General features: G+C 47.1%; 174 protein-coding genes, 1 tRNA gene and 1 pseudogene (2 of these 176 only partly in view). 62 read left to right on the top strand and 114 right to left on the bottom strand.

The annotated features are described in order from the left end of the window. Together WBG78_RS07290 and WBG78_RS07285 are read left to right on the top strand one after the other, a co-directional pair. Positions 1-70, top strand: the 3' end of a protein-coding gene (locus WBG78_RS07290; protein ID WP_337325737.1) for a tetratricopeptide repeat protein. 554 nt of this gene lie to the left of the window's left edge; only the last 70 of its 624 coding nucleotides appear in the window; its start codon lies off the left edge, out of view; the stop codon is at positions 68-70. Between the two features lie 29 nt (positions 71-99). Next, on the top strand, positions 100-675 hold the full coding sequence (locus WBG78_RS07285) for a tetratricopeptide repeat protein (protein WP_337325736.1): 576 nt from the start codon (positions 100-102) through the stop codon (positions 673-675). 68 nt (positions 676-743) lie between these two features. On the opposite strand, the gene WBG78_RS07280 is transcribed toward WBG78_RS07285, so the two are convergent. Both WBG78_RS07280 and WBG78_RS07275 read right to left on the bottom strand, forming a co-directional pair. Further along, complete coding sequence (locus WBG78_RS07280) at positions 744-1,094, bottom strand: hypothetical protein (protein WP_337325735.1); 351 nt, start codon at positions 1,092-1,094, stop codon at positions 744-746. A gap of 180 nt (positions 1,095-1,274) precedes the next feature. After that, positions 1,275-2,267, bottom strand: coding sequence for a polysaccharide deacetylase family protein (locus WBG78_RS07275; RefSeq protein ID WP_337325734.1), 993 nt, complete (start codon positions 2,265-2,267; stop codon positions 1,275-1,277). A gap of 216 nt (positions 2,268-2,483) precedes the next feature. Here WBG78_RS07275 and WBG78_RS07270 point away from each other — a divergent pair, with 216 nt between their 5' ends. Then, complete coding sequence (locus tag WBG78_RS07270; RefSeq protein ID WP_337325733.1) at positions 2,484-3,251, top strand: class I SAM-dependent methyltransferase; 768 nt, start codon at positions 2,484-2,486, stop codon at positions 3,249-3,251. Between the two features lie 51 nt (positions 3,252-3,302). Then, positions 3,303-4,298 (top strand): hypothetical protein, encoded by a 996-nt coding sequence (locus WBG78_RS07265; protein ID WP_337325732.1) that lies wholly within the window; start codon positions 3,303-3,305, stop codon positions 4,296-4,298. Positions 4,299-4,326: 28 nt separating this feature from the next. Here the strand turns inward: WBG78_RS07265 and WBG78_RS07260 are convergent, their stop codons facing one another. The 6 genes from WBG78_RS07260 to WBG78_RS07235 all read right to left on the bottom strand — a co-directional run bounded on the left by WBG78_RS07260 (position 4,327) and on the right by WBG78_RS07235 (position 11,493). Further along, positions 4,327-5,559, bottom strand: a complete 1,233-nt coding sequence (locus WBG78_RS07260; protein ID WP_337325731.1) for a hypothetical protein — start codon at positions 5,557-5,559, stop codon at positions 4,327-4,329. Position 5,560: 1 nt separating this feature from the next. Continuing rightward, complete coding sequence (locus WBG78_RS07255) at positions 5,561-6,523, bottom strand: GNAT family N-acetyltransferase (protein ID WP_337325730.1); 963 nt, start codon at positions 6,521-6,523, stop codon at positions 5,561-5,563. Positions 6,524-6,590: 67 nt separating this feature from the next. Next, positions 6,591-7,706, bottom strand: coding sequence for a glycosyltransferase (locus tag WBG78_RS07250; protein ID WP_337325729.1), 1,116 nt, complete (start codon positions 7,704-7,706; stop codon positions 6,591-6,593). Between the two features lie 72 nt (positions 7,707-7,778). Further along, positions 7,779-8,852, bottom strand: coding sequence for a glycosyltransferase (locus tag WBG78_RS07245; protein WP_337325728.1), 1,074 nt, complete (start codon positions 8,850-8,852; stop codon positions 7,779-7,781). Further along, a complete protein-coding gene (locus tag WBG78_RS07240; protein WP_337325727.1) occupies positions 8,849-9,988 on the bottom strand; it encodes a glycosyltransferase family 4 protein in 1,140 nt (379 codons plus the stop codon). The genes WBG78_RS07245 and WBG78_RS07240 overlap by 4 nt, the downstream gene beginning before the upstream one ends. Positions 9,989-9,993: 5 nt before the next feature. Next, on the bottom strand, positions 9,994-11,493 hold the full coding sequence (locus WBG78_RS07235; RefSeq protein WP_337325726.1) for a glucosamine inositolphosphorylceramide transferase family protein: 1,500 nt from the start codon (positions 11,491-11,493) through the stop codon (positions 9,994-9,996). Positions 11,494-11,929: 436 nt separating this feature from the next. Between WBG78_RS07235 and WBG78_RS07230 the strand changes: the two genes are divergently transcribed. Genes WBG78_RS07230 through WBG78_RS07220 form a run of 3 tightly spaced genes read left to right on the top strand, consistent with a single transcriptional unit; the run spans position 11,930 to position 14,303 of the window. Further along, positions 11,930-12,790 carry a glycosyltransferase family 2 protein gene (locus WBG78_RS07230; RefSeq protein ID WP_337325725.1) on the top strand — a complete coding sequence of 287 codons (861 nt, stop codon included), beginning with the start codon at positions 11,930-11,932 and terminating at the stop codon, positions 12,788-12,790. A gap of 40 nt (positions 12,791-12,830) precedes the next feature. Beyond that, positions 12,831-13,709 carry a glycosyltransferase gene (locus WBG78_RS07225; RefSeq protein WP_337325724.1) on the top strand — a complete coding sequence of 293 codons (879 nt, stop codon included), beginning with the start codon at positions 12,831-12,833 and terminating at the stop codon, positions 13,707-13,709. Between the two features lie 36 nt (positions 13,710-13,745). Further along, a complete protein-coding gene (locus tag WBG78_RS07220) occupies positions 13,746-14,303 on the top strand; it encodes a serine O-acetyltransferase (RefSeq protein WP_337325723.1) in 558 nt (185 codons plus the stop codon). 52 nt (positions 14,304-14,355) lie between these two features. Here WBG78_RS07220 and WBG78_RS07215 read toward each other — a convergent pair whose 3' ends face one another. The 19 genes from WBG78_RS07215 to WBG78_RS07125 form a co-directional block, all read right to left on the bottom strand. Beyond that, positions 14,356-15,336, bottom strand: coding sequence for a hypothetical protein (locus WBG78_RS07215; RefSeq protein ID WP_337325722.1), 981 nt, complete (start codon positions 15,334-15,336; stop codon positions 14,356-14,358). Positions 15,337-15,346: 10 nt separating this feature from the next. Continuing rightward, positions 15,347-16,531, bottom strand: a complete 1,185-nt coding sequence (locus tag WBG78_RS07210) for an MBOAT family O-acyltransferase (RefSeq protein WP_337325721.1) — start codon at positions 16,529-16,531, stop codon at positions 15,347-15,349. A gap of 319 nt (positions 16,532-16,850) precedes the next feature. Further along, positions 16,851-18,029, bottom strand: a complete 1,179-nt coding sequence (locus WBG78_RS07205) for a glycosyltransferase (RefSeq protein ID WP_337325720.1) — start codon at positions 18,027-18,029, stop codon at positions 16,851-16,853. Between the two features lie 63 nt (positions 18,030-18,092). After that, positions 18,093-18,596, bottom strand: coding sequence for an acyltransferase (locus tag WBG78_RS07200; RefSeq protein ID WP_337325719.1), 504 nt, complete (start codon positions 18,594-18,596; stop codon positions 18,093-18,095). Positions 18,597-18,682: 86 nt separating this feature from the next. Continuing rightward, entirely contained in the window at positions 18,683-19,633 is a 951-nt protein-coding gene (locus WBG78_RS07195) for a glycosyltransferase family 2 protein (protein ID WP_337325718.1), read from the bottom strand. A gap of 4 nt (positions 19,634-19,637) precedes the next feature. Further along, on the bottom strand, positions 19,638-20,408 hold the full coding sequence (locus tag WBG78_RS07190; RefSeq protein WP_337325717.1) for a glycosyltransferase family 2 protein: 771 nt from the start codon (positions 20,406-20,408) through the stop codon (positions 19,638-19,640). A 19-nt stretch (positions 20,409-20,427) separates the two neighbouring features. Continuing rightward, positions 20,428-21,558: a hypothetical protein gene (locus tag WBG78_RS07185; protein WP_337325716.1), complete on the bottom strand. Its 1,131-nt coding sequence runs from the start codon at positions 21,556-21,558 to the stop codon at positions 20,428-20,430. Positions 21,559-21,580: 22 nt separating this feature from the next. Continuing rightward, positions 21,581-22,531 (bottom strand): class I SAM-dependent methyltransferase, encoded by a 951-nt coding sequence (locus tag WBG78_RS07180; RefSeq protein ID WP_337325715.1) that lies wholly within the window; start codon positions 22,529-22,531, stop codon positions 21,581-21,583. Continuing rightward, positions 22,528-23,529, bottom strand: a complete 1,002-nt coding sequence (locus WBG78_RS07175; RefSeq protein WP_337325714.1) for a glycosyltransferase — start codon at positions 23,527-23,529, stop codon at positions 22,528-22,530. Before WBG78_RS07175 ends, WBG78_RS07180 begins: the two co-directional genes overlap by 4 nt. Positions 23,530-23,551: 22 nt before the next feature. Continuing rightward, positions 23,552-24,838 (bottom strand): glycosyltransferase, encoded by a 1,287-nt coding sequence (locus WBG78_RS07170; protein WP_337325713.1) that lies wholly within the window; start codon positions 24,836-24,838, stop codon positions 23,552-23,554. A gap of 9 nt (positions 24,839-24,847) precedes the next feature. Then, positions 24,848-27,085, bottom strand: coding sequence for a polysaccharide pyruvyl transferase family protein (locus WBG78_RS07165; RefSeq protein WP_337325712.1), 2,238 nt, complete (start codon positions 27,083-27,085; stop codon positions 24,848-24,850). Then, positions 27,085-27,864: a class I SAM-dependent methyltransferase gene (locus WBG78_RS07160; RefSeq protein ID WP_337325711.1), complete on the bottom strand. Its 780-nt coding sequence runs from the start codon at positions 27,862-27,864 to the stop codon at positions 27,085-27,087. The genes WBG78_RS07165 and WBG78_RS07160 overlap by 1 nt, the downstream gene beginning before the upstream one ends. A 59-nt stretch (positions 27,865-27,923) precedes the next feature. Further along, the gene (locus WBG78_RS07155; RefSeq protein ID WP_337325710.1) at positions 27,924-28,847 is read right to left on the bottom strand and encodes a nucleotide-diphospho-sugar transferase; all 924 of its coding nucleotides are present in this window, start codon (positions 28,845-28,847) and stop codon (positions 27,924-27,926) included. Positions 28,848-28,947: 100 nt separating this feature from the next. Continuing rightward, a complete protein-coding gene (locus tag WBG78_RS07150; RefSeq protein ID WP_337325709.1) occupies positions 28,948-29,814 on the bottom strand; it encodes an FkbM family methyltransferase in 867 nt (288 codons plus the stop codon). After that, positions 29,815-31,101, bottom strand: coding sequence for an ABC transporter ATP-binding protein (locus WBG78_RS07145; protein WP_337325708.1), 1,287 nt, complete (start codon positions 31,099-31,101; stop codon positions 29,815-29,817). Positions 31,102-31,108: 7 nt separating this feature from the next. Continuing rightward, on the bottom strand, positions 31,109-31,969 hold the full coding sequence (locus WBG78_RS07140; protein WP_337325707.1) for an ABC transporter permease: 861 nt from the start codon (positions 31,967-31,969) through the stop codon (positions 31,109-31,111). 19 nt (positions 31,970-31,988) lie between these two features. Continuing rightward, a complete protein-coding gene (locus WBG78_RS07135) occupies positions 31,989-34,397 on the bottom strand; it encodes a polysaccharide biosynthesis tyrosine autokinase (protein ID WP_337325706.1) in 2,409 nt (802 codons plus the stop codon). Next, the gene (locus WBG78_RS07130; RefSeq protein WP_337325705.1) at positions 34,394-35,191 is read right to left on the bottom strand and encodes a polysaccharide biosynthesis/export family protein; all 798 of its coding nucleotides are present in this window, start codon (positions 35,189-35,191) and stop codon (positions 34,394-34,396) included. Before WBG78_RS07130 ends, WBG78_RS07135 begins: the two co-directional genes overlap by 4 nt. Positions 35,192-35,477: 286 nt before the next feature. Continuing rightward, positions 35,478-38,216 (bottom strand): choice-of-anchor tandem repeat GloVer-containing protein, encoded by a 2,739-nt coding sequence (locus WBG78_RS07125; RefSeq protein WP_337325704.1) that lies wholly within the window; start codon positions 38,214-38,216, stop codon positions 35,478-35,480. Positions 38,217-38,599: 383 nt separating this feature from the next. On the opposite strand from WBG78_RS07125, the gene WBG78_RS07120 reads away from it, so the two are divergent. Beyond that, entirely contained in the window at positions 38,600-38,851 is a 252-nt protein-coding gene (locus WBG78_RS07120; protein ID WP_337325703.1) for a hypothetical protein, read from the top strand. A gap of 446 nt (positions 38,852-39,297) precedes the next feature. On the opposite strand, the gene WBG78_RS07115 is transcribed toward WBG78_RS07120, so the two are convergent. After that, positions 39,298-39,699, bottom strand: coding sequence for a GxxExxY protein (locus WBG78_RS07115; protein WP_337325702.1), 402 nt, complete (start codon positions 39,697-39,699; stop codon positions 39,298-39,300). A gap of 562 nt (positions 39,700-40,261) precedes the next feature. Further along, positions 40,262-42,646 (bottom strand): ABC transporter permease, encoded by a 2,385-nt coding sequence (locus WBG78_RS07110; RefSeq protein ID WP_337325701.1) that lies wholly within the window; start codon positions 42,644-42,646, stop codon positions 40,262-40,264. Between the two features lie 217 nt (positions 42,647-42,863). Between WBG78_RS07110 and WBG78_RS07105 the strand changes: the two genes are divergently transcribed. Beyond that, a complete protein-coding gene (locus WBG78_RS07105; protein WP_337325700.1) occupies positions 42,864-43,610 on the top strand; it encodes a hypothetical protein in 747 nt (248 codons plus the stop codon). Between the two features lie 61 nt (positions 43,611-43,671). On the opposite strand, the gene WBG78_RS07100 is transcribed toward WBG78_RS07105, so the two are convergent. The 4 genes from WBG78_RS07100 to WBG78_RS07085 all read right to left on the bottom strand — a co-directional run bounded on the left by WBG78_RS07100 (position 43,672) and on the right by WBG78_RS07085 (position 49,688). Further along, positions 43,672-44,625: a GAF domain-containing protein gene (locus WBG78_RS07100; RefSeq protein WP_337325699.1), complete on the bottom strand. Its 954-nt coding sequence runs from the start codon at positions 44,623-44,625 to the stop codon at positions 43,672-43,674. Between the two features lie 761 nt (positions 44,626-45,386). Beyond that, entirely contained in the window at positions 45,387-46,283 is an 897-nt protein-coding gene (locus WBG78_RS07095) for a hypothetical protein (RefSeq protein WP_337325698.1), read from the bottom strand. Between the two features lie 752 nt (positions 46,284-47,035). Then, positions 47,036-48,391 carry a sigma-54-dependent transcriptional regulator gene (locus WBG78_RS07090; protein ID WP_337325697.1) on the bottom strand — a complete coding sequence of 452 codons (1,356 nt, stop codon included), beginning with the start codon at positions 48,389-48,391 and terminating at the stop codon, positions 47,036-47,038. A gap of 130 nt (positions 48,392-48,521) precedes the next feature. Then, positions 48,522-49,688: a sensor histidine kinase gene (locus WBG78_RS07085; protein WP_337325696.1), complete on the bottom strand. Its 1,167-nt coding sequence runs from the start codon at positions 49,686-49,688 to the stop codon at positions 48,522-48,524. Positions 49,689-50,028: 340 nt separating this feature from the next. Here WBG78_RS07085 and WBG78_RS07080 point away from each other — a divergent pair, with 340 nt between their 5' ends. Both WBG78_RS07080 and WBG78_RS07075 read left to right on the top strand, forming a co-directional pair. Continuing rightward, complete coding sequence (locus WBG78_RS07080) at positions 50,029-50,433, top strand: GreA/GreB family elongation factor (RefSeq protein ID WP_337325695.1); 405 nt, start codon at positions 50,029-50,031, stop codon at positions 50,431-50,433. Beyond that, entirely contained in the window at positions 50,430-50,681 is a 252-nt protein-coding gene (locus WBG78_RS07075) for a hypothetical protein (protein ID WP_337325694.1), read from the top strand. Before WBG78_RS07080 ends, WBG78_RS07075 begins: the two co-directional genes overlap by 4 nt. A gap of 374 nt (positions 50,682-51,055) precedes the next feature. On the opposite strand, the pseudogene WBG78_RS30760 reads toward WBG78_RS07075, so the two are convergent. The 7 genes and pseudogenes from WBG78_RS30760 to WBG78_RS07045 all read right to left on the bottom strand — a co-directional run. Next, a pseudogene (locus tag WBG78_RS30760) lies at positions 51,056-51,118 on the bottom strand (hypothetical protein); the annotation flags it as partial. 607 nt (positions 51,119-51,725) lie between these two features. After that, entirely contained in the window at positions 51,726-52,847 is a 1,122-nt protein-coding gene (gmd, locus tag WBG78_RS07070) for a GDP-mannose 4,6-dehydratase (RefSeq protein ID WP_337325693.1), read from the bottom strand. 76 nt (positions 52,848-52,923) lie between these two features. Beyond that, entirely contained in the window at positions 52,924-53,871 is a 948-nt protein-coding gene (gene fcl, locus WBG78_RS07065) for a GDP-L-fucose synthase (RefSeq protein ID WP_337325692.1), read from the bottom strand. A gap of 26 nt (positions 53,872-53,897) precedes the next feature. Continuing rightward, positions 53,898-54,635, bottom strand: a complete 738-nt coding sequence (locus WBG78_RS07060; RefSeq protein ID WP_337325691.1) for a WecB/TagA/CpsF family glycosyltransferase — start codon at positions 54,633-54,635, stop codon at positions 53,898-53,900. 453 nt (positions 54,636-55,088) lie between these two features. Continuing rightward, entirely contained in the window at positions 55,089-55,721 is a 633-nt protein-coding gene (locus WBG78_RS07055) for a rhodanese-like domain-containing protein (protein ID WP_337325690.1), read from the bottom strand. A 312-nt stretch (positions 55,722-56,033) separates the two neighbouring features. Continuing rightward, positions 56,034-56,234 (bottom strand): hypothetical protein, encoded by a 201-nt coding sequence (locus tag WBG78_RS07050; protein ID WP_337325689.1) that lies wholly within the window; start codon positions 56,232-56,234, stop codon positions 56,034-56,036. 187 nt (positions 56,235-56,421) lie between these two features. After that, complete coding sequence (locus WBG78_RS07045; protein WP_337325688.1) at positions 56,422-57,189, bottom strand: DUF4382 domain-containing protein; 768 nt, start codon at positions 57,187-57,189, stop codon at positions 56,422-56,424. A gap of 708 nt (positions 57,190-57,897) precedes the next feature. On the opposite strand from WBG78_RS07045, the gene WBG78_RS07040 reads away from it, so the two are divergent. Beyond that, a complete protein-coding gene (locus tag WBG78_RS07040) occupies positions 57,898-58,524 on the top strand; it encodes a hypothetical protein (RefSeq protein WP_337325687.1) in 627 nt (208 codons plus the stop codon). 130 nt (positions 58,525-58,654) lie between these two features. Here the strand turns inward: WBG78_RS07040 and WBG78_RS07035 are convergent, their stop codons facing one another. Next, positions 58,655-61,099, bottom strand: coding sequence for a ligase-associated DNA damage response DEXH box helicase (locus WBG78_RS07035; RefSeq protein WP_337325686.1), 2,445 nt, complete (start codon positions 61,097-61,099; stop codon positions 58,655-58,657). A gap of 335 nt (positions 61,100-61,434) precedes the next feature. Here WBG78_RS07035 and idi point away from each other — a divergent pair, with 335 nt between their 5' ends. Continuing rightward, the gene (gene idi / locus WBG78_RS07030; RefSeq protein WP_337325685.1) at positions 61,435-61,941 is read left to right on the top strand and encodes an isopentenyl-diphosphate Delta-isomerase; all 507 of its coding nucleotides are present in this window, start codon (positions 61,435-61,437) and stop codon (positions 61,939-61,941) included. A 109-nt stretch (positions 61,942-62,050) separates the two neighbouring features. Beyond that, on the top strand, positions 62,051-63,367 hold the full coding sequence (locus WBG78_RS07025; protein ID WP_337325684.1) for a cryptochrome/photolyase family protein: 1,317 nt from the start codon (positions 62,051-62,053) through the stop codon (positions 63,365-63,367). Positions 63,368-63,480: 113 nt separating this feature from the next. Here WBG78_RS07025 and WBG78_RS07020 read toward each other — a convergent pair whose 3' ends face one another. The 3 genes from WBG78_RS07020 to WBG78_RS07010 form a co-directional block, all read right to left on the bottom strand. After that, a complete protein-coding gene (locus WBG78_RS07020; RefSeq protein WP_337325683.1) occupies positions 63,481-65,628 on the bottom strand; it encodes an FN3 associated domain-containing protein in 2,148 nt (715 codons plus the stop codon). A gap of 51 nt (positions 65,629-65,679) precedes the next feature. After that, positions 65,680-67,128 carry a DUF1501 domain-containing protein gene (locus WBG78_RS07015; RefSeq protein WP_337325682.1) on the bottom strand — a complete coding sequence of 483 codons (1,449 nt, stop codon included), beginning with the start codon at positions 67,126-67,128 and terminating at the stop codon, positions 65,680-65,682. A gap of 124 nt (positions 67,129-67,252) precedes the next feature. Further along, entirely contained in the window at positions 67,253-69,586 is a 2,334-nt protein-coding gene (locus WBG78_RS07010) for a PSD1 and planctomycete cytochrome C domain-containing protein (RefSeq protein ID WP_443092765.1), read from the bottom strand. Between the two features lie 400 nt (positions 69,587-69,986). Here WBG78_RS07010 and WBG78_RS07005 point away from each other — a divergent pair, with 400 nt between their 5' ends. Further along, positions 69,987-70,691 carry a lycopene cyclase domain-containing protein gene (locus tag WBG78_RS07005; RefSeq protein WP_337325681.1) on the top strand — a complete coding sequence of 235 codons (705 nt, stop codon included), beginning with the start codon at positions 69,987-69,989 and terminating at the stop codon, positions 70,689-70,691. 138 nt (positions 70,692-70,829) lie between these two features. Here WBG78_RS07005 and WBG78_RS07000 read toward each other — a convergent pair whose 3' ends face one another. The 5 genes from WBG78_RS07000 to WBG78_RS06980 all read right to left on the bottom strand — a co-directional run bounded on the left by WBG78_RS07000 (position 70,830) and on the right by WBG78_RS06980 (position 78,721). After that, complete coding sequence (locus WBG78_RS07000; protein ID WP_337325680.1) at positions 70,830-71,114, bottom strand: hypothetical protein; 285 nt, start codon at positions 71,112-71,114, stop codon at positions 70,830-70,832. 229 nt (positions 71,115-71,343) lie between these two features. Next, positions 71,344-73,755, bottom strand: a complete 2,412-nt coding sequence (locus WBG78_RS06995) for an ABC transporter permease (protein WP_337325679.1) — start codon at positions 73,753-73,755, stop codon at positions 71,344-71,346. Positions 73,756-73,923: 168 nt separating this feature from the next. Beyond that, the gene (locus WBG78_RS06990; RefSeq protein ID WP_337325678.1) at positions 73,924-76,296 is read right to left on the bottom strand and encodes an ABC transporter permease; all 2,373 of its coding nucleotides are present in this window, start codon (positions 76,294-76,296) and stop codon (positions 73,924-73,926) included. A 237-nt stretch (positions 76,297-76,533) separates the two neighbouring features. Next, positions 76,534-77,223 carry an ABC transporter ATP-binding protein gene (locus WBG78_RS06985; protein WP_337325677.1) on the bottom strand — a complete coding sequence of 230 codons (690 nt, stop codon included), beginning with the start codon at positions 77,221-77,223 and terminating at the stop codon, positions 76,534-76,536. Between the two features lie 244 nt (positions 77,224-77,467). Beyond that, the gene (locus WBG78_RS06980; RefSeq protein WP_337325676.1) at positions 77,468-78,721 is read right to left on the bottom strand and encodes an efflux RND transporter periplasmic adaptor subunit; all 1,254 of its coding nucleotides are present in this window, start codon (positions 78,719-78,721) and stop codon (positions 77,468-77,470) included. Positions 78,722-79,037: 316 nt separating this feature from the next. Between WBG78_RS06980 and WBG78_RS06975 the strand changes: the two genes are divergently transcribed. The 3 genes from WBG78_RS06975 (at position 79,038) to WBG78_RS06965 (ending at position 84,398) form a co-directional block, all read left to right on the top strand. Next, positions 79,038-80,420 (top strand): sigma-54-dependent transcriptional regulator, encoded by a 1,383-nt coding sequence (locus WBG78_RS06975; RefSeq protein WP_337325675.1) that lies wholly within the window; start codon positions 79,038-79,040, stop codon positions 80,418-80,420. Between the two features lie 238 nt (positions 80,421-80,658). Next, on the top strand, positions 80,659-81,945 hold the full coding sequence (locus tag WBG78_RS06970) for a sensor histidine kinase (protein ID WP_337325674.1): 1,287 nt from the start codon (positions 80,659-80,661) through the stop codon (positions 81,943-81,945). A 92-nt stretch (positions 81,946-82,037) separates the two neighbouring features. Beyond that, a complete protein-coding gene (locus WBG78_RS06965; RefSeq protein WP_337325673.1) occupies positions 82,038-84,398 on the top strand; it encodes an ABC transporter permease in 2,361 nt (786 codons plus the stop codon). A gap of 25 nt (positions 84,399-84,423) precedes the next feature. Here the strand turns inward: WBG78_RS06965 and WBG78_RS06960 are convergent, their stop codons facing one another. From WBG78_RS06960 to WBG78_RS06870, 19 genes are all read right to left on the bottom strand, one after another. Then, positions 84,424-88,071, bottom strand: a complete 3,648-nt coding sequence (locus WBG78_RS06960) for a sensor histidine kinase (RefSeq protein WP_337325672.1) — start codon at positions 88,069-88,071, stop codon at positions 84,424-84,426. A 120-nt stretch (positions 88,072-88,191) separates the two neighbouring features. After that, entirely contained in the window at positions 88,192-88,461 is a 270-nt protein-coding gene (locus WBG78_RS06955; RefSeq protein ID WP_337325671.1) for a DUF983 domain-containing protein, read from the bottom strand. Positions 88,462-88,528: 67 nt separating this feature from the next. Further along, positions 88,529-88,780: a hypothetical protein gene (locus WBG78_RS06950; protein WP_337325670.1), complete on the bottom strand. Its 252-nt coding sequence runs from the start codon at positions 88,778-88,780 to the stop codon at positions 88,529-88,531. Positions 88,781-88,800: 20 nt separating this feature from the next. Further along, complete coding sequence (locus WBG78_RS06945; RefSeq protein ID WP_337325669.1) at positions 88,801-89,334, bottom strand: DUF420 domain-containing protein; 534 nt, start codon at positions 89,332-89,334, stop codon at positions 88,801-88,803. Between the two features lie 93 nt (positions 89,335-89,427). Then, positions 89,428-90,015 (bottom strand): hypothetical protein, encoded by a 588-nt coding sequence (locus tag WBG78_RS06940; RefSeq protein WP_337325668.1) that lies wholly within the window; start codon positions 90,013-90,015, stop codon positions 89,428-89,430. A 130-nt stretch (positions 90,016-90,145) separates the two neighbouring features. Continuing rightward, on the bottom strand, positions 90,146-90,475 hold the full coding sequence (locus WBG78_RS06935; RefSeq protein WP_337325667.1) for a cytochrome C oxidase subunit IV family protein: 330 nt from the start codon (positions 90,473-90,475) through the stop codon (positions 90,146-90,148). A 72-nt stretch (positions 90,476-90,547) separates the two neighbouring features. Then, the gene (locus WBG78_RS06930) at positions 90,548-91,273 is read right to left on the bottom strand and encodes a cytochrome c oxidase subunit 3 (RefSeq protein WP_337325666.1); all 726 of its coding nucleotides are present in this window, start codon (positions 91,271-91,273) and stop codon (positions 90,548-90,550) included. A gap of 77 nt (positions 91,274-91,350) precedes the next feature. Next, positions 91,351-91,932, bottom strand: coding sequence for a cytochrome c oxidase subunit 3 (locus WBG78_RS06925; protein WP_337325665.1), 582 nt, complete (start codon positions 91,930-91,932; stop codon positions 91,351-91,353). A 12-nt stretch (positions 91,933-91,944) separates the two neighbouring features. Next, positions 91,945-92,838: a heme o synthase gene (gene cyoE, locus WBG78_RS06920; RefSeq protein WP_337325664.1), complete on the bottom strand. Its 894-nt coding sequence runs from the start codon at positions 92,836-92,838 to the stop codon at positions 91,945-91,947. Positions 92,839-92,952: 114 nt separating this feature from the next. Then, positions 92,953-93,969 carry a COX15/CtaA family protein gene (locus tag WBG78_RS06915; RefSeq protein WP_337325663.1) on the bottom strand — a complete coding sequence of 339 codons (1,017 nt, stop codon included), beginning with the start codon at positions 93,967-93,969 and terminating at the stop codon, positions 92,953-92,955. A 131-nt stretch (positions 93,970-94,100) separates the two neighbouring features. After that, positions 94,101-95,981, bottom strand: a complete 1,881-nt coding sequence (locus WBG78_RS06910) for a cytochrome c oxidase subunit I (RefSeq protein WP_337325662.1) — start codon at positions 95,979-95,981, stop codon at positions 94,101-94,103. Positions 95,982-96,005: 24 nt separating this feature from the next. Next, the gene (locus tag WBG78_RS06905) at positions 96,006-97,085 is read right to left on the bottom strand and encodes a cytochrome c oxidase subunit II (protein WP_337325661.1); all 1,080 of its coding nucleotides are present in this window, start codon (positions 97,083-97,085) and stop codon (positions 96,006-96,008) included. 15 nt (positions 97,086-97,100) lie between these two features. After that, positions 97,101-98,585, bottom strand: coding sequence for a quinol:cytochrome C oxidoreductase (locus tag WBG78_RS06900; protein ID WP_337325660.1), 1,485 nt, complete (start codon positions 98,583-98,585; stop codon positions 97,101-97,103). Between the two features lie 27 nt (positions 98,586-98,612). Continuing rightward, a complete protein-coding gene (locus WBG78_RS06895) occupies positions 98,613-99,314 on the bottom strand; it encodes a c-type cytochrome (protein WP_337325659.1) in 702 nt (233 codons plus the stop codon). Further along, on the bottom strand, positions 99,295-99,825 hold the full coding sequence (locus tag WBG78_RS06890; RefSeq protein ID WP_337325658.1) for a DUF3341 domain-containing protein: 531 nt from the start codon (positions 99,823-99,825) through the stop codon (positions 99,295-99,297). Before WBG78_RS06890 ends, WBG78_RS06895 begins: the two co-directional genes overlap by 20 nt. 24 nt (positions 99,826-99,849) lie before the next feature. Then, positions 99,850-101,241: an NrfD/PsrC family molybdoenzyme membrane anchor subunit gene (gene nrfD / locus WBG78_RS06885; RefSeq protein ID WP_337325657.1), complete on the bottom strand. Its 1,392-nt coding sequence runs from the start codon at positions 101,239-101,241 to the stop codon at positions 99,850-99,852. Positions 101,242-101,293: 52 nt separating this feature from the next. Further along, complete coding sequence (locus WBG78_RS06880) at positions 101,294-104,395, bottom strand: TAT-variant-translocated molybdopterin oxidoreductase (RefSeq protein WP_337325656.1); 3,102 nt, start codon at positions 104,393-104,395, stop codon at positions 101,294-101,296. A 39-nt stretch (positions 104,396-104,434) separates the two neighbouring features. Further along, positions 104,435-105,679 (bottom strand): c-type cytochrome, encoded by a 1,245-nt coding sequence (locus WBG78_RS06875; RefSeq protein ID WP_337325655.1) that lies wholly within the window; start codon positions 105,677-105,679, stop codon positions 104,435-104,437. Positions 105,680-106,254: 575 nt separating this feature from the next. Further along, positions 106,255-107,037, bottom strand: coding sequence for a TIGR02757 family protein (locus tag WBG78_RS06870; RefSeq protein WP_337326247.1), 783 nt, complete (start codon positions 107,035-107,037; stop codon positions 106,255-106,257). Between the two features lie 130 nt (positions 107,038-107,167). Between WBG78_RS06870 and WBG78_RS06865 the strand changes: the two genes are divergently transcribed. Beyond that, positions 107,168-108,562, top strand: a complete 1,395-nt coding sequence (locus tag WBG78_RS06865; protein WP_337325654.1) for a serine hydrolase domain-containing protein — start codon at positions 107,168-107,170, stop codon at positions 108,560-108,562. Between the two features lie 123 nt (positions 108,563-108,685). After that, entirely contained in the window at positions 108,686-109,417 is a 732-nt protein-coding gene (locus WBG78_RS06860; RefSeq protein WP_337325653.1) for a hypothetical protein, read from the top strand. Positions 109,418-109,433: 16 nt separating this feature from the next. Here the strand turns inward: WBG78_RS06860 and WBG78_RS06855 are convergent, their stop codons facing one another. Next, positions 109,434-109,949, bottom strand: a complete 516-nt coding sequence (locus tag WBG78_RS06855) for a phosphoheptose isomerase (RefSeq protein ID WP_337325652.1) — start codon at positions 109,947-109,949, stop codon at positions 109,434-109,436. Between the two features lie 57 nt (positions 109,950-110,006). Continuing rightward, a complete protein-coding gene (locus tag WBG78_RS06850) occupies positions 110,007-110,993 on the bottom strand; it encodes a Gfo/Idh/MocA family protein (protein ID WP_337325651.1) in 987 nt (328 codons plus the stop codon). Positions 110,994-111,028: 35 nt separating this feature from the next. On the opposite strand from WBG78_RS06850, the gene WBG78_RS06845 reads away from it, so the two are divergent. The 3 genes from WBG78_RS06845 to WBG78_RS06835 all read left to right on the top strand — a co-directional run bounded on the left by WBG78_RS06845 (position 111,029) and on the right by WBG78_RS06835 (position 113,007). Continuing rightward, a complete protein-coding gene (locus WBG78_RS06845) occupies positions 111,029-111,811 on the top strand; it encodes a tRNA1(Val) (adenine(37)-N6)-methyltransferase (protein WP_337325650.1) in 783 nt (260 codons plus the stop codon). A gap of 85 nt (positions 111,812-111,896) precedes the next feature. Then, positions 111,897-112,481 (top strand): YceI family protein, encoded by a 585-nt coding sequence (locus WBG78_RS06840; RefSeq protein ID WP_337325649.1) that lies wholly within the window; start codon positions 111,897-111,899, stop codon positions 112,479-112,481. Between the two features lie 79 nt (positions 112,482-112,560). Continuing rightward, complete coding sequence (locus WBG78_RS06835) at positions 112,561-113,007, top strand: MarR family winged helix-turn-helix transcriptional regulator (RefSeq protein WP_337325648.1); 447 nt, start codon at positions 112,561-112,563, stop codon at positions 113,005-113,007. Positions 113,008-113,010: 3 nt separating this feature from the next. On the opposite strand, the gene WBG78_RS06830 is transcribed toward WBG78_RS06835, so the two are convergent. The 4 genes from WBG78_RS06830 to WBG78_RS06815 all read right to left on the bottom strand — a co-directional run bounded on the left by WBG78_RS06830 (position 113,011) and on the right by WBG78_RS06815 (position 118,376). Continuing rightward, positions 113,011-114,732 (bottom strand): M3 family oligoendopeptidase, encoded by a 1,722-nt coding sequence (locus WBG78_RS06830; protein ID WP_337325647.1) that lies wholly within the window; start codon positions 114,730-114,732, stop codon positions 113,011-113,013. A 65-nt stretch (positions 114,733-114,797) separates the two neighbouring features. Next, a complete protein-coding gene (locus WBG78_RS06825; protein WP_337325646.1) occupies positions 114,798-116,201 on the bottom strand; it encodes a PQQ-dependent sugar dehydrogenase in 1,404 nt (467 codons plus the stop codon). Positions 116,202-116,384: 183 nt separating this feature from the next. Next, positions 116,385-117,548 carry a THUMP domain-containing class I SAM-dependent RNA methyltransferase gene (locus tag WBG78_RS06820; RefSeq protein WP_443092764.1) on the bottom strand — a complete coding sequence of 388 codons (1,164 nt, stop codon included), beginning with the start codon at positions 117,546-117,548 and terminating at the stop codon, positions 116,385-116,387. Between the two features lie 93 nt (positions 117,549-117,641). Then, the gene (locus WBG78_RS06815) at positions 117,642-118,376 is read right to left on the bottom strand and encodes a biotin--[acetyl-CoA-carboxylase] ligase (RefSeq protein WP_337325644.1); all 735 of its coding nucleotides are present in this window, start codon (positions 118,374-118,376) and stop codon (positions 117,642-117,644) included. A gap of 77 nt (positions 118,377-118,453) precedes the next feature. Between WBG78_RS06815 and rsfS the strand changes: the two genes are divergently transcribed. From rsfS to WBG78_RS06770, 9 genes are all read left to right on the top strand, one after another. Beyond that, positions 118,454-118,822, top strand: a complete 369-nt coding sequence (rsfS, locus tag WBG78_RS06810) for a ribosome silencing factor (RefSeq protein WP_337325643.1) — start codon at positions 118,454-118,456, stop codon at positions 118,820-118,822. Positions 118,823-118,909: 87 nt separating this feature from the next. After that, positions 118,910-120,958: an ATP-dependent zinc metalloprotease FtsH gene (gene ftsH, locus WBG78_RS06805; RefSeq protein ID WP_337325642.1), complete on the top strand. Its 2,049-nt coding sequence runs from the start codon at positions 118,910-118,912 to the stop codon at positions 120,956-120,958. A gap of 97 nt (positions 120,959-121,055) precedes the next feature. Beyond that, positions 121,056-121,829 (top strand): UDP-2,3-diacylglucosamine diphosphatase, encoded by a 774-nt coding sequence (locus tag WBG78_RS06800; RefSeq protein ID WP_337325641.1) that lies wholly within the window; start codon positions 121,056-121,058, stop codon positions 121,827-121,829. A gap of 137 nt (positions 121,830-121,966) precedes the next feature. Continuing rightward, entirely contained in the window at positions 121,967-122,749 is a 783-nt protein-coding gene (locus WBG78_RS06795; RefSeq protein ID WP_337325640.1) for a hypothetical protein, read from the top strand. A 153-nt stretch (positions 122,750-122,902) separates the two neighbouring features. Next, positions 122,903-124,273 (top strand): sigma-54-dependent transcriptional regulator, encoded by a 1,371-nt coding sequence (locus tag WBG78_RS06790; RefSeq protein ID WP_337325639.1) that lies wholly within the window; start codon positions 122,903-122,905, stop codon positions 124,271-124,273. A gap of 13 nt (positions 124,274-124,286) precedes the next feature. After that, positions 124,287-125,612: a sensor histidine kinase gene (locus tag WBG78_RS06785; protein ID WP_337325638.1), complete on the top strand. Its 1,326-nt coding sequence runs from the start codon at positions 124,287-124,289 to the stop codon at positions 125,610-125,612. A gap of 37 nt (positions 125,613-125,649) precedes the next feature. After that, positions 125,650-125,889: an acyl carrier protein gene (locus WBG78_RS06780; protein ID WP_337325637.1), complete on the top strand. Its 240-nt coding sequence runs from the start codon at positions 125,650-125,652 to the stop codon at positions 125,887-125,889. Between the two features lie 50 nt (positions 125,890-125,939). Continuing rightward, positions 125,940-126,848: a diacylglycerol/lipid kinase family protein gene (locus tag WBG78_RS06775; RefSeq protein WP_337325636.1), complete on the top strand. Its 909-nt coding sequence runs from the start codon at positions 125,940-125,942 to the stop codon at positions 126,846-126,848. A 189-nt stretch (positions 126,849-127,037) separates the two neighbouring features. Continuing rightward, on the top strand, positions 127,038-128,162 hold the full coding sequence (locus WBG78_RS06770) for a DUF2911 domain-containing protein (protein WP_337325635.1): 1,125 nt from the start codon (positions 127,038-127,040) through the stop codon (positions 128,160-128,162). On the opposite strand, the gene WBG78_RS06765 is transcribed toward WBG78_RS06770, so the two are convergent. The 9 genes from WBG78_RS06765 to WBG78_RS06725 all read right to left on the bottom strand — a co-directional run bounded on the left by WBG78_RS06765 (position 128,152) and on the right by WBG78_RS06725 (position 147,477). Further along, entirely contained in the window at positions 128,152-130,104 is a 1,953-nt protein-coding gene (locus WBG78_RS06765; RefSeq protein WP_337325634.1) for a tetratricopeptide repeat-containing sensor histidine kinase, read from the bottom strand. The two genes, WBG78_RS06770 and WBG78_RS06765, sit on opposite strands and share 11 nt — an antisense overlap. A gap of 183 nt (positions 130,105-130,287) precedes the next feature. Then, positions 130,288-132,759 (bottom strand): zinc-dependent metalloprotease, encoded by a 2,472-nt coding sequence (locus tag WBG78_RS06760; protein WP_337325633.1) that lies wholly within the window; start codon positions 132,757-132,759, stop codon positions 130,288-130,290. A gap of 59 nt (positions 132,760-132,818) precedes the next feature. Continuing rightward, positions 132,819-133,574 carry a hypothetical protein gene (locus WBG78_RS06755; RefSeq protein ID WP_337325632.1) on the bottom strand — a complete coding sequence of 252 codons (756 nt, stop codon included), beginning with the start codon at positions 133,572-133,574 and terminating at the stop codon, positions 132,819-132,821. Between the two features lie 71 nt (positions 133,575-133,645). Next, a complete protein-coding gene (locus WBG78_RS06750) occupies positions 133,646-134,530 on the bottom strand; it encodes a hypothetical protein (RefSeq protein ID WP_337325631.1) in 885 nt (294 codons plus the stop codon). A 59-nt stretch (positions 134,531-134,589) separates the two neighbouring features. Continuing rightward, on the bottom strand, positions 134,590-136,203 hold the full coding sequence (locus WBG78_RS06745; protein WP_337325630.1) for a SusD/RagB family nutrient-binding outer membrane lipoprotein: 1,614 nt from the start codon (positions 136,201-136,203) through the stop codon (positions 134,590-134,592). A gap of 16 nt (positions 136,204-136,219) precedes the next feature. Then, positions 136,220-139,486 carry a SusC/RagA family TonB-linked outer membrane protein gene (locus WBG78_RS06740; RefSeq protein WP_337325629.1) on the bottom strand — a complete coding sequence of 1,089 codons (3,267 nt, stop codon included), beginning with the start codon at positions 139,484-139,486 and terminating at the stop codon, positions 136,220-136,222. A gap of 673 nt (positions 139,487-140,159) precedes the next feature. Further along, a complete protein-coding gene (locus tag WBG78_RS06735; RefSeq protein ID WP_337325628.1) occupies positions 140,160-143,663 on the bottom strand; it encodes a CotH kinase family protein in 3,504 nt (1,167 codons plus the stop codon). Positions 143,664-143,840: 177 nt separating this feature from the next. Beyond that, entirely contained in the window at positions 143,841-144,473 is a 633-nt protein-coding gene (locus tag WBG78_RS06730; protein WP_337325627.1) for a response regulator transcription factor, read from the bottom strand. Next, positions 144,457-147,477 carry a sensor histidine kinase gene (locus WBG78_RS06725; RefSeq protein WP_337325626.1) on the bottom strand — a complete coding sequence of 1,007 codons (3,021 nt, stop codon included), beginning with the start codon at positions 147,475-147,477 and terminating at the stop codon, positions 144,457-144,459. Before WBG78_RS06725 ends, WBG78_RS06730 begins: the two co-directional genes overlap by 17 nt. 149 nt (positions 147,478-147,626) lie before the next feature. Between WBG78_RS06725 and WBG78_RS06720 the strand changes: the two genes are divergently transcribed. From WBG78_RS06720 to WBG78_RS06700, 5 genes are all read left to right on the top strand, one after another. Further along, a complete protein-coding gene (locus tag WBG78_RS06720; RefSeq protein WP_337325625.1) occupies positions 147,627-150,020 on the top strand; it encodes an ABC transporter permease in 2,394 nt (797 codons plus the stop codon). Between the two features lie 85 nt (positions 150,021-150,105). After that, positions 150,106-150,672, top strand: coding sequence for an RNA polymerase sigma factor (locus WBG78_RS06715; RefSeq protein WP_337325624.1), 567 nt, complete (start codon positions 150,106-150,108; stop codon positions 150,670-150,672). A 22-nt stretch (positions 150,673-150,694) separates the two neighbouring features. Beyond that, the gene (locus tag WBG78_RS06710; protein WP_337325623.1) at positions 150,695-150,970 is read left to right on the top strand and encodes a hypothetical protein; all 276 of its coding nucleotides are present in this window, start codon (positions 150,695-150,697) and stop codon (positions 150,968-150,970) included. 75 nt (positions 150,971-151,045) lie between these two features. Beyond that, positions 151,046-152,350: an NCS2 family permease gene (locus tag WBG78_RS06705; RefSeq protein ID WP_337325622.1), complete on the top strand. Its 1,305-nt coding sequence runs from the start codon at positions 151,046-151,048 to the stop codon at positions 152,348-152,350. A 52-nt stretch (positions 152,351-152,402) separates the two neighbouring features. Next, positions 152,403-153,290, top strand: a complete 888-nt coding sequence (locus WBG78_RS06700; RefSeq protein WP_337325621.1) for a 5'-methylthioadenosine/adenosylhomocysteine nucleosidase — start codon at positions 152,403-152,405, stop codon at positions 153,288-153,290. An 8-nt stretch (positions 153,291-153,298) separates the two neighbouring features. Here WBG78_RS06700 and WBG78_RS06695 read toward each other — a convergent pair whose 3' ends face one another. The 3 genes from WBG78_RS06695 to WBG78_RS06685 form a co-directional block, all read right to left on the bottom strand. Then, positions 153,299-154,519, bottom strand: coding sequence for an RNA polymerase sigma factor (locus tag WBG78_RS06695; RefSeq protein WP_337325620.1), 1,221 nt, complete (start codon positions 154,517-154,519; stop codon positions 153,299-153,301). Positions 154,520-154,570: 51 nt separating this feature from the next. Further along, the gene (locus tag WBG78_RS06690) at positions 154,571-154,927 is read right to left on the bottom strand and encodes a YciI family protein (protein WP_337325619.1); all 357 of its coding nucleotides are present in this window, start codon (positions 154,925-154,927) and stop codon (positions 154,571-154,573) included. Between the two features lie 354 nt (positions 154,928-155,281). Beyond that, the gene (locus WBG78_RS06685) at positions 155,282-155,839 is read right to left on the bottom strand and encodes a dihydrofolate reductase family protein (protein WP_337325618.1); all 558 of its coding nucleotides are present in this window, start codon (positions 155,837-155,839) and stop codon (positions 155,282-155,284) included. 204 nt (positions 155,840-156,043) lie between these two features. Between WBG78_RS06685 and WBG78_RS06680 the strand changes: the two genes are divergently transcribed. Continuing rightward, complete coding sequence (locus tag WBG78_RS06680; protein ID WP_337325617.1) at positions 156,044-156,391, top strand: YciI family protein; 348 nt, start codon at positions 156,044-156,046, stop codon at positions 156,389-156,391. 162 nt (positions 156,392-156,553) lie between these two features. Here the strand turns inward: WBG78_RS06680 and WBG78_RS06675 are convergent, their stop codons facing one another. From WBG78_RS06675 to WBG78_RS06660, 4 genes are all read right to left on the bottom strand, one after another. Next, complete coding sequence (locus WBG78_RS06675; protein WP_337325616.1) at positions 156,554-157,186, bottom strand: dihydrofolate reductase family protein; 633 nt, start codon at positions 157,184-157,186, stop codon at positions 156,554-156,556. 1,386 nt (positions 157,187-158,572) lie between these two features. Continuing rightward, a complete protein-coding gene (locus tag WBG78_RS06670; RefSeq protein ID WP_337325615.1) occupies positions 158,573-159,745 on the bottom strand; it encodes a DUF1624 domain-containing protein in 1,173 nt (390 codons plus the stop codon). 487 nt (positions 159,746-160,232) lie between these two features. Then, the gene (locus WBG78_RS06665; protein ID WP_337326246.1) at positions 160,233-161,147 is read right to left on the bottom strand and encodes a PfkB family carbohydrate kinase; all 915 of its coding nucleotides are present in this window, start codon (positions 161,145-161,147) and stop codon (positions 160,233-160,235) included. Between the two features lie 77 nt (positions 161,148-161,224). Beyond that, positions 161,225-161,995: an NUDIX hydrolase gene (locus WBG78_RS06660; RefSeq protein ID WP_337325614.1), complete on the bottom strand. Its 771-nt coding sequence runs from the start codon at positions 161,993-161,995 to the stop codon at positions 161,225-161,227. A 112-nt stretch (positions 161,996-162,107) separates the two neighbouring features. Here WBG78_RS06660 and WBG78_RS06655 point away from each other — a divergent pair, with 112 nt between their 5' ends. Together WBG78_RS06655 and WBG78_RS06650 are read left to right on the top strand one after the other, a co-directional pair. Beyond that, positions 162,108-165,491 (top strand): ThuA domain-containing protein, encoded by a 3,384-nt coding sequence (locus WBG78_RS06655; RefSeq protein ID WP_337325613.1) that lies wholly within the window; start codon positions 162,108-162,110, stop codon positions 165,489-165,491. A gap of 25 nt (positions 165,492-165,516) precedes the next feature. Then, on the top strand, positions 165,517-166,362 hold the full coding sequence (locus WBG78_RS06650) for a ThuA domain-containing protein (RefSeq protein ID WP_337325612.1): 846 nt from the start codon (positions 165,517-165,519) through the stop codon (positions 166,360-166,362). Between the two features lie 564 nt (positions 166,363-166,926). On the opposite strand, the gene WBG78_RS06645 is transcribed toward WBG78_RS06650, so the two are convergent. Then, positions 166,927-167,000 (bottom strand) — tRNA-Arg (locus WBG78_RS06645). A gap of 133 nt (positions 167,001-167,133) precedes the next feature. Between WBG78_RS06645 and WBG78_RS06640 the strand changes: the two genes are divergently transcribed. Then, complete coding sequence (locus tag WBG78_RS06640; RefSeq protein ID WP_337325611.1) at positions 167,134-167,871, top strand: outer membrane beta-barrel protein; 738 nt, start codon at positions 167,134-167,136, stop codon at positions 167,869-167,871. A 286-nt stretch (positions 167,872-168,157) separates the two neighbouring features. Here WBG78_RS06640 and WBG78_RS06635 read toward each other — a convergent pair whose 3' ends face one another. Continuing rightward, positions 168,158-169,141 carry an acyl transferase gene (locus WBG78_RS06635; protein WP_337325610.1) on the bottom strand — a complete coding sequence of 328 codons (984 nt, stop codon included), beginning with the start codon at positions 169,139-169,141 and terminating at the stop codon, positions 168,158-168,160. Positions 169,142-169,310: 169 nt separating this feature from the next. Between WBG78_RS06635 and WBG78_RS06630 the strand changes: the two genes are divergently transcribed. Next, on the top strand, positions 169,311-170,168 hold the full coding sequence (locus WBG78_RS06630; RefSeq protein ID WP_337325609.1) for a hypothetical protein: 858 nt from the start codon (positions 169,311-169,313) through the stop codon (positions 170,166-170,168). A gap of 107 nt (positions 170,169-170,275) precedes the next feature. On the opposite strand, the gene WBG78_RS06625 is transcribed toward WBG78_RS06630, so the two are convergent. Then, a complete protein-coding gene (locus tag WBG78_RS06625) occupies positions 170,276-172,687 on the bottom strand; it encodes an alpha-ketoacid dehydrogenase subunit alpha/beta (protein WP_337325608.1) in 2,412 nt (803 codons plus the stop codon). 77 nt (positions 172,688-172,764) lie between these two features. Further along, entirely contained in the window at positions 172,765-173,157 is a 393-nt protein-coding gene (locus WBG78_RS06620) for a gamma-glutamylcyclotransferase (protein ID WP_337325607.1), read from the bottom strand. A gap of 74 nt (positions 173,158-173,231) precedes the next feature. Here WBG78_RS06620 and ald point away from each other — a divergent pair, with 74 nt between their 5' ends. The 4 genes from ald to WBG78_RS06600 all read left to right on the top strand — a co-directional run bounded on the left by ald (position 173,232) and on the right by WBG78_RS06600 (position 178,534). Beyond that, on the top strand, positions 173,232-174,344 hold the full coding sequence (ald, locus tag WBG78_RS06615; RefSeq protein WP_337325606.1) for an alanine dehydrogenase: 1,113 nt from the start codon (positions 173,232-173,234) through the stop codon (positions 174,342-174,344). A gap of 169 nt (positions 174,345-174,513) precedes the next feature. Beyond that, entirely contained in the window at positions 174,514-176,559 is a 2,046-nt protein-coding gene (locus WBG78_RS06610; RefSeq protein ID WP_337325605.1) for a tetratricopeptide repeat protein, read from the top strand. Positions 176,560-176,641: 82 nt separating this feature from the next. After that, positions 176,642-177,115: an ExbD/TolR family protein gene (locus tag WBG78_RS06605; RefSeq protein WP_337325604.1), complete on the top strand. Its 474-nt coding sequence runs from the start codon at positions 176,642-176,644 to the stop codon at positions 177,113-177,115. 78 nt (positions 177,116-177,193) lie between these two features. After that, complete coding sequence (locus WBG78_RS06600; protein WP_337325603.1) at positions 177,194-178,534, top strand: MFS transporter; 1,341 nt, start codon at positions 177,194-177,196, stop codon at positions 178,532-178,534. Between the two features lie 97 nt (positions 178,535-178,631). Here the strand turns inward: WBG78_RS06600 and WBG78_RS06595 are convergent, their stop codons facing one another. Beyond that, entirely contained in the window at positions 178,632-179,399 is a 768-nt protein-coding gene (locus WBG78_RS06595; RefSeq protein ID WP_337325602.1) for an AMP nucleosidase, read from the bottom strand. A gap of 78 nt (positions 179,400-179,477) precedes the next feature. Between WBG78_RS06595 and WBG78_RS06590 the strand changes: the two genes are divergently transcribed. Together WBG78_RS06590 and WBG78_RS06585 are read left to right on the top strand one after the other, a co-directional pair. After that, a complete protein-coding gene (locus WBG78_RS06590) occupies positions 179,478-179,927 on the top strand; it encodes a type I restriction enzyme HsdR N-terminal domain-containing protein (protein ID WP_337325601.1) in 450 nt (149 codons plus the stop codon). Between the two features lie 197 nt (positions 179,928-180,124). Further along, the gene (locus WBG78_RS06585; RefSeq protein ID WP_337325600.1) at positions 180,125-180,727 is read left to right on the top strand and encodes a hypothetical protein; all 603 of its coding nucleotides are present in this window, start codon (positions 180,125-180,127) and stop codon (positions 180,725-180,727) included. A 76-nt stretch (positions 180,728-180,803) separates the two neighbouring features. Here WBG78_RS06585 and WBG78_RS06580 read toward each other — a convergent pair whose 3' ends face one another. Continuing rightward, positions 180,804-181,826, bottom strand: coding sequence for a BamA/TamA family outer membrane protein (locus WBG78_RS06580; protein WP_337325599.1), 1,023 nt, complete (start codon positions 181,824-181,826; stop codon positions 180,804-180,806). Here WBG78_RS06580 and WBG78_RS06575 point away from each other — a divergent pair. The 4 genes from WBG78_RS06575 (at position 181,825) to tamL (ending at position 189,661) form a co-directional block, all read left to right on the top strand. After that, positions 181,825-182,031 (top strand): hypothetical protein, encoded by a 207-nt coding sequence (locus WBG78_RS06575; RefSeq protein WP_337325598.1) that lies wholly within the window; start codon positions 181,825-181,827, stop codon positions 182,029-182,031. The genes WBG78_RS06580 and WBG78_RS06575 overlap by 2 nt on opposite strands. Before the next feature lie 359 nt (positions 182,032-182,390). Next, positions 182,391-183,089: a hypothetical protein gene (locus tag WBG78_RS06570; protein WP_337325597.1), complete on the top strand. Its 699-nt coding sequence runs from the start codon at positions 182,391-182,393 to the stop codon at positions 183,087-183,089. Between the two features lie 78 nt (positions 183,090-183,167). Then, the gene (locus WBG78_RS06565) at positions 183,168-187,412 is read left to right on the top strand and encodes a translocation/assembly module TamB domain-containing protein (protein ID WP_337325596.1); all 4,245 of its coding nucleotides are present in this window, start codon (positions 183,168-183,170) and stop codon (positions 187,410-187,412) included. Continuing rightward, entirely contained in the window at positions 187,409-189,661 is a 2,253-nt protein-coding gene (tamL, locus tag WBG78_RS06560; RefSeq protein WP_337325595.1) for a translocation and assembly module lipoprotein TamL, read from the top strand. The genes WBG78_RS06565 and tamL overlap by 4 nt, the downstream gene beginning before the upstream one ends. Positions 189,662-189,713: 52 nt before the next feature. Here tamL and WBG78_RS06555 read toward each other — a convergent pair whose 3' ends face one another. From WBG78_RS06555 to WBG78_RS06540, 4 genes are all read right to left on the bottom strand, one after another. Beyond that, positions 189,714-190,436, bottom strand: a complete 723-nt coding sequence (locus WBG78_RS06555) for a TVP38/TMEM64 family protein (RefSeq protein WP_337325594.1) — start codon at positions 190,434-190,436, stop codon at positions 189,714-189,716. A gap of 310 nt (positions 190,437-190,746) precedes the next feature. Further along, the gene (locus WBG78_RS06550) at positions 190,747-191,877 is read right to left on the bottom strand and encodes a Gfo/Idh/MocA family oxidoreductase (RefSeq protein WP_337325593.1); all 1,131 of its coding nucleotides are present in this window, start codon (positions 191,875-191,877) and stop codon (positions 190,747-190,749) included. A gap of 24 nt (positions 191,878-191,901) precedes the next feature. Further along, positions 191,902-192,765 (bottom strand): sugar phosphate isomerase/epimerase family protein, encoded by an 864-nt coding sequence (locus WBG78_RS06545; RefSeq protein WP_337325592.1) that lies wholly within the window; start codon positions 192,763-192,765, stop codon positions 191,902-191,904. Positions 192,766-192,906: 141 nt separating this feature from the next. Then, a complete protein-coding gene (locus tag WBG78_RS06540; RefSeq protein ID WP_337325591.1) occupies positions 192,907-196,368 on the bottom strand; it encodes a PVC-type heme-binding CxxCH protein in 3,462 nt (1,153 codons plus the stop codon). A gap of 127 nt (positions 196,369-196,495) precedes the next feature. On the opposite strand from WBG78_RS06540, the gene WBG78_RS06535 reads away from it, so the two are divergent. The 3 genes from WBG78_RS06535 (at position 196,496) to WBG78_RS06525 (ending at position 200,800) form a co-directional block, all read left to right on the top strand. Beyond that, positions 196,496-197,374, top strand: coding sequence for an AraC family transcriptional regulator (locus tag WBG78_RS06535; protein ID WP_337325590.1), 879 nt, complete (start codon positions 196,496-196,498; stop codon positions 197,372-197,374). Positions 197,375-197,799: 425 nt separating this feature from the next. Continuing rightward, entirely contained in the window at positions 197,800-198,132 is a 333-nt protein-coding gene (locus WBG78_RS06530; protein WP_337325589.1) for a PadR family transcriptional regulator, read from the top strand. A gap of 10 nt (positions 198,133-198,142) precedes the next feature. Next, positions 198,143-200,800: an ABC transporter permease gene (locus WBG78_RS06525; RefSeq protein ID WP_337325588.1), complete on the top strand. Its 2,658-nt coding sequence runs from the start codon at positions 198,143-198,145 to the stop codon at positions 200,798-200,800. Between the two features lie 78 nt (positions 200,801-200,878). On the opposite strand, the gene WBG78_RS06520 is transcribed toward WBG78_RS06525, so the two are convergent. From WBG78_RS06520 to WBG78_RS06500, 5 genes are all read right to left on the bottom strand, one after another. Beyond that, positions 200,879-202,228 carry a DUF4861 domain-containing protein gene (locus tag WBG78_RS06520; protein ID WP_337325587.1) on the bottom strand — a complete coding sequence of 450 codons (1,350 nt, stop codon included), beginning with the start codon at positions 202,226-202,228 and terminating at the stop codon, positions 200,879-200,881. A 38-nt stretch (positions 202,229-202,266) separates the two neighbouring features. Then, entirely contained in the window at positions 202,267-203,505 is a 1,239-nt protein-coding gene (locus WBG78_RS06515) for a glycoside hydrolase family 88/105 protein (protein ID WP_337325586.1), read from the bottom strand. 211 nt (positions 203,506-203,716) lie between these two features. Further along, positions 203,717-205,420 (bottom strand): glycoside hydrolase family 28 protein, encoded by a 1,704-nt coding sequence (locus WBG78_RS06510; RefSeq protein WP_337325585.1) that lies wholly within the window; start codon positions 205,418-205,420, stop codon positions 203,717-203,719. Position 205,421: 1 nt separating this feature from the next. Then, positions 205,422-207,095 (bottom strand): RagB/SusD family nutrient uptake outer membrane protein, encoded by a 1,674-nt coding sequence (locus WBG78_RS06505; RefSeq protein ID WP_337325584.1) that lies wholly within the window; start codon positions 207,093-207,095, stop codon positions 205,422-205,424. Positions 207,096-207,113: 18 nt separating this feature from the next. Continuing rightward, entirely contained in the window at positions 207,114-210,248 is a 3,135-nt protein-coding gene (locus WBG78_RS06500; RefSeq protein ID WP_337325583.1) for a SusC/RagA family TonB-linked outer membrane protein, read from the bottom strand. A gap of 356 nt (positions 210,249-210,604) precedes the next feature. Here WBG78_RS06500 and kduI point away from each other — a divergent pair, with 356 nt between their 5' ends. From kduI to WBG78_RS06485, 3 genes are read left to right on the top strand one after another with little or no spacing between them, the layout of a single operon-like run. Continuing rightward, positions 210,605-211,438, top strand: a complete 834-nt coding sequence (gene kduI, locus WBG78_RS06495) for a 5-dehydro-4-deoxy-D-glucuronate isomerase (protein WP_337325582.1) — start codon at positions 210,605-210,607, stop codon at positions 211,436-211,438. Further along, positions 211,435-212,220, top strand: coding sequence for a gluconate 5-dehydrogenase (locus WBG78_RS06490; RefSeq protein WP_337325581.1), 786 nt, complete (start codon positions 211,435-211,437; stop codon positions 212,218-212,220). Before kduI ends, WBG78_RS06490 begins: the two co-directional genes overlap by 4 nt. Before the next feature lie 22 nt (positions 212,221-212,242). Then, positions 212,243-213,268 (top strand): LacI family DNA-binding transcriptional regulator, encoded by a 1,026-nt coding sequence (locus WBG78_RS06485; protein WP_337325580.1) that lies wholly within the window; start codon positions 212,243-212,245, stop codon positions 213,266-213,268. Positions 213,269-213,429: 161 nt separating this feature from the next. On the opposite strand, the gene WBG78_RS06480 is transcribed toward WBG78_RS06485, so the two are convergent. After that, the gene (locus WBG78_RS06480; RefSeq protein WP_337325579.1) at positions 213,430-214,746 is read right to left on the bottom strand and encodes an MFS transporter; all 1,317 of its coding nucleotides are present in this window, start codon (positions 214,744-214,746) and stop codon (positions 213,430-213,432) included. A gap of 403 nt (positions 214,747-215,149) precedes the next feature. Between WBG78_RS06480 and WBG78_RS06475 the strand changes: the two genes are divergently transcribed. The 3 genes from WBG78_RS06475 (at position 215,150) to WBG78_RS06465 (ending at position 219,102) form a co-directional block, all read left to right on the top strand. Beyond that, on the top strand, positions 215,150-217,276 hold the full coding sequence (locus WBG78_RS06475; protein WP_337325578.1) for a xanthine dehydrogenase family protein molybdopterin-binding subunit: 2,127 nt from the start codon (positions 215,150-215,152) through the stop codon (positions 217,274-217,276). Positions 217,277-217,654: 378 nt separating this feature from the next. After that, complete coding sequence (locus tag WBG78_RS06470; protein WP_337325577.1) at positions 217,655-218,251, top strand: hypothetical protein; 597 nt, start codon at positions 217,655-217,657, stop codon at positions 218,249-218,251. Positions 218,252-218,349: 98 nt separating this feature from the next. After that, positions 218,350-219,102, top strand: coding sequence for a metallophosphoesterase (locus WBG78_RS06465; RefSeq protein ID WP_337325576.1), 753 nt, complete (start codon positions 218,350-218,352; stop codon positions 219,100-219,102). 114 nt (positions 219,103-219,216) lie between these two features. Here WBG78_RS06465 and WBG78_RS06460 read toward each other — a convergent pair whose 3' ends face one another. Next, a complete protein-coding gene (locus WBG78_RS06460) occupies positions 219,217-223,359 on the bottom strand; it encodes an Ig-like domain-containing protein (protein WP_337325575.1) in 4,143 nt (1,380 codons plus the stop codon). A 94-nt stretch (positions 223,360-223,453) separates the two neighbouring features. After that, a complete protein-coding gene (locus tag WBG78_RS06455; protein ID WP_337325574.1) occupies positions 223,454-223,624 on the bottom strand; it encodes a hypothetical protein in 171 nt (56 codons plus the stop codon). 275 nt (positions 223,625-223,899) lie between these two features. On the opposite strand from WBG78_RS06455, the gene WBG78_RS06450 reads away from it, so the two are divergent. After that, positions 223,900-225,177, top strand: coding sequence for a serine hydrolase domain-containing protein (locus WBG78_RS06450; RefSeq protein ID WP_337325573.1), 1,278 nt, complete (start codon positions 223,900-223,902; stop codon positions 225,175-225,177). 16 nt (positions 225,178-225,193) lie between these two features. Here the strand turns inward: WBG78_RS06450 and WBG78_RS06445 are convergent, their stop codons facing one another. The 6 genes from WBG78_RS06445 to WBG78_RS06420 form a co-directional block, all read right to left on the bottom strand. Next, positions 225,194-225,724 (bottom strand): hypothetical protein, encoded by a 531-nt coding sequence (locus WBG78_RS06445; protein ID WP_337325572.1) that lies wholly within the window; start codon positions 225,722-225,724, stop codon positions 225,194-225,196. A gap of 193 nt (positions 225,725-225,917) precedes the next feature. After that, a complete protein-coding gene (locus WBG78_RS06440; RefSeq protein WP_337325571.1) occupies positions 225,918-226,286 on the bottom strand; it encodes a GntR family transcriptional regulator in 369 nt (122 codons plus the stop codon). A gap of 5 nt (positions 226,287-226,291) precedes the next feature. Then, positions 226,292-227,101, bottom strand: a complete 810-nt coding sequence (locus WBG78_RS06435; RefSeq protein ID WP_337325570.1) for a hypothetical protein — start codon at positions 227,099-227,101, stop codon at positions 226,292-226,294. 8 nt (positions 227,102-227,109) lie between these two features. Next, entirely contained in the window at positions 227,110-227,940 is an 831-nt protein-coding gene (locus WBG78_RS06430; RefSeq protein WP_337325569.1) for an ABC transporter ATP-binding protein, read from the bottom strand. 264 nt (positions 227,941-228,204) lie between these two features. Then, complete coding sequence (locus WBG78_RS06425; protein ID WP_337325568.1) at positions 228,205-228,627, bottom strand: EamA family transporter; 423 nt, start codon at positions 228,625-228,627, stop codon at positions 228,205-228,207. Between the two features lie 50 nt (positions 228,628-228,677). Then, positions 228,678-230,686, bottom strand: the 3' portion of a protein-coding gene (locus WBG78_RS06420) for a TonB-dependent receptor domain-containing protein (RefSeq protein ID WP_337325567.1). It continues 397 nt past the right edge of the window; 2,009 of the gene's 2,406 nt are visible here — the last part of the coding sequence; its start codon lies beyond the right edge, outside the window; the stop codon is at positions 228,678-228,680.

Below are 230,686 nucleotides of genomic sequence, written 5' to 3'. Positions count from 1 at the left end.
ATACACCGACTTCGACGCCGACGATGTCAATAGATTGAGCACGAAAGGTGATGCTAAAGGCAAAAAATAAAATTCATTTATCAACAAAAAAATAAACTTATGATTAACAATTCAACGCCTGGTGATGGTTCCGACGCCATAGAACTATTCGGCGAAATCTACCTGAAATATCAGAAGAGGATCCTTGAACTTATAAGCATGGAAGCCTTCGATGCATTGATTGACTACATCAAACAAGCACAGAAAAAAACACGGGACGACCACTGGCTTATGATGCAGCTGGCCCTCGCCTACCTATTCAAGCAGGATTATCAAAAGACACACAAAGCCCTGCGCGACGCCATGATACTTCATGACGATTGTATCATGGTTCCGTATTTGTCGGGGCATTTGTTTCTGCAAAAAGGTGAGTGGACAAAGGCTGCCAGTCTTTTCCAAATAGTGATAGATGCAGGAGTCGAGGCCATTTACAACTACTCGTCATGTTTGTGCTGCGGGGAGGAACATCAGGCACATTCCATTGTTGCAGACAGCAACTTTCTGTTGAGTGAATGCTATAACTATCTTGGGTGTAAGGAGCAGGCAGTGTTCCACCGAAATTTGCATCGAAAGGCAGTGAGTGAGGGAGTTAGAAGCATATATGATCCGGAAACAACGATCGACGATGAGGACTGAGTTTTTAGATCTGCCTCTGTTGTTACCTGGCATCCAAGCTTTCATTAGAATACGATCACCGGCCACTTTTAATTTGGTGGCCGACGGGAAGCCCGTTTCTGCCTGATGAATTTCACAAGTTCCCATACGGCGAAATACAACAATACGGCATCGAAGAAAAGCCAAACGGACTTGACGATCCAGGCAGGAATCGTCACCATTACCAGTTGAAGAGATAAGTCGGTAGCTGTAAATGGTGTCACGATAAGGGCATATGCGATGGCAACCCATGCGCCCGCAAAAAGTGCGGCCAGTACTCTCCGGAATACGACGCTTAGTATAGGGCGGCGGCCGGAGAAGCCAACAATGAGGCTCAGGAGAACGATGGCCGCGAAGAGATACCATCCGGTCGCGGGGACATCAAAATCGATGTTGATCATTCGGGGGTGACGCTATCAAGTTACAACGGGAGAGTTCAATATATCACAAGGGAAAGATGGAAGTGTCTTTGAATTAGCAGCTAGACCAACTAGCCGGCTAAAAACTACTGCATTACATGATAGCCAATTATAAGGCAAAAGTCAAGAGTGCGGCTACCCGTATGTCGCAGCAACCCGTAATCATTTTATCGAGTTACGGCGTTGGGTGATTTCAGACATTGAGAGGCTTTGCATCTGACCTCGACTGTTCAGGTCGCTGTAGTGGGTTAGTATACGCGTCAGACCTTGGATGCTTTGTTCAGGATACCATCCGAAGTTATGCGGGTGCCACCACAGGTGGTATACTTCACCATTGGCGGCTGCGCGGTCCATCTCGGCGCAGATGCGTGAAATCTTCAGGTTGTTTAGAAATAGCTCTTTTGGATTGTATGGCCTTAACAGCCGACTAGCAGGAATACACAACGGCATGCCTGGACGTTTCTCAATGCTTTCCAGTTTGTAGGTACTCTCCTTCCCTATCGGAAAGTAAGCGTCTAGTCCACGGTTGAGGCGCTTCCAATACGATTCGTTTTGCGTGCTGCGTATATTCCAGAACCAGTCGCGGGGATTGTCGCGGACGGAAGTAAAGCCCTCTTCAAAACAAACCAGGAGATAGTCTTCATTAAATTGATTTCTGGGAAACACCAATGATTTCAGTTGCCTGTTGTAGCGTGCTGCAGCACGCTGAGCGGCGCGGAGGTCATCGCGGAACTGGTCAAGTGTTTGCCCCGGCTCGTTGCAGTAGTAGTGCGCGAAGGTGTGAGAAGCCAGCTCCTGATTGGGCGTGTCGAGTATCAGCCGAATGAGAGAGTCGGCGTAATGGAGTGGATCTGATAGCTCAGTCTTACCGATCCCTTGTGAAGTTATGTAGCTGTATGCTGATAACTCCTGCTGCTGATAGGATGGCTGCATCTTCGGGAAGTTTGACTGGAGTTGCAGGCAGTCCTCGTGGAACAGCATGCCCACCGTTGCCCAAGTGACGTGTACGTCGTGTTTGGCGAACCGGTCAAGCATGCGCGGGATCACGGCACGGGTATTCGCGAAGTATTGTTGGTAATTCGCGACGGGCCATTTTTCGAAGCCGCCCCAGTGGAGTTCGAAGTCGAGCGAGATGGTGAAAATCGAATTATTCAAACGCAAATATAGTTGATGGGCAAATTTAAACCTTCTGCGAAACATGCCCTAGAACTATGAATCACGCCTATTTAAATCAGTATTTAATATTTTCTCAAACTAGGGGAAAGATGTCTCAATCGGCATAATCGATAAATATCTATCTTTAATCAGTTCTAACTCTTCAAAGATTTGAATGAGCGCCTTAGTGTGCCATTCAAAGGAAACATTGCAAATATGAAACTCAAGAAATTGCTATTGAAAGTAAAACCAATTAAATACTATGTATCTGGAAAGTATTTTTTTAACAATGAACATTACAAAGATGTTCAAAGTAGAACCCGTAGTGAAAAATCCAAGCGTCCATACAGAACAGAAATCATCAATTTTCTCTTATCAATGAGACAAACAGACACCCAATATTTAGAAATCGGTGTTCGTAATCCCAATCATAACTTTAATAAGATAAAGTCAACCCGAAAATACAGCGTAGATCCAGGTCTCGCATTTGAAGGTAATCCCGTCGACTTCAAAATGACCAGTGATGAGTTCTTTCAAAGATTATCCACCAACGAAATCTTATCAAATGACGTCAAATTTGATGTTATCTTTATTGACGGACTTCACCTGGCTCAGCAAGTAGACAAAGACATTGCCAACGCATTAAATTACATTAAAGAGGATGGCTTCATAGTTCTTCACGACTGCAATCCCCCAACTGAATGGCATGCCCGCGAGAATTTCGATTACGCGAACACGCCCGCGAACAGATCCTGGAATGGAACAACCTGGAAAGCATTTTTAAAATGGAGATCCAACTCGAGTCTTAACTCATGTTGCATTGATACCGATTGGGGCGTGGGGATCATATCCAAGGCGCAAAAAATTGGGAATCCCATAACGGCAGTTAATCCTTTTTTTGAATTTGCTTTGCTGGACGAAAATCGAAAAGAATATCTAAACTTGATCGACTTTGAGACGCTTAAAAAACGCCTTGGCAAATAAGTGGGCGATTGAATGAAGCATTCCAAACGTCTCAGCTAAAATTCGGTGTCCATGTCACGAGAAAAATTGGTAATTCATTTTTATAGTCCGGAGGCGCGCGACATCCCCAGGAACAACGCAGACGCTACAAATCCAATATATTATTCCTCGGGTCTCCATCACTGGCTCCACTTCACTTTTTGTTATTTCAAGTACATTGATCTGGACCATCCGTTCGAGGTTGTAATCACGGGTGAAATGCCCGATGAAGGTGTTATAGTTTTTCACCGGGGATGGGTTGAGGGTGAATTGAAACCCAACGACAGGCAGCTCTTTGTCTGCCTGCTTGTGGACTACGGCCGTCACCGGTTTTCACAAATACAGGTTGTTCATAATCCAACAAGTGTCAACAACTTCAAGGTGAGTGCTAAATCGTTCCTGGACAAGCTCTTCCCTTTTGCAAAAGAAACCTTCATTCCGAGCTGGCCACAACCCGGACTCATTCCGAGATTGCCAGAAAGGGGCTATGAAATTAAAAATGTTGGTTTTGTTGGCCACGCCCAAAATCTTCCAATAGAACTAAGGACAAGCGCCTGGCAAAGCCGATGTGAAGAGCTTAAAGTGAATTTTCAGATAGTAAGCGAAGCTTCAAAGTGGGCAGACTTTTCCCAGATGGATTTGATTTTGGCCATGCGGTCGTTTGACAAGCGTCCCTACTATAACAAGCCCTTCCTAAAAATTACGAATGCGCTGTTTGCCGGAGTACCCGTAGTTGCGAGCAGCGAAAGTTCTCATCTCTATCTTAAAAATGTCAAAAGGGTCGACTTTCCTATTGCGGACAGCGTGGAGGAACTAGTAACCGTCATTAAATCTGTTAAGGAAAATGCAACGCAGGAATTTAAAAAGGTGATGAGCAATCAGCGCCTGATAGCAGAGTACGATAATGCAGCAATTTTTGATGCCTATAAGAGACTATTTCAAGAGAGCTTCACTGCACTACATCGTTGGTCCAATTCACCAAAGTTCGTTCGATGGCTCTACTTCAAATTACGCGCGCTCAAGTTTTGACTGCTTAAGCCAAAGGGTCAAATCTAAATTATTTTATAGGGTTGTCGGCCACTCTTATTTGCGCATTCAATTTTTCTCGACTGGCCTTACGCTGCTTGTCCTTCATGGCGCGTTGATAAATTTTAGTTTTTTCAAAGTCCATAAACGCAATGATAACAAACATGAGAAGAATCATGACCTGGCTCTTTTGCCTCATCGCCAGACCCAGGTTACCAGAAACCTGCGCCAGCGCAATAGCAACAGTTAAAAAACTCACAAAGGCGGTTTTTACAAGAAAGCTGGACGAAATCAAAAACCTGATCGCCCTGAGATTAAACAACTTCAATGTGATTAAAACGTAGAAGACATTTTCAAAGGACACAAATAGTCCTAATGCCCCTGGCGCATCTATAAATAACGGGCGGTACAGGAATGTAAATACCTGCATTGGCAAACTGTAATTTGAAATATTTACGCCGGATGTCGCTTTGCTTAACTCGCTCGCACGGTGACTAAGATCTAGTCCTTCAGACACAAAATTGTCCTCATTGACGCCCACCATCTTGAACACGTCGCGATATATGAATGTGAGGGCAACTACAGCCCCCAGAAGCAGGACAATTCTCAAAGAGGTGGAAATACCTTTTGAAGAAAAAGTGAATCCGATTGCCGCGGATGCTAACAGCACAAGCATAATGTGTGGCCGGATATGATAAATTAATATGCTTGCGATTAGTAGGGTGATCCATCTTCTACGAACGTTTCCTATGCCAAAAAAGAATAGGCCTATGCCAAGGAATATTACAGATCCTTTTCCAAATGATGAGGACCAGAAGTGAAGATTAGGCAAAAAGAAAATGAGTGTCACCAGATCGTAACCGAAAAAATTATGTCGGAAACGAATTTGTTCTTTAAAGAAAATATGAAAATAGCAGAACCCTAAATATCCAAAGAAGGCAAATAGTGCCATCATCGCCTCATAGCTGAAGCCAAAGAACTTTATGAAGGGATATCCTATGAACTGTATAAAAATTGTACTTGTCCCATAGTGATCAAACCAGGTTTCCCCCCTAAAGTTTGCTTCAATCTGGGCATAATATTGAATCGAATCAGAAGGATTAAACAATGCATACAAATAGTAAGCAAAAGCCAGCGCAACATGGTAGAGATATAACTGCTTAAGCAATGCACTGTCGACATAACGATACTTGCGCTTCAGTGAATCAACGATCACAAAAGCCAGAATCGAGGTCAGAACTAGTACGCCAATTCCTCCGAGCATGCTAAAAGAGTTCCAGGTCACCCAATGACGGGCTCCAGTTATTAAAATTGACAAGATCGCTCAAATCAGAGAGGGCCAAACTTCGTACCGTTACGCTTGGTCCTCGCGGGATTTCAATATCCAGAATGCGCCTCAACTGATGACCGTCGCTCGCCTTTAATCCAGATTGTGTAATAAAGCGTGCTTTCAAATTTCTTTCAAATTTCTTTAACTCACGCCCGAGCTTGTTCGCCGCACGGCGATCCATTGTAAACGAATCAGTGATTCTAAGCTCGTTTCCAAATCGTCCTGCCTTCAAGCGAAATAGCGCCAACGCGACAAGGTTTTCATTCTCCTCCACCCCAATGGCATGATAGGAGGCGACGGGCACATCCAAATAGCGCCATCGAAGATATTGGGGTGACAAAGAGGTTATAATTTTGTCTGCCTTCTTTACGTGTATTTCGATCAACTTCTCCAGCCCAGGATGACTGAGTAGTCTCTTGACATCACTCACATTTCCTCCACTCCGGCTCAATTCAGGAATTAAAGCCGGTAAACCCACAATTATCGGCAAATTTCCGGCTTCCTTCCAGCCCATTTTCAAATAGCCGGGCTTGCTCTGACCGTTTGGGGTGTTGAAGACGAAATCGACACCTGCTGCGGTGCATTCATCCACAAGTGCCAGGGTAAGCTTCTTAAAAATCCCCTTCCCCTGATAGTTCGGATGAGTAGCAGTGTCAACGGCTCTAACGGATGTATAGATCTTGTCTGCCAGCTGCCAGTTCCATCTCATAAAGGCCCTGACGCCAACTAATTTCGTTCCATCCCAACTCAACAAAACCGGCGATTTGCCGAAAGGATTATTTATATGTTTCCAGTTCCAATAATTGGAAGATTTAGGCATCAGGGATTCTCCCAGGCTATTCTTCAGAAGCTCAACAATAGCCTCAGTATCCTCCGGACGTCCAATAGCTACATGCATTCAATCTCTATCGTCACGATAAACTCAAATATATAGTTGTCACACAAGACAACCAACCACATTTAAATCACTCTGTCAGGCCAGTATACAGGTCCTCCAGTTGGGCGACCATCTCGCGCATAGTAAATCGATCAACAATTCGGTCTCTGGATGCCACTGACAGACGCTTCCGCAATGCTGCATCGGCGAGCACCCGTTTTGAGAGTTCAAATAACAACTCTGGCTCGTCTACGCTTGTCAGAAGCCCATCGATCTCATTGCGCACCACCTCCCCGATTCCACCCGCATTAGTGGCAACAACCGGGCATTCCATCGCCATAGCTTCAAGCAAAGCTATAGGCAGTCCTTCAAACTGAGAACTCATCAAGTAGAGGTCCATTGCAGCCAAATATGGACGAACATCCGATTGAAGACCCGGCAAATGAACTCGTTGCTTAAGCCCCAGTGCATTAATTCGCTCCTGTAGCATTTCCTTCAGTGGACCATCTCCTACTATTAAGAAGTGTATGTTGCTGTGCGCAGCAGCAAGCTTTGAGGCAATATCAAGCCAAACATCAAGGCGTTTTTGGGTTCTGAAAACCGCAACAGTTCCGATCACAAAATCATCTTCTGGAATTGCCAGGCCGCGCTTCACTGAAGTTCTGTCCACAAGTTTACGTGAGAAGTGATTAACGTTAACACCATTTCGAAGCGTTATCACCTTCTTCGCGGCCGAGGGCTTATGCCTGATGATCGATTGGGCAACATCCTCAGAGACGGCCACAATTTTCGTTGTTAAACCCACTGTAGATAGATTCATAAGCCTGGTCAACAGGTGATAACGTTCCTGCTTATTATGCTCTGAATACACTAACGGAATTTTTGTCCATTTACTCGCTATCCGCGCCACCACGCCTGCCCACGGCAAATGCGCATGCATCAGATCAATTTTATTATCGCGCAGATAACCTGCAAGCTTTTGAGTTCTTGCCAGCAGTGCAATGTTGTTGTTAGCGTTAAGACACGTGACACGGACTCCCTCGGCTTCCAAATCCTTTACCAACTGATTCTTCCAGGGAAGAAAATAGACATAGTGAAACTCAAATAACTGTTTGTCGTGTTGCTTAAGTGTCTCTACCAAAAGCGTTTCTGCTCCCCCCCTTCCCAAGGACTTAATTACGTGTAATATTCTTAGCTTCTTCACCTTGTATCGTCAAATTAAATCATTCAGAATCCTAAGTAGAACACCACTTGACAGTTAATGTCTGTGCTCGGCTTATCGGTTCAGAAAATTATATTCGTCAATAACCTGCACAGCAAGTTTTGCGACATCGTACTTATCAACTACGAGCCTACGCGCAGCAATCAACTTCCGCTGATCGTTGCTTTTGATCGCTTCGACAATGGCGTTACTAAATCCAATCTCATCCCCTGGCTTAATAAGCCACCCGGTCTCGTTATTAATCAGCACCTCTGAAATGCCCCCCACATCGTAGGCGACTACTGGAGTCATGCAAAGAAAGGCCTCAAGAACGACACCCGGCAGGCCCTCAATAACACTCGGAAGAACCAAAACATCAGCAGCGGCAATGAACTTAAGTGCTTCTTTTGTAGCGCCATGAAAATGAACGCTGTCCTTAAGGCCCTGTTCTGATACTTTTTCGCGAATCTGTGACATCAGGGAACCTTGCCCTACCAGGTTCAACTTCGCCTCAGGCACCTCCACTAGCACCCTTTGAAAAATTCTTATTAGCCCCAGGTGGTTCTTTTCAAAAGAAAATCCGCCGACGTGCACAAGGGAAACAACGGAACCGTGGGGCGTAGGTCGTGTCACAGTTGCAATATTTATTCCATTAGGAACAACCTTTACTCTGTCTGTCAACTGGGGAAAGACCGCTAACAAATCCCGTTTCGACTCCTGGCTCACCGAAAGAATTTTGTCGACTCTTGAATACAAGAACCTATTGAAAAGCCTTTGAGCGGATGATCGCATGTAACGGCTCACCGTGCTAGCGTTTCGAAATACGAGTTTATAATGTTTTGATTGAAGAAAGCTAGCAATTGCTGCGTACTTAAGTGTATCGCCTGCGTTTGCCTGAACAATATCGGGCCTAAAATCCTTAATCAGCTGCGCTAGTGCCTTAAGCAAAGATGTATCCAACAGAGGGTGCTTCCTTCCATTTAGACATTTCGATTCAATTCCCGGATATATCACAAAATCATCCGTCGAGCTATAAAGCGAAGCGTACAATACAATATGGCCATGAGTCACGAGCTCCCTCGAGAATTGCAGAGCTGCAATTTCGGCACCACGATATTGAAATGCGGTTACAAGCTGTAGAACTCTCATGATCTCACTACCAATTTTTCTATCATGTCATACATCTGCTGATGCACTGAATCGATGTCAAATCGTTCATGGTAGATCATCGCGCTTTCCCCCGACATTTCCTCCCGTCTCTTTTTATTATTGATCAATTCCCTTAATGCGTTACTAAGTAGCTCACTATTGTTCACCGGAAAAACAATAGCGTTCCGGGCTGGATCTACCACCTCCAGATTATTTGGAATATCTGAACATACTACCGGAAGAGCTGCTGCTTCGGCTTCGATTAAGGCGCCGGGAAGCCCTTCGAATCGGGAAGGAAAAACAAATATATCTGCAGCAGCAAGTATCCGTGTCACATCATCACGATGCCCAAGGATAGTTACCACCTCTTTCAATCCAAGCTTTTCTATCAGGTTGTTAATTTTGCCTGTAAAGTTTCCTTCACGCCCAACGAGCAACAGCTTAAACTTAAGGTTGCCTTTAAGTTTGGCTATAGCTTCCAGTAAAGTATCCTGGGCCTTCTGAAATTCATGTCGGGCAACGTTAACCAGGACAATGCGTTCATCCAGTCCAAGCGATTGTCTAAGTTCATTCCTCGACGTTTCATTCTTAACAAAGGGATTTGGCTTCCTGCCTCTTGGTATTACTTTAATCTTACGCGGGTCAACACCAACTTTCGCAATGTAGTGATTTGCTACCGCCACTCCATTTGCGTGAAAAAAATCCGTACCGAAACGGCTCGTCACTCCATCAATAATTCTATAAAGATTAAGCTTTAGTTTCGAGACTTTGGGATCGGATAAACGAAAATCCGAATATACTTCATTCACCAAACTTTCCATATGGAGAAATCCCTTTGCCGTTATTCGACTGGCCCGGACTACCATATTTGCATCAAACAACACGGAGTGAACCACATCAGGTTGAAATTGGGAAACGGTTTCGGAAATGGCCCTGACTTTCTTAAAGAAAGAAGTCTTTTCGAGAGTTGAAAAGTCTGAAATACCAAAGTCTGCCGGGTTAAAAGATGGCGAGGCGTTTTTCAGAAGCAGCAGCTTTACCTGGTGGCCCTTTGCTATCATCCATTGATAAAGAGAAAGGGTTGAAAACTCTGCCCCTCCGGTATATAGGGAATTAACTACGAGGAGAATTTTCATTTTAATCAAATATGTACCTGGGCATCGACAACAGTCAATCCCTCTACATGGTTAAATGTGTGAACGCCTCTTATGCCCTTGTGCCACGTAGGTAGTATTGCGTCATGGTAAACTTCTTCGTAGCTAGTTTTTGTGAGTACGGTGATCTGCATGAAAACGATACCATATCCATAGTTTGGTGCGCCAATCTGAGCAGGCCGAAACAAAAGACCATTCGATTCTATAATCCTACCTGCGGGACGCGCTGCGCGTACGTCTCGCACACAAGGTGACATGGGATGCCTCGTCCAGTCCCCCTTAAGCAAATCTTCCGAATAATAAATTACAAGATACTGGTCGGGAGAATTTCCTTCGAACGGCCTTTCCGTAGCAAACAGGTACCAAACTCCGTTATGCCGAAACAATGTTGGGTCATACAATTCGCGGTCAATAAGTCGTCGAACCTTTGTCCAGCCGTTCGGGAAATTATCCGAACGATAAAGCCAAACATTGTTATCACCTCCACACTCCGGCGTCATATAGTATACACCGTCGTGTTCAAAAACAAATGGATATGAGAGATGAAATTCTTCTTCAAGGACACGCAATGGTTTGTCAGAAGTGCTGTTCCCCGACTTATCGAATTGAAGCATTGCAATATTTGCTTTGCGGGAACCGATCCTTAGTTCTTCAAAGAATAAATAGTAATTGCCCTCTTTAGTGATTACGAATGGGTCCGCCCAATCAACGTCTGCAGGTTGCTCCAACGGCCTAAACTTATAAAGCGTTGTATTCGGGTCGCCATTTCCGAACTTCAGGTAAAGCCTCCATCGCTTCGACCTTGAGTTGACCGCCTCTCTCAAGCGTCTTAACCAAAAGCGTGCAAAAATGTTTAGCGATTGTAGATTGGAAGGGTCACGATAAAGAGTAAATGAATAAAATTTCTGAGTCCAGCGGTTGTTAAGGTAAAATCCAGGATTACGGGATTGTCGGTCTATCGCACTGCAGAACAGTTCAACTCCTGCCCAAAACAGATCGTTTTGGTTTCGGTTAAAAGAGGTTCGATTAGTTCTCGAGAAAGCCTTGTCGATAACCTGGCCACCGTCTAATTCGTCGCTGAGAACTTGCAGAGTTACTCCAGTAACCTCATCACCGTTCACGACCTCCCAAAATCCTGGCGGCCCTCCGCGGTTTACGGAAGTGTCACCATGGTGCAATGACCAAACTCCCATTTTGGAGACCTTCAGGATGTCTCCAGTGAGTATTCGAAATCCAAAACGGATTATTATGTCTGGTTCTGTATCACGAATGCGAACGATGTCTTCGTCTGAGAAAGAGTCGGTAAAGCGCCGACCGATAGGTTCAACCGAAAAGGACGGTGATCCTGAAAGTAACTTTTCAACATTGCTTGTTTCAAAACAGTCAGCTTTAGCGCGAAAAAATTTCCTGTCCAGCCGTCTACCGAGTGCATATAAAATTTTGTCACGACGTCGGGAGTTGTGCCCCACACGTTTGTTTAGTACCACAAACACCACTTCACAGTGTGGATGAGCGACAACATAATCTATAATGCTGGCCTGCCAACTACGTACGTTCCAAGAATCAAGTAAAATACCTAGTCTCAGGCTCACGTCGAAACCGATCGAAGATCAATGTACTACTGTCGTTACTATATAAGAGAGGGTTCAATTTACACCCAACAAACCGAACTGACAAATTGATATTGCAGCGCCAGGCTCAATAGTACGAGTGCGGATACATTCAGCAAGTCAATAATTTTAATCCTAATATCGAGACAGGCACCTTAATCATTTGAATCTCAAAGCAATAAATCGACGCCGTCCGAAGGGATTTCCCGGCCCTTTCAAAAGTAATTCCGGCATTCCAGAGGTGCCAATTTGTGTATATTTACCACTCGGTTTGACTCAGGTTTCAAACCGGTAAACTGGTTATGTTTGTTCAATGATTTCTATCATCTTACCTACCCACAATCGCGCTCAACTGGTGGTTCGAGCTATTCAAAGTGTTACCAACCAAACTTTTAAGGAATGGGAATTAGTCATTGTCGATGATGGATCAAAAGATAATACATCTGAGGCTGTCAAACCTTTCCTGAGTGACCTCCGGGTAAAGTATATTCCTAAAGAAAATTCAGGAGCAGCCCATACCAGAAACGTCGGCGTAGCTAATTCCCGATATGACTGGATCACCTTCCTGGACAGTGACGACGAGGTAAAACCCGAATGGCTGGAAGTACTTTCTGCTTCGATTCGGGAAGGGCATCTGATGGTTTCCTGCGGCGTAGAATATTACAATCCTGACGGCTCGCTTAACAGAGTAATCATTCCCCGACAAAACGATGCGTTTACAGGAGGACAATACATGAGCGGAACTTATATTATCCAAAAGAAGATTTTTGATGCGGTGGGGGGATTTGATCCAGTCTTAAGAGCTAACCAACAAACTGAATTATCTTACAGGCTCAAGCCTTACTTTCAGGAAAACGGCATAAAGACGCATATCCTTAAGACGCCACTATTAAAGGTACATATCCATCCAGGTCATCGTATCAGGACTGATTTTGCTGCCAAGTATGAAGGGTATCTTTACTGCTATAGCAAACACTATAACGGGAGCTTTAAGGAACAAAAGATCAGAAGCACCATGGAGGGGAATATTGCGTTCAACGCATTCATGATTGGAAAGCGTAGGGAGGCAATTGCATTTGCACGAAAAGCCTATGCCACCGAGCGGAGTTTTAAGAATCTGGCCCGACTCGCCCGGTATGTCCTGAACCTGAAGACCATACGAATTGGATCCTAAGCCATTTTATCATCATTATTAAACTAACAAGTCCTTTAAAATGAAATTGCTCGTCGGCATTGTAACATTTAACCGATGTGCCACCTTGTTAAACAGCATCAAAGAACATGTCAATTCACATATTGATGAATCCAATATTCTCGTCGTTGACAACAATAGTGATGATGGAACGCAGGAACAACTGAAACTTCAGTTTCCCAAAATACGACTCGTCCAAAATCCAGAGAACATTGGGTCAGCCGGAGGATTTGCGGTAGCTATGCAATATGCACTCGAACATCAATACGACTACATATGGTTATATAACGATGACAGCCATCCCAAATCCGGTGCTAAAGAATTGATGGCCACTGCGCTTCAAGACCTTGAATCAAAGTCCGAAAAAATTGGCATGCTGAAAATGGGCATGCTGAGAAACGGCAAGTCTGAAGCTTCATATTGGAGAGGAAAACGCATCACAAAGTGGGTTGAGAAGAGCAATATTCCGATAAAAACAGACTTGATCACCTTTGATGGGTGTATTATCAATGTTGGTGTGATCAGGCAGATAGGAACATGTGACGCAAGATTCTTCATGGGAGTATATGAATTTGACTTTTGTCTCCGTGCACTCGACGCTGGCTATGAAATCTATACGTTACCGGCAGGATTGATTGAAGATCCTAAAATGGGCAGTGCTAAAGGCGTTCCAGCGTGGAGAATGTACTATGTAACGAGGAACCAACTTTACTTTGCTTTGAAGCGAAAATCCTTTTCGGCTGTTTCCAGCTTTGCACTTCTGGAGGCAAAGAAGATAGCAAGTATAGTATTTACACAGGACAATAAGCGACTTAGACTTCGAATGAAAATTAAAGCGCTTATCGATGGCGCTACTGGAAGAATGGGAAAACGGGTTATTCCTTCGAGCGCAAAAAAATAACCCGACCGTTAGTTGGTTTGATAGTCAGCGACTGCAATGAAGGTGATCATACATAAGATTAAAAAAGACCTGTTCCGTTATAAGGCAGGCGCTGGTCTTGGAGCTTTTGTGAAGGCATTCCTCTCGATACCAGGCTTCAGGCTGATTTTCACAAAAAGGATCTGCGAGCATACCAGTGCGTTGAATCCGATTGGAATTGTAGCGAGGCTTATGTATAAATGCACAAGCATTCGGTTTGGACTTCAGATACCTCATAGGGTAAGAATTGCACCTGGTCTCTACATCGGTCACTACGGCAACATTGTAGTCAATATGGGTGTGCAGATCGGAAAGAATTGCAACATTGCTCAGGGAGTCACAATAGGTTCGACGAGCAGGGGGAAAAAGAAAGGAACTCCTGTAATTGGCGACCGGGTCTGGATTGGAGCCAATTCTGTAATTGTCGGAAACATCACCATTGGCAATGATGCTTTAATCGCGCCCCTGAGTTTCGTTAATTTTGATGTCCCTCCACACGCCCTCGTAATGGGTAATCCTGCAAAAGTTATTAATATGTCAGGGAGCGAAGGGTACGTCAACAATATACTTGACTAGCATCTCTGTACAATCCGTAGGCTCGAAACGAACAACCTTCTCCACCTGAGTTTCAGAAACTCTCTGATTTCAATCGAAGAAATTCAGTTGAAAAACTTTTTGTAAACGCCTCTCGCCCCCTTGAGTTCAAATGAGTAGGATCAGAAAAACTGTCAGCATCGCCAGCACTGACCTCATTAAATTCGATGTAAGGCACATTTCGCTGTGTCAACATTTCGTCGATTTCTGCCTGAAGGGCTGAATAATTCGACGTGTTCTTCAGACTAATGCTGAGTTCGGGAGCCTTATACGCAACGAGATAGATATAGTTCGCTTTACACAGCTGAATAATCTTCAACAGGTAAGCGACATCTAAATCGTCAAATGATCGCTCTTTTGCTTCTCTATCAGCAGACATTTTATTCCCTCCTTCTTCAAAAGACTCCCCGGGAGGTCCGCCAAATGTCTTGTCAAAACCAGACACGTGCTGCTTACTAAACTGGTATCGCCTGACCACTTCCTTCGGTGAGAAGTACTTATTGAATTTGAAATATCTGATGTCTGGAAGGTACTCCCATAAGAGTCTCTCTTTTGCATCGAGATAGGGGTAAAGACTGTTCGCGACAATGCTGTCGCGCCAGTATGGAAGGAACTGGTAAGTATGGAAGGCATTACTGAAGTTTGCCTTTGAATCCAGAGAATATATGTCTACCTGGAGAAATAAGGTATCTATCACATTCCCATTTGCAAGAAACAAATACAAAACAAGAAAATTATCCACATAACCTGATCCGTTTGCTCCAAGGTTAACTCCTTTCAATCCAAGAAGACTATTCAGGCTTACCATGTCGAACGATGAGTACGCCCTGCTTGAACCAAGAACGCCATAGTCATACTTTCTGTCCTCGAGCTTCAGTGCCCAGGCACGCTTGTTGGTCTTATCGTCAAAATATTTTGTTTCCGCGAAATACCAGTCGCAGAACCGTCCCCAGCAAAATATAAAGGCTATCAATATGCCAACTCCTATTGCAATGTTTCTAATAAAATGCTTCAATGCTCATCGTTTAAAACTGGAAATAAATGAATGACTGAGGATTCACATATGCACCAAAAAATAGTATCAGGATAACTATTGCCGAATATACCGTGTACCTGGTAAAACGGCTATTTGACCAACGAGCAAATGGGACTTCACTTTCCCTGAACAACCATTCAAAAATGATCAGGACAATTATTCCCATGAAGAGCAGACCAACACCAATACCCGTCTCATTAATGCCACCTCCAGGAGAAAAAATCAATTTAATGTATGACCACGCTGAAGAAACATTGGCCGCACGAAAAAATATCCACGCAAAACAGACCTGTGCGAACGTGAGTACGATTTGGAACAATTCCTTGAGTGAGGGAAAATACCGGCCGTTAGCAACTGTATCCATATTTCGCCGGTTGCGATCTGTCAACAATAATGGAAGGAAATAGAGGGCATTCAATCCACCCCAAACAATGAATGTCCAATTGGCACCATGCCAGAAGCCACTAAGCAGGAATACAACAAAGGTATTTTTAACAGCGGACCAGCGTCCATTTCTCGAACCTCCCAGTGGAATATAGACGTAGTCCCTGAACCACGTTGTAAGAGAAATATGCCATCGCCGCCAAAATTCTGCAATGTCCCTCGCAAAATACGGCGTGCGGAAGTTAACCATCAGACGGAATCCGAATAAACGTGCAGTGCCAATAGCGATGTCGGAATAGCCAGAGAAATCGCCATATATCTGAAAAGCAAAAAAGAAAACACCGAGGATCAGTTCGGCACCGCTTGCCTGATCCTGATTCCGAAATACCGCGTTGACAAAAATTGCGCAGTTGTCGGCAACGACAAGTTTCTTGAACAAACCCCATAAGATTAGACGCATTCCATCTGAGGCCTCAGCATAGTTGAATTGCCTCTTTACAAGGAACTGAGGCAACATATGTGTTGCCCGTTCAATCGGTCCGGCAACCAGCTGCGGAAAAAAACTGATGAACGCGAAATAGCCTATCAAGTCTGTTACCGGTTCCAGCTTTCGACGGTAAACGTCGATGGTGTAACTAAGTGCCTGAAAGGTATAAAAACTAATACCTACGGGGAGCAGTACGCGGAGCGAGCTAATCTCCAATCTCTTGCCGAATAACGTATAGGCCGATACAAGCGAGTCAGCAAAAAAGTTATAATATTTGAAGAACCCCAGAAGGCCGAGGTTCATAATTATACTAATTAGTAGTAACCACTTTCTTTTACGGGCATCCGATTCAAAGCCCAATGACCTTGCCACAGCAAAATCGATCCCTGCACTAAAGATCAGCAAAAATAAGAAACGCCAGTCCCACCATCCATAAAAAATGAAACTACTTACAACAACGAGAAGGTTCTGTAGTCTAAGATTGTTGTTCGTAATGAACCAATACAAAAAAAAGACTATCGGCAAAAAGATTGTGAACTCTATTGAGTTGAAGAGCATAAGGTTGTTATAAAATCTAAGTCTTCAAATAACATGCAGTGTACCATTAGAAGTGCATCAATAGCTATGTGGCACGTTTCCCAAATCTTAAAAATTGCCCCGTACTTTGCGACGCTTGTTTATTTAAAACGCTTTCGAACACGTCCTGAAGTCCCAACTCCATTTTCGCTATCGAGAATTCAGACATAACCTTAGCCCTGGCATTCTTCCCCAATTGTCGTCTGAACGCTATATTACTACACAGCATCTCAAGTGCGTTGTAGAGCTCATCATTGTCGCGTTCGGCAACAAGTAACCCCGTTACTCCATCAACAACCGCCATTGGTATTCCAGCGTGCCTGGTAGAAACCACAGACAGCCCGCAGCTCATCGCTTCGAGTAATGCGTTAGGAAGACCTTCCATGTTACCTGAATCGTCAGTCCTGCTATTCAATACAAAAACGTCGGATTTCTGCATGAAACTCCGAACTTCCCTGATCGGAAGAGAGCCATAAAAAAAAACTGAAGCGAAGAGAGTGTCAGGAACAAGAGCCCTGCATTCGCTTTCTTCTGGTCCCTCGCCTATGATATGGAGTTCAATGCTAGGATTCTGCTCCACCAATTTCAAGAAAACACGAATTAGATCAGGCACTCCCTTCTTGGCTACTAACCGACCCGAGTGAAGAATTCGCACCTTCGAATAAACGGCCGTTTCCGCCCTCTCTTGAAATTCATCCGTGTCAATACCATATGGAACGACGTGAACTTTACCCAGCCACCTTTGGAGCGCAAGGGTTTCGATCATGTGATTGCTGCAAAGAATAATTGCACTTGCATAATCAAATAGTTCTGGCAACTTATCCCGATATGCTCGCGCTTCGAGAGCGGCTGAGGCGTCTTTACCATGAAACGAAACAACTAAGGGTACGTTGCCTCGTTGCGCCAGTGACAACACATTTACTGCCGTCCATCCATAGTGCGCATGTATTAGGCTAATCTTGTTCCTCAAAAGGCGACGAAGAAATACTTCTCCATATGCGCCAAAGGGTAGCCGTATCCGAAGGAAAAACCTAAAAGATCTTGAAAGCACTCTATTCATCAATATGGATCTGGCTGGAATAGTTGCCCTATCAATATTCTCCAATGGAAATCCATTGCTATTTACGAACTTGAATGCCGCAAGAACTAAGTTGAATTTCTTGCCGAGGCCAACCACCTGACGATAAATGAAAGTCTCACTTCTTTCAAAAAAAGATCCATTCAAAATTAATATGCGAGAATCATTTGAAGTATTCAGCAAGGCCTGGTCTTTCATCACCAATTAAGATTACAAGCTTCTGATTATTAAACGTTCCTCATGCATGACAATACTGTTTGACGCGATAGAATCATGTATCAGGCAATTTGCTCCTACAATCACATTATCTCCAATGGTCACACCCTTAAGTATAATCACGTTGCTGCCAATCCAACAGTTCTTACCAATCTGGACGGGAGCAGTAGTGTACTTGTCGCCCTCCACTTTCAGGCCATTTGACGTATTATAGGCATGATTATGATCGTAAATGCGAACATTCTCTCCAAAGATAGATTGATCACCAATCTCAATCAGATGTAAGCAATTGATTGAACATCCATTGTTAAAAAACACTCCCGGACCTACTTTGAGGGATGCATTCTTGTATACTAAAAAAGTACAAAATCTGCGACAAGTAACTTTTTGAGCCAATTGAATCGCCGCGACCTTCCCTTTTGTGACAAACTTGAAATGATCGCCTGCCCTGAAAGAATGATGAATGAAAACGTTTGGCTTAGACCTTAGGATATTCATTTCATTTTTCTGCAATTGCCGAAGTACCAGGCGAAACAATTTAGAAATCCAAAGTCTGATAAAGTGCATGGAAGTCCGTTGTATACTCAGTTGATAAATTTAACAACAATTCTCTTGATGAAAGACAAAGGTTTTGTGCAAGCTAATATCAATTTCCCAGGAAGCGCAAACCAAGAAGTAAGGAGAAAGTATTCCAGAGGATATCTCAAAGACTCTGCCTTCCTGCTTTGTTCGATTATCCGCGTCGCATCTTCAGTCCGATTTTCCCAAAGTAGTGTCCGCAGAAGTTGGTCGACCTCTATGACAAACATTGATGTTGCTCTTGGATCGTCAATTGCAGCGTTTAAGTTGCATGCCTTCGCATACACTTTTGCTATCTTCATTCTTAGTCTGTTTCTGGAGGTACCTCCAGCATGAACTCTATAAATGAACAGCTCTCTATCAAGGCCATAAAAACTTGCTCCGTTTTTTGCCAGCCTAATCCAATATTCCCAGTCCTCACAGCCTACGACCAGCGCGTGCTCATTCTGGAATCCAACCCTTTCAATCCACTCCCTTTTTACCATCACTGACAAATTGGGAATAGGATTCCAGTCGTATAACATAATAAACATCTCGTGACCACTCACAGGACCTGCATGTATTTGGTAATGTTCCTGCAAAGAAGTTTCCTCGAAATATGTGACTCCGCTGGTGTATAGTACATCTCCAAGATGCGAAACCTCAAGCTGCTCAGTCAACTTGTTAGGGGGCCATGTGTCATCCGCATCTAAAAACGCCACCCAGTTCCCGGTCGCGTTTTGTATCCCAGTGTTTCTGGCAGCAGCCTGCTTCCTATTAGTCTGATTTACCAGCTTAATTCGAGAATCAAGTTTGACGTACCTCTCTACAATCTCCTGCGTAGAGTCAGTCGATCCATCGTTAACAACGACCAGTTCCCAGTCCTTACATGACTGTGACATCACCGATGACATCGAAGCTTCTATGTACTTCGCTGCATTAAAGGCAGGCATAACGATGGATATCAACGGCGACATTTTACTACTTTTTAGATCGAAATTTTCGTTTCAGCCTATCCAAATAGAAATCGAAATAGTAGCCAGCTCTGGTCATTGATGATGTTGTACTGAGGTATTTTCTAGTAATCATCCGCCATTCGGTTCTAAACTTATTAAAACCGGATCCGCTCTTCGAGTCTTCGTGGATCAAATAATGAGACAAAACAGACGAAACATGTCGAAATCTGGAAGACAAACTCAGCCTCAGCCAAAGATCCAGGTCCATTCCATAATGCAGGGTTTCGTCCAACAACCCGACCTTATCTAGTTCCGAACGCGGAAAGAAAATCGACGGTTGTGGAGGACAAAACTGCGGCCTCCAATAGCGAAGAAGGCTTGAGAATGTGGGGCAGTCTGGAGAGAGCAATACTTCCTTGCTAGTATTAGCATAGTGTACGACGCAATCACCAACTAATATATCTGTGGTCCCCTGTGCGTAAGCCTTTGCTATGTTCTCAAAACAACCTGGTTCATACCAATCATCGGCACCAAGCCAACTTACAATATCGCCAGTCGCCATTGCAAGGCCTTTATTAAGTGCATGCGATTGTCCTCTGTCACTTTCACTAACCCAATAAGCAAGATATTTTTCATATTTACGCAAAACCACGACACTCTCATCTAGACTGCCTCCATCTATCACAATATACTCGAGTTCCGAATATCCTTGATCTATGACTGACAGTATTGATCTTTCAAGAAACTTGCCTTGATTGAAACTAGGGGTAACAATTGAAATCTTCGGTTTCGCCATCAAACTCTTACTATCAAAATCAATACATACAAATTTTCAAAAACTCATCTATTTCCTTCTGAGGCCTAGACGGAATGCGTGGCGGATCGAGGTTTTCATTTAATAACTCAACAAATTCAGATTCATTACGATAAATATTAACTCCATCAGTACGGTGAAAAGACCTGGCGCTACCCTCGTCGGATATTATCGGAATGCCCGCTATCAATAATTCAGGAAATTTGGTAAGGGAGCCTGTGCTAAATCCTTGGCTGATAACTGCAGCTCTGCAGTTCATCATCTCATCGAAAAGAACATCATTCGAAACGCCACCCAATATAATAATTCCGCTAGACGTGAAATTAGAAAAAGCTTCAGTTCCAAATCCGATTACCTTGAATTGCGCTTTGGTAAGAAGCTTCGATTGCAAAACGGAAATCATTGTTAATAATGATTTCATTCGCTCTCTTGTTGGAGGATTTATTGCTGACCCAACGATCAAAAAATGCGTGCTCCGCCGCTGCTCCCTCTGCTCTCGAATTTTGGTTAACATTTCAACCTCAGAATCACTAGGAAAGAATGGCAGCAGTTTCGCCGGAATATCGAATAAATTAAGTAGCCATTGCTCCTCTTCAGAAATAACAAACACATCGTCGCAGTAACTCAAAGACTCAATCTCTGTTCTTAGCCTTGCTGTAGGTTCCTTACTGTGCCACTTAAATTTCTGAAAAGGAACAAGAGATTCAATATTATGGGGACACGCAATTACCCTTTTAGCGAACTTTTTTTTCAGAACATAAGGGGTCAATAAGTAGCCCGGAAGATTTGATTCCCACATGCAAAATCGAGCACTTTCTATTTCAGCAGTTAAGCTACTCGTTAACGCTAGCAAAGATCTGTATCGTGTTGCTTCAAATATTCTATCACGAAACGTGGAAGCTGCAAGTCCATTGAAATTCTCAGAAAGCTCAGGAAGGCAACCAATTCCCGCCAGCGCATTACCCCAGCCAATTGGTTTATTGAACACATTGTCGAAAGAGCATTTTATTAAACGGTAATTCCATTTGGAAGAAAGAGCTGCCTTTAACTGTGCTGTCCTTTTTTCTCCACCATGTCCATCGGAACGAGCATCAAAAACGCTAAAACCCAAAACGTCTCCAAGTTGAACCATGATAGTTGTTGAAAGATGACTGTTACCTTTTAACCAAGTAAATGGACTGGCCCCGTATTTCAGTTTCTATTATCTCTTTGTTAATCCGAACTCGTTCGTGTTTGATCAGGCACATTGGCATATGCTTTTGAAACCATTGGCTATAGTGCATTTCCAACAATGAGGGAAACAACATTATTTCAAAATTTGAATTATACATAAGAAACGCCCTAAGCAAATATGCTTCATTCCAGGACCGCCCCTGTTTCAGCCACTCAATTGGATATTCAAATGGAAAGAAGACATCATGAAAATGTATAATCACACCAGATTTCAAGACCGGTAAAACTTTAAAGAAAACAAAGTTGACATCGCTTTGATACTTGGCGACATGCGATGAATCGATGAACAAAATATCACCTGCATTAAGCGCTTCAAAACGCGAAAGTTCCACGGACTGAACAGTGTTCACAATTACCGAACACTTGTCTTTGGGTGAAATGAGGTTATTTAATCGATTTTCCGGATATGGTTCAATGAAGGTCAAATCCACCGAACCATCTAAAAACTTTTCGTTAGTATCGAGCATTGCTGCAGATGAGAAGCCTGAACCCACTTCAATCATTTTTGAAGGACGAAAATGGCGCATCACCATGCTCAAAAAAATACCATCAGAAAAACTAAAGTAATCATTGTTGTAACGGTACCTGAATGTAGAAGTACCATCCACGGGAAAGAGAGAGTCTGAATACAAAGGCGCGATTCGCTTAAGAAGGTCGAATTGTTGTTCGACATTTAGTTCTATTCCGCCGACAACATCACTGTAGTCAAAGGAAGCATTTGTTTCAATGCTCTCTTTATTTACCACTGGAGAATAGAAATGACCCGGCTCATATAGGCCCTTTTTCCACACCCCCAACTCGCTACGAAGTTTGGTGTTTGCTTTGTAGACCGGCAAATTCGCTTTAATCAATTTAACTAACTTTCCAATCATGAATTTGTATTCTCAACGCAAGTTACCAATGTATTTAGTCCGTTTTTAGCAAAGTATTGCCTCGCTTCACGCAGCCCCGTCGTCGGTCGCAATTTAAATCCGGTCAATTTGCTAATAACAGCATCCGCGAACGGTATGCGCGCGATAAAACCCGGCAGGGAGTAACTAAAAGCATTCTGTCTGTAAACTCGTGACAATGCCACAAGTTGCTCCTTGCCAATTTCGTGATGTGAAGACGTCTTCAAGTACGTCAAGTTGCTATGTAACCATTTGAGTAGAGTCTTATAAGTCCGTGGATTCAATTCTGTGCTCGTTTGAGTCGCTTGGGAGTCATGGATCCTCCAATATGCAAGATACTCTGGTACGTGCAAAACATTGTACCGCATACTTGCACGCATAGCCCATTCAAAGTCAGCTATGCTGCCGTGATCTTCCAGGAATAGTCCGATATCATCAAAAACACTTTTTCTTATTAAAAGCTGCGTCATAGAAGTATATACGGTGCGTATAAAGGCATGCAGAATACCGTCATGAGGAGCGTATCTAATATGCATCCTGCCTATGTTGTCGTCGAAAAACTTGGCAGCAGGAAACATGCTCCAATCGTAGTTGGTAACCGCCAGTCCTCGATCGTTGATAATTCTGAGGTTGCAGTGCGCCAGTTGACAATCGGGATACCTTTCAAGGGATTTTCTTAATCGTAACAATAACTCAGGCATCATTGTGTCATCACTTGGCGCAATGTATACAAAATCTCCTTTTGCTTGCTTTATGCCCTCATTCCATGCATTGTAAATTCCCTTCCTAACGCGTTGCGAAACAATGAATCTGTGATCCCGGGATGCATAATCCTGAAGGATTTCCCAAGAGCCATTCTCAGAATGGCCGTCAATCACAATACACTCCCATTCTTTGTCAGTCTGATTTATGATGCTCGCCAACCTTTCAATAAGAAAACGGTGATCTGTATTTAAGTTGGGAAGAATAATGCTTACCATCGTCTATTCAGTGTTTCAGTCATCAAGGGTTCTCACCACTTAATATTTTCTCATACAGTTGACTAAAGTTGTCCGCTTGTTTCTGGCTATTGTATTTTCTAACAGCATCTGCCGCAATAGCACTGCGATCAAATTTCTCGTATAAAGTAAAAAAACGTTTTATTGCTTTTCGTAAACCATCTATAGACAATTCCTTGCTAAGGACGCCATTAACTCCGTCCGCAATCGACTCTGAAATCCCCCCGACGGCGTATCCAACCACCGGTGTTCCAGTCATCAACGCCTCTAGCATTGTGTTAGGCAGGTTGTCCTCCAGTGATGGTATAATAAAAACATCAGCCGCGGCGTAAACAAGGCTCATTAATCGCTCATCTGTTATTTTTCCCAAAGACAAATGCGGCAAATCGACCGACAATTGATTCTCAAGTCCACCGACTGTGCATAGGAATAAATCATCAACTCCACCGCCCTCCAACGCTGCCACTAACAATTCAAATCCCTTTCTTTTAATAGCTAACGATTCAGCCACAAACACCGCTACAACTTTGTCAGTCGGCAGCCCAAACACTTTCCTAGCGGAAAGCTTATCCTTTTCATTAAAAATTTTTGGACTAATACCATTAGGAATAATGTAATGTGGAAATCGACCTAGGGCAGCGCTACTTGCTACCTTTTCTCTCATCCACTCGTTTAGAGCTACTACGTGGATATTCGAAGTAGATCGCAAAGCATTCACCTTAACTTGAAGGTTTCTATTTAGAATCTCATTTTCAAGCTTGGTCAAGGTTCTTGTTCTCGCGTGACCATTGTCGTCGGCGCCGATAAAAAGTCCTTCATAGTGCAGCCCCCCAGAAAACGGAGCGATATCATGCAAAGTCCAAACAACAGGCTTTCTATTCGCTGCAAAGAAACTTGCATAATCTAAGAAGTCGGCAACCCAATGCAAATGAACAATATCGGCAGCCTTATACTGATCCGTCTGTGTTATGTCTATGTCTGCACTTGGTAAACTGAAATATTCGACGTCTGAAAAGGAATGCTTCAATATATCTAACCTCTTCAATTCAGCACTTCCGCTAATTTTGATCCTTCGAAAACCCGCCCTAAAAGCGATCTTGTCAAGAATAGTAGATATTGATGACTCTTCCTCTCTTTTCACCCTATGAACTCCCTCATGAAAAGAGGTGATGTTCTTAACAATAACTGAAGATTCAATCAATGCTAGTCGTCTTAGCGCGTCATGAAGCCGCAGGCAAGCGATGCCTGCACCTCCGCTGTCCAATGTACTTACATGCACGACTTTCAACATGCTACTACATTATGAACCATAATTCTTAAGCAGTGTATTAACAGAAACCAGGTGATCCAGCGAATCCGCGTCCTTTAAATAATTAAGAATTTTACCCCCGTTCGTATAGTCAATTGCCGCAAACGAGGTCTTCAATGTATGAGCGAACAATACTGCGTGAAAACGCATACAGATGTTGAAGCGCGACCTCATCATTGAAGCAACAATTGAATCCACGGTTGATAGGCGTTTGTTGTAAGAAACGGGTACATCTTTAAAGTCAGAAAAGTACCTATCAAGAAACACCCGTGAAAAGTCTCGGTCGTCGTTGCCCACAGCGAAGTTGTGCATATGCTCAAAATATATTTCATCAACGTTCAACTCCTTCGCCTTACGTTTTACGTAGTTTGCAAGAGCGAGCTCAAATTTCTCCTTCTGCTCGGCAAATTCTTGTTTTGATAGATGTGCATTGTACTCGTATGTCCACTCACGCAGATAGCAACGAAGTATGTTGTCCTGTTTCACATCGATCCGGCGAGCATTAACAAAACGCTTTGCCGGATCACTAACAACCTGAATCTCCTTGCCTATGCGAAGCGTGTCCTTTGCGTAGTTCGCACTTGCCTTATCTCTTAGCTTGATAACATCAGAAAGTCTAAGTATTCGCTTAACAACCTTCCTATATTTTTCAAAGCTCAACGGTCCCAGGCCGCAGCCGTATACAATCGTCAGAGCTCCATATTTTTTCCCAATCTCAAACCCTCTCAAAGGAATACTTAATTCTTCAAGATCCATAAGTGGTCCGCCTCCCATTACTATAACATCAGCCTGACTGCAGGCAACAACGAAATCCCTGCTGTAAGCAGCGACCACGGTTCCCTCAATTTGCAACTCTTGAAGGGTTCTTTCAGTAATAAATGGGAATATGCTCGCAACCTCAAGATCAAAAAATCTGTAGTGAGTCTCCCTTAGCTCTTCAACAATTCCACCAAGAATGGCTTTATCTCCTACTGTTTCTGTACCATACCACCCCAGTATTAATACTTTTGGCCTGGTTTTCGATTTGGATTTCTCACCAACAATACAAGTGTTGATCCAATTAAAAGTCTTAGAATCGAGTGATAAATGGCGTTTCCAAAACGTATCTTTCTTTATTAAAAACTTGCCTTCTGATGTAAACTGATCGTGATAATCATGTATGCAGGAGTCGCAATAGTTTTTTAGAATCGTACGTTTCTCATCAAGATTGTCATAGTAAACCTGACTGCTGTCACCTAAAAGGCCACTTCCGATAATTTTAGACTTCGGAGCACAGTAGGCAATTTCGCCTCTGGAATTTAACACCATACCACCTTTCTGATAGGGGCATTCTATTAAACGCTTCCCTCCCATCAGCTGGTTAATTATACTTTTGTAGGTCCTTAAATAAAGAGGATTCTTTTCATAGTTAAACATGAGTTTATGAAAGAACAGTAACAAGTGGTAAGTCTCGTCTGCGTCAAAGTTTCGAATGACCGTCAAGTCCTCATTGTAAAGTCTCTTAATGAACTCTGCAATTCGAAATCTTGCTTTGTACCCTCTCTTCTGCACAAAGAAAAGGAGTTCGTCAACGTCCCAAACATTTACAGTTGATATTGTGCATCCAATTGTAGTATCAATCTTCTTGTTAAAGTATTCCAGAACACGAATGGCCGACTCAAAATTACCCTCCCGCCGTCTAACTGAATCATGTACAGTACCTACACCGTCAACCGAGACCATCATTGAAAATGATATGGATCGATCAAGGCAAAGGCGATGTATCCTATCGATTCGTTCTATAACATCATCTGATTTAATGGCATTCGTAATTATGCTTAAGCCCTCAAGTTTAGGAAGTGCGTCAATAGCGGCTGCGTAAAGTTCGTGGATATCAGCTCGCAATGTCGGTTCACCACCCGTGATTCCAATCGCTCTCACCTCACTGAACAGATCATTGCTTAGAATGTTATAAAGGTCCTTTGGTGTTATCTCATAGTCCTGCTTCTGTTGCCATATGTTGCACATCACGCACTTCGAATTGCAGATGTCATTTGCATTAAGATTGATCACAGAAGGTTTATCCTGAATTCGATTTGCGCGTAAAAAAGGTCCTGATTTATTGAACCGTTTATAGTCACGCCAAAATTTCACATTTTGTCCCGGTTTGCTGGACATCATGCGGGACTTAAATGCCTTTACAAGTTTTGAAATCCTCTTCATCGCTTTTGCCTTTACCTCATCACTCATTAAACCAAGGGTTTCCGGGCAATCCAGCAAAGGTTGGCCGCGCTTCTATTCTTATTCCTGGTTATAAACTCAAATACAATAGCCGCAAGGTTTAGCATGCCAACAAGTGGCGATAACAGTAAGGCACGACGTACACTGAAGTATTGAGCTTTTCCGGGTCTTCGACTTGATAACATCCAGTCCATAGCCATGGAAAATGCAAACGCCCGATAAATGCTGCCATTACCGAAAACCTCGATCTCTGAGAAGCCGGCATCCATCATTAATTTCTGAACCCCTAAATCGGTAAATCTTCTAAAGTCGTATGGCTCAAGGTGGACCGGACTTATGTGGGGAACAGAGCCGACAATAAATCCACCAGGTCTCAATACTCGAAATACTTCATTGACTGCCTTTTCTGGATTTATAACATGTTCCAAAACCTGGTTGCTTAAAACGACGTCAGAAGATTGCGACTGCATTGGAAGGTCTTCAGCAAGGCCATATAATTGTTTTATCTTTCTATGCTCTTTATGCGGTAAACTTTCCTTTAGGTCAACAGCTATGTAATTTTCAGAAAGATGCCCGAAGATCGGATAATAAGGGCTTCGACCAGCTCCCACATCAGTCACAGTATCAACCTTGCCTATTCGCTTCGCTTGTTCACGTAGAAATGCGTTAATGTGCACAACATTGTGATAATTGAACGAGAATATTGTGTTATGCGGATGCTGGCCCAAAATCAACGATGTTAGCCGTTTTTCTATCCGCTCCGTCAATTTTCGTGTCTGTTTTTTCATTCCACACGCTAAGTTATAGGCAACCTGGCCAGTTTCTATTTCGATACACCTTCTCGGCGTTACTTTTGACTAAACCAACTCCGAAGCTGTCCGTACAATCCCTTCGGTTGTCGACTAGTTTCTATTCCCGAAACGGCATGCAGGTACGCCTTATCAAAATCCTTATCCACTTTCGTGTCTCTAGGATACTCTCCGTTCTCTGGCAAGTTATAAGTCTCACCTTTAAACCATTTTGGCACTGTCTCATGATGGGTCCCTGCCGCATCAAAGCCAATATTAGTTACCAAATTTACAGACGGGATAAGACACACCCCATTTCGTATTAGGCGTGCGAAGGTCCACTGGTAATCCCAAGTGTCAATTTCCCCCTTATAGAGTTTATCATAAAGAATCTCGCGATCCTTTCGATGTTCTTTTGGAAAAAACTGTAAAACTCTTTCGCGCACCTGTAAGTCCGACCAGGCACTAATTGTCTCATCATAGTTCTTCCAGCATCTCCTCCAGGTTGCCCATCCCCAAATCGTCCCGAAATAACTAAAGTGCCCCCGCTGTTTATTCTCCTTCCACTTACCCAACAAATTATGTCCAGAAATGTGCATTACTGCCTCGTTGTTCCTGTATGCAGCCAACCTCTCCGAACAAAATTCAAAAAAACTCAAACGGGGCACAGTATCGTCCTCGAGTATTATGCCCTCAGTAACGTTGTCGAAGAACCATGAGATAGCACCGCTAACCGCCATTTTGCAACCCAAATTTGCAGGTCGAAAAAGAGTATGCACTTTACAATCCCAGCTGACTTCGGAAACGATTTTTTTAACATTGGCGCATTTCTCTATATCGTCCAAATTGCCCTCACGTGGACCATCGGCGGCAATATATAGTTTAGCCGGTCTGAGTTGTCTTAAGATCTCAAAGACTTTGGACGTCTTCTCAGGCCGATTAAACACTACGAATAGAATCGGTGTCTCGAACGCTCCAATCATATCATTTTTATAAGAATGCCCCACGCAAGATCATTCTTGCAAACAAACCGACAACGCCAAGGTAATTCAAAGAAAATCTACAGTTGAATTAATGTTCCATCTATACCAAGTGACTCCATTTTGCATTGACTGCGACAATATTTTGAAACTGAAATATTTCGTTAATCGCCGAGTGTGTCCGCAATGGTATCAATCGATTTGAGCCTAAACGGTAAAACTCATACCCCTGTAGTAAATCATAAAAGTCCTTAAGAAAGACTCTAGAATAAACATTGCACTCACCAAATTCAAATTGAATAACTCGAATCGACCCGTTGTTTAACATTCTAGCGCTCCCTTTCAAGACTTCATACTCATGCCCTTCTGTGTCAATCTTCAACAGATCAATACAATCAAATTGTTTCATTTCACAAAAACTGTCCAAAGTCGTGAACTCCGTGTCGATTGCAACAACACTTTTCAACTTATTCGAATCCGAAAAAACGCCTTTGTGAACGGATGCATGCTCAGAACTCGGATCATCTGAATATGAAAACATAGTTTTCGACTCAGGTGTAGATCCAAGTCCAAGAGGCACTGGATATATATTGGCTCTATCGTTTTCAGCACCCTTAAAACTTTCAACTAGTTTTTGATAAGCAGTAGGATTCGGCTCAAACGCAAAGATGCGGGCTTCAGGGAACTGTGAACTCAGCAGAATCGAGTAGTTTCCTTGGTTTGCACCTACATCTAAAAAAACGAGTTTGCGATTTGCTTCAGGAAAAAGACTTGGTAAGAAACTATTTACAAAATACAATTCTCCTGAAATCGCCGGAGTAGAATAGTTCAGGATGCCCCTTTGATTCAAAGCTACCGGCAAAAGGTCGATAGAAAATAGGTGCGCGACTCTTTTTAAAAAGTGAATCACGGATTCTTTGCTAAAAGTTGCACGAAGGATCCTTCGAATTAGATTCTTGATTCCTGACATTTAAGAGATCTCCAGTTTATGCCTTACTAATACTGTCTTACCCTGCCAACCAATTGGATAATTTACGCCAGTGCCATAAAAATCGCCGTTGACAACGTCCAAATGTCTCCCCAATGTTAGCCAATCCTGGATCTCACCGCTTCCCTCGATAAACAGATTTAGATCGTATTGTCCTTCTGATAACGGAAGTTCAAACACTGTGAAATCAATGTGGCCTTGGTCTTTTAATTTAATATTAGATTTGACAGCAAGTTCACTTGAAAAAACAATTAAGGGGTTCAGATCTTTTTTAATAGCAATGCTTATCCTGCAATTTGTGAACGTCGTGTTTGGATCATTGGCCTTGTAATGAAGCCTGATTACCGCTGTCATACCCGATCTAAATGATTTTAACGATTTGCCGCTTTCATCAAGAAAGGATATTTCGACAAATCTTAAACCTCCAACACCTCTACGATCCTCAAGGTCAGCAATGCCAATAGTCGATGCCGAAGTTGAATCGTTGAGATATTCCTCAAGAATTTCCTGTGTTTTTCCGAACCGTGTTATTCTCCCATTGCTCATAAGAATACTCCTAGGACACAGGTTTTCAATTGCCGCGAGATTGTGACTAACAAAAAGCACTGTTCTACCGCTACCCTCGCTAACACTTTGCATTTTGCCCATTGCTTTTTTCTGAAACTCCGCGTCACCGACAGCCAGTACTTCATCAACAATGAGAATTTCAGGTTCTAAGAATGCAGCGACAGCAAACCCGAGACGTACCATCATACCTGACGAATACCTCTTTACGGGCGTATCGATATATTTCGCTACTCCTGAAAATTCAACGATTTCTTTAAACTTCCTGTCAATCTCAACGCGGCGCATGCCGAGAATTGTTCCATTCATGTAAACATTTTCGCGACCTGTCATTTCAGGATGAAAACCAGTGCCAACTTCAAGCAAAGAGCTTATCCGTCCGCGAATTCTTACTTCACCCAACGTAGGTGCAGTAATTCGCGACAAGATTTTTAGCAATGTGGATTTTCCAGCTCCATTTTTACCAACTATCCCAATTACCTCGCCCTGATCAATACTAAAATTGATGTCTTGCAAGGCCCACACAACCTCACCATTCTTAGCGTTCTCTTTTCGGTTGTTTACACTTGCAATCTTGACATAAGGATCGTCTAGACCGCGAACACCCGCCCACCAACGATTCAAATCATGCATTAGCGTCCCCGTACCAACTGTTCCAAGCCTATACAGTTTGCTAACACTTTCAACTTCAATTGCTTTTCCCATAGCATTTCTACACGGTGTCCATGAATGTCCGTTCTACACGATTAAATAGAACTACACCAATAAAGCCTAAAACCAAAGAGACAATCAGTGAATATCCAAGTCCAATCCACGACCATTCACCAGTACCAAGAAATGCATGACGAAACGCTTCGACTATTGGTGTGATCGGATTCAATTCGATATAAATTCGATACTTTTCAGGAATAGCCGACATTGGATATATGACTGGCGTCGCATACATAAGCAGCTGAACGCCGAATTGAATTAAAAAAGTTAAGTCGCGATACTTGCTAGTTAGCGAAGTGAATATAATTCCGAGAGCTAAGCTCAGACCGGCCATTAACAGCACAAGTAAAGGGACTAGCCAGATGTACGAGTTTGGCGTGATTGTCGAATCTTTGAACGAAAAGAAAAAGAATACGCACAAGAAGAAAAGCATTTGCACGAAAAACTTTAAGAGCCCAGATAAAACCTTGGACACAGGTACTATTATTCGCGGAAAATAAACCTTCCCAAATAATCCTGCACTTTCTTTAAAAGTTCGTGATGTAGTAGAAAACACCTCGGAGAAGTAATTCCAAAGCACTATACCGGCACTGTAAAATAAGACTCGCGGAACACCATCGGTGGATATACCAGCGATTCCACCAAAAATGACGATGTATACGATTGTTGTGAGTATAGGTTGGATAAAAAACCAAACTGGTCCTAAAATCGTCTGTTTGTATAAGGTAACAACATCCCTCTTAACAAACATCATTAATAAATCACGATAGCGCCAAACCTCCCTCACGGGGAAATTTAGCAATGGCGTTTTTGACACTAAAATCGTATCCCAGGACTGATTGATTGTTGGCTTATTCCCCATCTGCTTTTAAGTCACCTTTTTAATCAGCGTAATATCCTCCTCCGAGGTTTTTATTCTTTAACCCATATCCGTAACCATATCCGTAGCCGTATCCATACTCATACCCATATCCATACCCCATTCCAGACTTACGCAGGTCGTTAAAGAGGATGCTTACTTTGGACAGTTTCCCAGAGGAATAATGCTCTTCAACAGATTTCAATATCGAAATCGGCGTAAAATTCTGTCGCACCAAAAAAATCGTATGATCGGAATATTTTGAGATCACAAACGCATCTGCCACAAATGCTAAAGGTGGCGTATCTATGACAATACAATCAAATCGCAGCTTAAGCTCATTCATTAGCTCATCCATCGCAGGACGAAGCAATAATTCGCTTGGATTAGGTGGAATCGGACCACCAGAGATCAAAGATAGGTTTTCAATAGCCGATTGCTGTACGATCTCGTCTACGGTAGCCATTCCGGACAAATACTGACTAAGGCCTCTATCATTCTTCAATTTCAGATCCTCGGAGAGTTTGGGGCGTCTAAGATCGGCACCTAATACCAAAGTCCTCTTGCCTCCAATCGCAAGAATTGATGCCAAATTCAAAGTTGTAAATGATTTGCCTTCGCCGGGAATAGACGACGTTACTAGAAAGACCAAACTTTTGTTTGCGCCCGTAAAGTAGTGGAGATTAGATCTCAGTGCCCTGAACGACTCAGCTAGCGCTGATCGTGGTTTAGAAACAACAATTAATGGGTCTTGGCTATCATTATGACCAACAGCACCTATTAGTGGTGCTGTTGTTATTCTCGTAATGTCGTCTGTAGATTGAATCTTTCCATTCAGCACTTCTAACAAGAGAAATATTAACCCAGGCAACAAAACTCCAATCCCTGCGAATATACCATAAATTTGCCCTGTCTTTGGTGAAACATAAGATCCAGCAAGCGGCGGATTTACCACTACGATGTCTGACGTCGTCGACGCTTTTGAAAGCCCAGCTTCGGTTCTTTTTTGCAATAAGAAAACGTAGAGATTTTCTTTTAGACTGTAGTTGCGCTGAATCGTTACGAGCTCGCGTTCTGATCGTGGTAATTTTCGTAACTGGCGATCCACAACTTCGATCTGGTCGGAGATATAGTCGATGTTAATTTTTTCGGTGCGTCTACTATTTTCTATCGCCTTTAACAACTCCTCCTTGAGAAATGCATAACGTCTTTGAACATTTTGCATCAGGGGGTTTTCCTCTGGACGTGATATTTCCTTATTGGTTCGATACACCGCCATTTGGCTCTGCAGCTCAATTATCTGAGTTATTAGCTGAGCGACTATGTTATCTGCAATTCCAACACTTGAGGGTGTAAAAATCCCCTCGTACTGATCATTGTTTAGTAATTCAGTTATGTATTTATAATAATTTTCATTCAGCCGATACTGAAATTTCTTGTCTTCAAAACCTTGTATCTTCAGATACAATCGATTGGTCTCTGCGTCCAGTCCAGTAATGACATTGCGGTCTTTGAAATTTTCAACCTTGTCTTCAAAAAGTTCAAGGGAATCTCCAGTCACAACCAGTTGTTGGTCCAAAAACTTCATGGCCATCGTTGCAACCTTATTTTTTTTATCGATATCGTATGCCTGGTATTGTTCAATAAAACTGTTCAAAAAATCAATCTCCTTTTGCGGCGTTGGGCCGCTTATATCGAGATTAACAACTGACGCACCGACCGATGCCCAATTCGCATTTATCCTTTTTGAATATTGAATTGCAAGGGACAATGGATTATTAAATTTCAGAATGAATTCCTTACCCACCAGGCTGGCCAGCCTACTCGAGTCTGCCTGAACAAATAGACGAAAACCATTGACCTTCAAGGTGTCATTAAAATCCAAGTCCGGAAATTCAACATCATCACCGCGTTGGCTTTGACCCTCCGAAATGTATTGAAGGGAAAATGACGTTTTATCTATAACTCGAAAATACATCGAAAGTCCATAAGGGGACTTTTGACTAGGCAGCACATGAAATTTAATCGGGAGCTTGGAGTCATAATACTCCGTATTGACAATATCACCCTCACGAAACATTGAAACATTAAAGCCCAGATCCTCTACGACCTGTTTCAATAGAGGATACGACTTCATTATGTATATCTCGTTATAAAAATTCCTATACGGGTTTATCAGCGTATTATCGTATAAGAACTTAGCCCCTGCGTTTTCCTCGCTTTCCTTAATAATAATTGAAGCTTGTACCGGATAAATCCTAACCGTATACCGGACGATCAAGAATGCAATCGTAAGACAAGCAAATAATGACAGCAGAACGACGTACCAGTATCTTATGATACGATCTAAAACGCGCTTGAAGTTAACCTGCGGCCCCTGACTGGCGTTGGACCCTTGCAGCTCTGGACCAGATAACTCGTTTGTCATCATCTTTCTGCAAGCGTAATGATCAATAGAACAAATGAAATCGTTGTGGTAATGATTCCGAGATTACCAACAAAATACTTCCTGAATGTACGCTGTTTAAGAGGAGGTACAACTATCACGTCATTCTGTTGGACATAGTAATACTCAGACTCCAGAAATTTTTCTTCTAGCAAATTAATATAGTATATATCCACTTTTTCTTCGTTCTGGCGGATCACCTTTACATGAGTTCGATCAGCCAATTCTCCAAGTCCCCCAGCCAGGCCAATAGCCTCTGACATCGTCAGCCGAGTATTAGTAGCGATCACTGTTTGCTCACCATTAACTTCACCTAGAACAGTAAAGCGAAAATTGAGCATTCGGACCCTAACCGTAACGTTAGAAATAAATGTAGATGCAACGCGCTGAAGACTGTCTTCAGCCTCAAACAATGTCAACCCGCCAACCTTAATTTTACCCAATACAGGATATTCAACTTCGCCATCCTTATTTACCAGAATACCGTTTGCGGCAGCGGCACTTGCATTGCCAGTCCTAGACTGCGGGCTAATTTTTGACAAGAAGTCAAAAAGGTCATTTTCATCCGTTAGTGTTTCAAATTGCACACTAAGTAGATCCAACGGTTGAATTCGATATTCACGAATCTTAAGTGCATGAGATCGCAAAATAGAATCTTTGGGCACTTTATCTCGATGCTTCAACTCGTCCCCATTCTGATAATAAACCAACTTCTTCGCTGGCACACACGCCCCAAGTAACCAAACACATAAACCAAGAAAAAGAACCAGACGGGCCATCAAAAGATCAGTAAGTCAATTTTCCAAAGGTGGCAAATATAGTAATTAACTGACATGTACGACCGGAGCGTACCACGCAGATTGCCGCATTTTATGCAAGCTAATAACCCCAGGGTTAATCTTCTGATTGTCAGTGTAAAAAAGAAATACGGACTAAATACCCGCCTTCGTTTGCGCAACAATTCCCGATCTGAGAATGGCGAATAGCTTCTCAATCGGCCTGAAACACTACATGAATCAGAGTGAGTGTGGAGTGTGAGAGCGAACTAGGAACAGAGTTTGGTCTCTAACGCTTTACCAGCTTGCGGTGGTGCACCTTTCGATCGCCACTGGATATCGTCGCCAGGTACAAGCCCGGCGGGACGTTCGTAAAATCAAACTCAAGGTCGCCGCCATGGCCCTCATATTCCGCGATGGTGTGACCCGTCGCGTTCCGGACCAGTATGTTTACCGTCTCGCTCTCCGACGTCCCTGTGGTCAACACCACCTTCCCGGTCGTCGGGTTCGGGTAAAACCCAATACCTGACTGTTCCTCCTCTATGCCCATAACGCTCATGGTCGTCGCGGTTGAAAGTTCTGAGCGGCAGTCAGCAAACAAGGTCTGTACCTGGTAGTCGCCGGATTCGGTGACCTCCAGCGTGGCACCCAGGGCGCCGGGCATAGCGACACCGTTGCGATACCATTGATTGCCAAACTGTGAGTTGGAGGTGAGCGTATTGCCTTCTACGGTTATAGAGGGCGTTTGCTGGCCGTGACACGTTCCAACGAGCCTCAGCCCAACCTGATAACCGGTCTCGTGGTCGAGGTGTTTGAACGTATTAAGGTTGCCGGTGGCGAGGTTGAGGGAGAACAAGGTACCCCATCCGTTATCGCCTAAACGGTTCGTGGCGCCGAAAAGCCGGCCCTGGAACGGATACAGTGCCGTGAAGGGAAAAGCTCCGTCGGCACCAGTAAAAGTATGCAAAACGCGGTAGCCCGAGCCATCGATGTTCATGGTGAACAGGGCGCCGGCAAAGTCCGACGATGACGATGTCGTCACCATGACACCAAAGATCTGATCGCCCAGAACCGTAAGGGGCGCGGAAACCGCGAGGTCCGAAGGCATCTCATGAAGCATACGCTTGTCTGACCCGTCGAGCTTCATCGAGAATACGCCATTGTCAGCGGCATAGATTCGGTCGTCGGGTCCGATCGTCATTGTTGGCATGTAGGCTACGGCCTGGTTCCTATGAAGAACCTCATAGCCGCCGTCAATTTTTGCTCTGTAGATTAGTCCGCGGTTCGCAGTGCCGCCGCTTCGGCAACTTCCATACACCCAGCCGTTATTTACAGTTATATCTTCGAATGGCATCGCACCGTCCATTACGCTAAACCCACGGATTATCTGCGCTGCGGTTCCATCAGACGCGCCGCGAAGGATACAAGCAAGTTGCAGTTGCACCGAAGGATGGCCGATCCAATACCAGTACCCATCGTCTCCCCGTACCATTTGGGAAATGGGACCGTTGGACCCGGCGGCAATCTTCTCCGTGACAAATTCGACCGAGCCGTCAACGGCAGAAACCTTGACGAGCGAAGCTTTGTCAAACTCGTTCCTTTGGTTGGCAAGCATGTGCATCCGGTATTCATCGATTTTGGAGAGCACAGTGGGAGAAACGGCGAGGGATTTATCGTCATTAAAATTGTAAACCGCGTCACCCTGACCGTTATGAATGCGATATAAGTTTCCTGCCTGGGTTGCACCTCCCATAGAGAACAGGAGAATATCCAGGTTGCTTGCATCACCGATAAATGAGAGTTCACCGACGCTGGGGTACGGAAGGTCGTAAACAATGTCGAAGCCGGTGCCGTCATGGTTCATTTTAAAAACTACGCCTGTGTTAAACGCACCGCCCTCACTTGTGGCGCCATACAACAATAGGTCCGGTCCTTCACGAACTCCATGGAGAGGCATCCCTGTTTTGCTATCAAAATGGTGAATGATTTCGAACTCAGAGCCATCAGTCGCGCAACGGTACGCATAGCCGCTATTTGAGGTACTTGCATCCAGGCTGGTTCCATAGAGATACCCGTCGGATGCTTCGATGAGGTCTCCTTGAATAAAATTATCAAGTTCATGGAGGGACTGGTAGCCGGTGCCATCGGCGTTGATGCGGAACAACATGTAATTGCTGGAATTCTCGATGCGTGCAATAGAGTAAAGCAGGTCGTCGGTGCCTCGGTGCAGATGTATTGGATTTGCAAGATTTTCATCGTGCAGACTAAAGATCTCCTTGAATCCTGTTCCGTTAGTCGCCACCTTATAAATGCTCCCAAGGGAGTTCTCCCCTATCACCTGGGTTCCGTAAAGAAAACCGTCGGAGCCAAGAATCAATGACATTCCATCAGGGAAGTATGTGGAGGCAGAGGGAAAATCTAACAGCTTCCTATAGTGGGTACCGTCACCGTTGATCCGGTAGATCACACCAGATCCATTGCCTCCACCCAAAAAGGTGGAACCATAAATGACGTTGTCCGCATCTATTGTTAAACACGTATTGGTGAAACCGTCCTGATCCGCCGTGCTGCCGTTTCCACTTCCAAAGCCGTGCAGCTGTTCATAGTCACTTCCATCGGGCCTGATCCGAAAGAGGCCACCCTGGTTCCCCCAGTCGGCGAAGTTGTACAGGTAACCATTCGGCGCCAGCACGTTACGCTGCCGTGGTGTATTTAGCGGTACTCCAAAGTTCGAGCTTGCCGTAACGTTCGGGTTAGCCGCAGGACCTATACGAAGCACCGTTCCGCCATTGAGCTTTCCGCCATTGGCCGTCACAGCAAAGATCTCAGGCATCGCCTGTGATGAAGCATAATGACCAGCCGCCAGCAGAAATACGATCAGCAACAGTCGCCTGACCGCGGGCGCTGAACAAAAGACCGTCAGCCGTCGGTTGCTGCTACCTGATGATGATCCTTGGTATTGAATGTTTCGCGTAAAATGTTCAGTGCTACTCGGGAAAGAGGCAGGGTGGAAAGTATGTAAGTGCATACAACGATGGTTCAGGCAATAAAACAAACGAATACGAGCTTAAGAAATTATCCCGGAACGAAAAATTAAGAATTAAGAGTTAAGAATTATGATTACGTGCCGGCCTTTCGGCCGCCGTTTCCAGGGCCAAAGGTCCTGGTTTGTATTACGGCGGACAGCCGCCAGGTAATTCATATTTTTTAACTCTTAATTCTTAATTCTCGTCTGGTCCTTATGCTTCCAGTCATCGTTCAGGTAACACTCTTGCTGATTTTTTTTCACACTTCCGGTCAGCCTGCCCTGAATTTTCCAGCGGGAACGTCTTGCCAGGATTTGCACACTGTTTGCCTGCGTCGAACCGATTAATGGCATCATCAATAAGAAGAATAGAACGTTTGAATTCTATGAGAAACTCTTATCTCGAATACTACCAGCTGATCCTTCAAAAGGTAAGCTTCGATCGCAGACTATTTACCAAAGAATACTTCAAAGCAATAAAGTGGTTAAATCAGAATCAAAGGATAAAGCTCGACCAATGGATCGGATCGATGGGGCTCGGGCACCTGATGACAGCGTCTGATGAAACTGATGAAGGGAACAAGATCACAAAGGCAGATGGCGATAGGTCGAGCGGCTACAACAAATCTGCAGCGTAGAGAATGTTGAACTTAATGAGTAGGGCCGCCGCGAATAAAATGCAGGGTCGGGAGGCAAGGGAGTTTTAGAGTTTTCGGGAGGTGCGTTGATTTGAGAGGTCTGTACGGTTGCTATAGTTGTTTTTGGACAGCTCGCGCTTCGTAGACTGTTTAATTCCGAGACAGCGCGGAGCGCCGCAGGCAGGGGAGACTGCGGCTTTGCTTTCCCACACTTTAAATTCTTTTGCTGACTGTATGAAGCTAATGTGCAGGGCCGCCGCGAATAAAATGCAGGGTCGGGAGGCAAGGGAGTTTTAGAGTTTTCGGGAGGTGCGTTGATTTGAGAGTTCGGAACGCTTGCTATGGTTTTATTTTGATGGCTTTGTGGTCATAGCTGGGTTAATTCCGAGACAGGGGAGACTGCTTCTTGTCTTTCCCAAACTTTAAATCCTTATAGCGAATTGAGTTCATATTTTATTTTTGTTTTCCAGCATTCTATCGTTGGAGACGCGACGAAGTCCGTGCTTTAAACTTAAGACGTTGAAATTTATTAGCAGTCCGGTCCTGTAATTGCCAACACGGAGATAAGTCATGATCTGGTTATAATGAACTCGTCTCAGGTCTTCGACGCTCTTCACCTCTACAACGACTTTATTATCTACGAGCAGATCGATACGGTAACCCTGCTCGATCAAGATGCCATCAAATTGAATTGATAAGTTTTTTTCTTCTTCAACAATCCAACCGTCATTCACCAATAAAGAAAACAACATCTTACGATATGCCGTTTCCAACAGGCCAGGACCAAACCGGGAATGAATTTTTATCGCCATGGCAATTATTCTTTCAGTTATGTCCTGGTCTTTCATCAACCGAAGGTTGGAATAATTTGTCGCAGGCTAAAGAATTGATCCACCGGAATACCTGACGTTTGTTGCGTAAATCTAGCTTACCGCCGCTTGCTCCAACGAACTTAAAATGTGGGAAAGCAAAGCAGCAGTCTCTCCTGTCTCGGAATTAACCCTACTATGAGCACTAAACCATCAAAATAAAACCATAGCAAGAGTTCCGAACTTTCAAATCAAAGCACCTTCCGAAAACTCTAAAACTCCCCTTCCTCCCGATCCTGCATTTTATTCGCGGCGGCCCTACACATCGACTACAAGACGACATCCAACGAATTTAAAATGTGGGAAAGCAAAGCCGCAGTCTCCCCTGCCTGCGGCGCTCCGCGCTGTCTCGGAATTAACCCGGCTACGACGACAAAGCCATCAAAAAGCAACTGTAGCAAACGTAAAGCCCTTTCAAATCAAAGCACCTCCCGAAAACTCTAAAACTCCCCTTCCTCCCGACCCTGCATTTTATTCCGTGGCGGCCCTGCACACTGTACTACTTCAGAATATCAACGGCGCCCCTGCACGCTGAGCTATCTCACTCCGACCGCAAGCTCTTCGTCGGGTTCATAACCGATGCCCTGATGGCCTGATAACTTACCGTCAGCAACGTGATGGCTACAGCACCGAATACAGACGCAGCAAAGATCCACCAGGAAATATCCGTACGATACTCATAAGTACTCAGCCAGTTGGTGATCACCAGCCAGGCGAGGGGCACTGCCAGCAAGCTTGAAACCAGCACAAGCAACACAAAGTCCTGCGACAACATGCGCCACAAGTTTGAGACTGACGCTCCCAATACCTTGCGAATGCCGATCTCTTTGGTGCGTTGCTCCGCCACGAACGATGCCAGCGCGAAGAGGCCCAGGCACGAAATGAACACAGCGAGTATGGCAAAGAATGTCGACAACGTTCCTACGCGTCGTTCATTGCCGAACTTCTGCGCGTATTCCTCGTCGACAAATGAAGGTGCAATAGGCGACCCCGGATTCACGCGCTTGAATACCGTCTCGATCTTCGACAACGCTTCGGCTGGAGCAGCATTGGGATTGAGCTTCAGGATGAATACGTTCTCGTTGTCGTTCGACAGGTGCCACATCGAAGGTCGCACAGGTGCGTAAGGAGATTGCACCAGCAGGTCATTCACGACGCCAATCACAGTGAAGGCCTTTCCCTCCCATCGGATAACTTTTCCCACTACAGGATCTTTTAATCCGATGAACTTTACTGCCGCTTCATTCAGGATAAATGCGGAAGTATCGGATGCAAAGTCGCGTGAAAAGTCTCGACCTTCCTTGAGTTTCCATTGGATTACCTTTCCATAGTCGTGCGAGACTGCGTTGTTGGGAAAGTCGACCGATTGGTTCGGATCTTTACCTTCCCAGTCGAAGCCTCCGTTGGTATTATACACTGCTGTCGTCGGACTTCCCGATTCCGCCATTTCAACTATGGCGCCTAACTGAACAAGTTCTGATCGTACGGCATCAAAGTGATCGTGCACCTCTTTCGACGCGGAGATGTTCACAAGGCCGTCTTTACTGTATCCCATGGGCCGGTTTTGTGCGAATTCAATCTGACGGTACACAACGATTGTACCGATGATGAGTATCGTTGAAATGGTGAACTGCAGAACGACAAGCACCTTGCGGGGAAGGGAGGCGTATCGTCCTACGCGGAACGTACCCTTCAATGTTTTCACGGGTTGAAATGAGGAGAGGAACAATGCTGGATATAGTCCTGCCAGCAGGCCGGTCATCAGGATGAAGCAGGCGCCGGCCGTCCAAAACAGTGGCTGCGACCACGGGAGGGCTATGTGCTTGTCGGCAACATTGTTAAATGATGGAAGTATAAGCAGGACGAGCAGCACAGCAATTACAAACGCCAGCACTGATATGAGCACCGACTCGCTGAAGAACTGCGTGATCAGTTGACGCCGTTGTGATCCAATTGTTTTACGAATGCCCACTTCCTTGGCGCGCTTCTCGGAGCGGGCAGTGCTCAGGTTCATGAAGTTGATACAGGCCAGGACGAGTACAAAGGCACCAATCGTTCCGAAGAGCCATACGTTGGAGATCCTTCCGCCGACGTTGACACCATCCTTGAAGTCTGAATACAAATGCCACCGGGGCATAGGATGAAGAAATACGACGGGATTCATCCTCCGATCGTCGAGGGGAAGTTTGTTAAGCTTCACGTCTTTGATTTTGGCAGAGACCTGCTCCATGTTAGCGGTAGGCGCGACCATGGCGAATGTGCGGGTATAATTGCTGCCCCAGGGATTTTCCATCTTCTGGATCCACGTGTTCTGAGACAGATACAGCGACCAGGGCATGATCATCTTAAGGTCATAGAACGAAGAGTTGGAAGGGATGTCTTCATAAACTCCTTTAACAGTGACATCTTCGCGGTTGTCGACTCTGATAATTTTCCCGACAGGGTCGTCATCTCCAAAGTAAGATTTAGCGACCGACTCCGATAGCAGGATCGAATTCATGTCCTTCAACCCATCACGGGTGCCATATTTCATTTTCAGGGTAAGCATTTCGGCCACTTCGGGTTCGAAGAAGCTGCCGGGCTTGAGAAACATTTTGTCTCCATACGTGAGCGTATGGTCGAAGTTCCAGGATGCCTGCAGAACGTAGGTGAAGTCGTCGCCGTAAACGCGGCGGATCTCCTCGGCCATTTGTGCGGGGTTGGCCTCCTGGGTTCCTATTCTTCCATTGAACGTCTGATGTTGCATCACCTGGGCGATGCGTGTATAGTTGTCGTGGTAGGTGTCGTAGTTCACCTCATCGTAGACCCAGAGCCCGATGAGGATGGCGACTCCCATGCCGACGGCAAGTCCGCCGATGTTGATAATGGAATACAGTCTGTTTTTCAACAGGTTGCGCCAGGCGATCTTAAAGTAGCTTCGGAACATAGGCTTAGTACTTCGATGGGGGTGAGAAGTTACGAAGAATTAAGAATTAAGAGTTAAGAATTAGCCACCGCCCTAGCGGGCAGGCGTAGCCACGACCTTTGGTCGTGAACCTGGCGGCGTCTGGCCAGTGGCTAATTCTTAACTCTTAATTCGTAATTAAATTTCTTTGTCCTTATCGCCAGATCGACCATTTTAAGGGCAACAACAGTTGGCTGGTATGTACGATGGCGAATTTGAAGACGATGCAGTAGGCGGAATTGATGACCTGATCCGCTATCATCAGCGCGAAATGGAGCGCATGAAGGTTCGGGTGAAGCAAGCGACGGATGATCATGAATTTGAAGAAGCCCGCGCGTTTGACAACGAATTCTTTCGTCATGAATCAAAGCTGAGACTCCTCAGAGATTTGAGTGATCCCACGTTTGACCGGCGTGCAAGCCTTTATAGGCGTTTGGTGCGCTTAGAAGAAAAGTTGCAGGAGAATTCACACCTCCCTCAGTATGCCGCCCAGTGCAAGCAGCAATTAAAAGAGATCAACGACGAACTCGATAAGCTTGAAAGTAGAAAATACGCTCCGCTGGAGACACAATATATTGATGACGCCCTGTTCGAACTGGTACAGGGGAATATTCAGGGCTTCAGCATTGTTTTGAACAAGAGGGAAGGAATTGTCATTCAATTTTATTGTAAAGAGAACTTACTGTTTGTCCACTTTCTGTATAGTAAAGGAAGCATAGGCAAGTTCGATAAGAGGCATTTGCGCAGTCTTGGATTTTTGAAGACAGAAGAAAAGAGGAATTACGTTCGCGAGTTTGATGTGCGTCTCTTTTATGATGCACAGCCGGTCAAGCAAATATTATCAGCGATATTGTTCGAGATGCTGGGTCGCGGACGGTTCGACAATCCTACCGAACTGATTATTGACGTGGGCTCCGACGGAGAATCAGGAGATTCGGATGTTTGAAACTCACAAAGCTATACGCCTGCATCCGCCGAAAGCTGCAGATAATTTCCCGCAGTTTGCTTCATACAGATTCGCTGGCCCGTTCCCTCGCCTGCTGCAACAACAGAGACATCTGTTGCTGTTGAAGAATGCCCGCCAGCTCTGACGCAATTCTCACGGATATGCGTCGCAGGAATTCAAGGTGGTGTCGTTCAAATATCTGAAACGACGCCAGCTCAATGGCACCATAAACTTCTTCCCTGAATATGAGTGGAAAGATGATGACGTTTCGCGGAGTTGCTTCTCCGAGGCCTGAAGTAATCTTTACATAGTTACGGGGAATGTCTGTGAGACAAATAAAGTCTCTTTCTTCCATGCACTGCCCTACCAGTCCACAGCCCTTATCGCTGTTAGTATTTTCGGACACGAACCGCTTCTTTTCATATGCGTAAGTCGATACCAGTTCTACATTGTCACCTGACTTAAAATAAAATGCACCCTGGTTTGCGCTGAGATATTTTATGACTGTGCTGAGAATGTGATCGGCGTAATCTTCATTACCGGAATTGTGATTGCGTATTTCACCAACAAGGGCAATACCTTTCACAATCCAGTTTTGCCTGCTTTCGTCTTCCCGGATGGACACCAGCTTATTGTGAAGTTCTACAACTGCGCTTCCTGCTTCTCCCTCGAGAGACATACCCGACAATGAACTCTCCTCATGTCCAAGTCCCCGCAACGCCAGGGCTATCTCACCGAGTTGCCTGTTACAGCGTTCTATACACCTCCCCGCATCTGCCAGTACTTCGTCTGCGCCGGCTCCCTCACTGCCAGTAGCCAGACGCAGGCGACCAACGTGACGCTGAATCATCCAAATTTTGATGAGCATCAATACCAGCAACAAGGCCTGAGTGATAATTAATGCTGCATTTATTTCCAGGTAGAAGAACAGCATTGGAACGATCAATGCACCCAGGATGAACAAGACATTCTTTCTTAAAAAGGGAACCATCGTTATTTCTCTCCATGTCCACATTCATTACTCTTCGGGCAATGAATAACAGGAACTATCAAACAAACTAAACTGGGGGCCTTTGAGAAATAAAATTAAGAACCCTGGAGAATGGGAAAGGAACCAAACATCATATGATGAAATGATTTTTGTCAGGCTTTGTTTTCGCGGCGGCGGACCTAACGTGCTTCGGCCCCCCACGCTGTACTATTTCAGAATATCAATGTCGACCTCTGCACATTCGACTACAACAGACATTAACGAATTTAAAATGTGGGAAAGCAAAGCCGCAGTCTCCCCTGTCTCGGAATTAAACCTGCTATGAGCACCAAGCCATCAAAATAAAACTGTAGCAAACGTAAAGAATCCTCAAATCAACGCACCTCCCGAAAACTCTAAAACTCCCCTTCCTCCCGACCCTGCATTTTATTCGCGGCGGTCCTGCACGATTTGCTACTTCAGAAATCAACAGAACTTAAAATGTGGGAAAGCAAAGCCGCAGTCTCCCCTGTCTCGGAATTAAACACACTACGAAGCACGAGCTATCCAAAAACAACTGTAGCAAACGCGCTGAACTTCCAAATCAACGCACTTCCCGAAAACTCTAAAACTCCCCTTCCTCCCGACCCTGCATTTTTATTCTGTGGCGCCCCTACACACTGTACTACAACAGACATCAACCGAATTCGAAATGTGGAGAAAGCGAAGCCGCAGTCTGCGGACAAAAAAAAGGGCCCGCCTAGCAGACCCTCCGTATTCTAATTATCTTAAATAGATTCCTTGTACTACGCCATGGCCAGACGCTCCTCGATGAGTACGTCCTCGATCAATACGTCGTGCTTGAAGGTAAGTGATCTTACGTGGCGCCCGCTTTCGTCGTAGAGGAAGAATTGCCCTTCTCTTCTACCCTGATCGTACATGCCGTCGCTGCAGCATTGTCCGTTGGGATGGAACGTAGCGAAACGTCCGTGCTGGACGCCCTGAACGAAATGTTCCTCAATCATGAGTTCGCCCGTATCATAATACTCGCGCCAGAGACCCGTCTTCAGGTTGTTGTCGTAGTTTCCGCGGGCAATGACAACGGCGTGCTTATTATATTCCACCCACATGCCGTCGCGTGTTTTTTCAGTAGGTGCAGTAGCAGGATGGACTACGCGTGGCGTATTTACGACGGCACGCTGGACGTTGCCATTGCCGCGCGATACATTTCCAGCGACGCGTTGCGCGTTGCCTGCGACGCGTTGCGCGTTGGCTTTATTTCCTTGAGTGTTTGCTGCTATTCTTTTCCCGTTAGCGGCAGCTTTGTGCAGCGACTTGCCCATCGGCTTCGCCTGACGTTTCGTGATCTGCTTCCCCGCGATGGGCTTTGCGGCGAACGATTTGCCTGCCACAGACTTTGTCACTGACTTGCCTGGAACAACTTTAGCTGCCGGCTTCTGGGCCGGGAACATGTTGTGCAGTCGTTGGGCAGTCTGGGAAATGAATTGGAACTTGTCACGGAGCGTCTGTTTCAGCGACGGTATAAATGCCGTCTTGTAAACAGGCGCAACGGCATGCCTGGTCGTCGTGTTGACGTGGCCCAGCATAGGTTTAAAGGCCTGGCGCACGATCAGTCGCAGCGCAAGCCTGAAGTCGAGTAAATCGCCGCCAATGTCTGGCAGGTTAAAAAATGGATTCTTCATGCGATTAAAAATATTCCTCACAATGCCACACCCCCGCTGAACGGCCCGGGCGCGAACAGGTCGCGCGTTTCACACACGAAAGGCACAGACTTCCCGTTGGGACGTTCTCCGCGTCAACAACCTTACGTGGTGCAGCGGAAAGCGCAGCGCCCACTGTAGGCTCCTGTTTGCGGTGTTCATCGTGTTCGGCGAAGGCGGTGTATATCATTTCGCGGATAGTGTCGTTCAGATGCATCGTTTCAGCACTTATATTATAAGTAATGACGATTCCAAGGGTGATCTTTATCCACGGAGTGCACGTAGCGTCGATGCTTCAACATTCCAGCTGTTACTCTTAATTCGCCATCATTTTGATGACTTATAGGAGTCTCTCCGATAGACGTTTGTGTCAATTTGAAACCAAAATCAAACTTGAAACAAAGGCGGCTAAAGGCGTCATGCTTCAATGGATTCTTACATGTGTGCGATTACCCTACTCGTATTCGGAAAGGAAAAAAAGCCCCGCTCAGCAGTCGCCTTGCGGGGCAAAGGCAGCACGGAGGGATGTACATCCCGAGCCCAAGAATCCGTGCGTACTAAACCTACCCCGAATTCCCAATGGAATCCTATGCTAGCAGTAATACTAAAAGCGTACCATTTTAAATACCGCGAACGGACGCTGATTTCGAAGATGCATGAATGATTTTGCCGGGTAGAAATGTACCGGTGGGGCGAAATGAACCAGGCAGAAATTAAGAATTAAGAATTAAGAATTAATTGTCCTTCCAGCGTTTCAGTTTATCTCTGAGTGTCTTCCTGTCTATGCCCAGCACTGTTGCTGAACGTGTGAGGTTGTTGTCGTTCGCGGCCATGACATCAACGACGTATTCTCTTTCGATCGCGTCTAACGTGCGGTCTAGTCCACGTTTGCTTCGTGCTGAGTAATGGAGTGATTCAGGGAGGTCGACCACATCAATCGTGGTGTCGTCGCACATGATGACCAGGCGATGAACGAGGTTTTGAAGTTCGCGCACGTTGCCTTGCCAGGCATATGAGCGCAGCGCCTGCATCGCGTTAGTACTAAACTTCATGGGAGGCTTATCCAACTCCTGTACATAGCGGGCAAGGAAGAAGTCTATCAGCAAGTCGATGTCGTTTCCTCGCTCGCGCAAAGGAGGAAGGTCTACAGAAATAACATTAAGACGATAGTACAGGTCTTCGCGAAAGTGTCCTTTCCTCACCAATTGCATCAGGTCGACATTCGTTGCTGCTATGATGCGCACATTGACCTTGAGGGTTTTCTTTGAGCCCACCATGTAAAACTCCTTCTCCTGCAATACGCGCAGGAGTTTCGCCTGCATGGCGAGGCTTGTGTTGCTGATCTCGTCGAGAAATATCGTTCCGCCATCGGCAGTCTGAAAGAATCCGGCGCGTGTTTCGGATGCGCCCGTGAAAGCTCCCTTAACATAGCCAAACAGCTCGCTCTCTAGGAGCGTGTCGGGAATGCCTCCGCAGTTGACCGGCACGAACGGTGCGTTAGAGCTTGCGCCTCCGTAGTGCAACGCGCGGGCTACTAGTTCCTTGCCTGTGCCGCTCTCTCCCTGTATCAGAACTGTCGCATTTGTAGATCGCGCCTTCTGTATCCGGCTGTACACCTTCTTCATGCCATCCGAATCGCCGATGATTCCGAACTGATGACTTGATGCCTGTGGTTTCCGGGCGCGCCCTGACCTTGCCAGCACTCTGTCGACCGCGGCGAAGAGTTCTTCGTCGGTGAACGACTTTACAAGATATTCCTCAGCACCAATCTTTATCGATTCTATGGCGCCCTGTATCGAGGGAAATCCTGTCACTACCAGTATACCAATATTGCGATAGTTCTCCGCAGCATGGCGAACGAGTTCAATGCCGCTCTGTCCCGGCATGCGCAAGTCCGTAATGAGCAAATCGATCTGCAGCGTTGCAAGAAGTTTCAGGGCAGACTGCACATTGTCTGCGGAATATATCTTATAGTCGCGCGTTTGCAGGTTACGGCGAATGAGCTCAATACTCTCGGGCGAATCGTCGACAATCAAAACGGAGAGTGAATCGGTACCTGATACGTTTGTTTTGGCGGATGGTTTTTTCATGTTAAGTCCGTTAAAAATTAAGAATTAAGAATTATGAATTATGAATTAGCCGTCGCCCTTGCGGGCAGGCGTAGCCACGACCTATTGTCGTGATCCCGGCGGCGTTTAGCCGATAGCTAATTCATAATTCTTACTCCTTAATTCTTAATTGTATTTCAAACCTCGTGCCCTTCCCTACCGCACTGGTAACTGCAATTTTCCCTTCGTGGTCTTCAATGATGCCCTGAACAACGGAGAGGCCGAGGCCCGTTCCTTGTCCGACGGGTTTGGTGGTAAAGAAGGGCTCGAAGATCTTCTTTCTTACTTCTGGTGTCATGCCATGGCCCGTGTCGGCGATCGTCAGCTTGACATACTCATCGCTCTTCTTAGTGATGACACGAATGGTACCGCCATTGGGCATTGCGTGTACCGCATTCGTAATGAGATTCACGAGTACCTGACTCAGCTGAACAGGGTCTGCCTGTATTTCGGGAAGATTTGCATCCAGCTTGCGAACCACTTCAACGCCGCGATCCTGGAACCGGACGTCGATGAAGTAAAGTATGTTTGAGATGATAGCATTAAGGTTCACCGAGATCACCTGGCGGGGCATCTGCCGCGAGAACAACATGAGCTTTTTGATAATCTCCCGTGTGTAGAGTGAAGCTTTGATGATGCGCTCGATGTCGTCGGCCGGCTGCCCTGTAAGGCCTCCGTTCTTCTGAATCAGCTGAGCAAAACCAAGTATGCGTCCGAGTGGCTCGTTAAGTTCGTGAGCAATGCCGGCACTCAACTCTCCGACAAACGCAAGGCGGTCGGAATGCTGTAACTGAAGCTGCAGCTTTTTGTTGCTCTCGGCAATATGAGCTTTATGGATGAACAGTGAAACTTCGCGTGCAATCGCTTTGAGCAGGTTTTTCTCCTCCTGAAGAAATGCAGGAGCAGTAGGGATCTTGTCCTTAACAGAACCTTTCGTTGCACTCTTTTTTGTTACCTGGTGTCCGGTCTTCTTCCCGGGCGCCTTGTACCCCACTTTAATAGTCCCAACCAGATGCGGCCCTTTGCCTTTCGCTTCCAGGTGCGACGATATATAAGTTCGGCATTTGGCAAAGCCCGGAGTCTCATGACTAAACTTTGACGTGGTGATGCTCACTTCTGCCAGCTCGGGAAATTGCATCGCTTCCGGCAAAAGGCGCGCAGTCTCGTGCAGTAAGGCATCAACATCGTTGTCGGCCTCGAGGGCAAAGCGGGTTACGGCGTATAAACACTTTAGCTCCTTAACGCGCTCGCGTAGTTTTAAATCGCTGGTACTGCTCAAAGAAATTAAGAATTAAGAATTAAGAATTAAGAATTGTGATTCAGCGTCCTGATCAAGTCCCTTCACACTGGCGCAGACAAACAATCAAATGAACAGTTTGTTCTTCACACTTAAATTCAACGTGGCGAAGGTACGGCTCCTTCTTTTCAACTTCCAAATGAATATTTGCATGCGTGTGGTACGTTTCTACCCGGTGGGTAGTTTTTAACCAGCGGTTAGCCAAAATTAAGTTGCCTGTGCGGCTGATAACGCAATGTTTTGCGGCTGGCACGGATTTGTCTATCACAATCAGACCGCACACGATTCTTTACTAGCGAGAGACGAACAAGACAACAAAGACATGCAGGGAAGACTGATTACATTGACCGACTACCGACGCCTTATGGACGTCATTAACACATCAACATCAACGATATCGCCGATGATATCCGCGCGACTTACATATGAACTTAATGGTGCGCGGATCTTCGCGTCAGAAGATATAGACGAGAAAGTAATTACCATGAATTCCAGGGCATTGCTCAGAGATCGGGTAAATGGCTCGGAGCTGGAGGTTACTGTTACTTATCCGGGACAGGTTGATATTCGCTCAAATCGTATCAGTGTATTCTCACCGGCAGGACTCGCATTGTTGGGACGTAAGACCGGAACCATCATCGCCTGGAACACACAGGCTGGCCTGCGCCAGTTTGAGGTAGTGGAAGTATTGTTTCAACCTGAAGCCGTCGGCGACTATAGCTTATGATTTCCGTTCTTGACTTCGCCCGCCTCGCATTGCTTATTGTTGTGCTCACCTTTAGTGTGCAGGCAAATGAGCGAGCAAAGCGGCTTGTCCGGGAGAGACGTGTAAACCGCGAGCAACGTATGAACGGCGTGTTGCAGCCGCGTTTTCGTCCGACGTCGGAGAGTGAGCACTCGGGCCAGGAGATGCTGGATGAGGACGAGGAGGGCGAGTTGAGAAATCAAGTGTTGGTTGTAAGAGACACGTTATAAGTTCGCCGTGGAAAAGGGAATGTCGGAAGCAGGTGACAGATGATTAGCGCTTTCTTCAATAATTAATTCCTGTATTACGCGCGATGAAAGGAAAGGGGTCGCGGTTGATATGCTCATGTAGTACAAGCGTGCGGGCCGACGTGGATGTGCTGAAGTAGTACAGCGTGCAGGGCCGCCGCGAATAAAATGCAGGGTCGGGAGGAAGGGGAGTTTTAGAGTTTTCGGGAGGCACTTTGATTTGGAAGTTCCTTACGTTTGATACAGTTTCATTTTGATGGCTTAGTGGTCGTAGCTGAGTTAATTCCGAGACAGGGGAGACTGCGGCTCGTCTTTCCCACACTTTAAGTTCAGTTGATAGTTATAGTGAACTCGCCTCAGGTCTCGACGCTCTTCACCTCTACAACAACTTTATTGTCGACAAGCAGATCGATACTATACCGTGCTCGATCGTGATGCCATCAAAAATAAATTGACAAACGTTTTTCTTCTAACACACTCTAGCCGTCATTCACCAAATAAGAAAACAGCATCTTACGATATGCCGTTTCCAATAAGCCAGGACCAACCGGAAATGAATTTTTATCGCCATGGCGATAGCGCCGCACACCGACTACGCCCAAATATCCATCGAATTTAAAGTGTGGGAAAGCAAAGCCGCAGTCTCCCCTGTCTCGGAATTAACCCAGCTATGACCACCGAGCCATCAAAATAAAACCATAGCAAACGTAAAGCCCGTTCAAATCAACGCACCTCCCGAAAACTCTAAAACTCCCCTTCCTCCCGATCCTGCATTTTATTCGCGGCGGCCGTACGCATCGACTACAAGACGACATCCAATGAATTAAAAATGATTAATGCGTCGCGCGCGGAGCGTTTGATTAAACTTTCTTTGCTATTAATCTATGACCCCTATGGGGTCTGAATACAATTTGCGCTCTTGTCATTGATCTGTGACCCCTTGCGATTGATCTGTGACCCCTATGGGGTCTTAATGCAAAAAAGGGGCTTACGCCCCTTCTATTTTCAACATGCAGTTCGTTGCTCTTATTCGTGGAAGTTGTACACTCTGAATCCACCTTGCTTCAGCACGTTTTCGCCTCTCATCAGGTCGATGTCGGCGTCGACCATTTCCTGAAGGAGCATGTCGACATCGTACTTTGGTTTCCATCCCAGGATCTGTTTTGATTTTGTCGGATCGCCGAGCAAAAGATCAACTTCGGTAGGACGGAAATATCTTGGATCGATGCAAACCACTTCATCGCCGGCTTTGAGTGCGCAGCCTTCAACTTTTGAATTGTCAACAGAGTCGATGATACCCACTTCGGTGATGCCTTCGCCCTTCCAGATGAGGTTGGCTCCAACGTGAGCAAAGCATCTGCGCATGAACTCGCGCACTGACGTAGTTTCGCCGGTCGCGATTACATAGTCGTCGGCTTTAGCCTGCTGAAGAATTAAGTACATAGCTTCGATATAGTCGCGGGCATGTCCCCAGTCGCGTTTTGAATCGAGGTTACCCATGTAGACCTTCTTCTGAAGGCCCAATACCATTCGCGCTACGGCACGTGTCACTTTACGGGACACGAATGTCTCACCGCGCAAAGGTGATTCGTGGTTGAAGAGGATACCATTACATGCATACATGTCGTACGCTTCGCGGTAGTTCACAGTTATCCAGTAGCCATAAAGTTTCGCTACGGCATAGGGAGAGCGTGGATAGAATGGCGTTGTCTCTGATTGAGGAACGGCCTGAACCTTGCCGTATAGCTCAGACGTTGACGCCTGGTAGATGCGGGTCTTTTCAGTAAGTCCCAGAAGGCGCACCGCTTCGAGGATACGAAGTGTACCGATGGCATCGGTGTTGGCCACGTATTCCGGCATATCAAAGCTCACGCGAACGTGGCTCATGGCGCCGAGGTTATATATTTCGTCAGGTTGAATTTCCTGAATGAGGCGGATGAGGTTCGTTGAATCCGTGAGGTCTCCGAAATGAAGTTTCATTCTGGCACCCTTGTCGTGCGGATCCTGGTAGATATGATCGATGCGTGCGGTGTTGAACAGCGATGAGCGACGCTTCAATCCATGAACTTCATAGCCTTTGTCGAGCAGAAACTCGGCAAGATAAGCGCCGTCCTGTCCTGTAATCCCGGTAATAAACGCCTTCTTCATTATTGTATTATATGTTGATTTATTGATTTGTTGATTTGGGGTCGCGGGCGGGGCGCGCGTTTTTCTTAGTATGAGTTTATTTTACAACGCTATACTGTCCTACTTTACTGAGGAAGTCTTCGTATGTGAGGCGAATTCCTTCTTTCAGTGAAACTTTGTGGCGGAAGCCCAGGCTATGCAGTCGCGTTGAGTCCATCAATTTTCTTGGCGTGCCATCCGGCTTTGTTTTGTCGAAACCTATTGTTCCTTTATAGCCTACTGTTTTGGCAATGAGATGAGCGAGGTCAAGGATCGAAATCTCTTCGCCTGTTCCTACGTTCACAATTTCCGGCTGATCATAATTTTCCATGAGGAATACACAGGCTGCACCAAGATCGTCGGCGAACATGAATTCGCGGAGAGGAGCGCCAGAGCCCCAGATGATCACTTCATCCTTTTCTTCTTCCTTTGCTTCATGGAAGCGGCGCAGCAATGCGGGAAGAACGTGAGAATTTTGCGGGTGATAGTTGTCTCCATAGCCATACATGTTGGTTGGCATTGCAGACATGAAGTGACGGCCATACTGCTTGTAATACGCCTGGCATAATTTGATACCGGCGATCTTTGCAATGGCGTATGCTTCGTTCGTTGGTTCGAGATATCCGCTCAATAAGCTATCCTCACGAATAGGTTGGGGAGCAAACTTAGGGTAAATGCAAGATGAGCCGAGGAACAACAGTTTCTTAACGTTGTATCTGAACGATGCCTCGATCACATTGTTTTGGATCATGAGGTTGTCGTACAGGAAGTCGGCGGGATAAGTATTGTTAGAGAGAATTCCACCCACCTTTGCAGCAGCGAGGAATACATATTCCGGTCGTTCGCGGTTGAAGAACTCATCGACGGCGACGGTGTTTTTAAGATCGAGTTCTTTTGACGACGCACCGATCACATTGGTAAATCCGTCACGGTCCAGTTTACGATAAATAGCGCTGCCCACCATGCCACGGTGACCTGCTACATAAATTCTAGAGTCTTTATTCATTTCATTGTCATGTTAACGGCCACCGGTCAAACTACAAGCGGCGCACGTTTACCATATTTAACCAATAAGAAAAACAGAGCAAAGGCGTCCAAATATCTTGGAATATAGAGCGACGGCTTATGAATACAACGCATAAGCCATCCCATATAAAGCTTGTCCGCCCATACGGGAACATCTGCCTGGCGACCAGTGAGAAATGCAATCGCAGCGCCAGTACATATAATTGCCGGCTTGTAGCTGAGGTTTTTTCTCAGGTAAGCACCAAGAATTTCCTGGGTTCCACCGCCGATGTTGAGCAACACATAGTCAGGCCGTTGCTCTTCAATTCTTGCCAGCAGCTCGGGGTCTGCGATGTTGCCTTTGTCATACATCGGCGCGATATGTGAATTTTCTTTCCGGATGCTGAATCCAAGCTTGTTCAGATAATTACGATTAATTTCTGAGTCCTTTTCAGTCGGATCGGCCAAAACGAATTTCGACTTTTGCACGTCCTTATCAGTGAAGAATTCGCGGAGGAATTCGAGGCCGGAAATACGGTTGACCTTCTGCGTGTTGAAAAGGTTCCAGATAAGGGCCATATAACCGCTGTCGGCAATCGCGATGTCGGCATAACGAAGGCTCTTATAATAGACCGGTTCCTCCTTTATGGTTTTCAGGCCGGGTCCCGATGGAACGACCATAAATCCACCCGATTTCAGGGCTTTAACCACATCTTTTACGGTCCCGTTAAAAAAATCAATTCCAAGAATCTTTACAGTACTCATAATTTTAAAAGGCGATTTCCTGAATTCTGAGCTTCTACTTATAGAACGTCACCTGGACGTTTCAATGCATCAGCCCTTCTTTTATCGGATACTGATGTGTCAGGTAAGCATTCGGGCGAAAATTTCCTTTGCTCCGAAGATTTTGAGGCACATCTGTATTCAATACAAGCTCAAAAATAGCCCTGATTCAGTAAGTGGGTGATGATAAATGTCGTTCAACCTTAAAACTTTGATCCCCTGCTAGAATTCAGTTCCATTTATAACTCACTGACTATCAGAATGCAATCCTTTGCATTAAATCTGACTATCTGTGCGCAGTGATCCGAAGATGGGGAAACGGCTTAAGTTTAAACAGAAGTGCCTTAATGACTTACCGCAGCTCTGTTGTGAATCAAGGTTCATTTCGGCCACGAATGTCTCCACAGCAATAGTCCCGGATCAGCACTCTAAAAGCTAGTGTGCGTGCTTCACATAAATCTGGTTCAGACATGCCGGCGCAGCGCTGGCCAGCTCCGACACCCCTCCGGAAACATTCTTAACATTCTTGAAGCCATGGGTCGACAGATAATAGCTCGCGCGGGGGCTGCGATGGCTATGGCTGCAATAGACGATCACCTCCTGATCCTTGAACTTATTCAACTCTTCTATTCTGGCCTCGAGCTCGTCAATGTTAACGTTGATAGCGTTCTTCAGGTGGCCAAAGGTCGGCACGTCGGTACTCGTACCCTTAAATTCAGCGGGTGACCGAACGTCGAGCAATACCACTTTGGGATTTGCTTTCACGCGAGCGCACACGGCCTCAAAGTCGATGTCCTTATAGCCGATAGTTGCTTTATCAATCAGGGCCATTCCGCACACGGAGCAGTTGCCAGGCTTGTCATACACGCGCTTATCGCAGTCGTTGCCACAGGGCGAGCATACGTATTGATGCTGCTGCGGCCCGGCATTGACTGAGGATGCGCTCAATAGCACGTCGTTTGAATACTGTGTATTCCCAGGAAGATGCGATTGATGTTGCATTGTAGCAGCTGGCCATAGCATCAGCAAGCTCAACACTGGAAGTACGGCAAAGAAGTACGTTTTCATGAGGGGTCTTTGTAGCAAGATAGCCAATAAACCTGAGGTGGCATGATCGTAAGGGTACATGCCTACGAATAGTACCGAATTACTTATAAGGCGACAACGCAGTTAACGAGATAACGATGACGAGACAAGGATAAAGAATGACGTGAGACGATGTAAGACAAGGACAAATAAACGATAACTCCTGAAGGAAGGTAAACGGATTAGAACAAAGGGATAAGTTAAAACGCAATGAAGGAAGAAGCGTATCTCACATTCGTAAAGTCGACTTAAACCGGAAACTGAGACTATGCTTCTCCCTTCATTTTTTACATTTTAGTTTTTCTTCTTTTGCTGACCTGGAGCGTATTGTTTAGCTGACTGACTTCCTGTTGCTTTCTTAGCCTGTCCCGGGGGAACGTGTGTCTTTGAAGCCGACGGCGTGGTTTTCGTGTGAACAACGCACGACTGCAGAGACAAACTCAATGAAAAGGCGAACACTAAACTGAAGATTCCACTAACTTTTAGACGTGACATGAATTGTGATTGATTAATTATGAATGATTGTTTTGTATGCGGATGTTATGATTTGCCCGTTCGTAGGTGAATGTGAATTGTTATCTTCTTTGTGTAAGGCGCATAAGGTTGGAGACGCAAGGCGGAGACGGAGGGCGGAGACGCAAGGCATTGCGTCTCTACGGTGCGTCCGTGCCACATGCAATTTTTAATTTTGAAGGGATACCACGCCAATGTCGGTGACCTGACCGTTGATGACCGAAACGCCTGTCTTTTGCGAGATCGAATATCCCGTCTTAGGGCTGAAGCCCACGGTGTAGGTGCCGGCTTCGAGACCACGCAAAAGGAACGCTCCGTCCTCATTCGCATAAGCTGTTGCGACAGTATCGCCACTTGTCAGAATCGCGTATATGGCAGGCGTTGCTTCCGCGGGTGTCACGGATCCTTTAATAGCACCGCTGGTGGCTTCCGTGATAACACGAATTACAGGCTTTAAGCTGTATGTATTATTTCCTTTATGTACAATGGACCTTGCAGCGTCGAAATCCAGTAACATTTTGTAAGTGATGCCTTCGGTCAACGTTGAATGTACATTCAGCTTCAGCCCGGATTGCTGCGCGCTGGGTGTCGACAGTGCGTGCTCCTTTCCATCAATCGCCACACTGTTGTTGTCGCCAAGAATCAGGCGTATCTGGCTTATGTTGCCTGCCGGTATTTCCGCACTCGTCAGCAACGTATCAAGCCCGCCCGTCAGATCCAGGATATTATAAATTCCACCATTTACGGGGACTGATCGCCACCCTTCATTGTCGCCAGCGCCCTCCGTATGTATTTCTATTCCTATGATGTCAATGTTAACAGCTTCGTAATCGCCGGGCGCATCGGTGAGGCGCACCTCTAACCGGGCCATTTTATCGTCGTTGGAGCAGGAAAATAGTGATAAAGCGCCGAGGAAGAACAGACAGACTTTTTTCATACTTGTTCAGGTTAAGTTGAATGAGTTGAGGGCGAAAGTTGAACGTTATTTACTGCCTGAGGGTATGCCCTTCGACCAATGGAAACAATGGCAGCCAGAATGATGATAGCGAATCGCAATTTATAACCCCGACCAACCCACTTTCATTAAGAGACTGAATTCAGAATTGAGAATAATATAGACGACAATCCTTGTACCCTTGCCGACCGCGACGATAGCAAAAATCCTCGTCGGTTTTGCTAAGTCAGCTGCTACACTACGGGTTGATCTTTGGAACCAATGAAAGTGTTATCTGTTATTATGTACACTATTGAACAGTTTCCGGCCATTAGTTCAATACAATATATAACGTTGAATGGGTGAGGAATAGAGCAGGTTTACAACCAGTGCATAACGTAGTAGCTATGCGCACTCATAAAATGTAAAAAGGTTACACCTCTTGAGCACATTTTTTTTCGCGTGCACGCCTCCGGTCAATTGATTGTACGATTCGTACAGTTGAACATTTCGATACGACTTGCTGAAGAATCTATTCATCAAGATTTTATTACTGCTTAAAAAGAGAAAGCCAGTTTTTCCTTGATCACAAGAGACTTTCGCGGGCCTGGCAAAGTTTTCGCAGTGACTGGCCCCATCGTGAGACAAAGACGCTCTCAACAACTCCTGTCTCCCGTGATTCAATGAAAAGTCAACAAAAAATTAATAACCATGATTACTAAAATCACAATTGCATGGGGGATGTTAGGTATCACCCTTACGACCGCTTTCGCACAGGTGGCGACGACCGACCCTATCAAGGGCTCGCAGTACGTAAACGAACAGTATGTAGAAGGCACGGTTTATTATGCCGACAAATCAATGACTGCTCCATTGCGTTACAATGCCTTTCAGGATGTAATGGAATATCAGCAGAATGGAAAACCTCTTGTGCTGGATGCAAAGAACATTACGCGTGTTAAGCTGGGAGACGAGATCTATATCACTTCTCCTTATGATGCAAAAGGAAAACAGAAGGTTGGATTTTTTGTTCTCCTCGACAGTGGGGAAATGATGTTGCTCGCTAAGAAAGAGATTGTTTATACTGCAGCTATGAAGGGTCGCGCGCTCGATGGCTCAGATCTTCCTGCCCAATACAAACCTGTTCCCGATCACTACTATTACAAACTTGGTGAAGGTGCGCCAAAAGAAGTCGACAACCTGAAAGAACTGCTTGCTGATCTTCCGGATAATCAGTCGGCAATTGCTGAGTTTGCCAAGAAAGAAAAGATCTCAACCAAAAAAGAGAAAGATTTGGTAGCGTTGGCCAAGCGATACAATCAGCTAGCGCAGAATTAAGAATTAAGAATTAAGAATTAAGAGTTAAGAATTAGCCACCGCCCTTACGGGCAGATGAGACCACGACCTTTGGTCGTGAACCAGGCGGCGCCTAGCCGGTGGCTAATTCTTAACTCTTAATTCTTAATTCTTAATTTTTCTCCGTCTGGATTACCATCTTCTTTATTCTGTCTTCCAGCTTTTCTGTTGTGAGCTTTTCTCTCATGTGGTCGACGATGATTGGGAATGAGAAAGGTGTTGGTCGATCGGGTGTTGTGATAACGATGCGTTGGTGATTGATTCGATCGAGGGCGGCGCGAAGGCGTACTTCTTCGAGCTGGAAGTCCATTACCTCTTCGAAGGCCTGCTGCAGTAACAGGTTATGCGCATCGTAGTCGTTAAAGACTTCGAAGAAAAGCTGTGATGACGACTGGAGGTGGCGATCCTTTACAGGTTTGCCCGGGTATCCCTTGAACACGAGTCCGCTGATGGCAGCGATGTCACGGAACTTGCGTCGGGCCATCTCGGTTGAATTGATGCTTGCCTGTATGTCGCGGAACAGGTTGTCGACACCGAGGACGTTGGTTTCGATCGCCTCATCAATGGGTATTGGCTGATCAGACAACAGCTCGAAGCCGTAGTCGTTCATGGCTATTGAAAATGTTATGGGGTGTATCTGAGCGATGCGATAGGCCATGAGCGCAGCGAGTCCTTCGTGTACGAAGCGTCCTTCGAAAGGATACATCACCACGTGATAACCCTCTGTACTGCGAAAGTACTCCACGAGAAATTGATCTTTCGCCGGAAGAATTGATAACTCGCGCTGAAGGTCGAACAATGGTTTCAGGAATTTCATCTCCTCATCCGTTTCGCGGCCATGTACTGCCTCATCGAGTTTGATACGTATCATTTCGCTCATCTGGGAGGACAATGGCATACGGCCTCCCTGCCATGATGGAACGGCGCCGCTCTTGCGATTCGATTTACGCACCTGGGCCTCCATGTCTTTGATTCGTACGAGCTCAAGATTTCGGCCGGCGAACCAAAACACATCGCCGGGCTTAAGGCGCGAAATGAAGTACTCTTCTATTGTGCCCAGATATTTTCCAGAGAGCATGCGCACGAACATGGATGCATCTCCGACGATGGTTCCAATCGAAAGCCTGTGCTTCATGGCAATGCTTCGGTTGAACACTTTATAGATGCCGTTCACAATAATCACTTTGCGATACTCATCATACGCCTGCAACGAATCGCCGCCGGTGGTGATGAAATTCAGAAGCCAAGTCCACTCTTCACGTGATACTGAAGCGTAACAGAACGTGGTGGTGATCTCATCATAGATCTCGTCGGGATTAAATCCGTCGGATACCGATAGCGTTATGAGATATTGCATGAGCACGTCGAAGGAGCGCAGATAGGGAAAACGATCCTCGACAATCTTCTGTTTGATTGCTTCACGGATTGCTGCTGCTTCCATGAGCTCAAGCGAATGGGTCGGAACAAAGTAGATACGGCTGACGGCGCCGGGCTGGTGGCCGCTACGTCCTGCGCGTTGGAGGAAGCGCGCTACGCCCTTAGGTCCGCCGACCTGAATCACGGTCTCTACAGGGCGGAAGTCCACGCCCAGGTCGAGACTGGAGGTACATATAACAGCCTTCAGTTTACCTTCATGCAGTTGTTCTTCAACCCAGCTTCGGAGCTCCTGACTGATGGAGCCGTGATGCATGGCAATCAGGCCAGCCAGGTCGGGGGCCTTGTCAAGCATCCGCTGATACCAGATCTCGGCAAACGATCTGGTATTGGTGAAGATCAGGGTAGTCGTGCTTTTCTTGACAACGTCGATGACTTTATCCAGTAGCTGAATGCCGAGGTGACCTGCCCACGGCATGCGTTCGAGGGTGTCGGGAAGGATGGAGACGACTTCAACTTTCTTTTCGATATCGGCGCGTATAACCCGGAAGTTGTGGTCGTGGTAATAGTTTCCGAGAAGGGCCTCCAGTGCCTGGTCCATATTACCGATAGTGGCCGATATTCCCCATACCTTCATTGATGGGGCGATTGTTTTGAGGCGTGACAACGCAAGCTCTACCTGTACACCTCGTTTTGAGCCCATCAGTTCATGCCATTCGTCGGCAACGACTGCTTTCACATCTTTGAAGAAGTCAGCGTAGTCACGGGAGGCGAGCAGCAAGTGCATGCTTTCGGGTGTGGTGATCAGCAGTTCGGGTGGTCGCTCGCGCTGTCGCTGCCGCTCTGCAAGCTTGGTGTCGCCGGAACGTACGCCTACGCGCCATTTTAAACCCAGCCCTTCAATGGCGCGGCCTGCCGACAGCTCGATCTCTTTTGAAAGAGCCCTGATCGGCGTAATCCAAATGGCTTGCAGCCCCTCGCCTTTCAATGCGCGGGGATGGTTGCGCATGAACTCGAGAAGGATCGGGACAATCAATGAGTAGGTCTTTCCGCTCCCTGTCGGCGCGTTTACAAGACCGTGATGCCCGTCGAGGTATGCCTGCCACGTTTCCAGCTGAAACGGGAACGGAGTCCAGCTTCGTTCAGCAAACCATTTCTTCCCTATGTCCAACCACGGCGTCATCCCGGCTAAAGTAGACGGAGTAATTAGTAATTAGTAGTGAGTCGTTAGTATTTTTTTAGTGTTGGCCAACAGCGATCGTCGTTGGTTCCATTGCTTTGAGGCATTGGATGCCAGTATTAAGTTGTGTCCAATCGCCCTGATCGCGGCACACCCGTTGACGTTGTTCCTCGTTTGTCTGAAAAGTCCGATTTTCAAATTACTTTTGGCTGCGATGCACTTTAATCTCTATGTGGTAGGTTGATTTGTTTCCTTATGAAATCGTGCCGGATAAACGCGCTGCAGTGTGGCCGTTCGGGCACGATATCCAAAAAAGATTTTTACGTGAACAGGATTTGATGGAACAAGTAATACTAGTTGATGAGAATGACGTGGCCGTCGGCGCTATGGAGAAAATGGAGGCACACCGAAGGGGAGTATTACATCGTGCATTCTCTGTGCTTGTGTTCAATACAAAGGGAGAGCTGCTGATACAGAAACGCGCGCAAGGCAAATATCACAGCGGCGGTTTATGGACAAATACCTGTTGCAGTCATCCGGGTCCGTCCGAAGATATCATAGAGTCGGCGCGACGAAGAACGAAATATGAAATGGGTGTTGATGTTGAACCTGTATTTGCTTTCAAGTTTATTTATCAGGCCTCACTCGACCATGGCCTTATCGAACACGAACTCGATCATGTGTTCACCGCGACATTTGATGGCACGCCACATGTGAACCCCGATGAGGTTGAAGACTGGAAGTATGTCGACCTGAAGTTACTGCGTGATGATGTGAAGGACAATCCGGAGAGATATACGGTTTGGTTTGGGAAGATCCTGGAGAAATTAAGAATTAAGAATTAAGAATTAAGAATTAAGAATTCGCTACCACGACCTGCGGTCGTGGCTTAAGTTCAGTCGTCAATGGCTGCTGGCGAATTCTTAATAACAGAATAGCTGTTTAACATAGACTATGAGTTGGAAGAATGATCTTTCTGTACTTAATGAAAATGTCACAGTATTCTGGTTCAGGCGGGATCTCAGACTGAAGGATAACGCCGGTCTTTACCACGCGCTGAAGGAAAACAGTAACGTGGTTCCTATTTTCATCTTCGACACACAAATACTGGACGAGCTCGAGGACAAAGCAGATGCGCGGGTGGAATTCATTCTTACATCTGTACAAGCACTGCAAAAGGAACTGAGGGAAATTGGAAGCTCGCTCGTCGTGCTGCACGGCGACCCGGTGCAGCTGTTTGAAAGAATGAAAGTCATGCTCGTGTACACCAATCACGACTATGAGCCTTATGCGATCTCACGTGACAACGCTGTTGCTAAGATACTGGAGTCGCGGGGTGGCCAGCTGAAAACATATAAGGATCAGGTCATCTTTGATCGCCACGAAGTGGTGAAGTCCGATGGAAAGCCTTATACCGTGTTTACTCCCTACAGCAAGGTCTGGAGGGCGAAGCTGACGCCATTTTATATCAGGCCATATCCAACCGAAAAGTATGCCACCAATCTCTTAAAACCGGGTGATCTTCCTGTTCCCAGCCTGAAGGATATCGGTTTCACAGAGACCGGTCGCTCGTTTCCTCCGCGTGTAATTCCGCGCGGGATAATAGCGAAATACGACAAGACCCGCGACTTTCCGGCCATACACGGAACCACACGTTTAAGTGTGCATCTCCGCTTTGGAACTGTCAGTATCCGCCAGCTTGTGCGCATTGCGCAGAAGGAAAATCAAGTTTGGCTAAACGAACTCATCTGGCGCGAGTTTTACCAAATGATCATGTTCCATTTTCCGCAGGTGCAACACCATTCATTCAGGTCAGTATATGACAAGATTGAATGGAGGAACAATGAAGAAGAGTTTGCTGCCTGGTGTGACGGGCGTACAGGGTATCCGTTGGTTGACGCAGGTATGCGCGAACTCAATGAGACCGGATTCATGCACAACCGAATCAGAATGGTGACCGCCAGTTTTCTTACGAAACATTTGCTCATTGACTGGCGCTGGGGTGAAGCCTACTTTGGAAGAAAGCTGCTGGATTATGACCTCGCTTCCAATAATGGCGGATGGCAATGGGCGGCTGGTACGGGCTCTGACGCGGCACCCTATTTTCGCGTCTTCAATCCGTCGCTGCAGGCAAAGAAGTTTGATCCCGCGTCGGAATACATCATGCAATGGGTCCCGGAGTTTCTATCTGAAGACTATGCAAAACCAATCGTGCAGCATGAGTTTGCGAGAGAAAGAGCGCTGCGCGAATACGGAAAAATTAAGAATTAAGAATTAAGAGTTAAGAATTAGCAGCCAGCCTGCGGCTGTCAACTGGCACGACCGTAGGTCGTGATGGCTAATTCTTAACTCTTAATTCTTAATTCTTAATTTTTCAGCGCTCCTCAGTAGAAAAATACCTCATCCACAAAAACCCATCCCTTCTCTCCTTTCTTGCTGAACCATGTGGGCAGTTTGGGTATTGGCGTCGCGACTACTTTATAATAGCTGAATTCATTGCCGTCCAACGGGACTGCTATGCGATCGACTTTGACAGGCACATAGTTTGAAGGCTGCTGGACCTCGACTTTCCGGATAAGATGCAGCGCATTTGCGTCGTTGCCTCCCCACAACTCAACCGACTGAGGGGGGAAACAGTGTGAATATATACTTTGACCGTAGCTCACAACAACTTCGCTACGGGGCGCATTCGCTTTATCGAAGCGGAACAAAGCCTCGAACGGTTGCTTCTGGTATCCGAGCCAGGACGGTTCCTTCAGCACGTCAGCAATTCCTTTACGTCCGTCGCTCAAGCTGGCGGCGCCTTCGCCAGGGTAGAGAGGGTCTGGCTGCTTCAATAAGGTTACCTCGCTGGCGTTCTTGCCGCGTACAAACAGGATTTGTTCTACAGGGTCGCTGCAATACCAGCCGTTCTTGCATGCAACGGCTTTTATCAATGTAGTCTTATCTATCGTGATCGGCCGGTCGTATAGCTGTCCCGTTACCGAGTCGGCCTTGCTTCCGTCGGTCGTGTACCTTATGGTCACTCCATTCATCGGGTGACGGAAAGCAATTTCACTTCCGGATGCCAGTACGCCTTCGCCGTCGACAGCCGGCCTATTCAAACGCATTGTCCTGTCGTCGGAAAACTGTGTAAGCGCTACAGTTACCGCCGGATACTTCTTCACGATTGAATCTCGTTGTGCGGCGTTGATATTTGTATTCCAGACGAACAGGTGGCGCAACTCAGGAAGTTTTAAAACTGCGTCCAGGTCTCGCGCACTGATGGCGGTACTGGCAAGGGAAAGGGACTGCAGATGCTTAAGCGTGACAAGAGATGCAAGCCCTGGTCCTTTCACATCTGTAAAATTAAGATTCAGCAATTCCAGGTTCACGAACTTGCTGACCACACTCAGGTCCTTATCTGCAACCGGCATCTTTGACAAGCTCAATGATACGAGCTGATCAGTAACGGCAGTGAGTGCGTTGAGTGACTTGATATCGAACCCTTTTCGTACATAGAAGTCAGCCTGAAGGGCGGGACTTCCCTGATACACCGGTGCGACGGTAACGAAGGGAGTGTTCACTTTACCGATGTTTGCTTCCGAGGCGCTGGTAAATGCATATACCCGTTCCGTTGGCTGTGCCGGCATGCTGGCAAATAACGATGCCACCACTATTCGCAGGGAATCATGTTTTGGAAAGTCGGCAACCTTTTTATCAAAATCGGCGCCGGCGCGGACCCATGCCATGAGGGCGGCAATCTCTGTTGGTGTGAGCTGCGCCTTTCCGTCCGGGGGCATGTGTTCGTCGCTTTCGAGGGGAAGGTGGAGGGCCTTGATCATCCTGCTTTCGTCGGGCTTGCCGGCAACCCATGGGCTACCGTTTTCACCGCCAGCCATGAACCGGTTGCGGTCCGTCATCACCAGCTTTCCCTTCGCCTTCGTTTCGTTATGGCAGGAGAAACACTTCGCTTCCAGAATTGGCTTTATGGCGTAGTCGTACGCCGATGCGTTTTCTGCAGTGAGCTTTACTTCCGGTCCTTTCAACGGTTCAAGGAGGAAATTCTCACCATGTGTAAGTACAGCGCCCGTATGCCCTGCCGCGATCAAAAGAGCAAAAGATAATCCCCCCGCAGCCATGAGCAATGCGCGCTTAAACTGAAGCTGATAAACCAATACCAGTCCATAGCATAGCCAGCTCAGTGCGACGCCTGCATATTTATGGAGCGTCATGGCATTGCCGGTATAGTCGCCCTGAAGACTGAGAAAGAAACCAAAAAGCGCGGTAACAGAAGCAGACAAAGAAGCGAACAGCAGGATAAACCTCACAACGGGTTGGTTATGCGCTACATCGAACTGTTTACCAAACAGCGTTAATGCCGCAACAAGTATCAGCATCCCGATGGGGAGGTGCAGAATGAGCGGATGCATCCGCCCTGCAACCTGCAGCCAGGCCGGAAGTGCGATTCTCTCCTCCACCAGCAGGAGGAAAATCATCAACACCTGAATGCAAAAGATGACATTGGAGACGATACGAAAAGATCTTTCCATAAGTTCTTGATGGGCTGCGATTAACCGCGCTGCCCTACTGACGTTGATTTATTAGGCAAGCAGACCATTAACGACTTTGCCTGCGACGTCGGTGAGCCTGTATCGTCGGCCTAAGTGTTTATAGGTAAGCCTCTCGTGATCGAGCCCCATCAGGTGAAGAACGGTGGCGTGGAAGTCGTTCACATGTACGGGATCGCGTATGATGTTATAGCCAAACTCGTCTGTCTCGCCATAAACGATACCTGGCTTGACACCGCCTCCCGCCATCCATATGGTATACGCGCGCGGATGGTGATCACGGCCATAGTTCTCTTTGGTAAGCGTACCCTGGCAATAGTTTGTGCGGCCAAATTCGCCGCCCCAGATCACGAGGGTTTCATCCAGCAGGCCGCGTTGTTTCAGGTCCATCACCAGCCCTGCCGTTGCTCGATCCACATCCTGCGCCTGCAGTGGCATTTCGCCTACCATATTTCCGTGCTGGTCCCAGCCCTGATGATAAAGTTGAACGAACCGGACACCTGACTCTGAAAGCTTTCGGGCAAGTAAGCAGTTCGATGCATAGGTTCCAGGCACCAGGCAATCGGCACCATACATCTTGATTATGTGGTCAGGTTCTGTGGAAAGATCAGCCAGTTCCGGAACCGCCGTTTGCATGCGATACGCCATTTCATACTGCTGGATCCTCGTTTGAATCTCGGGATCGCCAAACTCTTTAAAGTTAACTGAATTGAGCTCTGACAGGTGGTCCAGCATCTTGCGTGTATCCTCACGGTTGCGTCCCTGAGGATCCTTCAGATAAAGCACGCGTTCTTCACTGCTGCTGAATTGCACTCCCTGGTGAATGCTATCGAGGAATCCGTTCGACCATAGCTTCGAATAAACGCCTTGTCCATTGCCTCGTCCCCTCGACAGAAGCACACAAAAGGCAGGAAGGTTTTTGTTCTCGCTACCAAGCCCATAACTAAGCCACGCACCCATGCTGGGACGATTACCCTGCTGCGCGCCTGACTGCATGAACGTAAGTGCCGGATCGTGGTTAATTGCCTCCGTATGCATCGTCTTGACGATACACATCTCGTCGACAATCTTGGCCATCTCAGGAAACAGCTCGCTCATCCAGGCACCAGACTGGCCGTACTGCTTGAAAGAAAAGTGTGAACCTACCAGAGGGAAACGCGACTGACCTGATGTCATTCCTGTAAGACGTTGCCCCTGACGCACCGACTCAGGCAGGTCCTGCCCTGCCATCTTGTTCAGCAATGGCTTGTAATCAAAACTCTCAAGCTGTGATGGTGCCCCATTCTGAAAAAGATAGATAATTCGCTTCGCCCTGGGAGCGAAGTGCGGCAAACCTGCCAGCTGCGAAAAACCATCGTCATCTCCTTTGAACAGGTCCGGGATTAAGAGTGATCCTAATGCGACGGACCCGATACCCAGACTCATCTTTCCCAGAAAGTGACGGCGCGTTATGTGAAACCGGTTCTCTAAAAACTCTTTCATACACTCAGGTTTAGGAATTAAGAATTAAGAATTAAGAGATAAGAATTAGCTACCACGACCTCTGGTCGTGCCAACTGGCGGCCATCAGGCCGATAGTTAATTCTTAATTCTTAACTCTTAATTCTTAATTCTTCGTTATTGCCTCCTCCATGTTGTACATAGTATGTATCACCTGCATCAGTGCAGCAACTGTTGGCGCATCCTCTCCTTCGATCCATTTATATTCGCCTACGTGAATAAGCTGATTTGCTTTGTTCTGGTCTGCCTTGAAGATCTTCAATTCATCGTCATAGTAAGATGTCAGGATTGACAGCTCATTCTGGCGCGGATTGCGGCAGATGATTGTTCTGAATGCCGTAGTGATATGATCATGTGGATCTCCTCCGGCGCTGGTAAGCCGCTCTGCAAAGACCCTCGACGACTCCAATACTATCGGATCGTTCATGATGACCAATGCCTGCAGCGGAGTGTTTGTACGCATGCGATTTACCTCACACAAATCCCGATTGCTGGCATCGAACACGAGCATGCCGGGAGGAGGAACTGTGCGCTTGATAAAACTGTATAGTCCGCGGCGATAGAGTTTATCACCATGATCCTGCACATAGCGGGACAGAACTCCGCGCCCCGATGTCGATGACTCCCAAATACCTTTAGGCTGATATACCTTGACGCTCGGCCCTCCTATTTCGGGCACCAACAATCCGCTGCTCTTTAAGGCAAGGTCACGTATGGTTTCTGCCGTCATTCTTATGCGCGGTCCCCGTGCCAGCAGGATGTTGTCGGGATCTTTACGCAGCTTGTCTTCGTGGATAACTGACGACTGCTGATAAGTTGCCGAAGTGACCATTTGTTTCATTAGTCGTTTTATATCCCAGCCGTTGCCGATGAAGTCCAGTGCCAGCCAGTCGAGTAGTTCAGGATGCGAAGGCATTTCTCCCTGCATGCCGAAGTCGCCGGATGTCTTCACGAGCCCGCGGCCAAAAACTTCCTGCCACATTCTATTGACAAATACCCGTGCCGTTAGCGGATTGGATGGGTCGACGAGCCACTTTGCAAGTCCCAGCCTGTTGGCACCGTACTTAAGCGTATCGAATTTCAGAATTACGGATGGCAACGCTGGCACAACGCGGTCGCCGGGGGAATCGTACACGCCTCTCTTAAGCACGTACGTTGGACGGCGGGCAGGAAGATCCTTCATGATCATTACCGGCACCGCAGCAGTATCCCGCTTATTGACAAATTTCAAAATGCTGTTTACATCCTCGGTGGTGATCTTCATGTTCGGAGGATCTGCCAGTGAGGCAAGCGTGATATCACCAACGAGACCTTTTTCAGGCACCTGATTAAAAAATGCAAATGCGCTGAAGTAATCCTTCTGCATAATGGGATCATACTTATGATCGTGGCACTTGGCACATTCAAAAGTGAGTGCGAGGAAAGCCTTTCCGAAAGTATTAGTGCGATCGGTGACGTACTCAATACGATACTCTTCATCAATTACACCACCTTCCTGGGTGATCTTGTGGTTTCTGTTAAAACCTGTGGCCAATAATTGCTCCTTGGTTGGATCGGGCATCAGGTCGCCTGCCAGTTGCCAGGTGATGAACTTGTCGTAGGAATAATTTTCGTTGAATGCATGGATCACCCAATCGCGCCATGGCCACATGGTACGAAGTCCATCGTCCTGATAGCCGTGTGAGTCGGCATAACGTGCAATATCCATCCAATAGGTCGCCATCTTTTCGCCGTACGAGGGCATCGACAAGAGAGCATCAACCATCTTTTCATATGCATCAGGGCTTTCGTCGGCGAGGAACTTTTGCTGCATCTCCAGCGAAGGAGGTAAGCCGGTAAGGTCGAGGCTCACGCGCTTCAGCAGTCGCTCACGGTCGGCCGCCTCGTTCGGTTCGAGACCGGCCTGTTCCATTTTTGCCAATACGAAGTTATCGATAGGATTTGCCGGCCAGTCTTCATTTTCAACGGTTGGGATACTGTGTTTTTGGGGAGGGATAAATGCCCAGTGGCGTTTGTATTTTGCGCCCTGCTCTATCCATTTGCGAATGTAGGCAATGTCCTGCTCGCTCAACTTAAGATTCGACTTCACCGGCGGCATGATGAGTGAGGTATCTGCCGTGGCTATACGAAGGTAAACTTCCGAATGCTCCGGATCGCCGGGAACAATGACATGTCCCTCCGGATCGTCTTTCAGTGCGGCGTATGCCCCCTCAGGTGTATCGAGACGTAACTTCGCTTTGCGCTGATTGCCGTCAGGCCCATGGCATTTGAAGCATCGATCAGAAAGGATTGGCCTGATGTGCAGGTTATAATCAACCGAATCACTTACGGCCAACTGATCGCTTTTCTGTTTGCAGCCGGTCAATATCGCCAGCATACATACAACACCAACCACACCAAACTGCCACCCCTTCATCCTGATCATGTCCCGTGGATCCATTACTTTACCTGACGGGGATTGACGTCCCCCTTTTTCCTAATGCAGGTGTCATTCGAAATATATAAAAATCCTGCGACTCAAGCGATTACGAATATTACAGGCGGGCATTCTCCGTGACATGCAGATTGCATTGGTCCAGTCGCCGGCCTTCTTGTTCACAGTATAAAATAAACCACTATGAACAGGTGTCGCAGTCCGCGTCTTTGCAGTGATAAATAGCGCAATACTCAAAGCGGATAGTAGTCGCTTATTTGAGTCAAACGGTTCGTTGGGCAGCCTGGCGAGCCTGCTGGCAATGAAAAGCCAATTATCCATTATTTTGGATGTTAAACCGGGGACTATTTTGCGATGCATACCCGGATTCAACCCGGCGTAGCAACGGTCAAACAACTGAATCAAATTGGACAACAAGTATCTATCCTTATTGATCGACTTCGTATTACTTGCCATTGTTGTAGTCGCCAGTTTGCACCCTAAGTTTCCATTCTATAAGCACTGGAAGAAAGCCGGCGCCGGGCTGCTGGCAACGGTCATTTTTTTTATACTGTGGGTAGAGTTATTTGCTCATCTCGGCATTTGGAGCTTTGATGAACGATTTACGATCGGCGTTCATGTTGGATGGATTCCCCTGGAGGAAGTACTATTCCTGGTCATCGTCATTTACACCGGGATGTTCGTTTACTTTGCGCTCAACCAGATCTCTGAAAAAGACAGGCTGTTCCCCCACCAGGAAGTGATCAGCAGCGTACTGATCATTGTACTGCTTATTGCGGGCCTTTACTACAAAGAGAAGGTCTATACAGGCGCAGCTTTTCTTCTCCTCGCTATTTTCCTCACGTTCCAGATGCTGAAGCTCCGGCCGCGTTACATGGGAAGATTCTATTCTACGTTTGCCTTGCTTTTCATCCCGCTATTGATTGTCGACGGATTTCGAACGGGGGCATTCGTCAATGGAGAAATTGTTCATTACAACGACGAACAAAATCTTAATCTTCGTCTCGGAACTATACCGCTCGAGAACATCTGTTTTGTCTTCCTTCTGATGGTGATGCCGGTTACTATATGGGAATGGTTGGAGGATTATTTCTATTACAGGAGCAGGTAAATAAGAATTAAGAATTAAGAATTAAGAATTGGTTTTGGGAGGGTGAAATTACGCTTGTGCATTTAAGTGAGATATGGGCAAAAAAAAATGAGCCCATCGGAATGTGCTCATCAAAATGATAAGTAAGAATGTGATGCGCTAGACAGCAGCGAGTTCAGCTTCAGCAAGAACTTCATTTTTCTTCTTGTCCTTTTTCTTGCTCTTGCCAACTGCGCTTTCCATGAATTTGGCAGCCTTTCTTTTCTTCCTGTCTTCGCGCTTAATAACGTCGACAAAAATAGCTGCAAGCTTTTTAGAATTTCGATGAAGGACCTTCCTGACCTTTTTGCCTGGTTCTGGCAACTGCAGTCCTTTGAGAGCATCCTGCATGGAGTCTTCTATCAGGTTGCGCAGCGCCTTTTTTGAAGTCTTTTGTTGTTCCATACCACTATTCGAGGTTGATGAAAGTACAAAATACAGGAATGTTAGGGGAATGTGAAGCGGTAACACAAACTTAATATTAACGTCATCCCGCAACGCCTAAAACACTCTCTTACAATATCTTAGTACCCAGACCGATACCACCAGTGGCTTTCAAATCCTGTTTAACTTCGCAACGTTCCTGCTGTTTATTGCAATTCTCGGCTACCCTTTCTGAGCTCAGGTTTCTGCCCTATTCTGACCTCAGGGTTTCAGAAGGACTGGCAGCGGCGGCCCGGATGGATTGATAGCTCACCGTTACCCAGGCCAGTACCAGAGCGGCAAATCCACTGAAGAATATTGTCCATGGATTTACATCAATCCTGTATGCAAAGCCCTCCAGCCAGCGATTGGAAACGTACCAGCCAGCCAGTGCTGCGGGTACAAAGGCAAACAACACCAGGCGGGTAAACTCTTTTGACAGCAGCATTGTAATGCCGAGCACCGAGGCGCCCATCACTTTGCGAATGCCAATCTCCTTCGAACGTTGCTCCGAAGTAAATGCTGCGAGTGCGAATAGCCCGAGCGATGCGATGAAGATGGCAAGGCCGGAGAACACTGTGAAGATGTCACCCATGCGTTGTTCTGCCCGAAATAGCTCATCAAAATTATCGTCGAGGAAACTGTATTGAAGCGGTTCACTTGGGGCCAGTTGCTTCCACAGCTTTTCAACGTGATCGACAGCGTCCTTTGGATTGCCTGAATACCGGACCAGCAAAGTTCTGTCGTTTGTTGTAAGTCTGAGAGCAAGCGGTCGCACCTGCGCGGTGAACGATTCAAAGTTGAAGTCTTTCATAACACCCACCACTTTGAGCCTCGGTGCAGTTTCAAGGTTTCCGCCTCCGAAAAACACAACTTCTTCGCCGATTGGATTGGCAAAGCCAAGCTCCTTCACTGCGGCCTCATTGAGAACAATGGCCATAGTGTCTGCAGGAAACTCATTCGAGAAATACCTTCCCTCCTTCATTTCAAAACGAATGACCTGCTGATGTTCGTAGTCGGCGTAGTAAAGCCCCATGATGTGATCCTGGTCGGATCCCGCCGCTCTGAAAACCGTCGTATTGTTAACACCCGGAAACACGTTGTTTGTGTAGCTGAGCTTTTCAATACCCTTCAGCTGGCTTAAAGAATTCCGGAAACTCTCTTTACTTGTTCCCAGCCTGTTGGCACCCTGAACAACGAGCACGTTATTCTTGTCGAGCCCCAGACGCGCATCCTGCATGAAATTGATCTGCTGGTAAACGACCAGCGTAAAAATGATCAGGAAGATGGAGAGGCCGAACTGAAACACAACGAGCGTGCTGCGAATACCTTTCGATTTCATGCCAGCACGAACCTTGCCTTTCAATACTTCAACCGCATTGAATGAAGTAAGATAAAAAGCCGGGTAGCTGCCCGCGATAAGCCCGACTCCGATGATCAATCCGATTAGTCCGGCAATAAACCATGGCGATCCAACGATAGCCATGGTGAGTTCCTTGCCCGACAGCAGGTTGAATTTTGGAAGCAGGAAGTAACACGCCAGCACGGCCAGGACCACTGCAACGAAGCTATACAACCACGACTCGGCCAGGAACTGAAAAATCATTTGAGCACGAAGTGAACCGAGCGTCTTGCGAAGCCCAACCTCCTTGGCGCGTCCTGCAGAACGGGCCGTCGCCAGGTTCATGAAGTTTATACAGGCAATGGCAATGATAAATACGCCTATCGCTGCGAAGAAATAGATATATCCGATGTTGCCGTGAGGTGTTATGCTGTCGTTTGTTGTCGAGTAAAGATGTATGTCGGTAATGGCTGTAGAATAAAAGCCGTAATCGTCACCTTTGGCTTTCAATTCCCTGATGGTCGTTTGAAGGAATTTTTCAATTTCAGGTCCAACATACTTTTCAACCAACGCCACAAACTTAGCATCCACCTGTTTTGCGGTCGTATTTGGTTTGAGCATGTAGTACGTATACATGAAGTTATTGACCCACACCTGTGAACGCATGCTCTCATCGCTCACGGCAGATATCAGCATATTGAATCTAAAGTGAGAGTTAAAAGGCGGGTTCTCTGTCACTCCCGTTACCTTATATGTTTTGTTGTCGTTGCCAATCACCAACAGCTTTCCAACAGGATTTTCGCTGGCGAAGTATTTCTTTGCCATCTCTTCTGTGATCACAACGCTATTAGGTTCCAGAAGAACTGTGTGAGCGTTACCATTCACAAGCCTGAAACTGAAGAACTCGAAGAAATTCGAGTCGGCCAGGAACACATTCTCTTCCGAAAACACCTTGTCTTCGTTCTTTACGGCCACGCCATACATCTGTCGCAGTCGCGTGGCCGCTTCCACTTCCGGAACATCGGCGATGAGTGCCTGAGCCATCGGCGGGCAGGTGGTGGAAGTGTTGATGTCCTGACCCGCTATGCGGCCGTGCAGGGCAACATGATAAATGCGATCTGCATTCGCGTGAAAGCGGTCGTAGCTGAGCTCATCATTGATATAGATGACGATCAGAAGGCACGCCGTTATCCCGATGGTCATGCCGATGATGTTGATGAATGAGAAAAACTTGTGCTTCAGGATGTTTCTGATGGCGACGTTGAAGTAGTTCCTAAACATGACAAATGGATTTGGGAGTGAGACGCGAAAAGAAGGCCGCAGGTTGCAGAGAAATTAAGAATTAAGAATTAAGAGTTAAGAATTAGCCACCACGACCTGCGGTCGTGACGGGCAATCAGCCGACAGGCTGGCTGCTAATTCTTAACTCTTAATTCTTAATTCTTAATTCTATTCTGTCCTCAGCGTGTTGACCGGGTTCATGTTCGCGGCAGAGAAGATTTTGTATCCTACAACGACGGCAGAGACGCCGAAGAGGATCACAATAGACGCAGTCAGGGTGGCAATGGAAGCAGGCAGATAGTATTTCCAGATGCTGCTCATCAGCGCTTCGACGGCAAAGAAGCTTAATGCGCAACCCATGATAGAGGCAATCAAGAGCATGATCACGAACTCTGTGTTGATGATGCGGGTGATGTTCGAAATGGAAGCGCCAAGTACTTTCCTTACTCCGATCTCCTTCATTCGCTTAATGATGTTCAGAGAAACCAGCGTATAGAGTCCCGTTGCTGACAGCAGCAATGCCACGATGCCGAGGAAAGCGAATATCTGAACAATGTTATCATTGGTGGTGATCGCTTCCATCATGATCTCATCAAGGTAACGGCCGTTGTAAAGGCGTGTCGGAAACACTTGTTTCCAGGCTGCCTCCATTCGCGTATTGACTTCTTTCAGGTTTTTGACGGGTGCACGCACGATGACGTGGGTGTATTTCTCGGGGCCGACATTTCGAATCATCATAGGCTCCATTTCATCCCACAGTCCCATCGTGTAAACATCCTTAACAACGCCCACAACGAAGAGCTTCGTCGTGTCCATCCAGGTGACTTCCTTGCCAACTGCATTGTCCCAGCCAAACTTCTTTACCAGGCCTTCAGTGACAATCACGGATTCGCGCCGGTCAGTTTCTGAGTCTTTCTTGAAGTCGCGGCCTGCCACCAGTTCAAGTCCCATGGTGCGGATATAGTCTTCGCCAACGTCGATGATGTCTACTTCAATTTCACGAGACTCGTATTTGATAGGATCGTTGTATCGCGCAGAAAAAATACTGTGTGTTGAGCCTGCAATATCAAGAATCTCCTTGTCCTGGGATATTGCGTTCTTATACGTTTCGAATTCACTCTTTGAATTCACGTAGGCGACAATGATGCTTCTGTCGTCGAAGCCGAGGTCAAAATCGCGTTGATACAGTGAGTTCTGATAGAAAGCAATTGAGAATACAACGGCGACCAACGAAAAGGCATACTGTAAAATAAGTAGTGTGCGTGTGAAGTAGTTTGTGCCGCCAAACTTCATCTTTCCTTTGAGTATGCTTACAGGCTCAAAGTTGCTGATGTAAAAAGCAGGATAGCTACCGGCAACGAGCCCGGTTATCAACAGCACCGAAGCAAGGAAAATCAGTACCTCGGGTGCGTCAATGTAGTGCGATGATATTTTTATTTCTGGCCACAGTATGTTCCATGAAGCAATTAGTACTTCGCCGATAAACATTCCGAGCACGAGAGCGAGGAAGCAAATAAAAAGGGTTTCTCCAATAAACTGTACGATGAGTTGTGCACGAAGGCTGCCCATAACTTTTCGAATACCAATCTCCTTCAATCGCCGAGCGGAGATTGCGATAGATGTGTTCGTCATGTTAAAACAGGAGATAAGCAATACCAGCACAGCCATGATGATAGGACTGACAACAGCGGCGGGTGGCGAAGAGCTGCGGGTCATTCTCCAGGTATCATTCTTCTGGTCGCGGTGGCCCATACCAACAAACGGGTCGAGCACGAACTCGCTGATCTGAAAGTCTTCGCGTACGCGGTTGTTGTTTTCTCGGTAGTCCTGAAGCTGCTTATGGACAGAAGCGACCCGCGACGGATCATTGATCATGACAAACAGCGTGGTGCGATTCTTCCAGTCATCTTCTTTGACGTTCTTGTCGTCATCGAAAGCATTGTCAAAATGCATGTATGACATGCGGTCGAAGCTGTTATTCATTGCCGGCTTGCGATAGACGCCGCCGATCGTGACCTCTCTGGTTATGGCGCCGATCACTTGCGTAATCTGTTTCCCGACGACGTCTGTTGAGTTGAACAACTTTATCGCCATCTCGTCGCTGATTACGGCCTTTGATTTATCGTTGATTGCATCCGCACTTCCTTCTATGAAGTCGAAGGAAAACATCTTGAAGAAATCGGGATCGACGTAGCTAAGTTCCGCACGAAAAACATTGTCGGTGATCTTAAAATCAGAGTACGACCAACTGAATCGGGATGAAGCGTTAACATCACTGATGTTCTGATGAACGGCAGGGCCGAGAGGTGTTGGTGCATGTCCATACAAGGTTGTGGCTCCATCAAACTTGCGGACTGAACTTACGCGATAAATATGATCTGCGTTTTTATGTATGGCATCGAACTGAGCGTCGAATTCCCAGTTGAAGTATGCCACGAGACAGCATCCAATAGAGATTGCCATTCCGAATACATTGATGAAAATGAACAGTTTGTTCTTCATCAGATTGCGGAATGTAATAAGGAAGAAGTTCTTTATCATGAGGGAGGGTTTTTAGATAAAGACTGGAATGAGCTATAAAAGGTTGCAGAAAACGGGGGAGAATTGACAATTGATAATTGATAATTGATAATTGTGGAGGGGCTGTCGCCCCTTTAAATATAAGAAAACAGGGAAATGCAAGAGGCGCTGAGAGTCATTCTCCGCGCCTCCTGTTTCAAAAGGGCCGGCAGGCCCTCCCTAATTATCAATTGTCAATTATCAATTATCAATTGCTCTCTAAATGTGGAACTGCTCCTTGATGTTCTCGGTCACTACCTTTCCGTCGAAGAGGTTGACGATACGGTGAGCATAGTTCGCGTCGTATGGCGAGTGCGTTACCATGATGATTGTTGTTCCTTCTTCATTCAGTTGAGAAAGGAGCTTCATTACTTCTTCGCCGTTAGCAGAGTCAAGGTTACCAGTAGGTTCATCGGCGAGGATCACTTTAGGTTTTGCAACGATAGCGCGTGAGATAGCGACACGCTGTTGCTGACCACCAGACAACTGCTGAGGGAAGTGATTGCGTCGGTGCATGATGTTCATGCGCTCCAGCACTTCTTCGACGCGCTGCTTGCGTTCAGATGCAGGTACCTTCATATACAACAAAGGCAATTCAACGTTTTCAAATACTGTGAGCTCGTCGATCAGGTTAAAGCTTTGGAATACGAAACCAATTGAACCTTTGCGCAGTTGAGCGCGCTGGCGCTCCGAATACTTCGCCACTTCATGGTCTCCGAACCAATATTCACCACCTGAAGGGTTATCGAGGAGACCCAGGATGTTAAGGAGCGTAGATTTACCGCATCCCGAAGGACCCATTATGGCCACAAACTCACCCACTTTGATTTCGAGGTTGATGTTGTTGAGAGCCGTTGTTTCTACCTCTTCTGTGGTATAAACCTTTTCTAGATTTTTTAATTTGATCATGGCGCGTTTTACGGTTTGATGATTGGTGTCGTTATTTTGTTCTGAGAATACTGGCTTTTTTCGAAATAGTTACGGCCTTCGACTCACTTTTGAGTTGAATTGTTACAGTAATGTTGTGAATTGCATCGTCACTGTAGTCAATTTTTTATTAGTCATGAAGTGTCGAGGGGCTTTCTATACTTGTTTTATATTACTTCCAGGTACTGCACTATCAAATTTCCAGCAACTCCCAATTCTTAAATTCTTAATTCAACAACAGTACTTCGTTGGTTCCAAAGTTTTCATAAGAGGAGGTAATTACCTTGTCGCCCGGTTCGAGGCCTTCCAGTACCTCAAAATACTCACTACCCATCTTCCGACCAAGTTTGATATCGCGTTTAACGGCGCGGCTACCCCCTTCTTCGACTACGAACACCCAGTTTCCACCGGTGTCCTTATAGAAGCCGCCTACAGGCAACAGGAGCTCTTCAGAAGGCTGTCCTAACTCTATGCGGAGTCGCAGGGAAAGTCCGCGACGGATGCCCTGGGGGACGTCACCAATGAACTCCATGTCTACGTCGAAACGTCCATTCGTAACGCCGGGATAAACATACTTAATTTCAAGTTCGTAGTCCTTGTTATTGAACGTTGTGGTTGCACGCAGACCTTGTGTAATGCGTGGCAAATACAATTCGTCGATGGGTACCTTCACTTTATAGCTTCCCTGTACATCAATCCAACCCATACGCTGGCCGGGATTGATAGCCTGTCCGGGATCAAGCTGAGGACGTGACAATTGTCCGTCGATCGGAGCGCGGATTACGAGGTTGTCAAGGATCTTGCCCACACCCTGAAGGTTAAGCGTCATCCTTTTCTCCATGTCGGCAAGGTCGCTCAGCTGACGGCCACGATCGAGAGAGTCGTTGCGGTAAGCGGTGTATGTAAACTTCTTCCGTTCCAAGTTGTATTTGTAATCCGCTTCGGTTTTCTCGAATTCCTGCTTAGAGATCAGCTTCTTTTCATAAAGTTGCTTCTGACGAACATATTGTGGTCCGAGGATCGCGAGTTGCTGGTCGATTTCCGCCAGCTGACTCCGTTGGGTCAGTTCGTTTTGAGTGATGCTCAAACGGGTATCCCGGTTACGGTTAATACTTTCGCTCAGTGTCGCTTCCTGCGACAAGACTTGAATTTCGCGGTTAAGGTTGCTTAGCTCGAGAATAACATCTCCGGTTTTCACGACCGCACCGCTTTCCGCTACAACGCGCTTCACGGTTCCGGCCTCGACGGCATCCAGGTATGCTGTGTGGCTGGGTTCGACGGTACCGGTCTGTGGGATATACTCTTTGAACTGGCCGCGCTTTACTTCGGCGATGGTAATTTTATCCTTTTCGATCTTGAGCTTTGAGCGCCGATCGGCAAAAATGAACTGATAGCCCACGAATGTCACGAACACTGCAATACCACCATAGGTTGCAATCTTCTTTACCGTCCACTTTTTCTTCTTGAGTTGCTTATCCATTTTCCTAAGTTATCGTGGCAGACCTGGGGTTTGTACGTGTCCGCTCCTATACCCCCGTTGCCAACAAGTGTGCCAACCCCGGCAGGGCCTGCTAAACGTCGGCCGCGGGCCTGTTTTGCCATTGTTTCCCGGAAGAACTGTCCGTTTCTTCGTTCACAGATGAACGGCGTTGTCCGCTTTCGAACGCAAAAATTAGGCATTCTGGCCCTTTTTAAGCGATTTTAGCCCAAGTTGGTGTATGGTATGCACTTTGCCCACTACCGGACAACTGTGTTTGGTATTGATACAGTCTTAACCACCTTAAATCGCCCCTGGAATGGAACAAAAACAAGGCAAGATTCTGATCGTAGACGACAATGAAGACCTGCTCAAGGCAGCCAAGATGCATCTTAAGCGCCACTTCGCGCAGGTAGATATAGAAAAGAATCCGGAGGCGATACCGGCTCTGATGAATAACGAGGATTATGACGTCATACTTCTCGATATGAATTTCACCAAGGACGTCAGCAGCGGCAGCGAAGGTTATTACTGGCTCGAGCGGATTCTCCAACTGGATCCATCTGCGGTTGTTGTATTGATCACTGCCTATGGCGACATACAGATGGCCGTGCGGGCGATCAAGGCCGGAGCAACCGATTTTGTACTTAAGCCGTGGGAAAACGAAAAACTGCTGGCCACGCTTTTCTCAGCAATGCGCTTGCGCGAATCGCGCGACGTGATTGAAAATCTCAAGAATAAAAATCACGAGATCAATCAGGCATTGAACGACCGTTATTCGGAAATCATTGGCCAGAGTACAGCCATGCACAAGATCTTCCAGACCATCGATCGCGTGGCCAAGACTGATGCAAATGTGCTGATACTTGGTGAGAACGGCACTGGAAAAGAACTTATCGCCAGGGCTATACACAGGAACAGCGCACGTAAGAATGAAAATTTTGTCAGCGTCGATCTCGGTTCTATAACGGAGACGCTATTCGAAAGTGAGCTCTTCGGCCATAAGAAGGGGGCCTTTACTGATGCAAAGGAAGATCGCGCTGGTCGTTTTGAGCTGGCTAACGGAGGAACGTTGTTCCTCGACGAAATTGGAAATCTATCGCTGCAACTTCAGGCCAAACTGCTTACAGTAATTCAAAACCGGAAGGTCAGTCGCGTCGGATCAAACAAAGATACCCCAGTTGATATACGGCTGATCTGCGCTACAAATATGCCATTATACGAGATGGTGAAAGAGAACCGGTTCAGACAGGATCTCTTATACCGGATCAATACGATCGAAATCGAGATCCCCTCTTTGCGTGATCGCTTCGAAGACATTCCTCTCTTAGCGAGTCACTTTCTGAAGCATTATGCACAGAAATATGATAAACAGGTGAATCGCATCAGCGAGGCTGCAATGGCCCGTATGCACAAACACCCATGGCCGGGTAACATCCGGGAACTGCAACACTCCATCGAACGGGCCATCATTCTCAGTACCAGTTCCGTGCTTCAGCCAGAGGACTTTAATTTTGCACAGTCGTCTTCTTCCCGGGAAGACAGCAATCTCAGCCTTGAACAATACAACCTTGAGGAAGTTGAAAAACTGCTGATCCGAAAGGTCCTAAAAAAATACAACGGAAACATCACGCAGGCGGCATCGGAGCTCGGCCTAACCAGATCGTCGTTGTATCGGAGGCTGGAGAAATACGGGCTTTAATTGACAATTGATAATTGATAATTGTGGCCTCCTCGGCAAACAAAAGGCGCAGTGGTGATTTCCGTCGCCCTGAGTCTTTAACAGGGCCGGCAAGGCCCTCCTTAATTATCAATTGTCAATTATCAATTATCAATTACTTTCAATTGTGGCCGCCCTTTACTAACTCGCCCAACTACCTATGATATTTTCTGACTTTCGGGCGCGCGTAATTCTGCGAGTATGTTTGCTGGGTCTAACCATGGCTGCGCTTACCTATATGGTTACGCGACCAAATATGTTGTTCGCTGCCGTGCTCACTTGTGTGATCATCGTTCTTCAGCTGGTCGATATCTTTCGATTCGTAAATCAAACCAACCGTAAGCTTACACGCTTCCTGGAGTCGGTAAAGTATTCTGATTTCATTTCAGGATTCACGTCAGATAATAAACTGGGTAAGTCGTTCAAGGATCTAAACATCGCATTCAATGAAGTATTGGAGGCGTTTCGCAGGGCCCGCTCAGAAAAAGAGGAACAGGGTCAATATCTAAACACGGTCGTTCAGCAGGTACGCACCGGTATCCTGTCTTTCGATATCGAAGGGAACGTTCAGCTGATCAACGCGAACGCTAAGCGTTTCATGAATGTTACCAACATCAAAAACATCCGTGAACTCATTTCGATCAATCCGAAGTTATATCACGCGCTGAACAGTGTAGAGCCGGGCAAGAGCGAATTATATAAGGGCGCTAACGATCTTTATCTTACTGTGCAGGCTACAGAGATGCGTATTCGCGGCATGGACGTGAAATTGATAACGCTGCAGAACATTCAGCCCGAATTGCAGAAGCAGGAGCTGGAGGCCTGGCAGAACCTAACCCGCGTGCTGCGCCATGAGATCATGAACTCTATTACTCCGATCTCGTCCCTAACTTCTACACTACGCGAAATTCTGGACCACGAAATGGAAAAGAAGGGAGTGAACTATGAGCTTAAGGAGGAAGGTGCTGATGACCTGCGCGAAGGTCTGGCCACAATAGAGAACCGCAGTAAGGGCCTCATTAAATTTATAGACGCTTACCGCGAATACACCTCACTGCCAAAGCCAAAGTTTGCAACGGTGCGGCTAATGGATCTCATTGAACACGTGGCCAACCTCATGCGCACTGAACTCAAAAAGACCCATGTAAAGTTCAGGCACAGCTGCAGTTCTGAATACCTCACGATCCAGGCCGACGTGGAACTTATCGAACAGGTGCTGATCAATCTCCTGAAAAATGCCATCGAAGCAATGGCGGAGACAGAGGACCCTCAGCTGGAACTCGTTGGCCGCTACGACGAGACATCAGTATTGATTGAAGTGATTGACAACGGACCGGGTATCATTAAAGAGGCACTGGAACATATTTTCGTGCCGTTCTATACCACAAAGCGCACCGGGTCAGGCATAGGACTGAGCCTTTCGCGTCAGATTATGCAGATGCATAATGGATCGCTGAACGTAGAGTCGGAGCCGGATGTAAAAACCATATTTACACTGAGATTCTGATTCGGGAGAATATTTTGTGATCAGTTTGTAACTCATCACAAATGTTGAGGTAAACACATTATTACAAAGGTCAAATCATAATTTGTTCCATCATGATTAAGAACTATCTGCTCGTCGCATTGCGCAACATATTCCGGAACAAGCTACCGTCCACCGTTAATATACTTGGGCTTGTATTTGGCATCTGCAGTGCGCTTCTCATCTTTCTTTGGGTTAAGGATGAACTGAGCTTTGACAATTTTCATACAAATGGAGATCGTATCTACAGGGTGATGGAAAATCAAAGATACTCCGACGGACGCATCTATACATTTGCTGCCACTCCAGCGCCCATGGCACCATTCATCAAAGAGAAGTATCCTGAGATTGAGCAGGCCACACGGATGACCTGGGACGTTTCGCGGTTATTCCAGCTTGATGACAAGTCGTTCTACGAGAGCGGAAAGTATGTGGATCCGGACTTCCTCACCATGTTCACGTTTCCGGTGATCAAGGGTGATGTAAAGACTGCATTGAATGACAAACACAGCATTGTCATCACTGAGAGGATGGCCATAAAATACTTTGGTGATCAGGACCCAATAGGCAAGACGTTGTTACTTGACACAAAAGATGCATTTAATGTGTCTGCTGTTGTTAAGGACCCTCCTGCCAATTCATTCCTGCGTTTCGACTTTCTCGTGTCCTTTGCCTTCTTCTGGGATGAAAATAAGGGATGGCTTGACGAGTGGGGAAACAACAACATCAGGACGTTCATCATGCTGGCAAAGGAAACCAATACTCAATCGTTTGGTGAGAAATTCAAGCACGAAGTAAAAGAGCACAATAAGGAAACTAACGTCGAACTCTTCATACAAAAGTTTGGCGATGCATACCTTCATGGGAACTTCGAGAACGGCGTGCTTTCAGGTGGAAGGATAGACACGGTCCGCATCTTTTTCGCAGTAGCCGTATTTGTGCTTGCGATCGCTTCGATCAATTTCATGAACCTTTCTACTGCACAGGCAACGAAGCGCGCAAAAGAAGTCGGACTTAGAAAAGTAATCGGTGCTGCACCGGCTCAGGTATTCAAGCAATTCATGGGTGAATCTTTTCTCTCGGTGTTTATGAGTGCTATCGCTGCTGTTGGTCTTGCCCTCCTGGTATTGCCCTGGTTTAATTCCATCTCTGGTAAACAGCTTGCAATTTCTTCACTTGATATCAATGCGCTGTGGCTGGTGCTGGCGGTGATCGTATTCACCGCGTTTGCTGCAGGGATTTATCCATCAATAGTCATCGCTGAATTCAAGCCTGTTGAGGTCATGAAGGGTCAGTTGAAGAGCGGCAGTCGCGCGTCGACGTTTCGGCAGACGCTAGTTGTTTTTCAGTTCTCCCTGTCGATCATTCTCATCATTAGCACAGCAGTAGTATTCCGGCAGGTACGTTTTATGGAGAATCGCGACATCGGCTTCTCGCGTGAGAATGTTTTCTATACATGGACAGCATCCGATATCGGCTCGAAGTTTGAAACTTTTCGCAACCGGCTGACAGCAGAGCCTGGAATTGAGAATGTAACCGGATCCAGTCAGGTTCCCATCAGCATTGGAAACTCAACCATGGGGCTAAGCTGGGAAGGTAAAGATCCCGATAGTCAGATCCTGTTCACGAACCTGGATGTTGACTATGATTTTGTGAAGACACTCAAAATGACCATGGTTGAGGGACGCAGCTTTGACCGGACAAGCACAACAGATACCGCGAACTATCTGGTGAATCAGAAGGCTGCTGAGAAGTTCGGTTTCAGTGGTGGTACTGCTGACCGGGACCTTACCATGTGGGACCGCAAGGGCAAGATTGTTGGTGTTATTAAAGATTTCAATTTCGGGTCACTTCACAGTCAGGTTGATCCACTTGTTATTCGCCTTAAGCCAGATAATATTAACTGCGTTATCGTTCGTGCGAAAGAAGGCCAGACTGCAGAAGCAATAAGCTCGCTTGAAAAGCTCTGGAAAGAATATGCTCCAGGTTATCCGTTCAAGTATACCTTTTTCGACCAGGACTGGGAGGAGTTTTACAGTGCCGAAGCACAACAGGAGAAAGTGTTTAATACATTGTCTATTCTCTCCATCTTTATTAGCTGCCTTGGACTGTTCGGGCTCTCTGCATTCTCTGCGGAACGACGAACCAAGGAACTTGGCATTCGGAAAACACTTGGAGCATCCGTACCGGGATTGGTCCGACTGATGGGACGCGAGTTTACAGTGCTGGTTCTTGTCGCAGCGTGTATAGGGTGCCCGTTGGGATGGTTCCTCATGACTCAGTGGTTACAAAAGTTTGCCTATCACATCGACGTAGGTATCATTACTATTGTGGCTGCGGCTGTTGCCTGTCTGATTGTGTCTTTGATTACAATCGCCTATCATTCTATTCGGGTATCTGCGGCCAATCCGGTAAAGAGCTTAAGGCAGGAATAGAATCACGTCAAATCAGAAAATAGCGCTAGTCTTTTTCGACTGGCAGCTCCACGAAGAACGTGGATCCCTGTCCGACTTTTGTTTCGAACCAAATCTTTCCGCGCATTTGCTCAATTGCCTGCTTGGCAATAGCGAGTCCAAGGCCCGATCCGGACTTTTTAGTACTGAAGTGTGAGAGGAAAATACGATCTGCAATGTCTGGTTCAATTCCTTTTCCGTTGTCCTGGAATCTGATGACGTAGCGATTGTCGGCCGCGGTGATGGAAACTTTGAGCAACTGCGGGTAGCCAGGTCGTGACGCCTGGAAAGCGTTTAGAATTATATTTGAGAACGTTCTGCCCAGCAACTGTTCGTCGCCTACTACGAACGCAACGTTTACCGTGGTCGAGAACGTTATCTCTCCGGATTGACTATGCAGAAGTATGATCCGCTTTACCAACGAAACAAGTTCGAGACGCTGCATAATCGGCTCAGGCATTTTGGCAAACGTGCTGAATGACGAGGCAATGTCATTGAGTGTGTCAACCTGCGAAAGAAGAGATGATATTGCTTTCTCTGTTTTGTCAGAAGAGTTGACTCCTGTTTGCATTGCCCGCTGCAGCTGCTGAAGCGTGAGCTTCATTGGGGTGAGCGGGTTTTTGATTTCGTGCGCCACCTGCTGGGCAATTTCACGCCATGTGCGTTCACGCTGGGTCTGCTCCAATTCCGCCTTACTCTCACTTAGCTTAAAAAGCATCTGATTATACTCTTTTACCATCAGTCCGATCTCATCGTCGGCCCGCCAGGCAAGCGGTTGATCCAACTTCGTAAGCGAGGTTTGCTGCAGCGAGTGGGTGATAAATTTTAAGGGGAAAGTAAGCCACTCGGAAACAAAGTAAGCCAGGATAACGAGCACAATGAATATAAGGGCGAAGATGTTCAGGATGTTGGCGATGATTCCGATTTGCGCCCGTTCCATCGAGGACGCACTCTGAAAGAACGGAATTGCCAGTATGCCGACCAGTCTGCCGGTTGTTGGTGATTTCAGCGCTGCGTATGAAACATAGTATGACAGGTTGCCGATGCGTTCAGTTTCAATAACGAAGTTTTCGCCCCCGCGAATCTTATGCAGGGCATTGGCATTGATGTAATTCGACATCAACTCATTGTCGAAGATCTGAGGTTGTGTCGTCACAAACAACTCGCCGGATGCCGTGTACACATTCGCATCAAGGTTCGTGAGTGTTGCCAGATCTGTGAGCTGGTTTTCGAATCCGGCGACATTGACATCGCGGCCCGACAGGTAGTCATCGAGTTGAGCCGATAAAGGAAGGCTAAACGTCTCCGCCCTCTTCAGATATTCGGTGTTGAGCTGTCGCTGGGATGCCCTGCTGGTAAGATTGAGCGTGGTCACGCTCACGAGGATGAGCGGTAAGAAGAATGCAATGTTGAGAAGAAGCTGAATACGCGCTGAGTAGTTCATCTTTTCCTTCTTGAAGTAACCGGAAACTCCAAGGATGAAGAGGAAAACGAGAATGATGCCAAGGCCAAGAACCAGCAGAAATGAAAAGCTTGCCAGCGTATAAGTCCGTGATGCGACCGGCGATGACACAATTGCTACACGATCGTTCTGATCTTCGTGAGCAATGTGCATGTAACCATCGACTTCCAAACCGTTGTGGTAAAGAGCAGGGTTGCCCAGCCATTCACGACTAAAGGCGCGATCGTAATTAAAGTTACCAGTAGTTAAAAGCAATGTCGTGTCCGCATAGACTGCGTAGCTGATATCATCGGCATGATAAAATTGCTGGACTGTGTTGTCAACGAGCAGTTCAGGGTAGACGGTATCCGGAATAATTTTCTTCAGTGAGAGTTCAAGGATCACGTAAGCACTCGTGAATCCGTTTCTGTTTAACGGGATCTTTACCAGATATTTCTGAGTTACATTGCGTGTTGGTCCCGGGACGAAATAAACACCTTCGTTTGCTGTGTGATAGGCGTCCTGATCATAAATGCCCACGAACTCCGAAAGCGACTGGTTCGTGCGATTACCAAGTGGCTCTCCCGTGGCGGCAAATAACCAGATCTCGACATCGTATTTATTAAAGTATGTTGGCAGGAATACCTTTCTGATCTTCTGACGTATGGCATCACGGCTTAGGAACGGGTTGTTGATGCGCATTTGAATGAATACGTCCTCTGCGATTTTATGTCCTGTCTCGTGAAGTAAATACTCGCCAAATATGTCGCGGTCGATAAGGAAGTTATCAGCAAAGCGAAACTGATTATCGATTTGCTCCTGGCGGCCGTACTCGCGAATCGCATATGCCCCGTTTGCCGAAAGGATTGAGATGGCGATGAACAGATATGAAAACGTACCAAAAGTCAGATGTCTCAAACTCGAATACAACCTGAGATAATAGATGAGCAGAAAATATAAAGTACCCAGTGCGAGAGAAGAAATATAGTTCTGCCCGCTGATGGTATTGATAACAGAAAACAAGGCAACGGACATCAGGAAGCAAAACAAAACGCGTAAGCCTCCCCCATCGCCGATCAGAAGTCGTATGTTGGCGTGGGCAAACATAAATGCGCATATTCCTGACAACAGCACGACTGCAAAAGCTACGAGTCGAACGCCGCCAAAGGTGAGCGATTTTGTTATGTCCAGAACGATTGTCGAGTTGTTGTAGATGGTTTGAATAACTACAAATGGAAACAATACGGTAAAGAGTATTGCCACACCACATACAACAGAAAGAAGCCAGTTGAGCCAGCTAACCGTAAACAATGATCTCACGAGCGAAAAACGCTGCGCGTTCCTGAATATATAGAGGCATGCTATCAGCACGACTATTACGTTGAGGAGCAAATCTCCCAGCGACGCATTGAGTGTGGATGAAGCAAATATCAGAGGATTAAAAAGCCACGCAGGGTATGGAGTGCCTGGAAATCCAACCGACACCATACCTAATCTCAGTACGTACAGATACGCAAGCAAGATGAGCCATCCCACTTCAGGTCGTCTGCTGTCTCTCGCGCGCGTATAGACATAGGCAGTAAGCAGAATTATTGAAGTCAGTATCGCCAGAGTTCCCAGAATGTGGCCGGCACGTTGCGTGGCACTCAACTGGGGTGAAAACGTTAACCTGAACGGACACACATTATCGACGCAAACCGGCAACCCCACCGTTGCGTCCGGTTCTTCGATTACGATTTGATCGTTACTGAATAGTCTAGGGTTCCACCAGGTGCTCAGGTAAGTGTTACGTATTGTGTACGACCTAAACAGGGGTATTACGACTACTAACCACTGGTGATCGTCTATGTTCCATTTCTTAACCAGGTAATCACCATTGCCACCCTTCAGCAACTTGAGTGCAAAGTTACCTGACACCGATGCTGGTGTTGGAACGAAGCGATTGTCTGACCACTGCAGAACGCGCTGAGCGTCGTATAGAAAGAAAGCGTTACCATCTATAGATTGAAGAACTATGTCATCGGGGTGTTGCTTCAGGCGCAAGAGATAATCAGTAGCCTGCTGATCGACATCGTTGAGAACGCGCTCAAGACTCTGGCTGATGTCAGCGATGGTTGTGCCTGAAGCACTTCGTCGATCGAAGATTGCCAGGAGGATTAGTCCGAGCAGAAAAAAGCCGACGGCGGCAATTAAAATTCTGGGAACACGATTCATTTGCCAATTTAATGGTCTCGGTTGTTTGAGGATTGTCGTCAGTCCCAATACTGGCCACAACCTCGGCGCGATGTTTAAGAACGCCCGGAAACCTACAAATTACTAAATCTTCAAATGAATCTAGCTATGCGAGGGATTGTACTTAATACCTCCGAACATATAAAGATAGAGCACGCGGGAGTAGCGATAGTTCAGCGGTGCCATGAGAATGGCGAGTATGATAACGATCGCGCTATAGGTCCATTCGGAGGGATCCCAGGTGAAGTAAAGAATGCCCCCGACTATCGCAATCAGTGCTACGGTAAATGCGTATCCGACATACATTGCACCCTGATAGAAGCCTGGTTCCGGTTCGAGGCGCACACCGCATACCGGACAGCGCTCGTTCATAATACTGAACTTTGCAAGATTGGCTGCAGAGTATACGAACATGTTGCCGTCTCTGCATTTAGGACACTTAGCCTTGAGTACCGCGTTCAGATAACTTCTGGGCATTCCGGCTGTGTTTAAACCATAGATAACCGAGGATCATTGCTGCCAGATACGGCATCGATAAGAGGTAGAGTATTCCGGTATTAATGCCGGCGCCAATACCAGGGTTACCGCTGGAGTAGTTGTTCTCCAATGTTGAACGACACATTGCGCATTGCCCCAATGCGTTAACGACGGTGAGAAAGCTTGCTAAGAATATGAGAAGAAATCTCTTCATAGAAGGCATACCAACTACCATTATTTATAATATGGACTAATCATCAGATAAACGATCACTCCCGTTACTGCTACATACAGCCAGATTGGAAACGTAATCTTTGCGAGTTTACGATGTCGCGTAAAATCGCTTCTTACCCCTCGTGAGAACGTGAACAATACTAATGGAACAACACCAACAGACAATAAAATGTGCGTGATCAGGATGAAATAGTAGACGTATTTCAATGGGCCTTCTCCGCCGTAGGCCGTCGAGTCACTGGTCATGTGATAAAGCACGTACAGGACAAGAAAGGCGGCGGACAGTATCATACACGCCTTCATCAAAAGCTCGTGTCGTTTACGCTGGCCGTTGCGAATCGACATCACGGCCGCGACAAGCAAAATGGCGGTTATCGCGTTGATTGTGGCGTAGATCGGTGGCAGGAATGACAAATCATAACCGGGAATTTTTACCCGGAACAGAACACCAACAACCAGGGGAATCGCTATCGAGATGGCCACGATAAGCGACTGAAATGGATCCCTTCTCTTTTCAATGGGTGCTGTTGTCATTGTACTCCTAAGTTCTTGATATTCGTTTCGTAAGTTCGCGCTGGCAATGTCTGCCTGGAAAATCGCCACAAAGATACACCATGTGGGCGAGTATCAGTATTTCTTTAAAATGATCGTGATCTCGGTCAGCAAGCGATCAATTTCGTCCCGATCAGCGGCGGCATATTGCCCCCGGATAGCGCCCTGGCGGTCCAGCATCACAACATCTTTGACGCTGTCGAGGAAGAACACACAATGTTTTAATGCCACGGCTTCGGCCGGCGAGAGGGCGCGAATGATGGAGCCGTCCTGGTGACTGGAAGTGTCGGTGCCAAACGTTGCGTTTGAGGTTACGTCCGGGAGTGGTACACCGATGGTTGCAGCGTCAAGAATTTGGACTGGATCCGGAGCCGTTTGCTCACGAACCCGGTCCAACTGATTCTGCGCTTCACCAGACAGCGGACCAAAGAAGATCACGGTAAGGCTATCGGCGGAGATATTGAAATATCGTTGGATACTGTCCTCCACAAAATAAGGGGCGGCCGGTTTGAACCCACATTCTGCACGTAAGGAAGGTACCTCAGACACATAAAGTGGCGCGACATCAAACTCGTTTCGCCCGAAGAGCTTCAGGAATACGAATACTGCAATAGGCAGGATAAATACGAGTGTAAGGATGATGATCTTAAAGCTTTGTTTCATTTTCTATTTCACTAACGAACAACCAAGTGTATCAGCTTCGTCTTAATTTCGACAAAATGAAAAGGAGGCCTAAGGTTATCCCCAAGCCTCCCCTTTATACCGCCGGAAACTGAATTCTGGCAAGTCAATATCAGAAACGAACGCTGCCGATAGCTAAGCCTTCGTAGATGAAGGCAACCAGCATCCAAACCACAAATATCATAGGGATGAGGATCGACCAGAACAGCAGTTTCACCTCGTAACGAAGGTGCATGAATTCACCTACGATGTAGGCAGCCTTCACGATCGTAAGTGCGATGAAGATGGAAGTCTTCAGCGGACCGTGATGCATTGTAAATGCAATGACGAACTCGATCGCTGTCACGATACCCAGAATTCCGGCCACCTTCCAGAGCTTAGCAATTTTCTCTCTGTCGGGGGGGATTACGTTTACTTGTACTTCGTTTTCGCTATGGGCCATGAGATTATTTGTTGATCTGTTGATTTATTGATTTGTTGATTTGGCTGTCTTCCACGTTTTGTGGCTTAATGACTATACCAGATAAAAGAAGGTAAATACGAATACCCAAACCAGGTCTACAAAGTGCCAGTAGAGACCTACTTTCTCCACCATTTCATAGTGGCCACGGCGATCGTACACGCCCATTACAGTATTGTAATAAATCAGGAAGTTCAGACAAACTCCGCTGAATACGTGGAAGCCATGAAAGCCTGTGATGAAGAAAAAGAACGCGGCAAAGTCAGGAGGTCCGTAAGGATTGTGTGACAAGCCTGCATGAATAAATGCGCCGTCAACTTCAACACCGTGAATAAAGTGTGTCCACTCCCATGCCTGGCAGCTCAGGAAGGCGATACCACCGAGGATAGTCCAGAGCATCCATTTCTCAACAGCTTTTCTGTCCATGCGATGTCCGGCTTCAACTGCCAACACCATAGTAACGCTACTCATGATGAGGATAAAAGTCATGATACCCACAAACACGAGAGGCAGTGCAACGCCGTGAAGGAAAGGAACTGACTCGAATACTCTTTCAGGGATTGGCCAATAAGCCTGATCAAACTTAAATGCTTCTACAGCGCCAGTGTAGCCCTGATGCGAAGAACGGACCAGCCCGTAGGTGATGAGCAGCGCCGAGAATGTAAATGCATCGGACAACAGAAAGAACCACATCATGAGCTTGCCATAGCTGGCGCCCATCGGTGATACTCCTCCATCCCATTCGCTCCTGCCAGGAGCCACTGCGTGTGTACTTGCCATATATTCCTTTATACTATTGGTTCAGTTCAAATTGAGCTTTTTGCTCATCCGTTCATCCATTCTACAACGGCCTTTTTTTAGCGGTTCAATAATAGAAAAACATATAAATATAGCCAAAGCGCGCCCAAAAAATGCCAGTACGTAGCGCACAATTCCATCTGCGCCAGGCGTCTTGAATGCACCTTATATCTAAATGTTGCCACGAGTACAATCATCAGATACACCACGCCGCCAACGATGTGCAGCATGTGAAGACCTGACAGAACGTACACAAACGATCCGGCCGGATTGCCCACCAGATAAACGCTCTGATTAACCAGCGCGCCCCAGGCCTTAAATTGCCCAACAAAAAAGGCTCCTCCCAGGAGTGCTGTAATGCAGATGGCCACCTTGGTCATCTCGAGGTTGTTCCTTTTAGCAGCGATATACGCCCACTGCATGCTTACACTGCTGAGTATGATGATCGTGGTTGTAACTCCAAACAGCGAAGGCAGGTCAAAAACCAGCCAGTTACCGGCAGCCTGTCTTACGAGATAAGCGCTCGTGAGTGCGGCAAAAACCATCGTCGCGCTGACGATGAAGAGCCACATTCCAAACTTCTTCGGGTCCATTGCCCGCGGCTTACTAGCCTCTTCAACAATCCTTATATCTGTCGCCATTATCTCCGTCTCTTAAAGTTTGTCAAGAACATAAGCGATCTGCACGATCGGCAAGTATAAAAATGAAGCGAACATGATCTTAAGTGCAGCCTTCCGGTCTCCTGTTTTCATCAGCGAGAACGTCAGCGCAAAGAACAATACTCCACATACCGTTGCAACGATGGCTGAGTTTATACCCGTGATACCAAAAGTTGCAGGAAGAAGTCCCAGTGGAATGAGGAACAAAGTGTAGATCATGATCTGAATTGCAGTGTTCAGATCTTTTTGTCCGCTTGAAGGCAGGAGTTTGAATCCTGCTTTTTTATAGTCTTCATCCGCCACCCAGGCTATGGCCCAGAAATGTGGAAACTGCCATATGAACTGAATACCAAAGATGATCAGTGCTTCGTAAGAAATAACACCGGTCGCAGCCGTCCAGCCGAGAAGTGGTGGAAGTGCACCAGGTATGGCGCCCACAAATACCGCGATCGGTCCTACGCGCTTGAGCGGCGTGTAAACAAATGCATACAACACCAGGGAAAGCAATGAGAGACCAGTAGTCAGAGGGTTGGTGAAGGCCGTGAGAATTGATACGCCGGCTACAAGGCATACTGCGGCAAGAATTGTTGCTTCGTTTCTCGACACTCGTTGTGTCGGCAAGGGTCTGTTCATCGTGCGTTTCATCACAACGTCAAGATCCTTTTCAATGATTTGATTTATTATCACCGAGGATCCGGACATCAGGAATCCGCCGATGAACAACATGAACAATGTATTGTATTCAATGTGAGGTGATGCAAGGACGAATCCAAAGGCGCATGAGAACGAAACCAGAAACGACAATCTGAACTTCAGCAATTCCCAGTAAGCCTTTGCCTTTGCTCCGGCAAGTGCTAGTCCAGTTAAATTGTCGAGTTGTCCTACCATGATATAGTCCTTAGTCTTTAGTCCTTAGTCCTTAGTTGTCATTAGTGCCTTTAGTGGTAAGTATGAATTCACTATCCAACTCTTCATACTCAAAACCTACTCAGGACTAAGGACTCAGGACTCAATACTTGTTACCATCTCTTCCTTCCGGTTAAGCTTCAACAGGAACAGAAACTGCATTCCAAACGTAGCTGTTGCCAGCAGCAAATGTATCGGTTGAAGCACGGGGGGAACGCCAAAATAAGCCATGCCCAGCCCTGTCAGTAACGTGCCCAAAATTAGCACGATTAGGGCAAGGGCGAAAGATTTTGACGCTCGAGTTTTGTGCAATTTGACGATTAATCCGACATGCAGAATAACGACAATCCACGAGAAGGACCGATGCAACATGAACGGTCGTCCGATGCTCTCAATCCAGGAGCCGCGGGGTAATGCTCCGGCCACGCGATCGATGGCTTCTCTGAGCTGCGTACCCAGCAGTATCTGCACCAACAACACCGCTATACACGCCAGCAGCCACCAGAAACCGATTGATGAGGTTATTTCTGTTCCAAAGTCGGTTTCGTGCACGAGCCACACCAGCAGCGCCACGATAACGAGCGCGAGAAACATGTGAACGGTTATCGTCCATGGCGTCAGATTAGTTGAAACAACGAATGAACCAATCCATCCCTGGAAGCCTACGAGGAAAAATGCAGCGCCGGCGATGAGTGTAAACCTGCGGGACGTTTTCCAGAATCGAAACGAAAAAACGAAAACGGCGAAGATCAGAAAACCGATGATCACCCCTACAACCCGGTTAACGTATTCGATCCAGGTCTTCACCGGATTGAAGTCGTTCTCAATGCGTATAGATGGATCGTTGAGAATTGCATTGGCAGTCTCATCCATCCCGAGCGAGGTAAGATAGTGAGCGAAGCGCTCGTTCTTCTTATGCCTGTAGGTGGCGTAGATCTCCTTATAATTATCGGGCAACTCGTCGTAACTGGCTGGCGGCACCCAGCTACCGAAGCATTTGGGCCAGTCCGGGCAACCCATCCCTGAGCCACTGCTTCGTACAATTCCCCCTACGAGTATCAACACGTACACAGCTATGAGGGTGGAAATTGTCAACCGGCGGAATGATCTCATTTCTTTCTGAACATGTCGCTCAAATTGATGACTTCAAACTGATACAGAGAAACAAAATGGGAAGGTGCGCTAAGCCCATTACGGCAGGGGCCCGTCCGGGCCCCTTATAAATTCTCAATTTTCAATCCGACTTAGTGTTTGCTACCCTCAATCACAATCGCGCCGTCACCATTGCTTGTCTCAAGCTTGATCAGGTCGTTTTCGTGTGGGAGGTTAGACTCCGGGGTTTCAGAATAAGGAATATGCTGAGGGATGTAATCCTCCTTTGCTCCGGGCTTGCTGTAGTCGTAAGGCCAGCGGTAAACTGAAGGTATTTCGCCAGCCCAGTTTCCGTGCCCAGGAACACGCGGTGTCGTCCACTCAAGAGTTGTAGACTCCCATGGATTTGCCGGCGCTTTCTTGCCGCGGAACATGCTGTAAAAGAAGTTGAAGAGGAAGATAAACTGAGCACTCAACGTTACGATCGCAGCCACGCTTACGAGCATATTGAGGTCGGTGAAACCCTGAGCGAAGTCGAAGTTCGTCCAAGTATAATATCTCCTGGGGAAGCCTTTGATACCGATATAGTGCATAGGGAAAAACACGAGATATACACCGATGAATGTCAACCAGAAGTGTATGTATCCGAGTGTTGCGTTCTGCATGCGACCGAACATCTTAGGGAACCAGTGGTATACACCCGCCATCATTCCGAAGAACGAAGCGCTACCCATTACAAGGTGGAAGTGAGCTACTACGAAGTAAGTGTCGTGGAGCTGAATATCAACTGCAGAGTTACCCAGGAAGATACCTGTAATACCTCCGGTAAGGAAGAACGAAACGAGACCGATCGAGAAGAGCATCCCTGGTGTAAACCGGAGATTACCTTTCCAGAGCGTTGTAACATAGTTGAAGATCTTCACAGCAGACGGAACCGCGATGATCAAAGTAAGCAGCATGAATATCGAACCGAGGAACGGATTCATACCGGTTACGAACATGTGGTGAGCCCACACGATGAATGACAGGATAGCAATGAAGAGCATCGAACCAATCATCGCTTTGTAACCGAAAATCGGTTTACGGGAATTGGTTGCAATGATTTCAGATGACAAGCCGAGTGCAGGGAGCAATACGATATACACTTCCGGGTGACCGAGGAACCAGAACAAGTGCTGGAACAGGACCGGGCTTCCGCCGTCGTGAGCAAGTGCCTCCCCTGCTATGTAGATATCAGAGAGGTAGAAGCTTGTTCCGAAACTGCGATCGAAGATCAGCAACAACGCAGCGGCAAACAGAACCGGGAATGAAAGTATACCAATAATTGCAGTGAAGAAGAACGCCCAAATAGTAAGAGGCAATCTTGTAAACGACATACCCCTGGTGCGGAGGTTGATTACCGTTGTGATGTAGTTAATACTACCCAGCAGTGAGCTGGCGATAAATATCGCCATGGATACCAACCACAAAGTCATACCAGTACCGGAGCCGCTAATGGCCTGCGGCAAGGCACTTAAAGGAGGATAGATCGTCCATCCACCGGCAGCAGGTCCTGTAGAGAGGAACAATGACGTGAACATGAGCACACTGGATACGAAGAAGAACCAGTAAGAAAGCATGTTCATGAAACCGGACGCCATGTCGCGCGCACCGATCTGCAATGGAATAAGGAAGTTTGAGAATGTACCGCTTAGACCGGCCGTTAGCACGAAGAACACCATTATAGTTCCGTGCATGGTCACCAATGCCAGGTAGAATTCCGGGTTCAGTTTACCCTGGGGAGTAATCCAGCCGCCGAGTACAGGACGGAGCCATTCAAGGCTCATGTCGGGGAAACCAAGCTGCAAACGGAAGATCACAGAAAGAGTACCTCCAAGCAAAGCCCAGAAAATACCAGTGATCAGGAACTGCTTGGCGATTACCTTATGATCTTCACTAAATATGTAATTCGTCCAGAAATTGCCGTGATGATGCTCATGCTCCTCGTGGTGATCATGAACTTCTTGATGCGTGTGAATATTGGTAGTTGCCATGTGCTTGAAATCTGTTTTGGTCCCTTACTCGTTAACCGCGGCCACTGAAGTGCCCGGATCTTTCTCCAACCCCGCTTTGATCATTGCGGCTTCTCTCAAATTGGCCGGTACCTTTTTCAGGTAGTCGGGGTTTTGCTTCAACCAGGTTTCCTGTGAAGCCTTCCAACGCTCATACGAATCTTCATCCTCTACAACCACAGGCATGCGCATCGAGAAGTGGCCCTGACCACAAATTTCTGTACAAGCAAGCTCGTAGTTGAAATTCGGGTTGCCCGTTTCATCGCGCATTTGTTGAGTGGTCTTGGTAACCTTGAACTTGAAGTGTGTAGGCATACCTGGCACTGCATCCATCTTCACGCGGAAATGCGGAAGGAATACGCTGTGCAGAACATCCTTAGCACGTATGTTCAACAATATCTCCTTATCAACAGGAAGGTGTAATTCAAGGGATTTAAAATCATCGAATGAGTTCTTGTCTGACAAATCAAGACCAAACTCATTACCAACGTTGTCGATTAGTTTATAGTGAACTTTTCCTAATTCCTTGTCCTTGACACCGGGGTAACGGCAGGTCCATGCGAATTGCTGTCCAATGATTTCTATTACTTCGGCGTCCTTTCCTGCTGGTGCTGTGATATCATTCCACGCACGGAGACCGGTAAAGATCAAAACTGAAAGTACGATAGCAGGAATGATCGTCCAGGTCAATTCGAGATAATGGTTATCAGGGAAGAACTTAGCTTTTCTCTTAGGATCATATTGATACATGAAGATGAAAGCGAACATCACGATGCTGATGATAACGAAAGCTACTACCGTTACGCCCATGGTAATCCAGAACAGATTGTCAGTGCGCTTACCGTGCACCGATGCGATCGGTAACGTATAGCTGTCGAAGTGCACGTACGAATAATAGAAAAACCAGATCAAACCTGCAGTTGAGGTAATTAAAAAGAGCGCGGCGTTAACCTTATTCCAGGCGCTTTCCTTCTCCTCTTCCTGTCCCTTTCCCTTAGCAATACCGACCAGGCTGCTGATCCTGAAAATCAGGAACAGGATCACCAGGACCAGTACAACACCAATTAGAATTATCAAACTCATCATATCAGTTTTTGCAGATTAAATGTGGTGATGAAGACTTTCTTCCAGCATCGGGTCATTCTTACCGAACAGCGGAACTTTCGACAGATTGTTCAGTACGAACAACAGGAATACCGAAGCAAAAATTAAGAACACACCGATTTCAAGGAATCCAACGGCCCCGCTGTGCTGCATTACGCCAGGTGTAACCATGTTGTAGAAATCGAACCAGTGGCCGATGATGATGATCGGACAAACGACTTTCAGTGTTGACATCTGACGTTTCGCGTCGCGTGTCATCAACAATAGGAACGGCAACACGAAATTCAGGATGATGTTCGTGTAGAAGATCCATGCATACGGAGAGTTGTACATACGCTCGACGAAGTACACAGTTTCTTCAGGAATGTGTGCATAGTAGATCAGGAGGAACTGTCCAAACCAGATGTATGTCCAGAATATACAGAACGCCCAGACAAACTTTCCGAGGTCATGCAAATGATTGGAGTTCACAATCGACAGATAACCATTCTCTTTGAGGAACACTACGATGAGTGTAATTACTGAAAGTCCGGTTACCCACCAGCTGGCGAAAACGTACCAGCCGAACATTGTGCTGAACCAGTGTGTGTCAATGCTCATCACCCAATCCCACGCGGCGATAGACGAGCTGGCACCGAAGAATACGAGGAACCATGCTGACGTACCGCGGATATTATACCAGTACTGAGTTGAATTGTCGAGGTCTTCAGCAAGCATGTTTCTTCTGATCTTAGTATAGAACCAGTACCAGAGGCCGAAGAACAATATCATTCTAAGAATGAAGAAGAACGGGAATGATCCGCCTGCGAGAGGCCAGTAAAAGAACGGAGCCTTGTCGCTGATGATCTGATCGAACGAGCCACTATGAGGATCGTAAACATCTGAATGTGACCAGTGGAAAATATCCTTATTAACTAAGAAGTAGAGAACGAGTGTCAGAATGCCTGCAATAGGAATCCACGAACCCATCGCCAGGGCTACACGCTTAATACCTACCGACCAGCCTGCTTGCGCGGCATATTGAATGGCTATGAAAAACAGACCGATCAATCCAAGGCCGCAGAACAAAATGTTGTGCATCCATAGCGTTGTGAAGAGACGCTTCAGCCAATGCGGGCTGCCATGATGTTCGCCTCCTGCGTGCTGACCAGCTGCGTGCTCTGCGCCGTGAGCAGGAGCTGCTGCATGTTCGTCTGAAGCGCCATGTTCAGCCTCAGTTGCAGCGTGCTCTGAAGATGTAGAATCGTGAGACTGCGCAACCTCCGCAGGATGCTCCTGATCTACACTAGCCACCATTTTTTCGGTTGCTACGGCAGAATGACCACCGCCATGCCCGCCTTCTTCGTGGCTGCCGTCGCCCGCTGTGAACAGTCCGATCGCAGCGAATACAATACCTACGACCAACAGGATATAAAGCTTGCTACGGGTCGCAGGCTTAAATTCATAAAGTTCTTCCTTAACTTCTACGTGATGGTGAGCCATTCTTGTTATCCTTTATCTGTTGGTCCGTTACTTCTGAAGCGTCTTAACATACTTGGCAATCTTCCAGCGATCCTCAGGGCTGATCTGCGAGCCGTGGGGCCACATCAGGTTCTTGCCATAGGTGATCACATGGAAAATGTGCCCCTCAGTGATATCTTTCAAAGCAGCTGACTTGTAGTCAGGCACACCGTTGTAGTTGCCTTTCTTTTGTCCTGGCGCATCTGGATTATCAATACCAGCTCCTACTTTGCCATCTCCGGCACCCTTAGGTCCATGGCAATGCTCGCAATATGCATCAAACAAAACTTTGCCTTCAGCGATTATCTGGGCGGTAGAATCCAGTGGGCTCTTAACCGCTGCTGCAAATGCCAGGCTATCCTTTCCAAAGCGATAAGGCAACCATCCATTCTTATTACGCGCCACCGTGTTTGCAGGTATCTCGCGCATGTTCATGTGGAATGGATTCAGGTTGTTGGAGTTGTAAAACTCCGCGTGACCATCGGGATACTCGATCGAAGTGAGCCAACGTCCGGCGTCTTCATCGACAATTTGAGTGTAGGGCTCGTAGGCAACGGAATGATACATGTTAGGAGCATATTCCAAACCCTGGTTGTCGCCACCAGCGCCACAGGACGACAGCATAGCCGCCGCTGCAAAGCCCGAAACCAAAATCGATAGATTGCGCATTCGCATATTCGATATTCTCAGATTAGTCAAAATTCTTTTCATTCACTTCTGATGCACCTGCAGCTTTAAGGATGCTGGTGATCTCCTCTTTCGTCTTGCCTTTGTTGGCTGCCAGGTCGATAGCCATCACGTGCTTATCTTCAGTGCTGCGCAAGTCAAACTGACGTGGCCATTTGTAAGGCTTCAGGTCACTCACGATCATGAATGTCGCCACCATACCAAGAGCAGACAACAACACTGTAAACTCGAAGGTCACCGGAACAAAGGGAGGCAATGAAGCAAAGTTCTTACCACCGATGATCATAGGCCAGTCATATCCAAGCATCCAGATCTGTGTGAACAGAGCCAGTGATGTTCCGGTAAGACCGAACAAAAACGCGGCCTTAGGCAGACGGCTGCGACGATAGCCCAGCACCTCATCAAGACCATGCACAGGAAATGGTGAATATACCTCCTGTATTTTAACACCGTTCTTGCGAATCTGCGTGACGCCGTCGAGGAGTACGTCTTCGTCATCAAATATTCCTACGAGAAAGTTCTTGTCCGCTTGCATAGTTGTTTATCAGTTGCCTATCACTTAGTGATGTGCTTTGTCGTCAGTTATTTTTTCCGAACCCACCTTCACAATGCTCTTCACTTCAGCCATGTTAATGACAGGGAAGTACTTTGCAAACAGCAGGAAGGCACAGAAGAACAATCCAAAGGTGAAGAGGTACTCACCGATATCGTACATAGTCGGGTGAAACATTGTCCAGCTCGACGGGATATAGTCGCGGTGAATCGAAGTCACGATGATCACGAAACGTTCGAACCACATACCAATGTTTACGATGATCGACAGAACGAAAGTTGCTACGATGCTGGTTCTGATCTTCTTCACCCAGAACAACTGAGGAGAGATCACATTACAGGTCATCATAGACCAGTAAGACCATGCGTAAGGACCAGTTACACGGTTATAGAACGCATAACCTTCGTACTCTACTCCGGAGTACCAGGAGATGAAGAGCTCGGTGATGTAAGCGACACCTACGATCGAGCCGGTTACAATGATGATAATGTTCATCAGCTCGATGTGATAGATCGTGATGTAATCTTCAAGCTTGAACACCACACGTGTGATGAGCAGCAGCGTCAATACCATCGCGAATCCGGAGAAGATAGCACCGGCAACGAAGTATGGAGGGAAGATTGTAGTGTGCCATCCGGGAACGACGGAAGTGGCAAAGTCCATGGATACGATCGTGTGAACGGAAAGTACCAGAGGAGTTGAAAGACCGGCAAGGATCAGGGCTACAGATTCGTAGCGCATCCAGGTCTTTGCACCACCCTGCCATCCAAAGCTGAGGGCGTTATAAATGTTAGCGCGGATCGGATGACCTTGCACCACAGCGCGGTCGCGGATTACAGCAAAGTCAGGAATAAGACCGATGTACCAGAATACAAGTGATACGGTAAAGTATGTTGAGATCGCAAATACGTCCCAAAGGAGTGGCGAGTTAAAGTTTGGCCACAATGATCCGAATGCGTTAGGGAAAGGCAGTGTCCAGTAGAATCCGAGCCACAGACGCCCCATGTGCATGAGCGGGAAAGTAGCGGCGCAGATTACGGCGAAGATTGTCATCGCTTCCGCTGCGCGGTTAATTGACATTCTCCAGCGCTGACGGAACAAAAGAAGGATCGCTGAGATCAGTGTACCGGCGTGACCGATACCGACCCACCATACGAAGTTGGTGATGTCCCATGCCCAACCTACTGTTTTGTTCAGTCCCCACACTCCTACTCCATTCCACAACAGAACGCATATACAGTAGAAACCAAACACAAAGAACACTGAAGATATGGCGAACGCCATCCACCAAGCGCGGTTGGGTTTGCTCTCCACATGTCGGCTGATGTCGTGCGATACGTCTTTAACCGTTTTGCCACCGGTTACCAGGGGATCGCGTACTGCTGAAGATACCTGCATTTTATTCGTTGATCTTAGTCGTTATCTGTACAAATGTTAGAGGCACCGTTGTTTATGCCTTCGTTGTTTCGCGGTTTCTCACCTTAGTCAGGTACCAGATGTTCGGCTTCACACCTACTTCTTCGAGAACCTGGTAAGCGCGCGGGTTATGCGCGATCTTGTCAACCTTCTCAGGATTCTTCTCGTCTGCTGGTGTAATCTGAAGGAGTTGTGAGATCTTGCTGTTGGGATCGTTCAGATCACCAAATACGATCGCACCGGTAGAGCAGGCAGCCGCGCAAGCGGTGTTGACTTCTCCATCCTGAACATGGCGTCTTTCCTTTTTAGCAGTGAGCTTACCTTGTTGTATACGCTGCACGCAGAAAGAGCATTTCTCCATTACGCCGCGTGAACGTACTGTAACATCAGGGTTCAGTACCATTTTACCGATCTCGGTATTCATGGCAGGGTTCACTTTCGCGAACTGATCGTTGTCATGATACTTGAACCAGTTAAAGCGACGTACTTTATAAGGACAGTTGTTAGCGCAATAGCGGGTACCGATGCATCGGTTGTACACCATCTGGTTAAGACCTTCGGTGCTGTGAGTAGTTGCTGCCACAGGGCAAACTGTTTCGCATGGAGCGTTGTTACAGTGCTGACAAAGCATCGGCTGGAATACAACCTCCGGGTTATCCGCAGCAGTCTCAAGACCTTTGCGATCATCCGGTGCTGCCGAGCTGCTGTAGTATCTGTCGATACGCAGCCAATGCATCTCCCGACGGTTGATAACCTCCTGGCGTCCTACCAGTGCCACGTTGTTCTCCACGTTACATGCTACCACGCAACCGCCGCAGCCTGTACAGGTATTGAGGTCGATGGCCATACCCCAATGGTGATTGGGATACTTGTGACCCTTCCATATTTTAACTGTTCCGGGGGGCACTTTGTGCTCAGGATCAGCCCATGTAGTAACCTTAGGTTGATAAGGATGTTCCCATCCTGGCGCCTTGAAGTCTTCCAAAGATACTTCCTGGATGACTGTCTGACGACCCATGTAAGTGTTGTGCGTCTGAGTTTGTGCGATCTGGTAAGTATCGCCAGTCTTTTCAAACTTCACGTTTGCCACTGAATAGCTGAGGGATCCATTGACCGTTGCAACGAATGGATAAACGTTCTCGCCTATTCCGTTAGCAACTTTACCAGCTTTCTTGCGTCCGTATCCTAACGGTATGCCTATCGTGCCAGGTGTTTGTCCAGGTTGAACGAGGCCCGGCAGCTTAATGGTCTTGCCATTAACAGTGATCGCATACAGCTTGGTGATGCTTTCAGAGAAATCGATGTCTTTTGCATCCTTCGGCGAAATGGTCACATAGTGATCCCAAACCGCTTTGGTAATAGGATCAGGAAGTTCCTGCAGGAGCGGGTTGTTTGCCTGAGATCCGTTACCAATGTTTCCACTTTCGTAGATAACGAGTTCAATGCCACCACCTGCAATTGCAGAGATAGCCGAAGCTGCTGCATTAACGTCGCCGGCGAATGTTGTTACCGCTGGTGCAGCTGCAGCTACTACTGGTGCTTCGTACACACCATCATACAGGCAACGGTCCCAGAACTCCTGGAATGTTTTGGTCGTATCCTTATAAAACCATTCCTTCCAGTTTGCCTTAACAAATTCAAAGTAGTCCGCGTTGGCTTCACCACCCCATACGAGGAAGCTTTCCTGTGCTGGACGTGACTTATAAATTGGTGTAATTGTGGGCTGACCAAGGCTGAAAGATCCTCTCTTGGGTTCAGCATCATTCCACGCTTCGAGGAAGTGATGATCTGGCGCCAGATACTGGCAAAGATCTCCGGTTTCCTCCTCCTTATATGCTGTCGCGATTGACAGTTTAGATTTCTTAACGATCTCGGCAAGGCGCTCGCCTTGCGGATGATCATACACAGGGTTACAGTTGAAGAATATCAATGCATCAACAACGCCGGCCTCGGCATCAGCAAGAAGCTGCGCCATAGCTGCATCGTCACCCTGACGGTAGTTAACAGGAGAAGCCGGGAGTATAGTTGTTCCATAGCTTCCCAGCATGTCGTTGATACCGTTAACGACAATTTGTATAGCCTTATCGTTGGATCCTGCTACGACGAGTGCCTTTCCGCGGGCAGCCCAAAGGTCGTTTGCTGCCTCTGCGAGGTATTGTTTCTCAACGCCGCCAGACAACGCCGCTTTACCGGCTTTAGCGGCAATGAGGTTGTACAACTGTACGGCTACGGCACCTTCCTCCGACGGCTTTATCTGCGAACGGTAATCCGCATTTGCACCCGTGATGGAAAGTATGGTTTCAAACTGGTAGTGACGTGACATGTTCCGCTTGTTGGCAGAAACCTCACGCGTCAAACCATATTGCTTGGTAAATTCGATAGGAGAAATCCAGCTGCCAATGAAGTCGCAGGCAAGGCCAACGATCACATCTGCTTTGCTGAAATCATATGACGGAACGATCGCAGCACCAATAGACTCCTGGTTTGCCTTCAGTATTCCGTAGGCAGAGCTCTGATCGTATTGAACGACCTGAGTGCTGGGATATTTAGCTTTAAACTTCGCTATTGCTTTGTTCGTGCTGGGGCTTAGAATGGAATTGCTAACGATGCGGATCTGGCCGCCTTCGCTCTCAACTTGTGAAAGCCTGGAGATGATTTCCTTATCCAGATCTTCCCAGGTGATCTTCTTCTTTGAAGCTACCGGACCCTTCAGGCGGGAGTTATCGTAAAGTGAAAGAACCGAAGCCTCAACCTGCGCGCTGGTGCCGCCTTTCGTAACGCCTGAAAGGGAGTTACCGTCTATTTTAATAGGACGACCTTCACGGGTCTTTACGACGATACTGGCGTAGTCTCCGCCATTTGTATAGGTAGAAGCGTAATAGTTAGCAATGCTGGGATCAACGTCAAGAGGCTTATTTACATAAGGGATAGCTTTGCGAACAGGTGCTTCGCAGGCTGCTAACGCTACGGCCGATACGCCGAACCCCATCATCTTGAGGAAGTCCCTACGGCTGTGGCCTGGGTCCTCGGTCTGCTCCGGAGCCTCAGGGAATTCCCTGTTGGCATTCTTAACAAACTCTGCACTGTTAGCCAGTTGTTCTAAGCCTTGCCAGTATACCTTTTTTGATTCTTCCATAAATCGTTATAGCGACGCGTTGATCGTAATTACCTTATATTAATAGTGACACTTAGCACACTCGAGACCACCAATATCCTCAACCTTCATAGGGGTCTTACCCTTCTCCTTCGCATGGTACTCCAGTAACTTGTCATAGTACGCGCTACCCTTGCTGTTTACGTCTGTCTTCCGGTGACAATCAATACACCATCCCATGGTCAACAGAGAATGCTGACGCACTACGTCCATCGTCTCAATAGGACCATGGCAAGTCTGACACTCCTGGCCACCAACGTTCACGTGCTGAGCGTGGTTAAAATATGCCAGGTCAGGCAAATTGTGGATACGTACCCACTCGATAGGTTTCTTGTTATCCCACGCCGCAACGATCTTGGCAATCTCGCCCTCGCCCGTAGTTGTACCAGAACGGATCTGGTTGTGGCAGTTCATACAAATGTTAACTGAAGGAATGGTGGCACTCTTTCCCTTCATCACACCTACGTGGCAGTACTTACAATCTATCTCATACTGGCCGGCGTGAATTTTGTGAGAGAAAGCGATGGGTTGTTTAGGCGCATAGCCCTGCTGAATACCGATGCCATAAAGGCCGTTGATCACTGCCTTGAATCCTAATGCAGCTACTATAAAAGTCACGAGGAAGATGAATCCACCGCTTCTTACTACTGAGCCAAAGCTGATCGGTGAGAAAACTACTTCATGATCTTCTTCAGTGAGTTCCTTGTTCTCCAGGAAGCGTTTCATGGATGACACCATGAAAGCAAGGATCACTACCAACAGCACGAGGATGACAATCATCCCCACGATAATAATATTCAGATAAGTTGAAGGCACTCCTTCACCACCCTGATTAGCTGCAACAGCCTGACCGGGTGCTGGAGTCGCCGGTTCCGCTTTACTTCCTTCCGCTACGATGTAGGCGAGAACGTTCATGATCTCTTCATCCTTTAATCCGGTGAAGGCGGTCATTTGAACTTTATTGTTGTCGGCAAAAACCTTCTGCGCATACTCGTCGCCACTCGCTATAACTTTAGCTGAGTTATGCACGAAGTCCTTTATCCATTGGATCGATGGCGCACGATCTGTCACCCCCTTCAATGCAGGGCCTACTACCTTCTTATTTACAGCATGACAAGTCTTACAGTTGGCATTAAACAATGCCTGTCCCGCCTGAATGGCTGCGGGATCTTTGGAGATTTCCTGGGCTTGAGCTGTTATTGTAAGGAAGAAAACGAGGACGAGAGGGAGGAACTTGCAAGCGGAGGAGAGCGAAATTCTATTCATGTTTGGTTCAGTGTCCGTTTTCAAAACAAGAGGCACAAATCTACTATCGGAGTCCATTTTTTCAAATTTATTTGGGTTGTTGCACAATAAATTGTGGGTAAAAATGACCCCATTTCAAAATCGGCGAAAGGTAAGTCACAATCGTGAATCAGCGATGTTTATCAATAATTTAGAATTATTTTAAATAGCTTCTAACGGCTGTTTTGAATGATCATCGGATCGCTTGTCAACACATGTCTCCCACAACCGATTGAGGGATTTTTTGACTTGAAGTTCTATTGATTATTGTCGGAAAATCCTTCTGGAAACACTGGCCAAAAGCGTCCCAAATACCTAGTCAGTAAGTAGGCGCATTTAAGCGTTTTAATCCTGCGCCGCGCTCCTCTTCCGCTCTGTGTAATGTGCTTAATTTGAAGTCGAACTTTGAACTGAATAAACCTCTCTGAGAACATGCAAGGGCTGGTAAAGTTTGGGAAAGACCGATGAGAGACTGGAGAAGTCCCATGCACGGCTGGGGGAACACCGGGGCAGGGCTGGCGAAGGCTCGTTGATACCCGTAGAAGGGCTTGTGCCCCTCACTCCCCGGATGAGCCTATTCCAAACAAAGCAAAGTCATATTTGACCGGGTCGGCCTTGTCGAGTACCCTCAGATTGTGGGTGAGCTCTACTGCCGTTAGCCAGTCTGTCTGAGCGCGTCTGATCAGCTTCAGCTTCCTTCCCACCCGATCCACGTGTACATCGCACGGGCAGATCAGCTGCGCAGGCGAAATGCGTCGCCAAAGGCCGAAGTCAACGCCCTGGTTGTCACTACGCACCATCCAGCGGAGATACATATTTAACCTTTTGCACGTTGACTTTCGCTCAGGGGTGGCCACGTGCTTTTTTGTGCGATCCGGATGATCGGGCAGACTGAAGAACATTTGGTGAAACTTCACCAGCCCATCGTGAACATTGTCGGCTGATTGGTCGATAAGGAACGCGTCTTCGAGAGAATTGTGTTGGCTGTAGAACCATTTTAGAAATTCAACAAAGTAGAGCGTGTCTGTAAGATTAAACGTACGGTGTTTGAATGTTTCAAGGACGCGAAGGTCACTTGTCTTGTGCTGGGTGATGAAGTCATAAGGGGCATTGTCCATCATCGCCATCAGTTCCAAACATTTCCTGATGATTGTTACCCGCTGACCCCACGCAAGCGTGGCAGCGAACAGACCTGCAATCTCGATATCCTGCAGCCTGGTGAACCGATGGGGTATCGACACAGGGTCCGAGGCAATAAACTGAGGCTGGTTAAATTGCTCCACCTTCTCGTCGAGAAACGGCTTTAGTTCAAGGAGCCTGGCAAGCGACTTTGCATTCATCGATGGTACAAAAGTGGCCCAATATACATGCGCAGCGATGCACATGTGTTGGTTGATGATTGGGGATTTTTATGTAATTAGGCAAAGTGTCGAGAATGCCCGATCGATTCGGGCCTTCGATAACTGAAGTATGAAAAGATTATTCAAGCTACTGGGCCTTATTGTACTGGTACTTCTGGTCGCTGCCATCGCGTATGCGGCAATTACCGCCCCTCCTATCATGGCGGGTATGGCTGCCAAAACCATGTGCTCCTGCGTTTTTGTAAGCGATCGTTCTCCACAAAGCGTGCGAGACAAAGAATTGAAGGTCTTTCCAGGACTTTCGGACGCGTCGATTGATATCGATGAAAAACAGAAGACCGTAACAGCTCGTGTCCTATGGCGAACCAGCAAAGCAATTTTCAGGAAGGGCCTGGGGTGTACCCTTCTGGCAGAACGAAGCGAAGACGACATCCGGGGGCAAAAGATAGCGGTTGCAGATCCACCTATCAGCCGACAGGACACTATAGACTGGCCCATGGGCGATAGGTTGTCACAGGTGTCACCTGCGATCGACACGGTAAAGCTACACGCAGCAATAACCGAGGCATTCAATGAAGATGAACCGGATGGACCAAAAAATACTGATGCAGTGCTGGTGGTTTACGATGGACAACTGGTTGCCGAGAGATATGCCAGCGACAATGACGTTAATAAGCCTCACATGGGTTGGTCGATGACAAAAAGTATTACCAACGCTCTGATTGGGATTCTTGTGAAGTCGGGTAAGTTAACGTTAGAGCAGCCCTTACCGTTTGCAGAATGGAAAGATGATGAGCGTAATGCAATCACGCTAAACCAACTGCTGCAGGCAAGCAGCGGCCTGGAGTGGACAGAATCGTATTTCGTGCCGACATCTCACTTCCATCGCATGTTCATTCTTACCGACGACAAAGCTGGCTACGCTGCCAGCCTGCCACTGAAGGAAGCCCCTGGAAGTCGCTTTCAATATTCCAGTGGAACATCAAACATACTGGCTCGTCTTATACGCCAGACGCTGGGTGATGAATCGTATTACAGATTTCCATACGATTCGTTGTTCTACCTGATTGGAATGAATCATGCGCTCATTGAGCCTGATGCATCGGGTACATTTGTCGGATCGTCTTACAGCTATGCAACCGGACGAGACTGGGCACGCTTTGGTTTGCTTTATCTCAATGATGGGATTTGGAATGGTCGGCAGATTTTACCTAAAGGATGGGTTGAGTATACACGCACGCCGGCACCAGCAGCCTTAAGGGGAGAATATGGAGCCCAATGGCATCTGAATGCGGGTGCGCCAGATAATCCATCGGAAAGAAAATTTCCCAACCTGCCTACGGATGCTTACTGGGCCGACGGTTTCGAAGACCAGTGGATCGTGTTAGTTCCTTCTCACAAGCTGGTCGTTGTTCGGCTCGGTGTCTCACATCACGGCTTTGCAATCGAGCGGCTTGTCACAGAAGTGATGGAAGCAGTGGACGATGGCGGTGGCCCGAAATAATGTCAAACATCGACAGGTGCTGCATATGTTCTTAAGTCTGTTAACCAGGGCATTGATGCATGTGATGGCGTTACAACTTTCCTCATACAAACTGTGTCCAATCCGTGACTACCAGCCTTCACCATGTTACTTGTCAAACGTTTCGATCCGTTGTGTGTAACAGCTCTGATGCTTGTCGCTTTGACCTGTATTGTCACTGCTACTGATGCACAGAACACAGACTTTGATAGCGACTCTATATATTATACCCCTTTATCACGCACTCCGCCAGCAACGGTGGAGCGAAGTGTGTCTGTATTCCGCGACACGGCAAAAGTTGGTCAGTTCACGCGATATTACTTTGATGTAGGAATGGCAATGCTTGCGGGATGCAGTTGTGGGACGGGTCCTGAATTCACTTCCTCTACCTCCACGATTCATGGCGTCACACTGGGCAGAAAATTAAGGGTTGGTGCGGGAGTCGGCTTCGATACCTACGTCGGCTGGCTTGCAGCGCCAATGTTCGGGTCGGTAGGATATGACCTCGTTGGCACGAGGAATACCCACGCCCTTTTTGTTCAGGGCCAGTACGGCTTTTCTTTTGCCTGGTTTCAGGGGTACACCAATGCGTTGCTGCCTGATGAGCAACATGGCGGACCGATGTTCGCTGCATTAGCCGGCTATCGACTGCGGTATCATAATTTACGCATCGCCATTTCTGCAGGATTTAAACAGCAAAAAGCAATCACAGTCTATGAAACGGAGACCTGGATGCCATCGGAAACCGGCGGGATGGTGCCCGGTACGCCAAGCCACACAACAATTGAAACGACGATGGGTCGTGGAGTATTGAACCTGGCCTTTTCCTGGAAATAGTTGCCGGCTTCTGCTGCTACCTGCCGAAGTCGTCCTGAAGTCGGACGATGTCATCCTCATCTGATGGTTTAGCTGCATCGGTATGTTGCCATATTTCGGCAACCATCCCCCACCCATCCAGACCTACGAGACGATGACGCTGTCCTTGTTTGAGCCGGATAATCTCACCGATCGAGAGTTTGTGAACCGGTCCTTCGTTGTCCGTTTCGCTGGTAACAACACCCGCAGTCCCTGCAACCAGTTTCCAGATCTCGGCCCGGCGGAAATGGTACTGCCATGACAGTCTCTTGTTTGCGTCAACCATCAGGATCTTCGGACTAAGCTTGCCGCTGATTTTCAGGGTATCAATTTCAATATCAGGAAAGTATCTTTTCGCGAACGCAGATGCCTGACTTTCGTCCAGCACAAAAAATCCACCCCAGGGGCGTGTCCAGTCTTTGGAAGCTACTTTAAGTCCAAGTTTAGAAAGGTGCTGTTCAACCGTACCAAGTACCTGTTCTTTTGAACCATTCAGTTTAAGCTCGTTTTCCATGTTTGATCATAAAGTTGAACCCGAAATGTAAGGACAAAATCTGACAAATTAATCCCCTCAGTCTACCGCATACCGAATCCCACAACGCTCCCGGATCCGATCCAGGGTTTCCATTAGGAGCAATGAATCATTGAAGCTCATAACAGGACTTTCTTTCAAACCATCGCGCATGCAGTCTGAGACATGTCTGGCCTCAAACTGATAACCATACCCACTCTCACGACTAACCTCTATGTCCTGATGATTGTCCCGCCCCATCACCAGTTCCAACTCGCAGGTGGCATTGTGAAAACGATTCTTCATTTTGATATAGCCTCTCGTTCCCATGATTGTTGCAGTTACGGGAGTTTCAACCTCAAAGGAAGAAGAAAGGGTTGCCAGTGCGCCCGATTCAAACTGTAGATTTATGGCGATCTGCTTATCCACTCCAGTGTCATAAGCATCCATGATGGCGTTGACATTCACCGGGCGGCCCAACAGGGAAACCGCCAGAAACACAGGATAAATTCCGATATCGAGTAACGAGCCTCCGCCAAGCGCCGGATCATAAAGGCGCTGTGCAGGTACGTCGCCACCATTAAATCCAAAATCTGCCTGGACGAATCTGATTTGTCCGATCGTTCCCTCACTTACTATTGACTGCATTTTTTGATACTGCGGCAGGAACTTTGTCCAGAACGCCTCCATCAAAAACACATTGGATCTTTTCGACTCTTCAATCATTTCTTTCACCTGGCGAAGGTTGAGGGCAAGTGCTTTTTCGCAAAGGACTGCCTTTCCATGACGAAGGCATAACAGTGTATGCTCATGATGATAGCCGTGCGGCGTGGCAACATAGATGACATCAACGCCCGGGCATGTTACGAGTCCGACGTACGAATCGAAAGCAAGAGATGCTCCGTATGTTGATGCAAAAGAACGTGCCCGTTCGATGTCCCGGGCGCCGACAGCAACAAGCTCAGCGTTATCAACAAGTTTCAGGTCGGCGGCAAATTTGTTAGCGATCTTGCCGCATCCGAGTATTCCCCATCTTATTTTTTGCATGTGTCTTAATACTTTGCATTCGCAACGGGCAAGGTATGAAAACAAGGTCGCATTTTCAGTTTCAACGCTTCGCCGTCGCGGATGATCAATGCAGCATGAAGGTTGGGACTGATGCTGTGCTTCTGGCTGCCTGGGCAGAAGTACAAAGTGCGCATCGCATTCTTGATATTGGATCGGGATCTGGCGTGATCGCATTGGTGGCTGCGCAAAGAACAAGCGATAGTTGCCTCATCGACGGAATCGAGATCCAGTCCGGCGATTGCAACCAGGCCGCTTCCAATGTTGCGTCGTCTCCCTGGTCGCATCGCATTCAAATGATTTGCTGCGCCATACAGGACCATCATCCGGCATATCAGTACGATGTCATTCTCTGTAACCCGCCATATTTTATCAATAGCCTTCTGCCTCCTAGGGAGGGTCGGACTGCGGCACGGCATACGGTAACACTAGATCATGAAGCACTCTCCAAAGCTGTTGAACGATTGATGACGAAAGGGGGAACCGCGAGTTTCATCATGCCTCCGGGCGAGAGTGATCAATTCAAGAGAGTTATGGAGGCGAAGGGCTTTGAGACTACACGTGTTTGCCGGTTTAGAACGCGCGCTGGTAAGAAGGTAGAACGCGTAATGATGACCTTCATGCGGGCGGAAGGCAAGTCATCGTTGTTAGACAGGCCGACATCTTTTCCTCGCGAAGAAGAGATACTGCTTTATGCTGAAGGCGATGAATGGACAGCGAAATATTCGGCACTTACACAGGATTTGTATCTTCCCAGGGCGGGATCGTTTCCAAAATCTGACGAACGAGGGTCGAATTAGAGCCGATTCTCCGGAAATTCTTAATTGTTTGAACAACCGACTTTGAAAACTTCCCCTATTTTTGTTTTACATTAAACCGCTAACTATGAAACTTAAACACATTGGCCCCCTGGTGTTGTTGTTTGCTGCAGGCGTCAGCTACGGACAGGCAACATGGACGCTGGACAAGGCACACACAAAAATTGGTTTTACTGTTACTCACATGGCCGTGAGTGAAGTAGAAGGAAACTTTAAAGATTTTGACGGCACAGTAACAGCGAAGGGTGATGACTTTGATGGAGCAACTGTCGCATTTACTGCAAAGACGGCTTCAGTCGACACAGACAACGAAAGAAGAGATGGTCACCTTAAGTCACCTGATTTCTTTGACGCTGAAAAGTTCCCTGAAATAACTTTCAAAGGCACACTGGCAAAGAGTGGCACGAAGTACGTTTTAAAGGGCGACTTCACAATACACGGTGTTACAAAGCCCGTGCAGTTTGATGTTACTTATGGTGGAACGATGAACTCGAACGACAAAGGCGGCAAGAAAGCAGGCTTTAAATTGTCGGGTGAAATTGACCGCAAGGACTACGGATTGACGTGGGCGAAGACGGCACCTGGAGGAGAGTTGGTTGTTAGCGACAAGGTGCAGATAGTATGCAGAATTGAAGCAGACAAGAAAGTCTGACCTTGTACTCAGATAGTATTTTAGGAACCCTCGCCACAGGCCATTCGAGCGGCACAGCGAGGGTTCACTTGCCCAGACCATGAAGATCGAAGACGAAATCAAACAGCAGCGATTCGTTAGTGCGAATCAAAAGGCTGTGATTAACCTGTTGTACACAACCAACTGGCTACTCGCAAGACAAAAGGATGTTTTTAAATCCTATAACGTTACGCTCCAGCAATTCAACATCATGCGCATTCTGCGCGGTCAGCATCCCAAGAGTATATCCGCTACTGAAATCAAGGCCCGAATGCTGGATAAGAACTCCGACGTGTCTCGCTTATTGGACCGAATGATTGCAAAAGGACTTGTCAGCAAGAAAACCAGTTTCAGCGACAAACGCGCTGCAGATGTTAATCTTACAGCCGAGGGGTTGCAGCTCCTCGCTGAGATGGACAAAGTGCAGCAGAAGCTTGACAACATTCTCCATCTCAACGAAACCGATGCACTTTTGCTAAGTGATCTTCTTGACAAGTCAAGAGGATGACTTTCAAATCTTAGCCAGTTCTTCCCGGACGAACGTCATTAGCTCATGGATGTAACTTCGACTGAAGTCGAAACGAATACCTGCGGCCTTGTAGATTTCCGGGATTGTGCGCATATATCCGAGCTTTAAGGCCGCCTGATATCCGGCAAGCCCCTTCTTCGGATCCTGCCTGAAATTCCTCCAAACGGCAATGGCTCCGAGTTGTGCCATTCCATATTCAATGTAGTAGAATGGTACTTCATAGAGGTGAAGCTGCTTCTGCCAGAGATAATCCTTGGCTGCCTGAAGTTCTGACCAATCTGTAACTGTGTCTGCAAAGCGATCGAAGATCCTGTTCCATGCAGCCTTTCGTTCATCAAGAGTGTGGGAAGGATTCTCATATATCCAGTGCTGGAACTGATCAATGGTGGCTACCCAGGGCAATGTTTCAATAATGTCTTCCAAATGTTCGCGCTTGGCGCGCCTGAGATCTTCCGGCGAAGGAAAGAATACATCCCAATGGTCCATGGAAATCAGTTCCATAGACATAGAAGCGAGCTCAGCTACTTCAGATGGGGTTGACTTAAAATCATTCAATGGCAGATCACGGGTAAGAAAATTGTGAACGGCGTGTCCTCCCTCGTGCATAATAGTTACCATGTCGCGCAGTGTAGATGTCGCGTTCATGAAAATGAAAGGAACTCCAATTTCAGCCAGCGGATAGTTGTATCCACCCGGAGCTTTTCCTTTTCTTGACTCCAGGTCCAAATGCCCCATTTGTTGCATGATCTCCAGGCACTGCCCGAGAAAGGGATCGAGCTTTTTGAAAACCCCGATAGTTTTTTCAGTCAGTTCTTTGCCACTTGTGAAAGGCTTGAGGGCTTCACGTCCTTCCGGGTCGACAGCTTTATCCCATGGTCTCAGAGAGGCTACTTTCAGTTGTGACTTTCGTTCGTTTGAGAAGATGTCCTGAATCGGCACAACTTCATGGGCTATTGCGTCGTGAAAATCAAAGCAGTCTTTGGGAGTGTAATCAAATCTCCCAAGTGCTTTGAACATGTAGTCGCGGTAATTCTTGAAGTCGGCATTGCGTGCCACGCGATCGCGCAATGAAACCAATCTCGAAAAAAGGTCATTGAGTTTGTCCTTGTCCGATAATCGCCGATCAACAACCTTGTTGTAAACATCCTGGCGTTTGCTCCGGTCAGTTGACTGTAGTAATACAGAAGCTTGTTGGAGCGTCAATTCCTTACCGTCAATTTCAACCGACATTGCTCCGTTGATCTGAGCAAACTTCTGACTCTCGGTGCTCATCTCTGTAAAGAGAGGTACATTCTGCTCGCGAAAGATTTCAATCTCCTTCTTTAGATTTCGGATCATCAGGTCGTATCCCTCCTGCTTCGAAAGAGTATCGAGGGAAGACGACGCAGCCGCTTTCTTATTCAGTTGGTCAGCGACCGGTGCAATCTGCGGTTGAATATTTTCGATGAAGTCCTGATAGCGTGCCCGGTACTGATCGTTCTCAGTGTAGCACGTCATGTTAATATAACGCCACGCCAAATCTTCCGACAGTACAGATTCCAGCTCACTTCGGTCAAGGAACCATTTTTTGAGGTCATCGACGCTGGCTATCTCGCGCTCAAGCAGGTTGTCGAACAGTGGTTTTATCTGTTCCCAGGAGGATACTTTAAAGTCTTCAGCAAGGAAATGGCGGGTTGGCCGCTGCGGAATTTCTATGGCGTTCATAACTATCTGGACTTAGTTGAAGACGCAAAATAGGAAAATGAGCAAAGGAGCCAAAGCCGCAGAGCTTACCGCTTCACTACCCTATTCTCATGCGTTCCGACTTTCCAGATCACATTGTTAACGTCGTCTGTAATAAGAAATCCTTTTCCCTCAGGAAGCAACGTAACGCCTACCGGACGACCATAGACTTTGTCTTTTGTTATGTCGGCCATGAAGCCTGTTATAAAATCTTCCGGAGGGCCTGATGGTTTGCCGTTCCTGAAAGGGACAAACATCACTTTATAGCCAGATAAGGTCGAGCGGTTCCATGATCCATGCTGGGCAATGATTGCACCTTCGCGATACTTCGAGGGAAATTTAGAATTGTCAACAAAGGTAAGCCCCAGCGAAGCGGTATGCGAACCCAAGCCTACATCGGGAACAACAGTTTCTTTTAACGCTGAGGCGGGACGGTCATCTTTCACGCGTTCATCCCTGTTCGTCCCAAAGTATGAATAAGGCCATCCATAGAATCCACCCTCTTTTACACTTGTGAGGTAGTCTGGCACAAGATCATCGCCAAGTAAATCCCTTTCATTCACAACAGTCCATAGTGTGTTTGTTCCGGGCGCCCATCCCATACCGACAGGGTTGCGAAGTCCGGAAGCATACGTGCGCATTCCAGTGCCGTCAGGATTAACCTCGAGAATTGATGCCTTCAGAAGTTCTTCCTCAAAGCCGTCTTCGGCCGCATTGCTTCCCGAGCCGACAGCGATGTATATCTTCGAACCGTCCTTGTTTGCAATAATATTGCGGGTCCAGTGCTGATTGTTTTTTCCAGCAGGCAAGTCAACGAGCTTCTCTCCTTTCCCGGTAATTTTCAGATCGCCCGAACGATATGGAAATCTCCATAACGCATCAGTGTTGGCTACATATAACCAATCCTTAAGCACCAGCACACCAAAGGGGAGATTTAGTCCTTCGAGAAAAATCTGACGTACATCAGGCGTCCCATCTCCATTAGTATCCCGAAGCAGTGTGATCCTGTCAGCGCTTTTTTTCATGCTGTTCGATTTGTTGGCGCCAATGATTGCTGCTCCAATCTTTTCCAGGAAAGAATGCGGGGTGTTGGACTCCACGACAAGTATGTCGCCGTTCGGAGTAACATAAGTAGTTCGGGGATTTTGCAGGCCGCCGGCAAATTGCTCAACTGTAAATCCGTTGGGTGCCGTTGGTTTTCTTCCATTCTCCCAACCCTGAACTTTAGAAAAGTTCATCTTTGACTTTGTCGCGTGTGGCTTTGGCAATGCTATCGTGTCTGCATTACCGTGACCTTTGGTGCCTTGCTCCTGACAATAACTTTGAATAAGTACGCAACTTAGCAATACACATAATGCCAGTTTAACGACTCGACCAGCCTTGTTTGAAAGATATTCGCAACTCGCATAAAAGGGCGCGTTAGTATTATCGTACGACGTTGTTGATTTCATGGCTTTGACTTATTAAACAGGCTCCTGGTCAAAGCCGAGGAAAATTTGTGCCACGTATCGGTGAAGCCATTACCTAGCCTGCTATGGTGTACTGGCGAAATGGCACTTTAGTAATGCCTGCCTGCCGTGTTACTGATGGTCACAAATGCTGAGTAAATTACACACTCTGGGTAAAGTGAATACTTACTGCCTGCTGCCGGCGTACAGCTCGTATTCAAGCAGTCTGCAGTCTATTCTGGCTGAATAAAATTCAATTCGGCTTGAGGCACGAAGGCCAATCTTCTTTGCGAGATCCAGATTCCCGGTAAAAACGTAACCGAGATAACCCTGGCATTTCTTCTTGAGGAAGTCGCCCATGCGGGCGTACGTTTCCTCCAACTGACTTTCAGCGCCCAATCTTTCACCGTACTCCGGATTAAAATAAATGACGCCAGGGGTCTCCGGTACAGGTGTCTCTGCAAAGTCACACAATCTGAAGTTTATCAGTTTTTCAACGCCTGCGAATGAGGCATTCTTCTGAGCGATGTCAATTGCGTCACGGCTAATGTCGGAAGCTATTACCTGCAACCCTGGCACATCTACGACCTGCCGGCGGATCGTGCGAAGAGCGTCGTCGTAGATTTTTTTTTCGTAGCCAGAGAAATGCATGAATGAATAATTCTCACGATACAGTCCAGGGACTCGGTTTGTCGCCAGTAACACGGCTTCGATAGCCACGGTACCGGAACCGCACATAGGATTAACAAAAGGAGAAACCTTGTCCCATCGCGAAGCTAATAACGTCGCTGATGCGAGGCCCTCAAGCATCGGAGCTTTGCCGGGAATCATTCTGTAGCCATGCTTCGCCAGTGAGTCACCGGAGGTGTCGATGAAGATTTCAGCGTGTTCACCTTTCCAGAAGAGATATATAACCGCGCCTGAAAGTTCTGACCCAGAATTGGGGCGTCGGCCATTGACCCGTACCATACGATCGACAACAGCATCCTTCACCCGAACATTCGCGAACATGCTGTTATTGATCGTCGGATGATCTACGTTACTGGTGATAGAAAAGTAGTCGTCGGGGCCAAGTAACTTTTCCCATGGCATGTCGACGACATGTCTGTAAACATCGTCCGGGTGATTCGCACGGAATGATTCAAGTGAGTAATGAACCTGACTCGCGCACCGCAGATTCAGATTCAGCCTGATACACTCGTTCATTGTTGCGCGAACAATGACGCCAGTAGGAAAAACGCTTTCAGGAATAAAACCGAGATTTCTGATTTCGGACTCAAGGAAAGGCGCCAGGCGCTTACTGCAAGTGACAACTACTTTGGATCGAGTAATGAATGGCGTAAGGATCATCGATGGATAAGTCCGGTTGACTAATTAAGATTCGAAGGTATTAAATGCTGAGTTGGTATCATCTGCAACCACAATATCCCGTCGGTGCCGATATTACTCAACAAATGCAATTTCTTTCGTGCCGAAAGCTGCTGTCTCTCCCCCTATCTGAATTTTTAATTTCCCTGTTGAATCAACTCCAGAAATTACTCCTTTGAATAGTCCGCGCCCGGCAGACTCGAACAGGTGAGTTTCGTTTGCCCAATACAATCGGGACTGGTATTGGCTGACCAATGTATTTTCGTGTCCCTGCCTTGCCTGGAGATATCGCGCCTCTACAAAAGGCACCAGGTTGCTCAGGCAATCATCCAAAATATAGGGGCGATTTGTCTCCAATGATAACGAAGTAGCAGATGAGATAGGAAAGCTTTGTTGGTTGATATTCAGACCAATACCCATTATTGACCAAATCAATTGATTACCTCTTATCTGCGATTCAACAAGAATACCACAAACCTTTTTTTTGCCGATATACACATCATTGGGCCATTTAACGGAAACGTCGTTGCACCCTTCGGCCGAAAGAAAATCTGCAACCGCGAGCGCACTGCAGACGTTCAGTAAGAACTGTTGGCTCAGTGCAAGGAACCCAGGTTTCAAAATGATAGAGAATGTTAGATTTTCCCCCGGTGATGCTTTCCAGTCGTTTCCGCGCTGTCCGCGCCCGGCATATTGATTGTTGGTAATTATGATCGTTCCTTCTGATGGTGGCGGAAGTTGCTGACAGCGATCGAGTGCGAAGCTGTTTGTAGAATGACATTCCGGCATATAAACCACCTCCTTACCCATGAAAAGCGATTTGGCAGGAATTTTATACAAAGTATTTTGATTAATTTTGTGGGTTAAACGTAAAGCATTAAAGATTAATGGCCAAAAAAAGAAAGGGAGCCAGTGCAGAAAAGCTTAGTGATGCGATTGTAAAAGGAATGCAGGAGAAAAAAGCCACCGATATTGTGGTTATGGATCTCCGGAAAATAAAGAATTCAGTAGCCGACTTTTTTGTGATATGTTCGGGAAATTCGGACAAGCAGCTTGATGCGATATCCGATTCTATTGATGCCGAGGTTTTCAAGGCGTTGAAAGAAAATCCGTGGCACACTGAAGGCAAGAACAATAAAGAGTGGATGTTACTCGACTATATTGATGTTGTGGCACATGTATTCCGGAAAGACAAGCGCGAGTTTTATGCACTGGAGAGATTGTGGGGCGATGCGGACATCCGGGAAATCGACTAATAATAAGCGCTTCTGCTGATTCTCGTAAGAAGACTAATAACCAGATACTTAAATAGACTGAACTAAATTATTGATTAACAATTAGAAATGGCTGACAAGAAAGATAATAACAAGCCTCTGCTGCCGACGAAACCGCCTCGGGGTAACTACCAGATCTGGGTTATCCTGGCTTCGATCGCCGTCATTCTGGGCGTCATGTACTTCAGCAATTCCAGCAATTTGCAGGACCTGGATTACGATGATTTCAAACAGATGGTGAAGGCAGGCGACGTGCGTCGTGTAACGCTTGTTCAAAACAGAAAATTTGTTGAAGTGACGCTTAAGAACGAGGCGTTGCAGAATGCAAAATATAAGGACCGCCTGAATCAGGGCACATTTGGATCGAGCAGTGCTGCAGGCCCTCATTTTGTCATGAAGGTTGTGGACTCAGGAAATTTCGATCAGGAGTTCCGGATATTCCGCGATAAACTGACTGCTGAACAGTCACCGGAATACAAGACTGAGGATCGGGAGGACTACTTCCAGGTGTTCATCCAGTGGGGATTCCTTTTCCTGCTGTTGTTCGGTTTCTGGATGTTGATGCGTCGAATGACCGGTGGAGCTGGTCCTGGCGGGCAGATATTTAATATCGGCAAATCGAAGGCTGCACTTTTTGATGCAGAAAGCAAGGTAAAAATTACTTTCGCTGATGTTGCCGGATTGGATGAAGCCAAAGAGGAAGTGAAGGAAATTGTAGACTTCCTTAAGACTCCAAGCAAGTTTACCCGCCTCGGCGGTAAGATTCCGAAAGGCGCACTCCTCGTTGGCCCTCCGGGAACAGGTAAGACCCTTCTTGCGAAAGCGGTTGCCGGCGAAGCTGGCGTCCCCTTCTTCTCGCTGTCAGGTTCTGACTTTGTAGAGATGTTCGTGGGAGTAGGCGCAGCACGTGTACGTGACCTGTTCAAGCAGGCAAAAGAAAAGGCTCCCTGTATCGTGTTCATCGATGAAATAGATGCCATTGGTCGCTCAAGGGGACGCGGACAGTTGCCCGGAGCAAACGACGAGCGTGAGAACACGCTGAACTCGTTGCTTGTAGAAATGGACGGCTTCGCTACTGACTCGGGTGTTATCATCCTTGCAGCTACGAACCGCCCGGATGTACTTGACTCTGCATTGCTGAGGCCTGGACGCTTTGATCGTCAGATAAGCATTGATAAACCGGACATCGTAGGACGTGAGGCCATCTTCAAAGTTCACCTCAAGCCGATTAAGCTTGATGCGGGTGTAGATGTTAAAAAGATTGCTGCCCAAACTCCCGGTTTTGCCGGAGCTGAGATTGCCAACGTATGTAATGAGGCTGCTCTTATTGCCGCACGTCGCGACAAGAAAGCAGTAGATATGCAGGACTTCCAGGACGCCATCGACCGTGTGATTGGCGGTCTTGAGAAGAAGAACAAGATCATACTTCCAGAGGAGAAAAAGATCGTTGCCTTCCATGAAGCAGGACACGCCGTTGCAGGATGGTTCCTGGAGCACGCAGATCCACTGGTGAAGGTGAGTATAGTACCCCGTGGAGTTGCTGCATTGGGCTACGCCCAATATCTCCCCCGCGAGCAGTTCCTTTATCAAACTGAGCAGATGCTTGACGAGATGTGCATGGCATTTGGTGGACGCGCAGCTGAGGAAATTGTATTTGGAAAGATATCAACGGGTGCGCTAAGCGATCTCGAACGCATTACCAAAATGGCCTACAGTATTGTGTCCATCTATGGTATGAATCCAATTATAGGGAACATCTCCTTTTACGATTCCAAGCAATCTGAATATTCGTTCCAGAAACCATATTCTGAAGCTACGGCCGAGAAGATTGATAATGAAGTGAAACGCCTTATTGATGAGGCTTACGAACGCACCAAGCGATTATTGACACAACATCGTCAGCATCTTGACCTCATCGCGAAGGAGCTACTGGAGAAAGAAATTCTTTTCCAGGCGGATCTTGAACGTCTGATTGGAAAACGTCCTTTTGAAAAGCTTACTACTTACCAGCAGTTTACTAACGGCTCGGGTAAGTATGAGAAAAAGCAGCAAGAGAATGAGCAACCTGGTGTCGACCCGACTCCAACACTCGAAGGTGAACGGGAAGATCTGGCATAGACAATCAGCAGAAGCCGGCAGTGCAATTGTCTGCTGATAAATTGTCGCGAATAATATTACTTTTGAACTCAGGTGGACTGCCCACCTGAGTTTTTTTATGCCTGAACAGCTCACAAGCCTCGAAGGAAAAAAGATCTACTTCGCCTCGGACTTTCATCTTGGAGTACCTACTCCGGAAGCAAGCCTTGAACGTGAAAAGAAGATAGTACGGTGGCTCGATGCTATCAAAGGCGATGCTCACACCATCTATTTACTGGGCGACATATTTGACTTTTGGTTTGAATACCGGCATGCAATTCCCAAGGGATTTATACGCCTCCAGGGAAAGCTTGCTGAGCTGCGCGACGCTGGTATTCCCGTCATGTTTTTCACCGGCAACCATGACATGTGGATGTTTGACTATTTCGAAAAGGAATTGGGAATACCCGTGCATCGCGATCCGCAGCAGCTAATTGTTGGGCAGCAGAAATTAATGATCGGTCACGGCGATGGGCTGGGGCCAGGCGATTTCCAATACAAGATTATCAAGTGGTTCTTCAACAGCAGGTTTTGCCAATGGATGTTTGCGCGGCTTCATCCAAATCTTGGAATAGGAATTGCAAAATACTGGTCACAGAAGAGTCGCATAAGCAATAATAAAAAGGGTGAGGATGAGTTTAAGGGAGAAGACAATGAGTACCTCCTTGTCTACTGCCGCGAAGTTGAACAGCGGGAGCATCACGATTACTATATTTTCGGTCACAGACATCTTCCCCTCAATATCAAAGTTGGAGACCGAAGCAGATACATCAATCTCGGAGAATGGGTCAACTTCAATACGTATGGAGTATACGACGGAAGGGATGTCGAACTGGAGACGTTCACAGGTTGATCAATTTAATACGGGCTCACGATGAATATCCCCGATCATTTCGAAACCCAAATTGATATATCTCTGAATAGCATTCTCGTTTAGTACTGACATGAATTGAACGCATGGCTCTGTTGAAAAAACTGATTATCAGACGTATGTCCTTGCAAATCACTCTCTTATTCGTTGCAGGATTGTTGGCATCAATGCCGGTAAACGCTCAAAAGCCAATGAAATCTGTTTCGCTGGAGGACGAAGTCACAGGAGTTGCAATTGATCGTCCTGGCGACCTTTACGCTTCACTTCGGAACGGAAAGATGTTTCGTGTTGATACTGATGGCAACATCCTGCTTTTACCCGTTGCAAAAGGAAAACCAACCCTGTTCGATCCCCGCGACGGCTCGCGTTTGTTTGCTTATTACCGGGAAGAACAGCACTATGTTTATTTCAGTTCTTCGCGTGAACTATCCTCCTATCCGGTAGACTCGGCGTTTGCGATTAGCCCCTGGCTGATTTGTCCAAGCGGCGACTACAACGTTTGGATTGCGGATGCTGCCGACAACGTCATCCGAAAAATCAACAGTGCAACGTCCCGTATAGACGCAGAGATAAAATTTAGTCCTGGTGTGGCCGATATTAAATATATGAGGGAGTATCAGGGTTTTCTGTTCGTGCTCCATCCTTCGCGTGGCATTGTGATCTTCAGCAGCATGGGCAAAGAACTTCGAACTATCGGGTCAGGCAGCATCCAATATTTCAACTTCCTTGGCGAGGAGTTATACTATCCTGAAGGCGCAGGACAACTCTCATTCTTCAATCTTTTCAACACTGAGACGCGTTCGGTTAAGCTTATGCGGCAGGCGTCCTTTTCACTTCTTACCGATACACGACTATTTTCAGTTAATGGAAACAGAGTCGAGATATTTCAGGCGCCACGATAAGCTTTTTGAACGCGGAAAACTGTTCACTTTTGAACATATTTGTACATTCAAGGACAAGCAGGTGCAGCCAAAATGCCAAAAAGGGCGTTTTAGTGGTTGGCACAATATTCCCTGATAAGAATCAATTCACCTAAATCCAGACAATCATCAGACATGACTTCGGAAGGCGGCAAAATCCTGATGATCGACGATGATGAAGACGTTCTGCTGGCAGCGAAGATGCTGCTAAAGAAGCAGAGCCATCACGTGATCATCGAAAAGAACCCCAAAAAGATTCCTTTTCTATTGAATAACGATACGTATGATGTTATTCTGCTAGACATGAACTTCAGCAAGGACATCACCAGCGGCAAGGAGGGCTTTTACTGGCTCGAACAGATCCTGCAACACGATCCGTCGGCAGTGGTGATTCTCATTACTGCGTTCGGCGATGTTGAAATGGCGGTGCGTGCACTCAAGCAGGGCGCAACTGACTTTATATTGAAGCCCTGGCAGAATGAAAAACTTATCGCTACGATTTCAACGGCAATTCGCTTAAAGCAGTCCTACAATCAGGTGGACAAACTGAAGAAAGCGAAGGAAATGCTCGAAGAGCAGATCAGTAAACCCTTTGGTGAGATCATTGGCCAAAGCGGGTCAATTCGGGAGGTATTTGGCCTCATCGACAAAGTAGCCCGAACGGACGCAAACGTACTTATACTAGGTGAAAATGGAACCGGCAAGGAATTGATAGCCCGGGCAATTCATCAGCGTTCACTTCGAAAGGATAACAGTTTTGTATCCGTAGATATGGGGGCGATAACGGATACCCTATTCGAAAGTGAGCTATTTGGACATAAGAAGGGAGCCTTCACTGATGCCCGCGAGGATAGACCGGGTCGTTTCGAACTGGCAAACGGCGGTACACTCTTTCTTGATGAAATTGGAAATCTCAACTTGAGCCTGCAAAGCAAGTTGTTGAGTGCGCTGCAATCGCGCATGGTGACCAGGGTTGGATCTAATCAATCTGTTCCTGTTGACATAAGACTAGTTTGTGCTACCAATATGCCGCTGCATAAGATGGTACAGGAAGGCACATTCCGGCAGGATCTCCTCTATCGTATAAATACGGTTGAGATCCGGGTGCCGCCTTTATCTGAACGCGTTGAAGACATACCGCTGCTTGCTGATCATTACCTGAACTACTATGCACGGAAGTATCATAAGAACGTAACCACGATAGCTCCGGACGCGATGGATCGTTTGAAGCGCTATGCGTGGCCTGGCAACATCCGTGAATTACAACACGCGATCGAGCGTGCCGTGATCATGACTGATTCATCGTCGCTGCAGGAAAGTGATTTTCTGTTAAGCCGATCGCTGACTTCCGGTCCGGTCAACAACACGCTTAATCTTGACGAAGTGGAGCGCGCTGCTATAGCTAAGGCCTTACAGATGCACAATGGTAATATCTCGAAAGCCGCCGACGAGTTGGGGTTGACACGTGCGTCACTCTATCGCCGCATGGAGAAATATGCACTTTAATTGGAAATCACCTGTGTTACCCAGGATCGCATTCCTCGGGGCGTCGATTTTTCTGTTCTCGTTCTTTGCTTTTTCGAGAGTAGACTGGTTGTACGCACTGATCTTCCTGGCTGTAAGTGCATATCAGGTGAAGCTCCTTATCGAATACCTTGATCGGTCCAATGAAAATCTGGCCTCGTTCCTGGATTCCATTCAGTTCGATGATCTCTCTTATTCTTTCAAGACGGAAAGCGCCGATCCTGCAGTGAAGAGACTTCACCAGGAAATGAATGAAGCGATGACCAAGCTGAGAATGTCACGCAGGGAGAAAGACTCCGAGTTTCTCTTCTTCAAGAACATTGTGATGCACGTGGGTATCGGCTTGATCGTTTTCCGTGAGGATGGCAACATCGAAATTTTTAACAGTGCGGCTCGTAAACTTTTACGAATCAACCGGGCTGAACATGTGAACGACCTCAAGGCCGTTAGCGAGACATTGGTAAACGTTGTTGAAAAACTGAAGACCGGTGGCCGCGAACTGGTGCGCCTGCGCATAGGCGAAGAGTTCGTCCAACTTTCGATATACGCCATCGAGCTGACGCTAAGAGGTGAGAATGTAAAGCTTATTTCAATTCAGAACATCCAAAGTGAATTGGAGGAAAAGGAAATGGAAGCGTGGCAAAATCTCGTGCGCGTACTTACGCACGAAATCATGAACTCCGTTACTCCGATTTCATCATTAGCTGGAATCGTCGAAGAGGAATTGAAACCTTTTGTGACCAACGGAGGTGGCACGGCCTTAACTCAGGATCAGTTAAGCGACATCCATCTCTCCCTGCAGACAATCAGTAAGCGCAGTGATGGCCTAATTCATTTCGTAAAGGAGTTCCGAAGCCTTACCAGTATTCCCAAACCGAGGCCTGTACAGATAAACATTCACAATCTTTTTGACGAACTGTCGATGCTTCACCGTCGCGACCTGACCGATCGAAGCATTACCCTTAAAACCACGGTTTATCCTGAAGATCTGACTATATCGGCAGACAAGAACATGATCGAGCAAGTGCTCATCAATTTGCTGCGGAACGCCATCCAGGCATTTGAAGAGCAGGACATTAAAACTATAGAGCTCAGAGCTTCTATAAATGAAAAGTCACGACCGGTTATATCGGTGAAAGACAATGGAAGCGGGATCGATCCTGAGGCAATGGAGAAGATCTTCATTCCATTCTTCACCACGAAGAAGACTGGATCCGGTATCGGGTTAAGTCTCTCCAGACAGATCATGCGCCAGCATCAGGGCACGCTGACTGTTAAGTCAACGGTGGGCAAAGGGACAGAATTTTTTATGCGATTCTGAGTCAATTATTTACCTTTGCGAAACTGTAAACAGCGCTATGCAAGACGTACCCGAAAAAGTCACAAGGATACTCACTGAGAAATTGGGCATTGCTGAATCTGAGATCACATCTGATGCAAACTTTGTAAAGGACCTGGGCATCGATTCTCTTGACTACGCAGAAATTGTAATGGAGTTTGAGCAGACATTCGACATTCGAATTCCCGACGATGATGCTGAGAAGCTGCAAACCTTCGGGCAGGCTGTCAAATACATTCAGGATAAAATGAACAAGTAGGCGCTTGCGCTGCTGATGGAACGGGCAATTTTTTCTCGAACTCACGAGTGATGCCATCTCCAGTCGAAAACAAGAAGATAACTTTTATAATCAACCCCAGAGCAGGTGCTGGTCAGGCGGCAGCATTGGAGCAACTCATTGCCCAATATGCCCGCACCAACAATGCTGAACTTGCTATCAGGCACACAGAATCGGCAGGTCATGCAACTCTGCTGGCCAGTGAAGCCTCTGCAAACGGTTCGGACATTGTAGTTGCCGTGGGAGGTGACGGAACTATGAACGAGGTAGCAAGAGGGTTAGTGGGTACTGATACCGCGATGGGGATTGTCCCAAGAGGTTCAGGCAACGGTCTCGCGCGGCATTTAGGCATCCCGTTGAATCCCACCCAGGCGCTGGCTTCTTTATTCAAAAGTGAAGAATTGGCTATTGATGTCTTCACAGTAAATGGAAAGTTATCGTTGAATGTCTCCGGCATAGGCTTCGACGGGCACGTTACAAATTTGTTTGGTGTAAAAAGCGGACGCGGCCTGATGGGCTACGTAACGGTAACGATAAGAGAATTCACCGCTTTTCGCGAGTTCGAGGTTGACATCCGATCCAAAGAATTTACCATACACCGGCACGCGTTCATTGTAGCGATCGCTAACTCTTCACAGTATGGCAACAACGCATACATTGCCCCCACGGCCTCGGTCTGCGACGGACTACTTCACGTTAACCTCCTCAAAAAAATACCGCTCTACCGCATGGACTTCCTTTACGACTTCTTCGCGGGAAGAGTGGGACAATCACCCTATAGCGAGATTCTCGAAACTGCGGCACTGCAATTAACTACAAGCGAGCCTGTCTCGTATCATGTCGATGGAGAGCCTGCGGGAACATCAAACCACTTTGACATCGTTCTTCAACCCCGCGCCCTGAAGGTACTTTATCCATCTAACGTAAAGCGTGTCGTCTGAGCTGGCCTTTCCAGTCTGGCCAGGTAACTCGCATCAGAAAATTTGTCAAATCACGCTAGCAGGGTGACAGCGAACTACGCTAAGGGGGTTATATCTTTGATTACACTTATGCGCCAATCCGGGGCCGACTTGTTTAACAATAAAAACTCATTAACCAACGAACGATAAACACTCACTAACCACCAAACAATGAAAACTCCCATAGGACTTCTCCTGCTGCTATCAATAGCGGTAGTCACCTCAGCTCAAATCACTACTCCACCAAGTGGTGACAATCAAAAGTCTTCTGTAACACAGATGATCGGACTTGTTTCTACCACCATAACTTATAGCAGCCCGGATGTGCATGGCTCGAACGGTGAAGACCGGAAAGGTCATATCTGGGGAGAGCTTGTCCACTACGGGTTTGTTGATCAGGGCTTCGGACCTTCCAAGTCGGCACCCTGGCGGGCAGGAGCAAATGAAAATACAACGATCAAGTTTTCCCATGATGTTCTGATTGAAGGTAAGCCGTTAAAGGCAGGCACTTATGGCTTATTCCTCGCCCTGTCAAAAGAGGGACCTTCTCAGTGGATCTTCAGCAGGAATTCATCCTCCTGGGGCAGTTATTTTTATAGCGAGTCGGAAGATGCATTGCGTGTAAACGCTGCATTGGAAGACTGGCCTTACACCGAATGGCTTACCTACAATTTCGATGACCGTCAATCAAAGTCTGCCCACGCTTATCTCGCCTGGGAAAATAAGCGGATAGGTTTTAAAGTTGAAGTACCGAATGTCCTCGAACTATATGTGGACAAAATCCGGGGTGAGTTAAATGGAACTGAAACTGGATTTGACTACAAGAACTTTGCCGCGGCTGCCCGTTTCTGCGCGCAGAATAAGGTGGCTTTGGATCAGGGACTTCAGTGGGCCGACCTTGCCATCAGTATGCCTTATGTAGGACAGAAAACTTTCGAAACGCTGTCTTCGAAGGCAATGGTGCTTAACGTCATGAACAAGGCGACAGATGCTGATGCAATCATGGCCGAAGCTGTCAGGCTACCCGGTGTTTCCGTGCAGGAAGTTCACGATTATGGCAGATCTTTGCTTGCTGCCAAGCGAACAGACAAAGCGCTGGAAATATTTCAGCTTAACAAAAAGCTTCACCCTGATGACAAGTTTACCACGTACGTTGGCCTCGCACGTGCCTACACTGTGATAGACGACAAAAAGAACGCGATAAAAAATTGGGAAAGCGCCATCAAGAATATTCCGTCAGACCAGAAAAGTAACCTTGCTTATTACGAGGGCGAGTTAAAGAAGCTTAAGGGATAAGAGAGTGTGCAGCATGTGGCATTGAGCGATGCTGTTTAACATCAGGTCTTACAGTGAACGTAAATGATGACCCATTGCCTAATTCACTCTTAGCCCAAATCATTCCACCATCTTTTTCGATAAATTCTTTGGTAAGGAGCAGGCCGATCCCTGCTCCTTTTTCCTGGTGTGTTCCAGGATTTGTAAAGTGCGTGGCCGCATTGAACAAGCGTCCAAGATCATTAGGGGTCATTCCAATTCCTGAATCTGTCACGGAGATCTCAAAAAAGTCTCCGACACGCTTTTCACTGATACGAATGAGTCCACCAGGTCTGTTGAACTTAATTGCGTTAGCGAGAAGATTTCTTATAACAAGCCCCATGTGATTGCGATCGGCAACAATAGACAAAGACTCATCGACTTCATTCAGGATAGTTATATCCTTTTGATGAGCTACTTCGCTGAAAAGGTCGATCTTCTCTTCTATCACCGGCCGCAGACGCATAGCCACAGGGTTACTCTGCAATCCATTAAGCTGGGATTGTGCCCAAACGAGAAGGTTGTCAAGGTCACCCTGCACTGAATCAAGGTTTTTTCTAAGCTTCCGGGATGATTCAATAAACTCGTCTTTCGATAAGCCGCCCAATCCCATCACCGTAACCAACCCACGCAAGCTTGCCAATGGACTGCGCAGGTCATGACTAATGATTGAAAATAGTTTATCCTTCGTGGTGTTAATGCTTTTCAATTGAGCGGCCTGCTCGGCGATTTCTTCGTTCTTCGAAGCAAGTTCATCATTTGCCTTTTTCTTAAGCCTGTTACTGTACAATAAGACAAAAGCAAGAATCATCATCAGCGTCAGGCAGCCGATCGAAAAGTACATCCACAACCTCTGACTATTTATTTCTTCCTGTTTCAACTGTGCCTCTTTCGTCAAAAGTTCAATTCTGGCTTCTTTGATTTCTGAATCAAACCTTGCTTGCAACAAAGCGTTTTTTTCGTTGTTCCTCTGTTCCTGCAGAGAATCATGGACGCTCAGATATTGTCCCTGATAGTCATATGCGCGGTGCAATTCGCCAGCAGATGCGTGAATCTCGGCGATCAATTTCAAAGAACGTTCGAGTTCACTTTTAAAACCATATTTCCGGGCGACATCCAGGTTGGCAATTAAGGTGTTCAGCGCCTGTGTATATTTTCCCAGTACGTAATGTGCCTTTCCAATCCGATGATTAGTTGACACTTGCAGAAAGATGTTTCTCAGTTCAGTTGCAATGCCGATCACTTCATTAAATTTCAACAGTGCATCCTGATATCTTCCTTCGGCCATATCAATGTCTCCGAGAGTGCGGAGGGCGAAACCAAGCAGATATCTCGTATTGGCTTGTTTGCTCAGCGCAAGTGCCTGCTTTGCATAAAAATTAGCAGAGTCGATCTGTTCATTTTGCAGGAAGCAAAATGCGATATTGTTAATGCTGCGTGCCATAGCGGGTAAATCATTGATCTCCCGGCTTATCTCATATGCTATCTTAAAATCTGCAATACCCTCTGAATACTGTTTCTGCTCAATACGAACGGCAGCGATAGTGTTGTGGCATTTGGCTGCCAGCATTTTATCATCAATAGCTTCGGCTAACTTCAGAGCGTCGGCGGAAAGCTCAAATGCTTCAGAAAATTCGCCACGCCGGTAATAGATCCATCCAATATTTTCAAGTGCGTTGCATTGGCCCCTTTTGTAATTCAAAAGCAATGCGAGATCGCGGGCTTCTTCGGCATACTTAAGCGCATGTTTACTGTCTTGTTCGCGGATAGTGGTGGCAAGCAAATTCAATTGCCACACACGCATCGTGTCTGACTGAGTGGTATTGATCAGATTAAGAAGGCTGTCTGGGTCAATTCGCTGCGCAACGGCGGGCACGGCCTGAAGTGCTAACGTGATCCAAAGCAGCAAAGAGCGATACAACATAGGGTAAAGAGATCCTGAACGGTTTCGAAACTTCGCAAAGTCGCCGAACTAATTCCCGTCGAATCCAGACCAAAACCTACACAGGTTAAGTTGCGCGAAGCCAAGGCAGGAAAAAACGATTGAAAAATGTATTTCTAACGTTTCCGCAATTCGTTGCCGTACACGCAGACTACGGGTTACAACTTAGAATTGCGAGCAGAAACGTTCGTCAAGCTGTCCTATTGGCTGTCCCGGGGGGATCGCCATGTCTTTGCTCTTTTTCAGGTGCGGCGGGCCCTCCAGGGTCCTCCGGATCTGGTCAGCAGCCGAAGCATAATGTGCTTTCCACTGTTCCTCTGAAGCAGACTCGGCCTGTTTTGAAAGCCATGATTTTAACTGATTTGCCTTCAACACAGCAATAGACCTTACTTGCTGCGAAGCATTTTCGTCGCCACAAAGGGCGAGAAGTTGACTTATGAAAACGTCACTTGTCGTGACCTGAACAGCCGCGTCAAATCCCTTTAACGGCGCTGCTTTTGTTGTCGCCATCGCGATTTTATCAATAATGGACTCTAATGAAGGTTGTTTCGAGTCGCGTGCATGATGCTCATATAATCTTCCGGCACGCGCGGGATGCAGCAACAAGCCAATCGTTAATTGAGATGCATTTTCAGCGGCAGCTAATCCGTCAAATGCCAAGTCCGTTCGGCCACTCACTAACTCGCGATGATGATCGTAAAACATAGGACGAGGAGGAATGTTCTTCAGAATGTTTTCAGGTAGCGCCAGCGTTGAAGGACTGATGGTCTTCAGAAGAGAGGCGAGCGCATGCTCCTGCAAGTCGGGAGCGATGAACTCTGTTACAAGCTGACCGTCACCACGCAGTGCGTAACGATAATTTAAACCTCCAACCAGTTTAGCTGCCGCTTCAGTTTGATAACGATGAAAAAAATACATTGGCACCAGAACTTCCTCGAGGGTAGCCATTGGCGCGTGTGGTTTAATGTTACGTTCACCGAAATTACGGAGGGCAATTTTTCGAATTTCAAGAACGCGTTCCAACTCATTGGTTGCATCCTTCCCATTGTCCCATAGGTGAGCAAAAGGATGCGCACCACCGCGAGGCCGTGCATCCTGATCAGACAAGAAAGTCAAGCCGTCGCGAAGGCTTTTCTGAATAATTCCGTCCAAAGCTGAACGCTCATTAGTCCCATCCGGAAAATCCTGGTAACCAAATTGAATTGCTACTTTATCCCAGACACCGATCCTGTCGCCATACGCCTGCTGCAATGAGAGTTTTCCATTCTGAACTTCGACATTGGGGTGCGGGTAATCCATCACCGATGCATTTTGTTCTGAACTGGCGCTGTAAGCGTGAGCAAGCCCCAGCGTGTGACCGACCTCATGAGCTGACAATTGTCGTAACCTGGCGAGTGCCATCTGCTGCATTTCTGGCGATACCTGTTCGGAGCCATATGGAGCAAGAAGGCCTTCTGCTATCAGGAAGTCTTGCCGAACCCTTAAAGATCCAAGGGTAACATGGCCTTTAATAATTTCACCGGTCCTGGGGTCTGTAACGCTTGCGCCATACGACCAACCGCGCGTTGATCTGTGTACCCATTGAATTACGTTATAACGGACGTCCATTGGGTCGGCATCCTCGGGCATCATCTCAACAATAAATGCATTACGATAGCCGGCAGACTCAAAGGCCTGGTTCCACCATCTCGCTCCATCGAGAAGCGCCGAGCGAATTGGCTCGGGAGTACCACGATCAAGGTAGTATATGATAGGTTTTACGGGATCGCTTAGGGTTGCCGTTGGGTCTTTCTTTTCGAGTCTATGACGGGCAATGAAACGCTTTTCAATAGGCTCGCTTACAGGTGTGGCATAGTCGAAATACGAAATGCCAAAGTAACCAGAGCGCGGATCAAAAGGACGCGGTTTATACTGATTGTCCGGCAGCCTGACGAATGAATGATGCTGCCGAACTGTTACACTGCCAGGTGAAGGAACAACGCTTTTAATAAAATCCCCCTGTGGATTGCCACTGAAAGTAAGTATGGCTTCAAACTCGGAATTCTCCGGAAAATTCTTCGTTGTCTCCCGGAAGAGCGCGCTGCGCTGTTCATCAAGGCGATAATCTCCCTGATGTTCATCACGAAGGCGCTGCGCCACGCCGTGGGCATCACGCAGGACAAAAGAAGTCGCATCGACAAGGACTCTTCCGCCGCTTTCAGCTTCAATAGGAAAGCCCCACAGGACTGATTGTGCAAAGGCTTCCTCCACTGCCTTGCGCTCGTCCTTGTCATTTGATATTGCGCGATACATATAATTCGGTTCAGTCAGCAGCACCTTTGCGCCGCGCCGATCAAACTTTACCACATGAACGCCGCCTATTTGTCCTCTGTCAAGACCCAGGTCGTTGGAGCCAACACCCGCTGTAAGCGAGCGGACGTATAAGAATTCTTCATTGAATCTTTCGATGACTAAATACAGCTTGTCCTTCGGTTCATCATAATAATATGGAATGTAACCCGGGAAGTGCCTCATGCCTGACACCTTGCTGCTAATCGGGTCGACGGTTGGAGACGAGTCAGATTTTTTCTTCTGCCCGAGAACAGATGTTGTAAAAGCAAACCAAACGATTGCAGTAATTATCGAAGGATACCTCATAGCTTTAGGTAGGTTAAACTACTAAGCTATTAATTAAAGGCAGTCCTGCAAAGTGCGATCTACTGCGCGATCAATGTATTATAATGTTTAAATAGTCTGACGAGGTCGGCCTCATTCTTGAGTGAAAGGTTGCTGTCGCTCATGAATTTTTCCATCTCGTCCGCTCTGTTCCCAAAAATTGAAAGGACCTTCTTTTTGGTATTGCTGAGTTCAACAACAGCTTTGCTTTGACCAACATAATAGCTTCCCTCCTTGAGAATTTTATCGTCGCGACTACCAACGTCAAACGAAACGTTGTAGTCTGCTTTTTTTACGCGGACCTGAGTACGTTTAAACAAAGGGGCCGGGCCATCTACAAGAACTTCGAAGAATCCCGTGAGCGGAGTATTTTCAAATTTATAATCGCGTGCGTTGACAAAGAATACAGGCTCCACACGGGTCGAATCCTGCCAGCTGAAACTTTTGATTCGTTTACCTTCGAGGACCTTCACACCATTGTCTGTTTTGATGTTAAGAGCATCCGCATAGATATCGTATCGAACCGAATATCCCTGAATCACCCGGTCATCTTTATACAATTGAATGGCAGACTTGAGCCAGTTTGGAGTGAGGTATGTGTCGCCTATGACCTTTCCCGGAGGTGGCGGCACTCCATATAGCACCTCATTTAAGGATACCTGGGAGCCGTCCGATAAGCTTTCCATAGTATATGAAGCCCGGATGCTTGATGGTATCGCCGAATCCTGTCCGACGCAAACATCGACCTGTAGGAGCACTATGACCGCAAGCCCGAATTTGTAAATGTGATTCAACATGGTGGGTTGGAATTAAAAACCCTGACCAGTCTCCTTTCTCCGGAGTCTGATCAGGGTATTAAGTTACTCATTTAGTGTAAATCAAGCGGCCAGGTTTTTCCATCATTTCTGGTGAGCGTCGTACGTGCTATATCACCGTATGTATTGGACCATTCGAAAACGAGATCCTGCGCATTAACCGATATGAACTTAAGGGTATACGTATCGCCATATTGATCTGAGCCGCCAAACGAAATGTTGCCACAAACATCTTCAAGCGTTGCGCCAGTTGCCGGGTCATCTCCATAAGCACACGCAAAAACGCCGAATGTAACATCGCTGATGGCATAAACCCCTCCGCCCAGATCTTCCAACTCACCTTCGCCTGTGTTGATACCAGAACATGCATCTGCATCGCCACCATCTCCGAGAGTTAAAACTGTTGTCGAGTAGTCATATGTTCCACCGATATCCGAAGCGCACGCCACATTGTAGTTCAGAGAGACTGGTTTGTTTGCCACCACGCTCGGGCTATATCCGCCATTGAGATAGCGGCCGTCGCCAGTTGTTACATAGCCATTTATCGTAAATGAATCGCCCAGGCCAAGTGAATCAGCCGTTAGCACCTCCTTTGGGAAAGCACTTACAAGCTGATCGAATCCAATCAACACATCTGCTGGGAAAGACGTTAGTGTTGTGAACGTTGCATCATTACTTTCTCCAGTCACAGCGTTATTGTACGTGATTATGATATCAACGCTTGAAACATCAGTTTCTCCTTCGGTGTTAACTTCAAATGCCATTTTAGAGCTATTGAAGTCGTACAAATCGATAAATCCTGAATCATTGTCACTCTGAGCAAACAGCGGGATGGCTCCCTTCTGAAATTTGTCGAATGGCTTTTTGGCATCGTCCTCACACGACACGCTGAACAGCAGCGCGATTAACGCAGGAAGGATGTACTTTATCTTTTTCATCTCTATTCAGTTTTGTTTGATGAAGCTGGTCGCTTCGTTCATCTTGTTTTAGATAGTCATCATTCTGCGTCCCAGAAGATACGATCAGTTGTGACGTTCTTTTGAGTTGGCGCGTTTTGATTCAGCGTCAGAGACTGTGAATTGTAGGCCATCGAAACCGGGTACTGACGACTTGTTCCAGTATAAGGCAGGTCGTCTGTGTTGGGATCATACATGACCGGAAAGCCTGTGCGGCGATAATCCGTATATGCATCGATAGAAAAACCGAAACTGGCGATCCACTTTTCGGTTAGAATCAATTCGAGTTTGCCGGTTGCGTTCGCTGCATCATACTTCGCAAGCACAGCGGCGACGTAAGTATTGATGGCACCCGCTGTAATAAGGGGAGCGCCTGCATCTGCCGCAATAGCATTGACCTTTGCAAATGAAGCACGGATGGCGTCCTCGAACAGCTTACGATGATCGCCTGTTACTCCAGGTTCGGTAAGGACCAGCTCGGCCTGTGTATAGAGTGATGCAAAATGCGTGTACAACCTTTGGGCTACCGTACCGGGTCCCGTGATTGCGCCGGAAGTATTCACTTCACCACCTTTGCCATCATCATAGCGGCCACCAATTGCGTACAAGCCCAGAACCGTTTGTGAACGATCCTGCTGCCAGCCCTGGTTCACACCAGTTGAGGCAAAGTGAATTGATAAGAAGCCGTTATCATCAGTGTATTCAGTAGGATTCTGCGCATCGGCCGGATCTGTGAGCTGCTTAAACCAGTAGTAGGGAACACGAGGATCACTGATTCCAGTCAGAACATCGTTAAGTTCGCTTTGATTGGTCATGATCTCGTAGAAATACGGGCTGATGTAGCTTACTTTGTTGCCCAGGGTGTACTCATAAACAAATGCAGGATTCCGGTTGTCTGGGGCAACCGATGTTCCGTACTCTAGTTCGAAGTCTGCACCCGAACGGAGCAAGTCTCCTTCAGCAATTAGTGCATTCACCTGTGCCGATACATCTGCAACGAGTCGTGTCTGATTATACAGCTTCAATTTGAGTGACTTTGCAAGACGGCGCCAGGACACCAGATTTCCTCCATAGATTACATCATCTGTAGCAGGAGAATCCTCTGAAGCCTGGGCGAGGTTTGCAATTCCATTATCCAGCAGTTGAAGAAGAGCAGGATAGATCATCGCATCGTCGTCGTACTCAGGATACAATGCCTCCTGAGGATTAAGAGCAGCGGAGAATGGAACGTCTCCCCACATGTCGACGATCATGCTGTAAGTATACGCGGTCAGAATTTGTGCTACTCCAACGTATTGGGGACTTCCCTCTTCAGTACCCTGGTCAATGATTGTCTTTAAGTCCTCGAGTGATCCGGAGTAAAGGTTCTGCCATGAGGTTGTAATCTGAAAGTCATCGCCAGAGACCACATATTGATCTACACTTCCTCGCTGGACAGTTTGATGCACCAGAATCGAAGTTGGTGTAGACATCCCGTTGTTACCAATTCCAAGCGAGTTAACAAGGGTGACCTCCGATTGTGTGAGCAGCTGTCCCAGAGTAACCTCCGATGGATTGTTAGGGTCAACGTTTATATCGAAATAACTGTCGCATCCTGAGGCAACGGCAAGGGTAGCCGCCAACGACAGTATGCCTATTCGCTTATTCAGTTTCATTGTCAGTAAGTTTGAATTAGAAGGTTACTCTGAGGTTCACGCCATATCGCTTCACAGAAGGCGCCGCATTGTATTCAATTCCGGTATAGTTCTGTGCACCAAAAGAACTTGTTTCCGGATCATAGTTGCTATGCTTCGGGAAGTTCGGTGCATTGTAGAACAGATTGCGTCCGGTGAATGACAGACTAAGAACTCCAAACGGAGTTTTGCTTAGCAGCGTTTTAGGAAAGTCGTACGATACTCCCACTTCGCTAAGGCGAATGACTGTGGCATCATACACACTGTTTTCATCAGCGGAATTGATTGCAAAAGAGCCTCCTGCTGTCTGAAAGTAAACGTCGTTAAGAATCACCTGAGTTGTGTTTGGAATCTTCTTTCCATCGTCGAGGATTGGCTGGAAAGTATTTGCATCACCCCATACACCCGGAACGATAAAGGTACCTTCCCGATTCTCCGTATCACGCGTTACACCGCGACCCAGATAGAACTGGTTCGTTGCAGACCACAGTGAGCCGCCATGGCGATAGTTCCACAAGCAGGAAAGAGTGATGCCCTTAAAGCTTAGTGAGGTGCCGAGGCTGGCGAGATATTTAGGATTCGGATTACCGATGTACGTAAGATCATTCGACTGAATCATCAGCCCTGTCGCCGGATCGATGAGCAGGTTACCTTCATCATCGCGGGTGTTGGTCGTGCCCTTTAACGTTCCATATGGCTGACCAACAGCCAACACAGGCGTGACTTGTCCGCCATACAAAGCGCGTAGCACGATCTCATCGATACCCGTAGTAAGGCTTTCAACCATGTTACGGTTGCGTGTAAATGTACCGTAGATATTCCAGGTAAATCCATTTTCCATACGCACCGGGGTAACATCTGCACCTATCTCTATACCCTTGTTCGAAACTTCACCAAAGTTGGTAATGAATTGGTTGAAGCCAGATTCATCGGGGAGCGCAATCGGAGCGATCTGATCGGTTGTGCGGATATCGTAATACGTTGCCTTAAGGCTTGCTCTGTTATTGAAGAAAGCAAGCTCTGCCCCTACCTCAACTGTTGTTGTAAACTCGGGAGTCAGGTTGGGGTCGTAAACAGTCGTACCCTGCGTTGCGCCCGGCTGGCCCAGGAAGGGCAAGTCATTGCCAGGAACAGCACCAACCACGCCACTTGAGTTTCCAAGGTTGAGGCTATAAGTCGGATAGAGTGAATAAACCGGAGCATCATTACCTACGCGCGACCAGGCAGCACGAATCTTTCCGCTAGTAAGAATATTGGACTCTATTCCCAGGGCGTCAGTAAAGATAAATGAAGAGCTCACCGACGGGTAGAAGAAACTGCGCTTGCTTGCCGGCAACGTTGAAGACCAGTCATTGCGACCTGTCAGGTTAAGGAATAAATAATCCTTGTATCCGAGTGACACGTCTCCAAATAATCCCATCAACCGACGACGATAATACGTACCGCCAAAGGGAGTGACCGAATTAAAATTGTCGAGGTCATCGATATCAAATGCAATGGAATTCACTCCTCTCACCTGCTGGTTCTCGCCAGTTCGCTGATTGATATTATAACCGCCGATGACCTTCAGGCTCAGATCCTGCGCGAGGTCCTTGTTGAAGGTTACAAGAAGGTTTGATTCGATTTCCTGATAGTAGATTTCGTCGGTAACCAATTGACCGATACCTGCCGCGCCAACGGATCCTCTACGGGTAACTTCCTTGCGTCTGTCATTGTAAGTGTTCACCCCTACTTTGTAATTGAAGCTCAGCCAATCAGTAACATCGTAGCCGATGTTAATTGATGCAGCAATGCGATTCACCTGGCTTCGTAAACCGTTGTACTTTGAAGAATAATATGGATTGTCAGCGGCAGCGCCAAGGAAGAACACGTTGGCGTGGTCTTCAGTCTCATAAGGCTGTCCCTGAATATCCCAGTTGCGACCCGGGAACAGGATACGGGACAATACCGAAGCACTCACCTGGCCTGCCTGACCATAACCGGCCAATGGCCCCTTTTGCTCGGTATTGATATAAGAAAGATTGCCACCAACGTGGAAACCATTCTGTAACTGGGTAGTTCCGCCAAGACTGATATTCGTTTTGCGAAACTCTGAATACGGAATGTATCCCTCCTGATTCATATTGGAGGCAACCAATGTCATCACGGATTTTTCATTTCCACCACTGATCGTAATAGAATTGTCCCAGACCTTGCCGTCCTGGAAAAAGTCCTTTGCGTTGTTGGGGTACGCGCGATATGGAACCATGGTGGGTCCGTCAGGGAATGCGTTTGCGTAGGCGCCCCAGTATGGAATTGAATCGACTTCGCTTCCATTTGGTACTGCGACCCCTCCTACATAATTAACGCCTGGGTCCGGGCGATCAAATGCAGGTCCCCATGATCCGTTGGCTTCAGCATAGTTACCTCTCGAACCTGTGCCATACTTGTTCTGATAGTCAGGGAGGTTGGCGATCTGTTCGATCGCGAATCCGGAGTTGAATGAGATTTCGAGACCCTTGCGCGATGCTCTGCTGCTACCGGACTTGGTAGTGATTACAACGACACCGTTAGACGCGCGAACGCCATAAAGGGCTGCAGCTGCGCCACCGGGCAGGATACTCATTGACTCAATGTTGTTTGGGTCAATGTCAGCGATACGACTCGAATACGCAGCTCCATCTGTTAGCTCGTTTGATGAAGTTGAGTAGGAGTTGTCGAAGGGAATCCCATCGACGACAAATAGCGGTTGATTGTTTCCAAACAGAGACTTATTACCTCTGATCGTGATGCGGGTAGCGCTACCGGGAGCACCGCTAGAGCTCAGGATATTTACGCCGGGAATTTTCCCCTGTAAACTTCTGAGCACATCAGGTTCCGACTTCTGAGCGACTTTATCGCCGGAAACATTTCCTACAGCATACCCCAATGCCTTGCTTTCGCGCTCGATACCAGCTGCGGTAACAATGACTTCACCCAATTGGGTGACATCGGGCTTCATTTGAATGTCGACAACTGATCGCTCTCCAATATCAGCCTCCTGGGTAACAAGGCCAATAAACGAGAAGACCAGGATACCACCAGTCGCAGGCACTGTGAGGCGATACTTTCCCTCAGTGTCCGTCACAGTTCCGGTGGTCGAGCCCTTTAAAACAACATTCACACCTGGTAACGCTGTCCCATCTTCCGACGATGTGATAACACCCGTTACCGTTCGTTCCTGGGCCATCACGTGACTTATCGTCACGCCCAGTAACAAACCACTTAGCAGTAAAAATTTCCTCATACTTTCAGGTTAATTTGAGTTATTCGATTTCCTCCTTTACAGGTGACTAACACCTGGAAGGTTAGCTATTCAAATAACCTTAAACCTGTAAGCAAAAGAATGACTAACATAGGGGTAAATTAGAGCGTTGCAGATCACGCAATAAGTGGTAGGCTGGTCACAAAAAGGAAACATTGCCTTCATCTGAAACGACATAAACAACGTGTTGGCTAAACGCAAAGCTATAAGAGGTCACGGCTTTGTCTGATCAAAAGAATACAGCAATTCAGGAGGGTCGATTGACCATGATAATATTGACCCTTATTGAGGTATATATTCCCCAACAATCAGGCTCATTACAAGTCTATTCACCAGAAATAACAGTTTAAACTTTATCCCCTGAAATTCGGGGGACGGGAAGGGCGTCTAAAGTAATCGGATCAAAAATCTCAGAATCAGATGGCGAAAGCCGCTTCGTTCGACCAGGACGAACGCTGGTTCGGCGTAAGAACAAACCATCTGACCGTTTCTTAACAAATTCATCCCTTTCGGGTGATGAACAATTCAAGCGTATACATGACATTTGTTCGAAAGATCCTTCATCCAAATGAGTAGACTTTTCTTCATAAGTTTAGGTTAATGATAAGAACTTCTCAGAAGGATTAACCCTCCGGACGGGAGGGTTTTTTTATGCCTATTGGTGAACGAGCTTTCTTTCTGTCACAATTCTCCCCTTGCTTCGGAACACCACTATATAAACGGCTGCAGGCAAATTACCAACATCGACCTGAGTGCCATCAATGGTATCCAAAGTCTGCGATAGCAACGAAACACCACGCAAGTCCTTAACCTCTATGTTGTCGATTCCGGATCCGGAAGGTACCCGAACGGTTACCACACCATTTGCCGGATTGGGATATATCGATACATCTTTTTGCATGTTGACTTCCGTGGCTGTCACAATTTCGGTTGTCAAAGCACGAGTCACTGACCACTCACCTTCAATATCTGCGTCTACCGCCTTTACACGAACGTAATAAGTGAGTCCCTCATTCAATCCCGTAAGGACATATTCAATTCCATCCCAATTCTCAACGCGGATGAGATTATCACTAAAATCCTCCGTAAGCGAAACTTCAATGATATAAGAATGGCTTCCTTCCGGATTCCACCTGATTACTGCATCACTTCTACCGTCGGTCTGCCAACTCAGTGTAACGTCAGGAGCCGGCGGCGCTGACACTGAAAAGCTGCCCACTGACCACGCGCTACTATCGTTGCCGGCTATCGACATCACCCGCCAGTAGTACCAGGCCAGCGACTTCAATGGACTGTTCACGACATAATAATTTTCGGTAGTGTATTCGGATACTATTTCTCCATCAAAGTCAGGAGAGTTTGAGATTTGGACGACATAACCATTCACATCGTGACTGCTTCCCCATTGCAGCGTATTGGCCGACCCTGACACCTGACTTCCGATTACAGGTGATAAAATTACAGGAGATGGGAGGCGTTTATTTATCAGGAATAAATCAAATGCACTGTTGGCGTCGCCGTGAACTTGATTGCTACCACTACCGAGAGTTGCGGATACACGCCAGCGCATACTTAATGTGTCTCCATATTCGACGCCGAGCGTCTTCATCGCGGCAAGTATCATGTCAGCGTTAAGAACGCGAGTTGTATCCTTGCCGATGTTTCCAGACGTCCAGGATGATACTGCCACGCCACCTTTCAACAGATCCACGTTCATAGAATAATCCGCAGATTCTGCGGCACTGTTCCAGGTAAAAACAAGTGAATCAAAGTTATTGTCAACATTGAGCACACTAGATGTTGCAGGTAGCAACAGGTCGAAATTACGCAGGCTGGGGTCGACCTCAGCATCGATCCACTTGATACGCTTGTCAAGCCACGACTTTAGATAATCAATTTCACCAGCATACGAACCAGGTGCAACAGCATTAGGCCAAACGAAAGTGTTCAATATAGGCCACTTCATAAAGTTTAACTCTTGCGACACTGCCAATTTGGAAGCTTGTCCGTCGATAAAGTTCTCTACTGTTTGTTCCAGATCGATGCGATGATCTCTCCAAAACTGATAAACCTTTTCCTCAAACGCCGGATCCTGCATCAACCTCCCAAACCAGGGTCCCATTTTTATCCACCAGCCGGACGGATTCTCATTGCCATTGAAATTAACGTTGCCAGCGCTTATGTCAAAATCCCATAGCGGACCAAGCTTAAGTTTTTCGTTTCGTTCCTTATACATGAACACACTTGAGTGGAATATCGCATCATTGTTTTTAAATAATTCATTCACCCAATACCAGCGAATAAAGCTTTCAGTGTCTATATATTTAGCATAGCCATTAGAAGGATCGTCAAACGAAGACGAGAACAAGGTTGTCTCCATCTCATTTACATAGTTCTTAATGTAATCGAACTGCTTGCCGGTGATTTCTTCGGGTGACTTTACAGTGATTGGAACCCCATGGGTTGAGTAAAACCAATTGACTTCATCTAAGTGAGCGTTCACTTCGAGAAAGTAACCACCCGAGATAACGTCATCGTCTTCGTCGTCTTTCGACAATTCAGTGACATTTACCCTTTCTTTGGAAACTTTTATATGTTCACCCAACAGATAACTTCCCTGATATGCGCCATTTAACACAAGCTCGACTGGTTGGGCACGACAATTGTATTCGAGTCCAAAGTCCTCACCTAAGGCAAATCCCAGGCTTGCTCGGCTAAGCGTTTTATCTGAATAGTTGGCTAACAATACCCAATCTTTATCGGCCGGGTATCCCAGCACCGATGCCTTGCTATTTAGTTTCAGGCGATAAGGTTTTTTGGCCATTCCCCATGTCGTATTCCCGCGACCCTTGATGCTTGTATTAGCATCAATGTCAACAGCTCCCCCGGTCGTAATGATCTTTACTTTTCCGGCGACGTAGATGTCCTTGCTTTCGATTGGGGCGTTGTTTACAGTATTTACGTAAACGATCGGAAGGCCCGTGTTAATAAGTTTTACAAGATATGTTTTAGCAACCTGGCCGTTCTGATGAAGCACATACGCCACCGGTGCACTAAAGTCGACATCCGACCATTGGCTCTCCTGAATTTTGTCGTCAACGGTCACACTATCCGCAGCGCCGTAATTAAACTCCGGGATCAGCTTAGTTCGATCGATTCCAGCGGGTACTAATCCTATGACCAGGCTGTCGCCGTAGATATCGCATGAAATTGACTCCTGAATCTTGCCGATGTTGTCTGAGGCGTTAAACCTGAAGGTCGTTAACCCAATCTCGTCAGTTTCTTCTCTCGTTGTAAATTGGTTGAACGCCGAGAATACCAGTTCATCATCTATCGTTTGTCCTATACGCCAGTAGTACAAACTGTTCTCGTCAAGCTTTTCTTCAATCGCAATGCTTTCCCCGGCTATTCCGTCGGATTCAAAAGTTATGTTTTGAAATGTCTCCGCATCAGAAATCTGGACAGTATACGGTCCACCCGAACCAGACCATCGCAGAGTTGGTGTGAGTGAGACATTAGTTGCATTGTTTCCGGGGCGAAGGAGATTAACATCTGCGATTGGATGCACCTCACCACCGGCTGCAGCTATGGTCACATTGTCAAAACGGTTATTGCCGGCAGATCCACCGCTACCGGCCTCAAACTCGATAAGAACTCTGAAGTTTGGATTGTTGTTTACAGCACTGATGTCCGTAAAGTCCAGCGATACGATTTCCGGTACGCCATCCTTTGGAGCGACGGATGTAAATGGGACGAATATCACGCCGTCGATAGAGTATGAAATGAGTTGCCGTCCTGCGCCACTTCCCGAGCGACGGGTTTCATATTTGAACCGTAAAGACGAATAACCAGTAGTCGGCACGTTGAAATATAATCTGGATCCGATTGGCAAGTTGATCCTCAGATGCGCCCCGGCGGGGTCGCCATTCAAAGCATTTTGTCCATTGAAGTCCTGTCCGGTAGAACTAACAGCTTCGCTTCCCGACGGTCCCTCAAACATAATTGAGGTGCCGGCCGGCCCCGCATTAGGTACCAGCATTGTGGCGGGATTGTTAAAATTCCAGTAGGCGAATGGAACATCCTGGCCATTGGAATGGCCCGCGATCAATACCAGCAAGAATACGCCCACCGACTTTGCAGTCTGTAAAAATCTCATCATCAACCAGCTATTAAAAAGTGACCTCAGATCTGAAGGTTTGGGCACCCCCCAGACTGATTACGAATCGCAAGTTGCGGTGATGATGACAGATTAAAGTTGTGGATCAAAGCAAAACCTTACAACCGTGCCGTTTTCTAGTGTCAACGGTCCAGCTGCATGTCAATCTTTTTTTTACGACTAGATTAACTTTTCCAGATTAGCCTTTGCAATCGCCTCAGATTTGGAGTTTACCTGAAGCTTCGAGTAAATATTTTTGATATGCGTCTTCGCCGTCTCCTTTGAGATAAACAGCTCTTCCGATATTTGCGTGTATGTTTTGCCCTCCGATATGAGCTGAAGTATCTCTGTTTCGCGCTTCGTCAATGGTGAATTCGGATTTACATGGAAGTTGTCAATCACCATACGCGCAATCCGGCTACTCATGGGCGCACCACCTTTCACGATCTCTTCAAGCGCGCTCAGCAGCTCCATGTAGTTAGCGCTTTTCGTTATGTATCCGGAAGCTCCAGCTTTCAAAGCCTCAAAGACAAGCTCGCTGTCCTCATACACAGAAACCATTATGATGTCAGTATGCGGGCTTTTTTCTTTGATGGACTTAGTGCCCTGAATCCCATTCACGCCCGGCAATTCGATATCCATCAATACAATTTCGGGCTTATCTCTGTTGATGCTGGCGATTGCCTCTTCGGCAGTGCCATATGCGCTCACCACCATAAACTTTTGCGAACTGTTCACGATCAACGTGAAGCTATTGCGTATCTCCTGATCGTCTTCCACAATCATGACACGTTTTTTAAACGGCAATGCCATATTTGACGGTTTTGTTTAGTGCGAAATTGAGTATGATCTTAGTTCCCTGATGCTTCTCGCTGTGTATACGTAAAACTGCGTTGATCCTGTTGGCCCTATCCCGAATATTTTGCAATCCATTTGATTTTTGTAGCTGATCGGGTGAAAATCCAACTCCATCGTCCTCCAGACAAATCTCAAATCCATCTCCTGAATCTCTTCGCAGTGAAAAAGAAATGTTATTCGCCTCTGAATATTTAAAAGCATTCGTCATTGCCTCTTTAAATATCAGATTGGCCTGTCGGCTAAAGCCATAAGGCAGCCGGATCTTTTCTCTTACTCCATTGAAGGCACGAAAGTTCATGTTCTTTTCTTCGAACAGCTTCTCGCCAAAGTCTCTGATGTGAATAAACAATTTTGACAGCTCGTCGTTCACAGGGTCAATTGACCAAATGAAGTCTCTGGTACCGGTGTACAGATATTTCGCTGAGTCTTCAACCTTCGTATACAGGTCCTGACCATTAGCCACGCGCGCACCCGCAACGGCGCCATTAGCCGTCTGTCGCGCGCCGTGTTCGTGCGCTGATACACCAGCTACTTCTGCATTGCTGTTTTCGTTAAGGCGAAGCAGGCTTACGTAGTTAATAATGCGCGTAAGCTGATTACCCATCTCGTCGTGGAAATCCCTGGCGATCTCTTTACGCAGGTGCTCCTGCTCGCGTTGCCGAACGCGCTCCATCATCATGAGCCGGTTTACCTTTTGCTTCACTCTCAAATACAAAATCAAGGTGACGAGTCCGGCAACGAATATGAAAGCGCCGACAATAAAAGCCGTAGTCTGATAGAAGGGCGACTTTATGGTAAACGTATAGGCTATGCGCGTATCTGACCAGCTTCCACGGTTGTTCGTGCTCATTACCCTGAACGTATACGTTCCGGGAGGAAGATTGCTGTAGGTGACCTGGTCCATCGTGGATGGCAATGACCAGGTCTTGTCAAAATTCTCAAGAATGTATTTGTACCGAACAGATTTAGAATACCTTTTGTCGACGCGATTAAACTGAAAAGTGAGATGGTTCCTGTCGGGTGGAAAGACCGGTTGATACGGTATCTGATAAAATCCGTAGGTACTGTCACTATAAGCGCGTGCCGAGTATTCGCCATACAACAACTTCACGTCTGTGAGATGTATGTCAAATGACCGCATGTCATGCTTGTCGAGATCATTGTATTCATACAGCCCATCAACCAGGCCGAAGTACTTCGCATCAGGGCTAATGAAGTAAGCGTTTTGATTGGTCTCTACTCCAAGCAGGCCGTTGTCATTATCAAAATGGAGATTCTCCACGATGTCACCACGCCTGTCTAGTTTAACACGATTGATGCCTTTTTCAGTACCTATCCAGATATACTGCTTCTCATCTGCAATAACGAAGTAGACAAAATCAGAAGCCAGACCTTCTCTGGTTGTGATCATCTTACGACGACGCGTTGCTGGATTGTACATGACCACTCCCGCTCCACCCGTGCCTACAAGCAACAAGGAATCCTGGTAGGACTGCATGCTTAAGGTTCGGGTGTTTTGTATTTCCGGAATGTCTAACGTCGTGACTTCTCCATCGTGCAATGCTTCAATTGTCAATTCGGTACCGAAGAATAACGTATTGTACTTACCTAAATAGCGCAAAGCTCCGGCACCCTGAGCAAGTTTCTCATTGCCGGAGAACGTCTTAAACTTTTTTCCATCGAAATACGACAAGCCTCTGCCTGTGGCAACCCACATACCTTTCCCGTCGAACTCTATGCCTGATATAAACCAATTAGGCAGTCCGTCTTCTCTTGAATACCAGACAAACGAATCTTTAGCCTTATCATATCGTGCGAGTCCGTTGGCAGTGCCAACCCATAAGTCGCCCCACGGCGACTCTTTGATGCATGTAATACTATTTCGATACGACGTTTCATTGCTGAGGTAGGACGATATCTTTCCTTTGCAAATCTTCCAGAGCCCTTTGTTCATCGTTCCGATCCACGACGCGCCATCGCGATCACGGTAAATTGCCATAACACCTCTCAGCTTGTCGCTGCTGCACCGGAGAAAGTCCTGATTATAATATTTAAATAAACCACGGCCATCGGATGCAAACCATGTATTTCCCTCCGAATCATTGAGTACCTGCAGCACGCCAACGTCAGTAAGCACTGTGTCCCGAGCTGCGGACTGGCCTAGTTTAACCCTGAATAATGAATTGCCATTAGAGGTCCAGAATACGTCAGCTTTCTCATCATAGCTTAAAACCATTTCGTCCAGATTCTTAGGCGTTGGTATGAGCGTTCGCTCATGAAGATCGATCGTATATTCTCCAGACTCTGTTTGAACAATGACATTTCCCTTAAAGTCGAAGAGCCTGAGTACTTTCTTGAACTTTCCTTCAGTTGGGATCATAAACGAATCAGATTCGCCTCTGACAAGAAAGGTCCCATCCTCACGCCACACTACAACCTGGCCATTATTTGTAGTGTGTACCGTAAAAACCCTTGTGCCATAGATGTCCTTTTCCCAATAATGAATTGAATCCTGATGAATCTTAGTTGTCAGGCCGGTCGTCGAAATGACGAACAAAGTGTCGTGCAGCGTGTACATGCATCGAAACCAATTTTTCTTTGTATCCGGGTTCGTTGCCTGGAAGGTTTTAAACTTCAGGCCGTCAAATCGTGACACGCCTCTCTTGTGCAAAATCCATAGATTGTCTTTGCTATCAAGTTCAAGCTCTGTCACCTGGTTGTTAAAAAGCCCGTCGAGTGTAGTATATACCTTAAATTCCCGGCCGTCGAAACGCGCCAATCCCCCGCCCTCGGTGCCGATCCAGAGATAGCCGGACTTGTCCTCCAGAATACCCTTTACCTGTGATTGTGGAAGACCGTCAATCGCCGTGTAGTTCCGAATTGAAAAGAAGTCTTTTTGCGCGAACAGGGTGCTTACAGACGCGAAAAATGCGAGGACGAGTAGAAAATACCTTACCATAGTCTCCAATCAGTAAATATTACAAATACCTTCGTAAAGTGTAATACCACACTCTACGTGATATGAATCACAGGGCCGTCGTTTCACTGAAAAACGCCTAAAATAAAGGGTGTGACACCTTATATGTATATACGTGTATTAGCTCAGATATGATCAGGAATTACCTATCAATTGCTCTCCGAAATCTGTTAAAACACAGGTTCTTTACAGTTTTGAATATTGCGGGACTAACCACAGGGCTGGCCGCATGCCTGCTGTTGTCCGTGTGGATCAGGCACGAACTAAGTTACGACAACTTTCACGATAAGGCTGACAGGCTGCTAAGGGTGTCCCTGGAGTATAGTTTTGGCGGCCAGAGATCAAAGACCTCAGTCTCTCCTACGGCGCTGCTTCCCATGCTGCAAAAAACCTTTCCCGAGGTGGAGCTTGGAGCCAGGTTCTATAATCCTGCGAGCTACAATCCCTATATCGTGAGATACAATGGAAAGGTATTTCAGGAGAAAAAGTTTCTATATGCCGACAGTACTTTTTTCAAAGTATTCACTTTTCATCTCTATTCCGGCGATCCGGATAAAGCCCTGACTGCTCCTAATTCAGTGCTGCTTACCCGTTCAACGGCCGGGCGCTATTTCGGTAAAGAGGATCCTATAGGTAAGACCATTGAAGTTAATGATGGCAATGAATATCTCGTGACGGGACTCGTCGAAGATGCGCCCTCCAATTCCATTATTCAGTTTGATTTCATCGCTTCCTTTTCTTCGCTGGCAGCCTCGAAGGACCCAATCTGGTGGAGCGCAAATTATCAGACGTATATAGTGACGTCGCCACAGGCAGATCTGAAGATGCTATCGGCCAAAACGCAGGAGATTGTAATGTCAGAGGTACGCGGTGAGCTCGGATCTCCGGGTGATTATGTGAAGTACAACTTTATGCCTATGCGCAGCATATATCTTGGTTCTGATGTCGGGGAACCGGTGCCTGTCGGCAGCATACAATATGTTTATGTATTCGGGGCCGTTGCTGTGCTTGTGCTGTTGATTGCGTGTATCAACTACATTAACCTGGCGACAGCACGCGCCGCAGATCGCGCTCGTGAAGTTGGCATCCGGAAGGTAGTGGGTGCGATGCGTCAACAACTGTTTGCGCAATTCATCGGCGAGTCTGTCATCATCACTCTGCTTTCCCTTTGCCTGGCCTTGTTCTTTGCTAAGCTGGCAATACCCGCGTTCAATCAGCTCACGGGCAAGTCATTTGATTCATCATCATTATTCTCGCCAGCTACTGTTGCAATTTACCTGCTGTCGTCTGTGCTTGTAGCCGTGATTGCGGGAGCTTATCCTGCATTTGCCATCACCTCGTTCAATCCCTCAGAAGTGTTGAAGGGAAACTTTCGAACAGGCAGAAGAGGATCATGGCTGCGCAAATCACTTGTGGTCTTCCAATTTTGCATTTCCGTTGTTCTGGTCATTGGTACGCTGGTGGTACACAAACAGCTGTCCTTTATACAGGATCGTCAGTTGGGATACAAACGCGACAATGTTTTGGTGATACCACTCGATGACAAGACTTCTGAGCGTTACGCTCAAATTAAGTCTGAACTGTTGCGAAAGAATGTTGCCCTTAGCATCGGAAGGGCTGGCGAATCGCCAACATCAATCAACGCCGGATATTCCATCGTCGCTGAGGGAACTGGTAATAACGCAGGCATGATTGTGACGGCGACGTCTGTGGATGAAACCTTTATTCCTACCCTGGGCATGACCTTAGTAAGCGGTCGGAATTTTAACGAAGCCGATATGAAACGCGCCGCAACTGACACGGTTTATGCTTTTGTGTTTAATGAATCTGCCCTTCGTGAAATCGGACTAACACCCGAAAATGCTATTGGCGTAAACGCGAACATGAACGGGATAAAGGGGCAGATCATTGGAGTAGTTAAAGATTTCCATTTTGCCTCTCTTCAAAAACGGATAGCACCATTGATATTGTTTAATGATACCGGCAACTACAACTACCTGTTCATTAGCCTTGAACCCGGCAATCCCACAACAGCCGTCAATTCCATTAGGGCGGTAATGCAAAATCTGGCTCCTCACCGTCCATTCGAATTCAATTTTCTAGACCAGCAATACAACGGAATGTATAACAACGAACAAAGGCTTAGTCGTGTCATTACAACGTTCGCCATACTGACTATGGTTATTGCATGTTTGGGATTGCTGGGGCTCGTTGCTTTCGCCGCAGCGCAAAAGACAAAGGAAATTGGAATACGAAAGGTTATGGGCGCATCGCCGTCCAATATTGTAGTGCTGATTACCAGAGAATTTGCAAAGCTGGTATTGACTGGGATTGCTATAGGTGTACCGTTGGCGTTTTGGTCGATGGATTGGTGGCTGGACGGTTTTGCCTACAGGGCAGAAATTGGGGCGTTTCCGCTCCTTGTGTCATCGGGTCTATGCCTGCTGATTGCATTTGGGGCGGCCAGCTATCAGGCAATTCAGGCCTCGTTGCTGGATCCGTCCTTAACCCTGCGCTCCGAATAAAACCTGGAAGCGGGAGGAACCAATTTACTTTTCCTTAGCTGTGACTTTGTCGTTACCTTCGCATTATAACTCCAAACTATCCCGGATGTCGGAGGAAGAAATAAGGCGGGAGTATACTATTCTCGAAAAGTCTCGAAGGGATCCACGTGCGTTTGGTGAGCTGTACGAAAAATACTTCGATCGGATATTTAATTTCATATACCGGCAGACCGACGATGAGGATGTTACTGCGGACCTCAGCTCGCAAACCTTTTTAAATGCACTTAAGAATGTCGGCCGCTATGAATTCAGAGGATACCCCTTCTCTGCCTGGCTGTACAAGATCGCGACCAACGAGGTAAACAAGCATTACCGCAAGCAAAAGAAAGAGAAAGTCTTTAGTATCGAAGAAATTCGCATACGGGAGCTTATCGATCAGGCCGACGTGGAGTGGGATGACGATGTACTCGGGCGGCTCATGACTTACCTGAAGGATCTTCCCACTGAAATGCTCGAAGTGCTGGAGCTGCGCTTTTACGAGGACAAGGATTTCAGGGAGATCGCTTTTATTCTTGACATCACGGAGAGTGGTGCAAAAATGAGAACCTACCGCGCGCTTGACAGACTGCGGAGGAATTTTAATATACGGATCAAGTACGATGGGAAGGAATGAGATAAAATTACGGCGAAGCAATATGAGTGAAGGTCATATTGCCCGACATCGTAACTACGGATTACTGATGAAGAGGCATCATCGCGACCTGCGAATGCGGAGACTGACGATTGCCCTTATTTATCTGCTCATCATCATCGCCATTGCCGTACTCTTCATCGTAGTAAGGAAAGAAGAACAGCATCGTAAGATGCAACAGCAAACGCCTCCGGCGACAGCCTCCGTGTCGTCGTCCGCTGGCCACCTGACCACAGCAAACACATTCGAAGTGCGTTTTATCAGTGCATCCGATTGTTAAAACTATTTTAAAATTTGTCCACTATAATTCGATCCGACGGGATTTCATGAACGGAAACTTCCCTATTTTCATGAAGTGTCTGCTTTCAACACAACAAATTCTGCCACACGTAGAGAACGTGTAACTGAAATCATCGCAGGGGCGTCGTCGTTCATGGCAACCGCCTACATCGTAGTTGTCAACCCATCCATACTGAGCCAGGCCGGCATGCCTTACAATGCTGTTCTTACAGCTACTGTAATGGTCTGCTTCTTTAGTAGCCTGATGATGGGATTGTACGCGAGGAATCCCATTCTTGTAGCGCCAGGAATGGGTCTAAATGCATTCTTCACATTCTCGGTTGTTAAGGGTATGCAGGTTCCCTGGGAAGTAGCGCTTGGTGCTGTGTTCTGGGCCGGTGTTGTATTTCTTCTTTTATCCATATTCAATATCCGAACTCATATTGTGCGTGCCATACCCACTCAGTTGCGTTATGCTATCAGTGTTGGGATCGGGTTGTTTATATCATTGATTGGCTTCGTGAACGCCGGATTTGTGATCCATCATCCGGCCACCGTTGTGGGCATCGCTCCTTTACATCCGCCGGCAATAGTTTTCCTGCTGGGCATATTCATCACATCAATACTGATAGTAAGGAAAGTGAAAGGGGCTTTGCTTGTTGGCATGGTGCTATCCACACTCGCAGCAACTACAATAGGGCGCTGGTGGGGTGGTAACGAGGCCGTTGTAGTATGGAAAGGCATCTTTGCTGCGCCTGACTTCAGCCTCTTTCTTGCGCTCGACTTAATCAACTCACTCCAATGGGCATTGGTCCCGGTCATATTTGCATTCGTCTTTACGGGCATGTTTGACGGACTGTCAACATTTGTGGCCCTTGCTGAAGCTGCCAACCTGATGGATGAATCCGGAGAACCCCGGAACATCAAACGGTCTCTCGAAACCGACGCAACGTCTACGATATTTGCCGCTCTGTTTGGTTCGAGCCCGGGTACGGCATACATCGAGTCGGCAGTGGGCATCGAAGCCGGTGGAAAGACGGGACTTACTGCTGTAACGGGGGCGCTATTGTTCCTTCCGTTCCTCTTCCTCTCTCCTTTGCTTTCTGCTATTCCGGCAATTGCAACGGCACCGGCATTGGTAATTGTCGGCGCATATATGGTGCGGCCTGTGGTGAAAATCCTTTGGCTGGAAATGGATGAAGCGATCCCGGCCTTTCTTGCCATCGTGCTTATTCCGTTCAGCTATTCGATTACGCAGGGCATTATCTGGGGATTTCTTTCGTGGACAATCCTGAAAATCGTCAGCGGACGCCTGCGTGAAATATCAATAGCCCTTTGGATCATTGATCTGCTGGCGCTCTTGGCGCTTGCATTGGAGTAAGAAGGTGGTACAAGAATAAAATGTTGTATTAGCATAAGAACTTGCAATAGATATGAATGCTGCATTTAAAATAGGAATACTTGTCGTGTCGTTGTACTTACCCATGTGCGGGTTGACTCAGTCGATAGTTGAAGTACAGAAGGAAAAAGCATCCAACGCTTCTACGCATTCCAACCTGATTGCCATCCTTGGTGCATTCCCGGAAGAAGTTAAATATCTGCTATCACAGGTTACGGATAAACGTGAAACGATCATTCAGCGAACGTCATTTACAACGGGGAACCTGCGCGGGGCGCCGGTTGTAGTCGCACTGACCGGCATTGGAAAGGTTAACGCTGCCACCACTACTATGCTGATGATCGGGCAGTTCAATCCCAGAGTTGTGCTGTTTACCGGTATTGCCGGCGGAATTAACCCACAACTTATGCCAGGAGACATTGTTATTGGAACCAAAGTCGGCTATCACGACTACGGCACTCTTACGCCTTCTGGTATACAACGGGGGCCTACACGCGATCCTGTTACTCATGGCGAAAATCCATTATACTTTTCCTGCGACTCATCGTGGATTTCATTGGCAATACGTTCGTCTCAACAAACAGCCCTGCAGAAAGTTGTTACCGACAATGGCTCGCGCACTCCTGCGATCCGAACAGGTGTAATTGTGACCGGCGACGTGTTTGTGGCCTCCGATCCTGCCACGAGGGAGCTTCGGCAAAATATGAATGCAGAAGCGACCGAAATGGAAGGTGCTGCTGTAGGTCAGGTCAGCTATCAACAGCGTGTTCCATTTTTAATTATTCGAAGCATGAGCGACAATGCAGGCAGCAATGCATCGCACGACGTCAAAGCTTTCTATTCAGTAGCGGCGCGCAACTCGGCAGAATTAGTTATGTCAATAGTTGGGTTGTCACAGACTGAGTCAAAGAAAGTAAAGTAATAACGCCGCTAAAGATCGTCCAGCTTCTTTCTTAAGGCTTGCTTCACACTCGTTGACTGCGCCAGGTCAATTGCCCGGTTAAAATGGTACCGGGCACGGCCCTGTTCAATTGCAGACCAGAGTTGTCCGAGGAGGGCATGGTAGAGATGGTTGTCATCCAAATCGACATGTTCAAGAGCTGCAATTGCATCTTTTGGACCTGCGACCTTGTATAATGCGTATGCCCTGTTCATCGCCACAATTGGCGACTGCTTTATCAGTAGAAGTTTATCGTAAAGGTTAAGAATCGTCTCCCACTTTTCAGGAGCTGGTACCGCGTGGTAGTACGCGATCGCTGCTTCCAGGTGGAATGCCGTTACATCCTCACCCCTTCCTGCTCGTTGAAGAAAGAATCCACCGCGTGTTATCCAATCGACGTTCCAGGATGACACGACCTGTTCATCATATGGAATCAATTCGCCTTCGGTACCTATTCTGCTTTCGAAACGTGAAAAGTGAAAGCACATTAGCGCCATTAGTGCACTTGCCTCCGGCACATTGGTGGACTTGCATTCAATCAACATCGTACAGAGTCTGATGGCTTCGAGACACAGATCTTTTCTTAACACACTGTCATTACTATTGGAGTAGTATCCTTCATTAAACACCAAATAGATGGTCGTCAGTACAGCGCCGATGCGTGCATGCATCTGCGAACCGGGAGGCATGTCGAGCGTGGCATTTAAATCCCGAAGATGGCCTTTGGCGCGAAGCAGTCTCTTGGAAATGTTTTCTTTGTCCGTCACGAACGCCTCGGCAATCTCACCAACACCGAAGCCGCAAAGAAGGCGAAGACAAAGTGCGACCTGCATTTCTACCGCAATCGCCGGGTGACAAAGAGCGAACATCAGTCGCAACTGGCTGTCTTCAAAAACTTCATTAGGGAGTTCAGACGGATGTTCGCTTTGTGTAGCCATGCCGTCCAGGTACGAGGTGACCACCTGGCTCTTAAACACGCCGCTTCGCTTGAGGTGATTAATGGCCTTGTTCCTTGCAACTGTGTATAACCATGCCGTTGGGTTCGGAGGCATTCCTTCGATACCCCACGACTGTGCGGCAGTAAGAAAGGTCTCACTTGCAATGTCCTCGGCCGTTTCCACATCTCTCAAACCGAACGTACGACAAAGCACTGACACGATTTTTCGGTACTCAGTTCTGAAGAGGTGAGGTAATGTGTTCTCCAATTCCATTATGAAAGAACTATGCATCTGATTGCCTTTGGATCCAGAGGCATGTCCTGCTTAAGAACGTTGTTCGCGATCTACGATGCGTCGCACCTCTACGCTGTTTCCTTTGCCGTTGAGAATGGGGCAGTCAGCTGCGATACGAGCGGCGTCGTCGAAATCTGTTGCCCGTATAGAAATGAATCCTGCGATAGATTCCTTGACCTCGGCAAACGGTCCGTCGGTGATTACCTTGCCAAAGCGGATCACTTTACCTTCGGTTGACAAGCCCTTTCCTCCTACAAACTTTCCGGCAGCAACTATTCCGTCTATCCAGGAATGATACTGTTGCATATATACCTGGAGTTGCTCCGGCGAGGGTTGCGCATCGCGGGTTATGAGATCAAGGCGCATTAAGATGATATACTCTTCCATAAAAAACGTTTCGGTGTATGTCGTTACGGTTTATCTGTTAAAGATGCTCCTTTCGATTCGTTTGTAGATCAAATGGATCTTTTTTGATCAAGTCGGAGGCGTTTCGCAAATGCCCTTTTGGCAGTTTTGACACCTTCGCAACTAAAATCAATTCAGTTTGTTCTTACTGTCTAAGTATTATGTAGGTTTTATTGACCTTTTATTGAGGCTCTATTAAGGCTTATCATAGAGCAATGGACAAAACTACTGTCAATCTGACAAAAGGTGGCTAAACATTCGTTGAATTCCTGCATTTGAGAAAGCTCATTTAAGATAAGGTCATCCAGAGTAAGAACACATTGGCAATAGAGGCAATCACAACTGATAGTTCAACAATACAACACCGCTTTTAAAGATGCGGGAGTTTGTTAGCTTCAGATCAAGCTTCTCAGGTAGATCTGAAAAAAGCGAAGTCCCCTTTCCGAGTACAACCGGATCGACCATTAACGTGATACTATCGATCATTCCAACTGAGGCCAATTGAGAGACTATGCTGCCACTTCCCAGGATTGTGATATCAGGTCCTGCGGACTCTTTCAGTTGTTTCGTTTCAGTAACAAGATTGCCCTTTAGAATTCTTGTTCCTTGCCACGTCGCCGATTTGAGGGTTCGCGAGAAAACATATTTTTCAGAACGATTCATTCCCTCAGCAACCTGTGGGTTCATGCTTTTACCTGCTTCAGTAGGCCAGAAACTGGCCATCATTTCATAAGTTACCCTGCCAAACATGAGCGCGTTTGGCTGCGCGGGATTAGCTGCTTCTCCTGCAAAGGTGGCCTCTTCGCCACCGTGCCGATGCCAGCTGATGTCTTCCTGTTCCCCCTTATAAAATCCATTAAGGGTGATAAAGTTGAAAACCGAAATCTTTCTCATAGCTTTTAATTTACACCTATTACAATTGAGGATTCCGGATATGGACAGCGACATGGATATTTTTTACAGAACCTTCCTGAGATTTCACGCCTCGGAGATGTTCAATCTGATAACCGTGCAATCGACGCCTCAAAATTGACGCAAACACCCCTGTCAATAGTTCAACGCCTCCCCTACTTTGCAGCACATTGATACTACATACCTATGAAAAAATTTATGCTGATCGTGCGCGAAGACTTATCAAAAATGAGAGGGCTTACACCGGAGCAACGATTCTCTGGTTCACCTGACATGAATAGTTGGGTTCGCGACTTAATGAGCGCAGGAAAGTATATTACCGGACAGCCATTCGCTATCGAAGGCTATTATGTTTCGCAGACCGGGGCAGCTTCAGATGGCCACTTCCTCCAGGACAAGGAAGGACTGAGTGGTTTCGATCTTATTTACGCGAACGACCTTGATGATGCTTTGAAGATTGCCGCGAGCTGCCCGATGGTGAAGATCGGAATGGCTATACGCGAAGTGCGGCCGTTTCAGGAATTTCCGGAATGAGCATGGTTAATCTTGCCGATACCTTGCTTTCCCGGCCTTTAAATTCTTTGCTGTTGTCGGACTGGGTGCATAGCCGCTGCGAATGAAATGCAGGGTCGGGAGGCATGGAGTACTGGGTGCAGGGCCGCCGCGAATGAAATGCAGGGTTGGCAGGCAAGTAGTTTAGCTTGCCTGAGGCAATGCTACTTGTTCCCGCACAAGATCATACTTCATTAATGTAACTCCGCAGCTATACGTTTTAGCGTTGCCCAGACTCAATGATTTCTTAGACGGAAGGCGGTTAAATATTGGCAATCCTTTACCAAGCACCACCGGATTGATCAGCAGATGAAACTCGTCAATATATCCACCCTGAATAAGAGAAGATACAAATGATGCTCCGCCGAACACCAGGATGTCCTTGCCCTCTTGCTGCTTCATCAGATGAATCTGCTGACGAATATCCCACTTCGACACTTCGACGTTCTCCCATCCTCCAGGAATCTCATCCTCTGTCGTCAGCGTCTTACTGAAAATCACTTTATGAGCTTTGTCGATGCAGCAGGCAAATTCGTACTGCGGATTAGCAGGATCCTGCGCAATCTTTCTCCAGTGAGAAATAAATCCCTCATCGACAACCTGTCGGCTCAGGAACAGACAGTCTGTTTCTTTCAGGAGATCTGTATGGTATTGTCGAAGCTCACTATCCCACGTCCATTCGGGTCCCCAGTTCCAAACCATCCAATCAGTATTACCCTGTTGGTCTGCCATGAAACCATCGACGGAGAGTTGTACTTCAAGCTTAATCTTTCGCATAGCTTTCGGCTTTAATATCAGTGATCAAAAAGTGCAGGTATCACTACGCAATCTTCATACCTGTTTATGTAAAAATACGGATTGGCTACCAGAGGGATGTTGGTTTCAAATTCACCCGCGTATTCAAAAAAAGTAATCGCTCATTCTGGCCGACAGCTGAATCACAACGCACACTGATGAAGTTTAATATCAGTAAAATACACTGAGGTTTCAATTGAGGCTTTTGCACGATTACAATTGGATTTTCTTATGAATCACTTCATCAAATATTTTTTTTGAGTGCAACCAGGAGCTGCCTGTTTTATAAAGTGAACATGCGGCTTCATTTTATAGCGCGTTCACAATAACCAGCACGTCAGGTAAATTTTATTGGTTCGTGTGGAACCGAACTGTATCACTTCAAAAGACATTAAAGAGAATCTGGCTAATATTTTACCCATTCTTCAGGAATGCATTTCCCTCTTACTGGCAACACTTGAGCGGGCTACTAAGGGAAAATACTGATGACAAGGTTGGCTCTGAATTTCGCTGAAGCTTTCCGGTGGGGACTTAAATCGCCAAATCAACACATCATCAAATCCCTAAATAAACTAAGCCCGTCCTGGGGGGACGGGCATTAGCTCAACCTTCAACTTCAAAATATACTCTAACCTAAACCTAAAAACTTCAAATGTTTCCCGATCAACCTTACCAGGGACGTTGCAGCCATATAAGACTGGCAGAATTCTCAACGGACTGGTGTAACAGGAACTGGACGGGCCCTACTACTCTCATTGCAACAACAACGAGAATGAAAAAATGATAGTCCCAAAAAATACTCCTGTTCGTCAATTGACCTTTAATCAAAAAATTCAACTTCTGTTTCCAGAAGGGCTGCGTTAATCAGAGTGCCCGATGTCCTCTGTAACGCGAGCGCAGTGTTTGTCGGAATGTCTACACAATGTACTTGTAGCTCAAAAAATATCAGGCTTCCAGACTAAAAAATAAGGACATTGAATCTTCACTTCGATTAAAAGTTACTCACACGCCTCATGACAAAACTAACTCACGTAAACGTATTTCAAATCGTCCTTTCTTCGAGTTAACAAAATTGAGCGTCAAACGATGAAAATGGGAAACCGAGCCGCATTAGGAGACGATGAGAAAAGCACCCAATACCGGGAATGCAGCCTCATTTTTTGACAACGCTGCGAATAGAGGGACACATCGTTCTACATTGGGAAACGCGTGTATTTGAGGCTTCTTCGATCCGTTCATGGGACAATTGCTCAAGGTACGCCTTGCATCAAAAAATCGGTCGCCAAAAACAACGTCCTGGCGACAGTTCAGATCATCCTGCCGTTACCGGCTGATAGTCACCTGGGGAAAGTTCTCCATTACACTGAGCTACAAGTAAGATAACCACTTGCTCTGGCTCTCTTTGCGATAGTTTGCAAACCATCTGCAAGGGAAGTAAAGTATCACCACAACAATTAACCAAACCACAACAACACGCAGCAGGCTTGGCTCGTACTCCTTTGGCCAATCGGCCGGATTGCTAAAACCAAGATTAGCATAACGACCAAATGAAATCGTAGTCCAGGCAAATGTTCCGGCAGCAATCAACGCCAGATGCAGGATGTAGTAAAAGAAAGGTACCTGTCCGAAGACCTTTAGCCATTCCGTGACTTTTCCCTGAAATATTGTAAAGGCAGCCAGGAGCAGCATTCCAATCCCTACCATCAGAAGAACGAACTGGAGCGATGGGGGATATTTTGAAACGTTAATGAACGACAACACACTAAACACCCAGCCACGGGGTTGGACAGCCCAGGGAGCAGGGTCGCCGTACAGGTTGATGATACGCAGTACGACAAAGGCAAAGAGCATTATAGTGCCTGTTTTCCAAAGCTTCGGAAACGCTTCACCCGATGGAAGCCCCAGCCATTCTCCGACGCAGTATCCGGTCATCATAACGCCAAACCACGGAAGAATGGTATACGCCACCAGCACGACGGGAACACCCGCGCCATTCATGATCACGAAGGGACTGTGAATAAAGATACCCGCCAGTACACCTAAGGCGTTATCGGTAGCACTGTTAGGCACCAGGTTGTGGCCGGCTATGATCAGGAACGCGAGAGCGGCGATTACCTTCCTGGGTAGCCTTATGATCAGTGAAAACAAAATCATTGACCAGCCGATTACCCAGATGACCTGAAGCAGAATAAGCTGGTAAGACAATTGGAGAAGGAACGTGACTACCACCAATTCGATAACGATCAACCATAGCCCGCGGGTTAGCAGGAAGATTGAGGTCTCACGAATGTTGTCCTTCTTTTTTTGATAAAGATAGATGCTGATGCCGGCAAGGAAAACGAAGTTGGGTGCGCAGAGGTGAGTGATCCACCTGGACGAAAACAGGGCGACGCTGGTTTGTGTGACATCTTCTGGACGAAATGGTGTCGCTCCGAAAAACTCGCGAACGTGATCAAGGGCCATAATAACCATGATTAGGCCACGCAATACATCAATTGATGCGACTCGCGTTGAAAGTTTTTCCGTCTGCTGAATGGTCATGCCGAAAGGTGCTGTTTAACAATCAATTTGCAAAGGGCATCACAATAATGAAAGCAAGTCCGTTACCGAATGACGTTTTAAGAAGTCCGAGCGCTAAACAATCCAGCGCGAGTGACCAGTTTCCGCGCTTTTGAGAGACGAGATAAAATCATGAAATAAATTAATCGTCTGTTGAATCCGGCGGGCGTATTTGTCGTTAAAATTCTCTAACTTAATTACCAGGCCCACAGCCAAACAGTTGGCCTAAACATACCCAACCCACAAACTCCCACAACGATGAAGTTAAGCTTCAGACTCTTGCCTATTGCAGGGCTCATTTTATGCTTATGCCCTACTTTAAGCTCCTGTAAGACCAGCGCAGCTACAAACAAGCACGAATTCAAAAAAGAATTGCATCATATGGAGCGGGCGCACTAAGTGCTTCAGCCCTATTTATGCCATTTTAAACTTCCGGAAGACTGTGCCTGGGATGTTTCCTCGATTACGCTTACGCGGATGTGCCAATCATTTGTCTGATGTCGCGTGTGTAAGTAGGAATTGCTCCCCGTTGCGTTGCTACAAATGCTCCAACGCCATTGGCTACACGTCCGGCTAATTCAGGATTCCCTGTGCGCATGAAAACGTGTAAGAAAGCGGCACTGAATGAATCACCGGCACCGACTGCATCAACGACCTGAACAGGAACGCCGGGTACCGTGATCAGACGGCCATTGTGCCATACGAAGCATCCCTTTTCTGCGGCCGTGACAATCACCAGGGCGATTGATGAATACTCCTTGCTTACCCAGGAACAGAAAGTGGGGATGTCCATTGTTGTACCTGCGGCGAGTGACGAAACAACCGGTATCTCTTCATGATTCAGTTTGAGCATGGTGGCGTGCGAAAGCGCCCGCCGTATAACGGTGACGTTGTAACCTGTTTTGCGAAGGTTGATATCACAGAATCGTTGACCAAAGTGGGATGACGTTAAAATCTTTTCCAGCGTTTCAGCCGATCGAACACCCCGTTGCGCAAGCGTCCCATAATAGAAAACGTCGAAGTGTTCATCCTCAAGGTTCTTAAGTGAGTCTTCGAAGGCTATGTTATCCCAGGCAACATTTTCGACGATCAGATAATCCGGCTGGCCGTTATTCAATGTAACTTCAACGATACCTGTAGGGAGATTCTCGTCATGTTGAATGTAACGATCGCTCACGCCGTATGCCTTACAACGGTTCAATGCTTTCATGCCGCGAAAATCAGCACCCACGCGCGACACTATGTATGCGTCGTCGCCACACTGGGCAATGTGCGCAATGAAATTGAAAGGCGCTCCTCCAAGATGCTCGTCACGTTCAATGATGTCCCAAAGTATCTCTCCGAATGCAAGTACCTTCATAGAATACCCAATGTAGTAAAAAATGCAATCAGCAATTGGTGAGCATTTCTTTGCAATCGAACTTTACTATGAAACGCTGCTCAAGTACCATTGCAGGCAGGTCAAAATCCAAATTTGTATTCATCGATCAGGCTTGTCCGCTTGCCGTGTCTGAACGCATAAAGGTCGGCCGGTCTGCGCTGGCCAGAATCGTCCTGCCCCACTTTCACAATCTGTTCGGACTTCAAGATCTTTCTGCGAAAGTTGGGACGATCAATGGATCTTCCCAGTATCGCTTCCGTGAGGGCGTGCAGGTCAGGCAACGTAAACTTTGCTGGCAATAAATTGGACGCGATTGGGGCGTATGGCAATTCTTTGCGTAGCGTTGCCAATGCGCTTTCCACTATCTCTTTGTGATCGAGAGATAAGGCTTTACTCTTTTCAATGGGCATCCATTCTGCTGTTTCAAGATATTGTGTAGGGTGCAGTTTTATCTTTTCAAAGTTCACCAGCGCCATGTAGCAGATGGTGACGAATCGTCGCGATATCCAGGCCAATTCCTGTCTTTCTTCCGTGTTCATGTTTGCAACCATCGCCTTGAATTCCTTACCGAAAGTGCGTGATGCGTCTCCAAATACAGCAAACTGTTGAAACATAATTCGCTCCAGACTCGTGCTCTCTTTGACTATTCTCGTGACGGCTTTAGAAACATCCTCGTTCTGACCGACAAATCCACCAGGCAGAACTACGATTCGCGCTCCTTCCAGTGCTATCCGATTAACCACAACCTGGAGATTACGGTCGTGAAAACCAAAAATCACGCAGTTTATGGAGAGTTGCGGTATGGCAGTCTTTTCAAGGGAACGAATGAAGTGTCGAAGCTTTTGAATCATAGGAGGGCGCTGAAAACCGAAGCAAGAAGCACAGATCGTTGCTTCAAAACAAATTTAATGTATATTTGAGTCATTCTGACTCAAATACATTCCTGAATTACCATTTGACCATATGAAGAAGCGCTACATCGTTCTTATTGTGCTTGTTGTGATCGCTATCGGCGCCTACTTCTATCTCACGCGCGATACCCGGGACATTAAGCTCCTCGTATTTTCCAAAACAGCTTCGTTCCGTCACGAATCTATTCCTGCCGGAAAGACTGCGCTACTTTCTCTTGGTAACAAACACGGTTTTACCGTTGACACAACTGAAAACGCAGAAGTGTTCGACGAAAAGAATCTTAAGAACTACAATGTCGTTGTGTTTCTTAATACCACAGGAGACGTACTGAATGATCAGCAGCAACTGGAGTTGAACCGCTGGGTGCAGGCGGGTGGTGGATTTGTCGGTGTGCACGCCGCTGCTGACACGGAATACGACTGGCCCTGGTATGGTGAACTTGTTGGAGCATGGTTTAACGGTCACCCAAACAATCCTAATGTGCGGGAGGCCGTCGTCAGGCTCGTAGATAAGTTACATATTTCAACGAAGCATTTGCCTGATACGTGGAAACGCAACGACGAGTGGTATAACTATAAGGATATACGCCCGGAGATCAATGTCCTCCTGGACCTCGATGAGAAGTCATATGAAGGTGGAACGAATGGCGATAATCACCCTATTACCTGGGCTCGCGAATTTGATGGAGGAAGAACATGGTATACCGGACTCGGTCATACCAATGAAAGTTATGAAGATCCAGCTTTTCTTGATATGCTGTGGGGAGGAATTCAATATGCTGCCGGTCCCGGAGTTGCCGTGAATTACAATAACGCTCGGGTTGCACCGGAAGAAAATCGCTTTCAAAAGGTTGTTCTGGATTTCAATCTCAATGAACCCATGGAACTCGACGTATTTCCAAACGAAGACGTGCTGTTCATTGAACGGAAAGGAGCTATCAAACTTTTCAAGAAAGGCGAAACAAAGACCCGACTGGTCACTACTCTTTCGGTGTTCAGCAAACTTGAAGACGGACTTCTCGGACTCGCAGTCGACCCTGACTATGAAAAGAACAAATGGATCTATCTGTACTATTCACCTCCCGGCAGTGAAGCAATACAAAGACTGTCGCGATTTAACTTCGAGGGAGATTCCCTTGTGCGGGCAACTGAAAAGGTATTGCTTACAGTGAAAACGCAACGAGAGGAATGCTGTCACTCAGGAGGCTCAATTACTTTCGGACCTGATCGTCTGCTTTATCTGTCGGCTGGCGACAATACAAGTCCGCGCGCCACCGGATACGGTCCTATGGACGAGAGTCCCGGGCGGTCTGCATGGGATGCACAAAAGTCTGCATCAAATACCAATGATCTCCGGGGTAAGATTATTCGTATCAAGCCGGAGGACGACGGCACCTACTCCATTCCCAAAGGCAATCTTTTTACTGACGCTAAGCAGGGACGTCCTGAGATATATGTAATGGGGGTACGAAATCCATTCAGGATATCTGTTGATCCTGTGAATGCATATCTATACTGGGGTGACGTTGGACCTGATGCCGGCAATGACAGCCTGGGATTTGGTTCCAAGGGATTTGACGAAATCAACCAGGCACGCAAAGCCGGCAACTTTGGCTGGCCGTATTTTATCGGCAACAATTCGCCTTACAATCATTATGACTACGCGACGAACAAGTCGGGGCCGATGTTTGATCCGAAGAAGCCTGTCAACAACTCTCCAAACAACACTGGTGCTAAAGAGTTACCTGAGGCAACCCCTCCACTGATTTACTATCCGTACGCCGCAACGAAAGAATTTCCGCTTGTTGGTGAAGGGGGTCGCAGTGCAATGGCAGGACCTGTGTTCTATGCAAATCGCTATCCGGAGTCGCAGCGAAGATTTCCCGAATACTATGATAAGAAGTTCTTTGCCTTCGAATGGATGCGAGGTTGGGTTATGGCTGTTACCCTAAACGAAAACGGAGACTACGTTCGCATGGAAAGGTTTCTCCCAAATATGCTGTTCAACAACCTTGTTGATATTGCATTGAGTCCGGCAGGAGACTTCTACGCTCTTGAATACGGCACCAACTGGTTCACTCAAAACATGGATGCAAGGCTGATCCACATTACCTACTCGTCGGCCAACCGCGTGCCTCTTGCAGTGGCCGAAGCTGACAAGACAATAGGAAAAACTCCACTCACCATTCAATTCACGGGCGAGCACTCTAAGGATTTTGACCGCGACGAGCTTGTCTACGAGTGGACTTTTGGCGAGCTGGGCAAGTCCTCGGAGAAGAATCCGGCATTTACGTTCGACAAACCAGGCGAATATAAGGTAGCGCTAACGGTATCAGATCCATCCGGAGAAAAAGCAACGCAGGAGTTACTGGTTGTTGCGGGCAACGATCTGCCACAAGTTAAGATTACTTTCAAAGGAAACCGTTCTTTCTATTGGGATCAGTCGACTTTTGAGTATGAAGTAAGCGTGACCGACACTGAAGATGGAAAGATTAATCAGGGCATCGACCCCGCGTCGATCACTTTCTCAGCCGACTATCTGGCAAGAGGAAGAGATGTGACAGAGGTGATTCAGGGCCACCAGGCAAACGCGGAAGCATCGGCTCATCTTGTAGGAAAAGCCTTGCTGGAAAAATCCGATTGCAAATCCTGTCATCAGCTGAAAGATAAATCGGTTGGACCTGCGTTCAGTTTGGTTGCAGATAAATATGCAGGCGACGCATCTGCCATCAGGCGACTGGTTGAGAAAGTTATTAAAGGCGGATCGGGAGTATGGGGTGATCTTGTTATGGCGCCACATCCACAGCTTAGCCCCGATGATACTGAAAAAATGATCCGATACATTCTTTCAACGAATGGAAAGAGCAAGGGTGCTGGATTGCCTTACAAGGGAAGTTTTGTAATGAACAAGCACAAGGCTGGCGAAAAAGAGGGCACATACATATTCACGGCGTCGTATGCAGACAAGGGAGCGAATGGAAGAAAGCCACTGACTTCTACTGAGGTTGTAGCTCTCTCCTATCCTATGATCTCTGCAAACAAGTTCTCGGAGTCAAAGAAGACGATGATATTCCTGGTCACGCCTGAGATCTGGAAAGGACTGAAGGAAGATATCACGATCGTTCTTCCAAGTCACGAAGGAATGATGAAATACGCTGCCGTCGATCTGACCGACGTTGGCGCAATCAGTTTCGGCGTGGCCGTAGCCCCTACATATTTCAGTGGAGGGAAGCTGGAAGTGTTTGTTGACAGTGACAACGGGGAGCCTATAGCATCAATCGATTTTGAACCGGGCCTGACTGATTTAGGTTTTCAGGATCTGCTCGTTCCACTTAAGCAAGTGAGCGGCGTGCATGACTTGATTATCAAAGTAAAATGCAAGAATCCAAGCAAGATGTTTGCCGGCTTCGCGACACTGGAGTTCAAGAAAAAATAGATGCCACTTACATTCAAGACGCAGTATGAAAAGAGTCCTTAAAATAGTTTTATGGTCAATTGTGATTCTGGTTGTCCTGATCTTTGGAGCAGGCACGGTGTTCCTGTACAAGGTAAAGAACGGTTTCCCGGTTTCTTACGAAACGGAAGCCCCATCAATTGACATACCGTCAGACAAACACAACGTGCTGCTGTTTTCGAAGACTACCGGTTTCAGACATGCAGAATCGATTGAAGCTGGAAAAGAAACATTCCTGAAGCTGGCTGCTGACAGCGGCTGGTACCTTTACAGCACGGAAGAAGGTGGCATCTTTAATGCCGGGCAATTGTCGAAGTTTCACACGGTGATTTTCAATAATTGCACGGGACGGCTATTGAACGATGAGCAACAGAAGGCCCTTGAAGACTATGTCAATAATGGAGGTAGTCTCATTGGCATTCATGGTGCCGGCGACGATTCGCACCATTGGGACTGGTATGAGCAGAATCTTATGGGTGCACATTTTTCTCACCATCCGCTGGATCCTCAGCTGCAGAGCACGGCGATAACTTTGAATCCGGTACCCGACAGCACTCTAACGGTTGGCCTACCCTCAACGTGGACCCATGCCGACGAATGGTACGTGTTCCTGGAAAATCCCCGTGCAAAAGGTTTTCAGATAATCTACAATATTGACGGAACTTCGATCAACCCGAGCGGCAACATGCTTTGGATGAAGGACAAGAACTTCGGCATGGGCAAAGACCACCCGGTTGCATGGTATCGTCCTACGGGTAAGGGACGGACTTTCTATACTTCAATTGGTCATAATGCTGAAGCATGGAAACAGGACGCGTTTGTGAGGATGCTTGCTAATGCGGTGAACAATTAATGGCCGACGCTATTTTACATTTTACATTATTTTACATTTAGAGTTTTACATTTTGCGGTTTGGGTCTTCAAGGTCGAACGCATTCTCTAACGTTCAAACCGTAACCGCAAAATGTAAAACTCTAAATGTAAAATGTAAAAGTTGGTAAGTCTCACCTATCATCGCGAGTCAAAGTGTTTATTGGATTGGATCCCTTCGATTTCCTATGAACGACCGTTGTGATAATCCAGGAAGCTGATAACATCCTCTTCGGATTTCAATTTATTCTTGGTGACCCGAGCCATTTGTCTGCGTCAACATCGATGGTAATCACAGCACCAACGGCCACCAGTTCCACTCCATTGGAGATACAGTGCACATCTTTTGTGTACAAACTATCCATCCGGGATTATGCAACAATTACAGTATGCCGACGATGACAGCAATCGATTTCCGTTGTTCGAAGTATTCTGATAAAACTTTTTTTTCGCGGAGAGCATCCATAGGTGTGCAGAACGAGACCTGGTTGGAAACAATAAAGCCCCTGGATGTGATCCAGAGGCTTTCGGCTTGCAGGAAGCAGTGTGCGCTCGTAGGGATTCAAACCCCAAACCTTCTGATCCGTAGTCAGATGCTCTATTCAGTTGAGCTACGAGCGCGAATTCGCTGCGGGCAGCAAATTTTGGACTGCAAATGTAAAGAATTATTTAACTCTGCAAAATCAATTGAGTTTTGCAACGATGTCAAAAAGCCTATTTTTGGGCTCGTAAAAAAAACGGAACAACGAAACGCATGATCAAGCAACTGGCGGGCATTTTAGTTTTAATGGGGATTTCGGTCGTGGGTATTTGCCAGGAGGCGGCGCCCGCCAAGAAAAAATCAGTACGCCCTGATATTCCAGGCGTTTTTACAGTCGACTTCGGTTTTAACCGGGCGCTTAGTGCTCCAGTGGACTTTGACCTCTACTTCTGGGGTTCCCGCACCGTTAACATTTACTATCAGTACGATTTCAGGCTGTTCAAATCACCCATAAGCATTGTGCCTGGAATTGGGTTCTCTCTCGAACGTTATCGGTTCAAAGACAATTATGCTGTTGGCTACACGAACGACTCGCACGACGAGGTTACCATGCTGCCGCCAGCGCAGCTGCCGACCCCTGATATCAAGAAGTCCATGCTGGTTACCAATTACTTAGAGGTGCCAGTAGAACTCCGGTATACCCTCAATCCTGAGGATCCGTCACGCAGCTTCAAGATCAGCGTAGGCGGCCGCATAGGATGGCTTTACGACTCCTTTAACAAGATAAAGTATAAAGAGGATGGCGAAGTAAAGAAACTGAAGGATAAGCAGGATTACCACCTCAATGCGCTGCGCTACGGCCTCCTGGGACGCCTTGGCTTCGGTGGATTCAGCATATTCTGCAATTACAATCTTTCCCCCTTGTTCAGAAAAGGTGAAGGTATCCAAACTGACAACGTAAGCAACGATTTCAATACGTTGACGTTCGGGATCTCCGTGTCTAACTTCTAAAAAAGAAGTACATCCAAAAAAAGGTGGACTTAGCTAAAAAAGCGGGGGTAAAAGGCGGGATTAAAAAATCGCCTTAGATCTTCTGCTCAGTAGATTTTTTAGGCGCTTCCTTCTTTGTATAGGTCGGGCAGGTATATTGACTGCAAGCCGATATAAAAGCCGCCAGTACAGCGAAAACAACAAGCTTTTTCATTCTTCTAATGTTGGTTATAACAAAAATATCACTCCTATTTCACAATTCAAATTGGCGTGAACCCTGGCCACAAGCTTCCGTAGACGAACGGTGTTAATTGACCAATAAGTTGCATCCCCTCACGTCGCTGTTATCGGTCCTTCCCAGTATTTCGAACGTTCCGTCCCCGAAAACCTTGCCCAAATCCTGCGTTTCGATGAAAGCGATCGAGTGCAGGTTTGCCAAATCGACAACGTTTATACCCACCGTTTCGTTTTGTAACCCTTTGGTAAGAGGGTCTGTAAGATCCCGGCCAATAATGCGCATCCACGGGGGCGGAATAAACTTCGCACCTCCGCGAGTGTAGGCCTGCGATAGCAGTTCCGTCATTCCATATTCGGAATGGACTACCTCCACGTCGAAGGCCCGTGTAAGGGTTTGGTGCAATTCTTCACGGGTCAGTTCCTTCCTCCTCCCCTTCATTCCACCAGTTTCAAATAACATCGCTCCTAACTTCATAGGATGTTGCTCGGCAAAGTCCAGCAGTGCAAATGAAACTCCCCATAAGATGATTGTCCTGCCATCGTTGATTTCACTCAGGTCGCGCTTCAACTTTTCGACATCATACAGGTAAAATCCTGAAACGTGCGAGTGGCTCTCCCTGATAAAATAGTCCATCATAGAGATCAATGAAGATCCTTCCCGCTCGAGGTACGATGGTAATAACGCCAGAAAGTGATAGTTCGTGAGCGGACCAAAGAAATATTCAAAAGTGCGCCTGGCATTCTGAAGGTAGAACCCGAGTGATGCCACATGATGGCGACTCGCGCTGTTCCCGGTGGTACCACTGCTTGTGAAAACTACCTCCGGAATCCAGTCGCCCGTTTTTATCGTATAGTCTTTAAAAAATGAAATAGGCATGAAGGGAATCTCCTCGACGGTGCCAATTCGCGAGATGTCGGTCCGGAGGTGCCCGAGAAATGACTTGTAGACTGGATTGTTTTGTGCCTGAAAGCGAAAGATTCTCAGCGCAATATCCGTGAAGGAATGGGCGTTTACGCTGTATATTTGCGATTCAAAACTTTTAAAAGTCTCCAAGCGTTACTTAACTTGTCTGATTCAAAGGCCATGATATCCGCGCCTGGCACCGTGCGGCATCCGGGCCTGGCGCAGGTCCAAATTTGGTCTAAAGATAAAGGCAAAAGATTAAAGGTCAGCAAAGGAAACAGACCGACTAAAGTCGGTACACATAGAATTTAGATAAGTGATGAAAGTTGTAAAAGGCCTGTTCTTGTTTGCCGTTTCGACGGTAGTGACCGCGTGTTTCGATCCCCCGGAATTTTCAGACACTCCGCAAATCGACTTTCTCAGTGTTTCCTTCAAGGAGGGTAACGTCAACGCACCCACCGACTCCCTTATCGTTACAATCTCTTTCCGCGACGGCGACGGCGATCTTGGCCTGGCCGGCGATCAGATTGAAGAACCCTACAATGATATTTTCTACGGGCTTGCCAGTAACGGCGAGATAATACAATTAGGCAAGAAGACTGAGTTTACAGACCTTCCCCAATTTGTTGATGTTCCCCCGGGCATGACAGGGAAACTTGCAACGGTAAGGACGCTGGCAGATCCAGCCTACTCCGACAACCTTCCTCCTTTTGTCGACGCCGTCTCTTCCTGCACCGACTACAAACTTCAGTCGGTTTACGTCATGGATGCAGACAAGCAAGTCATTGATGCATCCTACGCGGAAATTGATACGATGAAAAGTAAAAATGGATTTCCCCCTATCTATATCGTGAAGGACATGTTTTACTTTCAAAACAATCCGAACCACCGGAACATTGAAGTTGAATTCTGGGAAAACGACGGAACGGGAAAATACACGTTGTTCGACTGGGAAAAAGAATATTGTGAGGCGGCATTCAATCAGCGCTTTCCCGTGTTAACAGAAAAGCCAGGCCCATTGGAAGGCAACCTCACGTATGCGTTGACATCTGTGGGAATCAAGGCTACGTTCGGATCAAAGTCATTAAGATTAAAGATCCGGATTCGGGATCGCGCGCTTAATGTCAGCAACGATGTACAGACCGAGGATTTTACTCTGGATAAGATCAAAAAGTAAGAAGCAAACAGCAAACCACAACGCGTCAGGTAAGCAACCGTTGCTTCCCAAAACCATTGCCGATAACAAATCCATCATCGGCATGTATCCAGCCGATGACGAATTCATCAATACAACTTTGGATATCTTTCAGGGTTAGCTTCTGACATCAGGAAGTAAACCGCCTCGTATACTTCTTCGGGATTGGGTTTGGAGAAGTAGTCTCCATCGCTTGCATATGCAGGCCGATGCTCCTTAGCAGTTATTGTAACAGGCTTTGAATCGAGATAAGGGTACGCATTCTGATTTTCAAGGACCTGCTGCATCATGAATGATGTTGCACCTCCGGGCACATCCTCATCAGCAAAAACAACGCGGCTTGTTTTCTTCACCGACTCGAGAATAACATTGTTGATGTCGAACGGCAACAAGGTTTGTACGTCGATGACCTCGCATGAGATTTTCATTTCTTCGAGAGCTTCAGCCGCTTCCATCACAACACGACACATAGAGCCATAGGTAACTATGGTGACGTCAGTACCCTCCCTGAGAATTTCCGGCACTCCCAGAGGAATGGTAAACTCACCAATGTTATCAGGTAATCTCTCTTTCAACCGGTAGCCATTGAGACATTCAATGATGACGCATGGATCGTCTGACTTCAGCATGGTATTATAAAATCCGGCGGCCTGTGTCATGTTCCGGGGCGAAATGATGAACATTCCACGCAGTGAATGAAGGAGCATGCCGATCTGTGAACCTGCATGCCACACGCCTTCGAGACGGTGACCTCTGGTTCGAACGATCAATGGTGCCTTTTGGCCTCCCTTGGTTCGGTAATAAAGGCAAGCCAGGTCGTCAGATAACGTCGGCAATGCATAGATGAAATAATCGAGGTACTGGATTTCGGCAATTGGTTTCAGCCCGCGCAACGCGGTGCCTATCCCTTGTCCTACGATAGTACATTCGCGAATACCAGTATCTGTTACGCGAAGTTCACCATGCTTTGCCTGCAGGCCAGCGAAGCCCTGATTAACGTCGCCTATCTTTCCAACATCTTCTCCAAACGCAAGCACCCGCGGATCACGCGACAATGCTGCATCAAAACATGCCTGCAATATTTCACGTCCGTCGACGAGAGGTGACTGGTCGGTGTAAATCGGATCTACGGCAATAACATTCAGTGCGGATTCTTCCGATACGCTGATCATATGCGAACTGTACCGATCGAAGTTGTCAGTCTCTGCGTCTTTCAACCATTGAATAAGCGCTTCACGAGACGGCGTTGACTCCCCTACCATCAAGCGCGCAGCCTGCTTTGCGGCCCGCATCGTTTCAAGTCGTGTAGGATTTATGGCCCGAACCAACGCTCCCCTTATACGCGAAATCTCTTCGCTCCGTGCACTTTCGTCTTTCGCTGTTTCAAGTATGCTGGCCACAAGACGCTGGTCCTTTCTTACATCATCCATGAAAGCTTTCCATGCGCGTTCCTTTGCCTGTCTCGCTGATTGCTTTGCTTCCTTCTCAATGGCATCAATTTCTTCCGGGAGTATCAGCACATCGTTGATGATCCATTCACGCATCTTCTTGATGCAGTCGAACTCCACTTCCCAGGCGAGGCGTTCTTTAGTTTTGTAACGCTCGTGTGACCCTGATGTTGAGTGACCTTGTGGCTGAGTCATTTCCCGCACATGGAACAACACAGGTACGTGTTCGTCGCGGCAAATTTTTTCTGCCCGCATATATGCATCAATGAGCGCAGGATAATCCCAACCGTTTACCGTGATTATTTCAAAGCCCTTTTCAGTAGCCGTCCGTTGCAGACCTGCCAGAGCCTTTGATATACTTCCCTTTGTAGTGTGATACTCCTGGGGAACGGAGATTCCATAATCATCGTCCCATATCGAAGTGAGCATGGGAACCTGCAACACACCGGCTGCGTTTATTGCCTCCAGAAACATGCCCTCAGAAGTAGAAGCGTTCCCTATAGTACCAAAGGCAATTTCGTTCCCGTTCTCAGATAAGTTTGACAACGAATGGAGGCCCGCATTATCACGAAATAATTTCGATGCATATGCAAGTCCGAGCAAGCGTGGCATTTGACCTGCTGTGGGCGAAATGTCGGCACTGCTATTCTTTAGTTGCGTGAGATCTTTGAGCTTGCCCGTGTCATCGAGGAAGCGGGTGGCATAATGGCCATTCATCAGGCGGCCCGCTGATGCAGGATCTGCCTCAACACTTGTGTGCGCATACAACTGAGCAAAGTACTGCTGCACTGTCAGCTCGCCGATAGCAAACATAAATGTTTGATCACGATAGTATCCCGCGCGAAAGTCTCCCTTGCGAAAAACCTTTGACATGGCGATCTGTGCAACTTCCTTTCCATCGCCAAAGATGCCGAACTTGGCTTTCCCCATGAAAACCTCCTTCCGCCCGATGAGACTTGCTTCTCTGCTCTCAACGGCCAGCCGGTAGTCGGAAAGTATTTCCTTTACCTTCGCCTGAGAGAATTTCGTTCTTACTTCCTTAAGTGCTCCCAAGTTTTACGGGTTTATGTCAATAGCCTGTATTTAGCCTTAGCCCACTACTAGCCAAAAATAGACAATAGCAGATATATTCAAAAGAATTGACTTTTTGTATAGGACACCCAGTCTCCCCCTTCGACAACTTCATCATCGGTCATGGTTGTTTCGAAAAGATAGATGCCAAATTTAATTCCCTCAATCGTCACCGTTGAAAGAACATATCCTGCATCTATCTCCATTTCGTATATCATTTCTTCGGTATTACCCGAAGTGATTTGAAATAAGTCCACCACTATCGAGTCACTTTCAACGCCAGTGCGAATGACGTACGGATACTCTGCCAGCGAATACATGCGATATCCCTGAAGTGTCGTGGTCTTCAGATAAACGAGTGTCTTCGCAAACACCTGATGATTTTCCATCCCCATTCGAAGGGTTCCATAAAAGGCGTAATTCCCTAATGGTTTGATAGACATTTGGCTCATACTAAAGAGTTTTAATCGGGCAACCAAATTGAAAGTCCGTTATTATATTTGCGCCGCCATTAACACAAATTACTATGATCATCGGTGTCCCCAAAGAAATCAAGAATAATGAAAATCGTGTTGCGCTTACCCCTGCCGGAACGCAGGAGCTGATCAAGCGTGGACACCGGGTGTTGGTGCAGAAAACAGCCGGAGTAGGAAGCGGGTTTTCGGATGAGGAGTACGTGAGCGCAGGAGCAAAGCTGGCCGCCGATGCCGCGGAAGTCTTTGGTGCTGCCGAAATGATCATCAAGGTTAAGGAACCTGTTGAGCCCGAGTACAAATTGATTCGGAAGGATCAACTGGTCTTCACCTATTTTCACTTCGCTTCGTATGAGCCACTGGCAAAGGCAATGATTGCAAGTGGTGCCGTGTGCCTTGCGTACGAAACTGTTGAACGTGCTGACGGAAGTCTTCCTCTTCTGATACCAATGTCTGAAGTAGCGGGACGGATGTCCATTCAGGAAGGCGCGAAGTACCTTGAGAAGCCGTTAAAGGGACGCGGAATTTTGTTAGGTGGTGTTCCCGGAGTTCACCCCGCACGCGTCCTTATCCTCGGTGGTGGTGTTGTTGGGACGAATGCAGCGAAGATCGCCGCAGGTATGGGCGCAGATGTAACCATCATGGATGTAAACATCGACAGGCTTCGTTACCTCGATGATGTAATGCCTACGAATGTTAGAACGCTTGTATCAAGTGAATATGCCATCCGTGCAATAATAAAGGAAACCGATTTGATTATAGGTGGTGTGCTTATTCCCGGAGCAAAGGCTCCCAAGCTTATCACTCGCGACATGTTGAAAACGATGAGGCCCGGAACTGTATTGGTTGATGTTGCTGTCGACCAGGGCGGATGTATTGAAACATGCCGTCCCACTACGCACGAAGACCCAACGTACGTGATAGACGATATCGTTCATTACTGCGTGGCAAATATGCCCGGTGCTGTTCCTTACACTTCAACGCTGGCGCTCACAAATGCAACATTGCCTTATGCCATTAAGCTTGCGAACATGGGATGGAAGCGCGCCGCGCAGGAGAACGCAGATCTGCGCGATGGCCTCAACGTCATCAATGGCGAAGTAGTGTACAAAGCTGTTGCTGATGCGTTCTCATTGCCATATACCGATGTGATGAAATTCCTTTAGCAGATAGCTGAAGTTCCATATCCGTAAATACACGGGCACCTGCCCCAAAATGACCGCTGCGCGGCACTTTGATTGAATCAACCTTTCGAATTTTCGTGGGGTGCATTAAAAATGCACGGGAATTGTATTAACTTATAACAACCTAAACCTCCGCCCAACCCCCTTTCCCATGAGACGCCTCTCGGCCATTATGTTTACTGACATAGTCGGCTATAGTGCATTAACTCAGGAGAATGAGGCGCATGCCTTACAACTTTTGGATATTCACAGGGCTATTCTAAGGCCGATATTCCAGGAATATGAAGGGAGAGAAATTGAAACAGCCGGTGATCTTTTCTTTGTAGAATTCAGCAGCGCCGTAGAAGGTGTATGCTGCGCGATACGAATTCAGCAAGCGTTGTATGAACGAAATCAGGGCAAACCAAAGAACGATCAGATTCGCCTTCGGATAGGCCTTCATATCGGCGACGTAGTGAGAGTAGAACAGCATGTTCATGGCGATGGTGTCAACATTGCCGCGCGCATCCAGCCACTGGCAGATCCCGGTGGCATTTTTATTTCTGAGGATGTAGCCCGCCAGATCCGAAATAAGATAGACTTTCCCGTGGTAAGCGTAGGCGAGCGCAAGCTTAAGAATATTACGATGCCCATGGAGGTTTACGCGGTGGTGCTTCCCTGGGAAAAGGCGCCGAGAAAGAATGGTCTTCTTTCGCGAAGGAAAACATTACTGGCCATTGTTGCATCTCTTCTGATGATATGCTCGATTGCTGCGTTCATCTGGCTTCAGACGAAGCCTGTTCCTAAAGATCCAATGTCACTTCGCCTGGCTGTGCTTCCCTTTGATAACCTGGGCAGCGACCAGGAGGATGAGTATTTCGCGGATGGTATGACGGAAGAGATGATTTCAAGTTTGTCGAAGATCAACGACTTGCATGTCATCGCCCGTTCGTCTACTATGCAATACAAGAATACAACGAAGTCAATAAAAGATGTTGGCAACGAGCTTAATGTAGGATCTGTACTTGCAGGTACCATTCGAAAGTATAATGACAACGCGCGGGTAGCCGTACAGTTAATCGACGTGAATACACAGGAGCACGTCTGGTCGATGGAGTACGATCGCAAGATGCAGGACATTCTTTCTATTCAAACCGAAATCGCCAGACACGTCGCTAACAAGCTTCAGGTCATTCTTGCCTCGAGCGAAAAGAAGCAGCTGGATAAAACCTATACGGGCAATCCGAAAGCCTTCGAAGAATATCTGCTAGGCAAACACTATCTGAACGCCCGCACATCAAAGAGCATTCACGAGGCCGTTATGCATTTCGAAAAATCCGTAGCCTTCGATCCCGAGTTTGCACTGGCGCATGCTACCCTTGCCTATTGCTATTCCCTGCTCAGTGGCGCCGGATTTGGTTCGCTGCCAGACGGACCTGCTCATCAAAAGGCCCGCAGTGCGGTTCAACGGGCGCTGGCGATCGATGAGACACTTGCAGAAGCTCATGCCGCGCTGGCATACATCAACTTCAGACTTGATTGGGACTGGGACCAGGCAGATGCCGAATTTCGTCGCACGATCGATCTCAAGCCCGGATACTCGACCGCTCATGAATGGTATGCGCTTTTCCTCGCTGTTCATAAACGTTCCGATGAGGCGCTTCGCGAAATGAACATTGCCCATGAACTCGATCCAATGTCGGTCGCGGTGAACAATGGACTTGGTCGCGTGTATCACTACCGTGGTGAAATGGAAAAGGCGGTAGAGCAATTTCGACATACCCTTGAACTTGATCCTAACTATGGCGAAGCGTATTTCTCTCTCTCTATGGCTTACCTCAAAATGAAGAAATACAATGAGGCCGAGCAGGAAATGATGAAAGCCCTGGCGCTCACCGGCCGACGCCCGGTGATGTTAGGCATTCTGGGATGTATATACGCAAGAGCTAGTCGTGTTGCCGACGCCGAAAAAGTACTTCAGGAACTGAGCGAGCCGAAATCAGACGAAGATAAAATGTATGCCCGGGCCATCATCCTGCTCGGTCTCCACCGGGTTGATGAATCCCTTTCACTGCTCAGCCGACTCATCGAAACAAAGTACTCTATACTGGTGTACATGAATGTCGAACAGGATTATTTTGAAGCAGACGAAGTTGCCAGATTAAGGCCACTGCTGCAACGCATGAAATTCAAAATGGACAACATTCAAAAAATCTGAACGCTGACTTATAAAAAAGTCACGTGCTGATTCGTGACTTTCTTCCACCGGTACGCTTATATAGCTAAACGTACCTGATCCTATGGCACAAGTATCTGCACCCAAAGGGCGCGGCGGTCGTCGTTCCCTTCACATCGACATGACACCTATGGTCGATCTCGCTTTCCTGTTACTCACGTTCTTCGTACTTACCACGACTATCAACAAAAAGTATGCACTGGAAATTGTTAAGCCCGAGCAGGATGACGGAACAAAGGAACCGCCAATGGTTAAAAGAGAAAGAGTTCTCACTCTGCTACTCGGCGACAACGACATCATTTATTACTTTCTCGGCGATGATGCAGTGAAAACCACCGACTACGAACCGGATGGAATCAAGGCCGTCATTAAGGATGCCGTGGCAAAGCGAAATGACCTGATCATCCTGATTAAACCTATGCGTACCAGCCGTTATCAGAATCTGGTCGACATCATCGACGAGATGGATACCACTTACGTTAAGCACTACTACGTGGTGAAGGAAACAGCCGAAGACAGGGCAATGATCAAAGAATGACCGGGGTTTCATAAGCAAGATGGTATCGGAGGCTTGCTCTGCTTGAGCAAGGCTTCTATCTTTCGACGCCTGAATGCTATGAAAGAATCGTCTTCCCCCCAACTGAACAATCCTGCAATCGTGCGCGCCTGGTACGTGTACGATTGGGCCAACTCCGTATACGCTCTCGTTATCTCTTCCATTCTGTTTCCTGTCTATTACAAGGCTGTGACAACAGTGGATGGACGTGACACTGTAGTATTTCTTGGGTTCGAAGTGCAGAACTCTGTGCTTTATACCTACGTGCTCTCGTTCTCATTTCTCCTGGTGGCCGCGATGCTGCCGTTATTGTCGGGGGTTGCCGATTACACCGGAGACAAAAAACGATTCATGAAGTTCTTCGTTTTTCTTGGCGCGACTGCCTGCTGCGGACTGTACTTCTTCACGGGAATTGACAGTCTAACGTGGGGGCTACTATGCGCTACTCTTGCGAGCGTTGGATATTCTGGAAGCCTCGTATTTTATGACGCCTTCCTTCCTGAAATCGTAACTGAAGACCGGTATGACACAACCAGTGCGCGCGGATATGCGATGGGTTACTATGGCGGCATAGTACTTATGGTAATTTGCCTCGCCATTATCATGAACGCGGAGCGACTTGGGTTCGGTGTCGGATCGGCTGCAGAACTGAACGCTTCCCGGTTATCATTTGTGCTTACAGGACTTTGGTGGGTCGGATTCTCCATTATACCATTCAGGTACCTACCCTCCAATATTTACAGTAAACCTCCGTCGGCTGATATTTGGAAAAACGGATATCGGGAAATAAGCAAAGTGTGGCACTCATTGAAAGGGCAACCGGATCTGCGACAATTCATTATCGCATTCTTTTTCTACAATTCGGGTGTGCAGACAGTTATGTATCTGGCCGCCTTATTTGGCACTGATGTACTGCACCTGAAGAGTGACATACTTATCGCCGTGTTTCTGATCATTCAGCTGGTGGGCGCATTCGGGGCCTGGATGTTTGCCAGAATATCCCGCGTGCAGGGCAACCGTTCTACGCTCATTGTCATGAATGTAATCTGGATTGGCATCTGCGTCGGTGCATATTTTACGACAACCGCGAATCAGTTTTATGTACTTGCAGTTTTTGTGGGTATGGTCATGGGCGGCATTCAATCGCTGTCGCGCGCCACATATTCGAAACTGATTCCAGCGGATACGGTCGATCACGCATCATATTTCAGCTTCTACGATGTCGCCTTCAATATTTCAATTGTGATAGGCGTATTTTCGTATGGCTTCATTGATCACATCACGGGTAACATGCGCTACAGCGCGTTGTTCCTCTCCGTTTATTTTGTGGTGGGTCTTCTTTTGCTTTGGGGAGTGAAGACGCGTGTTCTGCGCGCTCCAACGGTGGCCAGCCATTCATAACCGGCCCATAGTAGTCCTGAGTCGTTAGTCCTGAGTCGTTAGTGGGTAATTAGTATTTATAGTTTTGTAGGGCAAGCAATAAAAAAATGTGTTAATGCTAATAGCGCAGGTGTTTAACGGTCATTCCGTTGTTGATCAGTTGCTTCAGGGAATCTATGCCTACTCTCAAATGGGTCTCCACATAATTCTTTGTCACAGCCGAATCACTCACTTCTGTCTTAACGCCTTCCGGTGTCATTGGATTATCTGAAATCAGCAGCAGCGCACCCGTTGGGATCTTGTTGGCAAATGCTGTAGTGAAGATCGTTGCAGTCTCCATGTCGATAGCCATAGCCCGGATCTTTCTAAGGTAGTTCTTGAAGTTCTCATCCCATTCCCACACTCTTCTGTTTGTTGTATAAACGGTGCCGGTCCAATAGTCCTGACTGTAATCCCGGATGGTTGTGGATATTGCTTTTTGAAGAGCGAATGATGGCAGTGCCGGCACCTCTGGCGGGAAATAGTCGTTCGAGGTTCCCTCCCCCCGGATAGCAGCTATCGGGAGAATAAGGTCGCCGATCTCATTCTTTTTCAATCCTCCGCATTTGCCCAGAAAGAGACATGCCTTTGGTTTGATGGCGCTTAGACAGTCCATTATTGTTGCAGCATTGGGACTGCCCATGCCGAAGTTAATAATTGTAATCCCTTCGGCTGTTGCGCTTCTCATCGCCCGATCGACGCCTGTAACCGGGACGTTATGCCAGGCAGCAAAAAGGCTAACATAGTTATCAAAGTTAGTTAGGAGTACATATTCGCCGAACTCATTCAGAGGTACGCCCGTGTAGCGGGGAAGCCAGTTATTAACTATATCTTCTTTGGTCTTCATACTCAAAAATAATGAAACGAAACGAGTTCGCTTTTAACGTTTTGTGAAGGCAACTCAAAAAATCATTTATTTGTGGTCATGGTTGCTCTTAACCTTCCTCCTTATCAATACACTCTGAAGCGCGAAGGTGAAAAGATATTCATCCTTGATCTGCTGCGAAAAAAATATCTCCTGTTAACACCAGAAGAATGGGTGCGTCAACATTTTGTTCACTACCTGATCAAGGACAGACAGTATCCAAAAGCCCTGATAAAAATCGAGGGTGGCCTTAAATTTAATACGCTATCCAAACGGTCTGATATAGTAATTTTCTCCCGGGACGGTAGGCCCTGGATGCTCGTGGAATGCAAGGCACCGGACTATAAGCTGAGGCAATCTACCATAGAACAGGCGGCAACTTACAATCATACCTTACGGGCGCGATACCTCGTGGTTACCAATGGGATGTCGCATATCTTCTGTGAGATCGACTGGACAAACGGGGTCTCCAGGCAAATCCAGGACCTTCCATTATTTGGAGCCGACTGATGGATACTTTGATTTTCATCAACAAAGCCAGTTACCTGTGTACTGAAAACAGCATTTATGTAGGATTTCAGGACTGACCCCGCGGTTACCACTGATTTCAGGCGCAACGCAAGGCCTTCCAGGCAAATTCTCATGTCTCCCAGGGCATGTGATTGTCCGCCGGTAAAAAGCAATTTTTTAAACGCACGTTAACACTTATGAAGGTTGCATCTGTCCGTTCTCTTGGGAAATCACACTACTGGTTAGCTCTCACACTCCTCGCAGCATTGTTTTCAGGCTGTAGCGATGACTCGTTGTCGCCGGCTGAACAGGACATTGCAAACTTTTCACAGCAACTACAAGGCACCTGGACGCTGGATAAGGTTAGTGTTCAATCCGGAAAGTCAAACGGTGTTATCGTTGCACCCGTTAAGGAATATGCGTGCGACAAACTATCTAATGTGTTTCAGGCAAAAGACGTAGTGAATAAATATACGATCAGCTATGACAAGAAAGTCGTACACGTAATGAAGCATTATACGTGTAAGCTTGCGCCGGAAGAGTTGTCCTGGAAAATTGAGCTGGGCGAACAAACAGGAGCGGAATCAATCAACTGGATGTCGGGCAAGAACTTTAAGATTAAAGAAATCAACGAGGGATCACTTAGCGGCGAACTCAGGTTGCTGTTTTTCAATCTGGACAACTGCGGCCCCGACGGCAAGCCAGCAACATCAGCGACAAAGAACAAACTTCGACTGGAAGTTGTGTTTGATACGAAAGAAGAGGCAACGTTCAGTCTGGAATTCAGCAAATCACAGTAGGAAATCAGAGTGAGGAACAGTGTGAGAGCGAGGAAGGGAGCGATTCCTCACTCTCACACTGTTCCTCACTCTGATTTCAGAACGCTTCAGAGAAGTTCATGATGAACAACGTTTGATCGTCGCTGAATCCCATGTCAAATCTGAGATTCACATCGTGAGCGCTGTCAACTTTTATTCTGAAACCGAAGCCGTAGTTAGCATGGAATGACCCCATGTCGATCTTCACATAATCGGTTGCCACCTGCCCAACTCCACCAAATAATGTTCCCCCAAGAATCCAAAAGATGGGAAATCGCGCTTCCGTTTGTGCGATAAGTGAAACGTTGCTTCTATATCGCCCCAGATACGAGCCTCTCATGAAATAATCCCCACCAAGAAAAGCCATTGATTGAACAGGCGCATTTCCCTGTCGTGACTCTGAACGCAGCACGCTTGCAATTGTTATCTTTCGAAGCAAAGGAAAGTAATAGCGTGCGTCAAATTGAAAGTACTGATAGTTGAAGTTGCCTCCGAGTGCCTTATCAAACCATTGATAACTTGCATCCAGGTAGTATCCCTTTTTCGCATTGAGTCGATTGTCCCTGCCTTCCATTGATATGCGCAATCCCAGCCCCGACTGCCTGCCCTCTGCATTCGCCAACCTAAGACTATCACCAGGGTAACTCGGCGAATCTCCGTCGATCTCTACCTTGTAATAATTGAAGTAATCATACGCGGGACCTACGTACAATTTCTTCCAGACTTTAAACAAATAAGACGTACTGAACTGGATATTTAAAGTATTGAGTGTACGCTCCTGATTCAGGCGCGTATTGTTGCCTACACCATAATAAAGAAGTGGGTAATAAATGTATGCCAGTGTTGATTTCCAGATCGCACGGTTACCTGGAAACATGAGATTGGATTCCAGGACAGCCTTGTATTGCGTGTTCAATGTATAGTATCCGAACGCCGTTATGCTGGAAGCCTGTGTATTGGGAATTTCCTCGCCCTTTCGCCGCATAGTGAATGCGTTGTACTTCGTCAGGCCGAAGAGCCAGCTGGTTTCCTTGCTGTAGGAACCAAAGGGAACAGGAAAGTACAGCATGTACCACTCCATGAAACTATTTACCTCATTCAACTTCTGCATTGTGCCCGATGTGTCGGTTGAAGACAAACCGATGGCACTGATGGCACTCCGATCAAGCATGGACAACGGCTGCATGTTTGTGCTTCCTTGTACACCGGATAAGAGCGACGCGCTGGGCCTTCGTTCGGTCAGGGCGCTGCTCAATGAAACCAATACCAGGGAAGGTAAACGCTGATCAGGTAAACTCTCAAACACTAAATCCTCAGAAGACAAACCCTGAGCATATCCCAAGTCGCCTATCGCTAACGTTAGCAATATGCAAGCGACGGCGATCACTCTCCTGATTGTCCACTGCAATCGGGCTTGAATTGTTAAATAATGCTTTACAATCAGAAACATGCCGGTAACGACGATTTCACAATATTACCTACCAACCGGGATTTCCTTGAAAGGATCTCTCACGCCGTCCCCCAAACAAACACTGACCAGTGAACAAGGATCGCGAATATGGTCAACTTTAAGTTACCAAAGTTTATACCAGATGAACAATAAAGTATATTAGTCTCTGAATTTTCCCAATAAAACAAGCCCTGAATGGTCCATCGATATTTGTGTGCGGTATTGATTGTGGCTGGATGCATCGCCAGTGCTGAATTATGTGCACAGACCAAGTATGCCGTTGGTGGAGGGGCATCCTGGCCAGTGGGGAGCTTTGGGTCAAAATCTATGGGTGACGGCGGCTTCGCCACCACCGGGTGGAGCGTTATGTTTGAAGACGAGACCCGCTTTAGCTCGTGGCCACAAATCTTTTCTCTGGGACTGCACCTCTCCTATCAGCAGAATGCATTGGATAATGCAGCAATGTCCGATGAGTTCTCGAGACAGCTGAGCACGCGCACCGAAATATCAGCGGCAAGATATCGGCCCTTGCTGCTGACGTTCGGCCCCTATTTCGACATACCTATAACTTCAAATCTTGATGTTGGTATCAAGACAGGGATTGGTTTTGCTCTCACGAACATTGATTCCTTTCAGATTCTGGTTTATCAAAATCCGAACGGAACTCCCCTGACATACGACGTCGACTTTAAGAGTTCGCCATCATTCACTTTCCTATTGGGCATTAACGGGGAATACAGAGTTACCAAAGTAATAGGTCTTATGGCCTACATGGATTTTTCAGGGGCTCGTAGCCAGGTGGATTCATTTGTTGGCACCGTCGGCAGAACTCACTCTTACTACGACCTGTCTTTTATAAACACCGGTTTAGGAATTTCAGTGACCTTCAACTAATAAGGTCTTTGAGTTAACAACGACCCCTTGACAACCAGGTTCAACATACGTCGCGCGCTAAAACGGCTGCTTTATACAGTGGCAGCTTTAGTAGTGTTGTGCGTTGTTCTCATTCTTATTGCGGGCCGGATCCTGAAAAGCAATGGTATCTCGTACGAAAGATTGTCTTTTCAATTCCCTTCAACTGTAGGCGTTGAAGGTCTTAGCATAAGTAAGACGTCGCTAGACATAAAAGCCGGGTTCGTCCATGCGAACTGGTCTTGGCGTGCCCTGATCAAGGGGGATATCCGGAGCAACGGCCTGGCTGTACGTGATGCAGTTGTTCGAATAAAGCCATCTACTGACACCGGAGATACCGCGACCCAGGTGCCGATTATCGATGTACGACGCGCAACACTTGAGAATGTGCGCCTGATATTTGAAACGGGAAACGATTCGAGCGTTGTGTTGCTGAAAGACGTGGTTGCAACCAGGCTACTGTATAATGGAAAGATCAGCATTGATTCACTGATTAACAGGAACAGCGAATTTACGGGTGTATATTCTGCAGCAAAATCGGACCACAATTCGCAGGATTCAACTGCCTCTTTCTCCATACAATCAATACCAGAATTTACGGTCCAGCATTTTGAGTTTTCCGACTGCGACTTCGATGTCAACTATGGCGAGCATCACTATGCCGTGAATAATTTTTATCTCTTGTTCTCGGGACTAAATAATCATGACATCATGGACATGACCCTGCAGCGACTGGCATTTCGCTACCAGGATACAGTCGACGTAGATTTAGAACTGCGCAATGCCAAACTGGATAATCAGAACAGGGCACAAGTCAACAACATCTTCCTGGAAATTCCGGGGCTCCGCATTGACGCTCCTCAGCTAACATTGTCAGGAGCCAATGGCTTCGGGCTGTCCACAAAACTCGACTCATCGTATGTCGACACTGACCTATTGAACTTTCTTTTTCCGTCCCTGCGAAAGTGGATACCCGGCGGAACGCGTGCGAACATAGATGGCGGAGTTGATTACCGCGCCGGCCAGTTGTTGCTGGACAATACAACGCTTGCCCTGGGTAACGATGGAACAGTTTCCGCCACCGGGCGCCTGCAGTTCGGAAGCGCCGGCGACAGTCTCAAACTGACGATCCACAACTTAGAATCTTCCTTGTATGGATTGTCAAAATGGACAGGGTTGGATGTTCCTTCAAACCAAAGGAATTTTCCTATACACGGTCAACTCCATGCAGACGGAACTTATTCGCACATACGATCTGACGGCCGGCTACGGCTACAGAACGAACAACTTCGCTATCGCGCCCAAGTGGATCAATCATCGAATGGTACTGTCATCGAATTTGGTCTAGAGTCACCATCGTTGGAGCCTCAAAAGATCATTTCACAATTTGAGAACGATTTGAAACTGACAGGATTGTCTCTGAAGGGGTCAACAATTATCGGCCAAAACGGCCTTAAGTCGTTACATGCCGAGTTAAGAACTGACTCCGTGTTCCTGAGTCAACGCTGGTACGACGCACCGGCTGTTGTTGCCACTTATTCGCATACCCATACCGTTGCCAGGTTCAGGTCAGGTGACTATTCAGCGTCGATCAACATTTCCGGCGATGTGCTCACCGGTGATCCCATAAACTGCGCAGGCAATGTCGGTTTACGCATACTGCAGGCAGATGGCAGCGCCTACGCCGGTCATTTGTCTACCTATTTCCATGGAATTGTTAAACCCCGCGACCCTGCCGCTGACCTGTTTTTTGACACCCTGAAGTTTGTAACGCCGGAGAACAGATCTTACGTCACAAAAGCCAAACTGAAAGTTGCCCGTCAGCCGGATCAATCCTTCACAGCATCGATGACTCTCGAAGAATACGCAACACTCGATGCGCTGATTGGTTCAGACGTATTGGACTGGCTTGGCAGCGACGACAAACTTAGCCGTTTTCCAACAGCTAATGTGTCTATGTCGCTCCACGCTGATACAACTCTTGTAAAGGCTATTGCAGGCATTCCTGCCCGCATAGAAATAGAGGAGCTCAACATTATCTCGAGTCCCGATGACATAAAGATAAATTTCTCGTCCGATACTCTATACTGGCAATCCTTCCATACACACCAGCTTGTGGGCAATATCGAATATCATCCTGGTGCACTGACGGCAAAGATTGAAACACCAGAGCTAATTACGCCCTTTACCTATTTTGACAGTGTTAAGTTTGCCGTAACCACTCATCATGATAGCGCTTACACGGCATCTTTAAGCACTTATCTCCCCGAAATAGACCGAGGGCTTGGCCTTAAATACAACATTACTTCGCTGCCTGATGGTTTTAATGTAGCGTTTGCTGACACGGCACTGTTGCTTGGAATGAACCGATGGCATACGAATCAAAATGGTTCGCTGTTTGTCAGCAGAAGTTTTGAAGAATTCACGGGAGAGTTGGAGATTGATCACCAATCACAACGGGCAATCCTGAAGGGCATGGGGAATGAGCTGCTGTGGAAACTTGAAAACCTGGATCTATTTCCAATTACTCAGACAATCGCTGCCGATCCACCGATTCATGGACTGTTGAGCGCATCTGTGTCGAGTAATTTCAAGGAGGGGATCTTTCGGTGGAATGGGTCGCTCACCGGCACCTCGGTTGACACTGTTTCATTCGGCAATTTCATCTACAACGGATCCGTCACCCAGGATTCTTTGTCGTTATTCGGACAACTTGAAAACGATGACTACGAAGTTGTTGGAAGGATGAATAAATCAAAAGAAGCGCCGGCACAATTCGACATAAAGGTGAGTAATGTTGATCTCCATAAATTCTCGTCGCTTATACCTGTCCCTGCGTCTACGCTTACCTTAAATGGCATCCTGAACGCGGACGTCAAAGGTAGCTACGGCGAAAAATTATTGATGAGGGGATATGTATCACTCCCGAATACCGAGATCATCTCTTCTGAGTACGACTTGTATCTAAAATCCGATAAGGACTCGCTCCTATTGAACGGCACAACGGCCACGCTGGACCAGTTTGTGTTCCGCGACCGATACGGCAATCCGCTTACCATACATGGTACGGCGAATCTTCCCGGGCAGACCCTCGATATTACCATCAAGAGTGATCGTTTCCGCATACTTGACAGAACGCAAAAAAAGTCAACGCTTACGGGTGAAGTTGATCTGGCTACCAACATCAGGGTTCACGGCCAAAAGGGCGACTACAAAGTCTCGGGTAAAATCGGTACCCTTGATGGTGCCGCACTCACATACCTCTACAAAAGTACAGTCACCCTCGACGACCGTCAGCGCGAGATGGAATTTGTGAGTTTTACCCAACAGGAAGAGGCTGTAAGAGTTCGACCAAAGCGAAGAAGACACAAGAAGCCATTGGAGTGGGATGTGACCTTCGACGTCGGTAAAATCGATGTCACTGTATTATTCAGCGCGGTAAACCAGGACCACGTAAAGACTACAGCGAGCGGCAAAGTATCCCTTACAACGGGCAGCAGTGCTGAACCAACTGCCTATGGTCTCATTGAAAGTAACTCGGGGAATATCTCCTATCATGTACCCATGGTGTCAGATCTTCGGATGATCATTTCGAAGGCAGGTATAAGGTGGGTTGGCGAAGTAGCCAAACCGCTGCTCTCCTTTAACGGATCACAGACTTTCAGAATAACACCGAATGAGATCTCATCGCTGTGGACAAACAAGACGGACAAGTGGCCCATTTCTGTTATCGCCAAAGTGAACGACAGGCCACTGAATGATCTCGTACTGGACTTTGATCTGTCCAGTACCAATAATCAGGTATCCGACTGGATCAGCAGTCTTGCTCCCGAGACGAGAGAAGCCTATGCCGTCTCTTTATTACTGCGGGGGCGAATCAACACCGGAGGAACTGCCGATGTTAATCTGCTCACGGAAGCAATGGTCTCAAAGATGAACGAGATATCAAGCCGCAACATTAAGAGCGCAGATGTCAGTTTTTATGATGAGAGTCGCGGACCGAACTCTCCTGACGGGAGTACAAACAAAATAGGATACAGCATTTCCAAAGGACTTGCAAATAAGAAAATGCGCATCATTGTTGGCGGCAGTGTCGACCTTACAGGGAAGGCAGATCCGTCGATGACGGACGTTAAGGTAGAATACGTGTTGCGCGAGGACCCCACCATTACGTTGCGGGCAGGTAAGGCCAACGTGTACACCGGTGTTATTGATGGGAACGTTGATGAGTCCTCGTTCGGCTTCACGTATATCAAGCGCTTCCGCAATCTTTTCAATTCCCATAAAAAACGCACGAAGGAATGAGGGTAGCGACGGTCGCGATCATTGTATTCATTCTTTCCGCGTGTTCGGGAACAAAACATCTTCCACCGGGAGAGTCATTGTACGTTGGCACACGCGGCATTTCGCTGCAGAAAACTCCACCCGATGGCTGGACGATAAAACAAAGTTTTCTGAAGAAGGCGGGTGCCTATTGGGCGATCTGGGACCTGCCCAACGGAGACATTGCAGGCTTTCCCTCATTTAGATTCATACCGTTCAGGCTGATATTATACAATTGGTTCTATACGGAGAAACCCAAGGGCTTTTCTCACTGGATGATGAACAACTTCGGTGAGCCACCCGTGCTGCTCAGCGCCATTAACCCTGATCTTAAGACAGAGAAGATTGTAAACATCTTCGAAAACTATGGTCACTTTGGAACCACAGGAACCAATACGGTTACCTACAACAGGAACAGGAAAAAGGCATCGGTGAGGTATCACGTCAAAATACCTAAGCCGTATAACTACCGCACCGTAGAGCACATCACGGACTCGCTGCACGCGCCTCTGACAGAACTGACGAAACGCTATCATTACAGTAGTGTTCTGCAGCCAGGAAACGAATTTAATCTGGACTCCATACGCGCAGAAAAGACCAAGCTTTGGAATACCCTTCAAAATAGCGGCTTTTTCTTTTTACAAAAGGACCACATTCTTGTGCAGGCCGATACAACAGTCGGTAACAAACAAATCGACATTCGCGTTCGTCTCGACCAGGACCTTCCCGATGCATACTTCACGAAACAGTCCATTGGAAAAACAGCCATCGCCATTGATACCGTCCATCAGGATGGTAAAGCTCCTTATTATGATTGGTACAACGGCAGGCTTAGACGACACATTCTTGACAGTTTGATTACAGTGAAGTCTGGACAATCTTATTCCCTTTCAAAGGTGCGCCGTACCATGCGCAACATCAATGAGCTTGGTCTGTTTGCCAATCCGCAATACGCCTTTACCGTTGGATCGACCGACTCTACTGTGCTCAATGCAAATCTTTCCATGCATACGCTGGAAGAGACTTCGGTTACGTTCAACGCAAAGGGTGCGTACCGTGCTACGGGCTACCTGGGTCCTGCCCTGGGGCTAAACCTCACGCAACTTAACCTGTTTGGTGGTGGTGAAAATCTTTCCACTGATCTGGACGGCTACTACTATTATCCTGTCGGTGTATCAAAAGAAAAGATATCGCCGTCGTCTGGATTTTCACTTCGCTCAACACTGTCGGCGCCGTTGTTAAGACCTCCGTTCCGCTTTATCAAAAGCACATATGCCACACCACGGAAACATTTTACGCTTGGTGCGGAATTCAACAAGCGAGAGGATTACTTCACTATGAACAGCATTACCCTAGGTTACTCCATGTCCTGGAGAAGTGGCCCCAAGGTTACGCATAGACTTTCTCCAATAGAAGTAACATTCTCGGACATCAGCAACACTACATCATTGTACGACAGCCTCGTTGCCGAAAATCCATCACTTGCAAACAGCCTTGTCGACCAGTTCGTACTCGGCTCGTACTATTCTTTCAAGTATGACAATCTTTCTCTAAGAAATAAAAGACTCGGAACGTATTTCGAAGGCAAACTTGAATTTGCTGGAAATTCACTTTACCTGGTCAGCCTTTTAGACAATAAAGATCGGGATGGCGTTTTTGGTCTGGACTTTTCTCAATTCGTTGAGTTGAGCTACGAATTCAGAACACATTTTAAACTTAGCAACAGGAGCGTGCTTGCGTTTCGTCACGTTGCAGGATTTGGATATGCATATGGCAACTCATCACAACTTCCTTATATCAGACAATTCTTCATTGGAGGTAGCAATAGCCTGCGACCAATCAGCGCCCGTACCGCCGGCCCCGGTCGTTACATAGAACTTCAGCAGGGGGAGGTAAACCAGGTTGGCGATATCAAGCTGGAATTTAATCTTGAGTATCGATTTAATTTTAATGCGCGATTAAGCGGAGCTCTTTTTACCGACGCTGGTAACATATGGTTGTTGCGACCTGATCCCTATCGCCCGAACGGCGAGATTCGTTGGGGAAAGTTGGCTCAGGATAGCTACTTAACGGCTGGCGTTGGTCTTCGACTTGACGTTACGTTCCTCGTGATCCGCGCTGACTACGGAGCGATCCTTTATGCTCCGTTTTTCATTGATGGTAAGAGATGGCTCTGGCAAAACCAACTATCATTGTGGGGACCGGTATTTGGCTTCGGGCTTCCCTTTTAGTGGCCGCTACCTTGTTAAAATCTGCTACCATTTGGACGAATCTAAGGGAACTCTAGTTGTGTGCTTCGATCTCCTTAAATGCAGTCTTACGATTTTTTCTATCGAACAACACATAGATTAAAAGTGCAGCCACCGCGAATGCGCCCAGCCATATCAGGGCTCTGTCGATCCTTCCATTCCTTCCATAGATAGCCAGAAGTATAAGTACCGGCGTAATTCCGACAAGTGTTGCCAGAACAAACTTTTTATAACTCATCTCCAGAATACCTGCGACGAATCCCAACGCATCTGATGATAAGGATGAAAGTCGAAAGACGAAGATCGCTTTGGCACCATAACGTCGAACGAAAAAGGCAACCTTCTCCTGCGCTTTCTCAGAAACGAAACGATCTATTGCCCGCGGTCCAAGTTTGTTGCCTATGTAATAACCGAGCGATGATGAAGCCGTGACCCCAATGAGACTGATCACCGTTCCCCAAATCGGTCCGTAGCACATAACAGCAATTACAAAAAGCAGCAGGTTGGGAATAAACAGCAGAAAAATTTGTACCGCCATAACCAGAATGAGGATGATCGGACCGAGAATACCGAATCTCTTTACCCAACTACGGATACGCTCCTGGTCATTACTTGAGATGGCCTCCCAGGCGTTGTGAACGCCTTGCTTAAATTCAGGAATCGCGAAATAGCTTATCACCAATCCGACGATAAGCACTACGGAAACGACCAGCATTCCATATTTCTTCCAAAACGATTTTTCCCCGGCGCTTGTCATTGTTCACAATTCTGTTACTGATGACAAGACAAAATGTGAGCCGCATTAAAACATTGGAACCAGACCTTACGCCTTACTACGATAATGATCAGAGATGGAATTTACCAAGCCGGTACCTACCAGCGAACCAGTGTGGCGCACGATCAACAAATGTGTAAACGGTTTCCCGTAAATTGATCTGCCCGGGCGTGAGGCTAAGCTCATGAACCTTTGTTAAATCACAACGGTGCCTATAGACGCACAATCACATGCGCAGTGACATTATATCGCTTTCCTGTGGGCACCTATTTTGGTTCGATGGAATATTAAATCACTTTATAAAAGTGAAATCCGGTAACGGTATGATCGTGCCACCCTTCTTTGCTGACTCGTGCGCCAAAATGCCGACGCACGTAATGTTTGCAGATTGCTCAGCGTTTGGATAGGGCTCGCGTCTGCTTACCAATGCGCTCAGAAACTCGTGAACAAGGTGAGGGTGAGAACCTCCATGGCCGGCGCCCTGGGTGAATGATAGATGCTGATGTTCATCCGCATCGTAAACTCCATGTGTGGTGAATGGCTGTATTTCCTTAGGTAACAGTTTCGCATAATCCGGACTATGAACTTCCTCCGGAATTTCCGGCTCAGGCTTCTTGGCTGTATGGACTACTAATGGTTTACCTTCGATCAATGGCCACTCAACTGACTTCTTAGAGCCATATACCTCGAAGCTCTCCCGATACTGACGCGCTACATCAAACAACGACCGGTATATGTGCGCTGTGAGATCAGAGTTCTTAAACTTGATGTGAGTAGTTTCGACTGCATACGGAGAGTTGTAGTGCTCTTGTAAATCCTTGCGTATCTCCCCTGACCCAAAGCAGGAGACATATTCTGCTTCACTGCGCAGTAATCCCAGTGCAGGGCCAACGCAATGTGTAGCGTAATACATCGGAGGCAGCCCTGGCCAATAGTTCGGCCAGCCATCCATGTCCTGCTGATGGCTCGCTTTAATAAATTGAACTTTACCGAGCTCACCCTTTTCATACAATTCTTTCATGAACAGAAACTCACGTGCATACACTACCGTCTCCATCATCATATAAGTAAGATTTTTTTCGCGTGCAAGGCGAACTATCTCCCGGCATTCTTCGACTGTTGTAGCCATGGGAACCGTGCAGGCCACGTGCTTGCCGGCTTTCAGAGCCTTGATCGATTGAATGCCGTGATCGGGAATTGGTGTATTGATATGCACTGCATCAATGGTGGGGTCCTTGAGCAGGTCGTCGTATGATGTATACCGGCCAGGGATATCAAACGCATTTCCGATCTCATCAAGCTTTGACTGTGTGCGCTGGCAGATGGCGATCAGATTGGCATTGGGATGCTTCTTATAAATGGGTATAAACTCGGCACCGAAACCCAATCCAATGATGGCTACGTTGATTACCTTGTTGCTCATAGCTGCTGACTTTAATAGGTTGTGTTATGAATTCTGTACTTCGAAGAGTTGACTGAGAAATTTATATCCATCGCTGGCAAAACCGTCCTGTGAAGGTGCCAGATGTTTCCAAATGCAGACGGCGCCTGCAAGTTCCTTCACCTCGGGCGTAAAGCTTTCAATTGAAACAACTCCGTTGTAATTTATTCTTTCAAGTCCACGCCGGATGAGTTGCCATGGTGTCTGACCTGTTCCGGGGACGCCGCGATAGTTTTCGGATACCTGCATGTGTATCAATTTTTCACCAGCATGAACAATGGCGGCCTCGGGATTGCGCTCCTCTAAGGACATGTGAAAGCTGTCGAGCATGACACGCGCTGCCGGATGATTGATATCATTTGCAAGTCGCACTACATCTTCTGCCGTATTCACCATATCTGATTCGAAGCGGTTGAGTGGCTCGAGAGCAATAGCCATCCCGTGATCGCTGGCCATTTGACAAACCTTACCAAGATTCACAACAGCTCGCTCCCAATCTCTCTTTCGTCCGTCCGGAGGCAACATTCTTACCTTGCCCACAGCTGAATACATAGGGCCTGCCACGAACGTTGCACCGATCACATTAGAGAGCTCAAAGCAACGACGGAGATAATCGAAGCAGACATCATGAACTGAGGGATCGTCGTGCGTAAGGTCGCGGGTTGGGCCAAATGCACCACACGATATCGGTACGAGTCCTTCCGAAAGCAGTGCATCGCGAACCTGCTTTCCATCGATAAGTTCGGGGTATTCGATAGGAATCTCTACCGCCTCGTAGCCCATCGACTTGATTTTAGGAAACAGATTTACAGACTCCGTAGTAAACGGAGACGTCCACAGCCAGGTGCTGACGCCCAGTTTTATATTCATATTTTGATTCGCACTTCAGTATTTATCACAATTTCTTTCAGGCACTGTTCTCTCAACTCTAAGTACTCCATGATCCAATTCTTCTATGATCGCAAATCTCCGATCGCAATTCAACAGAATCACGACATGTACCTGAAACACCTACAGCGGCTTATTGGACACAACCTTCATCAACCCGTTCATGATCGACCAGTGCCCGGGGAATGTACAAACAAATGGATACTCTCCGGGATTTGACGGCGCGATGAAGGATAAAGTTATCGTCTCCTGTGGATTCACGAGTCGTGTCGAGAACAACACTTCGCTGATGCGAGGAACATAGTTCATCTCTGCCCCTTTCGCGTCGGCGGCGATAGCATCGGCCGCTTTGCCGATTATTTTAAGCGAACCCTGCGCACCAATCACGAGATTATGCTGCATGAAGTCCGGATTCTCGAATACGATCTGCACAGGTTTGCCGGCAGGGACCTCGAACGAAGTTTTATCGTACTTCATCTGGTTCTTGATTACACTCAACTTGATAACAAACGCGTCCTTACTGGTTTCGGTAGTCTGCTTGCTGCTTTGTGACAGATAGTTCTCGGCAAAGCGTTCAGCTATCGTGGTACCCGCAAACATGTTTTCGTTACCCTGACCATACACACGTTCCACTTCATACTTCCATGGGCCTGTGAGGGTGATCTTTTTCGTGCCCTGCTGTGCAAATAAATCCTCCGGCTTTCCTACAAATCCGCCGCGCCAGCCGCGATCTTCGATCTTAACGGCGACTACGTTTGCTCCGCGTTTTACTGCCTGCGGAGGAACGTCGTATAACTTCTGTGAATTCCCTCTCTCCGACTTTCCAATATAGGTACCGTTAAACCAGACTTCTCCTTCGTCATCCAGCTGTCCGAGGCTAAGAGATGTCTTTGAATTTGCCGATGGAAGATCCACTTTTCTACGGAACCAGATCACGCCATCAATATCCTCTCCTGCCTTTTCGATTGGCTGAGGTAATTCCATTGACTTCCATTGCTGATCGTTGAACTCTGCTGCCTCGCGGTGTAATAGCTTCTTATCGTCAAACTCAGGGTGCGCAGATTTGAATGCCGACATGAACTCACTCGCATGCATGCCTGCCGACACATAGGCAGCCTGCGAGAGCCAGTAGTCCTTTGACACTATCGGATCAACGGACGCGTCGTAGATAGCTTTGCCGACATCTGCTGAAGATGAGACATCCTGAAGTGAATTGATTGCTGAAAGACGAACACCAGGGTCGGCATCCATCAGTAATTTTGATGAAAGGATGTCGTTTCCGGTCCAGCCATTTCGCGTCAGTATCTGTAAAGCCGCCTTCCGTATAGCCGGAACGTTGCCCGAAACCGCCCGTGTCATGGCATCCTTACCTTCTCCTGATGAGGCAGCCTTAAGTCCGTCGATCGTCCAGAGGGCATGGAGGCTTCCGTAGTAATTATTGTCTGATGCATTGCCAGCAAGCTTAACCAGGGCTGGCACTACATCGGCATTGCCGCGTTCCACCAGCAGTCGCTGCGCGGTGAGCCGCCAGAACAGGTTGTCGTTTGACAGAGCTTCGATCAATCCGTCTGTATTCTCCCTGCTAAGCGTTATAGGATCGTAGCGTTTGGCGGTTTTACTTACCACGCGCCAAACTCTTCCGTGGGACTTATCACGCAGTGGATTCTCATAGGCATTGCCCTTTCCTGTCTGCGCCGTGTAGCCACCACGGTCGGGCGTTGGAGTAGGATTATGCTGAACGATGAAGTTATACCAATCCAGCACCCACACAGCCCCATCAGGGCCGACCTTTGCATCCACAGGAGCAACCCATTCATCGGCGCCGGCAAACAGGTTCCATCCATCGCTTTCCGTAAAGCCTGCACCGGACTTTGATATGTTTGCCACGTGCACCAGGTGACCTGTAGGCTCGCTCACGAACGCATTTCCAACATAACCCGATGGATATGCGCGCGCTGTGTAGAAGCTATGGCCTGAAGCCGCTGTAAACCCACCAAATACATCGACCTGTCTGACCTTTGAGGTAATCGGATGCATCGCATAGTGGCCATCGAGTTTCGCGCTTCCGGTGATCGGCATTCCATTTACGCGTTGCGCTCCTTTGAAAGGAATTCCTACAAACACGCTGTGCGTATTGTTGGCGGTTGATGCAAAGATGTCGTTGTCTTCTGTGAAGCCAAGTCCCCAGGTGTTGTTCGTCGTAGGGCTGACAAATTCGAAAGTTGACATATCAGGTGCAAAGCGATAAACGCCCTGACTGAATTGCATGTCTTGACCGGCGAGCTTGCCTTTGAATCCCGAATAGCCTACAACACCCCAGATCTTGTTGTCGAATCCATATTGCAGTGTTGATGGTCCAGCGTGCGTGTCGAACGTTCCCCATCCTTCACAAAGGACTTCTTTAACATCCGCCTTATCGTCGCCGTTCGTGTCTTTGAGGAAAAGGAAATAAGGAGCCTGTGAAACAATAGCCCCGCCGTTGGCGAGTACGATACTCGTTGGAATGTTGAGCTTGTCGGCAAATATCGTGAACTTGTCGGCCTTGCCATCGCCGTTGGTGTCTTCACAAATCTTGATACGGTCGTCGCCCGTAGATTTATCTTCAAGGACATTGTTTGGGTAGTCAACAGTTTCAATAACCCAAAGGCGGCCGCGCTCGTCCCAGGTCATAGCGATAGGATTTATGATGTCTGGTTCAGAGGCAAACAACTCAAGATCGAATCCTACAGGTACCTGTATGAGTTTCGCTGATTCTTCTGGCGATAAGGGTTCCTGATAACGGGGAGCCGGATCGCGTTTTTCGTAGTTAGGAATATCGGCTTCATCGCGGTAAACAAGTTTGGGCATCGTGGTTCGGTATGCTTCCCACTGCTTTCTCACGTCTTCGTTCACCGACCATGATATACCGCGAAGCACAAGCTGCTGAAATCCCGGATTTGACCATGTACGTTCGTCATGACCAGAGGCCGTATAAAATACACGACCCTTTCCATGTTGCTTCACCCAGGTCCATGGCTCGCGATGATCACCCTCAACCCGCTCCATCAATACTGTGCGGTCGTCCGACAACTTATCATGAACATATGTTTCGTCCCAGCTTTCAAAAGCAGATAGCCCTTGCGTGATGGGATGCTCCTTTTGAATAATCTCCGCAGTAAATACTGCAGTGTCGTGCTTCAGAAATTGTCCTCCCACGAGCTTTATGTATTCGGGAGAATTTTTGAAACAGAAGCTTGCACAGTGAATAGGCAGAAATCCTTTACCTGAAGCGACGTAGTCTAGCAGGGCCTTTTCCTGTTCAGAAGTGATGCTGTCGTGGTTGGCATAGATCATCAATGCATCGTACTGATCGAGGTTGGCGCGATTGAGGACTGAAGGGTCACTGGCATAAGTAAAGTTGACGCCTTCAATAGCCAGGGCCGATGCAAGTATGGGCATGTATGTAGCCGAATTGTGATGCTCGCTGTTGTGACCCAGGAACAACACTTCGATCTTTCTCGGACCATCGTCGCGACGGGTGCAGGCAGCCATCGACATTGCAAGTAAAATGAGGCAGGTTATCGCTCTCCAGCAGTATGACTTCATGGGAACAGGTTTTCAAGGATGAAATTCAGCGTAAAATCATGCAAACGATTCCTGCATTTTGTCAACTTTTGACTGTATTTTACCATGTATTTAAGCGGATAACCTGTCAACCGGACAAATAAGTACCATGAAGGCGCTTCAAAAGTCACCCATATCACCAGATCACTCCTTAGAGGTGAAGCGCCTGATCGCTCCTCACTTTGATCCAAACTGGCATTTTCATCCCGAGTTTCAACTGTTCATCGTCCTTGAAGGAACCGGAACGCGATTCATCGGTGACTCCGTTCATCCGTTCAGAAAAGGAGATGTTGTATTCACTGGCCCCAATCTTCCGCATGTGTGGCGGAGCGACCAAGAATACTTCACGCACAATGAAGGGCTGTCAACAGAGGGAATTGTTATCTACTTTCATGAACACATCCTCGGCGATGCATTTCTTAAAACGAACGAAGCTTATAAGCTGCGGCAGTTGTTCTTACATGCCCGGCGCGGCATGACCTTTACGGGAGCAACGGCCGATCATGTGGAAAGAACATTGTATGCGCTACTCGACGCCCGCGACTTCAACCGGGTGCTTCTGCTGTTTCAACTATTGAATCAACTTGCGAACACAGACGAGTTTTCACTACTCGCAACGTCAGGCTATACGAACACATTGAAGGACGCCGACACCCGGCGTATGAATGATGTTCATGCTTATGTTATGGCCAACTTCCGCGACAAGATCACGCTTAACGAAGCTGCTGCAATAGCCAGCATGACACCAACTTCGTTCAGCAGGTATTTCAAAGTGCACGCCAACAAGACGTTCTCCGAATTTGTAAGCGAGATCAGAATAGGACATGCATGTAAGCTGCTTGCTGAAAAGAAGATTGCTGTTTCGCAGGTCTCCGACGAGAGCGGGTTTCAGACGATGTCGAACTTCAACAGGCAGTTCAGAAATTTTACGGGGTATAATCCGCTGGAGTACCGGCGCAAGTACGCGGAGTCATCGTTGGTGTATTAGTTCTGTGGGTGCGAACGGTTAATTCCGAGGAACGGGAGACTGCGGCTTTACTTTCCCAGCTTGTGAGTTCGTTCACTGTTGTATCAATCGAACGCTGCAGGACCGCCGCGTATTAAATCCAGGGTCGGGAGGCAAGGGAGTTTTAGAGTTTTCGGGAGGTGGTTTGACTTGGGAGATCTTTACGTTTGCTAAAGTTTATTTTAGATGGCCTGTGCCAGTAGCGTGGTTAATTCCGAGGAACGGGAGACTGCGGCTTTGCTTTCCCACATTTTAAATCCGTTTCATGTAGTATCAATCGAAAGCTGGAGGACCACTGCGTATAAAATGCAGGTCGGGAGGCAAGGTATAAATGCAGGTTGGAAAGGCAAGCGGGATCTTGAGCATAATCATTATATTATATACATTTATAAATATAATCATCACAGATGAAAGGAACTTATCTCGGCGAATTTGAAGAGATTGTGCTGCTGGCTGTCGGCATTTTGAAAGAAGAGGCGTATGGTGTGTCTGTTCGGCAGGAGTTGGAAGATCAGACCGGGAGAGACGTTAACATCGGTGCAGTCCATACGGCCCTTCACCGGCTGGAGGAAAAGGGATATCTCAAGTCGAAGTTTGGTGAGGCACTGGAAGTCCGTGGCGGAAAGAGGAAGCGCATCTTTACGCTTACAGCCGCCGGCATAAGGGCACTTCATACGTCACAGGAACTCCGAAAGCAAATGTGGTCACAGCTGCCAAGCGTAATACTGCAAAAGAAATAACCGTACCTATATGCGCCATGATCCTCCCAGGTTATTTACCAAACTCCTTCATTGGTTTTGTCCGGTTGAGTACGTTGAAGAAGTCGAAGGCGACCTGCATCAATGTTTTGAAGAACGTGTCATCAGCAAAGGACTCACTCGTGCACGTCTACTGTATGCTCGTGATGTCATTCACGCAGTGCGGGTATATCCGACGAGGAACACAGCGATTCGTCAGGTTTCATTCACAACCTTTGTCGACGCGTTCCGGCACTTCCTTACGCTGGCCGTTCGCAATATGACAAGAAACAAATCGACCACTGCAATCAACATTGCTGGCCTGGCAGTGAGTCTTGCAAGCGTGTTACTTATCGGACTTTATATCATTGATGAGTTGTCGTTCGATGCGTTTCACCCAAACGCGGACAATGTTTATCGAATTGGACATTCTTACAAAAGATATGGTGATGGCGTCGAAGAGACCGATGCGCGGGCGGCAGGATACTGGGCACCCGCGATGAAGGAACTTTTGCCCGGAATCAAGCATGTAACAAGGTTCTCACGGTTTGGCTATCCGGGTATGGTCCGCGAAGAGTTGTCCAATAAAGTGTTTGTTGAACCGGAGTTCTTCTGGACAGACAGCACGTTCACCGACATATTCTATGTGAGTTTGTTTTCAGGAGGAAACATCAGAGAAATCCTTGGCAATCCTGGAAACGTGATTCTCACCGAAGATATGGCTAAAAAGTATTTTGGCGATGCAGATCCTCAGGGGCTTCAACTTGTATACAGTCGGGATGGAATGGACTTTCCTCTGATCGTTGCCGGCGTAATGAAAAGCTTCCCATCGAATTCGCACTTTCATCCTCAGTTTATTGCAAGCAATCAGGCACTGAATCCCTTATGGAAGCGAGACAATGAAGACCGCGTGAATTCCTGGCGAGATGCCTTTACATACTCTTATATGGAAGTGGAAGAAGGGACATCCGAAAGCACATTAGCTGCAAGTCTAAGAAAAGTATTTGATGAGCACCTCGGTGACAATGCGAAGTTCGTATCGCCATCGATAGTGCGCATGCGCGATATTCACTTCACGCCGGGAAAGGTTCTTGAGCTGGAAGGTGCAGGCGAAAAGTCTAACCTCTACATATTTGCTTCCATCGGAGTATTGATCCTGGTCATGGCCAGCATTAACTATATGAACCTTGCAACGGCGCGATCGATAAGGCGATCGAAAGAAGTAGGACTTCGTAAAACGCTCGGCGTCGGGCGGGGCACCCTTGTGCTACAGTTCTTTGGAGAGTCGTTGTTAATCACAGTGATAGCGCTTGGTCTTGCTATATTATTGTGCGTCGTTTTGCTGCCTTATTTTAACGACCTCACAGGAAAGAATTTTTCTGTGACCAATGTATTAGGTGGAAATGTATTTCCATGGGTAGCGGCACTTACAGTCACTGTCGGATTGATCTCCGGTTCATATCCTGCATTTTATCTTTCGTCGTTCAATTCAGCGGCTGTACTAAAAGGCAAGCTTCAAACTGGAGTTAGTGCAGAAGGCCTGCGGCAAATTCTCGTCGTCGCTCAATTCTCCATCACCCTGTTATTACTTGCCTCCACATTGGTTATCCGAAACCAGATGCAGTTTGTGAACAAGAGCAAGCTCAGCGAATTCGAAGATCAGATATTCTCGGTGCGCCTTACGGGACTTATCGACCCGGCAAGCATTCAGGCTGTGAAGAAGGAATTACTCACCAGCCCTTACGTTGCAGATGTAGCGCTGGCCACACATCTCCCCCGCCAGGAACAATTTGGCTGGAGCGACGTCCGTCTTAAGGCACCACTGTTCAGTGAAACCGAATTCATCTGGCAGGTGATCGATTGCTCGCATGATTTCCCGAAGATGTTCGATCTTACGTTTCTGTCTGGCAGGAGCTTTACCGGGGTTGAGGCCACTGATACGACACAAGTAATCATCAATGAAAGTGCAGTTCATGATCTGCAGCTGGATCCCGACCATGCATTGGGAGTAACATTGGAGGATCCTTTTTCAAAGAAGAAGCGAACTATCGTCGGCGTAGTTAAAGACTTCAATTGTACCTCTGCAAGAAAGAAGATACAGCCCATGGTTATTAACTGCAACGTGATGGCTGCAGAACATATGTATATCAGGCTATCAGGACCTGATTATCAACAGGCCATCGGGGCAATTCAGCAGACGTGGCGAAAGATTTCACCGAAGTCGCCGTTTGAGTATTCTTTTATGAATGAGCAGTTCGCGGCGCTATACAGGAGCGAACGCCAGGCGTCGGCAATTGTTTCCTATTTTTCAATGCTCGCCATAATGATCGGATGTCTGGGGCTATTTGGACTCGCCGCGTTTACCACAGAACAGCGAAGCAAAGAGATAGGAATCAGAAAAGTACTTGGGGCGTCGTCCAGGCAAATCGTTGTACTTCTGACGTCGAAATATGTGAGACTTGTGTCTCTGTCATTTGTCATCGGCATGCCCGTGGCGATCATTCTTGTCAATCAGTGGTTGGAGCAGTTTGAATACAGGATTGAACTGGACGTGTTCTTCTACGTGGTGCCGGTGATCCTGATAATGGTCCTTGTGACTGCGACTGTATCCTTCGAGGCATTGAGAGCAGCGTATGCGAATCCGGTTGACTCGATAAAATCAGAACACTAGTAAAGTCTATAAGGCAAGTCCGGACAAAAGATCAGGATGCAAGGTCGGACTTACATATAAAAGGCGGCGCGATGGAACTCATTTGGTCACAATCTTCACCTGTACCGGGTTCGCCAGGCTGGCAGCGGTTGAATTCACAAATTTCATAAACTGCTCTTCAGTAGTAATGCCTCCTGGTTCACCCGACCAGACACCTGCGAGGTAATACTCAAGCTTGTTTCCGTCTGGTTTCAGCGACACGATATGACTGAATTCATCCTCTGTAAACCCAACAAACCTTGCGGGATCGAAGAAAACCACCAGGCCGAGGTCATCATCATTCAAACTTTGCCTTCCGTAGGTGGCCAAATAGCCCCATCGTTGGGCATCTCCCCGATTACTAGTCAGTTTTGCCTTTGTATCCTTTACAATTCCGGTGACAATCGACTTCGGGCTACCAGATATTTTAAGCTCTTCCCTGGTCAAACGTGTGCCGGCGTGAATGGAGATCCTTGATTGGACATCGTGTTTGTTATTATTAGCCAGCCAACCAAAATAATTGATCAGTATGGATGAATAGACAGGTCCGTTTTCTGCAATGAGGCAATTAACGCTGTCGGTCTTTTCAACGCGGATAGCTGTACCGTTTTCAAGTGCGCCAATTGATCCCACACCAAGTGACTTGCCTACTTTCATCACGTCCATTCCCCATGGCTGCATATTGTGATAAGAGTCAAATCCGTCCTGTCCAACATTCTGCAATACCGGGTCGGTTGTCTTCTTGCCGAACACATCTGTTGCGTTCCGCTGATCGAGATAGAGACGATAGCCTACCATGTCGGACTCCCAGCCTGGTCCCTCGTACCGAATAAACCACGAATGGTCTTTGTGCTCCTTGGGCACGCGCAGATAACTTGTGTTCTTAAATGTTCCGCCGATGTATTCACGGTTCTTCCATTCGCCGCCTGCCCTGTACGACAATTCAGCCTGCGTCAACTTCTTATAGTCACGGGCGATCGTGGCCGTTGGATGATAGCGTACCAATACCTGTAGTTTTTCCCTGGCGGCAATACTGCCGACTACAAACACAATTCCCTTCTTCTGATCGCCGCTGTTGTATTGACTCGGAATCTCTGCTTGCCCGCTCACAACGATGAAAGCCTTTGGATTAAAGTCCTTCACTTTCGCGAGTTGTCCCGGGCTTAGTACTACTATTGCGTTTTCCCGTGTTGCGTTGATGGGATTGGTGATCTCCACTTTGAAGGATTTTGGAAACTCCTTCTCCAGCGTTGTCTGTGCGAAAGATTTTATCGAAAAGAAAAGAACAGTAACAAATACCAATAATCGCATAAGTGACATCCTGTTTAATTGTGTTCTGATCGTGTTGACGCGTTTGAAGCTGCGAGCTGTCAGGTAAGCTATTTTAATTGCCTGGAAAAAGACCGTCATATTTTAGTAACTCAAGTACTAGTTCAGTAATGCAAGTACTATTTCAGCAGTTCGACTTCAATGCTTGCCTGAATAAAAGGGCCCACTCCTTTCAGGTCGTCTGTGCGGAGCGGCTCGCTGATATAGTACTCGAAGCTACCATCGCGGTAAGGCGTTCCGCCGAGGCCTCCAACACTTACGACTTTTGTCAGGTGGATAAAGCCCTGCTCGTCTGTCTCGATAAAGTTTGTTGTGATACCTGCAAAGGCCTTCCTGGCGGTCGCAGCATAGCCTTTGTCAATATAGCCCATGCGCACACCCTTTGCGAGAGCATATGTAAACATGCAGCTCGCGGAAGCCTCAAAGTAGTTACCGGTGCGGTTGCCCTGGTCCAGCACCTGATACCATAGCCCAGACGTTGCTTCCTGGTAGTGTTTTACTGCCGTGGCATAGCGCTGGAGAATATCGATGAGCTCTTTTCTTCGTGGGTGATTCTTTGGAAAGTAATCGAGCACATCGACCAGGGCCATACCATACCAGCCCATACCTCGTCCCCAGAATCCTGGCGCTTGTCCTGTAACAGGATTTGCCCATCGCTGCATTTTACTTTCATCCCACGCGTGATACATTAATCCTGTTTTAGGATCGCGAACATGCTTCTCCATCCAGACGAATTGGTTCGCTATATCATCAAACTTTGCCTGATCATTAAACATCATGGAATACTCCGCTGAAAAAGTCTCGCCCATATAGAGACCGTCCAGCCACATCTGATAAGGATAGCGGAGCTTGTGCCAGTAGCCACCTTCCTTTGTCCGGGGTTGCCACACAAGCTGGTCATGTAACAATGCAGCAGCCTTACGATACTTCTCCTGTTTTGTGGCGCTGTATAACAACAACACTATGCGACCAGGCGTGATATGATCGATGTTGTATTCAACAAGCTCGTAGGTTCGAATGCTGCCATCTTCGCGAATGAAGTGGTCGATGATTTTTTTGGAATAGTCAAAGTACCGCTGATCACCAGTATGATTTTTCAGCTGATCAAAACTTTTGAGCAACACACCGTATTCGTAATTCCACTGCGCGGGGCGTTTAGGCTTAGACGCAGCTGTCTCGCCTGTGGCCTTAACCACAATGGAGTCGGGATAGGTGTTCATGATCGACTCCGCCATCTGAACACCCCAGGATTTCTTCTGCGCATTACAATCAACGGCGCACAAGAAGGACATTGCTATTGCTATTGCTTGAATGATGAGGATCTTCGTCGGACCTATGGTTCTTATTTGATGTTTCATTGTCTTTCAATATCTATATGCGACGAAACATTTTTTGGCGTGCGTCCGAACGTAGACGCAAGGCATTGCGTTCGAACATAGACGCATTGCGTTCGAACATAGACGCAAGGCATTGCGTTTGAACATAGACGCAAGGCATTGCGTCTCTACGGCGGGTTTGATGGTTAACATATTGAATGTCATTTCCGTTGTGGCAAAGGGCATATTAATATTATCGTTTGGTCACATTGACCGGAACACCGTTCCCTAATTCAAACTCCTTCTTTATCCCTGACATGTTCGTATTTGTCACGCTTATGTCTTTTGATTTCGCACCTTCTATGCGCACAAGCACGTCGGCATCTCCATGACCTATTTTATCCATCGCAATCTCGCGGCCATTCTGAATATCGACGATGCTTCCCTCACTGCAATACAGGGTGGCGTTCTTTAATGAGATACGCTCACCGTCGATGCATTTGAATCCCTCTTTGCTTTGTATCGAAATGTCCTCCATGTGAATATCACGAATGTTCATCTCAGGAAGTCCGCGTATGAAGATTGCTGTTTCAGCACCTTTACAAACCACACCTTTGATGTGGAAGTCTCTGAATTGTGGCGTGGCATCCGACACTGGATGTTCTTCGAAGACAGGTTTAGACTCCCCGGCAAACATTGTCAGGGGATCTTTGGCCATGTAATACATATCGAACAGAATGGCCGCACCACCGATGCTGCTCATACGAATATTTTGTACATATATCTTTTCCACAACTCCTCCCCGACCGCGGGCAGTCTTAAACCTCAGGCCAACGTCGGTGCCCATGAAGTTACAATCTGATACGAATATATTGCGCGCTCCACCGCTCATTTCGCTACCAATCACAAAGCCTCCATGCCCGTGAAACACAGTACAGTCCTTCACGATCACATCTTCCGTAGGAATGCAACGCCTTCTTCCCTCCTCGTCACGCCCCGATTTGATACAAATTCCATCGTCTCCAACATCGAACGTGGAGTTTTCTATGAGCACGTAGCGACAGGATTCGACATCCACGCCATCACCGTTCTGTGCATTCCATGGATTTCTCACTGTGAGATTCCGCAGGGTGAGGTGCTGAGTAAGCAACGGATGTAAACACCAGGCGGGAGAGTTCTGAAATGTTACACCTTCGAGTAAAACGCGCCTGCAGCGCATGATGCTTACCATGTTCGGCCGCAGGAACTCTTTGATCTCTTCAGCCTTTGCCATGTCGTAACCTTCGGCAATGACCCCGGGTCTTTTGGCCAATGAGCCTTTCAAGGCACGCGCCGTGGGATACCATACTTCCTGCTTGTCATCAACAGCGCCACCTGAATTAACAAGCTGCTTCCACTCTGCCTCTGTGACCTTACCTTTCTTTACAGGTCGCCAATGCTGACCAGCACCGTCGATGATACCGCGGCCAGTGATGGCAATGTTTTCCGCGTCGGCGGCGTACAACGGTGACTGTACACGAATGGCATCCAATCCTTCCCAGTTCGTCCTTATCAGTCCGTAGTCGTCAGTATTATCACTGAACTGTAGCACAGCACCAGCGGCAACGTAGAGATTGACATTGCTGCTGAGCACCAGCGGGCCCGTTATCCAGAGGCCTTTCGGCACCAGTACAACTCCGCCACCGTTCCGGCTGCAAGCAGCGATAGCATCGGTAATAGGTTTAGTGTTAAGGGTGAGACCATCTTCTTTTGCCCCATATTTTCTGATGTCGAATGTGTCTGTTTTGAAGGATACGTTCATGATGACAGGAAGTGTACCCTGCTGGAAGACTGCATTCTGGGCTTTGATGTGATGTGCAAACGCCAACAACAGGAACGATAGCAATATCCTAACCCCGCGCTCCATCACAAGCGCGGGGCATTCATATCCAAACCCAAAGACATTATTCAATTTCATTTTATTGATACGCAGGATTCTGAGGAAACTCCTTGTTCGTGTTCAGTTCGAGGGCAACCTGCGGAATAGGACGAAGGATCTTTAACTCACCACCGGTTCCGACGAATGCATTCGGTACGCCGCGCACATCCTTGTTATAGAGCATCACGCGATCTACTAGTTTACCAGTTCGCTTGAGATCAAACCACCGGTGGTACTCTCCATACAATTCGCGGGCACGTTCGTCGAGGATTTCGTCGATGGTGACCTGGTCCGGGCTTGTAAGCTGCAGCGTGTTCGGAGTTCTTTCGGCGCGTGCCTTCACCGCGTTGATCCTCAACATAGCTGTAGCCTTATCGTTACGCTTCAGATATGCTTCGGCGGCAATGAGGTAGGTTTCCGCGAGACGCATCAAATAGATATCGCGTGTACCCGCACCGGTACCAAAGGTGGTGGCCGTCGGATCGTCGAACTTTCTGACAGCGGGAGTAATGTTGTCCTGATATACATTCGGTTGCTCCCAGGCATTTACCAGCGGACTCGTTGCCTTGATCCGGTAAGGAATGATCTGCGTCTTTGTCCTGTTGGCAGGATCCGCAGCGCGCCAGGCGGCAGTATCCGCCAGCTCCCACGATTGAGGATAGTAGCGTGCTACTTTAACGGCAGCTTTATCAGTCTTGTCGTAGAAATCGAAGTAACGCTCATACATCACATTCATGAAAGTGCCCTCCCAACGAACGTCATTCTTTTTAAACAGATCGAAGTAATAGGAAGTAGGAATGAGATTATAGCTTCTCCACGGATAGCCCTTTGCCAGGCCTTCTCCGCCGTGATAAGGTCCGAAGTATCCGCTTTGCGTAGAACCTGTTAACGCGCCACCTGATGGCACCGGCTGCAGCGAAGTATTCGTGTATTGTATTGAGAACAACACTTCATTGTTCTTGTCCTTGCCGGGCCAGAAAAGATCTTTAAAAGATATTGACGAGAGGTTATAACCATTAATAGCTTCGTCAGCCAGCATAGATGCTTTTGTAAAGTCCTCTGCGTTTCCAAAGCTCAGATATCCGCGCGTGAGATAAACTTTTGCCAGTAAGTGCTTCACGGCTCTCTTACCCACGCGACCGAATGCGGGATTCTCATCGACAAGCGACAACGCTTCTTCGAGTTCGGAGACGACAAAAGAATAAGTTTCTTCTTCCGTGTTTCTATCGAACGTTGTCAGCGCGGTGTTGATCATCTCCGTCACAAGCGACACGCCGCCAAATTGCTGGGCCAGCAGAAAGTAATAATATGCGCGGATAAACTTCATCTCACCTTTACGGGCAGGAACAGTCGCCTGAGGATCGGTCACCTCGGCATAGAAGAGACCTGTGTTACAGGTTTGGATGGCCTGGTAAACGGTCTGATAGAATGTTGCTACCGCAGTTTCACCCGGTGAGAGCGATTGATATGCGGAAAGACCCACAGGGCCAGGGTTGCGTCCATCGACGCAGATATCTGTACCTGATTCGAAGATAAACGGTGACGTGTACACGTTCCGCAGGGAAGAGTACGATGCATTAACGAGGTTCTCAAAACCCGATGCGGTGCGATACAATTCATCAGCAAGTACATCGGCCTTGTTGTCTTCAGTCAGGTAGTCGCTGCAGCATGTCATCGTGAGCATGAGGCAAAGCGCTGTAAATATTTTCTTCATTTGAGTTCAGGTTGGAGTTTAGAATTTAGCATTGACGCCAAGCTGGTAGGTGGTAAAACTCATACCGCCGTTTGCATATGAAGCGGTGGCCCATTCGGGATCAAATCCGTCGTAGTCTGTGAATACAAAAGGATTCGTTACGTTGCCATACAGACGAAGGTTTTTCAATCCCACTTTGTCGACGAAGGGTTGCGTAAAAGTATAGCCGAGCGTGATATTCTTTACTTTCACGAAGCTCGCGTCGCGGTAATATCCAACGGAATATGTTCTCCAGTAAATACCTGCATTTTTGGGCTGTGGATATTCGTTGCTCACGCGGGCTTGTGTGACTGGATTCGACTGCATGTACCAATCGATATCAAGTTTGGAACGGCCGCGGTCCTCATGATTGGTAAACTCTGCATGGAAAGGACTGTAGGCAGTCATGCCCTGGCGCGCGATGACAGAAAAGGAAAAGTCGAAACCTTTATAGGTAAGTGTTGAATTGAATCCACCGGTCCACTTGGGCAACACGCTGCCGATAATGCGCTTGTCGTCCTGGTTGATGACGCCGTTGCCATCGTAGTCAACCACGCGTCCCTGTCCTTCGAGCTGGCCATACGTAGCAGCCGCTGTTTCGCCGGCCTGCCACACACCATCAGCCTTCCAGTTGTAATAGCTGCCGAGAGGATGACCTTTCATAATGACGTCATCAGCATTGTAGCCATCACCGGCACCGTTGTTCAATACAACGTAGATGATATCGGTCCCTTCGTATACTTTAGTGACCTCATTGTTGTTTTTGGCAAAGTTGAAAGTTGTGCTCCATTCGAGGTTGGAGTTGCTTACGTTCACTGTGGTTAATGAAACTTCAACACCTTTGTTCACTACTTCTCCGATATTCTGATATACCGTTTGCCATCCCGACTCCATGGGAAGCTGACGCGAAACGATGAGGTCTTTCGATACTTTGTTGTATACATCTATCGTACCCCCTACACGTCCTTTGAAGAATGAGTAGTCGAGGCCCAGATTCACTTCGCTGGTACGCTCCCAGGTCAGGTTCTTGTTGGCGATCAGGTCGGGACGAATACCGCTGGCCAGTGTGCCACCATAGTCATAGAAGGTTGGCGTACTTGCCGTGGCCATGGTCATGTACGGATCGATCACCTTGTTACCTGTGAAGCCATAGCTAGCACGCAGTTTCAGGTTGTCGACAACGCTTGAGTTGGCAAGGAAAGATTCTTCCGAGAGCTTCCATCCGATCGCGGCCGAAGGAAAGCTTGCCCACTTGTTACCTTCTGCGAGTACGGAAGCACCGTCCCAGCGCGACGTCAACGTTACCAGGTATTTGTCTTTAAAAGCATAGTTGAGTCTTGCAGCAAATGAAAGCAGCGTCTCTTTCGAATAGTCGGAGTTGCTGGTCACTTTGGTTTTGTCGCCGGTGGCGCCTATGCTGTAGTAACCTTTTGCGCTGGGATCCATGTTGTCCTGAGCAACGAAAGTCATCTCGTTCACGAAGTAGTTTGAAGAGAAAAGCCCGATGAAATCGAAATTGTGATTATTGAATGCCTTTGTGGCCGTGATCTGGTTATCCCAGATGTAGGAATACGATTCGTTAAGCTGCCGTTGTGCGTATGGTAATCCGCCTACTCTGCCTTCAGAGTCACGTCCAAGGAATTGACCTCTTGAGCGCGATGTATAACGTGGTGAAATGGTCGTCTTGAATTTCAACCATGATATCGGAGAATACTGAAGATAAACGTTACCTATCGCATACGTTGCGTGTCCTTCCTGAAGGGTCTTTTGCTGATCGATCAGCGGATTCACGGAACTTGTAAAGTCGATGTGATATTTGCCAGGCTGATCCGCAATTTCATCCTTACCTGGGCTCACGATCAGCTGACCTGTTTCAACATCGTATGGACTCATGATCGGATTCATGCGAAATGCTTCGAGCATTGCGCTGGGAGAACCATAATTCTGGTCTTCGAACGACAAGCTCAGGTTGGCACCGGCCGACCAGTATTTATTTAATGTATGATCAATGCTTGCCTTAAAGTTGTAGCGCTTGTATTCTTCATTCGCGATGTTTCCTTTTTCATCCTGATAACCCGCGCCAAACGTGTATGCCATTTTATCTCCGCGACCTGAGAACGATAGCCAGTGATTCGATTGAAATCCATCCTGAATCATCAGCGATGGCCAGTCGGTGTAGTCCTGTTCGTCGAGGCGACGCTGAAGTTCCGGACCCGTTGAGTTATAGCCGGGATTGGCAGGTATGGCCTGATTTCTGACAAGCGCGTCGCTGATGAATGAATCCTGTCTCCAGTTCCACCACGTATCGCCGTCCATGAATTTGGGCAGGCGCGCTGCCTGCCTCACGCCAACATATCCATCGTAGCTAATCACGGCCTGGTCTTTAACACTTGCACCTCCTTTTGTCGTTACGAGCACCACCCCATAGGCACCCCGTGATCCGTAGATAGCGGCAGATGAAGCGTCCTTGAGAATGTCGATGCGCTCAATGTCCTGCGGGTTAAGGAAACTAATTCCTTCCGGCATGATCACGCCGTCGACAACGTAGAGGGGTTGTCCTCCCTTGAATGATTGCACTCCGCGTATCTGAATGTTGAAACCGGAACCGGCACGACCCGTTGAGTTGCTGACGTCAACGCCGGCAACCTGTCCCTGCATCGCATCCATGACGTTTACCGCGCCTCGTTGCGTAAGCTGCTTATTATCCACCAGGCCAACGGCACCTGTGAGGTCAGTTTTCTTAACTGTGCCATAACCGACGACAACTACCTCAGACAGTTGCTGAAGATCGGTTGCCATAGTGATGTTGAAGGTTGTTTGTTGATTGACGGGTAGCTCCTGCGTTGCGTATCCAATGAAGGAGAACACGAGAACATCGCTGGGAATAGCCTGAAGGTTGAAGCTTCCATCGACGTCGGTTGTTGTTCCTGTCTGCGATCCTTTTATAAGGATTGACACGCCAGGCAACGGTGCGTTGTCTTCTGATGATGTGACTTTGCCTGAGATCGTTGATTGGGCGAACGCGGGCGAAGCGAGGAGAACACCAAGTGCGAAGAGTGCATTCAGTGTGAAGAGGGCGAGGCGCCGTTGACTGAGTGGCAGAGGCGGCGAGGCATTGCGTAGAAAAGGTTTCATGTGCTGGAGTTTTGTTTGTTCGATACATCTGAAATCCTCCGGGCGGGTGTGTTGTCCGAGGTGGTTAACGCGGTGGCTGGTGACTTCAGAGGCATTTGATTAGGGCCATTGTTGGTGCGCATAATACGCGTTTTATGCGCAATCGATTGCATATTTAACACCTATATTTTAACCAACCAAATGATCTTTTATAAAATTTGATAAATGGCCATTTACAGGTTCAAACTGAGGCATTTGTCAAATATTAATCGTTCTGGCATCGATTCCCGCCAACGATCATATTGTACAACATTGTGCCGCAGAATAGGCCGTTTCGACATTTTTCTTATATATTGCGCAAACGATTACGCATACCTATGACACTCGACTCCATGCACGCAGTGCATCCAGACCAATATTCTACCTTCACCACCGCGCAGCTTCGGGCCGCATTTCACATCCCAGGGCTGTTTGTCGCCGACGAAGTAAAAGCAGTCTATACACATTACGACCGCTTAATCGTTGGTGGCGCCTTTCCTCTGTCGCGCTCTCTGAAACTTGAAACACACAGCTCACTGAAAGCCGAATACTTTCTGGAAAGACGTGAGCTGGGCATCATCAATGTTGGTGACTCAGGCTCGGTTAAAGTTGATGGACAGATTTTCACCCTGCGCAACAAGGAAGCTTTATACGTAGGCCGCGGTGCCAAAGAAGTTATCTTCCAGCAGGAAACTGGCTCGTCACCACGCTTCTACTTCAACTCCGCTCCCGCTCATACCGGTTACCCTACACGAAAGGTTTCGCTCGAAGAAGCGGACACCGTGGAGATCGGTTCTATAGATACATCCAATCACCGTGTCATCCGAAAGCTGTTGGTGAATAGCGTTCTGCCGTCGTGTCAACTACAGATGGGATTGACAGAACTTAAGAAGGGAAGCGTATGGAATACCATGCCTCCGCACACTCATGAACGTCGTATGGAAGCATACTTCTACTTTGATATTGCAGAGGGAAATGCTGTTTGTCATTTCCTCGGCAAACCAACAGAAACCCGACACATCTGGATGGCCAATCAGGAAGCGGTCCTTTCTCCACCCTGGTCAATACATGCAGGGTCAGGAACAAGCAACTATTCTTTCATTTGGGGCATGGCCGGTGAGAATCTCGATTACAGTGACATGGACGTTGTAAAACCCAATGAACTACGATGATGAAGCTGTTTGATCTGACAGGCAGGAGAGCACTTATTACCGGCGGCACACATGGACTTGGCATGGCAATGGCCAAAGGTCTGGGACAAGCGGGTGCAACGCTGCTCATCAATGGACATTCACCTGAAAAGATGAAAGGTGCGCTGAAAGAATATCACGATCTGAACATAAAAGCGGAAGGACATCTCTTCGATGTAACAGACGAAAAAGCCACGCAGAAAGCGATAGATACGATTGAAGCTAACGGTCCGATTGATATCCTCATCAACAATGCAGGCATCATTAAACGCACGCCTATCCTTGAAATGGAAGTAGCTGATTTCAGACAGGTGATTGATGTTGATCTGGTCGGGCCCTTCATAGTATCGCGAGCTGTAGGAAAACATATGGTGAGCCGAAAGGCGGGAAAGATCATCAACATCTGTTCGATGATGAGTGAGCTCGGACGAAACACGGTCACCGCTTATGCCGCCGCGAAGGGTGGACTCAAAATGCTGACGAAGAACATGGCCACGGAATGGGCGAAATATAATATCCAGGTAAACGGCATCGGGCCGGGTTATTTCGCTACAGAGCAAACGGCACCCATCAGGGTGAACGGTCATCCCTTCAATGACTTCATCGTTGGTCGTACGCCTGCGGGCCGATGGGGAGACCCGGCAGACCTTGCAGGGACTGCGATTTTTCTCTCCTCGGCAGCCAGCGATTTCATCAACGGTCAGATAATTTATGTTGATGGTGGTATATTGGCAACTATTGGGAAACCAGCCAACGAGCATTAGCGCCAAAGGGGGGTGCGAATTAATGAAGAAAGAAAAGGCAACCATCCACGACATCGCGCGCAAGCTCAACGTTACTGCATCCACCGTTTCCCGCGCACTGAAAGACCATCCGCGCATCAGCGCCGAGACAAAATCGGCAGTGTTAAAAGCGGCGCGCAAGCTCAACTATCAGCCCAACAACATTGCCGCTGCGCTGCGAAATGGCAAGAGCAATATTATCGGCGTGATTGTGCCCATGGCCGACCGGACATTCTTCTCTTCGGTTATCAGAGGCATTGAAGAAATTGCAAACGCGTCGCACTACCAGGTTATCATTTGCCAAACCTATGACTCTTATGAAAAAGAGCTTGCAACTGTTGATGCATTACTGAACTCGCGTGTTGACGGCATTATTGCATCGCATGCGAAGGAAACGGTGAACTTCGATCACTGGTATAAAGTGAAAGAGAAGGGTATTCCGATTGTTCTCTTCGACCGTTCGAACGACGAGCTTGGCGTGAGTCATGTTGTTGTTGATGATTTTCTCGGTTCATTCAAGGCCACGGAGCATCTCATTCAACAGGGCTGCAAGCGCATCGCGCACTTTACAAACACGCTGAAGATCTCGATTTACAGGGAGCGCCTGCGCGGGTATAGGGAGGCGCTGCTGCAAAACGGATTGAAGTATGACGAGTCTCTTGTCGTGGCCAGCAATCTGCAACTCGAAGATGGAAGAAGCAGCATGCAGTACCTTCTGGACAATAATATCAAGATCGATGGACTGTTTTCCGCCAGTGCTTTTGGCGTGCTTGGCGCCATGCAGATTCTGAAAGAAAACGGCTATCGGGTTCCAGAGGATGTGGCCCTCGTAGGATTCACAAATGAGCCTTACACATCTTTTACAACGCCATCGTTATCTGTTGTAGATCAGCACAGCATGCGCATGGGCAATGCGGCCGCGGAGATCTTTCTTCAGGAGCTGGCCTCGAAGGACAAGAAGTTTATTCCACAAAAGATTGTGCTCAATCCCGAGCTGGTCATTCGCGAGTCGTCGGTGCGGAAGAAGTAGGCAACGAAAGAAGTAGCCTGAAGAAGTGACTTTACATAAGTTGATCATTTCGTGCCTTACGAGAATTTGATCGGATGTTAGTTCACATGGTGATTCCACACCTTGCGATTAACCGCAAAATGTAAAACTCTGAATGTAAAATGTAAAAGTTTCGGAGCGGTTTATAGGTCTGTGATGACTCTGTGCTTTGGCACCAGCGCCTTCATAACAAACCAGGCCACCAAATATGCTCCCGCACAAATACAGAACATGATAAAGTAAGCCGTCTCGATCTGGTTGATACTGCGGTAGTACACGAACATATTCTTTTGCACCAGCATGGTGAGCATGATGCCGCCGAGTCCACCGAACATACCGCCGATTCCAGTAACTGAAGCGACGGCCTTCTTGGGAAACATATCCGACACCGTTGTGAAGATGTTGGCGCTCCAGGCCTGGTGGGCAGAAGTAGCGATACCAATGACCAGCACCGCGAGCCACATGTTGATTCCACCGGCTACCTGAGCGAGCAGGATTGGCAAGACGACGATCGCGTAGACGAGCATTGAAGTCCTTCGCGCCTTGAAAACCGGCCAACCGTTTCTTATCAAACGGAGCGGTAACCAGCCGCCGCCGACGCTGCCGAAAGTTGATATGACATAAACGATCGCCACCGGCATTGACACTGCTGTTCCTTTAAGGCCATATTGGCTTTCGAGGAAGTCGGGCAACCAGAACAGATAAAACCACCAGATCGGATCGGTGATGAATTTGCCGAGGGCAAAAGCCCACGTTTGTCTGTAGGTGAGCAATCTAAACCACGACACACGTTCGTTTTGAGTGGAGGGGGCAGTTTCTTCTTTATCGCTGTTGATGTAGGTCAGTTCTTCTTTCGTCACCTTGGGATGATCTTCAGGGCGATCGTACATGACGATCCAAAGTATTATCCATACGAACCCAATAGACCCTGTGATCACAAACGCCCACTTCCAACCCCATGCTTCGGCAATGAAAGGAACGGAAAGTGGTGCTATGATGGCCCCGACATTTGTGCCTGAGTTAAAGATACCGGTGGCCAGGGCGCGTTCCTTTTTTGGAAACCACTCAGCTACTGACTTGATAGCAGCAGGGAAGTTTCCAGATTCTGTGAGTCCTAATGCGGCGCGGGCGACGATGAAGCCCATGGTGCTTTGAACAAAGGCGTGTCCGATGGCGGCGAAGCTCCAGAACAGGGTGGCGAAGAGGTAGCCCATTTTGCTGCCGAGCTTGTCGACGAGACGGCCTGCAAAGAGCATTCCGAAAGCATACATCAATTTGAAGGCGATTTCGGTGTTGGCGTAATCAGCATCGTTCCAATGAAATTCTTCCGTGAGTGTTGATTTGAGCAGGCTGATAACTGAGCGGTCGAGATAGTTAACCGTTGTGGCAAAGAAGACCAGGGCGCAGATGGTCCATCGGTATTTGCCTATCGATTCATTGGCTGAGGAGATCGTTTCCAAAGGGGTGCTGGTTTAGTAGCGTGACTAATATGCACAAAAAAGGCGTACCGTTTTGCGCAATCGATTGCTCAATATAACCAATTATCCGGAACGGCAAATGACCGCAGATGTAACTTTCAACTCTATTAAGTCATACGGCGCCGTTCATCGTTAGCAACCTGTCGTAAGACTACTACCGAAAGCAATTGGTCTGTCAAAGTGATAATGCAATGGAAAGATGCGTTAACTTCAAGAGATAGCGTGTCCCTCATGTTGCTGATGATCCGCCTGGTCCAATTGCCGGAACAAATGAACGACGCCGGAGGTGGCTTAAACTCTGAGCAACAACCCCGAACAAGAGCCTACTACAGGCCTAACGTATGGCATATGCGCAATGAGACTTTCACTTCAAAACGTAAGGGATATGCGTAGACGACACTTTCTGAAGGTTACGGCAGCCTTCGGTGGATTGATTGTTTCTATGCCGGTGTATCCCATGTTTCGGGATAAAACCCTCGCAGTGGCCTCCGAAAATATAAAACATGCATTCAGTAAATTACTCTTTATCGCATCCGATGGCACCATCCAGGTGATCCTCTCCAAAGTCGAGCTGGGACAAGGAATATCGACAACGCTGGCCATGCTTGTGGCGGAAGAACTTGACTGCGACTGGAAGAAAGTTACTGTTGCACCCTGGCCAACAGGCACGGGCAAAGACTTTGAGGAGAGCCCTTATGTCCTGAGTACCGGCGGATCTGACTCGACGCGATCGGAGTTTGAACGATACAGAAGGGCAGGCGCTACCGCGCGACGAATGCTACTCGAGGCTGCAGCGAAAAGATGGAACACAGATATCTCAAATTGCAAAACAGAAAATGGTTCCGTGCATTATGGCAATCAAGCGTTGTCCTTCGGTGACCTTGCCGACGAAGCAGCGCGCCTGCCTGTGCCAACGGTATCACTAAGCGCAAAAGCGGAGTGGAAGATCATTGGAAAACCTACCGCTCGTCTTGATCTTTCTCATAAGGTAAATGGAACAGCGATGTATGGGATTGATGTTCACTTCCCCGGATTACTTACGGCGGTAGTGCTTCACCGCCCGGCATTTGGTGCTAAGTTGGCGTCGTGGGACGGGACGCGCGCCCGGGCGATCAACGGCGTGCGGGAAGTGGTTGAAGTTCCTGAAGGCATAGCTGTACTCGCCGACAATTTCTGGTCGGCAAAGCGAGGCCGCGATGCACTTGATGTACAGTGGGACTTTACTGACAGTCGCAGCATCACTTCTCACCGGCTTCCTTCCGACTACCGCGCAATAAGCAATCAAGCAGGACGCGTATCGCAGGAAAAGGGAAATGTGTCATTAATATATGCACAGGAAGTTATCACATTTGAATTCGACCTTCCTTTTCTCTCACATTCTCCTATGGAGACACTCAACTGCACAGTGCGGCCTGGCGTTGTTGGATGTGAGATCTGGTGTGGCACTCAGTCGCCGGTACTTCGTCAAATGGAGGTGGCAAAATTTCTCAACTGCGCGCCGGAGGATGTGAAATTTCATACGCCCTGGGTGGGAGGCGGGTTTGGTCGTCGGGGATCCTTCGGTGGCGACTGGGTAATGGAGGCAGTTCATATCGCGAAGGCTACTGGTAAACCCATCAAACTTGTATGGACCAGAGAAGACGACATTAAAGGAGGATACTACAGGCCTGTATATTATCATAAGGCGTTGGTGAGTGTGAACGAAGATGGAACACCAAAGTCATGGGGCCATCATGTTGTGGGACAATCCTTGTTTGAAAATACCCCCCTGGAAAAAGATATCGTCGTTGATGGCATCGATTATAGTTCCATCGGCGGAGTGCAAGGGTCTGCCTACTTTGACTCTATTCCTGATTATCGTGTAGAACTGCATACGACACGTTTGAACTTGCCCGTGATACCCTGGCGATCGGTGAGTCACACTCATACGGCGTTTGTAATGGAGACTATTGTCGATGAGCTGGCCGTTCGTGCGCATAGAGATCCCGTTGAATACCGAAGACAGCTGCTGAAGGGTAAGTCACGTTTACTGGGCGTACTCAATCTTGCTGCGGAAAAGTCGGGTTGGCACGAAGCGCCGCTTAAAGGTCGCTACCGCGGAATTGCAGTTCATCCGGCCATGAACAGTTATGTATGCCAGGTCGTTGAATTATCGGTGGAAGGTTCTAAGCCAAAGATCCATCGGGTGGTATGTGCCATCGACTGCGGGATTGCTGTTAATCCTGAAGGCATCCGTGCGCAAATGGAAAGCGGGATCATCTATGGGCTAACGGCTGCGCTATACGGAAAGATCGACATTGAAGACGGCCGGGTGAAGCAGAGCAACTTCAATGACTACAGGATGCTGCGCATCAATGAGTGTCCCGATATTGAAGTACATATTATTAGTGGTGGCAGCGACGTTGGTGGTGTCGGCGAACCGGGCGTCCCTCCTATTGCGCCCGCTCTGGGCAACGCGCTGTACGCGGCGACTGGCAAACGAATAAGAGAGCTGCCGTTTCGGCTTGAGTGAAGTCTAATCTAAATAGTCGACAGCTCATAAAAGCCCATCTTCCGGACATGCGGCAGTCCCCAGCTTGTCCGTCTGCATTGGCACACGGTGTTCCTTCCTCATCTCCGATTTAGCAACCCAATTTCCCGCCCATGGCGGCAAGCGCAATAAACTGCCTGGGATTACCATAGCAGTACTGCCGAGTACCACCCTCAATTCGTTGGTCAAAGGCCAAAATCAGTTCCGTTGCGGGAGTTGCGGTGTGTCAGATGTTTTTTGAGGCCATGTCAGATGATATTAGTTGAGTCTTAGAACAGTCTTAGAGAAGTCTTAGAGCAGTATGATATTAATACGGTTGTAAAAATCAAAAAATACAAACTTTTCGTATATTCGACTACTATGAAAGGCAACAATAACGTCCTCTTGCAGAAGGTCACCGGCATGCTCGGGGGCACCTTTGTCGTGCGCCAGGTAAAAGGCCAGGTGGTAATCTCGATCAGGCCGCAAAAACGAAAGTCTCCCACTGATCATCAGCTCAAGACGAAGGCGCGGTTTGGTCAGGCTGTTGATTACAGCAAGGCACAAATGGCGAATCCGGCTATGAAAGAATTGTATGCCACAGGGGTTAATGACAGGCTCACGAGCCCCTATTCTGTTGCCGTTACCGACTATCTGAAGGCGCCTGAGATCCGGGAAATTAATACCATGGGATATTCGGGAAGAATAGGAGACGAGATCAGGATATTTGCTGTCGATGATTTCCGCATCCAATGGGTGACCGTAGAAATCTATGATGCGGACGGTGTGCAGATAGAATCAGGGGAAGCTCAGACAAACGTTATGTACAGCTGGATCTATGAGGCCAGGGTGAATAATCCGCATCCGACTGGTAGCCGCATCGTTGTGAGAGCTGCAGATATCCCAGGAAATGTAACCGAGAAGATGTTGGTTATATCGCCGACACCAAATAAAGTACAGCCGGACTTAGCGAACTAAGTTGAACAAACAAGGTGCAGTTTGTGAATTGACCTGCATTGGTCAACATAGGCGATTTGATTACTTAGGCTGAGGCAATTCACCTGTCGAAGAAAGAAATGAAGATTCAATACTGCTCCGACCTTCATTTAGAGTTTCCAGCCAATCAAAAGTATCTTCAGGAAAATCCGATCAAACCAACCGGCGATATTCTCATGTTGGCCGGCGACATTGTACCCTTCGCCGCGATGGAAAAAGCAGACAACTTTTTCAACTTCGTTTCTGACAGCTTTGAACACGTTTACTGGATCCCGGGCAATCATGAATATTACCGCGCAGATATTTCACAACGTACCGGGTCCTTTCATGAGAGGATCCGCTCGAATGTGTCACTCTTAAACAATACCCTGATCGTTCATGGTGGTGTACGTCTTTTGTTCTCCACACTGTGGTCAAGAATTGATTTCTCAAAGGAGCTTATAATCCGTAAGGCGATGGCCGATTTCCGGTTAATCAGAAACAAAGGAAATAAGATTAGCGTTGACGATTATAACTGGCTGCATGAAGAGTGCCTTGCATTCCTTTCGAATGAACTAGCCCTATCGACGGAACAAAAAACTATTGTCGTTACACACCATCTTCCAACGTTTGTAAACTATCCGGAGAAGTATAGGTTCAGCGAGCTTAACAGTGCATTCGCGACTGAGCTGTATGAACTTATTGAATTGTCAAAGGCGGCGTACTGGATATTCGGGCACAATCATGAAGTGGTTCAGGATTTTAAAATCGCAGAAACGACGCTGACTTCGAATCAGCTGGGATATGTTGAGTATGGGGAGCATCTGAAATTTAGTGTGGATAAAATGATATAGATAAGTTATCTCTTTTTGTAATTTGGATTCGCCTTTATTGACAATTGTGCAGAAGCGTTTGACCTATTATCCCTAGCGGGATCTAAATACAATCCTTTAACGTCTATGCATTAACTAATACAAAACTACAACGGTTCCTTTGTAGCTCTTCCTGGTATACGAAAGATTGAGGTCTATTGTGTAGTAGTAAGTATCGACTGGCAGCATTCTGCCGTTCAGTGAGCCATCCCAGTCACGTTCGAGGCCGACAGATTCGTAGACAACGCTACCGCGTTTATCGAATACCGTTATTCTTGCGCCATCGACCTGATCAGCGTTCAGCAGGTCGATATGCCACGTGTCATTTTCGCGATCACCATTGGGACTGAATGCGCTGGGAATATTAAGCAGTATTTCAACATCCATTGAAATTTTGCGCCTGATGGTCGTGCTGGCCAGGTGGCCATCGGAAACGGTAAGATACACGGTCCTGGCTCCATCGAGGATGTCCATAAGATTTCCATTTTCATCCTTTGTCACCAAATAGTTGTATTCAATGGTTCGAAGGGCATCGAGATATTCATCGACGGTTGCATAGCCAATGAGAAACAACCTGCCTGCGGAATCATACACTGCTCTCACGGCGGGATGTTCGTCGGCCAGCGTGAGCAGGTCGCTGGCAGGGATGTAGTTCGGGCCTTCGAACCCGACTTCGGCAAGCACCAAATGATCGTCATCGACATCCTTGATTTCAATTGTCCTGAACACCGAAACGGGATCGTGGCCTGGCACGTAGGCAAGTGTTGTAGTATCCTCACGAATGAACTCCGGAGGATCGTTTACCGGTGTTACCAGAATAGCCAGTCTGAATTCATCACTTACGTTTTTTCCATCACTAACTGTGACACCCACTTCAATGAAACCATTTAAGTCCGCGGCAGGAGTTATCGAATTACCGTTTTTCGAATAGGTCGCTTCATGCGAGACTGAAACGGCCAACGTGAATCCATTTGGATAATCAATGTTATCTGCATCCGTGACAACTAGGTCTGTTAGCCTGATCGTTAGCGTGCTGTCTTCAGGCATGATCAATTCCTTTTGTGAAATTATCCGCGGCTTCGCTGCAGGCGGGATCACCTCGATCTTCAATGGAAATGGGGCACTGTCGTCCTGGCCGTCGTTCACTACTACTGTTACTTCGAATACGCCTTCGGTAATTGACGCATCCGGGGTGACCGCTGTGCCGGACAGCGTATAACCAGCTCCCGGAGATACCTTCAATGTAAAGCCATGGGGATATTCATTGTCCGGATCAGCAACCAGCAACTGTGAGAGTTGAAGTGTGACCGGAGTATGTTGCGATGTCCTGACCTGCCTCTGTCCCGTAATAGTAGGTGCGGCATTGTCGGGAGAGACTACATCGATCTTCAAATTAAATACAGGGCTGTTGGCCTTTCCATCATTTACCATCACTGCCACTGTCAGTGTGCCAATAAAATCTATGGCCGGAGTCAGGATGTTTCCCGCCACAGAATAATTATCACCGCTAAGAATCTTCAGTGAAAAGTCGGCCGGGAAGTTATTGTCGGCATCTTTAACTGTGAGGGCCGATAGAGCAATCGTAATTAAAGTATTCCTGTTCGTGGTCAAAGGAATTTGACCTGTAATTGCAGGAGCATCGTTGACTGGCAATACCGTAATCTTCAAATTAAAGGGTGCACTGTCGCTACTGCCATCATTGACGGCAACAGGGACATTGAGTTCACCAGAGAAGTTCCCTGCTGGTTTGATGGTTGCACCAATAACTGTATAGTTAGATCCTTCATTTACCTTCAATGTGAAACCCTGAGGGTAAGTATTATCGGGATCAGTTACAGTCAGGTTACCAAGGCTCAATGTTATTGTTTCGTCTTCGTTCACACTCAGTGGACTTTGTCCAGAAATCTGCGGCGCAGTGTTCTGCGTTTTTATTACTTCCACTTTTAGAGGAAAAACGTTGCTGTCGTCTGTCCCGTCATTAACGGTGACAGATACTGAAAGTGTTCCAACAAAAGTTGGTGCCGGTGTAATTGTGTTAGCGGCAAGTGAATAGTTCGTTCCGGCGAGAACTTTTAAGGTGAAGCCAGTCGGATAATTATTATCCGGATCGCTGACCGTCAAATTGTTGAGGTCGATTGTGATGCCAGCACCCTGGTTAACGGACAAAGCCTGCTGAGCCGTAATCACTGGTGCAACATTCGGCTTGTTGGTCACGCTGATCTTAAGATCGAAACGATTGCTTTCATTTTGCCCGTCGTTTACCGTAACCGGCACTGTGAGCTGACCAACAAAATTCACTGAGGGTGTGATTGTGGTCGAACTGAAGGAGTAGTTGGCGCCAGGATAAACTTTCAAGGTGAAACCTGTTGGATAATTGTTATCGGGGTCGGCAACGATAAGATTTGCAAGTTCAATTGTAAGGCTGGTGCCCTGCTTCATAGACAATGCCTGTTGGCCAGTGATCTGCGGAGCAACGTTTGGCTTAGTGGTCACATCGATCTTCAGATCGAAGCGATTGCTTTCGTTTTGTCCATCGTTGACCGTAACCGGCACTGTTAACTGTCCGGTGAACGCTGGAGATGGGGTGACTGTTGTTCCGTCAAAAGTGTAATCGCTTCCGGCAAATAATTTCAAGGTAAAGCCAGCGGGATATGGGTTGTCTGGATCTGTGACCGTCAGATTTGTAAGGATAACAGCGAGGCTTCCACCCTGGGTTATGGATAGTGCCTGCTGGTCTGTAATCTGGGGCGCGACATTTTGTTTTTTGATCACATCTATCTTCAGGTCGAATCGCTTGCTGTCATTCTCACCATCATTTACCGATACCGGTACCGTTAGTTGGCCCGAAAAATTAGCCGCGGGCGTTACTGTTGTACCATTGAACGTATAATCTTTTCCTCCAAATACTTTTAAAGTGAAATCTGCCGGAAACACATTGTCAGGATCAGTTACGATCAGGCTGACCAGGTCGATGGTAATGTTATTTCCCTGAGTAACACTTAATGGCTGTTGACCGGTGATCTCGGGAGGAACGTTCTTCTTTTTCTTTACGTCAATTTTAAGATCAAAACGATTGCTTTCGGCCTGGCCATCGTTTACTGTAACCGGAACAGTAAGCTTGCCGGAAAAATCAGCCGAAGGAGTGATCGTCGGACCGTTGATTGCATAATCGTTACCGGCGTACAATGTTAACGTGAAGCCCGACGGGTAATTATTATCAGGATCATTGACAACAAGATTGGCCAGTTCAATTGTGAGGCTTCCTCCCTGGTCAATGTTCAATGGTTGCTGCCCGGTGATCTGAGGTGGAACGTTCTGCGTTTTGATCACGTCAATTTTAAGGTTGAAGCGATTACTTTCCTTGTCTCCATCGTTTACCGATACCGGCACTGTAAGTTGGCCGGAGAAGTTTGCCGACGGCGTAATGGTTAATCCATTAATGCTGTAGTTGGGTCCGCCAAACAGTTTAAGTGTAAATCCAGTTGGATAACTATTGTCCGGATCTGTAACTATCAGATTGCCCAGTGCGATTGAAAGGCTTCCTCCCTGATCAACGCTCAACGGTTGCTGGTCAGTAATCTGTGGCGCGACGTTTTGCTTTTTTGTCACATCAATCTTAAGATCGAAGCGCTTACTTTCGTTCTCACCGTCGTTCACAGTAACTGGGACGGTCAATTTTCCAGAGAAATTCGCTGCAGGTGTGATGGTCGTCCCCGTGAATGTATAATCCTTACCGCCATATAGTGTAAGAGTAAATCCGTTGGGATAACTATTATCAGGATCATCAACGGAGAGATTACTAAAATCAATGGTCAGGCTTTCGCCCTGGTTCATGCTTAGCGGCTGCTGTGCCGTTATTACAGGTGGCTCGTTTTGAGTTCTTTGAACGTTGACCTGCAAGTCAAATTTATCGCTCTTGTTTTTCCCGTCACTTACGGTGACCTCTACTGACAGCATTCCTGAGAAGCGAGCATCCGGCGTAACGACGTTACCTTGCACTTTGTAATTTTTACCCCCCTTTACCTCGATGGAGAATCCGTTGGGGAAGACTGGCTCCGGATCCGGATCGCTTACCACTAAATTCGACAGCTCAATGGTGATTGGCGTTGCCTGAGGTGTTGTTAATGGCGAAGGAGTTTGGCCGGTAATAGTAGGCTTGGTGGTGTTCTGTCCGAACGCAGCACTGGCAACGAAAGAGAAAATCAATAACAATATTGGCACTCGTAAGATCTGGGTCATGAGATGGCAGCCGATAATGACACATCTCTAAAAATGATGCCAGTAAAGCAAATGATTATGGGAGTCCTGACTTTCTGAAAATGTGAGGAGCTCGTTACACCTGCCGTTTCATTAAGCCTATCCCAGAAGTAAAAAAGATAACACCCAGAATGGCCAGGCCCCAGGGATTTATCGTCACCAGATCACGACCAAATATTCCAAGAACACCCAGAATAAGGCCGACGACTCCGGCCAGCAATAATATCAATGAAATAACCTTTATCATAACTGATTTCGTTACCGAGATTTTAGCTGGTTAACAATTGCCGAACGAACCGCTTGCAAATACAGTGCAACAAGAGCAGCGGCATTAATTCGGCGACGGGCAATTTATGCTGAGAATAGGGTGAGGATTCTGGGGCGATCGTGTAGAAAAAATTTCCCCATTCAACTACTGGCAGATCATTAAATACAACATCCCCGTGCAATGTCATGACCATGACTGGAAAAGATTAAACATAAAACGCTATTTTGCGGGCTTCCGTTAACCCCTAACAACAAATGAAATTCCAATCATGGAAAGGCCGCGCACTTTCAGTAGTCATCGTACTGATCGTAGTTACCGCAGGTGCGGTCTTGTACGTAACGCTAAGCAGGCACAATGATCTTCAGATCAAAACTAAACTTCCTAAATTTTCCAACGCATCTGAGGTGATGCGCGCCGACGGCAAATCCTTGCCGGTCGATTCGTTGGAATCCACTATAGAAAGACTGATGAAGGCCGCCAAAGTTTATGGACTCGCCATATCCATTACAAACGACGGTCAAACAGTTTATCAGCAGTATTTCGGGTACAAGAACTTCTCGCGGTCGGAGAAGTTTGAGGCGGGAACCATCTTTTACGGTGCGTCCCTAAGCAAGCCGATACTTGCGGACGTAACGGTTCAGTTGGTAAACGACGGAGTCATGAATCTCGACACTCCGCTTTACAAATATCTGCCGAAGCCTCTATACAAATACAAGACTACGACGTTGCAACGGCTTTTAGGCGCGGCCTACGTAGACTATTCCGACCTGCGAGTTGACGAGCGATACAACCTAATAACCGCGCGCATGTGTCTGAGCCATACGTCGGGACTGCCCAACTGGCGATGGCTTGAAGGCGACAGGAAACTTAAGATCAAATTCAATCCGGGCAGTCGTTACATTTATTCAGGTGAGGGCATGCATCTTCTTCAGTTTGTCATTGAAAAGTTGACCAATCGAAAGTTCGATGAGCTGGCTCGTGAAAAGGTGTTTACTCCCCTGCAAATGTCGCGTTCAAGCTATGTGTGGCAAGAGGGGTACGAAGGAAACTATTGTGTCGGCCATGATGGTGATGGAAACAATCTCAGGATTCCCAAATCAAATACAGCTAACGCTGCAGGATCACTATCGACCACACTTGAGGACTATGCCAAATATGTAAATGCTGTGCTATCTCAGAACGAGCGTTATAAGGAGATGACGAGTCCCCAGATCCGAATTCGTTCGCGTCAACAATTCGGACCAAATGCTTTGGTTGACGTCGCTGACAATGACAGCATTCAACTTTCGTACGGCCTCGGGTTTGGTCTTTACCAAACGCCATACGGCAAGGTCTTCTTCAAAGAAGGGCATCTTGAAGGGTGGCAACATTATGTCGTTGGAATTCCCGATAAGAAGTATGCACTTATTCTCATGGCAAACAGCGACAACGCGGAAGGCATCTATAAAGAGCTAATAGAGCTGATCTCCGGCAATCGTTACACACCCTGGTATTGGGAGGGATACATTCCTTACAATTCTCCTGGAAACTAGCACGAAGAATGGTTTGTCAGAAGTTACTGCGATAGTTGCCGACGACCGATACGCTGTCCGCCATCTTTTGCATCTCACTAGCCATGCCGTTGGTAAAGGTGGTTTTAATGGATCCAATAGACCAAGCTTCAGCGATTCCCGCAAATGTTGTATTTGAAAGATGTAATTCGTGAATATGAAAACGCCTTGGAACCTCCACAATAGCGTTTCCTTTTCCGGAGATCTTCAATTGCTGAACAAACGCGTGATACTCCCTCGACGAAGCGGTGAGCTTGCTATTCTCAAGAACAACAGAATAAGATGGAGGATTAGCAAAATCAAGTGAACCATTCATCGTGATTGTGCTGTTTCTGACTATCAGCAGACTATTCGTAGGCGCATATACAAGCATCTTATGCGAAGACTTTCGTGACGGTACGATTTTAACGGAGTCACCAATCGTGGTTACTTCAACGCCGGGAACATCATCATTGAATACTTCGAGACTGAGCGAGTCGGATGATACGATGAGGCAATTGTCGGTATTCTCTACGATGACCTTTCGCATTATTGGAAGTTTTATCTTGCGAAACTGAGTCTTGTCGCTGTTCCGATACCAATAATTACCGTTAGCATAGTTATAATTAATAGACAAGACGAACGAGCTTAAGCACAGAACCATTGATAGCATCGTGAATAACAGGACTAAGGTGCTTGTTTTAAGGCGAACTCGTTGCGTACTATTCTTCTTTCCCATGATATTATGCTTTTGATTTCCTATACTTTTTAAACATTGGCTCCAACTCCTCTACACCAATTTGCAATAGCGACATGCTCGCAAAAAATGCAGGTACCTCCTTGTGCAGGAATTCATGCTGACGGTATATCCTTGCATTCTTCACGCCGTCATCTGCGACAAAGAGACCCAGGCCCCGTTGGTTATAGACGATCTCTTTCTGCTGCAAAAATTCATACGCACGCATTACCGTATTGGGATTCACTTCGAGCGTGACAGCCAGTTCGCGGACCGATGGAACGCGGTCTCCTTTTCCCCATTGCTTCAGGAGAATTTTTTCGCATACGTAGTCCACTATCTGAAGATAGATGGGTTGTTGTTCATGAAAATCCATATTACTTACAGCTCCTTTTCTTTCAGCCTGAAATAAGCGACAGTCAGTAGCAACGGCGTGAGCAGGTATCTTAACAAAACAGAGCCTGACACCAGCACCCACCATGGCACAACAACCATCTTATTGTCTCCATTTGCTTCCAGTACTTCATAGGAACCGGCAGACAGATGCAGCATGCCTGTAGGGACGAGACGTTGATACGCCAGAAACAAGAGCACGCCAACTACCCAGAGTAAACCAACAACGACAAATGCTTTGAACAGGGCATATTTTCTGAAGTATACCGAGCAAAGAATAAATAAAGCCTGTGCAGGAAAGTAGAAATAGAAAATATCTGTGAGCGGCCCATCAAAAAAAGGATTGGCATACTTATTCAGTGACAGAAGATTTATCACCTCCCAGTGCGTCTCGTATTTGCTGTTAGCAATGATGACTACAATAGAATCGACCAGCCAAAAAATACACGAACTGCTAATAAAGAATATCACAATGGCAAAGAACAAACTGGTAAGAAACTTTTCCAGCAACGAAGCAGGAATCAGAAAATAGTGAATGGATCTGTCTTTGGATCCCAGTTCCGAAAACAATACTCCCGCTGAAAGGCATCCTGAAAGAAACAACGTGATGAAATAATATGCGACCTGTGCGCGCTCACTAAACAAATTCGGGTTTGTGAAATTCAGGTAGACACCTAACCATAGTACAAGAAATGCAGCGATTGCAAGATTCAGTAAAATGAAGCTCCTGCCATTTTCAAAAACGTATTTCTTCAGGTAAAGAAGCGTTCTCGCCGGTTGAAATATGTTGGCTACCATGCGATCATCTATTTAAGGATTGATTTTATCTTCAGTGGGTTTGACATCGTTGCTTTGTATAGCAGCTCAAGGTCAACTTTGCCCTCTTCTCTATCAATATTCTCCATCACTACCGTATTGCCACGAAGGACTGACTCAGCGTATATGGCGCCATGAAGATCCGATTCATCAAATGATAATTTGAACGAAAGTCTCTCTGAGACGTGTTCCAGGTTCTCCTTAAGAACAATAGTGGTGTCACTGAGAATGACGACTTCGTCAATCAGGTTCTCCAGGTCCTTGACCTGATGTGAGCTGATCATTAGAATCTTATCATCAGAAGCGGCGCTGGCGATCACTTTCCGAAGCTGTCCCTTGCTAATGATGTCGAGGCCATTGGTTGGCTCGTCCATCAGAAGAACGGAAGTGTTGCTAGCCACCGCGAACGATATGTATACTTTCTTCTTCTGACCATAGCTCATTCCCTGCAACAGACTTTCAAGAGGGATCTCGAACAATTCGAGATAACGTGAAAACGCTTCGTGGTCAAACTTTGGATAGAATACACTGTAATATTTAACAAATGAGGGAATTGAAATATTCGGAAGGTAAAACTCTTCGGGCACCATAAAGATGTCGCGAAGGAAGGACGGTTCACGTTTGCCCGGATCCTGCCCGTTAACCGTAATCTTACCACCTGTGGGATACAGTAAACCGGCGATGTTGTAGAGCAGCGTGGACTTACCTGTGCCATTTTTCCCAAGAACACCATAGATGTGGCCTGGCGTTAGTGTGGTAGAAACTCCTGTGAATACGGGTGTTCTTCCGTAACTAAAATAAAAGTCCCGGATTGATATCATAGTGTACTAGTTATGTAGTACACCAAAGCTCTGCAATTAAGATCTTAAATGCAAGAGTCTATAAAAAGAATTCTTATTTGACCCGGTGGATCATCGCTACGGATAGTTCCGCCAGTCGAAAGATGGCATTACAAGTGCATCAGAAACCCAACGCCTTTTGTTCAGCACACGCGTCGTGTCTACCTCGGTACTACACCAAACGAAATGATTCGTGAGTGACTGTGGATCCTCGGACAGATTGCAGGAATTGAATTTTATTACAAATTACCTCCAAACCAAAACAATCATTCCTGCGAATATCAACCCCGCGCCGATCAGGATCTTGGGTGAGACAGGTTCTCTGAGAAGTATAAATGATAATACTATAGTTACCAGAATACTCGCCTTGTCGATAGCGGCGACATAAGACACAGGACCGTCTTTCATGGCGCGATAATAAAAAAGCCAGCTTACCGTGGTGGCAATGCCTGACGCCACAAGCAGAATGATCTGAGTCGTCGTTAATTGGTAGAACTCCTTAAATCTACCGCCGACAGAATTTATCAGGATGATGAATCCAAAGATCACTACGGTTCTCACAAACAAACCAAAGTCAGCACTTACGTTCTGAAGACCGTACTTCGCCAGTAATGACGTTATTCCGGCGAAGATCATCGAAAGGATCGCGTATATCATCCAGGTTTGCATAGGCCTACATTAATCGGTTGATAAGTTATCTTCAATCACCCTGGCAACGTCTAGAACTTGTATGCATATCCGATCCGAATTACCTGAGTCTCATAGTAATCGGCACTTACATAATGAAATCCGTCGCCCTGAATTTGTTTTTTTAGTCTCATCGTATTTGCTACGTCGGTCGCGTTCAGAAACACTTCGCCTTTGTCGCGCTGAATTGATTTCTTCAGTCCGAGGTCGATTGAAAATCTCGAATAGATTTTTCCCTGTGGGATAATGTCCGGTGCCAGGTAAACGCTCGTGAGTTGAAATTCCAGTTTCCTTTTCAATTGGAAGTTTGCGTTAAACTTTATGCTACCGGAGAATATTTCCTGCCTTGGTGCGGTAAAAGTGTGTTCCTCCGGATATCTGTTGACAACTGTAAATGATTCGATGATGTTCTGATAGCCATTGAGGTTCAGGTTAAATGACGCCCACTTTTCGATGTTCTGTGAAAGTATAATTTCCATTCCGGTAGTGTAGCTCTTGCCCGCGTTCTGGAATATGCTATAAATAAGATTGCTTCCCGGCACGGTGCTGGCAATGCGCGTAATGGTTGCCTCCATCGATTTGTGATACAGCGAAGAGTACCAGTATCCATTGTTCCAGTTTGATTTGTAACCGAGTTCTACGCTGTTGGTAAACTGCGGGCGCAATCCAGGATTGCCGACTTTGATGATCTCGGCGTCGTCGTACTTCGGAAATATGCGGATATCCACCTCGTTGGGGCGATCGACCCGGCGATTGTAAAATGCGGACAACGTGTTGTGGTCGTTTATCTTCCAGGCGAACCTGAGGTTTGGAAATGGCTGCGTGTAATCGTATCCGTCGCTCTTGTAGGTGTTGTGATTTGGGTTCACTTCATAATAGATGTCGACATACTCCACGCGCAAACCAGCTTCTACTTCAAGGTCCTTTGTTTCCAATACGTACGTTCCATACAATGCGGGGATTATCTCGTCGTAGTTTGCCCACCCTCCTGCGGTAACGTCGAGGGGCGAGTTCAACCCAGGAATGAATTGCATATTTGTTGGGATATATCGGTTTCTGAACTTCGCGCCCGTCTCAAATCTTCCGTATTTCAAAGGCTGTACGTAGTCGACGGCGAAGTCTCCCACATGTTCATCAGAAATCAGCTTAAACGAATCCAATCCGGTATCCGTAGGCATGATGTTCTCGAAATAATACTGCTCATCCTCGCGATGGAATGTGTAGTTCACGCTTACATTAAGATGCCGTCCCGGCTGTTTAAACTTGTGCTGCCAGGTTGCCATCTCAGTAACTGTTGTTTTTAATTCATCTTCAAGAAAGCGCCACAGCCTGAGGCGTTCGGAAAGGTCTTCGTTAAAGAATGGTTCTTCTCCGTGATCGAGAATCTTTTCACTGCTAAACAAGCCGGAGACCGTTATTGTATTGTGGTCGTTCAGGTACCAGTCGATGCCACCTTTCGCCGTGACAATATTGGTATTTCGATTTCTTCTGGTTTGCTGCCGGATAACATCTCCGTTGTCGTAGTAGCGATCGACAAACTCATTCTTATTGAGCGTTTTGGTAAAGAGGTCATCTGCCTGAAGGAAGAGATTCACTTTTTTCTTTCGATAGTTCAGCGATAACGATGGATTGATCTTTGGAGTATTCTGATACTGGTCATCGATCGTGGGATAATTTTCGCGTTTGACCCAGAGTGCGCCCAGGCCAGCCGATAGACCAGCCTTTCCATTTAATCCTTCGTTGACCTCCTTTTTGTATATGATATTGATGATGCCTGCGTTGCCGTTTGCATCATATTTCGCGGATGGATTGTTAATAATTTCAATCCTTTCAATTGCAGAAGCAGGAATGTTGTCGAGAGCTCGCTGATTGCCAAATCCTGTCAATGCTGTTTGCTTTCCATCAATAAGCACCGCTACCCTGTCACTGCCGCGAAGTCTTACCGTTCCCTCCTCGCTAACCGTAACGCCAGGGAGGTTGTTCATCACCTGAAGTAAGGATCCTCCGGATTGATTAACGTTGTCTGCAACGGCGAATGTTT

It is taken from the genome of Chryseolinea sp. T2 (genome assembly GCF_037203685.1).
GTDB lineage: Bacteria > Bacteroidota > Bacteroidia > Cytophagales > Cyclobacteriaceae > Chryseolinea.
The sequence above is the reverse complement of the archived record's forward strand: the minus strand, read 5'-3'. Positions and strand labels throughout refer to the sequence as shown.

Coding starts and splice junctions, on each gene's coding strand:
- WBG78_RS06730 (WP_337325627.1), bottom strand. CDS start 144,473: ATGGCATTGCCGTTTAAAAAACGTGTCATGATTGTGGAAGACGATCAG.
- WBG78_RS06955 (WP_337325671.1), bottom strand. CDS start 88,461: ATGAACGAGCGCTGTCCGGTATGCGGTGTGCGCCTCGAACCGGAACCA.
- WBG78_RS07155 (WP_337325710.1), bottom strand. CDS start 28,847: ATGATTGGAGCGTTCGAGACACCGATTCTATTCGTAGTGTTTAATCGG.
- WBG78_RS06425 (WP_337325568.1), bottom strand. CDS start 228,627: ATGCAAACCTGGATGATATACGCGATCCTTTCGATGATCTTCGCCGGA.
- WBG78_RS06750 (WP_337325631.1), bottom strand. CDS start 134,530: ATGAAAAAGATAAAGTACATCCTTCCTGCGTTAATCGCGCTGCTGTTC.
- WBG78_RS06550 (WP_337325593.1), bottom strand. CDS start 191,877: ATGAGCAACAAGGTAATCAACGTAGCCATCATTGGATTGGGTTTCGGT.
- WBG78_RS06880 (WP_337325656.1), bottom strand. CDS start 104,395: ATGGAAGAATCAAAAAAGGTATACTGGCAAGGCTTAGAACAACTGGCT.
- nrfD (WP_337325657.1), bottom strand. CDS start 101,241: ATGCAGGTATCTTCAGCAGTACGCGATCCCCTGGTAACCGGTGGCAAA.
- WBG78_RS06895 (WP_337325659.1), bottom strand. CDS start 99,314: ATGAAAAGAATTTTGACTAATCTGAGAATATCGAATATGCGAATGCGC.
- WBG78_RS06605 (WP_337325604.1), top strand. CDS start 176,642: ATGGCACAAGTATCTGCACCCAAAGGGCGCGGCGGTCGTCGTTCCCTT.
- WBG78_RS06875 (WP_337325655.1), bottom strand. CDS start 105,679: ATGAATAGAATTTCGCTCTCCTCCGCTTGCAAGTTCCTCCCTCTCGTC.
- WBG78_RS06890 (WP_337325658.1), bottom strand. CDS start 99,825: ATGCAAGCGGACAAGAACTTTCTCGTAGGAATATTTGATGACGAAGAC.
- WBG78_RS07025 (WP_337325684.1), top strand. CDS start 62,051: ATGAGTTGGAAGAATGATCTTTCTGTACTTAATGAAAATGTCACAGTA.
- WBG78_RS06600 (WP_337325603.1), top strand. CDS start 177,194: ATGAAAGAATCGTCTTCCCCCCAACTGAACAATCCTGCAATCGTGCGC.
- WBG78_RS06850 (WP_337325651.1), bottom strand. CDS start 110,993: ATGCAAAAAATAAGATGGGGAATACTCGGATGCGGCAAGATCGCTAAC.
- WBG78_RS07130 (WP_337325705.1), bottom strand. CDS start 35,191: ATGGCCCGTCTGGTTCTTTTTCTTGGTTTATGTGTTTGGTTACTTGGG.
- WBG78_RS06835 (WP_337325648.1), top strand. CDS start 112,561: ATGAAGATCGAAGACGAAATCAAACAGCAGCGATTCGTTAGTGCGAAT.
- WBG78_RS07160 (WP_337325711.1), bottom strand. CDS start 27,864: ATGAAAAAACAGACACGAAAATTGACGGAGCGGATAGAAAAACGGCTA.
- WBG78_RS06840 (WP_337325649.1), top strand. CDS start 111,897: ATGAAACTTAAACACATTGGCCCCCTGGTGTTGTTGTTTGCTGCAGGC.
- WBG78_RS07280 (WP_337325735.1), bottom strand. CDS start 1,094: ATGATCAACATCGATTTTGATGTCCCCGCGACCGGATGGTATCTCTTC.
- WBG78_RS06620 (WP_337325607.1), bottom strand. CDS start 173,157: ATGAGCCAAATGTCTATCAAACCATTAGGGAATTACGCCTTTTATGGA.
- WBG78_RS07150 (WP_337325709.1), bottom strand. CDS start 29,814: ATGTCAGGAATCAAGAATCTAATTCGAAGGATCCTTCGTGCAACTTTT.
- WBG78_RS06445 (WP_337325572.1), bottom strand. CDS start 225,724: ATGCGAAAGGTCATCGTAGAGAATACCGACAATTGCCTCATCGTATCA.
- WBG78_RS06435 (WP_337325570.1), bottom strand. CDS start 227,101: ATGGTAGCCAACATATTTCAACCGGCGAGAACGCTTCTTTACCTGAAG.
- WBG78_RS06965 (WP_337325673.1), top strand. CDS start 82,038: ATGATTAAGAACTATCTGCTCGTCGCATTGCGCAACATATTCCGGAAC.
- WBG78_RS07195 (WP_337325718.1), bottom strand. CDS start 19,633: ATGTCGCCGTTGATATCCATCGTTATGCCTGCCTTTAATGCAGCGAAG.
- WBG78_RS06985 (WP_337325677.1), bottom strand. CDS start 77,223: ATGATCAAATTAAAAAATCTAGAAAAGGTTTATACCACAGAAGAGGTA.
- WBG78_RS07010 (WP_443092765.1), bottom strand. CDS start 69,586: ATGGATCCACGGGACATGATCAGGATGAAGGGGTGGCAGTTTGGTGTG.
- WBG78_RS06765 (WP_337325634.1), bottom strand. CDS start 130,104: ATGTTGTATCGCTCTTTGCTGCTTTGGATCACGTTAGCACTTCAGGCC.
- WBG78_RS06595 (WP_337325602.1), bottom strand. CDS start 179,399: ATGAAGACCAAAGAAGATATAGTTAATAACTGGCTTCCCCGCTACACG.
- WBG78_RS06710 (WP_337325623.1), top strand. CDS start 150,695: ATGAGTGAAGGTCATATTGCCCGACATCGTAACTACGGATTACTGATG.
- WBG78_RS07265 (WP_337325732.1), top strand. CDS start 3,303: ATGTCACGAGAAAAATTGGTAATTCATTTTTATAGTCCGGAGGCGCGC.
- WBG78_RS07035 (WP_337325686.1), bottom strand. CDS start 61,099: ATGACGCCGTGGTTGGACATAGGGAAGAAATGGTTTGCTGAACGAAGC.
- WBG78_RS06610 (WP_337325605.1), top strand. CDS start 174,514: ATGAGACGCCTCTCGGCCATTATGTTTACTGACATAGTCGGCTATAGT.
- WBG78_RS06525 (WP_337325588.1), top strand. CDS start 198,143: ATGCGCCATGATCCTCCCAGGTTATTTACCAAACTCCTTCATTGGTTT.
- WBG78_RS06745 (WP_337325630.1), bottom strand. CDS start 136,203: ATGAAACTGAATAAGCGAATAGGCATACTGTCGTTGGCGGCTACCCTT.
- WBG78_RS06470 (WP_337325577.1), top strand. CDS start 217,655: ATGAAAGGCAACAATAACGTCCTCTTGCAGAAGGTCACCGGCATGCTC.
- WBG78_RS07210 (WP_337325721.1), bottom strand. CDS start 16,531: ATGAACCTCGGCCTTCTGGGGTTCTTCAAATATTATAACTTTTTTGCT.
- WBG78_RS06590 (WP_337325601.1), top strand. CDS start 179,478: ATGGTTGCTCTTAACCTTCCTCCTTATCAATACACTCTGAAGCGCGAA.
- rsfS (WP_337325643.1), top strand. CDS start 118,454: ATGGCCAAAAAAAGAAAGGGAGCCAGTGCAGAAAAGCTTAGTGATGCG.
- WBG78_RS06655 (WP_337325613.1), top strand. CDS start 162,108: ATGAAGAAGCGCTACATCGTTCTTATTGTGCTTGTTGTGATCGCTATC.
- WBG78_RS06980 (WP_337325676.1), bottom strand. CDS start 78,721: ATGGATAAGCAACTCAAGAAGAAAAAGTGGACGGTAAAGAAGATTGCA.
- WBG78_RS07015 (WP_337325682.1), bottom strand. CDS start 67,128: ATGAAAGAGTTTTTAGAGAACCGGTTTCACATAACGCGCCGTCACTTT.
- WBG78_RS07285 (WP_337325736.1), top strand. CDS start 100: ATGATTAACAATTCAACGCCTGGTGATGGTTCCGACGCCATAGAACTA.
- WBG78_RS07095 (WP_337325698.1), bottom strand. CDS start 46,283: ATGAAGAATCCATTTTTTAACCTGCCAGACATTGGCGGCGATTTACTC.
- WBG78_RS06795 (WP_337325640.1), top strand. CDS start 121,967: ATGTCCTTGCAAATCACTCTCTTATTCGTTGCAGGATTGTTGGCATCA.
- WBG78_RS06715 (WP_337325624.1), top strand. CDS start 150,106: ATGTCGGAGGAAGAAATAAGGCGGGAGTATACTATTCTCGAAAAGTCT.
- WBG78_RS06535 (WP_337325590.1), top strand. CDS start 196,496: ATGAAGGCGCTTCAAAAGTCACCCATATCACCAGATCACTCCTTAGAG.
- WBG78_RS06430 (WP_337325569.1), bottom strand. CDS start 227,940: ATGATATCAATCCGGGACTTTTATTTTAGTTACGGAAGAACACCCGTA.
- WBG78_RS06870 (WP_337326247.1), bottom strand. CDS start 107,037: ATGAATGCAAAGTCGCTTGCCAGGCTCCTTGAACTAAAGCCGTTTCTC.
- WBG78_RS06960 (WP_337325672.1), bottom strand. CDS start 88,071: ATGAATCGTGTTCCCAGAATTTTAATTGCCGCCGTCGGCTTTTTTCTG.
- WBG78_RS06485 (WP_337325580.1), top strand. CDS start 212,243: ATGAAGAAAGAAAAGGCAACCATCCACGACATCGCGCGCAAGCTCAAC.
- WBG78_RS06925 (WP_337325665.1), bottom strand. CDS start 91,932: ATGGCGACAGATATAAGGATTGTTGAAGAGGCTAGTAAGCCGCGGGCA.
- WBG78_RS06510 (WP_337325585.1), bottom strand. CDS start 205,420: ATGAAATTGAATAATGTCTTTGGGTTTGGATATGAATGCCCCGCGCTT.
- idi (WP_337325685.1), top strand. CDS start 61,435: ATGGAACAAGTAATACTAGTTGATGAGAATGACGTGGCCGTCGGCGCT.
- WBG78_RS06725 (WP_337325626.1), bottom strand. CDS start 147,477: ATGGTAAGGTATTTTCTACTCGTCCTCGCATTTTTCGCGTCTGTAAGC.
- WBG78_RS07045 (WP_337325688.1), bottom strand. CDS start 57,189: ATGAAAAAAGTCTGTCTGTTCTTCCTCGGCGCTTTATCACTATTTTCC.
- WBG78_RS07135 (WP_337325706.1), bottom strand. CDS start 34,397: ATGATGACAAACGAGTTATCTGGTCCAGAGCTGCAAGGGTCCAACGCC.
- WBG78_RS07145 (WP_337325708.1), bottom strand. CDS start 31,101: ATGGGAAAAGCAATTGAAGTTGAAAGTGTTAGCAAACTGTATAGGCTT.
- kduI (WP_337325582.1), top strand. CDS start 210,605: ATGACACTCGACTCCATGCACGCAGTGCATCCAGACCAATATTCTACC.
- WBG78_RS06540 (WP_337325591.1), bottom strand. CDS start 196,368: ATGAAGTCATACTGCTGGAGAGCGATAACCTGCCTCATTTTACTTGCA.
- WBG78_RS06900 (WP_337325660.1), bottom strand. CDS start 98,585: ATGGCTCACCATCACGTAGAAGTTAAGGAAGAACTTTATGAATTTAAG.
- WBG78_RS06975 (WP_337325675.1), top strand. CDS start 79,038: ATGGAACAAAAACAAGGCAAGATTCTGATCGTAGACGACAATGAAGAC.
- WBG78_RS06855 (WP_337325652.1), bottom strand. CDS start 109,949: ATGGAAAACGAGCTTAAACTGAATGGTTCAAAAGAACAGGTACTTGGT.
- WBG78_RS07110 (WP_337325701.1), bottom strand. CDS start 42,646: ATGTTCCGAAGCTACTTTAAGATCGCCTGGCGCAACCTGTTGAAAAAC.
- WBG78_RS06660 (WP_337325614.1), bottom strand. CDS start 161,995: ATGATTCAAAAGCTTCGACACTTCATTCGTTCCCTTGAAAAGACTGCC.
- WBG78_RS06640 (WP_337325611.1), top strand. CDS start 167,134: ATGATCAAGCAACTGGCGGGCATTTTAGTTTTAATGGGGATTTCGGTC.
- WBG78_RS07260 (WP_337325731.1), bottom strand. CDS start 5,559: ATGCTCGGAGGAATTGGCGTACTAGTTCTGACCTCGATTCTGGCTTTT.
- WBG78_RS06515 (WP_337325586.1), bottom strand. CDS start 203,505: ATGAAACATCAAATAAGAACCATAGGTCCGACGAAGATCCTCATCATT.
- WBG78_RS06945 (WP_337325669.1), bottom strand. CDS start 89,334: ATGACAACAGCACCCATTGAAAAGAGAAGGGATCCATTTCAGTCGCTT.
- WBG78_RS07050 (WP_337325689.1), bottom strand. CDS start 56,234: ATGTCACGTCTAAAAGTTAGTGGAATCTTCAGTTTAGTGTTCGCCTTT.
- WBG78_RS07240 (WP_337325727.1), bottom strand. CDS start 9,988: ATGAAAATTCTCCTCGTAGTTAATTCCCTATATACCGGAGGGGCAGAG.
- WBG78_RS06685 (WP_337325618.1), bottom strand. CDS start 155,839: ATGAGAAAGATTTCGGTTTTCAACTTTATCACCCTTAATGGATTTTAT.
- WBG78_RS06570 (WP_337325597.1), top strand. CDS start 182,391: ATGGTCCATCGATATTTGTGTGCGGTATTGATTGTGGCTGGATGCATC.
- WBG78_RS06800 (WP_337325641.1), top strand. CDS start 121,056: ATGCCTGAACAGCTCACAAGCCTCGAAGGAAAAAAGATCTACTTCGCC.
- WBG78_RS06970 (WP_337325674.1), top strand. CDS start 80,659: ATGGCTGCGCTTACCTATATGGTTACGCGACCAAATATGTTGTTCGCT.
- WBG78_RS06450 (WP_337325573.1), top strand. CDS start 223,900: ATGAAATTCCAATCATGGAAAGGCCGCGCACTTTCAGTAGTCATCGTA.
- WBG78_RS06680 (WP_337325617.1), top strand. CDS start 156,044: ATGAAAAAATTTATGCTGATCGTGCGCGAAGACTTATCAAAAATGAGA.
- WBG78_RS06910 (WP_337325662.1), bottom strand. CDS start 95,981: ATGGCAACTACCAATATTCACACGCATCAAGAAGTTCATGATCACCAC.
- WBG78_RS06520 (WP_337325587.1), bottom strand. CDS start 202,228: ATGACGGTCTTTTTCCAGGCAATTAAAATAGCTTACCTGACAGCTCGC.
- WBG78_RS07075 (WP_337325694.1), top strand. CDS start 50,430: ATGATTTCCGTTCTTGACTTCGCCCGCCTCGCATTGCTTATTGTTGTG.
- WBG78_RS06700 (WP_337325621.1), top strand. CDS start 152,403: ATGAATGCTGCATTTAAAATAGGAATACTTGTCGTGTCGTTGTACTTA.
- fcl (WP_337325692.1), bottom strand. CDS start 53,871: ATGAATAAAGACTCTAGAATTTATGTAGCAGGTCACCGTGGCATGGTG.
- WBG78_RS07170 (WP_337325713.1), bottom strand. CDS start 24,838: ATGTTGAAAGTCGTGCATGTAAGTACATTGGACAGCGGAGGTGCAGGC.
- WBG78_RS06825 (WP_337325646.1), bottom strand. CDS start 116,201: ATGAAATCAACAACGTCGTACGATAATACTAACGCGCCCTTTTATGCG.
- WBG78_RS06820 (WP_443092764.1), bottom strand. CDS start 117,548: ATGATCCTTACGCCATTCATTACTCGATCCAAAGTAGTTGTCACTTGC.
- WBG78_RS07000 (WP_337325680.1), bottom strand. CDS start 71,114: ATGGAACAACAAAAGACTTCAAAAAAGGCGCTGCGCAACCTGATAGAA.
- WBG78_RS06915 (WP_337325663.1), bottom strand. CDS start 93,969: ATGAGATCATTCCGCCGGTTGACAATTTCCACCCTCATAGCTGTGTAC.
- WBG78_RS07190 (WP_337325717.1), bottom strand. CDS start 20,408: ATGGCGAAACCGAAGATTTCAATTGTTACCCCTAGTTTCAATCAAGGC.
- WBG78_RS07080 (WP_337325695.1), top strand. CDS start 50,029: ATGCAGGGAAGACTGATTACATTGACCGACTACCGACGCCTTATGGAC.
- WBG78_RS07020 (WP_337325683.1), bottom strand. CDS start 65,628: ATGGAAAGATCTTTTCGTATCGTCTCCAATGTCATCTTTTGCATTCAG.
- WBG78_RS06475 (WP_337325578.1), top strand. CDS start 215,150: ATGCGTAGACGACACTTTCTGAAGGTTACGGCAGCCTTCGGTGGATTG.
- WBG78_RS07175 (WP_337325714.1), bottom strand. CDS start 23,529: ATGGTAAGCATTATTCTTCCCAACTTAAATACAGATCACCGTTTTCTT.
- WBG78_RS07060 (WP_337325691.1), bottom strand. CDS start 54,635: ATGAGTACTGTAAAGATTCTTGGAATTGATTTTTTTAACGGGACCGTA.
- WBG78_RS07165 (WP_337325712.1), bottom strand. CDS start 27,085: ATGAGTGATGAGGTAAAGGCAAAAGCGATGAAGAGGATTTCAAAACTT.
- WBG78_RS06930 (WP_337325666.1), bottom strand. CDS start 91,273: ATGGCAAGTACACACGCAGTGGCTCCTGGCAGGAGCGAATGGGATGGA.
- WBG78_RS06905 (WP_337325661.1), bottom strand. CDS start 97,085: ATGATGAGTTTGATAATTCTAATTGGTGTTGTACTGGTCCTGGTGATC.
- WBG78_RS07255 (WP_337325730.1), bottom strand. CDS start 6,523: ATGCATGTAGCTATTGGACGTCCGGAGGATACTGAGGCTATTGTTGAG.
- WBG78_RS06935 (WP_337325667.1), bottom strand. CDS start 90,475: ATGGCCCATAGCGAAAACGAAGTACAAGTAAACGTAATCCCCCCCGAC.
- WBG78_RS06580 (WP_337325599.1), bottom strand. CDS start 181,826: ATGGAGTGGTACATGCTGTACTTTCCTGTTCCCTTTGGTTCCTACAGC.
- WBG78_RS06950 (WP_337325670.1), bottom strand. CDS start 88,780: ATGAAGAGATTTCTTCTCATATTCTTAGCAAGCTTTCTCACCGTCGTT.
- WBG78_RS06500 (WP_337325583.1), bottom strand. CDS start 210,248: ATGAAACCTTTTCTACGCAATGCCTCGCCGCCTCTGCCACTCAGTCAA.
- ftsH (WP_337325642.1), top strand. CDS start 118,910: ATGGCTGACAAGAAAGATAATAACAAGCCTCTGCTGCCGACGAAACCG.
- WBG78_RS07040 (WP_337325687.1), top strand. CDS start 57,898: ATGATTACTAAAATCACAATTGCATGGGGGATGTTAGGTATCACCCTT.
- WBG78_RS06460 (WP_337325575.1), bottom strand. CDS start 223,359: ATGACCCAGATCTTACGAGTGCCAATATTGTTATTGATTTTCTCTTTC.
- WBG78_RS06675 (WP_337325616.1), bottom strand. CDS start 157,186: ATGCGAAAGATTAAGCTTGAAGTACAACTCTCCGTCGATGGTTTCATG.
- WBG78_RS07180 (WP_337325715.1), bottom strand. CDS start 22,531: ATGATTGGAAAGTTAGTTAAATTGATTAAAGCGAATTTGCCGGTCTAC.
- WBG78_RS06845 (WP_337325650.1), top strand. CDS start 111,029: ATGAAAACAAGGTCGCATTTTCAGTTTCAACGCTTCGCCGTCGCGGAT.
- WBG78_RS06775 (WP_337325636.1), top strand. CDS start 125,940: ATGCCATCTCCAGTCGAAAACAAGAAGATAACTTTTATAATCAACCCC.
- tamL (WP_337325595.1), top strand. CDS start 187,409: ATGAGGGTAGCGACGGTCGCGATCATTGTATTCATTCTTTCCGCGTGT.
- WBG78_RS06690 (WP_337325619.1), bottom strand. CDS start 154,927: ATGGAAGAGTATATCATCTTAATGCGCCTTGATCTCATAACCCGCGAT.
- WBG78_RS07270 (WP_337325733.1), top strand. CDS start 2,484: ATGAAACTCAAGAAATTGCTATTGAAAGTAAAACCAATTAAATACTAT.
- WBG78_RS06740 (WP_337325629.1), bottom strand. CDS start 139,486: ATGAGGAAATTTTTACTGCTAAGTGGTTTGTTACTGGGCGTGACGATA.
- WBG78_RS06790 (WP_337325639.1), top strand. CDS start 122,903: ATGACTTCGGAAGGCGGCAAAATCCTGATGATCGACGATGATGAAGAC.
- WBG78_RS06490 (WP_337325581.1), top strand. CDS start 211,435: ATGATGAAGCTGTTTGATCTGACAGGCAGGAGAGCACTTATTACCGGC.
- WBG78_RS07105 (WP_337325700.1), top strand. CDS start 42,864: ATGTACGATGGCGAATTTGAAGACGATGCAGTAGGCGGAATTGATGAC.
- WBG78_RS06830 (WP_337325647.1), bottom strand. CDS start 114,732: ATGAACGCCATAGAAATTCCGCAGCGGCCAACCCGCCATTTCCTTGCT.
- ald (WP_337325606.1), top strand. CDS start 173,232: ATGATCATCGGTGTCCCCAAAGAAATCAAGAATAATGAAAATCGTGTT.
- WBG78_RS06695 (WP_337325620.1), bottom strand. CDS start 154,519: ATGGAATTGGAGAACACATTACCTCACCTCTTCAGAACTGAGTACCGA.
- WBG78_RS07090 (WP_337325697.1), bottom strand. CDS start 48,391: ATGAAAAAACCATCCGCCAAAACAAACGTATCAGGTACCGATTCACTC.
- WBG78_RS07100 (WP_337325699.1), bottom strand. CDS start 44,625: ATGTGGACATGGAGAGAAATAACGATGGTTCCCTTTTTAAGAAAGAAT.
- WBG78_RS06630 (WP_337325609.1), top strand. CDS start 169,311: ATGAAAGTTGTAAAAGGCCTGTTCTTGTTTGCCGTTTCGACGGTAGTG.
- WBG78_RS06720 (WP_337325625.1), top strand. CDS start 147,627: ATGATCAGGAATTACCTATCAATTGCTCTCCGAAATCTGTTAAAACAC.
- WBG78_RS06770 (WP_337325635.1), top strand. CDS start 127,038: ATGAAAACTCCCATAGGACTTCTCCTGCTGCTATCAATAGCGGTAGTC.
- WBG78_RS06755 (WP_337325632.1), bottom strand. CDS start 133,574: ATGTTGAATCACATTTACAAATTCGGGCTTGCGGTCATAGTGCTCCTA.
- WBG78_RS06990 (WP_337325678.1), bottom strand. CDS start 76,296: ATGATAAAGAACTTCTTCCTTATTACATTCCGCAATCTGATGAAGAAC.
- WBG78_RS07245 (WP_337325728.1), bottom strand. CDS start 8,852: ATGAGAGTTCTACAGCTTGTAACCGCATTTCAATATCGTGGTGCCGAA.
- WBG78_RS06760 (WP_337325633.1), bottom strand. CDS start 132,759: ATGAGGTATCCTTCGATAATTACTGCAATCGTTTGGTTTGCTTTTACA.
- WBG78_RS06670 (WP_337325615.1), bottom strand. CDS start 159,745: ATGACCATTCAGCAGACGGAAAAACTTTCAACGCGAGTCGCATCAATT.
- WBG78_RS06530 (WP_337325589.1), top strand. CDS start 197,800: ATGAAAGGAACTTATCTCGGCGAATTTGAAGAGATTGTGCTGCTGGCT.
- WBG78_RS06780 (WP_337325637.1), top strand. CDS start 125,650: ATGCAAGACGTACCCGAAAAAGTCACAAGGATACTCACTGAGAAATTG.
- WBG78_RS07220 (WP_337325723.1), top strand. CDS start 13,746: ATGAAGGTGATCATACATAAGATTAAAAAAGACCTGTTCCGTTATAAG.
- WBG78_RS06735 (WP_337325628.1), bottom strand. CDS start 143,663: ATGATGAGATTTTTACAGACTGCAAAGTCGGTGGGCGTATTCTTGCTG.
- gmd (WP_337325693.1), bottom strand. CDS start 52,847: ATGAAGAAGGCGTTTATTACCGGGATTACAGGACAGGACGGCGCTTAT.
- WBG78_RS06585 (WP_337325600.1), top strand. CDS start 180,125: ATGAAGGTTGCATCTGTCCGTTCTCTTGGGAAATCACACTACTGGTTA.
- WBG78_RS06815 (WP_337325644.1), bottom strand. CDS start 118,376: ATGGGTAAGGAGGTGGTTTATATGCCGGAATGTCATTCTACAAACAGC.
- WBG78_RS06575 (WP_337325598.1), top strand. CDS start 181,825: ATGAAACTATTTACCTCATTCAACTTCTGCATTGTGCCCGATGTGTCG.
- WBG78_RS06650 (WP_337325612.1), top strand. CDS start 165,517: ATGAAAAGAGTCCTTAAAATAGTTTTATGGTCAATTGTGATTCTGGTT.
- WBG78_RS06505 (WP_337325584.1), bottom strand. CDS start 207,095: ATGAAGAAAATATTTACAGCGCTTTGCCTCATGCTCACGATGACATGC.
- WBG78_RS07200 (WP_337325719.1), bottom strand. CDS start 18,596: ATGAATATCCTAAGGTCTAAGCCAAACGTTTTCATTCATCATTCTTTC.
- WBG78_RS06455 (WP_337325574.1), bottom strand. CDS start 223,624: ATGATAAAGGTTATTTCATTGATATTATTGCTGGCCGGAGTCGTCGGC.
- WBG78_RS07140 (WP_337325707.1), bottom strand. CDS start 31,969: ATGGGGAATAAGCCAACAATCAATCAGTCCTGGGATACGATTTTAGTG.
- WBG78_RS06940 (WP_337325668.1), bottom strand. CDS start 90,015: ATGAAACAAAGCTTTAAGATCATCATCCTTACACTCGTATTTATCCTG.
- WBG78_RS06995 (WP_337325679.1), bottom strand. CDS start 73,755: ATGTTTAGGAACTACTTCAACGTCGCCATCAGAAACATCCTGAAGCAC.
- WBG78_RS07185 (WP_337325716.1), bottom strand. CDS start 21,558: ATGGTTCAACTTGGAGACGTTTTGGGTTTTAGCGTTTTTGATGCTCGT.
- WBG78_RS07115 (WP_337325702.1), bottom strand. CDS start 39,699: ATGAAAGACCAGGACATAACTGAAAGAATAATTGCCATGGCGATAAAA.
- WBG78_RS06465 (WP_337325576.1), top strand. CDS start 218,350: ATGAAGATTCAATACTGCTCCGACCTTCATTTAGAGTTTCCAGCCAAT.
- WBG78_RS06860 (WP_337325653.1), top strand. CDS start 108,686: ATGTTACTTGTCAAACGTTTCGATCCGTTGTGTGTAACAGCTCTGATG.
- WBG78_RS06555 (WP_337325594.1), bottom strand. CDS start 190,436: ATGACAAGCGCCGGGGAAAAATCGTTTTGGAAGAAATATGGAATGCTG.
- cyoE (WP_337325664.1), bottom strand. CDS start 92,838: ATGGTAGGACAACTCGACAATTTAACTGGACTAGCACTTGCCGGAGCA.
- WBG78_RS06545 (WP_337325592.1), bottom strand. CDS start 192,765: ATGAATATAAAACTGGGCGTCAGCACCTGGCTGTGGACGTCTCCGTTT.
- WBG78_RS07120 (WP_337325703.1), top strand. CDS start 38,600: ATGAGAAACTCTTATCTCGAATACTACCAGCTGATCCTTCAAAAGGTA.
- WBG78_RS07125 (WP_337325704.1), bottom strand. CDS start 38,216: ATGCACTTACATACTTTCCACCCTGCCTCTTTCCCGAGTAGCACTGAA.
- WBG78_RS07225 (WP_337325724.1), top strand. CDS start 12,831: ATGAAATTGCTCGTCGGCATTGTAACATTTAACCGATGTGCCACCTTG.
- WBG78_RS06440 (WP_337325571.1), bottom strand. CDS start 226,286: ATGGATTTTCATGAACAACAACCCATCTATCTTCAGATAGTGGACTAC.
- WBG78_RS07230 (WP_337325725.1), top strand. CDS start 11,930: ATGATTTCTATCATCTTACCTACCCACAATCGCGCTCAACTGGTGGTT.
- WBG78_RS06865 (WP_337325654.1), top strand. CDS start 107,168: ATGAAAAGATTATTCAAGCTACTGGGCCTTATTGTACTGGTACTTCTG.
- WBG78_RS07055 (WP_337325690.1), bottom strand. CDS start 55,721: ATGAAAACGTACTTCTTTGCCGTACTTCCAGTGTTGAGCTTGCTGATG.